General features: G+C 44.9%; 147 protein-coding genes, 1 tRNA gene, 1 other RNA gene and 1 riboswitch. Of the genes, 101 read left to right on the top strand and 48 right to left on the bottom strand.

All coding sequences use genetic code 11. The annotated features are described in order from the left end of the window. Nucleotides 1-381: transposase (locus tag AB6D06_RS09925; protein WP_372110155.1), on the top strand; the 381-nt coding region annotated here is incomplete at its 5' end. A gap of 777 nt (nucleotides 382-1,158) precedes the next feature. Here AB6D06_RS09925 and AB6D06_RS09920 read toward each other — a convergent pair. Continuing rightward, the gene (locus AB6D06_RS09920) at nucleotides 1,159-2,439 is read right to left on the bottom strand and encodes a sodium:proton antiporter (RefSeq protein WP_017061334.1); all 1,281 of its coding nucleotides are present in this window, start codon (nucleotides 2,437-2,439) and stop codon (nucleotides 1,159-1,161) included. A 169-nt stretch (nucleotides 2,440-2,608) separates the two neighbouring features. On the opposite strand from AB6D06_RS09920, the gene metH reads away from it, so the two are divergent. Beyond that, nucleotides 2,609-6,286 (top strand): methionine synthase, encoded by a 3,678-nt coding sequence (metH, locus tag AB6D06_RS09915; RefSeq protein WP_372110154.1) that lies wholly within the window; start codon nucleotides 2,609-2,611, stop codon nucleotides 6,284-6,286. A 106-nt stretch (nucleotides 6,287-6,392) separates the two neighbouring features. Here metH and lysC read toward each other — a convergent pair whose 3' ends face one another. Next, the gene (gene lysC / locus AB6D06_RS09910) at nucleotides 6,393-7,760 is read right to left on the bottom strand and encodes a lysine-sensitive aspartokinase 3 (protein WP_136982198.1); all 1,368 of its coding nucleotides are present in this window, start codon (nucleotides 7,758-7,760) and stop codon (nucleotides 6,393-6,395) included. A gap of 108 nt (nucleotides 7,761-7,868) precedes the next feature. Then, a riboswitch (Lysine riboswitch) is annotated at nucleotides 7,869-8,046 on the bottom strand. A gap of 176 nt (nucleotides 8,047-8,222) precedes the next feature. Between lysC and AB6D06_RS09905 the strand changes: the two genes are divergently transcribed. After that, a complete protein-coding gene (locus AB6D06_RS09905) occupies nucleotides 8,223-9,362 on the top strand; it encodes an alanine--glyoxylate aminotransferase family protein (RefSeq protein ID WP_017061337.1) in 1,140 nt (379 codons plus the stop codon). A 112-nt stretch (nucleotides 9,363-9,474) separates the two neighbouring features. Here AB6D06_RS09905 and AB6D06_RS09900 read toward each other — a convergent pair whose 3' ends face one another. The 4 genes from AB6D06_RS09900 to AB6D06_RS09885 all read right to left on the bottom strand — a co-directional run bounded on the left by AB6D06_RS09900 (nucleotide 9,475) and on the right by AB6D06_RS09885 (nucleotide 15,993). Then, a complete protein-coding gene (locus AB6D06_RS09900; RefSeq protein ID WP_372101017.1) occupies nucleotides 9,475-11,238 on the bottom strand; it encodes a PglL family O-oligosaccharyltransferase in 1,764 nt (587 codons plus the stop codon). 96 nt (nucleotides 11,239-11,334) lie between these two features. Then, on the bottom strand, nucleotides 11,335-14,166 hold the full coding sequence (uvrA, locus tag AB6D06_RS09895; protein WP_017061339.1) for an excinuclease ABC subunit UvrA: 2,832 nt from the start codon (nucleotides 14,164-14,166) through the stop codon (nucleotides 11,335-11,337). 149 nt (nucleotides 14,167-14,315) lie between these two features. After that, nucleotides 14,316-15,188: a UTP--glucose-1-phosphate uridylyltransferase GalU gene (galU, locus tag AB6D06_RS09890; protein ID WP_017061340.1), complete on the bottom strand. Its 873-nt coding sequence runs from the start codon at nucleotides 15,186-15,188 to the stop codon at nucleotides 14,316-14,318. A 157-nt stretch (nucleotides 15,189-15,345) separates the two neighbouring features. Then, complete coding sequence (locus AB6D06_RS09885; protein WP_029235092.1) at nucleotides 15,346-15,993, bottom strand: LuxR C-terminal-related transcriptional regulator; 648 nt, start codon at nucleotides 15,991-15,993, stop codon at nucleotides 15,346-15,348. Nucleotides 15,994-16,271: 278 nt separating this feature from the next. On the opposite strand from AB6D06_RS09885, the gene AB6D06_RS09880 reads away from it, so the two are divergent. From AB6D06_RS09880 to tldD, 26 genes are all read left to right on the top strand, one after another. After that, a complete protein-coding gene (locus AB6D06_RS09880) occupies nucleotides 16,272-16,829 on the top strand; it encodes a single-stranded DNA-binding protein (protein ID WP_017061342.1) in 558 nt (185 codons plus the stop codon). Nucleotides 16,830-16,990: 161 nt separating this feature from the next. Next, a complete protein-coding gene (gene csrD / locus AB6D06_RS09875; protein ID WP_372101021.1) occupies nucleotides 16,991-19,006 on the top strand; it encodes an RNase E specificity factor CsrD in 2,016 nt (671 codons plus the stop codon). 2 nt (nucleotides 19,007-19,008) lie between these two features. Next, nucleotides 19,009-20,451, top strand: coding sequence for an MSHA biogenesis protein MshI (locus AB6D06_RS09870; RefSeq protein ID WP_372110153.1), 1,443 nt, complete (start codon nucleotides 19,009-19,011; stop codon nucleotides 20,449-20,451). After that, nucleotides 20,451-21,098, top strand: coding sequence for a type 4a pilus biogenesis protein PilO (pilO, locus tag AB6D06_RS09865; protein WP_017061345.1), 648 nt, complete (start codon nucleotides 20,451-20,453; stop codon nucleotides 21,096-21,098). The genes AB6D06_RS09870 and pilO overlap by 1 nt, the downstream gene beginning before the upstream one ends. Beyond that, complete coding sequence (locus AB6D06_RS09860) at nucleotides 21,091-21,423, top strand: hypothetical protein (protein WP_017061346.1); 333 nt, start codon at nucleotides 21,091-21,093, stop codon at nucleotides 21,421-21,423. Before pilO ends, AB6D06_RS09860 begins: the two co-directional genes overlap by 8 nt. 15 nt (nucleotides 21,424-21,438) lie before the next feature. After that, complete coding sequence (gene mshL / locus AB6D06_RS09855) at nucleotides 21,439-23,076, top strand: pilus (MSHA type) biogenesis protein MshL (protein WP_017065932.1); 1,638 nt, start codon at nucleotides 21,439-21,441, stop codon at nucleotides 23,074-23,076. A gap of 53 nt (nucleotides 23,077-23,129) precedes the next feature. After that, nucleotides 23,130-23,969: an ExeA family protein gene (locus AB6D06_RS09850; protein WP_017061348.1), complete on the top strand. Its 840-nt coding sequence runs from the start codon at nucleotides 23,130-23,132 to the stop codon at nucleotides 23,967-23,969. 2 nt (nucleotides 23,970-23,971) lie between these two features. Further along, on the top strand, nucleotides 23,972-25,147 hold the full coding sequence (locus AB6D06_RS09845) for a lipopolysaccharide assembly protein LapB (RefSeq protein WP_017071536.1): 1,176 nt from the start codon (nucleotides 23,972-23,974) through the stop codon (nucleotides 25,145-25,147). After that, on the top strand, nucleotides 25,137-26,861 hold the full coding sequence (locus AB6D06_RS09840; protein WP_017061350.1) for a GspE/PulE family protein: 1,725 nt from the start codon (nucleotides 25,137-25,139) through the stop codon (nucleotides 26,859-26,861). The genes AB6D06_RS09845 and AB6D06_RS09840 overlap by 11 nt, the downstream gene beginning before the upstream one ends. Before the next feature lie 12 nt (nucleotides 26,862-26,873). Further along, nucleotides 26,874-28,097, top strand: coding sequence for a type II secretion system F family protein (locus AB6D06_RS09835; RefSeq protein ID WP_372101027.1), 1,224 nt, complete (start codon nucleotides 26,874-26,876; stop codon nucleotides 28,095-28,097). A 3-nt stretch (nucleotides 28,098-28,100) separates the two neighbouring features. Further along, a complete protein-coding gene (locus tag AB6D06_RS09830; RefSeq protein WP_372110152.1) occupies nucleotides 28,101-28,556 on the top strand; it encodes an MSHA biogenesis protein MshF in 456 nt (151 codons plus the stop codon). A gap of 79 nt (nucleotides 28,557-28,635) precedes the next feature. Then, a complete protein-coding gene (locus tag AB6D06_RS09825; RefSeq protein ID WP_372110151.1) occupies nucleotides 28,636-29,211 on the top strand; it encodes a prepilin-type N-terminal cleavage/methylation domain-containing protein in 576 nt (191 codons plus the stop codon). 35 nt (nucleotides 29,212-29,246) lie between these two features. Beyond that, nucleotides 29,247-29,765, top strand: a complete 519-nt coding sequence (locus AB6D06_RS09820; protein WP_017061354.1) for a type II secretion system protein — start codon at nucleotides 29,247-29,249, stop codon at nucleotides 29,763-29,765. A 150-nt stretch (nucleotides 29,766-29,915) separates the two neighbouring features. Then, entirely contained in the window at nucleotides 29,916-30,407 is a 492-nt protein-coding gene (locus tag AB6D06_RS09815) for a prepilin-type N-terminal cleavage/methylation domain-containing protein (protein WP_372101031.1), read from the top strand. After that, the gene (locus AB6D06_RS09810) at nucleotides 30,404-30,973 is read left to right on the top strand and encodes a prepilin-type N-terminal cleavage/methylation domain-containing protein (RefSeq protein WP_372101033.1); all 570 of its coding nucleotides are present in this window, start codon (nucleotides 30,404-30,406) and stop codon (nucleotides 30,971-30,973) included. The genes AB6D06_RS09815 and AB6D06_RS09810 overlap by 4 nt, the downstream gene beginning before the upstream one ends. Continuing rightward, the gene (locus tag AB6D06_RS09805; RefSeq protein ID WP_050645578.1) at nucleotides 30,973-31,719 is read left to right on the top strand and encodes a prepilin-type N-terminal cleavage/methylation domain-containing protein; all 747 of its coding nucleotides are present in this window, start codon (nucleotides 30,973-30,975) and stop codon (nucleotides 31,717-31,719) included. The genes AB6D06_RS09810 and AB6D06_RS09805 overlap by 1 nt, the downstream gene beginning before the upstream one ends. Beyond that, entirely contained in the window at nucleotides 31,709-32,137 is a 429-nt protein-coding gene (locus AB6D06_RS09800) for a hypothetical protein (RefSeq protein ID WP_017080863.1), read from the top strand. The genes AB6D06_RS09805 and AB6D06_RS09800 overlap by 11 nt, the downstream gene beginning before the upstream one ends. Before the next feature lie 3 nt (nucleotides 32,138-32,140). Then, entirely contained in the window at nucleotides 32,141-36,052 is a 3,912-nt protein-coding gene (locus AB6D06_RS09795) for a DUF6701 domain-containing protein (protein WP_372101035.1), read from the top strand. A gap of 150 nt (nucleotides 36,053-36,202) precedes the next feature. Continuing rightward, nucleotides 36,203-37,246, top strand: a complete 1,044-nt coding sequence (locus AB6D06_RS09790) for a rod shape-determining protein (RefSeq protein WP_017068734.1) — start codon at nucleotides 36,203-36,205, stop codon at nucleotides 37,244-37,246. 94 nt (nucleotides 37,247-37,340) lie between these two features. Next, nucleotides 37,341-38,228, top strand: coding sequence for a rod shape-determining protein MreC (gene mreC, locus AB6D06_RS09785; RefSeq protein WP_004735927.1), 888 nt, complete (start codon nucleotides 37,341-37,343; stop codon nucleotides 38,226-38,228). Further along, complete coding sequence (gene mreD, locus AB6D06_RS09780) at nucleotides 38,218-38,706, top strand: rod shape-determining protein MreD (protein ID WP_017061361.1); 489 nt, start codon at nucleotides 38,218-38,220, stop codon at nucleotides 38,704-38,706. The genes mreC and mreD overlap by 11 nt, the downstream gene beginning before the upstream one ends. A gap of 7 nt (nucleotides 38,707-38,713) precedes the next feature. Next, entirely contained in the window at nucleotides 38,714-39,337 is a 624-nt protein-coding gene (locus AB6D06_RS09775; RefSeq protein ID WP_017066953.1) for a nucleoside triphosphate pyrophosphatase, read from the top strand. 20 nt (nucleotides 39,338-39,357) lie between these two features. Beyond that, nucleotides 39,358-40,827: a ribonuclease G gene (gene rng, locus AB6D06_RS09770; RefSeq protein WP_017061363.1), complete on the top strand. Its 1,470-nt coding sequence runs from the start codon at nucleotides 39,358-39,360 to the stop codon at nucleotides 40,825-40,827. A gap of 10 nt (nucleotides 40,828-40,837) precedes the next feature. Further along, nucleotides 40,838-44,713: a YhdP family protein gene (locus AB6D06_RS09765; protein WP_017061364.1), complete on the top strand. Its 3,876-nt coding sequence runs from the start codon at nucleotides 40,838-40,840 to the stop codon at nucleotides 44,711-44,713. 94 nt (nucleotides 44,714-44,807) lie between these two features. Then, entirely contained in the window at nucleotides 44,808-45,620 is an 813-nt protein-coding gene (locus tag AB6D06_RS09760; RefSeq protein WP_017061365.1) for a carbon-nitrogen hydrolase family protein, read from the top strand. A 19-nt stretch (nucleotides 45,621-45,639) separates the two neighbouring features. Then, entirely contained in the window at nucleotides 45,640-47,085 is a 1,446-nt protein-coding gene (tldD, locus tag AB6D06_RS09755) for a metalloprotease TldD (RefSeq protein WP_017061366.1), read from the top strand. Nucleotides 47,086-47,193: 108 nt separating this feature from the next. On the opposite strand, the gene AB6D06_RS09750 is transcribed toward tldD, so the two are convergent. Further along, nucleotides 47,194-48,573 (bottom strand): PhoH family protein, encoded by a 1,380-nt coding sequence (locus tag AB6D06_RS09750; RefSeq protein WP_017062953.1) that lies wholly within the window; start codon nucleotides 48,571-48,573, stop codon nucleotides 47,194-47,196. Between the two features lie 466 nt (nucleotides 48,574-49,039). Between AB6D06_RS09750 and rapA the strand changes: the two genes are divergently transcribed. Beyond that, nucleotides 49,040-51,949, top strand: a complete 2,910-nt coding sequence (gene rapA, locus AB6D06_RS09745) for an RNA polymerase-associated protein RapA (protein WP_372110150.1) — start codon at nucleotides 49,040-49,042, stop codon at nucleotides 51,947-51,949. Nucleotides 51,950-52,041: 92 nt separating this feature from the next. Here rapA and AB6D06_RS09740 read toward each other — a convergent pair whose 3' ends face one another. Next, entirely contained in the window at nucleotides 52,042-53,319 is a 1,278-nt protein-coding gene (locus AB6D06_RS09740) for an NRAMP family divalent metal transporter (RefSeq protein ID WP_372110149.1), read from the bottom strand. Nucleotides 53,320-53,477: 158 nt separating this feature from the next. Between AB6D06_RS09740 and rluA the strand changes: the two genes are divergently transcribed. Together rluA and AB6D06_RS09730 are read left to right on the top strand one after the other, a co-directional pair. Then, nucleotides 53,478-54,212 carry a bifunctional tRNA pseudouridine(32) synthase/23S rRNA pseudouridine(746) synthase RluA gene (rluA, locus tag AB6D06_RS09735; RefSeq protein WP_136973949.1) on the top strand — a complete coding sequence of 245 codons (735 nt, stop codon included), beginning with the start codon at nucleotides 53,478-53,480 and terminating at the stop codon, nucleotides 54,210-54,212. Nucleotides 54,213-54,248: 36 nt separating this feature from the next. Beyond that, nucleotides 54,249-55,211: a D-2-hydroxyacid dehydrogenase gene (locus AB6D06_RS09730; protein ID WP_372110148.1), complete on the top strand. Its 963-nt coding sequence runs from the start codon at nucleotides 54,249-54,251 to the stop codon at nucleotides 55,209-55,211. Between the two features lie 85 nt (nucleotides 55,212-55,296). On the opposite strand, the gene AB6D06_RS09725 is transcribed toward AB6D06_RS09730, so the two are convergent. The 4 genes from AB6D06_RS09725 to argR form a co-directional block, all read right to left on the bottom strand. Continuing rightward, nucleotides 55,297-55,734, bottom strand: coding sequence for a universal stress protein (locus AB6D06_RS09725; protein WP_048609641.1), 438 nt, complete (start codon nucleotides 55,732-55,734; stop codon nucleotides 55,297-55,299). A 104-nt stretch (nucleotides 55,735-55,838) separates the two neighbouring features. Continuing rightward, nucleotides 55,839-58,418, bottom strand: a complete 2,580-nt coding sequence (locus AB6D06_RS09720) for a TRAP transporter permease (RefSeq protein WP_229647482.1) — start codon at nucleotides 58,416-58,418, stop codon at nucleotides 55,839-55,841. 254 nt (nucleotides 58,419-58,672) lie between these two features. Continuing rightward, complete coding sequence (locus AB6D06_RS09715) at nucleotides 58,673-59,641, bottom strand: TAXI family TRAP transporter solute-binding subunit (protein WP_017061374.1); 969 nt, start codon at nucleotides 59,639-59,641, stop codon at nucleotides 58,673-58,675. Nucleotides 59,642-59,983: 342 nt separating this feature from the next. Beyond that, nucleotides 59,984-60,454 carry a transcriptional regulator ArgR gene (gene argR / locus AB6D06_RS09710; protein WP_004740827.1) on the bottom strand — a complete coding sequence of 157 codons (471 nt, stop codon included), beginning with the start codon at nucleotides 60,452-60,454 and terminating at the stop codon, nucleotides 59,984-59,986. Between the two features lie 332 nt (nucleotides 60,455-60,786). Between argR and mdh the strand changes: the two genes are divergently transcribed. Next, nucleotides 60,787-61,722, top strand: a complete 936-nt coding sequence (gene mdh / locus AB6D06_RS09705) for a malate dehydrogenase (protein ID WP_009847834.1) — start codon at nucleotides 60,787-60,789, stop codon at nucleotides 61,720-61,722. A 124-nt stretch (nucleotides 61,723-61,846) separates the two neighbouring features. Beyond that, nucleotides 61,847-62,038 (top strand): hypothetical protein, encoded by a 192-nt coding sequence (locus AB6D06_RS09700; protein ID WP_017061375.1) that lies wholly within the window; start codon nucleotides 61,847-61,849, stop codon nucleotides 62,036-62,038. Nucleotides 62,039-62,141: 103 nt separating this feature from the next. Here the strand turns inward: AB6D06_RS09700 and ispB are convergent, their stop codons facing one another. Beyond that, nucleotides 62,142-63,113 (bottom strand): octaprenyl diphosphate synthase, encoded by a 972-nt coding sequence (ispB, locus tag AB6D06_RS09695; protein ID WP_017061376.1) that lies wholly within the window; start codon nucleotides 63,111-63,113, stop codon nucleotides 62,142-62,144. A 268-nt stretch (nucleotides 63,114-63,381) separates the two neighbouring features. Between ispB and rplU the strand changes: the two genes are divergently transcribed. The 6 genes from rplU (at nucleotide 63,382) to folA (ending at nucleotide 67,387) form a co-directional block, all read left to right on the top strand. Then, nucleotides 63,382-63,693 (top strand): 50S ribosomal protein L21, encoded by a 312-nt coding sequence (gene rplU, locus AB6D06_RS09690; protein ID WP_004740823.1) that lies wholly within the window; start codon nucleotides 63,382-63,384, stop codon nucleotides 63,691-63,693. Nucleotides 63,694-63,712: 19 nt separating this feature from the next. Continuing rightward, complete coding sequence (gene rpmA, locus AB6D06_RS09685; protein WP_004735905.1) at nucleotides 63,713-63,970, top strand: 50S ribosomal protein L27; 258 nt, start codon at nucleotides 63,713-63,715, stop codon at nucleotides 63,968-63,970. A gap of 323 nt (nucleotides 63,971-64,293) precedes the next feature. Beyond that, nucleotides 64,294-65,466 carry an Obg family GTPase CgtA gene (cgtA, locus tag AB6D06_RS09680; RefSeq protein ID WP_017061377.1) on the top strand — a complete coding sequence of 391 codons (1,173 nt, stop codon included), beginning with the start codon at nucleotides 64,294-64,296 and terminating at the stop codon, nucleotides 65,464-65,466. A gap of 164 nt (nucleotides 65,467-65,630) precedes the next feature. Continuing rightward, nucleotides 65,631-66,398 (top strand): threonine/serine exporter ThrE family protein, encoded by a 768-nt coding sequence (locus tag AB6D06_RS09675; protein WP_017061378.1) that lies wholly within the window; start codon nucleotides 65,631-65,633, stop codon nucleotides 66,396-66,398. Continuing rightward, nucleotides 66,398-66,871: a threonine/serine exporter family protein gene (locus AB6D06_RS09670; protein ID WP_017062945.1), complete on the top strand. Its 474-nt coding sequence runs from the start codon at nucleotides 66,398-66,400 to the stop codon at nucleotides 66,869-66,871. Before AB6D06_RS09675 ends, AB6D06_RS09670 begins: the two co-directional genes overlap by 1 nt. A 36-nt stretch (nucleotides 66,872-66,907) precedes the next feature. Beyond that, nucleotides 66,908-67,387: a type 3 dihydrofolate reductase gene (folA, locus tag AB6D06_RS09665; RefSeq protein ID WP_017062944.1), complete on the top strand. Its 480-nt coding sequence runs from the start codon at nucleotides 66,908-66,910 to the stop codon at nucleotides 67,385-67,387. Between the two features lie 74 nt (nucleotides 67,388-67,461). On the opposite strand, the gene AB6D06_RS09660 is transcribed toward folA, so the two are convergent. From AB6D06_RS09660 to lptD, 6 genes are all read right to left on the bottom strand, one after another. Further along, nucleotides 67,462-68,265: a symmetrical bis(5'-nucleosyl)-tetraphosphatase gene (locus tag AB6D06_RS09660; protein WP_371724391.1), complete on the bottom strand. Its 804-nt coding sequence runs from the start codon at nucleotides 68,263-68,265 to the stop codon at nucleotides 67,462-67,464. 29 nt (nucleotides 68,266-68,294) lie between these two features. Then, entirely contained in the window at nucleotides 68,295-68,675 is a 381-nt protein-coding gene (apaG, locus tag AB6D06_RS09655; RefSeq protein ID WP_004735899.1) for a Co2+/Mg2+ efflux protein ApaG, read from the bottom strand. A gap of 88 nt (nucleotides 68,676-68,763) precedes the next feature. Continuing rightward, entirely contained in the window at nucleotides 68,764-69,579 is an 816-nt protein-coding gene (gene rsmA / locus AB6D06_RS09650) for a 16S rRNA (adenine(1518)-N(6)/adenine(1519)-N(6))-dimethyltransferase RsmA (protein ID WP_017062942.1), read from the bottom strand. Then, complete coding sequence (gene pdxA, locus AB6D06_RS09645) at nucleotides 69,576-70,568, bottom strand: 4-hydroxythreonine-4-phosphate dehydrogenase PdxA (protein ID WP_017062941.1); 993 nt, start codon at nucleotides 70,566-70,568, stop codon at nucleotides 69,576-69,578. Before pdxA ends, rsmA begins: the two co-directional genes overlap by 4 nt. Beyond that, a complete protein-coding gene (gene surA / locus AB6D06_RS09640) occupies nucleotides 70,555-71,853 on the bottom strand; it encodes a peptidylprolyl isomerase SurA (RefSeq protein WP_017062940.1) in 1,299 nt (432 codons plus the stop codon). Before surA ends, pdxA begins: the two co-directional genes overlap by 14 nt. A 43-nt stretch (nucleotides 71,854-71,896) precedes the next feature. Beyond that, entirely contained in the window at nucleotides 71,897-74,233 is a 2,337-nt protein-coding gene (gene lptD / locus AB6D06_RS09635; protein WP_372110147.1) for an LPS assembly protein LptD, read from the bottom strand. A 149-nt stretch (nucleotides 74,234-74,382) separates the two neighbouring features. On the opposite strand from lptD, the gene djlA reads away from it, so the two are divergent. Further along, nucleotides 74,383-75,237, top strand: coding sequence for a co-chaperone DjlA (gene djlA, locus AB6D06_RS09630; RefSeq protein WP_017061385.1), 855 nt, complete (start codon nucleotides 74,383-74,385; stop codon nucleotides 75,235-75,237). Nucleotides 75,238-75,294: 57 nt separating this feature from the next. Next, the gene (locus AB6D06_RS09625; RefSeq protein ID WP_017066942.1) at nucleotides 75,295-75,840 is read left to right on the top strand and encodes a DUF924 family protein; all 546 of its coding nucleotides are present in this window, start codon (nucleotides 75,295-75,297) and stop codon (nucleotides 75,838-75,840) included. 95 nt (nucleotides 75,841-75,935) lie between these two features. Here the strand turns inward: AB6D06_RS09625 and AB6D06_RS09620 are convergent, their stop codons facing one another. From AB6D06_RS09620 to leuA, 5 genes are all read right to left on the bottom strand, one after another. Beyond that, nucleotides 75,936-76,718 carry a DUF547 domain-containing protein gene (locus AB6D06_RS09620; protein ID WP_102428411.1) on the bottom strand — a complete coding sequence of 261 codons (783 nt, stop codon included), beginning with the start codon at nucleotides 76,716-76,718 and terminating at the stop codon, nucleotides 75,936-75,938. Between the two features lie 194 nt (nucleotides 76,719-76,912). Further along, a complete protein-coding gene (gene leuD, locus AB6D06_RS09615; protein WP_017062937.1) occupies nucleotides 76,913-77,515 on the bottom strand; it encodes a 3-isopropylmalate dehydratase small subunit in 603 nt (200 codons plus the stop codon). Nucleotides 77,516-77,529: 14 nt separating this feature from the next. Continuing rightward, on the bottom strand, nucleotides 77,530-78,942 hold the full coding sequence (leuC, locus tag AB6D06_RS09610; protein WP_017062936.1) for a 3-isopropylmalate dehydratase large subunit: 1,413 nt from the start codon (nucleotides 78,940-78,942) through the stop codon (nucleotides 77,530-77,532). A 117-nt stretch (nucleotides 78,943-79,059) separates the two neighbouring features. Further along, nucleotides 79,060-80,151 carry a 3-isopropylmalate dehydrogenase gene (gene leuB, locus AB6D06_RS09605; protein ID WP_017098917.1) on the bottom strand — a complete coding sequence of 364 codons (1,092 nt, stop codon included), beginning with the start codon at nucleotides 80,149-80,151 and terminating at the stop codon, nucleotides 79,060-79,062. Nucleotides 80,152-80,249: 98 nt separating this feature from the next. Further along, entirely contained in the window at nucleotides 80,250-81,797 is a 1,548-nt protein-coding gene (gene leuA, locus AB6D06_RS09600) for a 2-isopropylmalate synthase (RefSeq protein ID WP_017066940.1), read from the bottom strand. A gap of 568 nt (nucleotides 81,798-82,365) precedes the next feature. Between leuA and AB6D06_RS09595 the strand changes: the two genes are divergently transcribed. The 10 genes from AB6D06_RS09595 (at nucleotide 82,366) to AB6D06_RS09550 (ending at nucleotide 97,440) form a co-directional block, all read left to right on the top strand. After that, nucleotides 82,366-83,025 carry a TetR/AcrR family transcriptional regulator gene (locus tag AB6D06_RS09595; protein WP_372101346.1) on the top strand — a complete coding sequence of 220 codons (660 nt, stop codon included), beginning with the start codon at nucleotides 82,366-82,368 and terminating at the stop codon, nucleotides 83,023-83,025. Then, entirely contained in the window at nucleotides 83,025-84,362 is a 1,338-nt protein-coding gene (locus AB6D06_RS09590) for an efflux RND transporter periplasmic adaptor subunit (protein WP_050053092.1), read from the top strand. Before AB6D06_RS09595 ends, AB6D06_RS09590 begins: the two co-directional genes overlap by 1 nt. After that, nucleotides 84,359-87,466, top strand: coding sequence for an efflux RND transporter permease subunit (locus AB6D06_RS09585; RefSeq protein ID WP_102428409.1), 3,108 nt, complete (start codon nucleotides 84,359-84,361; stop codon nucleotides 87,464-87,466). The genes AB6D06_RS09590 and AB6D06_RS09585 overlap by 4 nt, the downstream gene beginning before the upstream one ends. Nucleotides 87,467-87,778: 312 nt before the next feature. Then, nucleotides 87,779-88,303 carry a phosphatase PAP2 family protein gene (locus AB6D06_RS09580; protein WP_017062930.1) on the top strand — a complete coding sequence of 175 codons (525 nt, stop codon included), beginning with the start codon at nucleotides 87,779-87,781 and terminating at the stop codon, nucleotides 88,301-88,303. Between the two features lie 54 nt (nucleotides 88,304-88,357). Further along, entirely contained in the window at nucleotides 88,358-89,413 is a 1,056-nt protein-coding gene (locus AB6D06_RS09575; RefSeq protein ID WP_017068817.1) for an MJ1255/VC2487 family glycosyltransferase, read from the top strand. A gap of 346 nt (nucleotides 89,414-89,759) precedes the next feature. Then, nucleotides 89,760-90,719 carry a transcriptional regulator LeuO gene (gene leuO, locus AB6D06_RS09570; RefSeq protein ID WP_102428408.1) on the top strand — a complete coding sequence of 320 codons (960 nt, stop codon included), beginning with the start codon at nucleotides 89,760-89,762 and terminating at the stop codon, nucleotides 90,717-90,719. Nucleotides 90,720-90,920: 201 nt separating this feature from the next. Beyond that, nucleotides 90,921-92,729: a long-chain fatty acid--CoA ligase gene (locus AB6D06_RS09565; protein WP_017066937.1), complete on the top strand. Its 1,809-nt coding sequence runs from the start codon at nucleotides 90,921-90,923 to the stop codon at nucleotides 92,727-92,729. Between the two features lie 460 nt (nucleotides 92,730-93,189). Continuing rightward, nucleotides 93,190-94,947, top strand: a complete 1,758-nt coding sequence (locus tag AB6D06_RS09560; RefSeq protein WP_372110146.1) for an acetolactate synthase 3 large subunit — start codon at nucleotides 93,190-93,192, stop codon at nucleotides 94,945-94,947. 1 nt (nucleotide 94,948) lies between these two features. Then, on the top strand, nucleotides 94,949-95,443 hold the full coding sequence (gene ilvN, locus AB6D06_RS09555; protein WP_008219984.1) for an acetolactate synthase small subunit: 495 nt from the start codon (nucleotides 94,949-94,951) through the stop codon (nucleotides 95,441-95,443). A gap of 113 nt (nucleotides 95,444-95,556) precedes the next feature. Then, a complete protein-coding gene (locus tag AB6D06_RS09550; RefSeq protein ID WP_372110145.1) occupies nucleotides 95,557-97,440 on the top strand; it encodes a diguanylate cyclase in 1,884 nt (627 codons plus the stop codon). A 582-nt stretch (nucleotides 97,441-98,022) separates the two neighbouring features. Here AB6D06_RS09550 and AB6D06_RS09545 read toward each other — a convergent pair. Together AB6D06_RS09545 and pykF are read right to left on the bottom strand one after the other, a co-directional pair. Further along, the gene (locus tag AB6D06_RS09545) at nucleotides 98,023-98,694 is read right to left on the bottom strand and encodes a GntR family transcriptional regulator (RefSeq protein WP_136979312.1); all 672 of its coding nucleotides are present in this window, start codon (nucleotides 98,692-98,694) and stop codon (nucleotides 98,023-98,025) included. A 176-nt stretch (nucleotides 98,695-98,870) separates the two neighbouring features. Continuing rightward, nucleotides 98,871-100,283, bottom strand: coding sequence for a pyruvate kinase PykF (pykF, locus tag AB6D06_RS09540; RefSeq protein WP_017061403.1), 1,413 nt, complete (start codon nucleotides 100,281-100,283; stop codon nucleotides 98,871-98,873). Nucleotides 100,284-100,712: 429 nt separating this feature from the next. Here pykF and AB6D06_RS09535 point away from each other — a divergent pair, with 429 nt between their 5' ends. After that, nucleotides 100,713-101,483: a DeoR/GlpR family DNA-binding transcription regulator gene (locus AB6D06_RS09535; protein ID WP_017061404.1), complete on the top strand. Its 771-nt coding sequence runs from the start codon at nucleotides 100,713-100,715 to the stop codon at nucleotides 101,481-101,483. A 107-nt stretch (nucleotides 101,484-101,590) separates the two neighbouring features. Next, on the top strand, nucleotides 101,591-103,423 hold the full coding sequence (gene glmS, locus AB6D06_RS09530; protein WP_017061405.1) for a glutamine--fructose-6-phosphate transaminase (isomerizing): 1,833 nt from the start codon (nucleotides 101,591-101,593) through the stop codon (nucleotides 103,421-103,423). A 102-nt stretch (nucleotides 103,424-103,525) separates the two neighbouring features. On the opposite strand, the gene AB6D06_RS09525 is transcribed toward glmS, so the two are convergent. The 6 genes from AB6D06_RS09525 to rpsU all read right to left on the bottom strand — a co-directional run bounded on the left by AB6D06_RS09525 (nucleotide 103,526) and on the right by rpsU (nucleotide 109,737). Further along, a complete protein-coding gene (locus tag AB6D06_RS09525) occupies nucleotides 103,526-104,794 on the bottom strand; it encodes an O-acetylhomoserine aminocarboxypropyltransferase/cysteine synthase family protein (protein ID WP_017061406.1) in 1,269 nt (422 codons plus the stop codon). Between the two features lie 204 nt (nucleotides 104,795-104,998). Then, a tRNA-Ile gene (locus AB6D06_RS09520) sits at nucleotides 104,999-105,074 on the bottom strand. Between the two features lie 163 nt (nucleotides 105,075-105,237). Then, nucleotides 105,238-107,082, bottom strand: coding sequence for an RNA polymerase sigma factor RpoD (rpoD, locus tag AB6D06_RS09515; protein ID WP_048614894.1), 1,845 nt, complete (start codon nucleotides 107,080-107,082; stop codon nucleotides 105,238-105,240). A 99-nt stretch (nucleotides 107,083-107,181) separates the two neighbouring features. Further along, the gene (dnaG, locus tag AB6D06_RS09510; RefSeq protein ID WP_017069474.1) at nucleotides 107,182-108,933 is read right to left on the bottom strand and encodes a DNA primase; all 1,752 of its coding nucleotides are present in this window, start codon (nucleotides 108,931-108,933) and stop codon (nucleotides 107,182-107,184) included. Nucleotides 108,934-109,052: 119 nt separating this feature from the next. Continuing rightward, on the bottom strand, nucleotides 109,053-109,496 hold the full coding sequence (locus AB6D06_RS09505; protein WP_372110144.1) for a GatB/YqeY domain-containing protein: 444 nt from the start codon (nucleotides 109,494-109,496) through the stop codon (nucleotides 109,053-109,055). A 25-nt stretch (nucleotides 109,497-109,521) separates the two neighbouring features. Continuing rightward, on the bottom strand, nucleotides 109,522-109,737 hold the full coding sequence (gene rpsU / locus AB6D06_RS09500; protein ID WP_004396009.1) for a 30S ribosomal protein S21: 216 nt from the start codon (nucleotides 109,735-109,737) through the stop codon (nucleotides 109,522-109,524). Nucleotides 109,738-109,995: 258 nt separating this feature from the next. Here rpsU and tsaD point away from each other — a divergent pair, with 258 nt between their 5' ends. Both tsaD and AB6D06_RS09490 read left to right on the top strand, forming a co-directional pair. Continuing rightward, nucleotides 109,996-111,012, top strand: coding sequence for a tRNA (adenosine(37)-N6)-threonylcarbamoyltransferase complex transferase subunit TsaD (tsaD, locus tag AB6D06_RS09495; RefSeq protein WP_017061410.1), 1,017 nt, complete (start codon nucleotides 109,996-109,998; stop codon nucleotides 111,010-111,012). Between the two features lie 106 nt (nucleotides 111,013-111,118). Further along, nucleotides 111,119-111,934, top strand: a complete 816-nt coding sequence (locus AB6D06_RS09490; protein ID WP_017061411.1) for an alpha/beta fold hydrolase — start codon at nucleotides 111,119-111,121, stop codon at nucleotides 111,932-111,934. Nucleotides 111,935-111,977: 43 nt separating this feature from the next. On the opposite strand, the gene plsY is transcribed toward AB6D06_RS09490, so the two are convergent. Next, a complete protein-coding gene (gene plsY, locus AB6D06_RS09485; protein WP_009847793.1) occupies nucleotides 111,978-112,574 on the bottom strand; it encodes a glycerol-3-phosphate 1-O-acyltransferase PlsY in 597 nt (198 codons plus the stop codon). Nucleotides 112,575-112,712: 138 nt separating this feature from the next. Between plsY and folB the strand changes: the two genes are divergently transcribed. The 3 genes from folB to AB6D06_RS09470 are packed head-to-tail and all read left to right on the top strand — an operon-like array spanning nucleotide 112,713 to nucleotide 114,370. Then, nucleotides 112,713-113,072 carry a dihydroneopterin aldolase gene (gene folB, locus AB6D06_RS09480; RefSeq protein WP_017061412.1) on the top strand — a complete coding sequence of 120 codons (360 nt, stop codon included), beginning with the start codon at nucleotides 112,713-112,715 and terminating at the stop codon, nucleotides 113,070-113,072. Then, nucleotides 113,069-113,551, top strand: a complete 483-nt coding sequence (folK, locus tag AB6D06_RS09475) for a 2-amino-4-hydroxy-6-hydroxymethyldihydropteridine diphosphokinase (RefSeq protein WP_017062921.1) — start codon at nucleotides 113,069-113,071, stop codon at nucleotides 113,549-113,551. Before folB ends, folK begins: the two co-directional genes overlap by 4 nt. Before the next feature lie 15 nt (nucleotides 113,552-113,566). Further along, complete coding sequence (locus AB6D06_RS09470; RefSeq protein WP_010434624.1) at nucleotides 113,567-114,370, top strand: undecaprenyl-diphosphate phosphatase; 804 nt, start codon at nucleotides 113,567-113,569, stop codon at nucleotides 114,368-114,370. A gap of 97 nt (nucleotides 114,371-114,467) precedes the next feature. Here AB6D06_RS09470 and AB6D06_RS09465 read toward each other — a convergent pair whose 3' ends face one another. Beyond that, the gene (locus AB6D06_RS09465; protein ID WP_372110143.1) at nucleotides 114,468-115,784 is read right to left on the bottom strand and encodes a multifunctional CCA addition/repair protein; all 1,317 of its coding nucleotides are present in this window, start codon (nucleotides 115,782-115,784) and stop codon (nucleotides 114,468-114,470) included. Between the two features lie 36 nt (nucleotides 115,785-115,820). Here AB6D06_RS09465 and AB6D06_RS09460 point away from each other — a divergent pair, with 36 nt between their 5' ends. After that, complete coding sequence (locus AB6D06_RS09460; protein ID WP_372110142.1) at nucleotides 115,821-117,491, top strand: AAA family ATPase; 1,671 nt, start codon at nucleotides 115,821-115,823, stop codon at nucleotides 117,489-117,491. Then, nucleotides 117,491-118,483: a general secretion pathway protein GspB gene (locus AB6D06_RS09455; protein ID WP_372110141.1), complete on the top strand. Its 993-nt coding sequence runs from the start codon at nucleotides 117,491-117,493 to the stop codon at nucleotides 118,481-118,483. The genes AB6D06_RS09460 and AB6D06_RS09455 overlap by 1 nt, the downstream gene beginning before the upstream one ends. A gap of 105 nt (nucleotides 118,484-118,588) precedes the next feature. On the opposite strand, the gene AB6D06_RS09450 is transcribed toward AB6D06_RS09455, so the two are convergent. The 3 genes from AB6D06_RS09450 to AB6D06_RS09440 all read right to left on the bottom strand — a co-directional run bounded on the left by AB6D06_RS09450 (nucleotide 118,589) and on the right by AB6D06_RS09440 (nucleotide 121,477). Then, complete coding sequence (locus tag AB6D06_RS09450) at nucleotides 118,589-119,200, bottom strand: TIGR04211 family SH3 domain-containing protein (protein WP_017062917.1); 612 nt, start codon at nucleotides 119,198-119,200, stop codon at nucleotides 118,589-118,591. A gap of 205 nt (nucleotides 119,201-119,405) precedes the next feature. Then, entirely contained in the window at nucleotides 119,406-120,668 is a 1,263-nt protein-coding gene (locus AB6D06_RS09445; RefSeq protein ID WP_017062916.1) for an inorganic phosphate transporter, read from the bottom strand. A gap of 128 nt (nucleotides 120,669-120,796) precedes the next feature. After that, nucleotides 120,797-121,477: a TIGR00153 family protein gene (locus tag AB6D06_RS09440; protein ID WP_010434644.1), complete on the bottom strand. Its 681-nt coding sequence runs from the start codon at nucleotides 121,475-121,477 to the stop codon at nucleotides 120,797-120,799. A gap of 207 nt (nucleotides 121,478-121,684) precedes the next feature. On the opposite strand from AB6D06_RS09440, the gene AB6D06_RS09435 reads away from it, so the two are divergent. After that, nucleotides 121,685-123,202 (top strand): CYTH domain-containing protein, encoded by a 1,518-nt coding sequence (locus AB6D06_RS09435; RefSeq protein ID WP_372110140.1) that lies wholly within the window; start codon nucleotides 121,685-121,687, stop codon nucleotides 123,200-123,202. A gap of 51 nt (nucleotides 123,203-123,253) precedes the next feature. On the opposite strand, the gene AB6D06_RS09430 is transcribed toward AB6D06_RS09435, so the two are convergent. Next, entirely contained in the window at nucleotides 123,254-124,003 is a 750-nt protein-coding gene (locus AB6D06_RS09430; RefSeq protein ID WP_102433159.1) for a potassium channel family protein, read from the bottom strand. A gap of 97 nt (nucleotides 124,004-124,100) precedes the next feature. Between AB6D06_RS09430 and AB6D06_RS09425 the strand changes: the two genes are divergently transcribed. The 3 genes from AB6D06_RS09425 to hldE all read left to right on the top strand — a co-directional run bounded on the left by AB6D06_RS09425 (nucleotide 124,101) and on the right by hldE (nucleotide 129,984). Next, nucleotides 124,101-125,357, top strand: a complete 1,257-nt coding sequence (locus AB6D06_RS09425; protein WP_048658011.1) for a methyl-accepting chemotaxis protein — start codon at nucleotides 124,101-124,103, stop codon at nucleotides 125,355-125,357. Between the two features lie 225 nt (nucleotides 125,358-125,582). After that, complete coding sequence (glnE, locus tag AB6D06_RS09420) at nucleotides 125,583-128,432, top strand: bifunctional [glutamate--ammonia ligase]-adenylyl-L-tyrosine phosphorylase/[glutamate--ammonia-ligase] adenylyltransferase (RefSeq protein WP_372100412.1); 2,850 nt, start codon at nucleotides 125,583-125,585, stop codon at nucleotides 128,430-128,432. Between the two features lie 121 nt (nucleotides 128,433-128,553). Continuing rightward, nucleotides 128,554-129,984, top strand: coding sequence for a bifunctional D-glycero-beta-D-manno-heptose-7-phosphate kinase/D-glycero-beta-D-manno-heptose 1-phosphate adenylyltransferase HldE (gene hldE / locus AB6D06_RS09415; protein WP_050649505.1), 1,431 nt, complete (start codon nucleotides 128,554-128,556; stop codon nucleotides 129,982-129,984). Between the two features lie 167 nt (nucleotides 129,985-130,151). On the opposite strand, the gene tolC is transcribed toward hldE, so the two are convergent. Further along, nucleotides 130,152-131,480, bottom strand: coding sequence for an outer membrane channel protein TolC (gene tolC, locus AB6D06_RS09410; RefSeq protein ID WP_372100410.1), 1,329 nt, complete (start codon nucleotides 131,478-131,480; stop codon nucleotides 130,152-130,154). Between the two features lie 227 nt (nucleotides 131,481-131,707). Here tolC and nudF point away from each other — a divergent pair, with 227 nt between their 5' ends. The 6 genes from nudF (at nucleotide 131,708) to parC (ending at nucleotide 138,669) form a co-directional block, all read left to right on the top strand. Next, nucleotides 131,708-132,337, top strand: coding sequence for an ADP-ribose diphosphatase (gene nudF, locus AB6D06_RS09405; RefSeq protein WP_017061425.1), 630 nt, complete (start codon nucleotides 131,708-131,710; stop codon nucleotides 132,335-132,337). Between the two features lie 4 nt (nucleotides 132,338-132,341). Then, nucleotides 132,342-132,782, top strand: coding sequence for a DUF1249 family protein (locus AB6D06_RS09400; RefSeq protein WP_008222561.1), 441 nt, complete (start codon nucleotides 132,342-132,344; stop codon nucleotides 132,780-132,782). A 59-nt stretch (nucleotides 132,783-132,841) separates the two neighbouring features. Continuing rightward, on the top strand, nucleotides 132,842-133,666 hold the full coding sequence (gene cpdA / locus AB6D06_RS09395; RefSeq protein ID WP_372100408.1) for a 3',5'-cyclic-AMP phosphodiesterase: 825 nt from the start codon (nucleotides 132,842-132,844) through the stop codon (nucleotides 133,664-133,666). 15 nt (nucleotides 133,667-133,681) lie between these two features. Further along, nucleotides 133,682-134,287 carry an esterase YqiA gene (gene yqiA, locus AB6D06_RS09390; protein ID WP_017061427.1) on the top strand — a complete coding sequence of 202 codons (606 nt, stop codon included), beginning with the start codon at nucleotides 133,682-133,684 and terminating at the stop codon, nucleotides 134,285-134,287. 239 nt (nucleotides 134,288-134,526) lie between these two features. Then, nucleotides 134,527-136,407: a DNA topoisomerase IV subunit B gene (gene parE, locus AB6D06_RS09385; RefSeq protein WP_017061428.1), complete on the top strand. Its 1,881-nt coding sequence runs from the start codon at nucleotides 134,527-134,529 to the stop codon at nucleotides 136,405-136,407. A gap of 3 nt (nucleotides 136,408-136,410) precedes the next feature. Then, nucleotides 136,411-138,669, top strand: coding sequence for a DNA topoisomerase IV subunit A (parC, locus tag AB6D06_RS09380; RefSeq protein ID WP_017067236.1), 2,259 nt, complete (start codon nucleotides 136,411-136,413; stop codon nucleotides 138,667-138,669). Nucleotides 138,670-138,771: 102 nt separating this feature from the next. On the opposite strand, the gene degS is transcribed toward parC, so the two are convergent. The 3 genes from degS to zapG form a co-directional block, all read right to left on the bottom strand. After that, nucleotides 138,772-139,836: an outer membrane-stress sensor serine endopeptidase DegS gene (gene degS / locus AB6D06_RS09375; RefSeq protein ID WP_017061430.1), complete on the bottom strand. Its 1,065-nt coding sequence runs from the start codon at nucleotides 139,834-139,836 to the stop codon at nucleotides 138,772-138,774. A 158-nt stretch (nucleotides 139,837-139,994) separates the two neighbouring features. Continuing rightward, nucleotides 139,995-141,350, bottom strand: coding sequence for a Do family serine endopeptidase (locus AB6D06_RS09370; protein WP_017061431.1), 1,356 nt, complete (start codon nucleotides 141,348-141,350; stop codon nucleotides 139,995-139,997). 126 nt (nucleotides 141,351-141,476) lie between these two features. Then, nucleotides 141,477-141,932, bottom strand: coding sequence for a Z-ring associated protein ZapG (gene zapG / locus AB6D06_RS09365; RefSeq protein WP_017061432.1), 456 nt, complete (start codon nucleotides 141,930-141,932; stop codon nucleotides 141,477-141,479). A gap of 219 nt (nucleotides 141,933-142,151) precedes the next feature. Between zapG and zapE the strand changes: the two genes are divergently transcribed. The 8 genes from zapE to sspB all read left to right on the top strand — a co-directional run bounded on the left by zapE (nucleotide 142,152) and on the right by sspB (nucleotide 148,491). Then, nucleotides 142,152-143,255, top strand: a complete 1,104-nt coding sequence (zapE, locus tag AB6D06_RS09360; protein ID WP_017061433.1) for a cell division protein ZapE — start codon at nucleotides 142,152-142,154, stop codon at nucleotides 143,253-143,255. A 247-nt stretch (nucleotides 143,256-143,502) separates the two neighbouring features. Continuing rightward, entirely contained in the window at nucleotides 143,503-143,931 is a 429-nt protein-coding gene (gene rplM, locus AB6D06_RS09355) for a 50S ribosomal protein L13 (RefSeq protein ID WP_010434689.1), read from the top strand. Between the two features lie 13 nt (nucleotides 143,932-143,944). Next, complete coding sequence (gene rpsI, locus AB6D06_RS09350) at nucleotides 143,945-144,337, top strand: 30S ribosomal protein S9 (protein WP_004740758.1); 393 nt, start codon at nucleotides 143,945-143,947, stop codon at nucleotides 144,335-144,337. Nucleotides 144,338-144,667: 330 nt separating this feature from the next. Then, entirely contained in the window at nucleotides 144,668-145,258 is a 591-nt protein-coding gene (gene petA, locus AB6D06_RS09345; protein WP_372100406.1) for a ubiquinol-cytochrome c reductase iron-sulfur subunit, read from the top strand. Then, a complete protein-coding gene (locus AB6D06_RS09340) occupies nucleotides 145,258-146,523 on the top strand; it encodes a cytochrome bc complex cytochrome b subunit (protein ID WP_017061435.1) in 1,266 nt (421 codons plus the stop codon). Before petA ends, AB6D06_RS09340 begins: the two co-directional genes overlap by 1 nt. After that, nucleotides 146,520-147,257, top strand: a complete 738-nt coding sequence (locus AB6D06_RS09335; RefSeq protein WP_017061436.1) for a cytochrome c1 — start codon at nucleotides 146,520-146,522, stop codon at nucleotides 147,255-147,257. Before AB6D06_RS09340 ends, AB6D06_RS09335 begins: the two co-directional genes overlap by 4 nt. 97 nt (nucleotides 147,258-147,354) lie before the next feature. After that, a complete protein-coding gene (gene sspA, locus AB6D06_RS09330) occupies nucleotides 147,355-147,990 on the top strand; it encodes a stringent starvation protein SspA (RefSeq protein WP_009848943.1) in 636 nt (211 codons plus the stop codon). A 6-nt stretch (nucleotides 147,991-147,996) separates the two neighbouring features. Further along, a complete protein-coding gene (gene sspB, locus AB6D06_RS09325; protein WP_372100404.1) occupies nucleotides 147,997-148,491 on the top strand; it encodes a ClpXP protease specificity-enhancing factor in 495 nt (164 codons plus the stop codon). Nucleotides 148,492-148,589: 98 nt separating this feature from the next. Here sspB and AB6D06_RS09320 read toward each other — a convergent pair whose 3' ends face one another. The 4 genes from AB6D06_RS09320 to AB6D06_RS09305 are packed head-to-tail and all read right to left on the bottom strand — an operon-like array spanning nucleotide 148,590 to nucleotide 152,007. Next, nucleotides 148,590-149,195, bottom strand: a complete 606-nt coding sequence (locus AB6D06_RS09320) for a BON domain-containing protein (RefSeq protein WP_004729818.1) — start codon at nucleotides 149,193-149,195, stop codon at nucleotides 148,590-148,592. Between the two features lie 16 nt (nucleotides 149,196-149,211). Beyond that, on the bottom strand, nucleotides 149,212-149,802 hold the full coding sequence (locus AB6D06_RS09315; RefSeq protein ID WP_004729817.1) for a phosphoheptose isomerase: 591 nt from the start codon (nucleotides 149,800-149,802) through the stop codon (nucleotides 149,212-149,214). A 2-nt stretch (nucleotides 149,803-149,804) separates the two neighbouring features. Then, the gene (locus tag AB6D06_RS09310; RefSeq protein ID WP_102566693.1) at nucleotides 149,805-150,203 is read right to left on the bottom strand and encodes a YraN family protein; all 399 of its coding nucleotides are present in this window, start codon (nucleotides 150,201-150,203) and stop codon (nucleotides 149,805-149,807) included. Then, a complete protein-coding gene (locus tag AB6D06_RS09305) occupies nucleotides 150,190-152,007 on the bottom strand; it encodes a penicillin-binding protein activator (protein ID WP_017087502.1) in 1,818 nt (605 codons plus the stop codon). The genes AB6D06_RS09310 and AB6D06_RS09305 overlap by 14 nt, the downstream gene beginning before the upstream one ends. A 61-nt stretch (nucleotides 152,008-152,068) precedes the next feature. Here AB6D06_RS09305 and rsmI point away from each other — a divergent pair, with 61 nt between their 5' ends. The 22 genes from rsmI to AB6D06_RS09195 all read left to right on the top strand — a co-directional run bounded on the left by rsmI (nucleotide 152,069) and on the right by AB6D06_RS09195 (nucleotide 181,113). After that, nucleotides 152,069-152,935, top strand: a complete 867-nt coding sequence (gene rsmI, locus AB6D06_RS09300; RefSeq protein WP_086714228.1) for a 16S rRNA (cytidine(1402)-2'-O)-methyltransferase — start codon at nucleotides 152,069-152,071, stop codon at nucleotides 152,933-152,935. A gap of 195 nt (nucleotides 152,936-153,130) precedes the next feature. After that, nucleotides 153,131-153,570: RNase P RNA component class A (gene rnpB, locus AB6D06_RS09295), an RNA gene on the top strand. Nucleotides 153,571-153,798: 228 nt separating this feature from the next. Further along, the gene (rsmH, locus tag AB6D06_RS09290; RefSeq protein WP_372100401.1) at nucleotides 153,799-154,749 is read left to right on the top strand and encodes a 16S rRNA (cytosine(1402)-N(4))-methyltransferase RsmH; all 951 of its coding nucleotides are present in this window, start codon (nucleotides 153,799-153,801) and stop codon (nucleotides 154,747-154,749) included. Between the two features lie 3 nt (nucleotides 154,750-154,752). After that, complete coding sequence (gene ftsL, locus AB6D06_RS09285) at nucleotides 154,753-155,070, top strand: cell division protein FtsL (RefSeq protein WP_019824585.1); 318 nt, start codon at nucleotides 154,753-154,755, stop codon at nucleotides 155,068-155,070. Continuing rightward, complete coding sequence (locus AB6D06_RS09280; protein ID WP_372110139.1) at nucleotides 155,067-156,824, top strand: penicillin-binding transpeptidase domain-containing protein; 1,758 nt, start codon at nucleotides 155,067-155,069, stop codon at nucleotides 156,822-156,824. Before ftsL ends, AB6D06_RS09280 begins: the two co-directional genes overlap by 4 nt. Nucleotides 156,825-156,842: 18 nt before the next feature. After that, the gene (gene murE / locus AB6D06_RS09275) at nucleotides 156,843-158,327 is read left to right on the top strand and encodes a UDP-N-acetylmuramoyl-L-alanyl-D-glutamate--2,6-diaminopimelate ligase (RefSeq protein WP_372100399.1); all 1,485 of its coding nucleotides are present in this window, start codon (nucleotides 156,843-156,845) and stop codon (nucleotides 158,325-158,327) included. After that, nucleotides 158,327-159,700 carry a UDP-N-acetylmuramoyl-tripeptide--D-alanyl-D-alanine ligase gene (gene murF / locus AB6D06_RS09270; protein WP_372100397.1) on the top strand — a complete coding sequence of 458 codons (1,374 nt, stop codon included), beginning with the start codon at nucleotides 158,327-158,329 and terminating at the stop codon, nucleotides 159,698-159,700. Before murE ends, murF begins: the two co-directional genes overlap by 1 nt. Further along, nucleotides 159,697-160,779 carry a phospho-N-acetylmuramoyl-pentapeptide-transferase gene (mraY, locus tag AB6D06_RS09265; protein WP_004735991.1) on the top strand — a complete coding sequence of 361 codons (1,083 nt, stop codon included), beginning with the start codon at nucleotides 159,697-159,699 and terminating at the stop codon, nucleotides 160,777-160,779. Before murF ends, mraY begins: the two co-directional genes overlap by 4 nt. A 57-nt stretch (nucleotides 160,780-160,836) precedes the next feature. Continuing rightward, nucleotides 160,837-162,153, top strand: coding sequence for a UDP-N-acetylmuramoyl-L-alanine--D-glutamate ligase (gene murD / locus AB6D06_RS09260; RefSeq protein ID WP_372100396.1), 1,317 nt, complete (start codon nucleotides 160,837-160,839; stop codon nucleotides 162,151-162,153). Between the two features lie 22 nt (nucleotides 162,154-162,175). Next, nucleotides 162,176-163,372: a cell division protein FtsW gene (gene ftsW / locus AB6D06_RS09255; protein ID WP_065584711.1), complete on the top strand. Its 1,197-nt coding sequence runs from the start codon at nucleotides 162,176-162,178 to the stop codon at nucleotides 163,370-163,372. 12 nt (nucleotides 163,373-163,384) lie between these two features. Further along, on the top strand, nucleotides 163,385-164,446 hold the full coding sequence (gene murG / locus AB6D06_RS09250) for an undecaprenyldiphospho-muramoylpentapeptide beta-N-acetylglucosaminyltransferase (RefSeq protein ID WP_102428619.1): 1,062 nt from the start codon (nucleotides 163,385-163,387) through the stop codon (nucleotides 164,444-164,446). Nucleotides 164,447-164,459: 13 nt separating this feature from the next. Continuing rightward, on the top strand, nucleotides 164,460-165,920 hold the full coding sequence (gene murC, locus AB6D06_RS09245; protein WP_102428620.1) for a UDP-N-acetylmuramate--L-alanine ligase: 1,461 nt from the start codon (nucleotides 164,460-164,462) through the stop codon (nucleotides 165,918-165,920). A 278-nt stretch (nucleotides 165,921-166,198) separates the two neighbouring features. Continuing rightward, on the top strand, nucleotides 166,199-166,891 hold the full coding sequence (locus tag AB6D06_RS09240; RefSeq protein ID WP_372050049.1) for a cell division protein FtsQ/DivIB: 693 nt from the start codon (nucleotides 166,199-166,201) through the stop codon (nucleotides 166,889-166,891). Further along, nucleotides 166,884-168,152 carry a cell division protein FtsA gene (gene ftsA, locus AB6D06_RS09235; protein WP_010434747.1) on the top strand — a complete coding sequence of 423 codons (1,269 nt, stop codon included), beginning with the start codon at nucleotides 166,884-166,886 and terminating at the stop codon, nucleotides 168,150-168,152. The genes AB6D06_RS09240 and ftsA overlap by 8 nt, the downstream gene beginning before the upstream one ends. Nucleotides 168,153-168,183: 31 nt before the next feature. Then, complete coding sequence (gene ftsZ / locus AB6D06_RS09230) at nucleotides 168,184-169,413, top strand: cell division protein FtsZ (RefSeq protein ID WP_017059291.1); 1,230 nt, start codon at nucleotides 168,184-168,186, stop codon at nucleotides 169,411-169,413. A 96-nt stretch (nucleotides 169,414-169,509) separates the two neighbouring features. Continuing rightward, nucleotides 169,510-170,427, top strand: coding sequence for a UDP-3-O-acyl-N-acetylglucosamine deacetylase (lpxC, locus tag AB6D06_RS09225; RefSeq protein ID WP_010434751.1), 918 nt, complete (start codon nucleotides 169,510-169,512; stop codon nucleotides 170,425-170,427). A 390-nt stretch (nucleotides 170,428-170,817) separates the two neighbouring features. Beyond that, complete coding sequence (gene secA, locus AB6D06_RS09220; protein WP_372100394.1) at nucleotides 170,818-173,544, top strand: preprotein translocase subunit SecA; 2,727 nt, start codon at nucleotides 170,818-170,820, stop codon at nucleotides 173,542-173,544. A 348-nt stretch (nucleotides 173,545-173,892) separates the two neighbouring features. Next, the gene (gene mutT, locus AB6D06_RS09215; protein WP_017062897.1) at nucleotides 173,893-174,291 is read left to right on the top strand and encodes an 8-oxo-dGTP diphosphatase MutT; all 399 of its coding nucleotides are present in this window, start codon (nucleotides 173,893-173,895) and stop codon (nucleotides 174,289-174,291) included. 92 nt (nucleotides 174,292-174,383) lie between these two features. Beyond that, complete coding sequence (gene dapB / locus AB6D06_RS09210; protein WP_020628676.1) at nucleotides 174,384-175,208, top strand: 4-hydroxy-tetrahydrodipicolinate reductase; 825 nt, start codon at nucleotides 174,384-174,386, stop codon at nucleotides 175,206-175,208. A gap of 503 nt (nucleotides 175,209-175,711) precedes the next feature. After that, nucleotides 175,712-176,866: a glutamine-hydrolyzing carbamoyl-phosphate synthase small subunit gene (carA, locus tag AB6D06_RS09205; protein WP_010434758.1), complete on the top strand. Its 1,155-nt coding sequence runs from the start codon at nucleotides 175,712-175,714 to the stop codon at nucleotides 176,864-176,866. 16 nt (nucleotides 176,867-176,882) lie between these two features. Continuing rightward, on the top strand, nucleotides 176,883-180,113 hold the full coding sequence (gene carB, locus AB6D06_RS09200) for a carbamoyl-phosphate synthase large subunit (protein WP_372100392.1): 3,231 nt from the start codon (nucleotides 176,883-176,885) through the stop codon (nucleotides 180,111-180,113). A 220-nt stretch (nucleotides 180,114-180,333) separates the two neighbouring features. Then, nucleotides 180,334-181,113, top strand: a complete 780-nt coding sequence (locus AB6D06_RS09195) for a TSUP family transporter (protein ID WP_012603222.1) — start codon at nucleotides 180,334-180,336, stop codon at nucleotides 181,111-181,113. On the opposite strand, the gene AB6D06_RS09190 is transcribed toward AB6D06_RS09195, so the two are convergent. Next, on the bottom strand, nucleotides 181,064-181,909 hold the full coding sequence (locus AB6D06_RS09190) for a LysR family transcriptional regulator (RefSeq protein ID WP_372100390.1): 846 nt from the start codon (nucleotides 181,907-181,909) through the stop codon (nucleotides 181,064-181,066). The genes AB6D06_RS09195 and AB6D06_RS09190 overlap by 50 nt on opposite strands. Nucleotides 181,910-182,041: 132 nt before the next feature. After that, nucleotides 182,042-182,623, bottom strand: coding sequence for a flavodoxin family protein (locus AB6D06_RS09185; protein WP_069597297.1), 582 nt, complete (start codon nucleotides 182,621-182,623; stop codon nucleotides 182,042-182,044). Between the last annotated feature and the right edge of the window lie 530 nt (nucleotides 182,624-183,153).

Genomic DNA, 183,153 nt, shown 5'->3' with positions numbered 1-183,153 from the left:
CCATCGAGAGGGATTGGTGAGGCAATGGTCGTCCCTTGGGTTAACAAAGACATCATGATAAACCATCTAGAGCAGATATCTAAAGTCACAGAAAAAGACCGTCATTCAGTGGTAATAATGGATGGCGCAGGATGGCATACCGATGATATTGCTAACCCATTTGATAATGTCAGTATTATCAAATTGCCGCCATACTCACCAGAGCTTAACCCTATAGAGCAAGTGTGGAGTTGGTTAAGGCAACACTATCTAGCAAACCAAAACTTCATTGATTATAACGATATTGTTTCGAAGGTCTGTAGCGCTTGGAATGGATTTCTTGAGTGCAAAGATCGCGTCACAAAAATGTGTACAAGAGATTGGATTGACCTGATCAGTTAATTTTCCGGATTGGTATAATATACGCCATTAGCAAAGCCGCGGATTCTCCTACTTACCAAAACAGCGCGTGTTGGGAGTCTAAACCTCCAACCTTTCCATATACTAAGCCTCAGCAGAAATACTGGGGCTTTTTTGTATCTGCTGCTTCTACGAAGTAATGTTGGGATAACTAGGCGCTCCTAGCTCACCTGCGTGCTCGAATCTCCGGAGTGCCTACTCATTCCAGCCTTGCCATATTTAAGACTCTAGTCTGCACGTCTCGGCAGAAATGCTAGCGCTTTTTATTCCTGTCATTTTTACAAGTATCACTTGAAGTACCATGTGTTCCTTTAGCTATCTCTATCGAACACTGATTTAGTGCAGCCTTGCGGTATTTAATGACTTAGTTCAAACCGTTCACCACTCATCTAGCTCCACAGTCCTGTTAATAACTAACGCTATTCTAGCGAGACGTTGAGTCCCGTTATTTTTGTTTCCAGGTGAAAGGTGAAGTCTTTCGATTGAAGCTTATATAACTTGAGAGTGGGTTATTGGGTAGACTAGCGAGTGCGCACAAGAACGAGTTCTCTGTATGACTTAACCTACTTAAATAGTTCTGGATACCCACAACAAGGCTTTCGACTACTCAAATACTCGCGGTATCAAATATCGATATAATCTCTATGTTCCACGCATACCTTTCAGCGATAGCTTCAGTATGGGAATTGGTGAGTTTGACTTCCATTGGGTATAAAAAGGCCACCTAAAGTAGTCGGCCTTGGTTGATCTATCTAGGTGTTAATCTAGCTCTTTCTCTGCTTGTTTTGCTTTCTCTATCATAGGAGTGATTGTTGAGCCTTGAACTAGAATAGAGAACACAACAACGGCGTATGTCATGACAAGGATTATCTCTTTTACATCTATTGCTTTGTCTTCAATTACCCAGATACCTGAAGGGATCGAAAGTGCCATGGCTAATGCTAAGCCACCGCGTAAGCCACCCCAAGTTAGAATCTTAATCGACCACGGGTTGTAAGTTCTAAAGCGTTTAAATCCGATGTAAGACAAGAAAACACTCAAGTAACGTGCACTCAATACTAGAGGGACTGCGAACGCCATTAAGATCCAGTCTTCTTGGTGGAATTTGAATAACAGCATCGACATACCAATTAGTAGGAATAATACGCCGTTTAAGAATTCATCTATCAACTCCCAGAAATGATCTAGGTGATCTTCACTCTCTTTCGAGAATCCGATAAAGCGAGTCCAGTTACCAATCATGATACCTGATACCACCATCGCTAATGGGCCTGATACATGTAGAACTTCAGCAAACGCATAACCAGCAGTTGGGATGCCGATGGTTAATAGCAACTCCATCGAGTGGTCATCGGTATTGCTGATTAGGTAGTGGAATACAAGACCTAAAACAAAACCATAGACAATGCCGCCAATCGCCTCTTGAACGAATAGCATGGTCACACTACCGACGGTTGGCGCTTCTGTGCCGAATGCGATAGTAAATAGGGTTACGAAGATAACTAAGCCAAAACCATCGTTGAATAGAGATTCTCCCTCGATTTGAGTAGAGATTCTTCTGGGAGCGTCGAGTTTCTTTACTATTGCTAGCACGGCGATGGGATCGGTTGGAGAGATTAGCGAGCCAAAGAGTAGGCAGTAAATCAGATCAAATTGAATACCGATGAACTGGCAAAACCCGTACAGCACAAAACCGATAAAGAATGTTGAAAACAGCGTAGCACCTAACGCGAGTACTGTTATTTCCCATTTCTGGTCTTTTAGGTTTGGTAATTTGATTCCCAAACCGCCTGCAAATAGTAAGAATCCTAATATCCCTTTTAGAAGGAAATCTTCAAAATTGATACTGGCAACGGTCTCTGAGGCAATGTCTGCCAATTGGAACCAATTATTTTGTCCCGCAATGATAATCAATAGAGATAACATCATTGAGCCAGCTGTGATGGCGATGGTTGTCTGCATTTTACCAATTTTTGTATTCACGAAAGCAATAAGCATGGCTGCAGCGGACAAGAAGCATAAGGTGTAATAGACCGACATTGGGATTCCAACATGTAACAAAGTATGAATATGAATTTTCGTTGTCTCATGCTCAAATAGCAAACATTTTTTTGTCATGACTCAGTAATCAATTTCCTTTTTTAGACGTCTAGACTCCTTTTTAATGTGTGATAGGATGGAGGGATAATTAAAGGAATGAGGTTGTACCGTGGGAAGTAATGTAAGGCAAAAGATTGACGCTCTGTTGAAGCAACGAATTTTACTGATTGATGGTGGCATGGGCACCATGATTCAGGATTATAAATTGGAAGAGCAAGACTATCGTGGTGAACGCTTTGCTGATTGGCACAGTGACTTGAAGGGCAACAATGACCTTTTAGTTCTTACACAGCCTAAGCTTATCAAAGATATCCATATGGAGTATTTGGAAGCTGGGGCTGACATCCTCGAAACCAATACCTTTAACGCTACAACCATCGCTATGGCCGACTATGATATGGAAAGCCTTAGTGAAGAGATTAACTTTGCTGCTGCCAAGCTTGCTCGTGAAGCAGCTGATGAATGGACTGCAAAGACCCCAGATAAACCTCGCTTCGTCGCGGGTGTATTAGGTCCAACCAACCGAACTTGTTCTATCTCGCCTGATGTAAACGATCCAGGTTACCGTAATGTTAGCTTTGACGAACTGGTTGAAGCCTATTCTGAATCGACTCGCGCGCTCATTAAGGGCGGTTCAGATTTAATTCTTATTGAAACTATCTTTGATACGTTAAACGCGAAAGCGTGTGCCTTTGCCGTTGAATCTGTTTTCGAAGAAGTAGGTATCAGTCTGCCAGTGATGATTTCCGGTACCATCACTGACGCATCAGGTCGTACCCTTTCAGGACAGACGACAGAAGCATTCTACAACGCCCTTCGTCATGTAAAACCAATCTCATTTGGATTGAACTGTGCATTGGGCCCTGATGAACTGCGTGAGTATGTCGGTGAGATGTCTCGTATCTCAGAGTGCAATGTTTCTGCTCACCCTAATGCGGGTTTGCCTAATGCATTTGGCGAGTATGACCTTTCTCCTGAGGATATGGCTGAACATGTTAAAGAGTGGGCTGAAAGTGGCTTCTTGAACCTAATTGGTGGGTGTTGTGGTACTACTCCAGAGCATATCCGTCAAATGGCTGAGGCCGTTGAAGGTGTAACGCCGCGTCAATTGCCAGACTTACCAGTTTCTTGTCGTCTTTCGGGACTAGAGCCACTGACGATAGCTAAAGAATCTTTGTTCGTGAATGTAGGTGAGCGGACCAATGTTACCGGCTCTGCACGCTTTAAGCGCCTTATCAAAGAAGAGCTCTACGACGAAGCCTTGAGTGTAGCTCGAGAGCAAGTCGAGAATGGTGCTCAAATTATCGATATCAACATGGATGAAGGGATGCTAGACGCCGAGGCGTGTATGGTTAAATTCCTGAATCTATGTGCTTCAGAACCTGAAATCTCGAAAGTACCTGTTATGGTCGATTCTTCTAAGTGGGAAGTTATCGAAGCTGGCCTAAAGTGTATTCAAGGCAAAGGCATCGTTAACTCAATCTCTCTAAAAGAAGGCAAAGAAAAGTTTGTTGAGCAAGCCAAATTAGTTCGTCGTTATGGTGCTGCTGTCATCGTGATGGCGTTTGATGAAGTCGGGCAGGCTGATACTCGAGAGCGTAAAGTCGAAATCTGTACCAATGCCTACAACATTCTTGTTGATGAAGTCGGTTTCCCACCAGAAGATATTATTTTTGACCCGAATATTTTCGCAGTGGCTACTGGTATCGATGAGCATAATAACTATGCGGTTGATTTCATTGAAGCAGTAGGAGACATCAAACGCGATCTCCCGCATGCGATGATCTCTGGCGGTGTGTCGAATGTTTCATTCTCATTCCGTGGTAATAACTACGTCCGTGAGGCTATTCACGCGGTATTCCTATATCACTGTTTTAAAAACGGTATGGATATGGGCATTGTAAACGCTGGTCAGTTGGAAATTTACGATAATGTTCCAGAAGATCTGCGTGATGCTGTTGAAGATGTCGTACTAAACCGTCGTGATGATTCGACTGAAAGATTGCTGGATATGGCGACCGAATACCTAGAGCGTGCTGTTGGTAAGGTTGAAGATAAATCTGCATTAGAGTGGCGAACTTGGCCTGTAGAGAAGCGTTTGGAGCACTCTTTGGTAAAAGGTATCACCGACTTTATTGTTGAAGATACCGAAGAAGCTCGTGTTAATGCCTCTCGTCCTATTGAAGTGATTGAAGGTCCTCTAATGGACGGAATGAACGTTGTTGGTGACCTGTTTGGTGAAGGTAAGATGTTCTTACCACAGGTTGTAAAGTCTGCGCGTGTGATGAAACAGGCGGTTGCCCATTTAGAACCATTCATTAATGCATCCAAAGAAGTGGGCGCAACTAACGGTAAGATTTTGTTAGCGACCGTTAAAGGTGACGTTCACGATATCGGTAAAAATATCGTTGGTGTGGTTTTACAGTGTAATAACTACGAAATTATCGACTTAGGTGTGATGGTTTCTTGCGAGAAGATTCTCAAGGTAGCGAAAGAAGAGAATGTCGACATTATTGGCCTGTCTGGGCTGATTACACCGTCTCTTGATGAAATGGTACATGTTGCTAAAGAAATGGAGAGACAGGGTTTCAAGCTGCCTCTTCTGATTGGCGGTGCAACCACATCTAAAGCTCACACAGCAGTTAAGATTGAGCAGAATTATTCAGAACCTGTTGTATACGTAAATAATGCCTCGCGTGCAGTGGGTGTTTGTACCTCACTACTTTCTGATGAATTGAAACCCGCTTTCGTTGAGAAGCTGGATATCGATTACGATCGCGTTCGAGATCAGCACAATCGTAAGAAGCCTCGTACCAAGCCTGTCACGCTTGAAAGAGCTCGTGCCAATAAAGTTGCTATCGATTGGGATGCGTATACGCCACCGGCACCCGCTAAGCCGGGAGTTCACATCTTCAATGATTTTGATGTGGCAACTTTGCGTCAGTACATCGATTGGACTCCATTCTTTATGACATGGTCATTGGTTGGTAAATACCCTGCAATCCTTGATCATGAAGAAGTGGGTGAAGAGGCAAAACGTTTATTCAAAGATGCTAATGATTTACTGGATCGCGTAGAGAAAGAGAAGCTGCTTGAAGCGCGTGGTATGTGTGCCATGTTCCCAGCGAACAGTGTTGGTGATGATATTGAGGTGTATACCGATGAATCTCGTACCGAAGTTCTAAAAGTTCTACACAATCTTCGTCAACAAACAGAGAAACCAAAAGGCTTTAACTACTGTTTGTCTGATTACATTGCGCCAAAAGAAAGCGGTAAAGCGGATTGGATTGGTGGCTTTGCGGTTACGGGTGGTATTGGTGAGCGAGAGCTGGCTGATGAATACAAAGCGAAAGGCGATGACTACAACGCGATTATGATTCAGGCGGTTGCTGACCGATTGGCTGAGGCGTTCGCGGAATATCTGCATAAAGAAGTGAGAAAGGATATTTGGGGTTACTCGCCAGATGAGAATTTGTCTAACGACGATTTGATTCGAGAGAAATACCAAGGTATTCGTCCAGCTCCAGGTTACCCTGCTTGCCCAGAGCATACAGAGAAAGGTACGTTGTGGGAGCTGATGGACGTTGAAAAGGCAATCGATATGTCATTAACGACAAGCTACGCGATGTGGCCAGGTGCCTCAGTGTCGGGTATGTACTTCTCTCATCCTGATTCGCGATATTTTGCGATTGCACAGATTCAACAGGATCAAGTAGAAAGCTATGCTGATCGTAAGGGCTGGGATATGTTGGAAGCTGAGAAGTGGTTAGGTCCAAACATTAACTAGTTTGAATCTATGATGAGCTTTGATTCGTAAAGTAAAAAGAGAAAGGGTTGCTAAATAGCAACCCTTTTTGTATTTGTGATTTATCTGTCGATGATAAACGGACTTTCTATTCAAATAATTCTTGGTGCAGTTTTTGAATCGCCAACTTAGAAACAGATTCATTTAGTAAGAAGCACAGGTTGTGTGGGCTTGCACCGTAACAAATCATGCGTAGGTTGAAGTCTTCAAGAGTGCCGAAGACCTGCTTTGCATAGCCTTTGCTTTCACTCATGTTGTTACCAATAAGAGCAACAAGGCATAGGTCGTGTTCAATATCTACAGAACACAGCTCCTCAAGCTCAATGCGAGCGGCTTCAGGTAACTCAGGGGCACCACCAGAGGTATCCGTTTGATCGAGTGTTAGTGAAACACTGATCTCTGAAGTGGTGATAAGATCGACCGAGATCTTATGTTTAGCAAGGATCTCGAATACCTTTGCCAAAAAGCCATAGGCATGGAACATATTAGCGCTACGTAGCGTAACCATGGTTTGGTTGCAGCGTAGGGCAAGCGCTCTAAATAGAGGAGAGCTCTCAACTTCTTGACGAATCCAAGTACCACCTAACTCTGGCGCTTTAGAAGAGCCGACAAATACCGGTATTTGGTGGCGTAGTGCAGGTACTAGAGTCGATGGGTGCAAGATCTTCGCACCAAAGTTTGCCATTTCCGATGCTTCACTAAAGCTGATCTCTGGGATAGGAGAAGCTTTAGGTGCAATACGAGGGTCAGTGGTGTAGATACCCGGAACATCCGTCCAGATTTCTAGACCAATCGCCTGTACAGATTCGGCAATCAGTGCTGCTGAGTAATCACTGCCACCGCGGCCTAAAGTCGTGGTGTTACCTTCGCTATCAGCGCCGATAAAACCTTGGGTAACGACAACTTGTTGTTGGCAAAGTGGAATCAGTTTCTCTTGCGCTAGAGCGGCAATATCTTCTAGTTGAGGTTCGGCTTTACCAAAATCATCATTAGTACGCATCACATCTCTGATATCAAAGCGAACAGCAGGAGTGCCTCGTTCAGAGATGATCTGAGCCAAGATGTGTGTCGACATCAACTCGCCACATGCGACAAGGTGATCCGTCAGTTTAGTACTTGTTTGGAATGATGCGGCCTCTGCAGCGCTCGCAATGTCATCAAGAATGCTGTGGACTTCTTTTTCGATGCTGATTGGATCTGCGAGTTGGTCAAGAATTGCGTTGTGAATGTCCGCTAATTGCGCCATTAGTTCCTGACGACGAGCTTTGTCTTGAACACCATGTGCTAGTTCAACCAGCAAGTTAGTGACACCAGAGCATGCACTACTCACGACCAGTTTCGTGTTTGAGTTGTTTTCAATAATGGCAGCACAACGGCTCATTGCTTCAAAGTTGGCAACACTTGTTCCACCAAACTTAGCGACATTAAAAGAACCAGCTACATTAGATGCACTCACGATATATCTCCCACGACTTCCTAAAATAAAATTACGGTTGGGTAATCCAACGTCCGATGTTTTTCGAAGAGAGTTTTAGAGCAAAAAGAGAGGAATTATTAGAATAGTAACCTCAGAAGCTCTTCACCATATAGAAATGGCGACAGTTGACGGGATTCAGCCCGCTCAACCGATAATAAAGGTCCTGCATCCTTTTATTATCTCGGCACTGCTCCCCATAAATGTTTTGTATTGGAAATGCGGTTCCACAAAACATCTGCCTGGGCAGTGCTCCTCTTCTGCTAGATAGCCGTTTCATTGAACGTTTTTGTGGTAACAATGTCAATCCGTAACTTGAGATAATTGAAAAATAATTTTAACAATTATGTGACAGTGGTTTGACCTCAATACTTATGGCTAATTGCTGAGGTAATCAATTTGCTTTAGGGTGGATTGTTCACAACATTAACGTAAGGGATGTACATGTCTAATTTACCACTCACTACTGCTATCGATAGCTTTTATCCACCACACCGAACGTTAATGGGACCTGGTCCTTCAGATATCTCACCTCAAGTGTTACAGGCTTTGAGCCGTCCAACCATAGGTCACTTAGATCCGCTGTTTATTGCGATGATGGACGAGCTTAAACAGCTTCTTAAATACGCTTTTCAGACTGAAAACGAATTTACGATTGCCGTTTCTGCACCGGGCAGTGCGGGTATGGAGACCTGTTTTGTTAACTTGATTGAGCCTGGTGAAAAGGTGATTGTTTGTCGTAACGGTGTCTTCGGTGAGCGTATGCGAGAAAACGTGGTGCGTTGTGGTGGCGAAGCGATCCTTGTTGATGACGAATGGGGCAAGCCCGTTTCAGTTGAAAAGGTAGAACAAGCATTGGCAGAAAACCCCGATGCCGTTGCTGTTGCATTTGTGCATGCAGAGACATCAACCGGAGCGTTATCTGATGCTCAAGCTATCTCTGCTGTCGCTCGTCAGTTTGATGCGTTAACGATTGTTGATGCAGTGACATCATTAGGTGGTGTGCCATTGCTGGTTGATGAGTGGCAGCTTGATGCGGTTTATTCTGGCAGCCAAAAGTGTCTGTCTTGTGTGCCAGGGCTATCTCCAGTGACTTTCTCTCAGCGTGCGGTTGATAAAATGAAAGCCCGTAAAGCACCAGTGCAAAGCTGGTTTTTGGATCAAAGTTTAGTATTAGGTTACTGGAGTGGAGAAGGTAAGCGTAGCTACCACCATACCGCACCCGTGAACAGCCTTTATGCTCTGCATGAGTCGCTGGTTTTGTTGAAAAATGAAGGCTTAGATAATGCGTGGTCTCGTCATCATGCGATGCACCAAGAGCTTAAAGAAGGCGTAGAAGCTCTAGGGTTAAAGTTTGTGGTTGATGAAGAGAGCCGCCTGCCGCAGCTTAATGCACTTTATTTCCCAGAAGGAATTGATGAGGCTAAGATCAGAACGCAGCTTTTAGAAGAATATAATCTTGAAATCGGTGCTGGGCTTGGCTCTTTGGCTGGTAAGGCATGGCGTATCGGCCTAATGGGTTACGGTGCTCGTAAAGAGAATGTCGCGTTGTGCCTAAAAGCGCTAAAAGATGTTTTGAAGTAGCTGCATGAACTGAAATTAAAAAGAAAAGCGCACGAGAGATCGTGCGCTTTTTTGTATCTACCCCAAGCTCCTACTGCCTACTAAGTGAAGCTTGCGTTGCGAATTCTTAACATTATTCTGCAGACGAAACGTTATCTTCTGCTTGTGACACTTTCTTATACTGAACCTTTGAAAAGTCTCTGTTAGGGAATAAAAAGTTCGCTTCGCTACGAATTTGCTCTGCTTTACTTTCTTCTCCTAGGCCTTGATACGCCAGAATCAGATTGCTGTAGAAAGCCGGTCTTGGTTTGCTCTTAATGACCTCCAGTGACCAATCGATGTAAGGCTGTATAAGGCTCGGGTCGGCTTTGTAGAGGCCGATATTAAGGTAAGTGCTGTATATATCCCAATCGTAGCGATCTTTCCACACCACTGGGTTCGTTACCTGCTTAAGAATGTCCGGATTTTTCGGCTTAGACAGTTCAAACTTAGTCAGTACATAGTTGGTGTGCAGGGCGCTCAACATATAAAAACTGACCAAAATAGGGAGCACTAAGCTCAACACTCTAAATAGGGTCTTGCTGATGATACTGAACGACTGTTGATAATGTCGGGAAGAGCGCTGATCTACCCAGTAAATCAATATAATGAATGTTATCCAGTGAATCGCCGAGTGGTAAAAAGGATACTCAAGTTGAGAGTGCAAAAGGATTGGGATAAATAACGCGAGCAGGGCTAGACGTGTTCCCTTTGCTGAACTTGTTATGCGTGACATCACCAATATTGCAGCAATCAAGATTCCGATGATTGGTACAATCCCCCCTTCAACTCCCCAAAACAGGAACTCATTGTGCGGGTGATCCATTGAAGGAAGACCTGGATGATAGTTCGAGTTGAGTTGATGTTGGCGAGCTGTATATAGCGTGTATTCAGACTCAAATTTCCCGTAACCATAACCTGTAAATGGCTTTTCGATCATCATATCTAAAGCTTGCGGGAACGTATAAGCGCGCGGGCTTTCTAGGTTCGCTTTCTTGCTAGCGAGGCTATCAGTCGCACTTAGGCTGATCACCGAAAAAGCGACGACGACACCGACGAGCACTGATGCGCACCATCCGTAGAAGCGTTTCTTGGTCGAGAACTTGTATAGATAGGGCAGAATGCAGATAAACCCAATGACAGCGGCCAACCATCCGGTACGTGATGCAATGATGATCAGCAAGGGCACGGTTAAGGTTGGAGTTAAATACAGTAGGAATGATTCGCTGATCTTATGGTTATATTTAGCCGGCTGCCTTGCTAAAAGGTAAGCGGACAGCACAAAACCAGTAGCAAGAAAGCTTGCCATTACATTCGGTTGTTGAAATATCCCATATGGTCGGTTTGCAGCAGTGTTGTAGCCAAATAGGTTGCCAGGTTCTAATAAGAAATATTGCACATAGCCAAATAGTGCTTGTATAACAACAGCAAGTACAATGAACCACAACATACGTTGCTTGTGTTTATTGCTGAACTTAAATTGCTGCAGCACCACAAATAAGGCAAAGCCCGCCCACAATCCAAGCAAGCGTCCTGACGCTCCTTGAGGTGCAGCATTGCTGTATAAAATGGGTAGCGTGAGTATGATGCAGCTAATCAACAAGCCAATTGTTAATTTGGAATACTTGAGTACTCGATTGGTCGCGAGTTGGTAAAAGCCAATCGCTAGCGTGAAGCTTAGCGCTAGCCAAGTGGTAGGGTTAAAGGATAGAGCAAGGCCCGAACCACCAGGATTCGGCATAAAAAAATGCATAGCTAACAAGAATACAACAGCTAAAGAAGCCAGAAATGCTTTGTTGAGTGGTAGCTGAGTGACCTGATTTTCTAGCTGAGTACCGCTAGTGTGTATTGTTGCCATAAATCCCTAACCTTATAAAAACAGAGCTTGTTCCTTCTGAAACAAGCTCTGTTACTTTAACATTTTTCTGTCTGCCCGCAGGGCGCTATTTTACACCTACTTCAAATTTAACATAGGCTTAAGGAAGCGAGCAGTGTGTGAACCTTCGACTAACGCCACATCTTCAGGTGTACCCTCTGCAACAATCTCACCACCACCTTGCCCACCTTCTGGGCCAAGATCTAGGATCCAGTCTGCTGTTTTAACGACATCTAGGTTGTGCTCAATCACGACAACTGTATTACCGTGATCACGCAGTCTATGTAATACCGTCAGTAGCTGCTGGATATCGTGGAAATGAAGGCCTGTTGTTGGCTCATCGAGAATGTATAAGGTTTTTCCCGTGTCTCGTTTAGACAGTTCACGCGCTAATTTAACACGCTGAGCTTCACCACCAGATAAGGTTGTAGCTGCTTGCCCTAAGCGAATGTAAGAGAGGCCAACGTCCATTAAAGTTTGCAGTTTACGAGCGATAACAGGTACCGGGTTGAAGTATTCACGAGCATCTTCCACAGTCATCTCTAGAACTTCGTCAATGGTTTTACCTTTGTAGCGGACCTCTAGAGTCTCACGGTTATAGCGCTTACCTTTACACACATCACAAGGCACATACACATCGGGTAAGAAGTGCATCTCTACCTTGATTACGCCGTCTCCCTGACAAGCCTCACAACGACCACCACGAACGTTAAAGCTGAATCGACCTGGCTTGTAACCACGAGAACGTGATTCCTGAGTGCCCGCGAATAGTTCACGAATAGGGGTGAAAATCCCTGTGTAGGTCGCAGGGTTTGATCTTGGTGTACGACCGATAGGGCTTTGATCTATGTCGATTACCTTATCAAAATGTTCTAACCCTTTAATCTTTTTGTGCTTTGCTGGAACTGCAGTCGTGGCACCGTTTAATTGAGTGTGGGCGACTTTAAAGAAGGTATCGTTGATAAGCGTTGATTTACCCGAACCTGATACGCCCGTAATACAACTGAACAAGCCAACAGGAATTGTCGCGGTCACATTCTTTAGGTTGTTCCCCGTTGCGCCAACGATCTCGACGACCTTTTTCTTGTCGATAGGCGTTCTCTTTTCAGGCACTGCAATTTCTTTAGCACCGCTCAGGTATTGGCCTGTCAAAGAGTTCGGGTTTTCGATGATGTCTTGCATGGTACCTTCTGCCACCACGTGACCACCGTGCACCCCTGCTCCTGGACCGATATCGATAACATGGTCAGCACAACGAATTGCATCTTCGTCATGTTCCACAACAAGTACCGTATTACCTAAGTCTCTCAGGTGAATTAAGGTTTGCAATAGACGTTCATTATCGCGCTGGTGGAGACCAATTGATGGCTCATCAAGTACATACATAACGCCAACTAAACCGGCACCGATTTGGCTCGCCAAACGAATACGTTGCGCCTCACCACCAGACAGCGTTTCAGCACTGCGTGATAGGTTAAGGTAGTTCAAACCAACGTTGACTAAGAAATGCAGACGATCATTGATCTCTTTCATCACTTTATCTGCGATCTGCCCACGTTGACCGTCTAGCTTCAATTCTTGGAAAAATTGTAGTGCGTCAGCAATGCTAAGTTCAACGATTTCCGGAAGTGTTGTATCACCAATGAAAACATTACGAGCTTCTAATCTCAGGCGAGTGCCATCACAGCTAGAGCACGATTTGGTTGAGATGTATTTAGCAAGATCTTCACGCACTGCGCTCGATTCAGTATCACGGTAACGGCGCTCCAAGGTATTTAAAATGCCCTCAAATGGATGACGCTTAACCCGAATATCACCTCGGTCATTGATGTACTTGAATTCCACTTCAGTACGACCTGATCCTTTTAGAATGATCTCTTGAGTCTTTTTCGGTAGAGAATTAAATGGCGCATACAGATCAAAACCATAATGTTCTGACAGCGACGTTAGCATTTGGAAATAGTAGTAGTTCTTTTGATCCCAACCTTTTATCGCACCTTCAGCAATGCTTAGGTTCTCATCTAAAATCACTCGGCTTGGATCAAAATACTGTTGAACACCAAGACCATCACACGTACCACATGCTCCTGCCGGGTTATTAAATGAGAACAGGCGAGGCTCAAGCTCTTGCATGCTGTAACCACATTTAGGACAAGCGAAGTTAGCAGAGAATACGATCTCTTCTTGATCCGTTTCGTCCATCCAGCCGACGACAGCGATACCGCCAGAGAGCTCTAATGTGGTCTCGAATGACTCGGCTAAACGCTGTTGAAGATCAGGACGAACCTTGAATCTGTCTACCACAACTTCAATGGTGTGCTTCTTATGAAGTTCAAGTGCTGGTGGATCGGATAGATCACAGGTTTCACCATCAATTCGGGCTCGGATAAAGCCTTGCGCAGCTAAGTTTTCCAGTGTTTTAACATGCTCACCTTTGCGCTCTTTGACAATCGGTGCCATCAACATCATCTTTGAGCCTTCAGGCAGTTCTAAGACCTTATCGACCATTTGACTGATGGTTTGTGCTGCTAGAGGGATGTTGTGGTCTGGACAGCGAGGTTCGCCTACTCGCGCATACAATAATCTGAGGTAATCATAGACTTCGGTAATGGTACCGACGGTTGAGCGAGGGTTATGTGAAGTCGATTTTTGTTCTATTGAGATAGCTGGAGACAGACCTTCAATATGGTCGACATCAGGCTTTTCCATAAGAGATAGAAATTGACGAGCGTAAGCAGACAGAGATTCAACATAACGACGCTGACCTTCTGCGTAGAGTGTGTCAAACGCAAGTGACGACTTTCCTGAACCCGATAATCCGGTGATGACAGTCAGTTTGTCACGTGGAATGGTTAGGTTGACGTCTTTGAGGTTATGCGTACGAGCGCCTCTAATTTCTATTTTATCCATCTCAATAGACCATGTAATTTTAAGTGGCTAAAGTATTACATAGAGTGAGATTTGTGCAAAGTTTTACTGGATAAAAAAACAGTAAACAAAAAGGGCGACTCAAAGAGTCGCCCTTTCTAAAATCAGTAACGTTAGTGATTAACCAGTCGTTATGCTTCTTTCTTGGTCGAGTGTTTACCTAGCTCGATTTGCTGCTGGTCTTTCTTGTATAGGTTTTCGAAGCAGTAGTTTGTTGCTTCGATATAGCCTTCAACACTACCACAGTCAAAACGTTGGCCTTTAAATTTGTAAGCCAATACACAGCCTGCTTTTGCCTGTTTTAGCAATGCATCAGTGATCTGGATTTCGCCGCCTTTACCTGGTTCTGTCTGCTCGATTAATTCAAAGATATCTGGAGTCAGAATATAACGACCAATGATCGCTAGGTTGCTTGGTGCTGTACCTTGCTCTGGCTTCTCTACCATGTCATCAACTCGGAAAAGGTCATCTTTGATCATTTCGCCAGAGATAACACCGTACTTGTGAGTCTCTTCTTCTGGAACTTCTTGTACAGCAACAATAGAACAGCGGAACTGTTTGTATAGCGCAACCATCTGAGCTAGCACGCCTTGTTGCTCGTTCACACAAAGGTCATCAGCAAGTACTACTGCGAACGGTTCATCGCCTACAAGTTCGCGACCCGTTAAAATAGCATGGCCAAGGCCTTTCATCTCACGTTGACGAATGTAGGTGAAGTTTGCCGCTTCAATCGTTTCACGGATATTAACCAATAGGTCTTCTTTATTGGTGCCGCTAATCTGGTGCTCAAGCTCGTAGTTTTTATCAAAGTGATCCATGATCGAGTGCTTACCACGTCCAGTAACGATGCACATTCCATCCATACCAGCTTCGATAGCTTCCTCTACACCGTATTCAATCAGAGGCTTGTTTACTACAGGCATCATTTCTTTAGGCATTGACTTGGTTGCAGGTAAAAAACGTGTACCGTAGCCAGCTGCCGGGAAAAGGCACTTTTTGATCATGATAAGACCCTTTATCTATAATAATTATTGATTCAACCTGAGTGGTTGATATTTCTGAGGGCAACTCTAGCATAAGTTATGTCGAAAATTCAGCAACAATAGCCATGGTTTACTAGAGCTTCCCTCAAAATTATCGTCAGACTAAGAGGTGGGTCGATTATGCAAGCAGGTTCTGGTTTGCCCATGCTATCGCTTGAACTCTATTTTTTACCGCAAGCTTACGGAATATTTGATAGAGGTGAGATTTAACCGTGAACTCACTAATAAACAAGTCATCGGCGATTTGTGTGTTTGAAGACCCGGATTGAAGACAGCGAATCACCTGGATCTCACGAATGGTTAAATCAACATTGGTTGGTGTGGTGTTGGTATTGACCATATTGCGATAATAAAACAACAGTTGATTGGTTACCTTCCTTGGCAGCCAGTTATCGCCATCAATGACTTCTTGAAGACCACGAGCAATCTTGTCCTTTTGTTCAGTGTTGTAAAAGAGTCCTTTTAGTACCCCATAGGTAAGAAGCTCTGAGGTTGGAAGTTGCTGGGGGACATTGAATAAAATGATTTCGTGATTTTTCCACATAACAGTCAGGTTAGGACAAATAATCAGTAGTTGTGGTACCTCTCTGTAATCGACGAGCAAGATCCGGTTACTCCGCTTTCTATCAACTAGCATTAATTCGTCGGGTGTCATTTTGTAGAGAACAATAGATAAATGCTTTTCTATCTCTTTTACATGTAGATAGGTATCGTTTGGGTCGATGCACAGAAAGTGTAAAGTGCGAGCGTATCTTGATTTTCTCATTGAAACGTCCTGTTTGAGTGGGATTAGATTCCACGTTGTCATGCAGGCTTTAGCTTCTCTAGCGCCTTGATAGTGACTTGCGTTGAATATCAATTATCAAAGTAAATGAGTGGTTTGTAAGTGGAGAAAAAAGCAACATCGCTCTGAATATCATGATTTGTTACGTTTTTATTCTTTGTAGTGAGGAGAGAATAGGAATGCGATTTATCACTGTAGAAAAGCATGCTATTCTTGTGCGCTAAAATTTTCTGAGACTATGAATTTAGACGGAGCAAATCATGGCTAGCCGTGGAGTTAACAAAGTTATATTAGTGGGTAACCTAGGTAATGACCCTGAAATTCGTTACATGCCAAATGGCGGCGCAGTAGCGAACATTACCATTGCAACGTCAGAGTCATGGCGTGATAAAGCAACTGGCGAGCAGCGTGAAAAAACAGAATGGCACCGTGTTGCTCTGTTTGGCAAGCTTGCGGAAGTTGCTGGTGAGTACCTACGTAAAGGTTCTCAAGTTTACATTGAAGGTCAACTTCAAACTCGTAAATGGCAAGATCAAAGCGGTCAAGATCGCTACACAACTGAAGTGGTTGTTCAAGGCTTCAATGGTGTAATGCAAATGCTTGGCGGCCGTGCTCAAGGTGGTGCTCCTGCTCAAGGTGGCATGGGTAACAACCAACAGCAAGGTGGTTGGGGTCAGCCACAGCAGCCACAACAACAGCAACAACAATACAGTGCTCCCGCTCAACAGCAGCCAAAAGCACCTCAACAAGCTCCTCAGCAGGCTCAACCTCAATATAATGAGCCGCCAATGGATTTTGATGATGACATCCCATTTTAGTCCCTGTTTTTAATATATTATAAAGACAGTATTAAATTGGAAAAAGCCGCGTTCATCGCGGCTTTTTGTTACCTACAATTCTTAACGCTTTATTTACAACGTCAATTTATAGTATAAGTAGCAATACGGTATAATGTGAGTTGAAAAGGATTTCGTTATTCATGAGATATACCCCGACACTAAAATTGAGCACTCGATTGGTCGCATTTGTCACCGTGATAGTGATCAGCGCGATGTTCATTCTTTTTATTGGTGGCACACTTTCCTTTAAGCGTATTGGACAGGAATATTTAGACCATTATTTGGTTGGCATTGTCGACGTTGTAGATAAAGAGATGGAAGACCCTGACGCCGCGTATTCAATGCAGCGTTGGATGCCTAAGATGTTGCAGGCGAGCAATATTGTTGAGATGAAACTCTCGAACAAGACCGGCATCGTTTATCGTTTCAAAGATACCTCCCCACAAATTGATCCCAATCGTCTTTATGAGAAAAGCTTCATTTTAGAGCGTAATGAAGGCTACCGAATCGAATTTAAAGCACTTCCTCCTTATATTGGCTACAACTACTCAATGGAAGCGATGTGGTCAATTACTTTGGCTGTCGCATTGGTTCTGTTCTGTCTTGCTCGCGGTGTTCGTTGGTTGAAAGAACAACTCATGGGTTCTGAAATCTTGGAAGAGCGAGGAAGAATGATCTTGGCCGGTCAGGTTGAAGCTCATGCAAAGGGAGATGAGCGAGAGTGGCCTTATACCGCAAGCGAAGCCTTAGATGTATTGATTGAAGAGCTACAAGATGCTCGTCAAGAACGAAGTCGCTTTGATACCTTTATTCGTACCCATACTTTCCTAGATAAACTCACGGGAACGGCAAACCGAGTTTTATTCGATAATAAGCTGGAATCGGCACTGCATGAAAGTGGTGCTCGAGGCGGTGTGTTACTGATACGTATCGACGAATGGGAGCAAGTTAGTGATGCTAACGATAAGCAAACCACAGACGGCTTTATTATTGAAGTCGGTGAAGTACTGTCGAATATCGTTCAACGCTATCCCGATGTCATTTTTTCTCGCTATTACGAAGCGGACTTTGCTGTATTTATCCCTCATCAGGGCGCAAAAGATATTGCTACCTTGGCTGCTCAGTGTTTAAGGCAGTTAGATAAGCTAACTCCGCCAGAGCCTTTAGAGTCGGATAACTGGTGTCATATTGGTGTGACCATGTATACCGAAGGTGAGCGTCATAGCCAGATCATGGATGAAACGGAAACGGCACTAAAGAGTGCTCAGTTAGAGCGTATTAATAACTGGAGCCGTTACCCGAAAGAGAATAAGAATGAGCTTGATAGAGGCAGTGTTCGTTGGAGAACATTACTTGATAAAGCGCTGCTTCCTGAAAATTTAGTAATCTTTGCTCAGCGGTGTTATCTTATGCCGGAACCTGGTCAAGTTAATGAATTGCATAGAGAAATATTTACTAGAATTCAGGATCCTGACAAAGGTTTATTGAAATCGTCTCGATTTATGCCTGCGGTAGAGCAAGTGGGTTATCAAGCTCAAATGGACCAATCGGTTCTAAAGGTTGTGTTGAAATCGTTGAAAGAATCAACTCAACCTATCAACTATTCAGTGAATCTGAATGTTACCCCGTTTGCTAATAAACAGCACTTTAAGTGGTTTAGGAGTGAGTTGTTACAGCTCTCTGCTCAACACCGCTCTCAGCTTGCGTTTGAGTTTCCAGAAGGGCACTTGATTGCTCATCTTGATTATATGAGACCGGTGGCAAAGATGTTGCGAGGTTTAGGGTGTAAAGTTGTGGTTGGCCAAGCTGGGCGAACCATTGTTAGCACTCACTATATAAAGGATTTGAAGGTTAATTATATTAAGCTTCATCGAAGCCTAATAAAGAAAATCGATCAAAGGCATGAGAACCAACTGTTTGTTCGAAGCTTAATTGGGGCGTGTGGTGATTCTCCAACTCAAGTTATTGCTGTTGGAGTCGAGACAAAACAAGAAAAGAATACCTTGATAGAGTTAGGCATTAACGGCTATCAAGGGAGATATTTCGACGAAGAACAACAAATTATCCCTTTGCCTAATCAAGCAGAAAAAGCCGCGAAAGCGGAATCTGTTGTCAAAGTTGGACGAAGAAATCGATGGCGTAAGAGTAGTAGTTAAGAATGAATTTTAAAGCGATTTTAGACAAAATAAAGCCAACGAATAATAAAGGTAGCTCGCAAGTTGTCTTGCTGGGCAATGACGCCATTTATATTTCATCGACAGAACAAGATCCTCAAGTAGCCAGCATTCCCGTGGTTAATGGGGACTGGGAGAGTGCGCTAAAAAAATCGCTTAGCAGTGAGGCGTTTACCAGTAATAGCGTCCAACTGATTGTCTGTGCTAACTACTACCAAACCTACCAAATTGATAAACCGGACATTCCAGAGAGTGAATGGTCGGTAGCACTGCCTTTTTTACTCAAAGATCTTGTTTCAGAAAGAGTCACGGAAATTACTGCGAGTGCGGTCGCGTTACCAACGTCGAACAAGCTGCAAGTATATGTCCTGCCTAAAAAGCTGTTGGACAAGCTTTTGAATATCACTAATTCGGCTCAGGTTGAATTAATAGGTGTTGCTCCTGAAGATGAAATCTGGGGTTACAGTGCAGGCGAACTGTCTAATTTCATTCTTTTACAACGTAGCGTCAATTCACACTTTAAATTGGGTGCGTTTGTCGAAAATACCGTTTGTTTTCAAAGAACCATCCGCAGTGTTGTGCCACCTTTAACGGGTGTTGCGTCAAGTGCTCTGCAGTTAGATGGCCTCGCTTTAGAGCTTCAACGCTCGATTGATTACCTTTCTTCTCAAATTAAAGGCACCCAGCTTCACCAGCTTAAAATCTGTTGTGACGAAGAAGATGAAGCAGAGTTACAAAGTGCCTTAAACAGTACATTGAGCTCGACAGTTTCACTGTTGGTTGAAGGTAAGCGTGATAATTCAGAGAGTTTGTTGCTTAAACTTGCAGCTGAAAAAGAGACGTTTAAGGTCAATCTTTACCCTGAACACCTTAAGCCTAAAAAAGAATATTTTACGCTGACCAATGTTGTTGCGAGCTGGGGAGTAGTTTGTGTTTTGATGCTTGGTGGTTACTTCGCAATGCAGTATCAAGTTTCTAATCTAGATAAAGAGCTAACAGCCCTGCAACAAGACTCGAATCAACTTAACAAGCAAGTTAACCAATTGAATAGTAAGTTAACTCAGCATAAACCGTCTCCAGAGAAAGTCGCGGCGGTTGCGCGTCTCAAACGTGAGACTGAGGCTAAAAAAGAGGCTTTGAAGGCTGTTGGACAATACGACGAATCCCAACAAGTCGGGTATTCTGGCGTCATGAATTCCTTAGCTAAATTAGGCCGAAATGACATTTCTCTTTCGCACATCTACATGACCCACGATACTTTAGATCTTAGTGGCTTGGCTCGTAACGCAAATGTCGTTCCGAACTGGATTGGTCAGTTTAAAAGTGAGCTTAATTTAGTCGGACGCACTTTTGAAAAACTAAAAATTGGCCGTAATGATCAGGATGTGGTGACGTTTGAGCTAAGTACTCGTCGGGAGAGTAAATAATGCAGCAGTGGAACCAGCTGAGCGATAAGTTTCTTGCATTAAGTCAAAGAGAAAAATGGCTACTTTTTGTGTGTGGTTTTGTTGGCCTATCGATGTTGTTGTTCACCTTATTGGTTGAGCCTGCGTATCTCGATCTACAAGCTAAAAATGCCAAGGCGAGCAGCCTGACTCAATCGAATCAAAGGCAGCAAGGTGAGTTACTTGTTCTGCAAGCTCAGTTAAACAAAGACCCAGACAAAGAAATTAATCGAGAGTACAAAAAGCTGCTGGTGGAGAGCCAAGATCTCTCTCTTCAGCTTTCTCAGATTGTTGATGGATTAATCACACCTTCTCAAATGTCGCAGTTACTGGAGAGCGTTCTTAACGCCGGTAATGGACTAAAGCTTGAATCGCTAGAGTCATTAAAACCAGAAGCGATTTCGAACAATAAAGAGACCAGCGAATATTCAGGCTACTTTCTTCACCCTGTAAGAATGGAGCTAACCGGCAGTTACTTTGATATCTCAGCTTACCTTCAAGCACTTGAGTCTCTACCTGTGAGTTACTACTGGCGCACATTTGAATACTCAGTAGAAGAATATCCTAAAGCTCGACTGGTGTTCGAGGTTTACACATTAGGTACTAGACAGGAGTTTATCGGTGGTTAGAACTCTTTTGTTGTCCTTGCTATTTAGTAGCTCTTTTGTGTGGGCTGAGCAAGATCCCACGGCGCCATTAGGCTGGCTTTCACCTCAACAGAAAACGGCGCCTGCTAAGAAAGCACCAACTCGTTATCGCTTGCCTTCTTTAGAAAGTATCGTGTGTAAGGGAGATACGCCTTGTTATGCGATTATGAATGGTCAGATTCTCGGACAAGGGGAAACGATCAGAGGGTACCGAGTTAAGAACATAGATCCAGAATACGTCACTCTGCAGAGAAGCTCTAAGCAGTGGAAATTAGAGATGTTCTCTTTAGATGTTAAGAATAATTAAGGTTAGAGTGAAGACATGCGTAAACTTGTAGTAGCAATCCTAGTGTCATCTTTAGTCGGCTGTTCGATGGGGCATAGAGATCCTGTTGAGATTAAAGAGTCTTTAAACGAATCAATTAATGAAGCCAATAGCAGAGCGCTTCATGAGTTGCCTTCGTCGGTTCAAGATGACCTTATGCCTCAGCTTAATTCTGACTCGATGTCTCCGGGGATGGAAACGGTTAAGCGTTTTCGTATTCAGGCAAAAGGCGTTGAAGCGAGAACTTTTTTTGCCAGCTTAGTGAAAGGTACGGAATATAGTGCGGCTATTCACCCAAGTGTGTCTGGAAACCTTACGCTTAATCTAACGGACGTGACGTTAGATGAGGTACTGGCTGTTGCTCAAGATATGTATGGCTACGATATTGAAAAGCGTGGCAAAGTGATTCAAGTTTATCCTGCCGGTCTTCGCACCGTAACGATCCCTGTCGATTACTTACAAGTTAAGCGCTCTGGTCGCTCACTAACGACGATCACCACCGGTACGATCTCTAACTCAGATTCGAATTCATCGAGCTCTTCAAACTCGAACTCAAATTCGTCAAATTCATCTAACTCTTCTAATTCATCAAACTCGACATCGAATGGTGGTACAGAGATTGAAACGACCTCTGAAAGTGATTTTTGGCCACAGCTTGAAGCGGCGGTTGCTCACTTAATTGGCTCGGGCGATGGGCAAAGCGTTGTCGTGACCCCGCAAGCGAGTGTGATTACAGTGCGTGCTTACCCTGACGAAATTCGTGAGGTTCGAGAGTTCTTAGGTATTTCTCAAAAACGCCTGCAGCGTCAAGTTATCCTAGAAGCCAAAATCATGGAAGTAACCTTGAGTGATGGTTACCAACAAGGTATTAGCTGGTCTAATTTATCTAAGTCGATTGGCAGCGGCGGTGTGGTAATTGATCGACCTGGTGGAACTTTGCCTCCATTAGATGCGATCAGCTCTTTGTTAGGCGGGCAAACCAACGTAACGATCTCAGATGGCAGTTTTGAAGCGGTATTGAGCTTTATGGATACTCAAGGTGACCTGAACGTTCTATCAAGCCCACGAGTCACAGCTGCAAACAACCAGAAAGCGGTTATCAAAGTGGGTACTGACGAATACTACGTGACGGATTTATCTAGCGCGGTAGGCAGTGGTGACAACGCGAACGTCGCACCTGAGGTTGAGTTAACTCCGTTCTTTTCGGGTATCTCCTTAGATGTGACCCCTCAGATAGATGATAAAGGTAGCGTATTCTTACATGTTCACCCAGCCGTTATTGAGGTCGAGGAAGAAGTGAAAGAGCTCAACCTTGGTTCTACAACGGGTGTGGTGCAGCTTCCTTTGGCGAAAAGCTCTATTCGTGAGTCTGACTCAGTGATTCGAGCTCGAGATGGCGATGTGGTTGTTATTGGTGGTTTGATGAAATCCAACACCAGTGATGTGACCTCTAAAGTTCCATTCCTCGGTGATATTCCAGCCTTAGGTCATTTGTTCCGTAACACCAATCAGTTAACGCAAAAAACTGAACTCGTGATCTTGCTTAAGCCAACGATCGTGGGTGTGAATACTTGGCAAAATGAGTTGGAGCGTTCACGTGATCTTCTTCAGCAGTGGTTCCCTGATGAAGAGTAATTGCTTACTTTCTCAATATAGAGTGGCAGTGTCTCACTAAGCTAGGTCGTCGTATGTATCAAGCTCACTTTGGTTTTGAACAACTGCCATTTACCTTAACGCCGAATACCGATTTCTTCTATGGTTTAGCGCCTCATTTCGAAGCGATTCAGACGGTAATCTCGGCGTTGGAAATGGGCGAGGGCGTGATTAAGGTGACCGGAGAGGTAGGCACTGGAAAAACCATGGTTTGCCGGATGTTGGTCAATCACCTACATGACTGTACAGCTCTGATCTACTTACCAAACCCTGTGTTATCAGGGGCAGACTTGCGCCAGGCGGTTGCAACAGAGCTTGGTTTAGCTGTCGATAATGAAGCAACCTTGGTTGATAACATTCAGCATAAGCTCATTGAATTGCACAATTCTGGTTTAAGAGTGGTGGCTATTCTTGATGAAGCTCAGGCTCTATCGGATGAAGCGCTCGAAACATTAAGGTTGTTTGGTAACCTTGAAACGGAAGATAAAAAACTGCTGCAGATTGTTCTATTAGGTCAGCCAGAATTGGATGCTCGATTAGAGGCTTATCACCTAAGGCAGTTTCGCCAAAGAATCACATTTAGTTCGACACTGAGACCGCTGAATCTCGATGAAACGGTGGCTTATATTGATAATCGAATCGCTAAATCTGGTGGCAGTCCTGAGTTATTCAGCTTGAATCAAAAAAAGGCGATCTGTCGTTCGTCGTTAGGTATCCCTAGATTGATAAACCAACTTTGCCATAAGGCTCTATTGCTTTCGTTCAGTGAAGATAAGAAAAGTATCGACAACCAACATCTTTTTTCAGCTATGCATGAAACGTACGATGTGTGTAAGCCTAAATTTAAAACGCCAATACTGTGGGGTTGGAATTAATTATGAGCGTCATTAACAACGCCTTGTCTGAATTGGCAAAGAAAAAGTCAGCGACTTCGATTGAAGCGGCAGTCGTACCTAAAGTAAAAACGCGTTCCCCCCTAGTTTGGGTTGTTGCAGGTTTTACTTTGAGCTTAGCGATGGGCGGTTGGGCGATATCGCAAGGCCCTGTGATTGATCAGTCTATTGTTGAGCAGTCAATCTCAACTCGAGATTTACAGGTTCAAGTCTCTGTCGTTGATGATTCAAATGGCATTCAGGAAGTTGCTCAACCTATCTCATCGCCAACTAAGAAATTGGTGACACTAGACTCTGCGATCCTTTCAACAGAAAACACTGCGATGGCAAAAAGCGCTCAATCTAAGCCTAGTGTTTCCGAATCAGTTGTTATGTCTGCCCCAAAAGCGACAAAACAACAAACACCGGCTAAACCTCTAAGCACGCCTAAAACGATTAGGACTGACATCCCCCAACCAGTTTACGTTGCTAGTGTGGCCAAAAAAGATCCTGCGTCTATCTCTAATGAGCCTATAACCTCTGGTGGTTCAGAAAATAGCGGAATGTTGATCGAGCAGGTTGAGTTAACTCCGGAACAGCTATCTGTGAATGCACAAGGTCGAGCTCAGAAAGCGCTTGATGCGAACGATCTTACTGGTGCGTTGAAAGGTTATACCGAGGCGCTGCGTTATACCCCAAGAAATGAAGATGTCCGTCAGAAACTTGCGATTCTCTATTTTGGTAAAGGCGATACTCGCAAAGCCTATGAGCTTTATCAGTCTGGTATCAAGCTCAACATCAACAGTGAAAAACTGCGTTTAGGGTTATCAAAACTGCTGGTAAAAGCGAATCAATCAGAAGCGGCTTTAAGTCCGTTAATACATTTACCACCGAACCCTACCCAAAATTATTTGGCGATGCGTGCGGCCTTGAGTCAAAAGAGTCAGCAAGAAGAAGTGGCATTGGAAAGTTACCAAAAGTTGGTTGAGGTCGATTCAGATAATGCTCGCTGGTGGTTAGGCTTAGCGATTCAGCAAGAACGTCAACTCGATTTCACAGCTGCTAAAGCGTCATACCAAGGTGCGTTAACCAGAGTCGGTATCTCATCTCAATCACAAAGCTTTGTGCGTGACCGGTTAAAAATACTCAATGCTTTAGAGGAGAGCGGCGATGCAAATTAGATTAAGAAAAAGACTTGGTGATTTGCTTGTCGAAGAAGGCATTATCACTGAGGCTCAAGTTGAACAAGCACTGGCCGCTCAGAAAAGTACTGGGCGTAAGCTGGGTGATGCGCTAATTGAGCTTGGCTTCTTGTCAGAACAGCAAATGCTGAGCTTTTTGTCGCAGCAGTTAGCGATTCCTCTTATTGATTTAAGCCGAGCCGTTGTCGATGTTGAAGCAGTACAGCTTTTACCCGAAGTACATGCTCGTCGCCTTCGTGCATTGGTTATTGGACGCCAAGGTGACACTTTGCGTGTTGCAATGAGTGACCCTGCGGATCTGTTTGCCCAAGAGTCTTTGCTTGGTCAGCTCGGCGATTACGCGCTGGAATTCGTTGTTGCTCAAGAAAGGCAATTGGTTGATGGCTTCGATCGCTATTATCGAAGAACCAAAGAGATTGCCTCGTTTGCTGAGCAACTTCACGCTGAACACCAAGTTAATGATGCCTTTGATTTCGATATCGCTGAAGAAGACAGTGATGAAGTTACCGTCGTTAAGCTGATCAACTCGCTATTTGAAGATGCTATTCAGGTTGGCGCTTCGGATATTCATATCGAGCCAGATTCAAACGTATTGCGTCTTCGTCAGCGTATTGATGGTGTGCTGCATGAAACATTGCTGAATGAGGTGAATATTGCTTCGGCACTTGTACTGCGCTTGAAGCTGATGGCAAACCTCGATATCTCAGAGAAACGTCTTCCTCAAGATGGTCGCTTTAATATCCGAGCTAAAGGTCAGTCGGTTGATATTCGTATGTCGACCATGCCAGTACAGCACGGTGAATCAGTGGTTATGCGTCTTCTTAACCAGTCAGCAGGCCTACGTAAACTAGAAGAGTCGGGCATACCGAGTGATCTGTTGGTTCGTCTGCGTCAACAATTGCGCCGTCCACATGGCATGATTTTGGTTACCGGACCAACCGGCTCAGGTAAAACAACAACCTTATACGGCGCGTTAAGTGAATTAAACGAACCGGGTAAAAAGATCATTACTGCGGAAGACCCGGTGGAATACCGCCTACCTCGTGTGAATCAAGTTCAGGTAAACCCTAAGATCAATCTCGATTTCTCTACTATCTTGAGAACCTTTCTACGTCAGGATCCCGATATTATTCTTATCGGTGAGATGCGTGACCACGAAACCGTTGAGATAGGCTTGAGAGCTGCACTGACCGGCCACTTAGTATTAAGTACGTTACATACCAATGATGCGGTAGACAGCGCGTTGCGTATGATGGATATGGGTGCTCCGGGTTACTTGGTCGCGAGCGCTGTTCGAGCAGTAGTCGCACAGCGATTAGTTCGTAAAGTGTGTACAGATTGTAAGGTTGAGGATGAGTTAGATGAACCTCGCAAGCAATGGCTGAGCGTCCGTTTCCCTAACCAAGTAGGTGTGCCGTTTATGAAAGGCCGTGGTTGCCAGAACTGTAACTTAACGGGTTACCGCGGGCGAATTGGTGTATTTGAAATGTTGGAGCTAGAGCAAAACATGATGGATGCACTGAGAGCTAATGATGCGGTAGGTTTTGCTCAAAAGGCGAGACAGTCTGAAAACTATAAACCGTTATTGGCTTCTGCGATGGAATTGGCTCTGCAAGGTGTCGTGAGTCTTGATGAGATAATGCATCTTGGCGAAGGTGATGCGTCCGGTGCCACTGACCCAATTTATCTGTAGGGGTAGAATGATATGCCAACGTATCGTTATGTAGGTCGCAGCTCTGATGGTAGTCAAGTAAGTGGGCAATTAGACGCGAATAACGAAGATCTTGCTGCTGAAAGCTTGATGAGTAAAGGGATCATTCCAACCTCTATCAAACTGAGCAAAAGTGGTGGTTCAGTCTTAGATATGGATGTATCGAGTCTGTTCTTTCCGAGTGTACCGTTAGAGGTGTTGGTTCTGTTTTGTCGACAGTTATACAGCCTAACCAAAGCGGGTGTACCACTATTAAGATCGATGAAAGGCCTCACTCAAAACTGCGAAAATAAGCAGCTGAAAGCCGCCTTGGAAGAGGTGGTTGCTGAGCTAACCAATGGTCGCGGCTTAGCGGCGTCAATGCAGATGCACCCAAAGGTATTCAGTCCGTTGTTTGTCTCGATGATTGGCGTTGGTGAAAACACAGGCCGTCTAGATCAGGCTTTACTGCAATTAGCTGGATATTACGAACAAGAAGTTGAGACTCGCAAACGAATTAAGACTGCGATGCGTTACCCAACATTCGTGATCAGTTTTATCTTGATTGCAATGTTCATTCTTAACATCAAGGTTATTCCACAGTTCTCAAGCATGTTTGCGCGCTTTGGTGTCGACTTGCCGCTGCCTACTCGTATCTTGATTGGTATGTCTGAGTTCTTTGTGAATTACTGGGGCTTAATGCTTGGAGTGATCTTTGGTCTTATCTTCGCTTTTAAAGCTTGGGTGAAGACAGACAAAGGCTTGGAAAAGTGGGATCGATTACGCTTAAAAATACCGGTCATTGGCGGGGTAGTGAATCGAGCACTATTGTCACGCTTCTCGCGTACTTTTGCTTTGATGCTTAAAGCGGGTGTTCCACTGAACCAGTCGCTAGCGCTTTCGGCGGAAGCTTTAGATAACCGTTTTCTAGAGTTGCGAGTTCAAGCGATGAAGTCGGCCATTGAAGCCGGTAGCACGGTTTCATCGACCGCGATTAACAGCGAAATTTTCACACCGCTCGTGATACAAATGATTTCAGTTGGTGAAGAGACGGGCCGTATTGATGAGCTCTTACTTGAAGTAGCTGATTTTTATGACCGCGAAGTCGATTACGATCTGAAAACTTTGACCGCCAGAATTGAACCCATTTTGTTAACCATCGTTGCGGGCATGGTGCTGATTTTGGCGCTAGGTATATTTTTGCCGATGTGGGGAATGTTGGATGCAATCAAAGGCTAGGGAATGCTAAATAACCTACAACGCTCACGTTTTGTTATTTGGACTGTGGTTATTCTTTTTCTTATTGTCGGTGTGCTTTCTGCATTCAAAACGGTAGAAGAGGAAGCGACTAACACGGCATTTATCGTCGCGAGCAAGCGGATTTTAGAGCAAGCCAATTTGTTCAAACAGCAATATTTGTTATCGGGTGCTGGGCAAGAAGAAGGCTCGGAACCCCCCAAAATCTATAGCAGAACTGGATGGGTAATGCCTATCCAAGGTATGGAGCGAGACTGTAACTATTGGCTGGATCAATTATATCCTCAAGGGAGTATTTTAGGGCTAAGCTCTCCAAGTATTGAAGATAAAAGTGATAACATACAGTTTCACTGTAGTTATCATTATACTGATAAATATCAGATAGATATATTGCTCGAAAGAGAAAGGTTTAGTGTGAAAGCCAATATTTTGGCTTTGTGAAAATATTGACAGTTTTTTTATGGTTTTATACGAGCACGAATGTATAATGCGCGTTAATAATTAGATGAGTAGGTAGAAAATGCTTAAGAATCAAAAGGGTTTCTCCCTTGTCGAATTAGTCATAGTGATCGTAGTCGTTGGTTTATTGGCGGTTGCCGCCCTACCTCGCTTCTTAGATGTGACAGATGAAGCCAAGAAATCAAGCATTGAAGGCGTTGCTGGTGGTTTTGCGACAGCAGTACTGTCGGCAAGAGCACAGTGGGAAGCAGAAGCTAGGCCATCAGAGAAGATAGGTGTTGAAACATACAATACTGTAAATTATGATGGTGTTGATTTTTGGTTAACAAGATCAAAGAACAGTAACAACGTCGAGACCGACTTTCGTGATGGCTATCCGTGGACTCTGAACAATAATTCGAGCACTGCTCCACAAGATATTTCAGACCAAACATGTTCTGAGTTGATGGAAAACTTGCTGCAAAATCCACCTAAAGTAGGTGCGGTTTCAGATGTAGCGAACGACTCAAACTACAAGTATTCAGCGCAAGCGAATTCAGCTGATGCAACCTGTACTTACGTTCAATTAGAAGGTAGTACAGAACATGAATTTGTTTACGAAATTAAAACTGGTCGTGTGACCGTAACTTTGCAGTAAGTCTGCGTAAAATTAAACATAGAGAGAGCTTAACTATGAAAAGACAAGGCGGTTTCACCCTAATCGAACTAGTGGTTGTAATTGTTATTCTAGGTATTCTTGCTGTAACTGCGGCACCGCGTTTCCTAAACCTGCAAGATGATGCTCGCACTGCAACATTAGAGGGCTTACGTGGGGCTGTAGCAGGAGCCATGGGGATCTCTTATGGTAAAGCGGCAATCAACGGCATTGAAGCTACAACATATACTGCTTTTACTGATGATGATAATCCAGGTACTGTAGTTGAAGGTATAGCACATAGTTTTGGTTACCCTGTTGCTGTTAACGATGAAACTGCTAACCAAGGCGGTATCATGCAAACCTTAGATGTATCAAATGAGTTCGTGGTTTTAGATAGCTCTGAAGATGATGCAACTGACCCTACAAATACTACTATTGACATTGGTATAGACGGATACACTGTGCAATGTGTTCAGTATACAGCAGCTATTGATGCGAATACGCCTGCGACTGTATTGATTGTTGATGGTGCCGATGGAAACTGTGGCTTATAATCTCCAGTGAATATTATCTAGATTTTAGGCCGGCTTTTGTCGGCCTTTTTCTTCCTATCGCTCATAAATATTAAAACTATTCATATACATAAGATCGTAAACTTCGTTATCTTGTATAATCAGTATTCGCTTGGCAGTTAGAGGCTCATTATGGATAGCAGCCCCATACCCAAAGGCTTTACTCTAGTAGAGCTGATCATCGTTATCATTATCCTCGGTATTGTTTCTACCTTTGCCGCTAGCCGCTTCGTAGGTACCTCTAGCTATTCTACTTTTACTGCGCAAGAGCAAACCATTTCCGTAATTCGCCAAATCCAAGTCAATCGAATGCAATCGAACGTTTCAGCGGCTAATGACAGTTTTCGCCTTGCTATAAATAGTAACTGTCTAGGTTCTGTCACCGCTTGCAGTTTAAATCTATCGAACAGCGCTCAAAAGTCACAAGCCGATGCGCGTAGTGATTATGTACGTATATCAGATATAACGTTTTCTCCAGCGAATACTGTTATCGACTTTGATTTATTGGGGAACCCTTCAGTAAGTGCTGGGGTGAATATTACGATTAACTCAACCACTTCGAGCAATAGCGCCCAAGTCTGTATTAATTCTCAAGGTTATGTGCGTGAGGGAGCATGTCTATGATTCGCTCACGTGGTTTTACTCTGATTGAAAGTATTGTTGTGATTATCGTTTTGGGTATTGCGATGGTCACGATTACCAGTTTTTTGGCACCACAAGTGGCAAGTTCAGCAGACCCACAGTATCAAAACCGTTCCGTGGCCTTAGGTCAGAGTTTGATGAACCAAATGTTGGCACGTGGTTTTGATGAACACAGTGATTTTGATGGTGGTCTGGTGCGTTGTGGGGATGCAGGTGCGACTGCTTGTTCTGCTCCCTATGAACTGGGAGTGGATGGGGCAGAGACTGCGCCCGCTGCTTTTAATGATGTCGATGATTATATTGGATGCTGGTACACCGATACCACTGAATCAGCATGTGTATCACCTATTAAGTACCCACTTGCTAATATCCTAGATGAAAATATCGAAGACAGTTATGCCAATTTTAGAGTTGAGGTCTTGGTGTTTTATGACGAAGACATGGACGGGCTTAACGACAATGTAATTGGCACGATGAAGCGCGTTGAGTTACAGATCTTTGGTGGTAACAACCGCTACAGCGTTATCGCTTACAAGGGGAACTACTGATGAAGCAACGTGGTTTTACCTTAATTGAGATGATTGTAACGATTGTCGTCGTAGGTGTGATTGGTTTAGCGATCGCAGGCTTTGTTGAATACGGCATGAAAGGTTATGTCGACACTATCGATAGACAAAAGGTGCAAGTAAAAGGGCAGTTTGTTGTTGAGAAAATGTCGCGAGAAATCAGTCATGCGGTCCCTAATAGTTTTGATTCGAGTATTACTCCGGCTTCGGTTTTTGCTCAAAAATGTCTTACCTTTTACGCTATTAAGTACTCAGGCTTTTATCACCTTGATGAAGCGACAGATGAACTGAATTTTATTATCGGCCAAGACTCCCCAATACTCGATGCAGATGATTTCCTTATTATTAACCCAACCGCGTACTCGGAGTTGGTGGCTGGTTCAACTAAGCGAATTCCTGTGTCGGGGTTAGTCTCAACGAGCAATGTGTTTACCGCTTCTTCGGTAAGTTTGAGTAGTCAATCTATTGCTAAACGTCATTATATTTACGATGACAGTGATAGTGCTCCGGTGAGTTACTGTTTAGTAAACGATACTATTCAGAATCAAGGTTTAATCCAGCGTAACGGAGTCACTGTGGCGGATAGCATCAATTATGCCGACAGTAATTTTCGTTACGAAGAGCCAAGTTTACAAAGAGGTGGCGTGATTCACATCGATCTTGTACTTGAGCAAAACAACGAAGTAAGTGTTTACCAACAAGATGTGCAGGTACTCAATGCGCCATAGAAAATCATCTCAACAAGGCAGTGTTTTGGTCGTCGCGATATTTGTTATTGTGGTGATGGGCTTCCTTGCGACTTCTTTAGTACAGGTCCAGTGGTCAAATCACGACACATTGACACGTAAGCAGCTTGGAACTCAGGCTTGGCTGCTTGCACACTCCGCGAATGAGTGGGCACTTACTCAAGTTTATCCACTAACGGTTTCGCCTGCGGTTTCAACAAGTGTGAGCACTGTGTGTAGCAACTTAAACTCAAATCAAGTGAGTAGTGGGATGTCGACTATCTGTACCGTCGATGAGTTAACTTGCAGTCAGATCGGAGTGTTAGATGGTGTTGGCTTTTTCAAAATAGAATCAACGGCAATCTGTGGCTCGGGGATTAACCAAGTTCAACGTATTCAAGAAGTTTGGGTGAGGGAATAAACGATGATAAAGCATTTCTCTGTATTATTAGTTGCGCTTTTTTTATCTCCATTAGTTCAAGCTAATGTTAATACCAACCCTCAGTTTGAGTTTGGTACGGTTCCTGCCGATAAATGTGATATATCCGGACCAACAGTAGAGTGTGTCATTGAGTTTGAAAACACCTATGATTCAGCGCCTTTGGTGTTTGTCATGTCAACGGTTAATGCGAGTCGTTCAAACTTTGATAGTAAGACGACAGAATACCCTTCTGATCTCCGAGTTTGGTCTGTTTCATCGAGCCAGGCAACAATAAAGCAACTACTTCCACCCCATGATGCGGCATGTGTTCGCTTGAAACAGAATAACAATGGGCAGTGGCGATGCAGCACCAATACCAACGATCCTTTAGTGGAGTACGTTGATGCTCCGATGGAAAATATCGACTATTTGGTCATTGAGCCAGGCGTTCTGGAGTTTGATAGTGGGGCGAAATTAGTTGCAGGGACCATTGATTATAACCGTACTTATTCAAATGCTGGTGGTGGAGCTAATAATAGTAAATCGGTGCAATTCAGTGATTTTGGCTTGTCATCCAACTTTAGCTCTTCCCCAGGCGTTTTAGTACAGATTCAAAGCTTGAGCAATATGCAAGGTAGCGCTCCTGTTTGGTTAACCCCAATTGCTCTAAACCCGACAACAAGTACATTTAATCTAGTCCTCGATCGCTCAGAAGTTTCATCTAATGCTCAGCTTACTAGTAATGAACAAGTTGCTTTTGTCGCAGGGCTAGGTGAAGGGTTTATAAATGGACAGAAATTTTGGCTTGGTCAAGGATCAACATCAAATACGCTGAATATCGATGATAGGGTTATCAAACCAATCACAGAAGGTTGTCAGCTTGTACAAAATTTTTCAGCTTCTGGTTTTTCGGGTATCCCGACATTGCTCGCGTCAAAGCGTACACGTAATGGTAACAATGGCGGCTGGCTGAGACGTTGTTCAGTATCGACAACGGGTGTTGCTTTAATTAACGAGGAAGACATGGCCCGAGATGATGAACGTGCGCATGTTGTAGAGCCTTATTCGTACTTTCTATTTGATAAGCCACCAACAAGTGAGATTTGTCAGTTATTTCCTTCACCAGTGCAGACGTGGCAGGGTAATTCTAATGCAGAGATAGCTTTTTGGACAAATAACGGTCATAGCTCGATTGAAGGTGCACCTTTATCTGGCGGAAAGAGATATATTGGTTTTGAACAATCAGATATCAATGAGTGGTCAACGGTCGATACGGCTTGTGACAATACAGAATGTTTTGGTGATGCTGGGCTCTTGGTAAATAAACAAGAATTAGAGAGTTTTCAGGCGCCAGATAGCGGTTTAGAAAATATAAGCGTTTGGGATGACGATATTGAATTTTCAAACAATGAGTCAATTGGAAAGCTAACTTTGGGTAATGGGTCTGTCACTTTTTATTCAGGTACATACTGGATTGAAAGTGTAAATGTGAATAATAAGGGAAGAATAATTATACCAGATGGTCAAAAAGTTATCTTACATTTTAAAGCTCTCTCTCTGACCAACTCTGCTTTTTTAGGTGAGGAGGGAAGTGGCCAGTTGATCGCATTGGTTCATGACTTAGAAGGCTCGAACGTAGACTTTAATAGTGATTCAGAGTTCAAAGGGCTAATTTATAGCGAAGTACAAGTCGCTTTAAGTAACCAAGCTACAGTGTATGGTGCTGTAACGGCAAAAAGCATAACTATGAATGGGACCGCCAGAATAATTGCAACAGACAATCATTGTTTTCAACCTTCGGATGATTACGAGATAGAGATATCTCCCGCGACGGACTTAGCTTTGATGTGTGGCGACGATTCCCCTCAATTTACTATTAATACCTCTAACAATGGTGTGGGGGAAAGCCTAGGTGTTACCGTAGGTATTACGCCTGACGCTGATGAATTCGACGTTTCTTTGCTAAAAGGTTCAGGTGCTTACCCGAATTATGTTTCTAATAATGATGGCGAGTTGACAATACAAGTCACAGCCAAAAGTACGAGCAGCATTGATTTTGATACAAGTTATAAGCTAACCGCGATATTAGTCGATGATTCTGACAAAGAGGTAGAAAGCCAGTTCAAGTTCGTACCATTTAAATTTTCTTTAGTGGATGGTGATAGTCCAACAAATCGCCTTGACGTTATTGCGGGGCAAGCTACTCCTACGGTAACTAAAGTTTTAGCCTGTGACCTAGGTGACTCTATTGTAGTTGCCGAAAACTATGTAGGAGAAGCCGAGAAGCAAGTAACCATTACTCATGAGCTGGATAATTCTTGGAATGGCTCTGATGGAACGTTAACTTACTTACCTGAATTCAAAAAAGGCAGCGCTGCAACTGACTTAACTATCTCTGAGTCAGGGCTTTTCAACGTCACTTTAAAAGATAGCAGTTTTGATTGTACTGGTTTCGCTGGTTGTCCTGATGATGGGAGTTACGATTTAGAAGGGAGCTTTTCTATTTATTCTCGCCCGTGGCAATTTGCGATCTGTACGGATAATAACTCTGATGGTAACAGCAGTAGTGGGGCAGCGTTTGTTGCCGCCGGTGAGGCGTTTGATGTGTACGCTCGTCCAATAAAATATACTAACTCATCTTCTGTGTGTAGCGATGATAACTTGTTGACGAACAATTACTTTAAGTCGACAGCAAACGTGGAAGTTACAACGACTTTAGATACACCTCTAATTACGGCTTATCCTGACGCTAATTTAGGTGATTTAACCCCTGAAACTCAGCTAATTAAACAAATTTCATCGAATGATCAGTCTAACAAAGGCTATAAATTTGAAAGTTTAAAATACTCAGAGGTGGGTAGTTTTAACTTTGTTGCAACTGAAACTGGCAGCTTCTACGGGAGTATCCTTGGCGGCTTCTCTGGAAGTAAGCCTATTGGCCGCTTTTACCCTAAATACTTCATACAAGGCTCCCCAGAATGGAATGTCGCTAACCAAAATGATATTGCATACCTAAGTCAACCTTATGATTCTACAGTTCACCAAGTGTATCCAATGGCATCAGGTGAGAGCGATACGGATAATGCGCTCAATAACTACAGGTTCTTCAGCTCAGATCTGCAAGCTAGTTTTGGTATTTTGGATGATGCCAGTGTCGATAATGGCTTTTTATTGGATACTGGAGCAGGCACTTGGTCTGCTGATCGTAAGCATTGGTTGTTGAACGATAGTGCCGCTGTTCTTCAGCGAGTTACGGATTCAGATGACGTTAGCCGCAGAGATGCACCGTTTAATACTTCAGATGCTAACTCCACTATTACCCACTTTGGCTTGACTGTTGCAGGAGTTGATCCTGTTTCATTTACTGACTCTGATATTTTGACTGATTCTGTCGAGTTTCCGGTCCAGCCTCCAGCTCGTTATGGTCGAATGGTGCTAGATGATATTGGTGGCAATTCTGATACTACTCTAACTATTCCATTGCGCGCTGAGTTCTGGGATGGCAGCGAGTTTATTGTTAACGAGGATGATGACCGCAGTACCTTCAATGGGGCTAATACTTGTAAACAAGTTATTTGGCACAGTGAAGGGGCGGCAACCACTTTAGTTTCACTTAACGGTAGTGGAAATGTGGATGATGGAGAAGAAGAGGTCACAGCAAATCAAAATACGCCAGCAGGAACAGACGCGCCACGTGAGCAAGTTCGTCTGTGGTTAAGAATGGATGACTCTGAGCCTGATAGCGATGGCGGAAATAACATCTCATGTAGTGGCAGTGATCAAGATCAACCATGGCTACGTTACAACTGGCGCCAACTGGGTGATGAAGATCCATCCACCGTCGTCACATTTGGTATCTACCGTGGTAACGATCGTGTGATCTACCGAGGTGAAAGTGGCTTAACAGGTCAGTAATAATATAATTTTTGCCCCTTAAGTTAGGAATCTGTAAGAAATTGCGGGTTTCAGTCCATGTTTGTACTTCAATGCCTTGCCGTAACAGCAAGGCATTGGTACATTTAGTGCAATTTTTGTCTTCTAATTCTTGCAGGATGAGCGAAGAATATGTTTAAAAAACTTCGTGGCATGTTTTCAAACGACCTATCGATTGATTTAGGTACAGCCAATACCCTTATTTATGTAAAAGGCCAAGGCATTGTTCTTGATGAGCCTTCAGTTGTAGCTATTCGCCAAGATCGTGCGGGTTCTGCAAAGAGTGTCGCTGCTGTTGGCCACGCTGCTAAGCAAATGCTTGGTCGTACGCCTGGTAACATCTCAGCGATCCGTCCAATGAAAGACGGTGTAATTGCCGACTTTTACGTAACGGAAAAAATGCTTCAGCACTTCATCAAACAAGTGCATGACAACAGTGTGCTTAAACCAAGTCCTCGTGTTTTGGTTTGTGTACCTTGTGGTTCAACACAGGTTGAGCGTCGTGCTATCCGTGAATCAGCGTTAGGTGCTGGTGCTCGTGAGGTTTACCTAATCGATGAGCCTATGGCTGCTGCGATTGGTGCTGGCCTACGTGTCTCTGAGCCAACAGGTTCAATGGTTGTTGATATCGGTGGTGGTACTACTGAAGTTGCGGTTATCTCACTGAACGGTGTGGTTTACTCGTCTTCTGTTCGCATTGGTGGTGACCGTTTTGATGAAGCGATCATCAACTACGTTCGTCGTAACTACGGCAGCTTGATCGGTGAAGCGACAGCAGAGAAGATCAAACACGAAATCGGTTCAGCTTACCCTGGCGATGAAGTCAATGAGATCGAAGTTCGCGGTCGTAACCTTGCTGAAGGTGTGCCTCGTAGCTTTAGCCTAAACTCAAACGAAATCCTTGAAGCACTTCAAGAACCTCTATCTGGCATCGTATCTGCAGTGATGGTTGCACTTGAACAGTGTCCACCAGAGCTGGCTTCTGATATCTCAGAAAACGGTATGGTACTAACAGGTGGTGGTGCACTGCTTAAAGACCTTGATCGCCTGTTAACAGAAGAAACAGGTATCCCTGTTGTTGTTGCAGAAGAGCCATTAACGTGTGTTGCTCTAGGTGGCGGTAAAGCTCTAGAGATGATCGACATGCACGGCGGCGATCTGTTCAGCGAAGAATAATATCTAGTGTTAGGCTCTTTTCTTATCTAGTTTTATGTAAAGAGCCTAGGACCTTGTCTATAGGATCAAATGTAGCTCTAGGACCAAATATAGAATGAAGCCAATTTTTGGTAGAGGTCCCTCTCTACAATTGCGCCTGTTTTTTGCTGTAATTTTATCAGCCAGCCTTATGCTGGCTGATAGTCGTTTAGATGCTTTCTCAAATGTTCGCTATCTATTAAACAGCATGGTTGCGCCTATTCAATATGCAGCCAACTTGCCTCGTACTATGTTCGATGGTGTTTACGACCGTTTTAGCACTCGCAAAGGGTTAATTGAATCCAACCATAATATTAAACGAGAAGTCTTGCGTCTGAAGAGCGAGCTGATTCTGCTTGAGCAATATCAAGAAGAAAACAAGCGCCTTCGTAAGCTGTTAGGCTCGCCGTTTATCCGTGATGAGAAGAAAGTCGTCACAGAAGTTATGGCGGTAGACACTTCACCATATCGCCATCAAGTCGTGATCGACAAAGGTCAGATTGATGGGGTGTATGAAGGTCAGCCGGTGATCAACGAAAAAGGCATTGTCGGCCAAGTCACTTTCGTTGCTGCTCATAATAGTCGTGTATTACTACTCACTGATGCAAACAATGCGATTCCTGTTCAGGTTATTCGTAATGACATCCGTGTGATTGCTTCGGGCAATGGCATGATTGATGAGATCCAGCTAGAGCACATTCCAACCAGTACCGATATACAAGAAGAAGATCTGTTGGTGACATCAGGTCTTGGTGGGGTATATCCAGAAGGTTATCCAGTCGCCTATGTTACGGCCGTTGATTACGACCCGAAACGTGAGTTCGCTGTGATTAAAGCAGAGCCTGTGGTTGAGTTCGATAAGCTCAGATACCTGCTGCTTGTATGGCCTGATGAAAACAAACAGATGCAAGCGGATCAATCGAGCATAGAACAAGCATTGTTAGAGGGCGAAGATGGCCAATAGCGTTTTGAGAAGCAAGGTAGTAATTTTCTGCTCATTTTTAATAGCACTGATTCTGCAGACGATCCCTTGGCCTGGTAGCTTAGATTTATTTAGACCATCTTGGTTACTGCTGGTTACGTGTTACTGGGTTTTGGCTCTACCGCATCGTGTTAACGTGGGTAGTGCTTTGATTTTAGGCTTATTGTGGGACCTTTTGATCGGCTCTACTCTGGGTATTCGAGGCATGATGATGGCAATAGTGATGTACATTATTGCGATGAACTTCCTCGTCATTCGTAACATGGCGTTATGGCAGCAAGCGATGATCATTGCCGCGTTAACGGTCTTGTTTGAGGTGTTGATCTTCTTTGGTGAATATTTGATCCAAGATGTTGTTTTCAATCCGTTATCGTTATGGAGCGCATTGATAAACTGTATACTTTGGCCTTGGATGTTTTTATTAATGAGACGCGTGCGTCGCCATTGGCATGTGAGGTAGCGTGACGATGGAAAAGAAACATTTAGTTTTGGCATCCGGCTCTCCACGCCGCAAAGAATTGCTATCTCAACTCGGTTATGAGTTTTCTGTCCTCGTAACCGATGTTGAAGAGTGTAAACACGCTCAAGAAACCGCCGAAGAATATGTTAAGCGACTATCTTTAGATAAAGCTTTAGCTGCGTTGTCTTTATTGAAAGATAACCCTTCTGAAAGGCAGCATGTCGTTCCTAGTTCTGATACTGTAGATCATGGCTCTGATATAGTCGTTCTTGGTTCTGACACAGTCGTCGTAAGCCAAGGGCAAGTGCTTGAGAAACCCACCGATTTTGCTGACTCTAAGCGCATGCTTACTCAGTTAGCGAATGAACGTCACCAAGTGATGACGGCGGTTTCTGTGGTTTCAGAAGAAAAACAAAGAACAGAAATCATTATTACCGACGTATGGTTTAAACCCCTCAGTGAAAAAGAAATAGAACAATACTGGCAAACAGGGGAGCCATGCGATAAAGCCGGTAGCTATGGGATCCAAGGTTTGGGCGGACGCTTTGTCACCCGAATCGAAGGTAGTTATTACGCCGTTGTCGGCTTACCTTTATTTGAAACGGACCAGCTACTGCAAGAATTCTTATAATTACTAACCTGAGGTGCACCATGAGTGCTGAATTGTTGCTGAACGTGACCCCGAGTGAAACTCGTGTGGCCATGATTGAAGGGGGGGCTCTTCAAGAGATCCATGTCGAACGAGATGCTCGACGCGGTATCGTAGGAAATATCTATAAAGGACGTGTAAGCCGTGTTCTTCCGGGAATGCAGGCGGCTTTTGTGGATATAGGCCTTGAGAAAGCAGCTTTTTTACACGCCTCTGATATTGTCCCACACACTGAATGTGTCGCTGAAAACGAAAAGAAACAATTTCAGGTTCGTGATATTTCAGAGCTTGTCCGTCAAGGGCAAGACATTGTGGTGCAAGTGGTCAAAGACCCTCTTGGTACTAAAGGTGCTCGCTTAACCACTGATATCACTCTACCGTCTCGTTATCTGGTATTTATGCCGGGCGCAAGTCATGTTGGTGTATCTCAACGTATCGACAGCGAGTCTGAACGTAACCGTCTTAAAAAAGTCGTGTCTCGTTACTGTGACGAACACGGTGGCTTCATCATCCGCACAGCAGCAGAAGGTGCAGATTCAAATGAGTTGGCACAAGATGCCGCATTCTTGAAGCGATTATGGCTAAAAGTATTAGAGCGTCGTGGTAAGCACAAGGCGCGTACTCGTTTGTATGGTGAGCTTTGCTTAAGCCAACGTATCTTACGTGACTTCGTCGGTACTGAGCTGAGCAAGATTCAGGTCGATTCTCGTCTAGAATATGAAAACCTAAAAGAGTTTACCTCTGAATACGTGCCTGAGCTGACAGACAAGCTTGAGCTGTATGAAGGTGATAAGCCTATCTTTGATATGTACGATACCGAGAACGAAATTCAGCGTTCATTGGATCGTAAAGTCGAATTAAAGTCTGGTGGATATCTGATTATCGACCAAACTGAAGCGATGACCACGGTTGATATCAACACTGGCGCGTTTGTTGGTCGTCGTAATCTAGAAGAGACGATTTTCAACACCAATGTAGAAGCGACTCAAGCGATTGCTCGTCAGCTGCGTCTACGTAACTTAGGTGGCATCATCATTATCGACTTTATTGATATGTTGTCTGAGGAACATCGTAAGCGAGTACTAACTTCTTTAGAGGCTGCGCTCGACAAAGACCGTGTGAAAACCAATATTAATGGCTTCACGCAGCTTGGTTTGGTTGAGATGACTCGTAAACGTACTCGTGAAAGTATTGAGCATATCCTATGTTCGAGCTGTCCTGCTTGTGAAGGCCGCGGCAGTGTGAAGACAGTTGAAACCGTTTGTTATGAAATTCTTCGAGAGATCACGCGAGTGAATCGTGCGTACGACGCCGATAAATTTGTGGTCTATGCGGCAGCTGCCGTAGCTGAGGCGTTAGAGGGCGATGAATCTCATGCGCTTGCGGAGCTTGAAGTCTTTATTGGTAAGCAAGTTAAAATCCAGGCTGAGCCTCTGTACATACAAGAGCAGTTTGATGTTGTTATGATGTAATGGAAATTTTGTGAGCTCAAGCGTTACTCTGATTCTACGTGCATGTTTATGGTTAGTGGTTACTCTCTTAGTAACGCTAGCCATTGCCGTTACTACACTGCGTGTAGCCTTGCCCAATTTAAACAAGTATCAATCTGAAATTGAGCTTTGGGTAAACCAACACTCCGGTTTTGATTTTTCGATTCAAGACGTGGGCGGTTTTTGGCGTAACACTCACCCCTCTATTGCTCTGCAAGGCGTTAAAGCTAGCCTCCCCAATGCAGAAGATGTGACCTTCTCTGTTGAGCGTGTTGAAGTCGAGTTTGACTTGATTCAATCGCTCGTGCAGATGCGCCCGGTTGTGGCCGATCTAGTCATGAATCAAATGTATCTTGATATCCGCTCAATTGATCTGTTTGCCGGACAAAATGGCAAAGACGAACCTACAGATCCCGAGTCTTCCAAGCGAGTGATACAAGAGCTCGATAATTTACTGCTAAAAACACTCGTCGATGTAACTGCAAAAGATTCTTCTATTCTTTATCACTCTGTTTCGGGTGAAGAACGTCAGCTCGATATAGAAACCTTAAAATGGCAAAATTCAGACAAACATCACCTTGCTGAAGGTGTGGTGAGTATCAAAGATGCCAATCTAAACTCTCTGTCAGTGAGTGCTAACTTTATTGATGGTGGGTCACTGACTGATGTGACTGGTGAGTTTTATGTCAGTGCCGACAGCATTTCTGTTAAGCCATGGCTTACGCATTATATGCAGGCGGAATCCGGCATTGAAACGGGTACTGTGAGCTTGAATAGCTGGCTTACGCTGCGAAATAGCAAGCCAGTGAGCGCTTATGTTGAGGTTTTACCCTCAGAACTGGCGTGGAACGAAGATGGCGAGCATGACCTCATGCTTGAGTCCGGTGTCTTTAAGTTGTCGCCGACTGATGATGGTTGGCAAGTAAATGGTCACTCACTAAACCTTAGAACGGATGACACACCTTGGCCGGAACTCGACGTAGCGTTCAAGTGGAATCAAGGTCCATGGCAACTCAACATTTCTGAGCTGGATATTGCGACTATTACTCCGTTGATTAAGCTGCTGCCTGACTCTGAACAATCAACCAAAATGATTAACGTATTGGCGCCGGGCGGCTCTGTTTCTGATATCCGTGTTTCCATGGGTTCGGGAATTGACAGTTTACGTTATTCAGCCAGTTTTTCTGATCTTGCTATCGAGCAGTGGGAACTAGTCCCAGGCTTTAGCCAAGTGTCTGGTAGTGTGTTTGGTTCGGCCTCGGAAGCGAAAGCTAGCCTGCATGTTATTGACGATGTGTTCCCTTATGGTGACGTATTCCAAGCGCCTTTGAATATCAAACAAGGTCAGGTTGATATTGTTTGGCAGCAAGATGAAAACGGCTGGAAGCTGTGGTCAGACAAAATCACAGCTGCCACCCCCGATTTACAAGTACTAGGCGCATTCCGCTTAGACTTCCCAAAAGATGCGAGCCCGTTTTTATCCTTCTACGGCGAAGCGGACGCTTACAATGTCGGTGAAACATGGCGCTACTTACCTACACTGGCTCTTGGGCAAGATCTAACAGACTACCTTTCAACTGCGATTCAAGCCGGTAAAGCGGATACCGTAAAACTGTTGTGGCATGGTGATTTGTCTCAATACCCATACACTAACCACGATGGTATTTTCCAGGTTTGGGTTGGCTTAGAAGATGCGAAATTCAGCTTTGATACCGCGTGGCCACTGATTACTGATCTTCAGCTTGATCTGTTGTTTGAAAATGATGCGATGCATCTGGATTCTCGCTCAGCTCAACTGATGGATGTGACGGCAGATCGAATCACAGGACGCATTCCTTATTTAGGGGAAGGCGGCCATATTGAAATTGAAGCTAAAGCGACGGCGTCTGGCAACGCAGTACGCGATTACATGACGTCTTCGCCACTGGTGGGCTCGGTAGGCGCAGCCTTAACCGCACTTCAAGTGAGTGGTGATGTCTCTTCTGAGTTCCAGCTGAATATTCCGTTTGATTCTGAAAAAGAAGCAAGAGCATGGGGTTACGCCGACTTAAGTGGCAACCATGTTGAGATTGAAGCGCCGCCAATGGTGCTCGAGAACACCACGGGTCGAATTGAATTTGATAATGACGTAGTGACGGCAAATGGCCTCGCTGCGGATCTGCTTAACCAAGGTATCTCGCTTGATTTTAAGGGCCTTAATGATGGTCCTGGCTATGCAGTTGATATTGATGTGTTAGGTGATTGGGACGTCAAGCCTCTAGAACCTTACATCGGTGAGCAATGGTTAAGCCGCTTATCAGGTCATGCGCAATGGCAAAGCCAGATTGATATCCAGCTGAATGATATCGGCTTTACCTACCAACTAGACTTACAGTCAGACCTAAAATACTTGGCGAGTGATTACCCATATCCATTGGCGAAAAAATCACTAGAAAGTGGCTCTGCAAGGCTACAGGCATCGGGTAACCAAGAGACGATTACCGCGCGCCTGCAATTGCCAAACACCAAGTACCAAGCTGAGATTGATATCACAGGCGACGTGCCTGAGTTAACGGCGACCAACTTAGTGCTTGGTCGCGGTGGCTACAAAATTAGCCCGGTGGTGGGCCATCACGCCCTGATTCGTACAGACAAATTCAATGCCGATGATTGGTTATCGGTTGTAATGGAACCGGTAAAGCCTTCAACGGCTGTACTTAGTCAAATGAACACGCCAACCATACCTGCGCCAAGCCGTATTACCTTTGAGAGTAAAGAGCTGATCTTGGGTGGTATCTCTTGGAATGACGTCGATTTTAGTGCTAGTAAGAACAAACAGGCGTGGCAAATGGAAGTGTCTAGCCAAGAGCTAGAAGGGGATATTAACTACCTGCCTCCTTATGATTTGACAGTTTCACTGGATCGTCTGCATCTGTTTGTTCCTGAGTGGAGTGATAAGAACAACCAAGATCAGCAACTGCTGCAACGTAAAGAACAAGCTGCGCCATTGATATCCAAATTGGATAGAGAGATCCACGATGCGATGCCAAACCTGACCCTGACGCTGAACGACTTTTGGCTGCAAGGCTACAAGGTGGGTAAGGTCGATGTTGAAATGACGAGGAACGAAGATCGTATCGAGTGGAACAAAATCCAGGTGCGAAGCGGCGGTAACAAAGCGGATGTGAGTGGCTGGTGGGAACTGCAAGGTGACAAGAGTCATTCATCGTTAACCGTTGATGTTGAGGGTGAAAACAACAGCGAGCTCATGGAGCGCTTTGGTATTACTTCCGGGATTCAAAAAGCGCCATTCGCGTTGGAAGGTCAACTAAATTGGGATGGTTCGCCTTGGGGAATCAAAATGGATACCCTTGATGGCAACGTTAAAACCAAGTTTGGTAAAGGCATTATCTCGGATGTGAGCGGCGCAGCTCGATTACTTGGCCTGTTTAGCCTAGATTCGATCATCCGTAAGATGCAGCTCGATTTCTCAGATGTGTTTGATAAAGGTATGGCCTTCAACAGCATCACCGGAACGGGCGAGATTCAAAATGGTATCTTCCTGACCAATGATCTGAACATGGATGCGGTCGCAGGTGAGATGAAAATCAAAGGTATCGCTAACCTCAACACGCGTCAGGTTGATGCTGAGGTGAACTTTACCCCAGATATTACCTCGGGTATTCCCGTATTAACGGCCTTTGCGGTAACCCCTCAAACGGCGCTGTACGTATTGGCGGTGACCACGGTTATCTCGCCAGTTGTGGAAGTCTTTACCCAAGTAAATTATTCGGTGAAAGGACCATTGGATTCACCAACGGTGAGCGAACTTTCTCGTAGCTCTGGCGAGTTTCAGCTGCCAGAGAAGCTGAGAAAATTAGCCGAATAGGCCTTAAATTAGCCGAAAAGACCTTATGCCCGAGTCAGCGAATATACGGTGAAATGCTGATTTCTGAATCATAATGAATGGAGGAGCGATACACATGGATTGTGTTGGGTTGATTCAAATGACATCTGGCCCCAGCCCTGAATTGAACTTTGAGTACCTTGCTCAAGAAGTTGCAAAGTGCAAAGAGTTGGGGGCTAAGTGGGTTGTTTGCCCTGAAAACGCGTTAGTTTTTGGCAGTAAAGCCGACTATCACCAGTGTGCTGAGCCTTTTAATGATGGCCCACTGCAAAAGAAAATCTCTGAGCTAGCAAAGCTTCACAGAATTTGGATCGTCATTGGCAGTATGCCGATAAGCACAACTAACGGAGTGACGACCACCACCTTGGTTATTGATGATTTTGGTTGCCTCGTTGCTCATTACGACAAGCTACACATGTTTGATGTGGATGTCGCTGACGCCCATAAGTGCTATCGAGAGTCGGATATTTTCACTCCGGGCAACCAAGTTGTGACAGCGGAAACGCCTTTTGGTCGCTTAGGTTTGAGTATTTGTTATGATGTGCGCTTTCCACACTTGTATTCAGAGTTACGTAAGCAAGGGGCACAAATCATTGTGGTGCCTGCGGCTTTTACAGCGGTAACGGGTCAAGCGCACTGGGAAGTACTATTAAGATGCCGCGCGGTTGAAACACAGTCGTGGATTGTCGCGGTAGGTCAAGGCGGAAAACACCCTTGCCAAAGAGAAACATGGGGACACTCAATGGTGGTTGATCCATGGGGACGAGTGGTCGCACAGTTAGACCAAGATCCTAAAAGTATGGTGGTTGAGATAGACACATCCAGTTGCGAGTCCATTAGGCAAAATATGCCCATCGCGCAACACTCTCGATTTACCAATCAATTTTAATTACAAACAAGAGCCATCTATGAGCATTAATCAAATTGAAGAAGCGCTACTGAACCCGACAGGGCTTACGGAGCAAAATATCGCAGATACATTGGCGAGTATTGCTACCCGCCAAATTGATTATGCTGATATCTACTTTCAGTCAAGCTGGCACGAATCTTTAGTGCTAGAAGACAGCATTATTAAAGACGGCTCTTTCAATATCGATTGCGGTGTTGGCGTTCGTGCAGTATCTGGTGAAAAGACTGGTTTTGCTTACTCTGACCAAATCCAATTGGATGGTCTTAAGCAGAGCGCAATTGCGGCTCGTGGTATTGCTAAACAAGGTCAAAACGGCAAGGTTCAAGCGTTCAAACGCAACTCTAATCAAGCTTACTATGATGCAGTTAACCCGCTTGCGAGTTGGGAAAAACAGCAGAAAACAGAATTACTAAAATCATTAGATGCTTACATTCGCACTAAAGAGCCGATGGTGACTGAAGTATCGGTGAGTTTAAGTGGTGTGCATGAGCAGATGCTGGTTGCTGCGACTGATGGCACTTACGCTGGTGATATTCGTCCGCTGGTTCGCTTGTCTATTAGCGTACTTGCACAGAAGGGTGATCGTCGTGAGCGTGGTAGCGCTGGTGGTGGTGGCCGTTTTGGTTACGACTTCTTCTTAAGTGATGACAAAGGCACTCAAGTTGCTTACCAATTTGCGGATGAAGCGATTCGCCAAGCATTAGTTAACCTTGAAGCGGTTGCAGCGCCTGCTGGTGCCATGCCTGTGGTTCTTGGTTCTGGTTGGCCGGGCGTTCTGCTGCATGAAGCGGTAGGCCACGGTTTAGAAGGCGACTTCAACCGTAAAGAGTCGTCAGTATTCTCCGGCAAAGTTGGTGAGCAAGTAACTTCAAGCCTATGTACGATTGTCGATGACGGTACATTAACGGATCTACGCGGTTCATTGAACGTCGATGATGAAGGTGTTAACGGTCAGTACAATACGTTAATCGAAAACGGCATCCTAAAAGGTTACATGCAAGATAAGCTGAACGCTCGTCTAATGGGTGTAGCACCGACAGGTAATGGTCGTCGTGAGTCATACGCGCATCTTCCAATGCCACGTATGACGAATACATACATGCTACCGGGCGAACACACACCGGAAGAGATCATCGCGACGGTTGAGAAAGGTATCTACGCACCGAACTTCGGTGGCGGTCAGGTCGATATCACATCAGGTAAGTTCGTATTCTCAGCGTCTGAAGCGTACATGATTGAAAACGGTAAGATCACTCACCCAGTGAAAGGCGCGACGCTAATCGGTTCTGGTATCGAAGCGATGCAGCAGGTGTCTATGGTGGGTAACGACCTAAGCATCGACCGTGGTGTGGGTGTGTGTGGTAAGGCTGGTCAAAGTGTGCCAGTGGGTGTTGGTCAACCAACATTGAAACTAGACTCGCTAACCGTTGGTGGTACTGAGTAATTCAGACTAACCTCTGCCGACTTACTTCAAAATATTAAATTGAAAAGCGCCTCCAATGTGAGGCGCTTTTTGTTTTTAGATTACTGATTCAGTGAGCGTATAGAGTCACTACATGTTCTCTTCCGCAAACTCAGCTAGTCGGCTACGCACCACACCATTGAGGTGGATGTTGGCACTGCCTTCGAAGTTTTTAAAACGCTCAACCATGTAGGTTAAGCCTGAAGTCACAGGGGTTAGGTAAGAAGAATCTATCTGCGCTAAGTTACCTGAGCAGACGATCTTAGTACCTTCACCACAACGGGTGATGATGGTTTTTATCTGTGAAGCGGTGAGGTTCTGACACTCATCCAAAAGCACAAAGGCATTTTGAATCGAGCGGCCACGCATGAAGTTGATTGATTTGAACTGGATATTGGCTTTGTCACAGATGTACTTCATCGAGCCTTCTGTGCAGTGGTCGTTCTTGTGCAGCGCTTCCAGTGTATCGGTCACTGCGGCTAACCAAGGCAACATTTTCTCTTCCTCTGTACCCGGAAGGAAACCTATCGATTCACCAATATCAGGGGTGTTGCGGGTTACGATGATCTTATCGAATTGCTTACGTTCAATGGTTTGTTCAAGTGCAGCAGCCATAGCAAGCAGTGTCTTACCACTACCTGCGGCGCCAGTGAGAATCACAAGATCAATATCAGGGTCGAGCAGCGCATCAATCGCCATGCCTTGATAGACGTTCTTTGGTGTGATGTCCCATGCTCTGCGATTCATCAATCTTTCGCGGCTGAGGTCTCTCAGGGTAATGCTTTCCGGCTCAATCTCCTCGACTCGAGCGGCAAAGTCACTTTCTTCGTCAATCACATATTGGTTGAGGAAGGTTGGCTCGAACGGCGCTCTTGCTAAGGTGTGCAGCGTCTTGCCGCCTAAACTTCTGCTCTCGACATTATCGATACCATCCCAAAATGAGCCTTCCAGTTGTTGGAAGCCTTTGGTGAGGTATTGGATATCATCAATCAGTTGGTCAGTTTGATAGTCTTCAACAAAACGTACACCGGCGCCTTTTGCTCGTAAACGCATATTGATGTCTTTGGTGATGAGAACCACTTCGCGTGGTGCGCGTTTATTTTGAAGATAGAGGACAGCGTTGAGGATTCGGTTATCGCCCGCCTTGTCATCGGCAAAGGCTTTGATGCTTTCTTGAAGTTCGTAGTCAGCGAGTATTGAAATACTGCCAGATGCATTTATGTCTTTAGAAAAAGGGATGCCTTCCGATATTTGGTCTGGTGTGGCTTCCCTGAACAGGTCTTCGAGCGTTCGAATCGCAATTCTCGCATCTCGAGCAACGTCTCTTTTACTGTCTTTGATTCTGTCGAGTTCTTCTAGCACTGTCATGGGGATAACGACATCGTGCTCTTGGAAAGAAAATATAGCGAAGGGTTCGTGAAGTAGGATATTGGTGTCTAAAACAAATAGCTTCCGGTTGGTCTCGCCCATAGCATCTCCTTGCCGACGTGCGGCTTGCCTTGCATTCATTGAACGTAGATAAAGCTCATATAAAGATTAGTATCTGATTCTGGTGATAGTCAACTACTCACCTAAACTTCATCTAGAGGAACAGCACCATATCGTTACGAGTGAATATGGTGTATTCGTTTGAGAGCAGCAATCTGCTACCTATAGATTAACCATGAATTTTTGACAGTTTGATTGCACTGGCGAAAACAGAAAAAAAGCATGAAATCATCTCCTTTAGGCGTGACCTAAATCACAGCATCGAGTAAGATTAGCGACCTTTTTCTGCACCATTTTTTCGAGATATTTATTATTGAGAGCGCACTTAAAAAGTGGCTGCAAACTAGACATTTTTGGCTATATTTTTAGTTCAGGAGCGATAATGTTCTTGTTTAAAACTGCAGTTAAGAAGACCAAATTCCAACTATAAGATTGAGGTAGTCGATTCATGACATTTGCTTTGGGGCAACGCTGGATAAGCGATACGGAGAGCGATTTAGGTTTAGGTACCGTTGTAGCAATGGATGCTCGCACAGTGACACTAATGTTTGCAGCGTCAGAAGAAAACCGTGTTTATGCACGTACTGATGCTCCCGTAACCCGAGTAACGTTTAATGTAGGCGATGTCATCGAATGCCAAGAAGGTTGGTCTCTGTCTGTCGAAGAAGTTATCGAAGACAAAGGGCTGCTAACCTACTTAGGTACTCGCGAAGATACCCAAGAAACAGAAGTCACTCTGCGTGAAATCTTCTTAAGCAACCAGATCCGCTTTAACAAGCCACAAGATAAGCTATACGCAGGTCAAATCGACCGTATGGATAACTTTGTGTTGCGTTACCGTGCGCTAAGCAACCAGTACCAACAACACAAGAGCCCGATGCGTGGCTTGTGTGGTATGCGTGCTGGCTTGATCCCTCATCAGCTATACATCGCTCATGAAGTGGGTCGTCGTCACGCTCCGCGCGTTTTACTGGCTGATGAAGTGGGCCTAGGTAAAACCATCGAAGCGGGCATGATCATCCACCAACAGGTGCTGTCTGGCCGTGCTGAACGCATTCTGATTGTGGTTCCTGAAACTCTACAACACCAATGGTTAGTAGAGATGATGCGCCGTTTCAACCTGCATTTTTCTATCTTCGATGAAGAGCGTTGTATTGAAGCGTTTGCTGAATCAGACAACCCGTTTGATACCCAGCAGTACGTTCTGTGTTCTTTGGACTTCCTACGTAAGAGCCGTAAGCGCTACGAGCAAGCACTTGAAGGCGAGTGGGACTTGTTGGTTGTCGATGAAGCGCACCACCTTGAGTGGAGCCAAGACAAACCAAGCCGTGAATACCAAGTGGTTGAAGGCTTAGCGGAAAATACGTCTGGTGTGCTACTACTAACAGCAACGCCTGAACAGCTTGGTCGTGAGAGCCACTTTGCACGTCTGCGTCTGCTTGATCCTGATCGCTTCTACGATTACGAAGCATTCGTTGAAGAAGAAGACCAATACGCACCGGTTGCTGATGCAGTAACGGCTCTGTTCTCTAGAGTGAAGCTTGAAAACAGCGCGAAGAACCAGATTACGGAACTGCTTTCTGAGCAAGATGTTGAGCCTCTGTTCCGTGTGATTGAAGGTGATAGCAGCGAAGAAGAGCAAGCGTTAGCTCGCCAAGAACTGATTGATAACCTTATGGATCGCCATGGTACCGGCCGTGTTCTTTTCAGAAACACACGTGCTGCAATCAAAGGCTTCCCTAAGCGTAATGTAAACCTACTGCCGATGGAGATTCCAACGCAGTACACAACCTCAATGCGTGTATCTGGCATGATCGGAGGCAAAATGGCTCCCGAAGCTCGTGCAATGAAGATGCTGTATCCAGAAGAGATCTTCCAAGAGTTTGAAGGTGAAGATTCAAGCTGGTGGCAGTTCGACTCACGTGTTAACTGGTTGATTGAAAAGATCCAAGACAAGCGCAGCGAGAAAATCCTAGTGATCGCCTCTCGTGCAAGTACGGCTCTTCAATTAGAGCAAGCACTGCGTGAGCGTGAAGGTGTGCGTGCAACCGTATTTCACGAAGGCATGTCGATTCTAGAGCGTGATAAAGCTGCGGCTTACTTTGCTCAAGAAGAGGGCGGCGCTCAGGTTCTTATCTGTAGTGAAATCGGCTCTGAAGGTCGTAACTTCCAGTTCGCTAACCAACTTGTGATGTTCGATCTTCCATTCAACCCAGACTTGCTTGAGCAACGTATTGGCCGTTTGGACCGTATCGGTCAGCTGCGTGATATCGACATTCATGTTCCTTACCTAAAAGGCACATCACAGGCGATCCTTGCGCGTTGGTTCGATGAAGGTCTGAATGCATTTGCGGAAACTTGTCCAACGGGTCGCACGGTTTACGATAAGTACTCAGATGTTCTTATCGAGATGCTGGCTTCTGGTAACACTGAGCAACTTGATGAAGTGATTGAAGAGTCTGCCAAGCTAAATCAAAGCCTGAAATCAGATCTAGAAAAAGGCCGTGATCGCCTATTAGAAATGCACTCAAACGGCGGCGACAAAGCGCATGAAATTGCAGAGAAGATTGCCTCGACTGACGGCGACACTAACCTAGTAACGTTTGCACTAAGCCTGTTCGATACGATTGGCTTGAACCAAGACGACAAGGGTGAGAATGCTCTGGTTGTAACGCCGTCTGAGCACATGATGGTGCCAAGCTACCCAGGCTTACCATACGAAGGCGCAACCATCACGTTTGATCGTGATACTGCGCTTTCTCGTGAAGACATGAACTTCATTAGCTGGGAACACCCAATGATTCAGGGCGGTATCGATCTGCTACTGAGTGAAGGTGTTGGTGCATCAGCGGTATCACTACTGAAAAACAAAGCGCTGCCAGTGGGTACTATCCTGCTTGAGCTGGTTTACCTTGTGGATGCGCAAGCGCCGAAACGCAGCGGTATCAGCCAGTTCTTGCCTAAGACGCCAATTCGTTTGATGATGGATGGCCGTGGTAATGACTTATCAGCTCAGGTTGAGTTCGACAGCTTTAACCGTCAATTAAGCCCTGTAAACCGTCACCTAGCGAGCAAGCTAGTTAACTCGGTACAAGGTGAAATTCACAAGCTAATCGAAGCGGGTGAGACGCACGTACTTCCTAAAGTGGAAGAAGTGCGTGAACAAGCTCAACGAGATATGCAGACTAACCTGAACGGTGAATTAGAGCGTCTACAAGCGCTTAAAGCCGTGAATCCTAATATTCGTGATGAAGAGCTAGAGGTAATCGAAGCTCAAATCAATGAACTGACCGGTTACATCAGCAAAGCTCAGGTTCAGCTAGATTCATTACGCTTGATTGTGGTTTCTCACAACTAGTTTTGAATTAGCGAAATGCTTCAACGAAATAAGGCCTTCATTATGAAGGCTTTATTTGTATCTGTAGCTTAATTAACAATTCAAGTAGCTGGTTACATTAACCACTTCCACCAAACAAATACCGCTAGGAAACCAAATAGGTAAACAAGACCTGCTACAGACAACCATTTTAGTTTGCTGCCAATGGCTAGCGCTTCTGGAAGCTTAGCTTTGTTGACCAAGATGAAATTAAGCAGAGCGAAGAATGGCGTTGTTGCAAACGCGAGTACCATTGCGAAATCGAGCATAGGCATCAGTGCTGCGCTAAAGAACATCACAATCGCGAGTGCCGCGATAGAGACAATGATTATCCAGCCTTGCAGCATTCTTGGGCTTGAATCTTTTTTGAATAATAGACGTTGTGATTCAGCAAGCACGCGTGAGTAGCCATCGATAACGGTAATGGTGCTACCAAAGATACAGAAGAAAGCGATAAGAGCGATTAACGGGCGAGACCATTCACCAATTGTCGAAGCGTAGATGCCGACCAATTGATGAGTAAAGCCAACACCGGAGCGAGACAGTTCAACTCCCGAACCGTGAAGTACTAGCGCGCCTAACGCAACGAATACTAAAGCAAGCAGCGCCGTACCAATGTAGCCAACGTTAAAGTCGAACAGCGCTGATTGTGCGGTCACTTCCTGCTTCTCTTTTTGGCTTTTTAGCCACATAGAGGTGATGCTTGATATTTCGATAGGCGCAGGCATCCAACCCATGGTCACCACGATAAAACCAATAGCAGCCAATGACCAAGGCGACGGTGGAACAAAAGCAGCATCAGGTTCGACTGGAGAGCCGATAGCAATGGCGACTGCAGCTAAGGTTGTGATGGTTAAGACCGCCATGATCGCTTTAGATAGTGTATCTAGAGCACGATAATGGCCAGCAAACAGAATGATCAAACAGGTCGCTAAAACGATCATGCACAAGGTGCTAGTGGCTAAATCGAAAGGAACAAAGTAACTGAGTAGGCTTGCACTGAATAATAGCAGGGCAGCGGTATTCACGACCGCAGATATGGCACTCAAGATCGAAAAGATCACAAGGTATGGGCGGCCTAGGTTAGAGTAACCTTCCACCAAGCTTTGACCCGTTCCTAGCGTGTATTGGATGCCGGCTCTGAAGAATGGATATTTAAATACGTTAACGAGGATAATGAGAGCGGCAAGCTGCCAACCATAAATCGCACCCGCCTTGGTTGAGGCGACTAAGTGAGAACCACCTACAGCCGCTGCGGCCATCATAACGCCTGGGCCAAGAGACTTAATTAAACTTGATAGGGGAGCTGAGGTTGGTGTTTTTGTGTTGGTGGTTTTAACCGTACTGTCCATCGTTTTTCCTTTGATGCTGACTTCTTATTATCCGTTACCCTATCAATACCATGTTTTGTAAAGCCGTCAACTTTTATGTACGAAAATATTGAAAATTGTATTTATTTATAAACGAATCAACCGTGAATTATTTGTTCACTAGCAATTAAGAGGCTTCAATGGCGTTAGAACAGTACACACCACCACGTGAACCGTGGATTGATATTGTTTATCAAGATGACGATATTCTTGTGGTGAACAAGCCTGCAGGCCTGCTTTCTGTTCCGGGTAGGTTACCTGAGCATTACGACAGTATGTGGAGTCGCTTGGTTGTCGAATTTCCAGAGATTCAAGTCGTTCATCGATTGGACATGTCGACCTCAGGCTTGATGCTGCTCGCTAAACACAAACAAGCTGAGCGTCATTTGAAGAAGCAATTTCAATATCGACTGACACACAAACTCTATTACGCCCGAGTATGGGGTTCAGTAGAAGAAGCAGAAGGTTTGATTGACCTCCCTCTTATTTGCGATTGGCCAAACCGGCCGAAGCAAAAAGTGTGTTTCGAGGATGGTAAATCATCACAGACTCGTTATGTGGTAGAACAGCAAGAACTCCAAACGACTTTACTTAAGTTACTGCCAATTACCGGGCGTTCTCACCAATTGAGAGTGCATTGCATGGAAATAGGCGCACCGATTGTGGGCGATGAGTTTTACGCAACATCAGAAGCATTTGAATACAGTGATAGGTTGGCTTTGCATGCGTGTGAGCTGAGCTTTTATCATCCAGCGAATAATCAGTTGTTTAAAGCCTTTGTTCCCTGTGACTTTTATCCTCAAGCATCCCCACAAATCGAACAGCACTTTGAAATTGCGCTTGAGCTTCCAGACTACAGTAAGCTAAAAGCTTAGAATGGACTGATTCATAGATCTAACCAAGGAAGAAGAATGCCAACGCTGAATGTTGTGTTTCTCGATAGAGCGACTATCCCATCTCAAATTCATTTAAAGCCTCTGAGCTTTGAGCATGAATGGGTAGAGTATGATTTCACAGCTCCTGAGCAAGTATCAGAGCGAGTTGAAGAAGCTGATGTGGTGATCACTAACAAGGTAGTGCTCAATGAGTCGAATCTCGCTGGTGCGAAAAAACTCAAGTTGATCGCGGTTTCAGCGACCGGTGTCAATAATGTCGATGTGGAATACTGCAAATCTAAAAACATTGCAGTGACAAACGTGCAAGGCTATGCGATTCAATCGGTTCCTGAACATGTCATCGCAATGCTGTTTGCACTTAAACGAAACCTTGTTGGTTATCATAAAGACATTGAGGCGGGCGAGTGGCAAAAGGACAAGCAGTTCTGTTTTTTTACACATCCGATTCAAGATATTGCAGGCAGCACATTGGGCTTAATCGGTAGTGGCAGCTTAGGCCAAGCGACTGCGATACTGGCTAAAGCGATAGGTATGAAGGTGATTTTTGCTGAGCGAAAAGGAGCGGAGTCTTGTCGAGAGGGGTATCTGCCTTTTGATACGGTATTGAAGCAAGCCGATGCGATCAGCTTGCATTGTCCATTGACTGAAGCGACCCGTAATCTGATTTCACAGCGAGAGCTAGCAATGATGAAACCAAGTGCGGTGTTAATTAATGCTGGCCGTGGTGGGCTTGTCGATGAACAAGCTTTGGTTGAAGCTTTGAAAGGTAATGAGATCGCAGGTGCGGGCATGGACGTGTTTACACAAGAGCCTGCAGACAACTCGAACCCACTCTTAGCTAACAGTCACCTACCTAACTTATTGCTGACACCTCATGTTGCGTGGGGCAGTGACAGTTCAATTCAAAAGCTGTCTGATATCTTAATCGACAATATTGATGGGTTTGTTGCGGGTAATCCGCAGAACTTAGTGAGTTGATTGAAGAATTAAATTGCGTGAACGAAAAACAAAAAAGGTTGGCTTTTAGGCCAACCTTTTTAGATCGTTGTGTCGATTAAGTGATTTAGCCTTGCGGCTTAACTACCAATACATTGATTGGTGAGTTCTGTACCACTTTGCTTGCAACAGAACCAAGCACAACTTTGTCGATTTTCGAACGCTTATGGCTAGGCATCACGATAAGGTCAGCGCCCAGTTTTTCTGCGTAATCTAGAATCGTTGTGTAAGTCTTGCCTTCGGCAACGTGAACTTTATACACCACTTCATCGTCAATGTGCTTGTCAGCAAACTCTTTGAGCTGATTTTTCACATCAAGCTTCATTTGGTTCGCTGCATCTTTCGGGAAGTAAGACGCCACCATCGACATGTGAATGCCTGGTAGGACGTTCAGAATGTGGACTTCAGCATTGCTGTGTTTCGCGTGCCATACCGCTAGCTCGACTGCTTTATCAGAAAAGCCTTTGTCGTTAAGATCAACGGGAACAAGGATTTGTCTATACATGTATTCGTCTCTTTTTAATCAGCGCTAAGCTTCCACTTAGCACTGTAATTATCCTTTCCATGTAATAAAGCCAAATAGCGCTAAGCACTACTCAGCCTTATCCATTACGCGCTAATCTCATCCTTACGAGCACGTCTTCTTTGGTTCATCGCTAAACCAATCAAAATGATCAGAGCTGGTAAGAATACCCACTCTTTCATTGGTCGATCTGCATCTTGGATAACGGATTTGATTTCCCAATCGAAATCAATACCAGCCGCTTCTGCTGGGCTACCGAACTCAACCATATCAACAATCATCTTGCCTTCTGATTCAGTCAGCATTAGACCCATAGAGGCAATACGATCTTCACTTGAGGTCGCAGAATCTTCAAACGGCAGGCGAACTGTCTGTTCAGAATAGTCACCTTCTAAGTTTTCGCCACCCACTCTAAGTTCAAGTGATTGTCCCACATCCAGCTTTTCCGTGATTTGAGCAATCTCAACTCCAGGTGAAAGAACTTTCTCTGGGTAAATCATGTCCCACCAGAAGCCAGGGCGGAAGAAAGTGAAGGTTAATGCAATAAGCAGCACCGTTTCCCACCACTTGTTCTTGGTGAACCACCAACCTTGTGTTGCAGCTGCGAAGATAAGTACCGCAGTCACAGATGAGAAAATCGTTAGTGCTAAGTGCCACCAAGAATCAATGCCCATCAGTAGTAGTTGAGTATTGAAGATGAACATGAAAGGTAGAATTGCGGTACGGATATCATAGGTAAAACCTTGAATACCTGTACGAATTGGGTCGGATTTCGCAATCGCGGCGGCCGCAAAGGCTGCCAGACCTACCGGAGGTGTGTCATCTGCAAGAATACCGAAGTAGAACACGAATAAGTGAACCGCAATCAATGGAATGATCAAGCCGTGCGCAGCGCCTAGGGTCACGATTACCGGAGCCATCAGCGTTGATACAACGATGTAGTTCGCCGTTGTTGGCAAGCCCATACCTAAGATCAAGCTGATTACTGCAGTGAATAGCAACATAAGAATGATGCTACCGCCTGAGATAAACTCAACGAAGTCCGTCATTACTAGACCGATACCCGTTAGAGTCACCACGCCTACAACCGTACCTGCAGCCGCTGTCGCGACACCGATACCAATCATGTTACGTGCGCCTGAAACCAAGCTCTCTGCGAGATCAACGAAGCCAGCTTTAGTTTGCTCTGCAAGATCGTCTGATTTGTTCATCAGAGTCATTAACGGACGCTGAGTGATCAGAATGAAGATCATGAACACGGTCGCCCAGAATGCCGACAGACCTGGAGAGAAACGTTCAACTGTTAAACACCAAACAAGTACTACGATAGGCAGTAGGAAGTGCAAACCAGATTTAATCGTTGGCCCCGGATCCGGAACTTCTTTTAGATCAGCATCGATTTCCATGCCGCCTTCAGCTGCGTATTTTGCAGATACGCGAACCAGAGCAACATAAGCGATCAATAGCGCCACAGTTACGATTGGTGTTGCCGCATCGCCAAATACATCTTTCGTCCAACCCACACCGTAGTAAACCGCGGCGCTGATGACACACAGACCTAAAATGGTACCCGTGAAAGACAGTAAGCTTTGTACGATAGTTGGTGTGTGGCGACGAGGTAGGCCAGTCATACCTGCTTTACATGCTTCTAGATGAACAATGTAAATCAGAGCGATGTAAGAGATCAGAGCGGGCAGTAGCGCGGCTTTGATTACTTCTACATACGAAATGCCCACATACTCAACCATCAAGAAGGCTGCTGCACCCATGATAGGTGGTGTTAATTGACCATTGGTTGAAGCCGCGACTTCTACCGCACCGGCTTTTGTGCCCGGGAAACCAACACGCTTCATTAGCGGGATAGTAAAGGTACCCGTGGTTACCACGTTCGCGATAGATGAACCTGATACCAAACCAGACAGACCTGATGCGACAACGGCTGCTTTCGCTGGGCCGCCTTTCATGTGACCAAGCAGTGAGAATGCAACTTTAATAAAGTAAGCACCGGCGCCAGCACGTTCTAGCATTGCACCAAACAGTACAAACAAGAATACGAATGACGTTGATACGCCAAGTGCCACACCGAATACACCTTCAGTTGTTAGCCACAGATGCGACATTGCCTTGTTCAGGCTCGCACCTTTGTGGGCAATAACGTCCGGCATGTGAGGGCCGCCAAAGGTATAAAGTAGGAATACTGCTGCCACAACCATAAGAGGTGGACCCAAAGCGCGTCGTGTTGCTTCAAGCAGTAAAACCATACCGAATACAGCCGCAACAATATCGAATGTTGTTGGTGCGCCCGATCGCTCAGCGAGTTCAGTATAGAAAATATAGATATAAGAAGCTGAAAAACTACCTACAAGCGCTAATACCCAGTCGACTGCCGGGATATGGTCCCGCGGCGAGTTCTTCATAGCTGGATAAGCGGTAAATGCTAGGAAAATAGCAAAGGTAAGGTGAATTGCTCGAGCTTCGGTATCGTTTAAAATTCCGAAGTTAAAAATGAACGGCAGCGGAGATGCATACCAAAGTTGGAACAGTGACCAACATAGAGGCACAAACCATAAAATACGGCCTTGGATACCGCGAGGGCTACGCGCACCAGTGTCTGATTGTGCCACCATTTCTTGCACATCTGGAGACGGTGATGTTGTCTGCGTCATGTACTTTATCCTTATTATTGATGGTCTGCCTTTCTTACGAACAACGAGACGTTATTTCTTTCCTATCTAGTGTAGTGAATGGATAGGGAAATGCGTTTTTTGCTCGTCTTTGTCTTAGGCTTGATACGAAGGTAAGTCCTCCAAATTGGAGAAACTTAAAGGGCTGTTCTTTTCACTTAAATTATTTTTATAAAACGTGAAAAGCCAATAAGGAGGGCTAGCCTCCTTATTGGTGTAGTAAGCTTAAAGTAGAGTTACTTTAGAAGGCCCACTTCTTTGTAGTATTTTGCTGCGCCTGGGTGAAGAGGGATAGAGATACCCGCTTTAACCATGTCTTCTTTTTTCAGGTTAGCAAATGCTGGGTGTAGGCGTTTGAAAGTGTCAAAGTTTTCAAATACTGCCTTAGCAACGTTGTATGCAACTTCTTCAGAAACGTCTGAAGTTGTTACCATAGTAGCTGCAACACCGAAGCTGTTTACGTCAGCGTCAGTACCACGGTACATACCAGCAGGAACTGTGCTGTAAGCGTAGTATGGGTTTTCAGCTACGATCTTGTCGATCTGTGGACCTGTTGCTGAAACCAGTTTTGCATCACAAGACGTTGTTGCTTCTTTGATTGATCCGTTCGGGTGACCAACCATGTAGATGAATGCATCAATCTTGTTATCACAAAGTGCTTGTGAACGCTCAGAACCTTTAAGTTCAGAAGCAAGCTTGAAGCTGTCGTTAGTCCAGCCCATAGCGTCCATTACAACACCCATCGTTGCACGGTCACCAGAACCTGGGTTACCAATGTTTACACGCTTACCTGCTAGGTCAGACACATTGTTGATGCCAGCATCAGTACGAGCGATGATGTTGAACGGTTCTGTATGTAGAGAGAACATCGCGCGAAGTTTCTTGTATTCGCCCTGATCTTTGAACTTACTTGTACCGTTGTAGCCGTGGTATTGCCAGTCCGATTGAACAACACCGAAATCTAGTTCACCAGCACGGATGGTGTTAACGTTGTAGATTGAACCACCAGTAGACTCTACAGAACAACGAATGTTGTGGTCTTTGCGGCCCTTGTTCACTAGCTTACAAATCGCACCACCAGTTGGGTAGTAAACACCCGTAACTGAACCAGTACCAATCGTGATGAACTCTTGAGCGTTAACAGCGCCAGCGCCCATTACAGCAGCTGCAATAGCACCAACTTTAATAAGTTTGGTAAATGCCATGAATTTCCCTTCCTTTATTCATTATTAACCCTGAAACAAGTGTAGTTGCTTCAGGAGTTTCCTATTTGGAAACGGCACCTTTTTCAATCCATGTGATGAAAAAGTGGCTGAATAATATCAAAAATTGGCAGAAAATTACTCAAATGTTAAAAGATATAGCTAAAAAATCTAACAAATGATGTCTTGATCTCGTGTTTGATTTGCTACTGAGTTTTTTAAAATCAATGGTTTAGTGTGATTTTGGAAGGGAGGTATGGATATTCTAGGATGTGATTTGGATCACGAAGCAAATAGATACTCGTGATCCATTAATAAGGCTGATAGTTATGAAACAGCGATCAATTATCCTGCGTATTCAAACAGTTCACACACTGAATCAAACAGTTGCTTAGTGGTAACCGATAACGTTGGGGTAATGAAGATAGTATCATCACCTGCGACTACGCCCAGTATACCTTCCGACTTACCTAGTGAGTCTAATAAACGAGCAATCAGCTGCGCCGCACCAGGACCTGTGTGTATCACCACCAATGCATTGTTGTGGTCAATATCTAGTACTAATTCTCTTAGAGAGCTAGAAACGGTCGGAACACCTAGCTCAGCAGGAAGACAGTAAACCATCTCCATTTTTGCGTTACGAGTTCGAACGGCACCAAACTTGGTTAACATACGCGAGACTTTAGACTGGTTGATGCTTTCAAAACCTTCGTGTTTTAGAGCATCAACAATTTCGCCTTGTGAGCCAAAACGTTCTTCTTTTAGTAAGGCTTTAAATGCACGAACTAAGTTGTCTTGCTTTTCTGTATTGCGCATATGTCATTCTTATTCATTAACAAAGATGTTTGCATATTCTCGCATACATATTCAATTTTAGCCAAAACATCCCTGTAATTTGTTAGTCATATCACTGTAAATATTTAATAGAATAATGTGTTATTTGCGACGACTTATTTTGTTATTTCAGTCGATTATCGCCATAATGCGAACTTGCTGTGTAGCACGGTTTTATTGACTTGCGCGAAGTCGCAAAGCTAGCGTTAATTGATTGTAATCACTTTGTGATTAATATAGTTTTTTAACTTAGATTTAGCTCAAGAATTACCCTACAAAGAATCTATAAGAGAAAGCTCTCAAGGAGAATAACAATGAAAGTAGCTGTTATTGGTGCCGCTGGTGGCATCGGTCAAGCCCTAGCCCTACTACTTAAGAACCGCCTACCTGCTGGTTCAGATCTTGCACTTTACGACATCGCTCCGGTAACACCGGGTGTTGCTGCCGATCTTAGCCATATCCCAACGCCTGTTTCGATCAAAGGTTACGCGGGTGAAGATCCAACACCAGCACTAGAAGGTGCGGATGTTGTACTTATTTCAGCGGGTGTTGCTCGTAAGCCTGGTATGGATCGTGCGGATCTTTTCAATGTGAACGCTGGCATTGTTAAGTCTCTTGCAGAGAAAATCGCAGTTACTTGTCCGACTGCTTGTGTTGGTATCATTACTAACCCAGTAAACACAACAGTGCCAATCGCGGCTGAAGTACTGAAGAAAGCGGGCGTTTACGACAAGCGTCGTCTATTCGGTATTACGACTCTTGATGTGATTCGTTCTGAAACGTTCGTTGCTGAACTAAAAGACAAAGATCCAGGCGACATCCGTGTTCCTGTTATCGGTGGTCACTCAGGCGTAACGATTCTTCCTCTACTTTCTCAAGTTGAAGGCGTTGAGTTCACTGATGAAGAAATTGCAGCGCTAACGACTCGCATCCAAAATGCAGGTACTGAAGTAGTAGAAGCTAAAGCTGGCGGCGGCAGTGCGACACTGTCTATGGGTCAAGCGGCTTGTCGTTTCGGTCTTGCACTAGTTAAAGCACTTCAAGGTGAAGAAAACGTGATTGAATGTGCATACGTTGAAGGTGAAGGCGAGCACGCTCCATTCTTCGCACAGCCAGTTAAACTAGGTAAAGAGGGCGCTGAAGCGATCCTTAGCTACGGTGAGCTAAGTGACTTCGAACGTAACGCTTTAGATAGCATGCTTGAAACGCTAAATGGTGACATCGAGATTGGTGTTGAATTCGCTAAATAAGCGAAACGCTATTTAACTCAGACTTAAGCTAATTAATAAGGGCCGGTCATTATGATCGGCTTTTTTGATCCTGAAGTTCAAGCTACTCGTATTTAGCTTTACAATTAATGTGAAGGTAAATGTTATGGCTACTGTTCAGAAGGGTATGAATGTCGAATATTTGGGGCACTTAGGAAAAGTATTGGTAATTGATGAGCAAGAGCAGTACGCGCTAGTAGAGACTTACAACGGGCATGAGCAGTACGCGGTGCCAATGGAAGAGCTTGAAGAGATTGAAGCACAACTGCCGTTATCATTAGAAGCCAGTCGATATTGAATTTGGCTCACCTACAAATATTTGTTGAAAACCAAAAAAAAGAGCCCTGAGGCTCTTTTTGTTATTTATATAGAAGCTAGAAGCGAGTTGTCTATTAACCTGCTTACTTACTGCGTTTAACAGCTAAGTGTGCGAGCGTGGTTAGCGCTTGCTTATATTCTGAGTCAGGAAGTACAGAAAGCTCAGCGATGGCTTTATCGGCCTCTTCGTAGGCTTTATTTGTTGTGTACTCTAAAGAGCCTGTCTCTTTCATTACAGCCATAATATCGTCAAGACGTTCCATGCCGTTCGCTTTCTCAATCGCTTCACGAATCATGCTTGCTTGTTCAGGAGAGCCATTATGCATTGCGTAAAGTAGAGGCAGTGTTGGTTTGCCTTCGGCTAGATCGTCACCAACGTTTTTACCCATCTCTTTACCATCTGCAGTGTAATCCATCACATCGTCAATCAGTTGGAAAGCGGTGCCTAGGTATTTACCATAGTTCTGCATTGCTGTTTCGATCTCTGGTGATGACTCAGTAAGAATCGCACCGATTTGGGTCGCAGCTTCGAACAAACGAGCAGTCTTAGAGTAGATCACCTGCATGTAGCTTTCTTCTGTGGTGTCTGGGTTATTGCAGTTCATTAATTGTTGAACTTCACCCTCGGCAATCACGTTTACCGCTTCACTCATTAGCTCGAGGATCTTTAAAGATCCTAGCGTTGTCATCATTTGGAATGAGCGTGTGTAGATAAAGTCACCCACCAAAACGCTAGCGGCATTACCAAAAGCGGCATTGGCCGTCGCTTTACCGCGTCTCATGTCTGATTCATCGACAACATCGTCGTGAAGCAGGGTTGCGGTGTGAATAAACTCGATAAAGGCTGCAGAGGTGATATGAGCTTCACCTTGATAACCAAGTGCGCGAGCAGATAAAAGAGCAAGCAAAGGGCGTAGGCGTTTGCCACCACCGCTAACGATATAAAAACCAAGCTGGTTGATTAAACTTACGTCAGAATTAAGTTGGGCTTGAATTGTTTCATTCACTTTTGCCATATCATTGGCAGTAAGCGTTTGGATAGCTTTAAAATCCATTGTTCATCCGGCTGAAGTTAGACCCTGTAAGGCTTATACGTTGTATTTAATTGTTGAATAATACACTAAAAAACGTTGATTAATACATCGCTAAAGGGCATGATTGCCGCACTTTTCTTTGGCGAACAGGTTTTCGCCAATTTTTTAAAAATATGGCTTGTCATAGCGCCATGATTCCCGTAGAATCTGCGCCCTATTGATTAGTTTAGCGCACACCCGAGTTGTACAATTAACAACCATAGGCTGTGCGGAAAAAGCGGAGTAAAATATGTACGCTGTTTTCCAATCTGGTGGCAAACAACACCGAGTAAGCGAAGGTCAAACACTTCGTTTAGAGAAATTAGACGTTGAAACTGGTGCAACTGTTGAATTTGATAAAGTTCTTCTTGTTGCTAACGGCGAAGAAATCGCTGTTGGTGCACCTCTTGTTGAAGGTGGCAAGGTTACTGCAGAAGTAGTACAACACGGTCGTGGCGATAAAGTAAAAATCGTTAAGTTCCGTCGTCGTAAGCACTCGCGTAAGCAAGCTGGTCACCGTCAGTGGTTCACTGAAGTGAAAATCACTGGCATTAACGCTTAAGTATTAGGAGAGTTTAACAATGGCACATAAAAAAGCTGGCGGTTCTACTAATAACGGCCGCGATTCAGAAAGCAAACGTCTTGGTGTTAAGCGTTTTGGTGGTGAATCTGTTCTTGCAGGTAACATCATCGTTCGTCAACGTGGTACTAAGTTCCACGCTGGCACAAACGTTGGCATCGGTAAAGACCACACTCTTTTCGCTCTTACTGAAGGTAAAGTGAAATTTGCTGTTAAAGGTCCTAAAAACCGTAAGTTTGTAAGCATCGAAGCTGAGTAATTTAATCTTTAACTAGATTATTTTATTAGCTTTCAAGCTGAATTCAAAAGCCCTGCCGATTCGGCAGGGTTTTTTATTTATAGCAAGAATAAAAAAGCAGACGCTCTTGTTTTGGTTTTGAGAAGCCGTTTTATTTTTTGATAAACAGATTAGTTTTTAAGAAGCCGTTTGTTTTTAAGAAATAAGAAGCAAAGAACCTCTCCTTATTTGTTCCTTGGTTGCAGGTCGGCCTAGATCTTAGGTGATCGATCTAAACACGGATCTGCTAGAATTTATATCACTCCTTGATGAGTGGTAACGCAACGTAAGTGCGGAGTTAAAAAATGAAATTCGTTGATGAAGCGGTAGTAAAAATAGAAGCCGGTGATGGCGGTAATGGTACAGTTAGCTTTTGGCGCGAAAAATTCGTCGCTAAAGGTGGTCCTGATGGCGGTGACGGTGGTGACGGCGGTGATGTTTACATCCAAGCGGATGAGAACTTAAACACACTGATCGATTACCGTTTCCAACGTTTTTACAATGCAGAGCGTGGCGAGAATGGTCGCGGCGGTAACTGTACTGGTAAACGTGGTAAAGACATTACGCTGAAAGTACCAGTTGGTACGCGTGCAGTTGATATCCACACCAACGAAATCGTTGCTGAAGTTGCTGAACACGGCAAGAAAGTAATGGTTGGTAAAGGTGGTTGGCACGGTCTTGGTAACACGCGTTTTAAATCGTCTGTTAACCGCGCTCCTCGTCAAAAGACAATGGGTACTAAAGGCGAAGTTCGTGAACTGCGTTTAGAGCTTCTTCTATTAGCTGACGTTGGTATGCTTGGCCTACCAAACGCAGGTAAATCTACTTTTATTCGTTCAGTATCTGCTGCGAAACCAAAAGTGGCTGATTACCCGTTCACTACTTTGATCCCAAGCTTGGGTGTGGTAAGTGTTGTCCCTGAAAAGAGCTTCGTTGTTGCCGATATCCCAGGACTAATCGAAGGCGCAGCTGATGGCGCTGGCCTTGGTATCCGATTCCTTAAGCACCTTGAGCGTTGTCGTGTTCTTCTGCATATGATCGACATTATGCCGATCGATCAATCTGATCCTATTCAGAATGCACTAACGATCATCGATGAGCTTGAGCAATACAGTGAAAAAGTTTCACAAAAACCTCGCTGGTTAGTGTTCAATAAAGTTGACCTAATGCCAGAAGACGAAGCAGACGAAAAGATTCAAGAAATCATCGATGCTTTGGGCTGGGAAGGCGAGTACTTCAAGATCTCTGCTGTGAATAAAATCGGCACCAAAGATCTTTGCTTCAAACTAGGTGAGTTTATGGAAAACCTACCTCGTGAAGTTGTAGAAGTTGAAGAAGAAGAAAAAGTAGACTTTATGTGGGATGACTACCATAAAGATGCGATGAGCGGTAAGAATGTCGTTACTGAAGATGACGACGATTGGGACGATTGGGATGACGAAGAGGATGACGGCCATGTTATCTATGTTCGTGACTAATCCTCTTAGTTTCTCATAACGCATCGGTCGCTTCTTACAAGTACACTGATAGTTTTATTAAACCGCAATGAAAATTGCGGTTTTTTTGTATCTAAATCATGACGTCTTACTGTTTTTTATGCAAAATTTATCTTTAGATAATTAACGCCTATGGGAAGGAAATCATGGCATCAAAGCAAAGAGCGATCTCAAGACTCGTCGCTCAATCAGGACAAATGTTATTGGCGCACGGGGCAGAGAGCACACTGGTCGGCGATATCATGCGTCGCATCGGTATTGCTTGTGGGGTGAATGAGGTTGAAGTCGCACTGTCAGCCAATGCGCTTGTTGTAACTACCGTAATGGATGATCACTGTATTACCACTACTCGAAGTTGTGCTGATCGTGGCATTAACATGCAGGTTATCACCGACATTCAACGCATTTGCATCATGATGGAGAAGGGAATTCTCGATTATGATTTGGCGTATAAAAAGATTCAAAACATCAGCCCCGAGCGCTACAACCGTTGGTTAGTGGTTGTGATGATAGGGTTGTCGTGCGCCTCTTTTAGCCACCTTGCGGGCGGAGACTGGCAAGTCTTCATGATGACTTTTATTGCTTCAGCTTGCGGTATGATCGTCAGGCAAGAGATTGGGCACCGCCATTTCAATCCGCTATTAAACTTTGCTATCACAGCATTCGTTACCACGACCATTTCAGCTCAAGCCGTACTTTACAATATTGGCGGCCAACCCACGATCGTGATGGCTTCATCTGTATTAATGTTAGTACCTGGTTTTCCTCTGATTAACTCCGTCGCTGATATGCTTAAAGGCCATATTAATATGGGGTTAGCGCGCTTTACCATGGCCAGCTTATTAACTCTGGCGACGAGCTTGGGCATTGTCGCGGCGATGAGTCTATCAGATGTTTGGGGGTGGGCAAGCTAATGAGTATTTTCGAACTGTTTTTAGGTCTGCTCAACGATATGTTTTTCGCCGCTATTCCTGCGGTTGGGTTTGCATTGGTGTTTAACGTTCCGCAACGTGCTTTAATTTATTGTGCACTCGGTGGTTCTATCGGTCATGGTAGCCGGTATCTGATGATGCACTTTGGTATTCCAATCGAATGGGCGACGTTCTTCGCCGCAACCGTGGTTGGTATGATAGGGGTTCATTGGTCACATAAACTGTTAGCACATCCGAAGGTGTTTACGGTTGCAGCTCTAATTCCTATGGTGCCAGGTGTGTTCGCCTTCAAGGCGATGATTGCGATGGTGGAGATTAACAGGGCAGGCTACACGCCTGAGTTGTTGGCAATGTTGATGGAGAACTTTTTAAAATCGATGTTCATTATCGCAGGGTTGGCGGTTGGCTTAGCTGTGCCAGGGCTGTTATTCTATCGCCGTAGACCTATCGTTTAGCGTTAATTTTCTTTTTAGGGACAGGACTTTCGATTTATGATCATCAGCATGATAGCGGCAATGGCAAACAACCGTATAATTGGTAAAGACAATCAGATGCCTTGGCATTTACCTGCGGATTTTGCATGGTTTAAACGCTCGACTATGGGTAAACCAGTCGTGATGGGACGTAAGACCTACGATTCTATTGGACGCCCTTTGCCGGGTCGGTTGAATGTCGTAATCAGCCGTGATGAGAGTTTAAAGATTGAAGGTGTAACGACGGTAACTTCTATTGAACAGGCTCTAGAGCTACTCAGTGATGTTGAAGAGGTGATGATCATTGGTGGCGGCTCTATTTATGAGAGCTGCTTACCTAAAGCGGACAAGTTGTATCTGACTTACATCGATTTCGCCGTCGATGGAGATACACAATTTCCTGACTGGGGTGAAGGTTGGAAGCAGAGCTTTAACGAGAGCTATCAAGCTGACGAGAAAAACAAACACAACATGGAGTTTGTGATTCTCGAGCGTTAACTGTGGTTATCAATAGCTAGTCTCTGAAAAATGCTTGCGTTACCCTACCAAGGTAGCGCAAGTTTCTCGTATCTTTATAGCGCTTTCTGAGTGAAAAACTGTTTATCTTCCCAGCGAAGAATTGTCAATTCACCTCCCCAGACGCATCCAGTATCGAGTCCAATTACGTCTTTTCCGTTATAGCCTTCAAGCGCAGCCCAGTGTCCAAAAACAACGGTTTTATCAAGCTTTATGCGTTGAGGAAGGTCAAACCACGGCACTAATGGTTCATCGGTAATTTCATTCGGTGGTAGCTTACATGCCATGTCGAGTCGGCCATCTTCAAAACAGAAGCGCATTCTTGTCAGGCTATTGATCGCATAGCGATAGCGCTCAATATCATGTAAATCTTGATGCCATAAATCAGGCGTGTTGCTGTACATGTTTTCGATTAGCCATTGCCATCTGTCCGACTTCAGCAAGGATACGATCTCTCGATTTTCAATGCGTGCTCTTTCTAGGTTCCACTGCGGCGAGATACCCGCATGGCACATCACGAACTCTGGATGTTCCTGCAGCAAAGGCTGTTGTCTTAACCATTCGAGTAGCAGTTCACGATCTTCAGCATCAAGAATCGCTAGAGTCTTATCTTTTGGTTTCGCTGGAAATAGCCCTAAGGACACCGCCAAAAGATGTAAGTCGTGGTTGCCTAATACAACCTTAGCTGCGTCACCAAGGCTACGAATAAAGCGTAGCGTCTCCAATGATTTAGGGCCTCGAGCAACTAAGTCTCCAGCGACCCATAAAGTATCTTGGTGTTTATCAAAGTTAATTTTTTCAAGCAGTAATTGAAGTTCGTCGAAGCACCCTTGGATGTCTCCGACAATATAATTCGACACAATAATTTCCTATAGATACGGATGTACGGCTAATTAAGAATATTAGGGATTGCGAGTCTGAATGGGTCAACTTCGGTAATAAAATCAATGCCCTTGTTATCGGTCATCACATAGTGACCTTGCATAACGCCAACAGGGGTTTCGATGACCGTACCACTTGTGTAGGTGTACTCGTCGTTGGCTTCAATCACGGGTTGTTGGCCAACTACACCATCACCCTCAATGGTGAGCTGCTTGCCGTTAGAGTCGGTAATTAACCAGCGGCGAGACATAAGTTGCACCGTTGTTTTACTTAGATTTTTGATGGTAATAATGTAGGCGAAGACATAACGATTCTTCGTTGGCTCAGATTGTTCTTCTATGTACTTAGAGTGAACCTGGCATTTGATACAAGGCGTAGATATATCCATATTCGCACCTTTTGTTGTTGATATACTTAATGTAATTAAAGTATTACATAAAAAAGGCTCCTAACCGAAGTGTAGGAGCCTTTTTTATTTATTTGTCAGCGTTATGACTGTCGTACAACCAGTTTGCCATGTCGACAAACTGCTCGAGCGTTAAGTTCTCAGGACGCATGCTTGGGTTGATACCTAGCTCTTCAAGCACTTCCTTATCGATTAAGCTCTTGTAGCAGTTACGAACTGTTTTACGACGTTGGTTAAAGCCTTCACGACAGACGCGATCTAGCCATTTCAGATCTTTTGCCGGATAAGGCAGCACTTCGTATGGCTGTAGGCGCACGACTGCTGAGTCTACTTTCGGTGGCGGAACGAAGGCCGTTGGTGGAACTTCTAACACAGGCGTTACTTTACAGTAGTATTGAGCCATTACAGTAAGACGACCGTAAGCTTTACTGCCAGGGCCAGCAGCTAGACGGTTAACCACTTCTTTTTGAAGCATAAAGTGCATGTCTTGCACGTCTTTATGGAATTCAAAAAGGTGGAACATCAATGGTGTAGAGATGTTATATGGCAAGTTACCAAAGATGCGTAGCTTATTGTTTGGCTTAACCAGTTCTTGGAAATCGAACTTCATCGCATCGCCTTCACGGATCGTTAGCTTGTCCGCAAGATCTGGATGGTTACGAAGACGTTCTGCAAGGTCTCTATCCAATTCGATAACAGTAAATTTATCGACAAGCTTACCCACAGGCTCAGTAATTGCGCCTAGACCAGGACCGATCTCTACCAAGTTTTGACCTGGTAGTGGGTTAATACTCGATACGATGCCATCAATAATGTATGGATCGTTAAGGAAGTTTTGACCAAAACGTTTACGCGCTTTGTGCCCTAAGTGGACATCATTTCTCATTGCTTTTTCTCTACTAATTCAATGGCGTGCGTGAGCGCTGTTCTAAAGCTCCCTGTATCGGCTTGGCCTTTCCCTGCCAAGTCTAAGGCGGTACCGTGGTCGACTGATGTGCGAATAAACGGTAAGCCAAGCGTGATGTTCACTGAGCGACCAAACCCTTTGTATTTCAATACCGGGAGTACTTGGTCGTGATACATACCTAAAACAGCATCTGCATCTTGCAAATATTTTTCATTAAAGATGGTGTCTGCTGGCAATGGGCCAACTAAATTGATGCCATCTTTTTGGCGAATTTTTTCTAGCGTCGGGGTGATAGTTTCAATCTCTTCACGCCCTAAACAACCATCTTCACCAGCATGTGGATTCAAGCCACACACGTAGATAGTTGGTTTCTCAATAGCAAATTTTTCAACCAAGTCTTTATTTAGAATAGCAATAATTTGCTCTAATCTGTCTTCGGTCACAGCTTGAGATACATAAGCTAGTGGGATGTGCGTTGTTACTAGCGCAACACGCAGCCCTTCAGTTGCCAACATCATCACCACCAGTGGTGTATTGGACTTCTCTGCAAAGAACTCGGTATGGCCGCTAAAAGCAACGCCAGCTCGGTTAATTACACCCTTGTGAACGGGGCCGGTGACAATAGCATCAAATTCATCATTCATACAGCCAATTGCTGCGGTTTCTAAAGTATTTAATACGTAATGACCATTAGCCTCATTGAGTTGACCTGCAACTGCCGTTTCAGCAAGTGGAACGTGTTTCACTACCAGTGTGCCAGCGCGTTGCGGTTGCTTAGCTGCATTTGCATCGTAGTCCAGAAGATCGACTTCGATACCAAGAATTTTAGCTCGCTCGGATAGCAGTGTTTTATCAGCACAAACCACGAGTTGATGAGGCCAACTTTCTTGAGATAGAGCCAAAGTTAAATCTGGGCCTATCCCTGCTGGTTCACCTGCGGTTATGACAATACGTTTAGTTGTTGTCATCTTGGTCGTCCTCAACCATCTCAACAAAGGCACTTGCTCTTACTTCTTGTAGCCAAGCACCAGCTTCTTCGTTGAATTTACGGTTAAATAGAATTTGGTAAGCTTTGTTTTTCAAAGCTGAATCGGTACGGTCGACTTCGCGACGGTCTAGTACTTCAACAATGTGCCAACCGTGTACGGTTTTGAATGGCGCACTGATTTTGCCTTCTGGTAGCGTTTCTACTTGGTGTTTGAATTCTGGTACATACAAATCTGGTGTTTGGTAGCCTAGCTCACCATCTTGTACTGCAGAACCTGGATCTTGGCTGTATTGCTGTGCAAGGTCGCCAAAGCTCGCTTCACCTGTGTTTACGCGGCGCGTGATCTCTTCAAGTTGTTCTTTCGCACCATCGTCACTCAAGATTACGGTTGGCTTAATCAAGATATGACGAGCATTCACTTCCGTTACTGCTACGGTTTCTAAGCCTTTCACATCTTCAATTTTTAGAATGTGGAAACCTACACCGCTACGGAAAGGACCGATGATGCTGCCTTTATTTTGCATTTTGATCTGGTCAGCAAAAATGGTTGGCATCTCTTCTTTACGCATCCAACCCCAATCACCACCTTGCAGCGCTTTAGGACCCTTAGAGTAAGTATATGCCATGGTGCTGAAATCTTTGCCTGAGTTCAGTTCTTCGACAAGTTCTTTAGCTTGGGCTTCTAGCTCTTCTTTGGTTTGGTCATCATTGAAGCGAAGTTGAATGTGTCCAATCTTGTATTGAACGGTTGCGTTAGTCTCTTGCGCTAAGATATCCGCTAGGTTATCGACCTCTGCAGGAAGGATGTTAATACGACGGCGAACTAGAGCATTGCGAGCCTCACTTGCCGCAATTTCTTTTCTTACTTGCTCTCGAAATGCATTGTAGCTAAGGCCTTCTTCAGCAACCGATGCGGTAAGTTGTTCTACCGTTTGGTTGTTGTCTTTAGCGATACCTTCAATTGCTTGATCAAGTCGAGCATCATCAATACGAACACCGATACGTTCTGCTTCTTGAGTTTGAATAGTATCGATGATCAGTTTTTCTAGTACTTGCTCATTGAGCACATCTTGCGATGGCAATGTTTGCCCGCTTTTTTTTGCGTTGGCACGCAGTGTCTTCATCGAAGCATCGATGTCGCTTTGTAAGATAACGCCTTCGTTAACGATAACTTTTACGCTGTCTAGCTCAACCGGTGCTGCAAAGCTTGTTGATAAAGTACAAGTCGCTGCAATAGCAATTAATGTGCGTTTCCACAATGTCATGTGTAATCCTTTAAATTTACTGATTTCTTATCAGTAAAGAAAATTAGTTGTTTAAGAAGAATGGGCGACCGTAGCTCAATGAGTTATCAGAACTGCTATCCCCAACAGCGCCTGAATCAGAGCCTAAGTTAGTACCAAAGCCGATAATACCGAAATTCACACCAAAGTTATTTTCATATTCAGGCGTGACATTTGGATCACTAATGTTATTTGTCAGCTGGTTACTATACGTAAATCCGATATACCAACAATCCGATTTATAGTTCAAGCGAGCCAACCATTCTAGATTTTCTTGTGTGGTTAAATCATAGAAATATTGAGCACTGGCATTCCACTTCCGCGAAATCTGGTAAGCACCAAGTAAGCCTGCTTGTGAGATACCATCTCTAGTTATTCCTGATACGTCAAAATCAACAGTTTCATTTATGTACTCTTCTGTTACATAGCGATAGTTGGTCTGTATGTAACCGCCTGCGAAGCGATATTCTAATGTGCTGTTGGCAAGTTGCATCGCAGTGGTATCGATGTCGTATTGCACGCCACCATGGTAGAACAGGTAGTCATCATAGTTGAAGTCCATTTCTATAGCCCAAGACGAATAATTAGTTTTGTTATCAGAGTCGTCGTTGTCTAAAGTCTGTTTTGTATCTTTATCGATATAAAAAATCTGACCAAAAGAAATATTCAAACGCTCTTTATACTCATCATCGAAGAAACGAGATGATGCACCATAACTAATTTGATTCGCAGATGCGATACGATCAACACCGCTATATTTACGGCTTCTAAATAGACCATAGTAATCGGTCTGCAGTAGTGTCGTATCGTAAAGACCAATGTCACTTTGATCTTCTTCTGGTACGTAAAGATACTGAACTTGAGGTTCGAGTGTTTGAGTGTAATTGCCCACAATTTTTGTATCACGTTCAAGAACGATACCTGCGTGGCTTCTAAACTCTGGAATAACTCGACTTACTGATTCTTCCAAGCCTTCATAATCAGAGCCTGCGCCGGTATCAACGCCATCAAGGTCTTGTTGATAGTAAGTACCAAGTAGTCGAGCTTCTGTTGTCCAAGTGCCCCAAGTGTTACCTACTGGGATTGTAATACCAGGTTCAACGTGAACACGAGTGGCTGATGGTTTGCCTGATGCGTCGGTATCGAACATTGATATATGACTGATTAAGTCAAAATCTAGGTAATCCATTACCTCTGGAGCATAGTAGTTATACTCGAGTTGTGGCATTAGACGGTAAGGTAGGTTGTCCTCTTCAGTTAGAACTTGGAAGTCTCGGACTAGTACTGAGGCATCCCAGTTTTGGGAACGATAGGTTGCTTTACCCTCTTGAAGTAACTGACCATCTTCACGGTTACCGATATCACTTGAACTCACCTCAGTGAAGTACTTTGTGTCACTCACTTTTGAGTAATCAACCTCAAACAACCATGAGTCTTGGAAAATGCCTGAGTGCTCTAATTGTGCGCCCCAGCGAGCACCTTTCTCTGGGTGTTTTTTATCGTCTGGTAAATACTCTGATTTAATGCTGCCTTTACCAAAATCGCTTAAGTAACGGAATTTACTATTAAGTTGAGTGCCACGCTCTTGCATGTACTTGAAGGTAGTTTCCAAATCGTAGTCTGGTGCTAAGTTCCAATAAACAGGAATTTCAGCTTCAAAACCATCGCTTGAACCATACGAAACTGTTGGGTACAAGAAACCGGTTTTACGTGTATCACCCACCGGTACTGTTAAGTAAGGTAAGTAAAAGACGGGAACACTTTGGATTTCAAAACGTGGATTATAAAAGGTGGCTTGTTCTTCGTCTTGGTCGACACTGATGCTCGATGCTCTTAGACGCCAAGCATTATCGCCGATAGGGCAAGAGGTAATGGAGCCATCTTCAATCTCATAAACCGCTTTACCTGTTTTTGCTATATAAACAGCATCTCCGCGACCGGGCTCGCAAAGGAATTCGTAATCGGTGTTCTCAAGCGTCATTTCATCTGTAGTCAGATTATTGGTCGCTCTGTCTGAGATAGATTTGATTTGACCATCACTAAAGTTTACGTTGCCTTCAGCTACAACGATATTTTCTTGTTGGTGCAGGGTTACGTTATCTGCAAGGATGGTCTTGTTCCCTTGCGTAACGACTACGTCACCTGAGTATATTGCCTTGTCACCATTGATAGCTTCTAAGCGATCTGACTCAACATGAGCGGGTAGCTGTGTCTCGTTTTCTGCAGCGGGCTCGATCAAGCATTGATCTATAGAGGGCATTTCCTGCAGACTACTATCGGTGATTGTTTCAGCTTGAGTTGTCGACACGTATAACGCCGTACTTATAGACGCGGCTAACAAGGTGCGGGAAAAAGATTGCATGAAGTTGAACTATCCTGTGTCACTAGATGAAGGGTTGATCTAGTATCAATCCAATTAATAAAGCATTTTCCTTATGATAAAGGAAATAATAGCATTCAGCATCATCAGACAGCATTACTCAGATAAAATTCATAGATAGAGAACACATAATGCAAATATTTGGCAAAATTTTGGGCGCGTTTTTTGGCTTTTTATTTGGAGGGCCACTCGGTTTAGTTTTTGGTCTGTTTTTAGGACACCAATTCGATAAAGCTCGCGGATTGAACCAATCAGGCTTCAATAGCTCTGGTTTTGGTCGAGGTCCAAGCCAAGCAGAAAGACAGAACGAGTTTTTTAAATCCGCTTTTGCGGTTATGGGGCACGTTGCTAAGGCGAAAGGGCAGGTAACGCCAGAAGAGATTCAACTCGCTTCTACCATGATGGAGCGTATGAACCTGCATGGCGAACAGCGTAAAGCAGCGCAAGATGCATTCCGTGACGGCAAAGAGAGCGACTTCCCTCTGAACGACGTACTTGAGCGAGTTAAAATCTCATCGGGTGGTCGTTTTGATCTTCTGCAGTTCTTTCTAGAGCTTCAGGTATCTGCCGCATTTGCGGATGGAAGTTTGCACCCGAGTGAACGTCAAGTTCTGCATAAAATAGCGCAAGGGCTTGGGTTTTCGGCAGCACAACTAGAACGCCGTTTGCAGATGCAAGAAGCTGCGTTCCGTTTCCAACAGCAAGGTGGAAGCTTTGGTGGCCATCAGGGGCATGGGCAATCATCAGGTTGGCAACAGGCTTCGCAACAGAACCAACTTGGCGACGCATATAAGGTTCTTGGTGTGAGTGAAAGTGCTGACGGTAAAGAGGTGAAGAAAGCCTACCGCAAGCTGATGAATGAACATCACCCAGATAAACTGATGGCGAAGGGCTTACCGCCTGAGATGATGAATGTTGCGAAAGAGAAATCGCAAGAAATTCAGAATGCTTATGACCTGATAAAGAAAGTAAAAGGTTTTAAGTAATTGAACACTAAACTGAGTAATAACAAAGTTACTCGGTTTTTTATTAAAGGGAATTATATGACGGTAACGTATCAGGATGTTCTAGAGTTTTGGTTCGATGAGTTGACGCCTAAAGATTGGTTTACTGGCGGCGCCGAGATTGACACTTTGATAGAGTCTCGATTTTCTGAATTGCATAAAGCAGCCATTCAAGGCGAGCTATTTGAGTGGCGCCAAACTGCGCAAGGACGATTGGCTGAGATTATCGTACTTGATCAGTTTTCTCGAAATATTGGTAGAAAAAGTCCGACAGCATTTTCTGCTGATCCGATGGCGTTGGCTCTAGCCCAAGAGGCGGTAGCGGGTGGTTTTGATCACCAGCTTAACGAGCAACAGAAAAGCTTCCTGTATATGCCTTATATGCACAGTGAATCTTTGTTAGTCCATGAACAAGCCGTGGAACTCTTTTCTCAAACGGGATTAGAGCATAATCTGGACTTTGAGTTTAAGCACAAGGTTATCATTGAGCGATTTGGTCGCTATCCGCACCGTAATGAGGTGTTAGGGCGAGCTTCGACTCCCGAAGAGATTGAGTTCTTGCAGCAACCGAGCTCAAGCTTTTAATTGTAGAAATACGGTCAAAGAATTGAGAAGAGGCTAGAGGTTAATAAAAACCTCTCGCCTCTTTTTTACTTTAGTGATCAACTTTAGCCTTAGAGCTAGTTTGCTTGGTTGAGCGACCAATCGTATTCATAACTGATGTTTTGAGTATTGGTTACTGCTTCAATTCGATATTGTTCTAAGTGCTGAATAAGCTGTTTCTTCGTACCAAAATCCACAGCAAACCATTCGTAAATCGATGATAGTTGAAGCTTATTGTTTGTAACCATCACGCCTTTGTCACTGCTTACAAACTCAGTTGCAGCTTGCTCTAGCAAGGCTTCAGTATTTTTAGAGGTAAAAGCGTCAGGTTGTAAGTTAGGGCAACCTAGGCTGGCACAGTTCACTGCATAATGCGTGCGAGGATCTTGCCAAATTGGTCTTAGGATTCGGTGTTCAATGTCATTGAGTGTCAGTGATTTCCCATTAACGACTACCACATCATCTCCCCACGGACCGAAACTAAATAGTCCGCCAAGTTTAGTTATGGATTTGATCGGGTAGGCATCAAGAATCAAATCGACAGTCACGGCGTTATATAGATTAACCCAGTAGGCATATTGTTCCGCTTTTGAGTAGTCGAGTGGATTCAACTGCTCTAGCCTCTTGATGTATTGCTTGAGCTTTGTCTTATCTGCAGTGCTCACAGCTTGATAGCGAACTAGGGTGTTTTGCCCTTGTTTAACTAAGTAGTTATCGATAAATTGCTGCCAGTCTTGATGAGATACCTGTTCTTGGTTGGTTTCATTGCTTTGGTTCCAGTATGGCCAAAGATCAGATTTAGGCGCAGACCAAGCTAAGGTTGAGAAAAGTAGGCTGACAATAAAAAGTAGTTGTTTCATGGCATTCTCCTGATGACTGACTATTAAGACCTTATGCTTTACGATTTTCTTTCATAGCTCTTCAGTTAAATAGCGGAACTGATCAAAATAAAGGGATGAGCCTAATAAGCACATTAAGTTAAGCTAAAAGCTCAGCCAAATAAAAAAGGTTGGCACTAGGCCAACCTTTTATATGTACACAAAACTGTGTGATGCTATTTCAGAAAGCTAGGAATCTTAGCTTCAAACTCTGAAATCTTATCTGCGTGTTGAAGCGTTAGGCCGATGTTATCTAGACCATTCAGCAAACAGTGACGACGGAACTCATCAATTTCAAACGAGTACTCTTTGCCGTTCGCGCTGACTTTCATTGCTTCTAGATCAACCGTAATTTCTGCACCTTCATTCGCTTCAACGAATTGGAATAGCTCATCCACTTCTTGCTCAGTCAATCGAACTGGCACCATTTGGTTGTTGATCGAGTTACCGTAGAAAATGTCGGCAAAGCTTGGTGCGATCATTACTTGGATACCGTAATCGGCAAGCGCCCACGGTGCGTGTTCACGAGATGAACCACAACCGAAGTTTTCACGAGCTAAAAGAATTGAAGCGCCTTGGTAGCGAGCTTCGTTCATTACAAAATCAGGGTTTGGCTGTTGGCCTGCATCGTCTAGGAAGCGCCAATCGTGGAACAAGTGCTTACCAAAACCGATGCGGTTTACTTTCTGTAGAAACTGCTTTGGAATAATCGCATCAGTATCGATGTTGGCCGTATCTAGAGGAACGACTAATCCGGTGTGTTGTTGAAAACCTGACATGTTAAATCCTCTAATTAAAGTTCACGAATATCGACAAAGTGACCAGCGATAGCCGCTGCGGCTGCCATTGCTGGGCTAACTAGGTGCGTACGACCATCACGGCCTTGGCGACCTTCAAAGTTACGGTTTGATGTAGAAGCACAGCGCTCTTGTGGACCTAGACGGTCGTTGTTCATCGCAAGACACATAGAGCAACCCGGTAAACGCCATTCAAAGCCTGCTTCGATGAAGATCTTATCTAGGCCTTCAGCCTCAGCTTGTGCTTTAACTTGCTCTGAACCCGGAACGATAAGCGCTTGAACATGTTTCGCTACTTGACGGCCTTTCGCTACCGCTGCTGCTGCACGCATGTCTTCGATACGAGAGTTAGTACAAGAACCCACGAACACTTTATCTACGTTGTAATCAGATAGAGATTTACCGGCTTCAAGACCCATGTAAGCCAGCGCTTTTTCAGCTGATGCTTTTTCTACAGGGTCTGCGAAGCTTTCTGGTGCAGGGATTGGTGTGTCTACTGAGATAACCTGACCTGGGTTGGTACCCCAAGTGACTTGTGGTTTGATGTCTGCCGCTTCTAATGTAACAACTGCATCGAATTCTGCATCAGCATCGGTTTTTAACGTATCCCAGTATTCGATTGCTGCTTCTAGGTCTTCGCCTTCTGGAGAGAACTTGCGACCTTTGATGTACTCGTATGTCGTTGCATCTGGAGCGATTAAGCCTGCTTTAGCGCCAAGCTCGATTGCCATGTTACATACTGTCATACGACCTTCCATCGTAAGGTCGGTAATTGCCTCACCACAGAATTCAACTACGTAGCCAGTACCGCCAGCAGCCGTTGTTTTACCGATGATCGCTAGCACGATGTCTTTTGCAGTGATGCCAGGAGTAACCTTGCCTTTTACTTCGATCTTCATGGTTTTAGCGCGAGCTTGTTTTAGCGTTTGCGTAGCTAGAACGTGTTCCACTTCTGAAGTACCGATACCAAATGCTAGTGAGCCAAATGCACCGTGTGTAGCCGTGTGCGAGTCACCACATACGATGGTCATGCCCGGTAGCGTAATACCTAGCTCAGGACCCATTACGTGCACAATACCTTGGTATTTGTGGTTTAGATCGTAAAGCGTGACACCAAACTCTTCACAGTTCTTCGATAGCGTTTCCATTTGGATACGAGCCATCTCACCAGAAGCGTTGATGTCTTTAGTTTGTGTCGATACGTTGTGATCCATGGTCGCGAAAGTCTTGCCAACTTGGCGAACTTTGCGGCCTTTCTCACGCAAGCCATCAAATGCTTGAGGTGACGTTACTTCGTGAACTAAGTGACGATCGATATAAAGAATTGGTGTTTCGCCCTTCGCTGCAACCGCAACGTGAGCGTCATAAACTTTTTCGTATAAGGTTTTTGCGTGCTGGTTTGTCGACATAGCTTTTCTTCCTTGGGAGCATCAGTCCCAGTGTTTGTTTCGAGCCAAGTCATGCGGTTTACGCTGACTTGGCTTGATATTATTCTTATGTACTTGCTTCTAATCGGAGCCTTTAGCTTATGAAGCTAAGATGTACTCAGCGATCTTGTCACCCATTTCAGAGGTAGTCAGCGCTTGGTTTTTGCCAGCAAGGTCTGCCGTTAGCTCGCCTGCAGAAAGTGCTTTAGAAACCGCTGTTTCAATATCTTGTGCTGCCGCTTCTTCGCCTAGGCTGTAACGAAGCATTAGGGCTGCAGAAAGGATTTGCGCGACTGGGTTTGCGATGTTCTTACCTGCGATATCTGGTGCGCTGCCACCTGCTGGTTCGTATAGGCCGAAGTTGCTTTCATTTAAACTTGCAGAAGGAAGCATACCCATAGAGCCTGTGATCATTGCACACTCATCAGAGATGATGTCGCCGAAGATGTTTGAACATAGCATTACGTCAAACTGAGACGGGTCTTTGATTAACTGCATGGTCGCGTTGTCGATGTACATGTGGTTTAGCGTGACATCTGGGTAATCTTTTGCGATCTCTTCAACGACTTCACGCCATAGGATAGAGCTCTGTAGAACGTTCGCTTTATCGATTGAGTAAACATTTTTGTTACGTAGGCGTGCCGATTCAAACGCAATCTTTGCAATACGTTCGATTTCGTAGCGGTGGTAAACCTCTGTATCAAAAGCTTTTTCAGTTGCGCCTTCGCCTTCACGGCCTTTAGGTTGGCCGAAGTAGATACCGCCTGTTAGCTCACGGACTACCACGATGTCGAAACCGTTACCTGAGATGTCAGCACGTAAAGGAGAGAAAGACTCTAGACCTTTATGGATTTGAGCTGGACGTAGGTTACAGAACAGTTGGAAGTGTTTACGTAGAGGAAGTAGGGCACCACGCTCTGGTTGGTCGTTCGGTGGAAGGTGTTCCCATTTAGGACCGCCAACAGAACCAAAAAGTACTGCGTCAGATTCTTCACAGCCAGTGACTGTTGCTTCTGGAAGTGGACAGCCGTGGTTATCAATTGCAATACCACCAACATCATACTCTTCGCGAGAAAAGCTAATCGCGTGCTTCTTTTCGATCGCGTCTAGCACTTTATGCGCTTGTTGCATTACTTCTGGGCCAATGCCATCACCAGGTAGTACGGCAATTTTGTATGATTTATCAGTCATGTTAATCCTTTAATTCTTTGTTACTGAGCTATTTAGCTCGTTTTAAATTTTGTCCCTAAAGCCAATAACATCGGCTCTAGGGCTCTGTTATTGGGTGTTTAAACTGTTGCGATTCTTTGCTGTTTCATTTCAGCAATGGTGTCTGCGCGTTGAATGCTATTAATAACGTGCAGTAGCGCCTGACCAGAGGCCTCAACGATATCCGTTGAAACGCCTGTACCGTGGTACTTGCGGCCTTTGTAGTTCGCAATAATATCAGCTTGGCCTAAGCCATCTTCGCCTTCACCTTTCGCGGTAAGGTCGAATTTATCCAATGCAATTTCGTAACCCGTTAAGCGGTAGATACATTGGTATAAAGCATCAACCGGGCCGTTACCGACAGCCGCTTCGCATTTCTCTTCATCACCACATTGCAGCTTGATGCTGGTGGTAGACATAACACTACCAGATTGTACGCTTAGGTAGTTAAGTTTATAGAAGTCATCTTCGTCACGTAGATTTGCGAAGTGCATTAGTGCTTCTAGGTCGTAATCGAATACTTGGCCTTTACGGTCAGCCAGTTTCAAAAAGTCTTCGTACAATGAATCTAGGTTGTACTCATTGTCTTTGTAGCCCATTGCGTCCATGTGGCTCTTAACGGCTGCACGACCACTGCGGCTGGTTAGGTTCAATGCTTTGTTTTTCAAGCCAATAGACTCAGGAGTCATGATCTCGTAAGTGTTCTTGTTCTTAAGCATGCCGTCTTGGTGGATACCTGAAGAGTGGCTGAATGCGTTAGCACCGACGATTGCTTTGTTGTCTTGAATTGGCATGTGGCAAAGCTGGCTAACCAACTTACTGGTACGGTGAATCTCTTGATGATCCAAACCAGTATGAACACCTAGTAACTCTTGGCGAGTTTTGATGATCATTGCGATTTCTTCTAAAGAACAGTTGCCCGCACGCTCACCGATACCGTTAATAGTACCTTCAACTTGACGAGCACCGGCTTGTACCGCAGCAATTGAGTTAGCAACCGACATACCCAAGTCATCGTGACAGTGAACAGAGATGATTGCTTGGTCGATGTTTGGAACGCGATCAAATAGCGTTTTGATAATGCCACCAAACTCGTTAGGTACTGTGTAGCCCACTGTGTCTGGAATGTTGATGGTTTTCGCGCCCGCGTTGATTGCCGCTTCAACCATACGACATAGGTTATCGATAGGCGTACGACCTGCATCTTCACAAGAGAACTCAACATCGTCTGTGTAGTTGCGCGCATGCTTTACCGCTTTTACTGCCATATCGACAACATCGTCGTAGCTACGGCGTAATTTATCTTGCACGTGAACCGTTGATGTAGAAATGAAGGTGTGAATACGGAACTGCTCAGCGACTTTTAACGCTTCTGCAGCGGCATCGATATCCTTCGCTACAGCACGAGAAAGTGCACAGATTCGGCTGTCTTTAATATTTTTTGCGATGGTTTGTACTGACTCAAAGTCGCCTGGTGATGACACCGGAAAGCCCGCTTCAATAACATCTACACCCAGTCGTTCAAGTGCATAAGCGATCTGTAATTTCTCTTTTACCGTTAAGCTTGCAGCCAACGCTTGCTCGCCATCACGTAAGGTCGTGTCAAAAATTATCACTTGATCGTTCATGGGTGCTTCCTTATATCGATAATGAATCGATTGCTATCCAAATTATTATTAAGAATGATGTTCTTTTAAAAGTGCCAGTTACAAAAAAACCCGCTCAGCGCGGGTTTTAATATTTGTGTAGTTCTTGACCCACAACTTACCCGCGCGATTGGTTCACGATAAGGAGAAGTTTCAGCAGTCGAGAAGAAGAAAAAATCATTACACAAATATCCGTAAATAAACTGTTAACACCATATTTACCGCAATTTATTCTGAGCGTCAAACAAGAAAATCCAATATCAGCGTGCATTGGCGACGTTTTGGTTTGGTTTGTGCTGTTTTGTGTTGCGTTATTGGCTAAATCATCTGATTGGTGGTTTTGTATTGGGGGGTTAGTTTATCGTTTGGCTTATGTGTAGGTTAAAACTTTGTAGTAAATCTTTTTGATGGAACGATTCACCAAAAAAATCACAAGCGTGACCAAATTAATTAATCACTTGATTAAATAGTGAGTAATTAATCTTCTACTGTTACACCTGTTTATCTCTATAATTAATCAGATGATTAATTATAGAGATGGATTTTTGCCATGACGGCACGAAAAGCGGGGCGACCTCAAAAAAACTTAGATGTTCGACAGTTATTGATTGAGCATGCTCGTGATCTGTTTGTCGTTCAAGCATACGACAAGGTCTCGACGCGCCTGATTGCTGAGCGTGCGGGTGTGAATATAGCGATGATCCGCTATTACTTTGGTAGTAAGGCCGGGCTGTTTGAAGCGATGCTGCGTGAAACGCTACGACCGATGCAATTGCAGATGCAGAGGTTGGTTGAAGAAAGCAGTCATGAGAACTTTCTTGATTTAATGAGGACTTACTACAAAGAGATGGTCAAAGTGCCGAAGTTTCCTCGCTTGATAGCCCAAGTGATGAATATGCCTCCCTCTGAAGTGCAAAGAGAGTTGCTCGAAAAGGTTTTCCTCGATGTTGCAAAGCCAGCCCAAGATGTCATTTTTGAAAAGTTGGTTGAACAAGGCATCTTAAAACAGAACATGGATCCAAAATTGTGCCGTATTTCGTATGTAAGCTTGATGGTGTTTCCTTTCATCGCTCCGCCGCCTTTATTGGCAATTCATGGGATTGAGATTAATGAAGAATTTCTTAATCGTTTAATCGAACACAACATTCAATTGATGACTGAAGGCTTTATTAACGCACCGAGCCCTTCTTCCGTGCAGGACCAAAGATAATGAAAATAAATAAAAAACTACTCTTCTTTCCAGCACTTGCGGTTGGTGTGATTGGCCTTGTCGCCGCGATTAACTTGAAGCCGGATCTTCCAACCAAACCTGCGGGTGATAGGGCTCGCTTAGTTGATACTGTGAGCCTAGAACAACAACTGATAGCGCCGTTAGCGGTCGGCTTTGGCAAAGTGGTGCCTAAAGTTGAATGGAAAGCGATCGCTGAGGTGACAGGACAGATCGTGTATCGACATCCAGATCTTGAAAAAGGCCAGGTGATCCCTGCAGGAACGGTCGTGCTCAAGGTTGATCCATTGGATTACGAATTGAAACTGATACAAGCAGAGGCGGATCTAAAATCAAGCCAAACCTCATTAGCGAAATTGAATCAAGAAGAAGACAACCTTAATCAGACTCTTAAGATCGAAAAGAATCGTTTGGTGATCAGCAATAAAGAGCTACAACGTAAACAGGATCTGCGTAAGAAAGGGCTCACCTCTCAATCGGATGTCGACCTGCAACAACAAAGCGCATTGTCTCAGCAGAAGTTGGTATTAGATATCGCGAACCAAATCGCGTTGATGCCAGATGAAAAGCGTGTTGCGGAAGCGGTGATTAAGGTCAACGTGTCTAAGGTAAAAGAGGCGCAGCGCTCTCTCGATAAGACCACGATCACTTTGCCAAGAGCGATGCGAATTGCTCAGGTTGATATCGAACAAAATCAAGTAGTAAACCTTCAGCAGGAGATGTTTATTGCTCACGGGATTAATGTCATGGAAGTAGAGGCGCAACTTTCTATTCACGATATGCAAACTTTAGCCTCCAGCTTTAACCAATTTCCTCGCGATGCTGCAGGAATCCCTAATCCTTATGAAGCGCCAATCAAAGCAAGCATTCAACTTAACAGCGGCAACCTGAACCTCAGTTGGCCAGCGAAGGTGGCAAGAATCAGCGAAACAGTTGATGAAAACCAAGCGACGGCGGGGATTATTCTCGAGATCGCTCAAGATTACTCACAATTGCAACCAGACAGCGCGACGCCTTTGGTTAACGGTATGTTTGTCAAAGCTGAGATTGAGGGTGTCGCCAATCTAAGTTGGGTGGTTCCAGAGCGAGCACTGCATGGTGATAAGGTTTACCTGATGGATGACAACCAGCGTTTGCAAGTGGTCAATGTTGAAGTGCTTTATCGCAGAGACAATCAAGTGGTTGTGAGTGGAGAGCTACAAACTGGAGATAAACTGGTTCTCAATGATGTCCTGCCAGCAATAGAAGGCATGTTACTGAGAGAGTCCAACTCTGAAGAGGCTGAGCTTGAATCAGATACTCAGGAGAGTGCGTCATGATCAAGTTTTTCTCTCGGCACCCAACAGCAGCAAACTTGTTGATGCTTGGGTTGTTGATCTTGGGTATAAGCTCACTATCAACCATCAAACGTGAAACCTTCCCCGCTTACGATCCGCCTTACATTATGGCTGCGATTGTTTATCCCGGCGCCTCTCCACAAGAAGTGGAAGAGAGCTTGTGTGTGCGAATGGAAGATGCAGTAGACGGCTTAGCCAACATTGAAGAAACTCAGTGTGAAGCGATCGAAGGCAGCGCTCGTTTAATTCTAAAGTTAAATGAAAAAGCGGACATCGGCCGAATGCTGGTGGATGTGCAAACCCAGATCAACTCGATCAATGATTTCCCGACTGAGATTGAATCGCCTGTTGTTCAAGAGCTGGATTGGAATGAACCGGTTGTCGATATCGCTATAACAGCCGAAACGTCGTGGCCTGAACTCAAAGCTTACGCCGAAGACCTCAAACGTACCATGAAGCTTGATTACGATGTCTCTTTGGTCGAGGTCAGCGGCTTCTCTGATCATCAATATCGAGTGGAACTGGATACGCAAGCCATTCGTCAGCTGGGGTTGAGCGTCGGTGATATTGCGGATCAGATTGGCCGTCAAAATGTAAAACTGCCGAGTGGTAACGTTGAAACACCAGACAAAAACTTTCTGATTCGTTTCGACGAGAGACGAATTACGCCTGTTGAACTGGAAAGCATCGTGGTTGGATCTGCGCCTAATGGTTCGGTGATTCGCTTAAGGGACATAGCCAAAATAACCGACCGCTTTGAGCTTGATGAACAGAAGGTACTGTTTGATGGTAAGCCTTCTGCGCTATTGAAGATCAGCAAAAACAAAGAAGATGATGCGCTGCGAATCAAAGAGAACGTGACCCGATTCGTTGAAGATCAAAGCGCGATTGCCCCTGATGGTGTGACATTGCAAATGACCAATGATCTCTCGTCTGTGCTTTGGGATCGTTTAACCATGATGGTACGCAACGGCTGGCAAGGTATTGTGCTGGTGTTCGCAACTATGTGGCTGTTCTTCAGCTTACGTTATTCATTTTGGGTGGCGGCAGGGTTGCCAGTTGCCTTCCTTGGTGGCTTGTTCTTAATGGCCAACCTTGGTTTGTCGATTAACATTATGTCGCTGGTCGGGTTGTTGATGGCAATCGGTATTATGATGGATGACGCCATCGTGATCGCCGAATCGATAGCCTCCCATTTAGATCGGGGGCAAAACGTTGACGATGCGGTGTACAACGGCGTTAAGAAAGTGCTTCCTGGAGTACTGTCTTCTTTCTTAACCACGGTGTGTATTTTCGGTAGCTTACTGTTTCTTGATGGCGAGATGGGTGCGGTGCTTAAGGCCGTTCCTCAAGTATTGATTTTGGTGCTGTCGTTGAGCTTGATTGAAGCCTTCCTGATTCTACCTAATCACTTATCTCATTCATTACATAAAGAAAAAAATGATAAGCCAGCGCTGCGCTTTAAAGTGGTGTTGCTTGAGAAGTTTGAGAACTTCCGTAATACCACTTTGATGAACATGGTTGAGAAAGTCGTGACCTTCCGTTATGCCTTTATGGGCGGAGTGATTACGTTGTTGTTACTTTCAGTCGCCTTGATTGCTGGTGGTGTTGTTAAGTTTCAACCTTTCCCAGAGCTGGATGGTGATATTGCCGAGGCGCGTATCATTCTTCCGCCGGGCGCATCACTGTCTCAAACCGAGAAAGTGGTCGACAAAATTGTCGCGTCTGCTGAGCGTTTGAACAAGCAATGGAGCGAAGAGGTTGAAGAAGGCAATACACTGGTCGAGCACATAACTAGCCAATTCAATGCTAACGCCGATGCCAATGAATCCGGCCCGCACTTAGCCACAGTGCGCTTAGATTTACGCGGAGCAGAGAGTCGTAATACGGTTATCGATGATTTCATTGATGCGTGGCGAGAGGATATTGGCGATTTAGCGGATCCTATTTCATTGGTGTTCAAGCAACCGACTATGGGGCCGGGCGGTCGTGCTATTGAAATCCGCGCCAAACACGATGACCTGAGCGCATTGAAATCCGCTTCTTTGGATATTCAGGAGTACCTTAATCAGTTCGATGGGGTGCACGGCGTGCTTGATGATATGCGCATGGGTAAAGAAGAGATTTTGGTTAAGCTGCGCCCTGGAGCCGAAACCTACAATGTGAATGGGCAGATGATTGCGTCTCAGTTACGAGCGGCTTTCTTTGGGCAAACGGCGGATGAGATTCAAATCGGCGTTGAAAATATCTCGATTGAAGTGCGTCTTGATAAGGAGCAAGCGGGCGACATACAGCAGCTAGCTAACTTCCCAATCATTACCGCAGATGGCAGTCAGATCCCGCTAGCAACGTTGGCGACATTAGATTTCCAGCGTAACTACGTGCGAATTCAGCGTATTGATGGGCTGAGAACCATCAGTATTTTTGGTGATATTGATAATAAGAAAGCGAGTTCATCCGCGATTTTGGCTCAGTTCCAAAAAGATGAAGCCGCCAAACTTATTCAGAAGTACCCGGGTTTACGCTTTGATTTCGAAGGGGAGGCCAAGGATGCAGCCAAGACTGGCGCTTCGATGGGCAAAGGATTCTTGCTCGGCTTATTCGGCGTGTTTGCGATTCTTAGCTATCAGTTCAGAAGCTATTTAGAGCCTGTGGTCGTGATGTTAGCGATTCCACTCGCTTTTATTGGGGTGGTCGTTGGTCACTGGATACTTGGCCATTCTTTGAGTATGCCAAGCATGATGGGCTTTGTGTCGCTTGCCGGAATTGTGGTTAATGATTCCATCTTGTTGGTGCAGTACATTCGTCACCATGTCGATGAGGGAGATAGCGTGCATGACTCGGTGGTGAAAGCCAGTCGCGAGCGTTTCCGAGCGGTATTCTTGACCTCAATGACGACTGCGGCAGGTTTGCTACCGCTGTTGACGGAAACCAGCTTACAGGCTCAGGTTATCCAGCCACTGGTTATTTCGATCGTATTCGGCATATTTGCCTCGACCTTATTAGTATTGTTTATGATCCCAGCGGCCTACGCGATATTGGCGGATTTCGGTTTGGTGAAAAAGCACGAGCCATTAGCCCTATAGCCTTTAGCGCTTAATTATTTGCGAGCTCTACTATTATTAGCGAGCTCTAGTATCATTAGCGAACGCTATAACCATTAACACGATAGAAGTAGCGTTTGCTTACTTATACTAAGAAGTAAAAACATAGAAGAATAAAGCGGCCTTGGGTCGCTTTATTTTTATCGGTTGCATCTATCGCCATCCTGACTTGATCCATTGACCTGTCTATCAAGCATGGGAAATTTCATTTTAGTTCATTCAAAACGTCACTTAACTGTCATTTGTTGGGCATAACTTGAGCCTTAACTGAATAAGGATTGTTAAGGAGATCGTATGCGTACTATCGAACCTATTGTCCGCTGGGATGTGGCATTTTCTGTTTTCTGTTTAAACAACCGCTATGGCGGGCAACATGCAACGCTCAGTAAAGCGGTGTCTCATACTGGAGATGGACACCTTTATGTTTTGATTGCCTTGATTGCACTGCTGGTCGATAGCAACACCGGTCGAGACTTTCTTTTGGTGGGCTTAACCGCCTTCGCAATCGAACTGCCTATTTACTGGTTTGCTAAAAATACCCTCAAGCGCCGTCGACCAGCTGAATTCTCTTCACTACTTCACTCTCATATTGTGCCATCCGATAAATACAGTCTGCCTTCAGGGCATTCCGCTGCTGCTTTTGTTATGGCGACCTTAATTGGACATTTCTATCCGAGCTTGTACCTCTTTAGCTTGGTGTGGGCAACTGCGATTGCAGGCTCTCGAATCCTGCTCGGTGTGCACTTTTTAACGGACGTACTGATTGGCGCAGCCTTGGGCATCGCTTGTACCAGCCTAGCTATCAGCTTCATCCTGTAATTATTTTGTTGGCAACCACTGCCGAGCTTAAGTGGTAAATTTAAAGGAACATGCATGAAAATTTTATATGGCGTACAAGGCACAGGAAATGGGCACATCGCTCGAGCGAGAGCAATGGCCGTCGCTTTTCGTCAGCAAAATATTGATGTCGATTTTCTGTTCTCTGGGCGAGATGAGAGCAAATACTTTTCGATGGAAGCGTTTGGCAACTATCAGACCCGCAGCGGCTTAACTTTTTACAGCGAGCAGGGGCAGGTTAAATACGGCAAAACATTCATGAAGAACAACATCTGGCGATTTCTCCGTGAGATTAACCAGATCGATCTTACGCCTTATGACTTAGTGATTAATGATTTTGAGCCTGTCACTGCATGGGCGGCTAAGAGACAAGGTGTGCCATGCATTGGGATAAGCCACCAGAATGCGTTTCGTTATGATGTACCCAAAGAAGGGGGCAACTGGATTGAACATTCAGTGATTCAACATTTCGCCCCAACCGAGCACTCTATTGGCTTGCACTGGTATCACTTTGAACAGCCGATTTTGCCGCCTATCGTTCACACGCTGGTTGGTGAGCAACAAACCAAAACAGCACAAGACTTTACGTTGGTCTATTTGCCATTTGAGGATCTTGAGTCGATCTCAGAGCTGCTGATGAAGTTCATTTCGCAAAACTTTGTCTGTTACCACCCGGATGTGATTGAGCATAGCCGAGTTGAAAATATTGAGTTCAAACCACTGAGTCATGCGGGCTTTCAATTCGACCTCAATCAGTGCTCTGGTGTGGTCGCAAATGGCGGCTTTGAATTGCCATCTGAAGCCCTAACTTTGGGGAAGAAATTGCTTCTCAAACCACTCGAAGGACAGTTCGAACAACAGAGCAATGTGGCGACGCTAGAGGCCCTTGGGTTAGCTCAAACCATGACGTTTTTAGATGCGGCTATCTTGCGCGCTTGGCTCAGTGAAAAACAGGCCGAAGTGGTCACCTATCCAGACGTGGCAAGTGCACTCGTTGAGTGGGTATTAGCAGGGAATTGGTCTAATCAAGATGATTTAAGAAAGCAACTTTGGGACAAGGTCGACTTTCCAAGTTATGCATCGCTCACCTAACTCATAAGTGCTATTTCTGAATTGACCGGTTGAACAATTCACGAGTTCAATAAATTGTAACAAATGTAACCAAACGATAGAACAGCTAAATAAGTCGAAATTAAACTCATAAGTGACGCATTTTATGTTTTTTTATAACTCTATAAATAATTGATTTTTAGATGTTATTTAATAATTAAGGTAAAATAAAATTATTCTTTATCAATCTTGTTGGTAGCTCGAGATGCATTGGTTAATAGTAATGTCAATCCGAAAAACATCGGTCTGATAAATATAAGAATTAGTGGTTATCTATTCTCATACCATTACCAATTTAACGCTGTCGAACCGACAAGAGGCAACTTGAATGTTAGATAAGAAAGACGCAATGAGTGCTATTGCAAGCTACAGAATGGAAAGCACACTTCGTGGAGTCGACTTAAATCTTTTGACTGTATTTGATGCAGTTATGCAAGAGCAAAACATTACACGTGCAGCTCACAATCTGGGTATGTCTCAGCCTGCTGTAAGTAACGCTGTTGCTCGTCTAAAAGTGATGTTTAACGACGAACTATTCATGCGTCAAGGTCGTGGTATTCAACCGACTCAACGTGCTCGTCAGTTGTTTGGTCCTATCCGCCAAGCGCTACAGTTAGTACGCAACGAACTACCAAGTTCTGTGTTCTCTCCAGAGTCGTCTTCTCGCCTGTTCAAACTTGCGATTTGCAGCCCTTGTGACATGCGTTTTGCACCTAAGATTATGTCGACAATTAACGAGCAAGCACCAAGCGTTAAACTGCACATGGACGCTGAGTTCGATCGTCAGCTTTCTGAGCGTATGCGCTACCAAGAAATCGACTTCGTGATCGATTACGCTCGCTTTGATGAGCAAGGTTTCTCAAGCACTGAAATCTTCCAAGATGAGTTGGTTGTTGTCGCTTCTGCTTCTCACCCACGCATTAACGGTGAAGTAACAGCGGCAGAGCTGCTTAACGAAAAGCACGCGAAATTGTCTCGCATTCACGGTCAACGTAGCTTCTCTGAGCAAGCTTACCGTGACCTAGACTGCATGCCTTTCTACGAAGGTACGAGCTTGAGCAACGTTCTTTACGTTGTAGGCCAGTCTGAACTAGTAACAATTGCTCCTCGTTGGATGGTAGAACATGCAGCAAACAAAGAGCAGCTTCAGATTCTAGATTTCCCATTCGATAATTCGGCGATTTCTGGCTTCCTAAGCTGGCACGAATCAAGTGAAAAGGATAAAGGACACATTTGGTTACGAGATCAGTTAATGATGATCTGTGGCGAAGTAGTGGCGCTTAACTAAGCACTAAACTCTATGATTTATAAGCCCTAAGCTGGGAGTCTGGCTTGGGGCTTTTTTGTACCTGCTATTTTTGTTGATAGAAAACTTAGCGTGATACGTACTATTACTTATAACTTTGAGCTTCATCAGTTGCCTTTTCCATGATCAGAGGTACACTTGTGCGCTCAAAAAAGCTTACAGGTGTAAGCCAAAGGTAAAGAGATGGCCAATTTAGATTTTCATATCGTAAAAAGACTTCGTGACCAAATTGCCCAAGGCGGCAACCGTACAGCTTTGAAGCACAAAGTAGATAATGTATGGCAAGGTATTAGCTGGCAGCAGTTTGGACAACAAATCGATACGCTTTCATTAGCACTGTTGGCTCAAGGACTGAGAGTTCAGGATAAGATCGGTATCTATTCGAACAATATGCCTCAATGGACCGTGGCAGATTTTGCATCGTTACAAGCACGCCTTGTGACTGTGCCGATTTATCCAACGAATACAGCAGCACAGTCTTCTTACATCATCCAAAATGCAGATGTGAAGATCTTATTCGTTGGTGAGCAAGTTCAATTCGATGCGGCGGTTAGCCTGTTTGAAGAGTGCGAGCAGCTAGAAGTTGTTGTGGCTATGTCTGATGACATCGACCTGCAAGGACACAGCTTTGCCGTATCTTGGAATGACTTCATGGCGCGTGGCGTTGAAGCACAACAAGCTGAACTTGACGTGCGTCTTGCTGATGCAAGCATGGACGACCTGCTGACTCTTATCTATACCTCTGGTACCACAGGTCAGCCAAAAGGCGTAATGCTTGATTACACCAACATTGGCTACCAGTTAGAAGGCCACGATGAGCGCCTTAGCCTGAGCAAAGACGATGTCTCATTGTGTTTCCTACCGTTATCACACGTATTTGAGCGTGCTTGGACGTTCTACGTTCTTTATAAAGGCGCAACCAACTGCTACCTGCAAGATACGATGCAAGTGCGTGATGCGCTAAGTGATGTGAAACCTACTGTAATGTGTGCGGTTCCACGCTTCTACGAGAAGATCTTCTCTGCGATTCACGAGAAGGTATCTAAAGCACCATTTATTCGTAAAGTGCTATTTACTTGGGCGGTGAACATGGGAGCAAAGCTTTCAGTTTGTCACCAAGAAGGTCGTACTCCATCGTTGATGCTGAAGAAGAGCCATGCGCTAGCTGATAAGCTTGTGCTATCTAAACTGCGCGCTCTACTCGGCGGTAACATCAACTTCATGCCTTGTGGTGGAGCTAAGTTAGATGAAACCATCGGTCGCTTCTTCCATGCTATCGGTATCAACGTAAAACTTGGCTACGGCATGACAGAAACCACAGCAACGGTGTCTTGCTGGGATGACCGCTGCTTTAACCCTGATTCTATCGGTATGTCGATGCCGGGCGCAGAAGTTAAGATTGGTGCTAAGGACGAGATTCTTGTTCGCGGTCCAATGGTGATGCGTGGCTACTACAAGATGCCAGAAGAGACAGCTAAGACATTCGATGAGCACGGTTTCTTGAAAACCGGTGATGCGGGTCATTTTGATGAAAATGGTAACCTGTTCATTACTGATCGTATCAAAGAGCTGATGAAAACTTCTGGTGGTAAGTATATTGCCCCGCAAGTGGTTGAAGGTGCGATTGGTAAAGATCACTTTATCGAACAGATTGCTGTTATCGCTGATACACGCAAATTCGTTTCTGCGCTGATTGTTCCTTGTTATGACTCGCTAGAAGAGTACGCCAAAGAGCTTAATATCAAGTATCACGATCGCGTTGAACTTGTTAAGCACCACCAAATCGTCGAGATGCTAGAAAAGCGTGTGAATGACCTACAGCAAGAACTGGCTAAGTTTGAGCAAGTGAAGAAATTCAAACTGCTACCAAAAGCATTTTCTATGGATGATGGTGAACTGACACCAACTCAAAAATTGCGTCGTAAAGTTATCAACGATAAGTATCAAGACGAAATCGAAGAAATGTACAACGAAAAGCCTAAAGATAAGTAGTTTTCTGCTTAGATAAATTTTCAGTTGTTTAAAAATCCCCCTACGAATGTGATTGTATTTTTAGGGGGATTTTTTGTATCTAATGACACAGCACAATGTGCGAAAGCGCACACCAGCAAGCTCGCGGTTTATCGATAAATAGCGATCTATTAAAATATTAAGTGCTTTTTTTCGTTCTCTTTTTAGTTTTAATATCTAGTTATTAATCTTGGTTTGGGTTTTATTTGATGCTTTAAGCTAATAGTTGGTTTTTTGGCACAGTTGCCGAATAACAGGTGTTAGACCAGATGATAATAAAGCGTTAAAGTTGTTTCGTATTACTGTTTGTTGTTATCACGACAGACAGCCATAGCCGAAAAAGTGGAAGTATTTCGAATTAGGCTACGAATAAGCCCTAGACTATGAAAAACCAGCCCAACATGTTCACCAAATATGATTGGAAACTGGTGAGGAGAGCAATATGACAACAAAACCTGAAACAGCCATGTCATCCGGCGCTGAAATGTTATCCGGCGCTGAGATGGTGGTGCAGTCTCTAATTGAAGAGGGTGTAGAACAAATCTTTGGTTACCCAGGTGGTTCTGTACTTGATATCTACGATGCGCTGCATGCTAAAACTGCTGAAATTAAACACGTATTAGTACGACATGAACAAGCCGCTACCCACATGGCTGATGGCTATACTCGTTCTACCGGCAAACCGGGCGTAGTACTTGTGTGTTCTGGTCCAGGTGCGACCAATACCGTTACTGGCATTGCAACAGCCTACATGGACTCAATCCCAATGATTGTTATTTCTGGTAACGTACCAAATAACCTCATTGGTAATGACGCCTTCCAAGAGTGTGACATCGTGGGTGTATCACGCCCGATCGTTAAACACAGCTTCTTAGTTAAGAAAGCGGAAGATATCCCTGAAGTCGTTAAAAAAGCATTCTATATTTCAACGACAGGGCGTCCCGGTCCTGTGGTTATTGATCTGCCGAAAGACATCTTAAACCCACAAATCAAGCTCCCTTATGAATACCCAGAAACGCTCAAAATGCGTTCGTATAACCCAACGGTTACGGGTCATAAAGGTCAGATCAAAAAGGCGCTAAAAGCCCTTCTTGAAGCGAAGAAGCCGGTACTTTATGTCGGTGGTGGTGCGGTTATTTCTGAGGCAGATAAGCCGCTGTTAAAATTAGCAGAGGCACTGAATTTACCTGTGGTAAGCACCCTAATGGGGCTTGGCGCTTTCCCTGGCACCCATAAGAACTCTTTGGGTATGTTAGGCATGCATGGTTTATATGAAGCCAATATGGCGATGCACAATGCGGATTTGATCTTTGGTATTGGCGTACGTTTCGATGATCGAACGACTAATAACCTAGATAAGTACTGCCCTGATGCGAAGATCATGCACATTGATATCGACCCATCTTCGATCTCTAAGAACGTAAAAGTGGATCTACCGATTGTAGGTTCTGCTGAAAAGGTTCTAGAGAGCATGGTGAACTTGCTCGTTGAGCAAGGCGGCATTAACGATGCAGAAGCGATTGAAAGCTGGTGGAGTGAAATTAAGCAGTGGCAAGAGCGTGACTGCCTAGCTTACGAGAAATCGTCTGAGCGCATTAAACCTCAACAAGTTATTGAAACATTGCATAAAGTAACCAATGGCGATGCTTATGTTGCTTCTGATGTAGGTCAACACCAAATGTTTGCTGCTTTGTACTACCCGTTTAACAAGCCACGTCGTTGGATTAACTCTGGTGGTCTAGGCACTATGGGCTTTGGCCTGCCTGCTGGTATGGGCGTTAAGTTTGCTAAACCAGATGAAGAAGTGGTTGTGGTAACCGGTGACGGCAGCATTCAAATGAATATCCAAGAGCTGTCGACTGCGCTGCAATACAATATTCCCGTTAAGATTATTAACCTTAACAACCGTTTCCTAGGCATGGTAAAACAGTGGCAAGACATTGTTTATCAAGGCCGTTACTCTAACTCATATATGGACTCTGTTCCTGATTTTGCTGCTATCGCTGAGGCTTATGGCCACGTTGGTATGCGCATTTCATCTCCGGATGAATTGGAATCAGGTTTGGAAAAAGCACTGGCGATGAAAGACCGTTTGGTATTTGTCGATATTAGTGTGGATGACACCGAGCACGTATACCCAATGCAGATCAAAGGCGAGGGTATGGATAACATGTGGCTAAGCAAAACGGAGAGAACATAATATGAGACACATTATTTCACTACTAATGGAAAACCAACCTGGTGCGCTTTCTCGTGTGGTTGGCTTGTTTTCTCAGCGTGGCTACAACATCGAGTCTTTGAACGTATCTCCAACCGATGATCCGACGCTGTCTCGTTTGAACGTCACTACTAACTCGAGCGAAATGCAGCTTGAGCAGATTCAGAAACAACTGCATAAGCTAATCGACGTACTTAAAGTACAAGAAGTGTCTGAACTTGAACACATTGAACGTGAGCTGTTGATGGTAAAAGTACGTGCGAGCGGCTTTGCTCGTGCGGAAGTGAAGCGCACAGCGGATATCTTCCGTGGTCAGATCGTTGATGTTACGGCTTCTCAATATACGGTTCAAATGGCGGGTACTAGCGAGAAACTGGATGCCTTCATTCAGGCGCTGTCTGAAGTGACGGAAGTGCTTGAAGTAGCTCGAAGTGGTGTTGTTGGCATCGCACGAGGCGAACGTGCGTTGAAAGCCTAGACGATAAGTCTTTAAAAAATAAATTTAAAGCCGCTTTTTTAAGCGGCTTTTATTTTGTTAATTTTTTAGAGTGCTATAATCCCGCGCTGCACTTCCATTCATCTGAGTTAGCAATGCGAAATAAAAAATCAATAATTACATTGCTGATTATCTCTATCATATTGTCTTCTGCAGTATGTCTGTGTTATTTGCAGCGCTACAAAGAAGTAAAACAGCAGAGCTTTGACTACTCAGCTAAGCAAGCCGTTCATCAGTTAGTGTATGCCAAGCGAGATTATGATCTTCTCAAGACTCAGTTAGTCTCGGTCATGGAGCTACTCAGTCATAGCCAGAGCTTGGTTAACTTTGCTTCCTCTCCCTCAGACCAAACCAAACATCTACTTGAAGAGGTCTGGCAATCTGTTCTCGTGAACCAGAAGTGGTATACACAAATCCATCTGTTAGATGTCACTGGCAAAGAATTGGTGCGTGTTAACTATTCCTCTGATACCGGTAGAGTGACGTTTCCTCAACAGCTGCAAGATAGGTCGGATTCTAACTACTTCCAAGACGCTCAAAAACTAGAAGCCGAACAGATTGGCGGTTGGGGTATTGAGCTTGAAACTGAGCATGGTGAAGTCACCTTCCCTTATTCGCCGGTAATCCGTGTCTTTACCCCAGTAGAAACCCCTGACGAAAGAGTAGGCTACCTCGTCATCAATCTTGATGTATGGGGCTTATCGTCGCGTCTGAGCTTTTCACCAGATAACGATCTTAGAGCAGAAGTTCTCAATGACGCGGGTTACTTCATCGCGAGTAACAACAGCGGTAAGTTGTTCGGAGACTCTATTCCTGAAAGAAAAGGCTATAACCTGAAAAATATCGCGCCGAAGACGTGGGATGCGATCTCCAATGATCAGGTGGGATACGTTTTTGAAGATGGTAATTTGTTTGCCTTTAACACGGTTATGCTCGCGAACAGTCAAAAGGTCCATTTACTGATTCAACTTAATCAAAAGCAACTGATGGATCGGGCTGAGCGTGATCTAGATGATTTGGCCCATGAAGAGATCATTGTTCTGATTACGGTGCTGATATTCGCTTTCCCGTTTGCTTACCTGGTGACGCACTGCCGACGCCGAAGCCTAGAGAGTAAATTGGCACGAGCCGCATTGAATGGTATGTCGGCAGTGATGATCTCTGACAAGCAGCACCGCACAATGATGATCAATAACGAATTTGAGAACATGACTGGGTACTGCAAAAAACAAGTTATCGGTCAGAATGCCCTGCAGTTGTTGCTTGAGAATACCGACCAAGTGCTCTCAAGCTCGGCTATTTGGAGTCATTTAGAGCAAGAAGAAGTATGGGAAGGGGAGGTTCAGTGTAAGAACAAGCTGCGTATTCCTTTTACTGCGATCATGCGAGTGCATGCGGTCAAAAACAATTCAGGCAAAGTCAGTTACTACATCACCTCGTTGGTTGATATTTCCGTAAGGAAGGAGCTTGAGGTACGTTTGAGGATTTTAAGTGAACGTGACTCTTTGAGTAATCTCTGGAACCGACGAAAATTCGAAGAGCAGCTGGCCTACTATTCTCGCTTAGTTGAGCGTTACCCGATCGAAGCGACCACCTGCTTAGCCTTGGTGGACATCGATAACTTCAAGCGAATCAATGATGAGCTTGGCCACGACGAAGGTGACCGTGTGATCGCTGGTGTTGCTAAACTTCTGCAAGATAGCCTTCGTGGGACGGACTTTGTTGCACGTGTTGGAGGAGAAGAGTTTGCACTCTTGATGCCACACACCTCACTGCCAGAAGCAAAGCGCGTATTGGATCGCTTGCGAATTGAGATTGAACTGGCAGCCGGAACTAAGGTAACGGTGAGTGTTGGCTTTACTGATTTAACAAGTAACAGTACTCGCTCATACAAGTGTGCCGATGTTGCGCTTTACGAATCTAAATCGTCTGGTCGTAATACGGTCTCTATGTGTCCTAGCTACGATGATGTCGCTTAGGTTCGCTTCTATCTAGTCCTGTCTTCTATTTGCTTCACCTCTTCAAGTCGCGCCCCGACTCCTTTTTCCTTTCCCTCTTTTTATTAGGAATCTCACTTTTGAGTGACCTGTGTCACAAAATCTATACAGTTAGACTAAAGTCTAATTTTGGTGGAAATTTGAGCTAAAATTAACAGTAAGTAAACTACTTTGCTTCAGATTACATCGTGTTAAACGATGTAATAAATAGAGTGTTTACCAGATGTAAAAGGATGACACCGTTAACTTAATTCAGCTGGTTAGCTAGCCTTATCAATAACTTGAAAGGCAGCAGTAGAATTAGGTTAGCTGGAGCAATAGTTTGGGGATCATACAGTCTGGTTAAAAGAGGCGTGGTATGTTTGTCGATTTTTTAGTGAGGTTAACCATAGGCACATTAGCCATTCTTGGCTTTCAATTGAGTGCTTTGTATTTTTTACCTATGGTTGTGCTACTCAATACTCATCACAAAGAGTTTTTTGGGTGGTAGTTCAGTCGTAATACTGGAAACAAAAAACGGAGCCATTGGGCTCCGTTTTTATTTGGTTAGAATCTATCTTGGCATCATGCCGCTTCGATAACTTCTTCAATTCGTTTCATTGAACCTAGCAGGTGTTGATCAAGCAGTTCAGTCGCTTGTTCTACATTCTTAGAGAGTACTAGTTTCATGATCATTTCGTGTTCATCAATATTGAACAGATCATCTGATGCGCTTTCTGCAGACATAGCGAGGAAGCGGTAACGTTTCACTTGGTTAATTAGGTCATCAAAGAACTTAAACATGTTCTCTGAATCTGCACCTTCAAGCAGTGCGACATGGAATTGCTGGTGGCGCTCTTCCCATTCTACACAGTCAAACTCTTCAGATACGTACTGTACTCGCGATAGTTTATGGTAAGACGTTAGTACATCCAGTTCCCAGCTCTCATCACCTGCTGCAATCGCTTTTTTAAGCAGAACCGATGATACAACACGAAGGCTTTCGTATAGGTCATTCAGTTCTTTCTTTGATACAGGAGATACCCAGCAGCCTTTTTGTGGCTCTAGCTTTACGTATTTGCTCCAAGATAACTGTACCAAGGCTTCGCGAATAGGGGATGCGCCAACGTTGTAGCGTGCTTTTAGATCAGCAACAACAAGCTTTTGGCCTGGGGTTAACTCACCATTAAGAATATCTTGGCGAATCATCTTTGATACTTTTTCAGTGAGCGTAGGACTAGACATTACAAACCTCATCTATATATGATTTCTAGTCTGCTAATCCGTCTCTTAGAAAGAGTCAATTGGAGGTTAACAGTACGTAGTTCTATTGTGATTGATAATACAGCGTACTGAAAAGTTAGGCAAGATTTTGTTTCATAAAAAAAGAGGGCCGAAGCCCTCTTTTATATTTTATGCGAATCGGTTCATTCTTATAGAACGTGAACAGATGCCGTGTTTGTAGTACCAGAAGCTACTAGAGCACCAGAAACCATAACTACGATGTCGCCTTTGTTACCTAGGCCAGATTGTAGAGCGATTTCTTTACCGTTGATGTAGAACGCGTCTGTGTTCTCGATAGAGTCAACAAGAACTGGCTTAACACCTTTAGTAAGAACTAGCTGTGCAGCTGTCTTTTCGTTAGTTGTTAGAGCTAGGATGTTTGCAGTTGGGAAGTACTTACGTACTGAACGTGCAGATTTACCGCCTTCAGTTGCAACAACGATTAGAGGAGCAGCTAGCTTCTCTGCTGTGTCTACAGCGCCTTTACATACTGCTTCAGTGATGCGTAGACGTGGGCTGTCTAGACGAGAACCTAGCTCAGCTTTAAGAGCTGAATCAGTACGGTTCGCGATTTGAGCCATGATAGTAACAGCTTCAACTGGGTACTTACCTTTAGCAGTTTCACCAGAAAGCATTACTGCATCAGTACCATCCATGATTGCGTTCGCAACGTCACCCGCTTCAGCACGAGTTGGACGTGGGTTGCTGATCATAGAGTCAAGCATTTGAGTTGCAGTGATAACCATCTTACGTGCACGGTTACACTTCTCGATCATCATCTTCTGAGCGAAGATTACTTCTTCAGCTGGGATTTCAACACCTAGGTCACCACGAGCAACCATGATGCCGTCAGAAGCTTCAAGGATTGAATCGAAGTTATCTACACCTTCTTGGTTTTCAATCTTAGAAATGATGTGGATGTTCTCGCCGCCGTTAGCGTTTAGAAGCTCACGGATTTCTTTAACGTCTTCTTCTTTACGGATGAAAGAAGCAGCAACGAAATCTACGCCTTGCTCACAACCAAACTTAAGGTCAGCTTTGTCTTTCTCAGAAAGAGCAGGAAGTTGAACAGAAACGCCAGGAAGGTTAACACCTTTGTTTTCGCCTAGAGCACCGTTGTTAAGAACTTTACACTTAACTTCAGTTTCTGTTGTTGCGATAACTTCCATTTCGATTAGGCCGTCATCAACAAGGATAGTGTTACCTGCTGTTAGGTCTTTAGCGAAACCTAGGTAAGTTACTGCTACTACGTCTTTGTTACCAACAACTGTTGCGTCAGTTGTGAAAGTGAACTCTTGACCAGCTACTAGATCTACGTCGTTACCATCTTCAAGTTTGATAGTACGGATTTCTGGACCTTTAGTATCTAGAAGGATAGCAAGTTGCTCACCTTTGTTTTCCATTACTTTACGGAAGTTCGCGATACGAGTGCCGTGCTCTGCGAAATCACCGTGAGAGAAGTTAAGACGCATAACGTTCATGCCAGCATCTACTAGTTCAGTTAGCTTCTCTACAGATTCAGTTTTAGGGCCAATCGTACATACGATTTTGGTCTTTTTCATGGAAGGTACTCTCCGGTAAGTATTGTTACAATTTGAAATTTATTTAAGTTCTGAAGATTGGTCCGCTACATCAACATTTTGTGCCTGTTGTGTAAAAGCGCGGGACTTCCAATATGTCCTTCAGAGTTGTAAGTCTTTCATCAATTTTAGTCATTTTATGACTAAAAGATTTTGATTCAATATCGGTTTTCTGTGACTTACCCCACTATATAGGGGGTAAGTTGCAAAAAAATAACAGTCAGTTTTGTAATTTTTTTTCTTTTCGGGTGCGGATTCTACCACCTAATGAGTTCAATATCACTGCTTAACAATTGTCTTAGGACAAGGTTTTATCGCTATTTATTAATTTTTTGGATCAAAATAAATGGACTAAATAGTTTCGTTGTAACTATAATATGTTTCATATCGAAACTTAATGGCCTTTTTTAAATGTCGAAACGAAACACCCAGCTCAGAAGACATGCAATTTCTAACCTAGTGAATGAAAAAGGGGAGGTTAGTGTTGATGAATTATCCGCTAAGTTCGAAACCTCAGAAGTCACTATTAGAAAGGACTTGGCGTCTTTAGAGAAAAACGGTCAGCTTTTACGCCGTTATGGTGGTGCGATTTCGTTACCGAAAGAGGTTGTCAACGAAGAGCTGGGTCAACAAGTTTCGACTCGAAAGATTTCATTGGCAAAAGCCGCTGCAGATTTAATTCGCGACCATAACCGCATCGTGATCGATAGTGGCAGTACGACCGGTGCTCTAATTCAGCAGCTTAATGCTAAGCGTGGCTTGGTTGTTATGACCAACTCATTGCACGTTGCTAATGCGCTTAATGAGCTTGAAAGCGAGCCGACGTTATTAATGACTGGCGGCACTTGGGATACCCATTCGGACTCTTTCCAAGGCAAAGTTGCAGAGTCGGTACTTCGTGCTTACGATTTTGACCAACTATTTATTGGGGCTGATGGTATCGACCTCGATAGAGGCACAACCACGTTTAACGAACTGGTTGGCCTGAGCAAAGTAATGGCTGAAGTGTCACGAGAAGTGATCGTGATGGTTGAGTCGGAAAAGGTGGGACGAAAGATCCCGAACTTAGAGCTGGCATGGGAACACATTGACATCTTAATTACCGATACAGACTTAGGCGAAGAATCCAAAGCAAGTATCGAATCACATGATGTTCGAGTGATCCTGACCGATCCAGCGTAAAAACAAATTTAAGTATTATGCATTTACCTTCCTATAATTGATCTTAATGAAGATTTGGCCTTTGCTTGCTGCCAATAGGAATAAAACAAAATTGATGGAGTGAAACTATGTGTGGAATTGTTGGTGCAGTAGCACAGCGTGATGTAGCTGAAATTTTAGTAGAAGGCCTTCGTCGTCTAGAATACCGTGGCTACGATTCAGCTGGTGTCGCTGTAGTCGATACTGAATCTAACCTAACTCGTGTACGCCGCCTAGGTAAAGTACAAGAGCTAGCTGACGCAGTAGAAGAGCAACAAGTGATTGGTGGTACAGGTATCGCTCATACACGTTGGGCGACACACGGTGAGCCGTCTGAAGCGAACGCACACCCACACATGTCTGGTGATATTGCCGTTGTACACAATGGCATTATCGAAAACCACGAAGCACTGCGCGCTATGCTGCAAGAGCGTGGTTACGTATTTACTTCACAAACGGATACAGAAGTTATTGCTCACTTAGTTGAGTGGGAACTTCGCACTTCAGCTTCTTTGGTTGAAGCGCTACAGAAAACAGCAAAACAATTAGACGGTGCGTACGGCACGGTTGCGGTTGATCGTAAAGATCCTAGCCGTATCGTTGTAGCTCGTTCTGGTAGCCCGATCGTTATCGGTTTTGGTGTCGGCGAGAACTTCCTTGCTTCTGATCAACTGGCGCTGCTGAGCGTAACTCGTCGCTTCATGTACCTAGAAGAAGGTGATGTTGCTGAGGTAACTCGTCGTGATGTTACGGTATTTGATGTAGCGGGTGAGCGTGTTGAGCGTGAAATCGTTGAGTCAAACGCTGAACACGACGCAGGTGACAAAGGTCAATACCGCCACTTCATGCAGAAAGAGATCTTCGAGCAGCCAACAGCGCTGATCAATACAATGGAAGGCCGTATCTCTGACACTTCGGTTATCACTAACGCGATCGGCGTTAAAGCTGAAGAGATCCTAAGCAAGGTTGAACACGTGCAGATCATCGCATGTGGTACGTCTTACAACTCAGGCATGGCAGCGCGTTACTGGTTTGAATCTCTAGCTGGCGTAAGCTGTGACGTAGAGATTGCTTCTGAATTCCGTTACCGTGATTTCGTTGTTCGTCCGAACAGCCTATTGGTGACTCTGTCTCAATCTGGTGAAACGGCGGATACGCTTGCTGCACTTCGTCTTGCAAAAGAGAAGGGTTATATGTCTGCAATGACTATCTGTAACGTTGCGGGTTCTTCACTGGTTCGTGAATCTGATTTTGCCTTCATGACTCGCGCAGGAACAGAGATCGGTGTTGCTTCTACTAAAGCTTTCACAACTCAACTAGCAGCGATGCTGATGATGGTAACGTCAATTGGTCGTCTACAAGGTCGTATCAATGAAGAAAAAGAAGCGGAAATCGTTCAAGCACTTCACCAACTGCCTGCTGATATCGAGAAAGCATTAGCGTTCGATAAAGAAATTGAAGCACTGGCACCTGATTTTGCTGATAAGCATCACACACTGTTCTTGGGTCGTGGTGAGTTCTACCCAATCGCGATGGAAGCGTCTCTTAAACTGAAAGAGATCTCTTACATCCACGCAGAAGCATACGCAGCTGGTGAGCTTAAGCACGGTCCTTTGGCTCTTATCGATGCAGATATGCCTGTAGTCGTTATTGCACCAAGCAACGACTTGCTAGAGAAGCTGAAATCGAACGTTGAAGAAGTGCGTGCTCGTGGCGGTCTACTTTACGTATTCGCTGATGAAGATGCGGGCTTTGAAAGCGATGAGAACATGAAGATCATCAAGATGCCTCACGTAAGTGAAGTAACAGCGCCTATCTACTACACAGTACCGATGCAGCTGCTGTCTTACCATGTCGCACTAATAAAAGGTACCGACGTTGACCAACCTCGTAACCTAGCGAAAGCGGTAACAGTTGAGTAATCGACAGCTTACCTAAGATATAGATAATAAGAAGCCCATCCTGTGATGGGCTTTTTTATGTCTGTTAGTTAACGATCAGTGTTAGAGCTAGCTGTAGCGTCATTAAGCGCTCAGTGCTTGCTCTAGGTCAGCCAAGATATCGTCAATGTGCTCGATACCTACTGATAGGCGAATCATCTCCGGTGATACACCGGCTTGTTTCTGTTCAGCTTCGCTTAGTTGACGGTGTGTCGTCGAAGCTGGGTGACAAGCGAGAGATTTCGCATCGCCAATGTTAACTAAGCGCTTGAAGATTTGCAGTGCATCATAGAAGCGAACACCGGCTTCATAACCGTCTTTTAAACCAAAAGATAGAATGGCCGATGGCTTACCTTGCATGTACTTTTCAGCGAGTGGATAGAATTCTGAATCAGGCAGGCCAGCGTAACTTACCCAACTGACTTTCTCGTGTTGCTTGAGGTATTCCGCTACTTTCAAGGCATTCTCTGTGTGTCGCTCCATGCGTAGCGACAACGTCTCCAAACCTTGCATCAACATGAAAGCATTCATTGGTGACAGTGCTGCACCTGTATTACGTAGGGGAACCGTTCTAGCACGACCAATAAACGCAGCCTCACCAAAGGCCTCGGTATAAACCACGCCATGATAAGAAGGCTCTGGCTGATTAAACACAGGGAAGCGGTCCTTGTGCTGTGCCCATGGGAATTTACCTGAGTCGACAATCACGCCACCTAACGTTGTACCGTGACCACCCACGTATTTAGTTAGTGAGTGCACCACGATGTCAGCACCAAAATCGATAGGTTTACACAGTACAGGCGTCGCCACCGTGTTATCAACAATCACAGGTACACCTTGTGCGTGAGCAAGTTCAGCAACACGCTCTAAGTCGATAATATTACCTGCTGGGTTACCGATACTTTCGCAGTAAACCGCCTTGGTTTTTTCGTCAATCAGTGCCGCTAAGCTTTCTGGTTTATCGTCTTTAGCAAAACGAACTTCGATCCCTTGGTTTGGCAGCATATGAGCAAATAGGGTGTAAGTACCACCGTAAAGCTGAGGTGTTGAAACAATGTTGTCACCGATTTGCGCCAACGTCTGAATCGCATAGTTGATCGCAGCACTGCCCGCACTTACCACTAAGCCTGCGATACCTCCTTCTAAGGCGGCCATGCGTTTTTCTAACACATCATTGGTTGGGTTCATTATGCGAGTGTAGATATTGCCTGGCACCGCAAGGTTGAAGAGGTCGGCGCCGTGTTGTGCGTCATCGAATTCGTACGCGACGGTTTGGTAGATTGGAGTGGCAACCGATTTGGTTGTTGGATCAGTGTCGTAACCGAAGTGAATCGAGAGTGTTTCGTCTTTCATGAGTCTTCCCTGAACTATTGAGCGATTTATGTACTCTCATATTGCCGATTTTTTTATAAAAGAAAAGTATGTTTAGTCACAGAGAGGCAATTGGAATTGTGTGCGGGACGATTCGTTTTTGGTTCGGAAGTGCAGGGGGTGATTGGTACTGAATCAGAAAAGCAAAAAGCCAGAGCAGCGTGAACTGTTCTGGCTTTTCTAATTTGGTGGCCCCTCCCAGATTTGAACTGGGGACCGAACGATTATGAGTCGTGCGCTCTAACCACTGAGCTAAGGGGCCGTAGGGCATAGATTATAGGGGAAGCGTTCAATGGTGTCTAGACACTATAAGGGGCAATTCCGCTTACATCTTAGCCACTTAAATCACACAGATAAAAAAAAGGTGAGCCAACGCTCACCTTTTCTTATTTATGCTTAAAAGCTAACCACACTTGAGTGTGCGATTACTCGTCTAGGAAGCTACGCAGAGTTTCTGAGCGGCTTGGGTGACGAAGTTTACGCAGTGCTTTTGCTTCGATCTGACGGATACGTTCACGAGTTACGTCGAACTGTTTACCAACCTCTTCAAGAGTGTGGTCAGTGTTCATGTCGATACCGAAACGCATACGCAGTACTTTAGCTTCACGAGGTGTTAGGCCTGCAAGAACGTCTTTAGTTGCACCGCGTAGGCTGGTTGCCGTTGCAGAGTCTAGAGGTAGTTCTAGCGTTGTATCTTCGATGAAATCACCTAGGTGCGAATCTTCGTCGTCACCGATTGGTGTCTCCATTGAGATTGGCTCTTTAGCGATTTTCAGTACTTTACGGATCTTGTCTTCAGGCATTTGCATGCGTTCAGCTAGCTCTTCCGGAAGTGGTTCACGACCCATCTCTTGTAGCATTTGACGAGAGATACGGTTTAGTTTGTTGATCGTTTCGATCATGTGAACCGGAATACGGATAGTACGAGCTTGGTCGGCAATCGAACGAGTGATTGCTTGACGGATCCACCAAGTAGCGTAAGTAGAGAACTTGTAACCACGACGGTATTCAAACTTATCTACGGCTTTCATCAGACCGATGTTACCTTCTTGGATTAGATCCAGGAATTGTAGACCACGGTTTGTGTACTTCTTAGCAATCGAGATTACTAGACGTAAGTTCGCTTCAACCATCTCTTTCTTCGCACGACGAGCTTTCGCTTCACCGATGGACATACGACGGCTGATATCTTTGATGCTTTGAACAGTAAGAGACGTTTCACGTTCGATCATATCCAGTTTTTGGATAGAGCGACGGATGTCGTGCTCGTTACGTTTGATCTTTTCTGCGTATGGCTTGTCTGAAGCAAGAACTTCATCCAACCATGCTTCGCTAGATTCGTTGCCAGTAAATAGAGCAATGAAAGATTTCTTCGGCATTTTGCCGTACTCAACCGTTTGACGCATGATTAGGCGTTCTTGAGTACGTACGCGATCCATAGAGTTACGCAGTTCGTTTACTAGGTAATCAAACTGTTTTGGTGTTAGACGGAACTCTTTGAATACGTCTTGCATCATTGTTGTTGCAAGCATTGCTTTCGGGCTTTCATGGCCGTACTCGTTGATCGCTAGCTGACGGTTCTGGTAGCTAGTACGAAGCGCTGTGAACTTCTCAAGAGCAAGCTCAGGATCGATACCTGTATCTTCTTCTTCCTCTTCCTCGTCGTCTTCAGCGTCTTCTTTGTCTTCGTCTTCCAGATCAGTTTCAGCAAGTTCTGAACCGATGTGAGTCGCCGTTGGCGCAGCTGTGCCATCGTCGTCAGGGTCAACAAAGCCATTGATTAGGTCTGTTAAGCGAATCTCTTCTGCTTGTACGCGGTCAAACTGTTCCAAGATGTATGGAATAGTGCCTGGGTACTCAGCAACCGATAGTTGAACTGTATTGATACCATCTTCAATACGTTTCGCAATGTCGATTTCGCCTTCACGAGTCAGTAGTTCAACCGTACCCATTTCACGCATGTACATACGAACTGGGTCAGTAGTACGGCCAATCTCGCTTTCTACGCTTGAAAGCGCAGCAGCTGCAGCTTCGGCTGCATCTTCATCTATATTGGCATCGTCATCATTAAGTGCTAGATCATCAGCATCAGGTGCAGTTTCAACTACCTTGATACCCATGTCGTTGATCATTTGAATGATGTCTTCTACCTGTTCAGAATCCACGATTTCTGCAGGTAGGTGGTCGTTTACTTCGGCGTAGGTCAGATAGCCTTGTTCCTTGCCTTTAATAACAAGTAATTTAAGCTGTGACTGCGGATTTTGATCCATAGATGATATCCAACTTCAGGTCTGGTGAAGGACGTTGCATTCTCAAATGCAAACCAATTATGTTAACAAATTTATTAAATGCTGACTAATCAAACAGGGTTACGCTTTTAGATCTAGCATTAAAGCTAGTAGCTCCCTTTTTTCTTCGGCTGATAAACCGACGCTTCTTGCTTTGGCCTGCAGGTTTTCAATTTGTTTTTCAACGCACTGGGCAAGTATGTTGTCCAATGAGTCTAAAAATATGTCTTCTTGATTGTCTTCGTCGAGGGGGATTTCCCAGCTCGCGAGACGAGACAGAAGAGCCTCATGTTTATTGTGTCGCCAATGCTCTAATAATTGGCCTGTGTTGATATGGGGATGCGCGTGGCATTTATCAAGTACTTCGACGAATAAACTTAGCCCAGGCAACTGTAAGCCTTTGACACTTGATAAATCCGGTACCATATCAGCATAGCTCGGATTTTGGATAAGCAAAGCGATAACTTCACGCATTGGAGTGCGCTTCAGCTCTTTATGCGGTTGAGGTGTCGGGTTCTGTGTATGAACACGCGCACGTCGCAATTGGTTATCAAATCCAGTTCGCTCATCGAGCAGTTTTTCGAGCAATTCTTGGAAGTAACTGTCAGGAATTTTGTTAATCAAGGCGCTGGCGTGTGCACGCAGTGCTGATTTCCCTTCGGTTGTTCCCAAGTTCAACTTGTGTATTTCAATTAGGTTATCGAACAAATAGGTCGAAAGCGGCGTCGCATTGTGGACCAGTTGTTCGAAAGCGGCTTTGCCGTGCTCTCGAATATAGCTGTCTGGGTCTTCACCGTCGGGCAAGAATAGAAACTTGAGTGTGTTACCGGTTTTCAGGTACTCAAGGGCATTTTCTAGTGCGCGCCACGCGGCTTCTTTACCTGCTCGGTCACCATCGTAACAACAAACCACTGTGCTGGTTTGGCGGAACAGCATTTGAACGTGGTCACCGGTTGTCGATGTGCCCAGTGATGCTACTGAGTAATCAACACCATATTGCGCTAATGCCACGACATCCATGTAACCTTCAACCACAAGTATTTGCGGCGGTTCACGGTAGGCTTGCAGCACTTCATAAAGGCCGTAAAGCTCTTTACCTTTATGGAAGATAGGCGTTTCTGGTGAGTTGAGATATTTTGGAGTACCGTCTTCTAATACACGACCACCAAAACCAATCACACGGCCACGACGATCGCGAATCGGGAACATTACGCGTCCACGGAATCGGTCGTATCGGTTACCTTTATCGTTCTCAATTAACATGCCGCCAGTTACGAGCATGTCTTGGGCTTCTTTCTGTTGGCCAAAGTTCTTACGAACTAAGTCCCACTCATCGGCCACATACCCAATGCCAAACTTCTGGACGATCTCGCCCGAAAGGCCACGATTCTTTAGGTAATCAATCGCAGGTTTGTTGGCTGATATTTTCAGTTGAGAGCGGTAAAAATTACTGATGCCGCCCATCAAATCGTAGAGGTTACGTTTTTGTTCGCTGTTGGCTCTTGGTGCTGTTGATATCTCGCCGCTACGTTGCTCTCTAGGAACATCGAGGCCTAAGAAAGAGGCAAGCTCTTCAATCGCTTCAACAAAATCGAGACGTTCGAACTCCATAATGAAGTCGATAGCATTACCGTGTACGCCACAACCAAAGCAGTGATAAAACTGTTTTTCTTGGCTTACGCTAAAAGAAGGGGTCTTTTCGTTGTGGAATGGGCAACAAGCACCATAGTTTTTGCCTTTTTTCTTAAGTTTCACGCGTGCGTCCACAATGTCGACAATGTCGAGACGCGCTAGGAGATCATCGATGAAACTACGCGGGATGTGTCCTGCCATAAAACCTTAGAAAAATGCACTAACTGAGAGTGTGGATAATAATAGTTTGAATAGGTTACAGATACAAACAAGCCGTGCGTTCCGAAGGATTGCACGGCTTGTTGCAATTTGATTTGGGATTAAGCGAGTTTAGAACGAACTAAACCACTAACTTTACCCATATCTGCACGCCCTTGAATTTGTGGTTTCAAGATAGCCATTACTTTACCCATGTCTTGCATGCCCTCTGGTTGAGCTTCAGCGATTGCGCTATCAAGTAGTGCAATAACTTCTTCATCAGTTAGCGGTTGAGGCATAAAGCCTTCAAGTACCGTAATTTCTGCTTTTTCCACGTCAGCAAGATCTTGACGATTTGCTGATTCATATTGAGCAACAGAATCGCGACGTTGCTTAACCATTTTAACTAATACAGCAAGAATGTCGTCGTCGTTCAGAGTGATCCGTTCGTCAACTTCACGTTGCTTAATTGCTGAAAGAGCTAAGCGGATAGTGCCAAGGCGCGGTTTGTCCTTGGCTTTCATCGCTAATTTTTGCTCTTCTTTGAGTTGTTCAATAAGAGCCATAACTCAGTCCTTATGGATTAAGTTATTAGTACAGGCGAACGCGACGTGCGTTTTCGCGAGCTAGCTTCTTAGCGTGACGCTTTTGAGCTGCTGCTTTAGCGCGTTTGCGAACTGTAGTTGGCTTTTCGTAGTGCTCGCGACGGCGAACTTCAGAAAGGATACCTGCTTTTTCACAAGAGCGCTTGAAACGACGTAGTGCAACGTCGAACGGTTCGTTTTCACGTACTTTAACTATTGGCATATGCCTTTCACCTCAGGGGTTATTCATTATCGCTGGCTACTCAGTACCAAATCAGAGAAGTTACCCATCGAGCTAACTCTCTATTCGCGTTTGGCCATTAACCAGCTTGATCAAAAATGGTGCGGAATTTTAATCCGATCACAGTGGCTTTGTAAAGCACTTTGTCGATTATAGTCTGTACAATATTTGTTTGAAGAGCTTAGGCAGGGTAATATTGCGCTAATTTCCCATTTTAGACGAAAGCGTGCCGAGAAAATTATGCGCATTATTGGTATTGAAACCTCTTGTGATGAAACAGGAATCGCGATTTATGATGATGAGCAAGGGCTGCTTTCTCATCAATTATATAGCCAAGTAAAGCTGCACGCCGATTACGGTGGTGTGGTACCTGAGCTAGCTTCACGTGACCACGTGAAAAAAACAATTCCTCTTATTAAAGCGGCATTAGCTGAAGCGAACCTAACGTCGAAAGACATTGATGGTGTGGCTTACACGGCTGGCCCTGGTTTAGTGGGTGCACTGCTGGTTGGTGCAACGATTGGTCGCAGTATTGCTTATGCGTGGGGAGTGCCTGCAGTGCCTGTTCACCATATGGAAGGTCACCTTCTTGCGCCAATGCTAGAAGATAACCCACCACCATTCCCATTTGTGGCTCTGCTGGTTTCTGGCGGCCATACCATGATGGTAGAAGTGAAAGGTATTGGTGAATACCGAATCCTTGGTGAATCGATTGATGATGCAGCGGGTGAAGCGTTTGATAAAACCGCGAAACTGATGGGCTTAGATTACCCTGGTGGTCCACTGTTATCTCGTTTGGCGGAAAAAGGCACTCCGGGTCGTTTTAAGTTCCCGCGTCCAATGACCGATCGTCCGGGTTTAGATATGAGCTTTTCTGGTCTGAAGACGTTCGCAGCGAATACCATTCGTGATAACGATAATGATGACCAAACTCGTGCTGATATTGCTTACGCGTTTCAAGAAGCCGTTTGTGCAACCTTAGTAATCAAGTGCAAGCGTGCCTTGGTTGAAACGGGCATGAAACGTATAGTGATTGCTGGCGGTGTAAGTGCCAACAAACAACTGCGCGTTGAGCTTGAGGCGCTTGCTAAGAAAGTCGGTGGTGAGGTGTACTACCCACGCACTGAGTTCTGTACAGATAACGGTGCGATGATCGCTTATGCGGGCATGCAGCGCCTAAAGAATGGCGAAACGGCTGATTTGTCTGTTCATGCCACACCGCGTTGGCCTATTGACCAGCTAGAGCCAATTGCGTAATTGACTATAGTGTTTCGATAAACGGTCGCCTTGTGCGGCCGTTTTTATATCCTAGCTTACCGACTGTATGTCGATAAATAATTGCTGATAGAGATTAGGGAAGAAAATGAACAAGTTCACAGTAGACAATCAATCGATGGCGTACCTAGATGAAGGTCAAGGCCCTGTTGTTGTACTCGGCCACAGCTACCTTTGGGATAGTGCAATGTGGAAGCCGCAGATCGAAGCGTTAAAAACTCAGTATCGCTGTATTGTTCCAGAGCTTTGGTCTCATGGTGAATCTCAAGCAGCACCCACTTCGATGCGTAACTTGAAAGATTACGCTCAGCACGTTTTGGCTCTGCTTGATCATTTAGAGATCGAAGAATTCTCAGTGGTTGGCTTATCGGTTGGCGGTATGTGGGGGACTGAGTTAGCGGAACTTGCACCTGCACGTATTAAGTCTTTGGTTCTAATGGATACTTTTGTGGGTTTAGAACCAGAAGTTGCTCACGCAAAGTACTTCAGCATGTTAGATACCATCACTCAAACCAAGACGGTTCCTCAGCCAATTGTTGAAGCGGTTGTTCCACTGTTCTTCGCTAATGATACGCAAACCAACACGCCAGCTTTAGTTGAAGGTTTTACTCAGCAGTTATCAGCTCTTGAGGGCGACAACGCTGAAGAAGTGGCACGAATTGGTCGAATGGTGTTTGGACGTCGCGATATGATTGAATCGGTAGAGAACTTTGCTCTGCCTGTTTTGATTGCTGTAGGACAAGAAGATAAACCACGTCCGGTACTTGAGTCATACCTAATGCACGATTGCATTACGGGCAGTGAATTAGTGGTGATTCCTGGCGCAGGTCATATTAGCTCGTTAGAGCAACCAGAGTTTGTGAACACAATGCTGAAGACGTTTTTAGATAAACATCTGCTATAAGCTTTAAATACTGAATATTATGGTTCGGCTTAGACGTGACAGTTTAAGCCGATTTTTTTTGTCCGAGTTTTGGTTCGCTGCCATCGAGTAGGCGGCGGATATTCTGGTGGTGACGCAACACGATCAAACAGCACAGCATGGCTACTGGCAATGTGTATTGAGGTTTGACTAACCAAGCGTAGAAAGGGGCAAGTAGCACAGTAACCAGTGCCGCTAAAGAAGAGTAACGAAACAAAAACGCGACCACTAACCAAGTCGCCATGATCATTCCGGTTAGATCGAATCCTATTGGGGCGATAGCGCCAAGTGCGGTTGCCACGCCTTTACCACCTTTGAAGTGGAAGAAGATCGGATACATATGGCCAAGACACGCCGCAATTGCCACAACCCCAAGAATGATTGGGTCGATCTTGAGGTAGTAGCCAAGCCAGACAGGGATAGTGCCTTTCAGCATGTCACACAAAAGGACGGCAGCTGCTGCGCCTTTACCGCCAACACGCAGGACATTGGTTGCTCCTGGGTTGTTAGAACCTACTGTTCGAGGATCTGGGAGCCTCAAAACTCGGCATATCAAGACCGCACTAGAGATTGAACCTAGTAAGTAGGCAGCAATGATCATGATAAGTGCCAATGGGGTCATGTCTGTCCTTTAACGGTTATACGCCTAACGATGGGAAAATAATGCTCAATCCAAGAGTAATTGATATCATATCTCGAATTACGCAAATAATACGTTTTTTTCCCCAATTTGGGTATCCGACCTCTAAAAGGACAAGTCATGGCACTGGATAAAGTTTTCATTGAGCAGCTAGAAGTAATTACAACGATCGGTGTTTACGATTGGGAGCAAGAGATCAAACAGAAACTGGTGCTTGATATTGAAATGGCTCATGACAACCGCCCAGCAGGCAAGAGTGATGATGTGGTTGATGCTTTGGATTATTCGAAAGTGAGCACTGCAGTACTTGAGCACATTGCAAATGGCCGTTTTCTACTCGTAGAACGTGTTGCTGAAGAAGTCGCAGAGCTTATTATGACTCAGTTCTCTGTGCCGTGGATTAAAATCCGATTGGCTAAACCTGGCGCAGTGCCACAAGCAAAAGCCGTTGGTGTGATCATCGAACGAGGTCAAGCATGACAGTAGCCTATGTTGGTGTTGGCACGAACATAGACCGCGACAAGCATGCAAGGGTGGCATGGACAGAGCTTCAATCGTTAGGGACTAACCTTAAATGCTCTAAAATCTATCACTGTGAGCCCGTCGGTTTTAATAGCCATCCGTTTTATAACTTTGTGATAGAGCTCGACACGTCACTCTCATTGACTGAATTTTCACAGCAGCTGCGTAAAATTGAGTTTAAATGGGGTCGCTCTCAAGATGCGCACAAACTACAAGATCGAAAACTCGATCTTGATATTGTGCTGTTTGGAGAGGAGGTTTCTGAGTGTGAACCAGAATTACCACGCAGTGATATCTACAAATATCCTTTTGTAACACAGCCGCTTTATGATCTTTGTCCTGCGCGAGTGATCCCGCAAGACGGAAGAACCGTCAGTGAAATATGGCAGAAGATGCAGCAATTAGACTCGCTCTCTGTCGTAGATATAAAACTATAATTTTTAAGGTAAGTAATGAGTTATTTTGAAGCGTTTATATTGGCGTTGGTGCAAGGCTTTACAGAGTTTTTACCTATTTCCAGTTCTGCACACCTAATCCTTCCTTCAGCTGTTTTAGGCTGGGAAGATCAAGGTTTGGCTTTTGATGTCGCTGTCCACGTTGGTACTTTGGCAGCTGTTGTTATCTATTTCCGTAAAGAAGTGGTCTCTCTGTTGAGCGCATTCTTTGGTTCAGTGTTTAAAGGCGATCGTAGTAAAGAAGCGAAGTTAGCGTGGATGATCATTCTCGCGACGATTCCTGCGTGTATCTTTGGCTTGTTGATGAAAGATATTGTTGAGCTTTACTTACGCAGTGCGTGGGTGATCGCGACGACAACGATTATCTTTGGTCTATTGTTATGGTGGGTGGACAAGAACTCAAGCCTGCGCGATGACGAATACCAAGCGGGTTGGAAAAAGGCGCTGTTTATTGGTCTTGCTCAAGCAATGGCGATCATTCCGGGCACGTCTCGTTCTGGCGCAACCATTACCGCGGCGCTTTACCTTGGTTTCACACGTGAAGCGGCGGCTCGATTCTCTTTCTTGATGTCTATCCCAATCATCACTCTGGCTGGTGGTTATTTAGGTCTTAAGTTGGTGACAAGCGGTGATCCAATCCATGTTGGCACTTTGCTAACGGGCGTTGCGGTGTCTTTCATCAGTGCTTACATCTGTATCCACTTCTTCTTGAAGCTTATCTCTCGTATGGGCATGACACCGTTCGTTATCTACCGCCTGATTCTAGGTTGTGGTCTGTTTGCTTTCTTAATGATGCAGTAACAGACACAGACACAGGCAACGGTCTCGCTGTAAGAATTGAAACAAAAGGCCCGCTTAACTGCGGGCTTTTTATACGTTTTAGGTAGAGCGGCGACGATTAACTGCTAGCGAGTTCTGATAGGGCGTTTTCAATTGCGATGGCTCTGCGTTTCTCTTGTTCTTCTCGAATATCTTTGCCTTTAAAACCATCGGTAATGATCGCTTTTACTTCGACTTGAAGCGCCGCTTGGTAGGCGACTTCAAAGCGCGCTTTTTGAGGATAAGGCTGATCTTCTAATCCTTTTCGGCCTGCGTGGTCGGCCTGGCAGCAAAGTAGTATATCGTCGAGCCTATCTGGCTTACGCCAAACATCGAACTTGTTGAGAACCTTGAGAAAGGTGGTTGGTTTGAGCTCGCCTGCGCGGTGGATATTAGAATGTTGCTCGCACACTAACAACGCAAGGTCTCTGAACTCATTGGGCACTCTCACTCGCTCACACAGTTTCTTGATTATCTTAACACCTGTGTGGCAGTGCATTTTATGGCTTGGCCATTCAGCTTGTGGTGTGACGCCTTTACCTAAGTCATGCACTTGAGCTGCAAAGCGTACCGGTAGCGATGGGCTTAATAGTGCGGCTTGCTGAGCAACCATCAGAGTGTGAATACCCGTGTCGATTTCAGGGTGCCATTTTTCAGGTTGAGGGACGCCAAATAGAGCGTCAATCTCAGGTAATACGACTGCCAATGCACCACACTCTTTCAATACAGAGAGGAACACTTCAGGGTGCGGTGTACTAAGAGACTTATGCCACTCTTGCCAAACTCGCTCTGCAGTAAGGTGTGCAAGCTCACCAGATTGGACGATCTCACTCATAATATCCATGGTTTCAGGTGCAACCGTGAAGTTAAGATGGTGAAGCTTGGCGGCGAAGCGAGCCACACGCAGTACACGAAGAGGGTCTTCAACAAAAGCGTCTGAAACGTGTCTTAAGATACGATCCGAGAGATCTTTCTGGCCATGATAAGGATCGTGAAGTTGGCCTTTATCATCTTGAGCTATAGCGTTGATGGTCAGATCTCGACGCATCAGGTCTTCTTCCAAACTCACGTCTGGCGCGAAGTAACATTCGAAGCCTGTGTAACCAGAGCCTGATTTTCTCTCAGTGCGAGCCAGTGCGTGCTCTTCTTTGGTTTTTGGGTGCAAGAATACCGGGAAATCTTTTCCCACAGCAGTAAAGCCAAGGTTTTCCATCTCTTGAGGGGTACTCCCTACCACGACCCAATCTCTATCATAACTATCAATATTGAGCAGCTTATCGCGCACTGCTCCACCGACTAGATAGCGTTGTAGCCCGTTGTCTTTTGGTAGGCTATCGTAAATTTGCAACTTATCACCTCGAAATGTTTTATCACTGCTGGACTTTACTGCAAGCAATGGTACTTTCCATTAATCGTAATTATAGGGCAGCACATGTATAAGGAATATTTTGGCTTCGTTGAGATGCCATTTTCGATTGTACCAAATTCTCGCTACTTGTTTTTGAGTCAGCGCCATCAAGAAGCGATGCAGAACCTACAAGCCGGTTTAGGCGAGGGTGGGGGCTTTGCGATGCTTACTGGTGAGGTTGGTACAGGGAAAACAACGGTCGCTAAGGCGATGTTGTCTTCATTGGATAGTCATACTCAGGCTGGCCTTATACTTAACCCTACGTTTTCAAATACGGATTTACTAGAAGCTATCTGCGATGAGTTTGAGGTCGAGTACCCAGAACAAGCATCGTTGAAACAGCTCAGTCAGGCTATTCATTATTTTCTACTTGATAGCCATGCCGAAGGCATTCAAACCCTATTGGTGATCGATGAAGCCCAACACCTCGCTGCCGATGTGTTGGAGCAGTTACGCCTTCTAACAAACTTGGAAACCGACAATCGTAAGCTGTTAAAAGTACTGTTGGTCGGCCAGCCGGAATTACAACAGCACTTACAAACCACGCAGCTACGTCAGCTAGCACAGCGCATTACTGGTCGTTATCACTTACTGCCTCTTAATACCGAAGAAACGGGCAAGTACATCGCGTTTCGTTTGGAGACGGCGGGTGGCGAGCAGATGTTGTTTTCGAACCGTTCTATCAAGCTGATTGCTCAATATACGCATGGTATTCCAAGGCTCATTAACTTGGTGTGTGATAAAGCACTGCAGTTGGCTTTTCATGACGGTGAGCAGCTACCGAGCAATGAAACGGTTAACCGAGCGTGTCAGCAGGTTATGTCCTTTCAGGCCGATGTGTATCACGTCGAGAAAGCTCTAACTTCTCGTGTCGCGCCTAAGTTATTCCAATACGCAGGGATTGCGACGTTAAGCGTTGGTCTTGCAATAGCGACCTTTAACTTCGCTCCAAGCTATATCAATGCTTGGTTGCCTACGGATGCATCAAATGAAGCAAAGACGGAAGTGTTAGCACGTACTCAGCGTTCTTTGGTATCAGATGTTCCTAAGTTGGTTGCTGAGCCAAAACCTGCCAAGTTTGAATTGCCACAACACATTCAACAATATTTGATGCAGGGGACCAATCGTTCTCTCGCTATCAAAGACTTGTATACGCTGTGGGGATATCAATCTTCACTGCGTGATGGATTGTGCTTAAGTGAGCCACAAAGTGTTTTTGTGTGTGAGCAGCAGCAGGCCAGTTTGGATACCTTGTTAGAACTTGGTGTTCCTGTGGTACTTAATCTCGACATAGACCAAAAACCAGTGTTTGCTGTGCTGTATGGCGTGTCTAAGGATTCTGTCGAGTTGCTGGTTAATGAAAAGCTGTTGGTGATGCCGAAGCAATCCTTAGAGCAAATCTGGCAAGGCGATTACGTCGCTATTTGGAAGCAGCCGCTGCGAGAGACCCTTAAAGAGGGCTATCAAGGTGAAGCGGTTGCTTTGCTTGATCTACTGCTTTCTGAAGTATTAGGAGAGGTTGTTTCCGGTAGTGATGTATTTGATTATGAGTTAAAAATGAAAATCGAAGCATTTCAAACGTGGCAAGGTATGTCTGTTGATGGCATTGCAGGTAAGCGCACCTTAGCAAGATTGCAGAGATTAGCTCAACTCGATTCGCCTAAGCTGATGTCACTAGAAGGGGGCGAAAGCTAATGTCACGTATTATGCACGAACTTAAACAGCCGACTCACAAGCCATCTTCTATTAATCAGCACTCTCTTAGCAAACCAAGCTTCAAAGGCTACCAGAATCATCATGTTCCTAATTCTGCAAAAGGGATGAGCAACAAGCGAGGTTCATCGTTAGCGATGGGGCTACTCTTAATCTTGGTTCCTTCTTTGTTGGTGGGTGGCGTCTTGGCTTATCAATCGTATATCCAACAACAAGAAGCCGTGAACCAAGCTGCCAATGTCGCTCTGCCAGAATTTAAAACTGAATCAGACATTGAGCCTGAAATTGCGGATGCTGATATAGCAAGCATGGATGCCGTGTCTGAGGAAGAAGATGCCTTGTTCACCGTTCGCCCTGCACCGGCGAGCCAACCGTTGAAAGCATTGCCACGCCAAGAGATGTATGCACAGATTGATTCTGGCGCTAATCGTGCAAACACCGCTGGTGGCTCAGCAGTGATCTTCGCTAATGCTGATAACAACACTCAAATGACAGCCAGTTCTGAATCGTCATCCGTTCAGCCAGGCGCGAGTGATGAAACGACTGCTCTGCAATCAAGCACTGATCAGCAATCAAATAGTGACTTACAATCGGACAGTGATCTGCTGCAAGGGCTAGACCTCAGTGAGTTGCCACCTGATTTGGCATTGAAGCTTGAATCCATTATGGGGGAGCAACAAAGCGCTCCTGAGCCGATGGATTCTAGACCCTCAGGGCAAAGGGGTTCTCAGGTCATTGAGCTGGAAACGCACATCAATAGCTTATCAGGCGTCCTTCCTAAGTTAGACCTACAAACCCATATGTACTCGAGCAGCGAAACCAAGCGTTGGGTAAAAGTGAACGGTCAAGAAGTGGCGCAAGGAGATTGGATTGGACAAGACATTCAATTGCTGGAGATTAAGCCACAATCAGTGATCATAGAGTTCAATCAACAGAAGATAGAAATCCCGGCTCTGTACGAGTGGAAAGGTTAGCGATTTCTATACGTATTTAGATAACAGACAAATAAAAAGGAGCACCTCGGTGCTCCTTTTTGATATTCGATACTGAATTTACTGTACCTGATACAAGCGTTAAGTCTACGCCCAACCGTTTGGTGATTTTCTGCGACGAGGCATGATGTGTGGCAGAACAAGGCCTAGAAGTAGACCAATACCCGCAACACCACCACCGTACATGAAGTACTTCAATAGTAGGTCGTCTTTTTGAGTGTCTAGCTTAGCGCGCAGTTCACGGTTCTCTGTTTGAGAACTCGTTAGCTGTTGGCTAATTTCACTGTAGTTCTGTTCTAGTTCAGCAATCTGCTTGTTACGAGAATCTAGAGAGCTTGCTAGGCCAGCTTTTTCGCTGTCAGCACTCTGACGAGCATTCGCTAGCTTGCCTTTAACTTCCGTCAGCTCTTTCTCTAGCTTAGGCATACGCAGTGCCATGCTTTCTTGAGTGCTTACAAACTTGCTTTCAACCCAACCTTTACGGCCACGGTTGTCTTGAATTTGGGTGTAACCCGTACTCTTGTTAGTTTGTAGGAATGTAATCTTTTCACCAGCATCAACACTACCGATGATACGGAATGTGTTGTTTGGGCCAGAATGCATATAAGTAAATAGTTTGTCAGCAATATAACGGTCTTGTGCAAAGGCAGCTGGAGCCGCAAGCATTGCGAACAAAACTAAGCTAATCAGTTTTTTCACAGTAAATCCCTTAACGATTCAAATTGGGTAGGCGTATGAGTCAGCCTCAATCAGCAAATAATATTTAGTTTCTTTATGCGGTGCAACAAAGAAGGGAGGCAAAGCCTCCCTTTCTGTGCGTTTGAGTCAATAATGACATGGCATTTACATATCGTTACTGAAGCTCACACTGTTCTGACGCTAGTATTCACTAACGCAGTCGCGATTACATAGTAAACGCAGCTTGAATTCCGTAGAAGAACACAACAGCAAGTAGAGCACCTGCAGGTAGTGTCACAATCCAAGAAGCCACGATATTACGTACAACGCCTAAGTTTAGTGCTGCGATACCACGAGCAAAACCAACACCTAAAACAGCACCAACGAGTGTTTGTGTAGTAGAGATTGGAAGGCCAGTACCTGAAGCTAGTACAACCGTACATGCAGTTGCAAGTTGTGCAGCAAAGCCACGGCTTGGTGTTAGTTCTGTAATACCAGTACCAACGGTTGCCATTACTTTATGACCCATTGTTGCAAGACCAACAACGATACCGAATCCACCTAGAGGAAGAATCCACCATGCGATAGTACTCTTACCTGTGATTTCACCCATGTGCTCAACGGTTGATACAACAGCAGACAGTGGACCAATCGCGTTCGCAACGTCGTTTGAACCGTGTGCAAATGCCATCGCACAAGCTGTGATAACCATGAGTACAGAGAAGATGCCTTCAACACCTGCAAAGCCGTGGTCTTCTTCGCGGTTAGCGAATTTCTTCTGGATGTATAGGTAACCGCCGATCATTACAAGCGCAGAAACGCCAGCAGCCCAAACCCATGCTTCAGTGTTGCTTAGGTGAAGACCAACGTGCTTAAGGCCTTTTTTGATGGTTACAAGTGCAATTACCATTGTTGTAATGAACATGTATACCGGTACAAAGCGTTTCGCGTTAAATAGCGGGTTCTCTGTATCAAAAATCAGTCGTTGAGCACTTACAAATATGACGTAAGCGAAGAAACCGGAAATAACCGGTGTGATAATCCAACTGCCCACAATGCCTTGAACGCTGTTCCAGTCTACCGCTTCAGTACCTACAGACACACAAGCGAAGCCGATGATTGCACCGATGATTGAGTGAGTCGTAGAAACCGGCCAGCCCATGTAAGAAGCGAGAAGTAGCCATGTACCCGCAGCAAGAAGTGCTGACATCATGCCGTACACAAGTACATCTGGTTGATGAGCGAATAGAGACGTTTCGATAACACCTTTACGGATCGTGTCTGTTACTTCGCCGCCCGCAAGGTAAGCACCTGCGAATTCAAAGATCATTGCGATAATGATCGCTTGTTTAACGGTTAAAGCTTTAGAGCCTACTGAGGTGCCCATTGCGTTCGCAACGTCATTTGCACCAATACCAATAGCCATCAAGAAACCGAAAGCTGCTGCAACAATAATCAGGACAGTGCCGTAGTTAGCAAGGATATCCATCGTAATACCTAGTTGTTTGATAACAAGCGGAACAAATTTAGACGCAAAAAACCGCTCAGCGAGAGGAATACTCAGCGCATAAGTGGTTTGTTCAAAAAATGCTCTTCGTTATATGGTTAACGTATGATTTAAGATCGAGAAAGCATTACTTCAAGACGAGCGCCTACACGCTGTGCTTGATCTGCAATACCACCAACCCATTCAAGAATTTTGTATAAGAACATGATATCAACTGGATTCAGATCGCCTTCAATTGCCATTAGTTGTTGGCGTAGTTCGATCTGCATCGCATCCGTGTCATCTTCAATTACATCTAATTGATGAATCATTTCGGCAACGAGTGTTACTTCACGGCCTTTAAAGCCAGTCTCAAGTAATTCGTCTAATTCATTGATTACGTTTTGTGCTTGGTTCGCTGCATCTAGACAACGTTTAACGTAAGCGATGAAGTTTTCTTGCATAGGAGCAGGAATGACAAGTTGACGACCATATACACGGCCAGCAATGTCTTTCGCTAGGTTTGCGAGTTTGTCTTGTTGAGTTAATAGCTCCAACATATCGGTGCGATCAACTGGCATAAACAAACCACGAGGAAGTTTAAGGCGAATTTCACGTTTTAGTACGTCAGCTTCTTTCTCAAGGTGAGAAATTTGAGCTCGAATTTCTGATGCTTTTTCCCAGTCACCTTTTGAAGAAACTTCAAAGAAATTAACTAGGTGAGAACAACATTCGTTCACGCATACTACGTGACGCTGCAAAGGTTTAATTGGGGACTTTGCAAATAACCCCATAATTGTATTTACTGGCATGGTCATCCAACCTAATAAATAATAACCTTAAAACAACATACACCATATTCATGGTGAAATGTTAAGCGATGGCTACAAAGTCGCGCATGTTAACCTAATCAATCTCTCATTAAAACTGTTTTAGATCATCATAAGGGCGATATTTCTGACTTGCCGACTTTTCAAATTGGCAATATCCTGTCCCTATCTTCACAGAAAGGTATAACTATGGAAACCGAGATAGAACTGAAGTTTTTTGTTTCTCCTGAATTTTCAGAGACTTTACGCAATAAAATTGCTGAAACTAAAGTACTTCAGCACAGTTGTCGTGAGCTAGGTAACATCTACTTTGACACCGCTGACAACTGGCTACGTAAGCACGATACAGGCTTACGCATTCGACGCTTTGATGACGTATTTGTACAAACCGTAAAGACTGCTGGTCGTGTGGTTGCTGGCCTGCATCAAAGGCCTGAATACAATGCAGAACACGACAGCAACGAACCTAAGCTAGCCCTGCACCCAGAGGATATCTGGCCAACAGGTAAAGACATCGAAACGTTGCAAGCTGAGCTGACTCCTCTGTTCTCTACCAACTTCACGCGTGAGCAGTGGTTGATTGGTATGCCTGATGGTAGCCAAGTCGAGGTCGCATTCGATCAAGGCTTTGTTGAATCAGGCGACCTGCAAGAACCGATTTGCGAAGTCGAATTGGAACTTAAATCCGGTCAAACGGATGCGCTATTTACATTGTCTCGCCAATTCTGCGAACAAGGTGGCATGCGTTTGGGTAACCTAAGTAAAGCAGCTAAGGGTTACCGTCTTGCTCAAGGTTATCAAGGAGATGAAGTTACTCCTTTGACCTTAGTTGATACTGACAAAAGTGATACCGTTGAATCGTGTTTTATTCAATCTTTAGAGCATGCTCTCGCTCATTGGCATTATCACGAGCAGATTTTCACAGAGCGTCAATCGATTGAAGCTTTGCATGAGATCAGTCACTCGCTGAGTTTTATTCGCCAAACTTTCACTATCTATGGCGGCATTGTCCCTAGACGAGCAAGTGCGATTTTACGTCAAGAGTTGAAGTGGCTTGAGCAAGAGCTCGACTGGCTCAAAAGCTATGATCACTTCGAAAACTTGCTCGAAGATAAAGGCCATGTACTACGTAAACTCGATGCGCGTAAGTTCTTAGTCGCTGAGCTTAAAGAGATGCAAGAGCAACTGCCAGATCGTGAAGATCTGCTTACCTTGCTGAGTTCTGCTCGATACACTGGGTTATTATTAGATCTGAGCCGTTGGATCTTGTCTCGTGGCTGGCAACCTTTCTTAGATGAAAAAGCACGTGAGCAAATGGCTCGTGGTATCGAATGGTTTTCCGTGCAGCAACTCGATCGCACATGGGCCGATTTGATGGAAGCTTTCCCGCCAGAGCGAGTGATGACTAGCCAAGCGTATATTGATCAGCAATACCGTTTGATGCGTAATCTGTATTCTGGCGTTGGTTTCGCGAGTTTGTATGATGACGATGAACGAAACAGCTTCCGCTTGCCATGGGCCGATATGGTGCAAGGCATTGATGACTTGCTGGCACTTAAAACGTTAGAGCCTTTGACTGAGAAATTGGAAGGCGATGAGAAGCTTCAGCTAGAGCGTTGGTTGGCTCGCCAAGAAGTGTCTATTCTGCATGCGATGGAACAGACACGCCAAATCAGTGTTGAGGTTGAGCCATACTGGCAAGACTAAACTCGATACCTGTATCAATAGAAGTATGAATTTGAAAATAGGGCTCCGGCCCTATTTTTTTGTTTGTTGCTCGAGCTTTTCTAGTCGTTCGAGGATTTTCTGTTGTTGCTCAATGATCTTCTCAAGGTGCTTCTCTTTGTTTTCCGCGCGTTGATTCTCATGATGAGTTGGAGAGGTGATCAAAGAAGTAATCAAGCCTGAAATCATACCAAACACACCCACACCGCAAATGATCACCAGAGAGGCAACTAATTTTCCTGAGCTCGTGACGGGATAATGATCGCCATATCCCACGGTACTGATGGTCACGAAAGCCCACCATAACGCATCTTGTCCAGTGGTGATGTTGGCGTTGGGATCTTTGTGCTCTAACAGCAGTATTGTCCCAGCTCCTATGGTCAGGAGAATGATCAGCAGCAATATAATCGAGGCGAGGGTGGTCTCTTTACGATTGCGAAATAGCTCTCTTAACACTCGTTTACCCGAACGAAGAACAAGAATTACACGTAAGATCTGAAAAATGCGAGCGAAACGAAGTGGTTCGATCATTGGGATGCTTGCTAAGAAATCGATCCAGTGTACTTTTAGATATTCTTTTTTGTTTTGTGATCTGAATAGATCAATTGTGAGCTGAAAAAGAAAAACACTACAGATTATAAAATCGAGGCCGATAAGGACTTGTTTCGATTCTTTGTCGATCGGTACGAACAATAAGCCTGAGATCACAAATAACGCTAAGAAAGAGAGAATCAGTGACAATAAGCTCATCGGCTTGGTGGCGTCTTTGGTATTATTCAACATTCATACGAGGCTCAAAATAAATCGCGAACTTTGACTGACATAGCCACCTCGCGGATATAGAAGCCATCAATATATAAGAATTAATGGAGAACTGACAATGACTAAACTGTCATTCAAGCCGTGGGAAAGGATAATCTCTGACGTTCGTCTCGTTCCAAAAATGGTCATGCTGATGATATTCAGTACGATCTTGATCATTTCAAAGCAGCTTTGGGACGCAAGTACGTTTTACGATTCACTGCTTGCTGTAACCAATAACGCGCAAGTCGCACAACAGCATTACGAGACTTACCTAGTTCAAGTGGCTTGGCAAACAGCCTTAATGATCATTGTGTTTGTGGTTCTTCTATTAGCAGCGGCGCGCGTTATGCTGCGTCAGACTCAATACCTTAATGACGCCATTAAAACCATGGCCGACAAGAACTTATCAGTGCCGATTCAAATGGACTGTAAAGATGAATACGGCGATGTGGCACGTGAACTCGAAAAAACTCGCGTTCAACTGAACGACATGATCAAAACTCAGGTGGCCTCTTCTGATGAACTGTTTGCTCTGACGGAAGTGATGACCATCAGCATGTCTGAAACCAAAGAATCAGCTCAAGAAGAGTTCAATGAGATCGATCAGCTGGCAACAGCAATGAGTGAGATGACCTCTACAGTGCAAACTGTAGCCGAACATGCGCAAAGCGCTTCTTCATTGACGGAACAGGCATCTGGCCAAGCATTGACGGGACAGAAGTTCGTTCAAGGGTCTGTTTCTAAGATGAGTGAGCTATCTTCAGATATCGCAGCATCTGCAGCAGCGGTAAACCAAGTAGAAGAGCGCGTTGACTCAATTGGCAGTGTGGTTGGTACTATCCAAGGCATTTCAGAACAAACAAACCTATTAGCATTGAACGCTGCGATTGAAGCGGCGCGTGCAGGTGAAGCAGGTCGTGGTTTTGCGGTTGTTGCTGATGAGGTTCGTAACCTTGCACAGCGCACTCAGCAAGCGACGGTAGAGATTCAAGACATGATCAGTCATCTACAAAGCAGCGCTAACTCTGCGGTAGAACTGATGGAGAAGAGTGTTGTTGAAGCGGCTGAAGGTGTTGATCTGGTGACTAACGCGGGAAGTGAGCTTGACGGCATTGTAAGCCAAGTCAATCAAATCAATGATATGAACTTCCAGATCGCGACCGCTGCAGGCCAACAGAGCAGTGTTGCTGAAGAGATGAGCGTCAACCTGACCAATGTACGCGAGCTTGTTGAAGCTTCAGTTGTGGTGGTTGGTGAACTGCTCGAGACCTCTCAGCTTATGGAAAGTAACGCGCAAGAACTCGACGGTAAGATTAAGCAATTTAAGGTTTAGTCCTCAGCACCCAATCTTCATCCGTCAAAGGCTAATTCCCAGAGACTGTTTCTCGGTTGTAAGCTCAACCAGATAAGTTAATCGATAAAACGCCCACATTGCTAATGTGGGCGTTTTTTATTGGCGTAACTTTGGTATAACTTATCTTTAGTTATGAAAACTCGTTATTGAAGAACTGAATCGATAAACCGATTGTTCGGCGCGCAGCTTATACAAGGAAGAAACATGCCATTGCCTTCTCAACTCATCACTCACTCCCAGTCTGCTTTTGAGCAATTATTAGAGCATCAAAGTGAAGCCATCAATACTTGGTCTGAGCCACTGACTGAAGATCTTAAACGTGTACTCGGTTTAAGCTGTTTTATTGGTGATTGCCTGCAGCGTGATACGGTTTTATGTGGTGACTTACCTAATATGTTGGCATGCGAAGAACGCGCTGAAGGATACCGAGAACGCTTGGCTGAATTACTTTCTAGTTGCACCGATGAAATGAGCGGTCAGCGCGTGCTGCGTCAATTCCGAAATCGAGAAATGACCTACATTGCTTGGCGTGATTTTATGGGTTCGTGGGAGCTAGAGCAGAGCCTAAATCATCTATCGATGTTGGCTGAGGCGATGATCTTCGAAACCTACCAATGGCAGTACGATATTTGTTGTAAAGAGTGGGGCACACCTTGTAATGAACAAGGCGAAGCACAGCCGATGTTGATCATTGGTATGGGCAAGCTAGGGGGCGGTGAGCTTAACTTCTCTTCCGATATCGATCTGATCTTCACCTACCCAGAGAATGGTGAAACCCAAGGTGCAAGACGCAGCATTGCCAATGCGCAGTTCTTTACACGTCTCGGGCAACGTATTATTAAGGCGCTTGATCAGCAAACCTTCGATGGATTCTGTTATCGAGTAGACATGCGCCTGCGTCCATTCGGTGAGAGTGGTCCACTGGTCATGAGTTACGCTGCGCTAGAAGATTACTATCAAGAACAAGGTCGCGATTGGGAACGCTACGCTATGGTCAAAGCGCGTGTGATGGGCAGTGAGATGTACCCTGAGTATCAAGAGCTTCGCCAAATGCTACGCCCGTTTGTGTTCCGCCGTTATATTGATTTTAGTGCGATTCAATCTCTGCGCCGAATGAAGTCTATGATCAGCAGCGAAGTGCGTCGTCGTGGTCTCTCGAACAACATCAAGCTTGGCTCTGGTGGTATTCGTGAAGTTGAGTTTATCGCACAAGTCTTCCAATTGATTCGTGGTGGACGCGAGCCTAGCTTACGCGGTCGAGGGTTACTCGAAACCTTAAGTGCGATTGAATCCCTTCATCTGCTAGAGTCTGAAGAGGTGGGGCACCTACGTGAAGCTTATCTGTTTTTGCGTCGCCTTGAGAACCTGTTACAAGCCATGGCTGATAAGCAAACTCAAACCTTACCTGACTGTGAATTTGAACAACTGCAGCTTGCGGTTGCCATGCAATTTTCCGATTGGGATAGCTTGATTGTGGCAACTCGCGCCCATATGGCGAATGTACATACCGTGTTCGAAGACCTAATTGGCGTTGATGAAGATGACGCTAATCCGATCGCGAGCCACTTTAGCGAGTTGTGGGATATGGCCCATAAACCCGATGTAATTGAGCACGTGTTGGAACACGACATTGCGGTCGCGAGCCCGCCTGATGCGGCGAAAACGATCATTCAGTTTAAAGCCGATTTGGCTAAAAAGACTCTTGGCCCTCGTGGGCGGGAAGTCCTCAATCGACTGATGCCGAAAGTGTTTCAAGCGCTGTACACCGCTAAGGATGCCGAGTTTGGTTTGTCGCGAGTACTGCATCTGCTGCATAAAATCGTTACGCGTACCACTTACCTTGAACTACTAGATGAACACCCTGCCGCGTTGACTCAGCTAGTTCGCCTGTGTACGGCAAGCCCGATGATTTCGGAGCAGTTGGGTCGTTATCCAATTCTGTTAGATGAACTTATCGACCCTCAGCAACTCTACAATCCCGTGCCTTTAGAGTCTTACAAGACCGAGTTGCGTGATTATCTAGCCCGTATCCCTGAAGATGATATGGAGCAACAGATGGAAGGTCTGCGTCAGTTTAAGCAGACCTGTATATTGAGAATTGCAGCCGCGGATATTGCGGGTGCTCTACCTGTCATGAAGGTCAGTGATCACCTGACCTACTTAGCAGAAGCCATTGTGGAGGCGGGGGTCAATCAAGCTTGGTTACAAGTATCCGCCAAGTTTGGTGAACCTACCCATGTCAAAGATCGCGAAGGTCGCGGTTTTGCTGTCGTTGGTTATGGCAAAGTCGGCGGTTGGGAACTTGGTTATAACTCCGATCTCGATATTGTGTTCATGCACGACTGCCCGGTACACATCTATACTGATGGTAAGAAAGAGATCGATGGACGCCAATTCTACTTAAGACTGGCGCAGCGTATTATCCATATTTTCTCGACCAGAACCGCTTCTGGCATTTTGTACGAAGTCGACACTCGCCTACGCCCTTCTGGTGCATCTGGCCTGTTAGTGAGTCCAACCGATGCCTTTGACGAGTATCAGCACAATGACGCGTGGACATGGGAGCACCAAGCCTTGACTCGCGCTCGTATGATTTATGGCGATGAGTTATTGGCTTCGGCATTTAACAAAACGCGTCATGAGGTTTTGTGCTTGGCGCGTGATGAGGCAACACTCAAAAAGTCCGTTGTGGATATGCGTGAAAAAATGCGCGGCCATTTAGGCGGTAAAAAAGTCGATAGATTCATGCTTAAACAAGATGCGGGTGGTATTACCGATATTGAATTCTTAGCGCAATATTTAGTGCTTAGATACAGCAATGAGAAGCCAAAGCTTACTCGTTGGTGTGACAATGTACGAATCTTCGAAAGCTTGTTGTCACAAGGGATTATGGACGAGCAGCAAGGCATGGCATTAACCCATGCTTATACAACATTAAGAGATGAAATCCACCACCGTAATCTACTTAATCTTGATGCGGATGTGGCGATTGAAAAGTTTGAAATGGAAAGAGAACATGTTGTTCAAGCATGGAAGCAGTGGATGGAAGCATAACCCAGTCATACAGTAATGACGGATGTACCTATCTTGATAGGCTTTTACTCATTTATCTATAGTTTAGCCTCTGTAATCAGTGTGCTAGACTCTAGCCAGATTCGATTTTTGGAGATCCATAATGAAACCAATTCTACCTGACTACAGCCAATCAGGCGTTCTTGTTGTCGGTGACGTAATGCTTGACCGTTACTGGTATGGCCCAACTGGCCGTATTTCACCAGAAGCGCCAGTCCCCGTTGTAAAAGTAGAAAATAACGAAGAGCGTCCTGGTGGTGCAGCCAACGTAGCAATGAATATTGCTTCTCTTGGTGGCCATGCTCATATCGTTGGTTTGACCGGTAAAGATGAGCCTGCTGAGGTGTTAAAAAATACCTTAGGCGCACTAAAGGTTAAATGTGATTTCGTTGAGTTAGAAGATTACCCAACCATTACTAAACTGCGAGTGATGAGCCGTGGTCAGCAGCTAATTCGCCTTGATTTTGAAGATAAATTTGAGAATACGGATCCTGAGCTGGTTTTATCTCGTATGGAGCAAGCGCTTCCAAATGTGCGCTCGGTAATTCTATCTGATTACGCAAAAGGTGCGTTGGAGCACGTGCAGAGCTTTATCCAAAAAGCGCGCGCAGCAAAAGTTCCTGTGTTTATCGACCCGAAAGGCGCAGACTTTGAACGCTACCGTGGAGCAACGTTGCTTACACCAAACATGGCTGAGTTCGAGTTGGTGGCTGGCAAAGTAAAATCTGAAGAAGAAATGATCGAAAAAGGACTCGCACTGATCGAAGAGTTTGATTTTGAAGCATTGCTAGTGACTCGTAGTGAACATGGTATGACACTACTTCGTAAAGGTTTAGAACCATTCCATTTGCCAACCCAAGCGAAAGAAGTGTACGACGTAACTGGTGCTGGTGATACGGTTATCTCAGTACTGGCTGCGTCTGTTGCAGCTGGTAAGCCATTGGATGAGGCGTGTGCATTAGCGAACGCTGCAGCTGGTGTCGTTGTTGGTAAGCTAGGTACGTCAACGTTATCCACGATAGAGCTAGCTGAAGCGATTCACGGCAGTCAAGACACAGACTACGGTGTGATCTCAGAAGCGGCACTGGTTGAAGCGGTGAAGCGTGCTCGTGCGAAAGGCGAGAAGGTAGTTATGACCAATGGCTGCTTTGATATTCTACATGCTGGTCATGTTTCTTACATGAATCACGCGGCTGAGCTGGGCGATCGTTTGATCGTTGCGGTAAATACCGATGAATCAGTGAAACGCTTGAAAGGCCCTGGTCGCCCTGTGAACCCAACTGATCGTCGTATGGCGGTATTGGCTGGCTTAGGTGCAGTTGATTGGGTTGTGCCATTCTCTGAAGATACACCTCAACGTTTAATCTCTGAGGTATTGCCAAGTATTCTTGTGAAAGGTGGTGATTACAAACCTGAAGATATCGCTGGTGGTGCGGAAGTGATTGCTGCTGGTGGTGAAGTTAAAGTACTTAACTTTGAAGATGGTTGCTCTACAACTGAAATTATCAAAGCGATTAAAGGTGGTCGAGGTTAACCCTTCGCCTTCGAGTATAAAACCTTTAGCCTCAAGCTCATAGTCAGATTGTAAATCTAACTTTTGATAGATAATAAAAATGCCGCTCAATGAGCGGCATTTTTGTAACGGTAATCTAGTCGCTTTATTAAAGACTTTGATTAGAGTCTTTAACTAGGATTTAAGAATTACTTGCTTGCTACTTTTAGACCTGCGTTTACATCAACGATGTCTTGTTCGCTTAGTGTACCAACCGCTTGACGAAGCTGAAGAACACTTAGGATGTAGTTGTAACGAGCATCTGAAAGGTTTTTGTTCGCATCATATAGACGACGAGTCGAATCTAGTACGTCAACGATAGTACGAGTACCTACATCAAAACCAGCTTCTGTTGCTTCTAGAGCTGACTGAGCTGAAACTACAGACTGTTCGTAAGCGCGTAGAGCACCGATCGAAGCGCTGATGTTGTTGTTGAATGCACGTACGTCTTTTACAACGCTACGGTAAGTTGCTTCTAGATCTTCACTTGCTGCAACGTAGTTGTATTCAGCCTGTTTAGTCAATGAAGTTGTGTTACCACCCGTGTATAGAGGTACATTTAAGTTAACGCCAACATTGAAGTTGTTTGTGGTACCGTCAGAAGTAGCACTTGAACCAATATCAGTATAGTCGTATCCACCATCAAGAGTTAGAGATGGTAGATGACCTGAGCTCTGTAGTGAAATGTTGTCTTTAGCTATGTCTTGCGAGATTCGCGCAGCAAGTAGACTAAGGTTTTTTTGCTCAGCTTGTTCAACCAGTGCAATCGCAGACTCAGAAGATTTGCTTGCTGAGAAACGGTCAGTGTCTAGGATGCTTAGGTTAGAGTGTTCTTGACCTGTAATCTCACGTAGACCTTCGTAGTTATTAATCAGAGTGTTCTCTGCTAAAACTTCATCAGCTAAAACGGCATCGTATTGAGCTTGCGCATCATGTACATCGGTGATTGCTGAAAGACCTACTTCAAAGCGCTGTTTTGTTTGTTCTAGTTGGCGCGCAACCGCTGCTTTTTCTGCACGAACGAACTCTAGGTTATCTTGAGCACGCAGTACTTCGAAGTATGCTGTTGCTACACGCAGGATCAAAGCTTGTTGCTCTGCTGCATACGCTGAATCAGATTGACGAGCTGTTTTTTCTGCTGTATCTAGCGTGATCCAAGAAGAACGTTGGTATAGTTCTTGAGAAAAGCTAATACCAGCTGTTAGAGCATTCTGGTCATTATCGCGAGTCGATGCTGAATCGAAATCTGTATCACCACGAGTAAGGTTGTACCCAGCTGTCAAATTGATTTGCGGTAATAAAGAGCTACGGCTTGACGTTACTGCTTCAAAAGCGGCATCGCGCTGCGCTGCTGAACGAAGAAGTTGTGGATCGTTCTGTTTTGCTTGGTCGTAAACTTCAGCTAGCGTATCAGCGAAAGCTGACGAACTCAGGCTGCCAATTGCTGCACTGATAAATAGTGGAAGCAGTTTTTTCATTTTCCTATTCCTGCCTTTAATAGAATTTTCTCTGAAAGAGTTTAACCCAGTTTGATGGTAATTTACTCGAAACTTTGCACTTTTTTACATTTAACTGTCCACTTGTGCAATATTTATTTTTTAAAACTTAACTTTAATTATAAAATTTATACAAAAAGTTGAACCTTATCCTTGGTAGTTAACTCGGACAATGAGTAAACTATAAAGATCACTTAGTGAGGTACCAAATGCAACAGTATGATAATCAACGACACGAGTTTACTCCTCAAGATGTGGAAATAGTCTCAAAAGAGACGCTGTTTCGTGGTTTTTTCAAAATGGTCAAGTACACATTTAAACATAGACTATTTGAGGGAGGCTGGAGCCAACCAATAGAGCGTGAGATGTTTGAGCGTGGACATGCTGCCGCTTTGCTACCTTATGATCCTGTGCGTGATGAAGTGGTGATCGTCGAACAGATCCGTGTCGGAGCCCTAGAGCATGAGAACCCATGGCAATACGAAATTGTTGCTGGGATCATTGATACGGACGAATCGCCACAAGACGTCGCTCGTCGTGAAGCAATGGAAGAAGCCGGAGTCGAAGTCGGATCTGTATTGCCTATTACTTCGTATTATCCTTCATCTGGTGGTTGCTCTGAAAAGCTCGACGTCTTTGTTGGCTGTGTTGATGCAACGACAGCCAAAGGGGTACACGGATTGGACTACGAAGGTGAAGACATTCGTGTACAAGTGATGAGTCGCGAAGCTGCTTATCAGTTGGTAAAAGATGGTGTATTTGAAAATGGAGCCACGATCATTGCGCTACAGTGGCTACAATTGAACTACCAAGAATTACAGTCAGAGTGGATAGATTAACGTCATGCCAAATATCGCGGTCAAAAAACCGTATCATGTTGATCTTGCTGAATTGATGCGAGTTTACGAGACTAACTATGCCAAACTGAACGCTTTGTTACCGGTTGGGCATGAGGTTGGTGACGTTCGCTGTTACCAAGCCGTTAATATGGTGTATCAATTGACAGTGAATGAGGTCACAAAATACACCACATTAATAGATATATGTCAGAGTGATGCGATGCCAGTGTTTCCTTTGCCAAAAATGTCTGTCAGGCTATATCACGACGCTCGAGTTGCAGAAGTGTGCGCTAGCGGGGATTTTTCGCGAGTCAAAGCGAAATATGACTACCCCAACACTAAGCTTCTGCAAAAGGACGAGAAATTTCAATTGAATAAATTTCTTGGGGAATGGTTAACGTTTTGTTTAAAAACGGGTATCAGCCGAACCCCAATTGCCTTTTAATTGAGCCTATTTATCAACACTTTTAAAGTCTAAACAGTAACGTATCTGGATTTGTTATTTTGGAATTATCACACACTTCAAAATTTGATGAGAGCACTATTAAGCTTGTGCAGCTAACGGACACGCATTTATTTGCGCCGAGCAATGGCAGCTTATTAAGCATCAACACTCAAGATAGCTTTCGTGCTGTAGTCGATGGCATTGTTAGTCAGGGCTTTGACTATCAAGCGATTTTAGCAACCGGTGATATATCTCAAGATCACAGTGCTGAGTCGTACCAGAAATTTGAGTCAGGGATTCAGCCTTTGGAAAAGCCATGCTATTGGCTGCCAGGGAACCATGACTTTAAGCCTAATATGGGCAGTGTTTTACCATCACCACAAATACAGTGTGTTGAGCATGTCTTGCTAGGCGATAACTGGCAGATGGTGATGCTAGACTCGCAGGTGGTTGGTGTGCCTCATGGTCGCCTCAGCGATCAACAACTTGATCTGTTAGAACAAAAATTGATCGAATTCCCTGAGCGTAATACCTTGGTTTTACTGCACCACCACCCGTTATTAGTGGGCAGCGCATGGCTGGATCAACATAACCTAAAAGACGCCGATCAATTTTGGGATGTGGTTCAACAGCACACCAATGTTAAAGCCGTACTGTGTGGTCACGTTCATCAAGACATGAACCGAGATCATCATGGTGTACAAGTCATGGCAACACCGTCGACTTGTGTGCAATTCAAACCTAACTCAGATGACTTCGCGGTTGATACTTTGTCTCCGGGCTGGAGAGAGATTGAATTACATCAAGACGGTACCGTTAGCACGCAAGTTCGTCGTCTGCCTCATGGGCAGTTCTTGCCTGATTTTAAGGCTGCTGGTTACTAATGAAGGCGGTTATTGATGCCAGGCTCTAATCAACAAGCTAATAAGCCATCGCTGCTTCTCTATATTCACGGATTTAACAGCTCATCACGTTCTCATAAAGCGAATGTGATGGCAGATTACTGTGCGGAGCATCGCGCTGATATTAAAGTCGTAACCCCTCAACTGCCGAGTTTCCCTCAACAAGCGGCACTTCATTTACAGCAGCTGGTGGAGCAATACAAAGAGCAATATCAAATAGCGTTGGTCGGTAGCTCGCTGGGTGGCTATCTTTCAACATGGCTGAATAGCCACTATGGTTTTAAAGCGGTGGTTGTAAACCCAGCAGTGAAGCCGTATGAGCTTCTTGCTGACTATTTAGGTGAACAAGTAAACCCATACACAGATGAACGATATGTACTGGAAACAAAACATATTGATGAACTGAAGGCGTTAGAGGTTTCGGCTATCGCTAAGCCGAGCGACTTCTGGTTACTTCAGCAAACGGAAGACGAAGTTCTGGATTACCGACAAGCGGTAGAGAAGTACCAAGGTGCAACACAGACAGTAGAAGAGGGCGGGGATCATAGCTTTGTTGATTTTGAACGCTACCCACAACAAATCATCACCTTTCTAAATCTTTAATCTGTTCCACCAACCAAGTGATTTTCTCTTGTTTGCCTGTTATTTCATCTATCAATGGTGAAATATCATAGTTTGATGTCTTAGTTTTTGAACTAGCTTGACATCATTACTCAGCTTCCAGACTATATTCCCCAATACTTCGCTCGTTCGCTCTACTATGACGGTTCATAGTAATGATTCTGCTTTAGTGAAACTGGAGCCAGCGAACTGACGCAAACTTTTTGAGTAAACTCCGTATTATGACTGAACAATATAATGCAAAAGACCTCGAGGTACTTGAAGGTCTCGACCCTGTGCGACACCGCCCGGGAATGTATACCGAGACAGAAAGACCTAACCACCTTGCCCAAGAAGTCATTGATAACTCGGTCGATGAAGCACTAGCGGGACACGCTAAGAAGATCAAAGTGGTACTTCATGCAGACCAATCGTTAGAAGTTACCGATGACGGCCGTGGTATGCCTGTCGATATCCACCCTGAAAAAGGGATCTCAGGTGTTGAGCTGATTTTAACTAAGCTCCACTCTGGCGGTAAATTCTCGAATAACAACTATAAGTTCTCTGGTGGTCTGCACGGTGTAGGTATCTCGGTTGTAAACGCGCTGTCAAAACGTGTTGAAGTGACCGTACGCCGAGAAGGTCAGGTTCACGAGATCGCACTTGAAGGCGGTCATGCAGTAACAGAGCTTACTGTGACGGGCACTTGTGGTCATCGTAACAGTGGTACATCAGTACATTTCTGGCCTGATCCTAAGTACTTCGATAGCCCTAAATTCTCGACACTTCGTCTGATTAACAACCTACGTGCAAAAGCAGTGCTTTGCCCAGGTTTAGAAATTACCTTTATCGACAAAGTCGGTGGTGAAGAGCATAAATGGTTCTATGAAGATGGTCTAAAAGACTACCTTGCCGAAGGCGTGAAAGGTTACACCTTGCTGCCTGAAGAACCGTATGTTGGCGAATTCGTTGCTGAAACAGAAATGGCAAACTGGGCGATCATCTGGCAGCCAGAAGGCGGCGACATGATCACCGAAAGTTACGTGAACTTAGTACCGACTAAACAAGGTGGTACACACGTAAACGGTCTTCGCCAAGGTCTTCTTGATGCAATGCGTGAGTTCTGTGAATTCCGTAATTTGCTGCCGCGTGGCGTTAAGCTAACGGGCGACGATATCTTCGATCGCTGTTCGTACGTACTGTCGGTGAAGATGCAAGATCCGCAGTTTGCTGGTCAAACAAAAGAGCGCTTGTCTTCACGTCAAACTGCTGCGTTTGTGTCTGGTGTGGTAAAAGATGCGTTTAGCCTGTGGTTGAACGAAAAGCCACAACTGGCAGAACAGCTAGCAGAAGCTTGTATTGCGAATGCCCACCGCCGTATGCGCGCAAGCAAAAAGGTTGTGCGTAAGAAAATCGCTTCAGGCCCAGCACTGCCGGGTAAGCTAACTGACTGTTCAGTTCAAGACTTAAGCCGTACCGAAATCTTCTTCGTGGAAGGGGACTCGGCGGGTGGTTCTGCTAAACAAGCACGTGATCGTGAGTTCCAAGCAGTTATGCCACTTCGCGGTAAGATCCTAAATACATGGGAAGTGTCAGCAGACCAAGTATTGGCTTCGCAAGAAGTGCACGACATCTCGGTGGCTCTAGGCATCGACCCGGACAACGATGATTTATCCGGCCTGCGTTACGGTAAGATCTGTATCCTTGCCGATGCGGACTCGGATGGTCTTCATATCGCGACACTGCTGTGTGCTTTGTTTACTCGCCATTTCCATGCATTAGTTGAAGCGGGTCATATCTATGTGGCAATGCCTCCTCTGTATCGTATCGATTGCGGTAAAGAAGTGTTCTACGCACTCGATGACGCAGAGAAAGACGGTGTGCTTGAGCGACTATCGCAGAAGAAAGCCAAGATCAACGTGCAACGATTCAAAGGTCTGGGTGAAATGAACCCACTTCAGTTGCGTGAAACCACCATGGATCCAAACACTCGTCGCCTTGTGCAGTTAACGATTGATGACAGCGAAGCAACCAACGAGATGATGGACATGCTGCTTGGTAAGAAACGTGCAGATGATCGCCGTACATGGCTACAGACTAACGGTGATATGGCCGAGGTATAATGGATGTCTAACGAAATTACATATGATGGCGTTGAACAGCTGCCAATGCGCAAGTTCACCGAAGATGCCTACTTAAATTACTCAATGTACGTGATCATGGATCGTGCATTGCCGTATATCGGTGATGGCTTGAAGCCAGTACAGCGTCGTATTATCTACGCGATGTCTGAGCTAGGCTTATCGGCTGCATCGAAATACAAAAAATCAGCACGTACCGTTGGTGACGTATTAGGTAAGTATCACCCACATGGTGACTCTGCTTGTTACGAAGCGATGGTATTGATGGCGCAGCCTTTCTCTTACCGCTACCCATTGGTAGATGGTCAAGGTAACTGGGGTGCTCCTGATGATCCGAAATCGTTCGCTGCGATGCGTTATACCGAAGCCAAATTATCTAAGTTTGCTGAGGTTCTTCTAGGTGAACTAGGTCAAGGCACTGTTGACTGGCAACCAAACTTTGATGGCACGATGAAAGAGCCTCAAATGTTGCCTGCTCGCCTACCTCACATCCTACTTAACGGTATTACAGGTATCGCGGTAGGTATGGCGACCGATATTCCACCACACAACGTGCGTGAAGTCGCGAATGCAGCCATTCACCTAATTGATACGCCTAAGTCTGAGCTTTCAGACGTGATGGGTTTCATTCAAGGTCCAGATTACCCGACTGAAGCTGAGATTATCTCCCCGAAATCGGACATCGAAAAGATCTACCGTACTGGACGTGGCAGCATCAAGATGCGCGCGGTTTGGCACAAGGAAGGCTCTGATATTGTTATCACGGCTTTACCTCATCAAGTGTCAGGTGCGAAGTTACTTGAGCAAATCGCTAACCAGATGCGCGCTAAGAAGCTGCCAATGGTTGACGACTTGCGAGATGAATCGGATCACGAGAACCCAACGCGTATCGTTGTCGTTCCTCGTTCGAATCGTATCGACTGTGACCAATTGATGAGTCACCTGTTCGCGTCGACGGATCTAGAGAAAAACTTCCGCGTTAACTTGAACATGATTGGTTTAGATAATCGTCCTCAAGTTAAAGGCTTAGTTCAAATCCTGAAAGAGTGGATCGAGTTCCGTCGCACAACGGTTCGCCGTCGTTTGCAGTACCGTTTAGATAAAGTACTGGCACGCTTGCACATCTTAGAAGGTTTGCTTGCTGCTTATCTTAATATCGATGAAGTGATTGAGATCATTCGTACAGAAGACGAACCATGTCCTGTCCTAATGAGCCGTTTCAACATTTCTGAAATTCAAGCCAATGCGATTCTTGATATTAAACTTCGTAACTTAGCTAAGTTAGAAGAGTTTAAAATCCGAGCGGAACAAGAAGAGCTTGAAGCTGAACGTGAGAAGCTTGAAAAGCTACTCGGTTCAGAGCGTCGCTTGAATACGCTGATCAAGAAAGAAATCCAAGCAGATGCGGATAAATACGGCGATGATCGTCGTTCACCTCTGATTGAGCGCGCTGAAGCGAAAGCGCTAACAGAGCGCGACTTAGTACCAAGCGAACCAATCACGGTTGTGTTGTCTGAGAAAGGTTGGATTCGTCATGCCAAGGGGCATGAAGTTGACGCTGAAGGTTTGAACTACAAATCGGGTGATAAATTCTTAGCGAGTGCTAAGGGTAAGAGTAACCAACAAGCGGTGTTCCTCGGCAGTGATGGTCGAAGCTACTCCCTTGAGTCACATTCATTACCGTCGGCGCGAAGCCAAGGTGAGCCAATTACAGGCCGCTTGAACGTCAGCCCAGGTACTTCTATTCGCCAAGTGGTGATGGGAGAGAATGAACAATTATGGTTAGTCGGTTCTGATGCAGGTTATGGTTTTGTTTGTAAGGGTAGCGATCTTCTGTCCAAGAACAAGAGCGGTAAAGCCTTGGTTAACTTGCCACAAGCTTCTGAAGTGATGATGCCAAGCCCTATTGCTGACTTGGACAGTAATCAGATTCTGGCGATTACTAACCAAGGTCGTATGTTGTTGTTCCCGATTAAAGATCTCCCTCAGCTGAGCAAAGGTAAAGGCAACAAGATCATCAACATCCCTTCTGCGAAAGCAAAAGAGCGTGAAGAGTTTGTCTCACATCTTATGGCTATCCCAGAGAATGCGACGCTGACTATCTACGCCGGTAAACGTAAGCTTGGTTTGAAACCTGCGGATCTTGAAAACTTCCGTGGTGAACGTGGTCGTCGTGGTGGTCTACTGCCTAGAGGACTACAGCGAGTGACTCGCATCGATATCGAAGAGCAAAGTGAATCGTAGAGATACTTGAAACAATCTTTAGATAAAAGAAAACCCAGCCTATGAGCTGGGTTTTTTGTACTTGTGTATTAGCAGCTTGAATCATTGCTTACAGAGTTTGCTCTACAGGCGAGTATCTTCGGCGATGGTCACCTTTAAGGTTTTGCTTTCACCTTGGCGCAATATACCCACATCGATAACTGTACCAGGTCGCAGGTCGGTAACGATGTCCATTACACTCTGGCGACCATTTACTTGGTTATCGTTGATACTGACAATAATGTCTTGAGCTTCAAAACCCGCATCGGCAGCCGGACCATTAGGGTCTATCCCCAACACAACGATCCCGCCGATATTCTTAGTACCCAACATGCGTGAGGTGACTGAGTTGATGTCTTGTCCATCGATACCAATATAGCCACGAATCACACGACCATCGGCGATGATCTTTTCCATGATTTTATTAGCAAGCGGATAGGGGATAGCGAATGAGATCCCATAGGTTTCCATGTCGGTAGCTTGCTGGAAAGAGGCGGTATTGATACCGACTAGCTCACCTTGTGAGTTCACCAGTGCGCCACCTGAGTTACCTTCATTGATTGCCGCATCGGTCTGGATAAAGGCTTGATGGCCATCGGCACTGATCGAAGAACGGCCGGTTGCAGAGATGATACCAAAGGTTGTTGTTTGACCTAGGTTGTATGGGTTACCGATAGCTAGTACAACATCACCGACATTGGCTTTGTAATTAGGATTGAGTGGGATCACCGGTAGATTATCACCGCTGACTCTAAGTATCGCGATATCGGTGCGTTTGTCTGAACCGACAAGTTGCGCAGCTGCTACTCGGCCATCTTGAAGTGCCACAACTATTTGGTCTGCTTGAGCCACCACATGGAAGTTGGTAATGATGTAGCCTTTCTCGCTAACAATCACCCCAGAGCCCAAACCTTGTGTGAGCAGTTTGTTTCGATCGCTTTCAGCGTATTTACGGCTATAAATGTTAACCACTGCAGGCGCCGCGCGGCGAACTGCTTGGTTAAATGAAATCTGAAGAGAGCCAATATTATCGACTTTAGGGCTAGTGACGTCAGCGACAATCGCTGGTCTTAAGCTCGGGAAGGCGAGAAGAATAAGCGCCGCTGAAACGAGTCCAAGGGAAATAGAACGAAATAGAAAGGACAGCATGTTTCCCTCTTCAACAAGTAAGGTGTGAAGCCTCCATCAATGGATGACTGATTTGATTACAAGTGAAGCATAGCATTTTGATTGATCTAAAGAAAAGGGAGACTGAGTAAGTTTAAAGCAAACTTACTGAGCCTCCCTGTAATTGCGCTGACGTAAGACTATCGAATCACAAGATAGATAGTTCGGTCGCCTCGCTGGATATTAAGCGCCAGTACACCAGGTTGTTTTTCAAGAATCTCTCTAAACTCAGCAAGGTTCTTAACGGGCTGGCGGTTTACTCCGATGATGATGTCATCTTTCAGGAGTTGATAGGCTTCGGCTGGTGAACCTTGAGCAACATTCGATACCTTGACGCCCGTTGCAGAGTCACTCTCTGTTGTGTTGGTTAACTCAGCACCAGCTAGTCCTTCATGGAGCTTCTCAGCTTGTGTTTTATTATTGGTGGATTCACCAAGCGTCACATCAAAGGTTTTGCTCTTACCGTCACGAACCACACCCAGTTCAATCTGCTTACCAGCGCCGAGTGTTGCGACCTTAGCTCTTAACTCGCTGAAGGTATCAATGCGTTTGCCATTAATAGAGACAATAATATCACCCGCTTTCAGTCCTGCTTTATCGGCTGCGCTGTCAGGGACGATTTGGCTAACAAAGGCGCCCTTGCTTGATTCATAACCGAGTGCTTCTGCCAATTCAGAGGTCACTTCTCCGCCTTGAACGCCAAGCATGCCGCGTTTTACTTCACCGAAGTCGAGAATTTGTTCTGTCAGGTTTGTCATCATATTAGAAGGGATTGCAAAGCCGATACCGACATTACCTCCGTTAGGGCCAAGAATGGCGGTGTTGATACCAATTAGCTCACCGTTAAGGTTCACTAGCGCACCACCAGAGTTGCCGCTGTTGATTGCTGCATCGGTTTGAATGAAGTTTTCAAAGTTTTCTAGATTCAGGCCGCTACGGCCGAGTGCAGAAACAATACCGGATGTCACGGTTTGCCCAAGTCCGAATGGGTTACCGATCGCGACACTAAAATCACCAACTCTTAGTTTGTCTGAGTCTGCGACTTTTATCTGGGTCAGGTTTTTGGCTTCTTCTAATTTTAGCAGTGCGATATCAGACATCTGGTCGCCGCCGATTAGCTCAGCATCGTACTCTCGACCATCATGCAGTTTTACTTTGATATCGTCCGCACCATTAATGACATGGTAATTGGTCACGATATGACCTTTCTCGGCGTCAATGATGACACCAGAGCCTAATCCGCGGAAGGGACGCTCTCGTGTTTGTTCTGGACCAAAAAAGAATTGAAATTGTTCAGGGATTTGCTGACGTTGTACCTGTTTGCCTTCTACGGCAATACTAACCACAGCGGGGGTCACTTGTTCAAGCATAGGAGCAAGGCTCGGTAATTGTTCATTACCCACACTTAATGGCAGTGCGGCTGTTGCTTTAATGGGGGTGATGATTGAACTTAAGCTTAAAGTTAGCACTGATAAAGCAAGCAAAGGTTTTTTCATCATAAACTCCTCTCTAGTTAAGGTCTTAACCCTCTTATACGTTTAATAAGTATGATAAGTTTCAAATGACCTGAGTGAAAGTTATGACTCAAAAACCTTTGTAAAGTTCACAGAAGTGTTAAATGTTTACGATGCTTTTGCTGTAACAACATCGGGAGCATTCATGATTTCTTTCTTCTGCTCTGTAAATAAACCGGTTGCGCCATTAGCGTAATCTTTCGGTTGTTCCTCAAGTGTCGCCTCTTTTACTGAAGGCTTCTCTTGTGGCTTGTCCGAATGGGCAGCGGCTGTTTTCACAAACGGGTTATCTTGCTCTGGCAGGTTAGGAATCAGCTCTGAGCTTGTTTTTTCCATGTGTTGGTACAGTTTTGTGTAGTCTTTACCTAATGTGTCCAACATTTCTGCTGATTTCGCAAAGTGATCAGCCAGCTCTTGTCGCTGCTGCTCAAGGGCAAACTTTGCGCTATCCAATTCTTTCTGTACGTTCTTTTGTTTTTTGTATTCAGGTGTCATGAGACGAGAAATAGCGACCCCTAAAATAACTCCGACTAGTAAACCGGCAACGGCATACATCCAAGGCATAACAGCTCCTTATTATTGTTTTTTAACATGTTTGTTACTGCTTAGTTACACGTGATACGGCTCCATGGTACTATGAGAAAGCCGCAGTATAAAGAGAAATGCGTGTGCGCTAGTTAGCAGTTTGATGCTGCATTATTCACCACATCACGTTATTCCTCGTACTGTTTGGGCTCATTTTTAGTTGTTGTCTGATATTGCTTTCATTGTGGAAATGTCGTCATGAATCCCATTAAAAAATACGAACAAGATATAAAAGAACATGGATTTCAAAGAGATCCAGCACAAGAGCAAGCCGTAAAATCTTTAGATGAACTCTTTCATCAATTTCAAGATTACATGAATACGCCCATTCCTCAACTGACTCGCTTCCAGAAATTACTAGGCAAAAAGCCAGAACTGCCACAACCACCGAAAGGTCTCTATTTTTGGGGTGGCGTAGGGCGAGGAAAAACGTACCTAATGGATACGTTCTATGATGCCTTACCGACCACTAAAAAAATGCGTGTTCACTTTCACCGCTTTATGTATCGAGTTCATGATGAGCTAAAGGCGCTAGGTAATGTGAGTGATCCATTGCCTTTAGTCGCAGACAAGTTGAAGGAAGAAGCGGACATTATCTGTTTCGACGAATTCTTTGTTTCAGACATCACCGATGCGATGATCCTAGGAACCTTGTTCCAAGAGTTATTCGCTCGAAACGCTATCTTGGTTGCGACCTCTAATATTCCACCTGCGGATCTGTATCGCAACGGGTTACAGCGAGCGCGTTTCTTACCTGCCATCAAGCTCATTCAAGACAACTGTCATATCCTTAATGTCGATAGTGGTATTGACTATCGTCTACGTACCTTAGAACAGGCTGAGATTTACCATTACCCGCTAGATAGCCAAGCGAATATTAATCTCGAAAAGTATTACGCTCAGCTCGTTGGTGAAGATAAAGAGAAGCTTAAGCAGATAGAGGTTAACCACCGTCAATTAGATGTAGTCGAAGCGAGTGATGGCGTACTGCATGGTACCTTTGCTCAGCTTTGTCAGTCGGCTCGTAGCCAGAACGACTATATTGAGTTGTCTCGGGTTTATCACACAGTTCTATTGGCGGATGTATTGCAAATGGGCGCGACTTCAGATGACGCTGCGAGGCGCTTCATTGCATTAGTTGATGAGTTCTACGAGCGCAATGTGAAGCTGATTATTTCAGCGGAAGTGGAGCTAGAAAAGCTATACACCCATGGTCAGCTAGAGTTTGAATTTAAACGTTGTCAGTCGCGTTTAATTGAAATGCAGAGCCATGAATATTTGGCAAAAGAACACTTAAGTTAGCTTTGATTATCTCGAATAAGAAATAGAATTAAAAAAATCGTGATTTTGTTCAAAAAGAGGTGATTTTTTCTTCGCTCTTCTCTATAATCCTGCGACCTACCGTTACTGCGGGCCTCTAGCGATGAGTAAAATCACGTTATGCCAAGAGTTTTCCAACACTCGAAGGGGTGATGAATGGTAACTCTTAGACAGTGGGAATACGCGAGTATTCCTTAAGTGTAAATTTTTTAAATAGGTAATTATTAGCATGAAAACTTTCGTTGCTAAACCAGAAACTGTAAAACGCGACTGGTATGTTGTAGACGCTGAAGGCAAAACTCTTGGCCGTCTAGCAAGTGAAATCGCTTCTCGCCTACGCGGCAAGCACAAAGCAGAATACACTCCTCACGTAGACACTGGTGATTACATCATCGTTGTTAACGCTGAGAAAGTTGCTGTAACTGGTAACAAAGCTAAGGGTAAGGTTTACTACCGTCACTCAGAGTTCCCAGGTGGTCTTAAAACTATCACTTTTGAAAAGCTAATTGCTAAGAAACCAGAAATGGTTCTAGAACTAGCAGTTAAAGGTATGCTTCCACGTGGTCCTCTAGGCCGCGCGATGTACCGTAAGCTTAAAGTGTACGCTGGTACTGAGCACAACCATGTTGCTCAACAGCCACAAGTACTAGACATCTAAGGGGATTATGAAAATGGCAGAGAATCAATACTACGGCACTGGTCGTCGCAAAAGCTCAGCAGCTCGTGTTTTCATCAAACCAGGCTCTGGTGAGATCGTAATCAACAAGCGTAGCCTTGATGTTTACTTCGGTCGTCCAACTTCTCGTATGGTTGTTAAGCAACCTCTTGAGCTAGTTGAACTAACTGAGAAACTTGACCTTTACATCACTGTTTCTGGTGGTGGTATTTCTGGTCAAGCTGGCGCAATCCGCCACGGTATCACTCGCGCTCTTATGGAGTACGATGAAACTCTACGTCCTGCTCTACGTGCAGCTGGCTACGTTACTCGTGACGCTCGTTGCGTTGAACGTAAGAAAGTTGGTCTACGTAAAGCACGTCGTAAACCTCAATTCTCTAAGCGTTAATTTTTCTTTACGAAAAAGTACACGCCCCCAGTTTTACGACTGGAATTGTGGTTCAAAGCTCGGCTATATGCCGGGCTTTTTGTTTTTATACCCCCTCTAAACGCTTTCCCTTCCTCGTTTTATTTCCAAATTCTTATATTTTGAAAGCTTTTGTAACCCAATGTGCGCTTTGCCTCATGATTGTTACAAAAAGGTAGCTTTATCTTGTCAAAAAGTAGGGTTTTATTTATCATTTGCCGTCAATAAATAGAACTAAATACATATTTTGTTAGCCATGCTCTTTAATCGGAATTATTTCAATCCACAAGGAGCAAATGGGAGAATGTTTGGATGAGCAACGCGCCTTTAAATAACGGTCGCAGGCGTTTCTTAACCGCAACAACAGCCGTTGTTGGTGGTTTAGGAGCAGCTGCTGTAGCCGTGCCTTTTATTAAATCATGGAATCCGAGTGCCAAGGCGAAAGCTGCGGGCGCGCCGGTGGAAGTGGAAGTTAGTAAGTTAGAACCGGGACAAATGGTTCGTGTCGAGTGGCAAGGTAAACCTGTATGGGTTGTACGCCGTGCTGAGTCGGTACTAGAAAACCTAAAATCGATCGGTGGTCAACTTCGTGACCCTCAATCTGAAGCTGAACAACAACCAGAATACGCACAGAACGAGTTCCGTTCAATTAAGCCGGAATTCTTCGTTGCTGTTGGTTTCTGTACGCACTTAGGTTGTTCTCCAACTTACCTGCCGGATTCTTTTGCAGAACAAGTTCAGGGTGTTAAGTCTGGTTTCTTCTGTCCTTGTCATGGTTCAAAGTTTGATATGGCAGGTCGAGTATTCCAAGGCGTACCAGCTCCATTGAATCTTGTTGTACCAAAGCATATGTATTTGAGTGACACTAAGATCATGATCGGTGTGGACGAGGGAGACGTGTAATGCAAGGATTGCTTGATTGGGTAGAGAAACGTCTACCCGCGATGAATGCGTATAAAAAGCATTTATCTGAATACCCAATGCCTAAGAACTTTAACTTTTGGTACCTTTTCGGTTCTTTGGCAATGTTGGTATTGGTTAACCAAATCCTTACGGGTATTTGGCTAACAATGAACTACGTACCGTCAGGTGAGGGTGCATTTGCTTCTGTTGAATACATCATGCGTGATGTGGAATACGGTTGGCTACTACGTTACATGCACTCAACAGGTGCTTCGGCATTCTTCGTTGTTATCTACCTGCACATGTTCCGTGGCCTAATCTATGGTTCTTACCAAAAGCCTCGTGAGCTACTTTGGATCTTCGGTATGTTGATCTTCTTAGTGCTTATGGCTGAGGCTTTCATGGGTTACCTACTACCATGGGGTCAAATGTCTTACTGGGGTGCTCAGGTAATCATTTCTCTGTTTGGTGCGATCCCTGTTATCGGTGATGACCTAACGCTTTGGATCCGTGGTGACTACATCATCTCTGGTGCAACGCTGAACCGTTTCTTCGCACTGCACGTTATCGCTCTACCAATTGTACTTCTGCTGCTTATCGTACTTCACGTACTAGCACTGCACGAAGTGGGTTCGAACAACCCAGACGGTATTGAGACGAAACTTCCTAAAGGCACAATGGGCGACGACTACAAAACGCAGTTCCCATTCCACAAGGATTACACTAAGAAATACGACATCATTGACTCTATTCCTTTCCACCCATACGGGACCGTGAAAGATATGGTTGGTGTGGCCGGTTTCCTATTCTTCTTCTGTTATGTGCTGTTCTTTAACCCAGAGATGGGTGGATTCTTCCTTGAGCCGCCAAACTTTGAAGCTGCTAACCCACTGAAAACACCAGAGCACATCGCTCCGGTATGGTACTTCACGCCGTTTTACGCAATTCTGCGTGCTGTTCCTGATAAGTTGCTAGGTGTTGTAGCAATGGGCGCATCTATTGTTGTGCTATTCCTACTACCATGGTTCGACCGTTGTAAAGTGCGTTCTTACCGTTACCGTAGCAAACTGCATTTGATTAACATCATCCAATTCACAATAAGCTTTATTGCGCTTGGTGTACTTGGTGCGCTTCCAGCAACGCCAACATACACGCTACTGGCTCAAATCTTTAGCTTAGGTTACTTCATGTTCTTCGTTCTACTGTGGTTCTACAGTAAAAATGAAGCGACGAAACCATTACCAGAAAGGGTGACATTCAAATGAAAAAGTGGATTGTAATTTTATTTGCTATGTTGCCGTCACTGGTGATGGCAGCGGGTGCAAACGTACCATTAGACAAAGCGAACAATGATTTAACAGACAAAGCTTCATTGCAAAATGGCGCTAAGATGTTCATGAACTACTGTTTCGCTTGTCACTCAACGCAGTACCAGCGCTATGAACGTGTTGCGAATGATTTAGAGATCCCCGTTGATCTTATGAAGGAAAATCTGATTTTCGACCCTGAAGCGAAAATCGGTGACTTGATGGTTAATGCTATGCCTTCTGATCAAGCGGCAAGTTGGTTTGGTGCTCCGCCACCAGACCTAACATTGGTTGCTCGTGTTCGTGGCGCAGACTGGCTGTACACTTACCTTCGTACTTTCTATGAAGATCCGTCTCGTCCATTTGGCGTGAACAACATTGTTTTCCCAAGCGTTGGTATGCCGCACGTTCTTGAAGAACTGCAAGGTATCCCAACACCAATCTACGATACTCATATGGTAGATGGCGAGGAAGTGACGGTTGTTGTTGGCACTGAGACTGACGGCTCTGGCGAATTAAGTGCTGGTGAATACGACGAAGCAGTTCGTGACCTTGTTAACTTTTTGGTTTACTCGGGCGACCCAGTTCAACTTGAGCGTCACGCTATGGGTTGGTGGGTAATGGCCTTCTTAGTAATCTTCACTATCATCGTGATTTTGCTGAAGAAAGAGTATTGGCGTGATGTGCACTAATTGTGCTATAATACCGTGCTAATTCCCAAATTATGTTAATGTTCAATGGAGGCTTTAGGCCTCCATTGTTTTTATTTAAAGTGTACTGGAGGGCTCCATGGCTGTAGCTGCCAATAAACGTTCTGTAATGACTCTTTTCTCAAGTGCTTCTGATATGTATAGCCATCAGGTGCGCATCGTTCTTGCTGAAAAAGGCGTAAGTGTTGAAGTTGAGTTGGTTGATGAAAAAAATCTACCAGCAGAGCTTGTTGAACTGAACCCGTACAAATCAGTACCTACTCTTGTTGATCGTGAGCTTGCTCTATATGACTCGAAGATCATCATGGAATACCTAGATGAGCGTTTCCCTCATCCACCGTTGATGCCTGTATACCCGGTTGCTCGTGGTAACAGCCGTCTAATGATGTACCGCATTGAGCGTAACTGGTATTCAGTTGCAGAGAAGATCGTTAAAGGCAACGCTGAAGAATCTGAAGCAGCTCGCGTTAAACTGCGCAACGACCTACTGACTCTTGCTCCTATCTTCGCTGAGTATGAATACTTCATGAGCGAAGAGTTTAGCCTAATTGATTGTTACCTAGCTCCGCTATTATGGCGTTTACCTGAGCTTGGTATCGAACTAATTGGTCCTGGTTCTAAAGAGCTTAAGATTTACATGAACCGCGTATTCGAACGTGATTCATTCCTAGCTTCTCTAACTGAAGCTGAGCGTGAGATGCGACTCGTTCGCTAAGCGTTTATGGATATTTCTAATATGACTCCACGCCGACCATACATGCTTCGTGCATTTTATGAATGGCTGGTTGATAACGAACTAACTCCACACCTTGTTGTTGAAGCAACATTACCGGGTGTGCGAGTTCCAGAAGAGTTTGTTCAAGATGGTCAGATCATTCTGAACATCGCGCCTCGTGCGGTTGGACAACTTGAACTGGGTAACGAAGCTGTGACGTTTAGTGCTCGCTTTAGTGGTCGTCCACACTCTGTGATCGTTCCGCTTTACGCAGTTCAAGCGGTTTATGCTCGTGAGAATGGTGCTGGTACCATGTTTGAACCTGAAGAGGCTTACATGGAATCTTTTGAAGAAGGGATTGAAGAAAGTCCTTTTGAAGAACAAGAGAAAGGCCCATCTTTGAGCGTAGCAACGGCAGACTTAGATGCTGAAGAGCCTGACTCAGATCCTGAGCCTCCTCGTCCAGCAAAAGGTCGCCCAAGCCTTCGTGTTATCAAATAACGTTTAACGTTAGCTAAATAACGACTCAAATAAAAAAGCAGCGACTCGTCGCTGCTTTTTCTTTTCTGCTAAATAGCATTTAATTGGCTTGCTTAAGGCTAGTTAACGGCCGTCTCTTCTTCGCCATATTCAAACGCTCGAATCACCTGCTTTACGCCTGAAACATTACGCGCAACTTCTGTCGCGATATCAGCATGCTCTCTAGATACTAACCCAAGTAAAAACACCTCTGAATCTTCAGTGATGACTTTAACCTTGATGCCGTTGAGATCAGCGTTTGCTAAAAGAGCTGATTTCACCTTGGTAGTAATCCAGCTATCGTTACTAATAGCACTGATGGTCAATGGCTCTTTTACTCGCACCTGATTATGGATGCTTTCTACGCCTGCCACTTCTTTGGCTTGGTTTTCAAACGCGCGACGCTCTGAGTCAGTGGTCGCTTGCCCCATCAATACAACCGAACCTCGGTAAGAGCTCGCTGTGATACGAACGTTGCCACGATATGGCTGCTTGTTGGTGATGGCTGCGACTTCAAATTCGATATTGTTATCGTTCCAGATTTGTTTGGTGGTTCGTGTGTCAGTGACTAAGTTCGCTGTGGTTGCAGCACCAGCAATGAAAATGCCAGCACAACCAGACAGGGACAGTGTAAGTAGCGAAACACTAATCAGCTTAAACAGCCTCATAGAGGTTAATGATTTCATTGTGATGCTCCGTATATCACTCTTCGTGAGCAGGGAAGAGTACTTGATCGATTAGGTCACATAGGCAATGCAGTGTCACCATGTGTACTTCATGAATGCGTGCTGTACGGTGTGAAGGGATACGAATTTCTACATCGTGTTCGCCCAATAAGCCTGCCATTTCACCACCATCTTTACCCGTAAAGGCGATGATCGTCATGTCACGTGTTACCGCTGCTTCCATCGCTTTAATGATGTTTTTGCTGTTACCGCTAGTAGAGATAGCCAGTAAAATATCGCCAGTTTGACCAAACGCACGTACCTGCTTAGAGAAGATCTCTTCGTAGTGATAGTCGTTGGCTACTGCCGTTAGCGTGGTGTTGTCTGCTGTGAGAGCCATTGCTGGGAGGCTAGGGCGCTCGGTTTCAAAGCGATTAAGTAGGCACGATACAAATTGCTGAGCATTCGACGCCGAACCACCATTACCACAACAAAGAATTTTGTTTCCGTTAAGCAAGGTCGCAACCATTGCTTGAGCGGCATGCGTAATTGCGTCTGGCAGTGCTTCTGCAGCCGCAATTTGGATCTGAATACTTTCTGTAAAACTTTCTTTAATGCTGTCTAGCATGTTTATCCTTGGGTAATCGCGTTTTGAATCCAGTCGATATTGTCATTCGGCCCTTCTATGGCAACGATATCAAACCTGAAATCTGTAGAGTGTACCGACAAGCCTTGCTGCATAAGCCAAACATTGGCTGTTTTGAGCAGCTTCTGTGACTTCTTTGCTGTCACCATTTCGACGGCATGTCCGTAGCGGGTTTGCTTGCGGTATTTTACCTCAGCAAACACAACCGTATTGTTATGGCGCATTATAAGATCAATCTCGCCACATTTAGCTATGAAGTTTTCTTGAATTAACGATAATCCGTGGCTAACTAAATAATTTTTAGCCACGGCCTCGTATTTATCACCCACTTGTTTGTGGGTGATTGTTGGTTTGGACAGGTACTTTCGGCTAAAAAGCCCCATGCTCTGCCCAGCTGATTTCACGTTGAACAACACAGTTGTTGTCGATGGTTAACACGCCGGTTTCACCTGGAATGCTGTAACCCTGTACGGCTTTCATCTGTGGCAATGCATCCATTAGGTAGTAGGCATCCATCCCCAGTGCTTGCAGACGTTTTTGGCCGTTTGAATGTGCAGGCCATAGGTCGTTTAGCTCTTTGTTAAGCTCGTTCTTGCTCTCAACCAATAGTGGGATGTCACTGTAGAACACACCCGTTAGATCTTCGTACTGCTTGTCACCGCTGTTGCTGCGTGAGTTTGAGAACAAGGCTGGTTGGTCAGCATCTGGGTTAATCGCGACTTCAATGAAAGGCTTAATCAACGTAAGCTCTGAGTTCTTCGCCACAATGTAAACAGAGTCGATATCACGACGGCTGCGCGGTTCAGTTTCTAGATCTAGGTTAAGTAGCCCGTCCATTTGAGCGATACGTTGTTGGCTCTCTTGTAAGCCGAATACCTGATTCACATTGCGCTGAAGTTGGCGCTTGTCAGAGAATAAGGTAATCGCGACTTCGTTGTTGCTGTATTTTTTCCACTCTTTCTCAAACGCTTGCTTAACGCGGTCACCTAAACGCCCTTTTGGCGCAAGAATAAGCGGGTACTTGTAGCCTTGAGCAAAAAGGTGTTTCGCTGCCTGAGCGACTTCTTGCTCTGGCGATAGAGCGAGATAGCAAATGTTGGTATCAGGTTCTAGCTGCGTCGGAATATTTAGAGCTAAAGCTGGAATCGAATTTTCGTGGTTTTTCTGCGCTTGCTGAAGCTTGGTAATATTGCTCTTAATCAGCGGGCCAACGATGAAATCTACCTTGTTCTCTTCCAGTGTCGCTTTAATTTCAGCAGCACTTTGTACGTTGGTGTCCATAACCGTTAGCGTTGCGTTTTCTTCGCGCTCTTTGTCATTCATCATCGCAAAGATGAAACCATCACGCACAAGCTGTGCTTGCTTGCCGTACTTACCCGTGAGCGGCAGTAATAGCGCAGTGCTGGTTGGTTTGCTGATCTCTAGCGCCAATATGTCAGTGATCGCCTGAGGTGTGTAGGTTGCTGCAGGATGACGAGGATTCTCAGCCAGCCAATCAGACAGAGTTTTCTGTAGGTCTGGAAGGTTAGAGTTCAGCGTCTTCATATAAATAGCCAGCTGTAACCAACCTGCTAGAACGTCTTCTGTCGGAGAAGTCTTAAGTTCTAGAATCTCATATTGAGAGTAGCTATTCAGGTTCTGCCAAATACGGTCGGCAGTTATCTGTTGGCTTTCGTCATCAGCGTCTACGTATTCTGAATAAAGGACTAACTCACGGCTTGCTTCGAAATACTCGCTTTGCATTTCAGAAATGTTAGCGCGTAGCTCGTGATAATCTTTCCACTGCTCGTTCGGAAGCTTCCACCAAGGCTGAAAGTTCAGCTGGCTGTACGCTTGCTGTGGTTGCGAGTTATTCACCAGCAGTTGAGCGCGAGCTAATTGCCATTCTGCTTGTTGAACTTCACTCAGCTCTTGTTTGGCTAAGCGCTTGATAAGCAGAGTCGCTTGATCGGTTTTTCCAGCTTGCACAGAAGCCTTAAGTGCCATGATTAACCAGTCGTTTTGTAGACTTCCTTTGCTACTATCCGCCTGCATCATGTAACTTTCAGTTGATTGCGCTGGATCTAGTGTAATATCAACACGCGTTGGTGCTTGAGGACCTGAAGAACAAGCCGCCAATGTAATTGCTAATGCAATTGGAGTTAGTAAGCGTGGTACACTGAGTCTCTTATGGTTCATCGTTGCCATGAGTTCTTTAAATTCCGTATAAATTTGTATCTATATTAATCGTTGAAGTGATGGTAAACAAATGACAGATAACAAAACCTTGCTCACAGAGAGCCCAACTCTCTACATTGTGCCAACCCCAATCGGAAATTTGGGAGATATCACTCAAAGAGCAATTGAAATTTTATCAAGTGTCGATGTTATTGCAGCCGAAGACACACGCCACACGGGTAAGCTGCTTGCTCACTTCAATATATCAACCAGAACGTTCGCTTTACATGATCATAATGAACAAACTAAAGCGCAAGTTCTAGTCGAAAGGTTATTAGAAGGTCAGTCTATCGCATTAGTCTCTGATGCGGGTACTCCTTTAATTAGTGACCCAGGTTACCATCTTGTCTCACAATGTCGTCAAGCGGGTGTGAGAGTTGTGCCACTTCCTGGTGCTTGTGCTGTGATTACCGCGTTAAGTGCTTCTGGTTTACCGTCAGATCGTTTCAGCTTTGAGGGCTTCTTACCGCCAAAGAGCAAGGGTCGCAAAGACAAGTTCTTAGAGATCGCAAAGGCAGAGCGCACGTGCATCTTCTATGAATCACCACACCGTATTTCAGATTCTCTACAAGACATGCTTGAGATTCTTGGCCCTGACCGTGAGGTTGTATTGGCGCGTGAGCTAACCAAAACCTTCGAAACCATCCAAGGGCTGCCACTTGGTGAACTTATTGAGTGGATTGAAGAAGACGCGAACCGTAAACGCGGTGAGATGGTGTTACTGATTCACGGCCACCGTGAAGAAGCGAGCACAGAACTGCCAGACGAAGCGACTCGCACACTAGGCATTCTAACCAAAGAGCTGCCTCTTAAAAAAGCGGCGGCGATGACGGCAGAAATCTACAACCTGAAAAAGAACGCGCTGTACAAGTGGGGCCTTGAGCACCTAGATGGTTAACGCTGAATAGATAAATAGCTGCTCAGTGTATAAGTCGCTAGAGTGCTATTTTAAAGCTTGTGAGGAATGAAGGTCGTCCCTTCATTCCTCTTTTTTTGTCTGGATTGTGTGAAATTCATGCGTTTACTTAGCGGTTTGCAGCATATTTGTGATCTCGCTAGACACTGCACTCTAATCTCTATACAATCCGCCCTCGGAGTTGAACGGGTAATCGCTGCTTTGCTGATGTCCTTCGGGAGACTGACGTTGAGGTCCTTCGGGAAACTGACGTTGAAGTCCTTCGGGAGACTGGCAGAGGGGAGGAACGTCCGGGCTCCATAGAGCAGGGTGCCAGATAACGTCTGGGGGGCGCGAGCCCACGACAAGTGCAGCAGAGAGAAGACCGCCGATGGCCTCATTTCTTCGGAAGAGGCACAGGTAAGGCTGAAAGGGTGCGGTAAGAGCGCACCGTGCGACTGGCAACAGTTCGTAGCAAGGTAAACTCCACCCGGAGCAAGATCAAATAGGCCCTCGCATTGCGCTGCTCGCGTATGGGGGCGGGTAGATTGCTTGAGCCTGTGAGCGATTGCAGGCCTAGACGAATGGTTACCACCGCGCAAGCGGAACAGAACCCGGCGTATGTGTCAACTCCACCTATATAAAGAACCCATCATTACTTAACCGTAGTGATGGGTTTTTTGCTTTATATTGACGTAAATTATTTAGATTTCCTTAAAATCTTTCACCCTGATATAAGCTTGGGTCAAAAATTCCAAATGCCTATACACAATATGGTGGAGATACAGCGTGAAATCAGTACACTAAAACGTTAATAGAACAAATTATTGCCGAACTAATGGCTCAATCCACTCACTGAGAAGACTATGACAGAAGCATTCAAACATATTTCAGTATTGCTTAACGAATCTATTGACGGACTTGCGATCAAACCTGACGGTACCTACATCGATGGTACTTTTGGCCGTGGTGGGCACAGCCGTACAATCCTGTCTAAACTGGGCGAGAATGGAAGACTCTTTAGTATCGACCGCGATCCACAAGCAATTGCTGAAGCTCAGAAGATTGATGACCCCCGTTTTACGATTATTCACGGCCCATTCTCAGGTATGGCTGAATATGCAGAGCGTTATGACTTAGTGGGTAAAGTGGATGGTGTTTTACTGGATTTAGGTGTGTCTTCACCACAGCTAGATGATGCTGAACGTGGCTTTAGCTTCATGAAAGACGGCCCGCTAGACATGCGTATGGATCCAACGACGGGTATTCCGGTTTCTCAGTGGCTAGTTGATGCGGATCTTGATGACATCACATGGGTTATCCGTGAGTTCGGTGAAGATAAACACGCTCGTCGTATCGCGAAGGGCATCATTGCTTATCAAGAGAACGAAGAGAACGAACCGTTAACACGTACTGGCCAATTGGCTAAGCTTATCTCTGATGTCGCTCCAAAGAACTTTAAAGAGAAAAAGCACCCAGCGACACGTGCTTTCCAAGCATTTCGTATCTACATTAATAGTGAACTTGAAGAGATCGATACCGCACTGAAAGGCGCTGCAAGTATTCTTGCTCCCCAAGGTCGTATCTCTGTTATCAGTTTTCACTCTCTTGAAGACCGTATGGTGAAGCGCTTCATCCGTAAAGAGAGTCAAGGGCCACAGGTTCCTCATGGTTTACCGCTAACCGAAGATCAAATTAAAGCTTTAGGTAGTGCCGATCTAAAACCAATTGGTAAAGCGATCAAGCCTTCTAAAGATGAAGTGGATGAGAATACTCGTTCGCGTAGCTCAGTATTACGAATCGCAGAAAAGCTATAGTCAATGAAGACCTCCAAACCAAACTTAGCCAAGATAATATTTTTTGATTTGATCTCCGTGGGCAAGGTCCCATTGATGCTTCTTATCTGTATCTTCGCGAGTGCGATGGGGGTCGTTCTTACGACACATATGTCACGTCAGGCGATCACGCAAAAAGACACGGCGTTGGTGGAGCGAGAACAGCTTGATGATGAGTGGCGAAATTTAATGCTTGAAGAGACGGCTCTGGCTGAACATAGTCGCGTTCAAGCATCGGCAAAAAGAGAGCTAGACATGAAACGTCCAGACTCTGAAAAAGAAGTTGTGATCACACTGAAATGACCGGTAAAAAGGAAAAAGCACCCGCAAAAACCGTTAAGAAATCAACGAAAGAGCGTGTGACGAGCGAAAAGGATTCGGATCCAATTCTTATTAAATGGCGTTTCAACGTCGTTATTGCTTTCGTGTTTCTTGCCTTTGCTGCGCTGGTTGGTCGTGTGGCTTACATCCAAATTATTGAACCAGATAACTTAATTCGTCAGGGCGACCTTCGCTCGGTACGTGTTAAGGCAATTCCTTCTGCTCGCGGTATTATCTCAGACCGTAATGGCGAGCCGCTTGCTGTGAGTGTTCCAGTTGAAGCGGTATGGGCCGATCCTAAAACGATTTTCGATAAAAACGGCATGGCCCAAATTGATCGTTGGTACGCGTTAGCCGATGTACTTGGCTTAGAGCGACAATCGATGATCGACAAGATCTCTAGCAACAAATCCCGTCGTTTTATTTACCTGCAAAGACAAGTTAGCCCTGCAATGGCTAAGTATATCCGTGAGCTTAAGCTGGTGGGTGTTGGCCTGAAAGCTGAATCTCGACGTTACTATCCTGCAGGCGAAGTCAGTGCGCACCTTATCGGTGTTACCGGCATTGATGGACACGGCCTAGAAGGCGTTGAGCGCAGCTATGACAAGTGGCTCACAGGCGAGGCGGGTAAGCGAACGATTCGTAAAGACCGCTACGGACGTGTTGTTGAAAACATTGCTTTAGAAGAGCGTGAAGAAGGCAAACCACTCGAGCTAACGATCGATCAACGATTACAAGCGATCGCCTACCGAGCGATTAAACAGGCGGTGGCCGATCATAAGGCGACTTCTGGCTCTGCTATTTTGTTGGATGTAAAAACCGGCGCTGTGTTGGCGATGGTCAATGCCCCTTCTTATAACCCGAACAATCGTGCTGACTTACAAAGTTTTAAGATGCGTAACCGCGTACTTACTGATGCGATGGAGCCCGGCTCTACCGTGAAACCTTTTGTGGTTTTGGCAGCGCTAGAGAACGGTACTGCTGATCCAGATATCGTTCTTGATACTGGCAACGGCATCATGCAGATCGGTGGCAGTCGTGTGCGAGACTCGTCTAAAGTCGGTAAGGCTGATTTAGCACTGATCCTCAAGAAGTCGAGTAACATCGGTGTGGCGAAGTTGGCACTTAACATGCCTTTAGAAGCCCTGCTTGGGATGTACAGTTCTGTTGGTCTAGGCGAAATGTCTGGGCTGAACTTAATCGGTGAAACGAGCGGTATTTTCCCGAATCGTCGTCGCTGGTCTAAGTTTGAAATTGCAACACTATCATTCGGTTACGGTTTGTCTGTTACACCGATGCAGTTGGCACATGCGTATGCGACGCTAGCCAACAAAGGCATGTATGAACCGATTCATATTATTAAGAGTAACGACCAAGACTTTTCTAAGCAGATCATCAAGCGCGAGAACGCTGAACTGGTTTTGAATATGCTCGAAGGGGTGACTCAAAAAGGCGGCACAGCAACAAGAGCGGCGGTTCCTGGTTACCGAGTTGCAGCAAAAACGGGTACGTCTCGTAAGGCTGAAGCTGGCGGATACAGCGACGAATACATTGCGATTACCGCAGGTTTTGCCCCTGTTAGTGACCCAAGAGTCGCGTTGGTTGTTGTGGTCAATGAGCCTCAAGGTGACCTTTACTATGGCGGTTCAGTTGCTGCCCCCGTTTTTTCTGAAATCATGAAGGGTGCACTGCAAATACTGAATGTCCCTGCTGATGAAAACAAGTTTCAAGAATAGAGCCAATCAGGATTCAATATGAGTAATAGCCTCACGCTGTCATCTTTACTTTCTCCTTGGGGTGACTTTAGTTCACCTGAGCTGGATGCGATTGCCGTTGAACAGTTGGAGTTGGATAGTCGTGCCATCAAAGACGGCGATATTTTTGTTGCTGTAGTTGGGCATGCTGTTGATGGCCGTCGTTTCATCGACAAAGCGGTCGCACAGGGAACCAATGCCGTTATCGCACAAGCTGATGCTGAAAAGGCCCACGGTCTGATTGAGTGGTTGGATACTGTTCCAGTAATTTACATTAAAGACCTTAACTTGGTGTTATCTGAGTTGGCCGGTCGTGTTTACTCGTCTCAAGCGACTAAGTTGATTGGTGTTACCGGCACCAATGGCAAAACCACTATCACCCAATTGATTGTTCAATGGCTTGATCTTGTTGGTCAACGTTCTGCGGTAATGGGCACCACGGGTAATGGTTTTTTAGATAATCTAAAAACCGCGGCGAATACCACAGGCAGTGCGATTGAAATACAACGCACACTGAGTGAGTTAACGAAAGAAAACGCGGCTTACACAGCTATGGAAATATCTTCTCATGGTTTGGTGCAAGGTCGCGTTAAAGCCTTGGACTTCGAAGTCGGTGTATTCACTAATTTGAGCCGTGATCATCTTGATTACCATGGCACGATGGAAGAGTACGCTTTGGCTAAGAAGAGTCTGTTTACCGAACATAAATGCAAGCACGCTGTCATAAACGTTGATGACGAAGTAGGCAAAGCTTGGATGACAGATTTATCGAATGCGATTGCTGTTTCATTACTTCCATTAACGGACTACCAACAGTCGGTATGGGCATCTGATGTTGCTTATGCAGAAACTGGGATTAAGCTCTCTTTCGATGGTAGTTGGGGACAAGGCGATCTTTCTGTTCCATTAATTGGTCAGTTTAACGCATCAAATGTACTGGTTGCCTTTGCGACCTTGCTGTCATTAGGTATCGATAAGCAAATCTTGGTCGACACTGCGCCTCAGCTGCAACCTGTGATTGGCCGAATGGAGCTATTCCAAGTGCCGAACAAAGCAAAAGTGGTTGTCGATTACGCGCATACGCCAGACGCTTTAGAAAAAGCATTAGCAGCATTGCGAGTTCACTGTTCTGGAAAGTTGTGGGCTATCTTTGGCTGCGGCGGTGACCGTGACACTGGTAAGCGTCCTATGATGGCAGCGACCGCAGAGCAGTTCGCCGATAAAATCATTATTTCAGATGACAATCCTCGTAGCGAAGATCCTGCCTTGATTGTCAAAGACATGCTGGCAGGCTTAAACAAACCTGAATCTGCATTTGTGGAACACGATCGCTACCAAGCGGTTAAGTTCGCGCTTGAGCAGGCAGGCAGCAATGACATTATTCTTTTGGCTGGTAAAGGCCATGAGGATTACCAAGTATTAAAAGACGAAACGATCCATTACTCAGATCGAGAATCTGCGCTTCAACTTTTAGGTATTTCATAATGATTGATGTATCACTCGAACAGATTTGTTCAGCGGTCAGCGGTGAGTTGATTGAGGCTGGTAACTCAAACAATGCCGTAATTAATGCCGTTTCTACCGACACTCGCACCGTTGAAGAAGGTGCATTGTTTGTTGCTATCGTCGGAGAACGTTTCGATGCGCATGACTTTTGTCATCAAGCGGTTGAGGCAAATGCGAGTGCGTTGTTAGTCGAACGAAAACTTGACCTAAATATTACTCAAGTTGTTGTTGAAGACACTAAACTTGCTTTAGGTCAGCTAAGTGCTTGGATCCACAAACAATGTGATGTGCCAACCATGGCGATAACAGGAAGCTGTGGCAAAACAACCGTCAAAGAGATGGTGGCGAGCATTCTGCAACAACGTGGCAAGGTGTTGTTTACTGCGGGTAACTTCAATAATGATATTGGTGTACCACTAACCTTACTGCGCAGTGAGCCCAATGACGACTATGCCGTGATAGAACTGGGCGCGAACCATATTGGTGAAATCGCCTATACCACGCAACTTGTGAAACCGCAGGTGGCGTTGGTGAATAACGTAGCTGCCGCGCATCTAGAAGGCTTTGGCTCAATTGATGGTGTTAAACAAGCGAAAGGCGAAATTTTTCAGGGGCTTGCTGCTGGTGATACTGCTATTGTTAACCTAGAGAGCAATGGTGGTGACTTCTGGAAAGATGTGCTTGCAGACAAAAACGTACTGACATTTTCAGAAAGCGACAGTACGGCAGATTACTTTGCTAAGAATATTCGCATTAATGAGCAGGGCGAAGCTTGCTTTGAGATGCAAACGCCGCAAGGCGCTATACCGGTTGAGCTTGGCATTATTGGTCAGCATAACGTAGCGAATGCGTTGGCTGCAGCAGCGTTGAGTATCCAGTTTGGTGCCACGCTTGAAGAAGTAAAAAATGGTTTAGCGAATCTTATCTCTGTCAAAGGACGAGTTGAGGTTCAACAATTAAGTCAGAATATCAAGCTGATAGATGACAGTTATAACGCTAGCGTACCTGCGATGAAGGCGGCAGCCAAACTGCTGTCGAGCTTCAAAGGTCAGCGTTGGTTGATTTTAGGCAATATGGCTGAATTAGGCGACGAAAGCCTTGCACTTCACCGTCAAGTCGGTGAATATGCTGCCCCATTCGCTTTTGAGCATGTACTCACTTACGGTGATGATACCAAGGTGATTAGTGAGGTCTGTAATGGTACCCACTTTGCAACGCATCAAGCGATGATCGCGCACATAGAGCAGCACTTATGCTTGCCAGAAAACGCGTCACATACCTTGTTGGTAAAAGGCGCCAATAGTGCAGGAATGAGTAAAATAGCCGCTGCTTTAAAGGAGAACTTTTCATGATAATTTGGCTTGCAGAGCTACTACAGCCACACCTTTCTTTTTTCCGTTTGTTCGAATACCTATCGTTTCGTGCAATCGCGAGTATTTTGACGGCTTTATGTCTGTCGCTGTGGATGGGACCTCGTTTAATTGAGCGTCTGCAAATGCTACAAATTGGCCAAGTTGTTCGTAATGACGGCCCTGAATCTCACTTTAGCAAACGTGGTACACCAACCATGGGCGGCGTGATGATCCTAGCTGCCATTATTATTACAGTATTAATGTGGGCTGATCTTTCTAACCCTTACGTTTGGGCGGTATTAGTTGTACTTGCTGGTTATGGCGCGGTTGGTTTTGTTGATGACTACCGTAAAGTGGTTCGTAAGAACACCGATGGCTTGATTGCTCGCTGGAAGTACTTCTGGCAATCGGCTATTGCATTGGTTGTGGCATTTGCTCTGTATGCTCACGGGCACGATACTGCGGCAACTCAACTGGTGGTTCCTTTCTTTAAAGATGTGATGCCACAATTAGGTTTATTGTACATCGTACTGACTTATTTTGTTATTGTGGGTACCAGTAACGCGGTGAACCTAACAGACGGCCTAGATGGTTTGGCGATCATGCCAACGGTGATGGTTGCTGCTGGTTTTGCTGTGATTGCTTGGGCGACAGGTAACGTTAACTTCGCAGCATATCTACACATTCCATACATCCCATACACTTCTGAGCTTGTGGTTGTATGTACTGCTATCGTCGGTGCAGGCCTAGGTTTCCTATGGTTCAACACCTACCCAGCTCAAGTATTCATGGGCGATGTTGGTTCGCTAGCACTGGGCGGTGCATTGGGTGTGATTGCTGTGTTAGTTCGCCAAGAATTGGTACTGGTTATCATGGGCGGTGTATTTGTAATGGAGACTCTGTCAGTGATTCTGCAGGTGGGCTCTTACAAATTGCGTGGTCAGCGTATTTTCCGCATGGCACCGATTCACCACCACTATGAACTGAAAGGTTGGCCAGAGCCGCGTGTTATCGTGCGTTTTTGGATCATCTCAATGGTATTAGTACTGGTTGGCCTAGCGACACTGAAAGTTCGTTAATCCTGTGTGAGCCTCTGAGTAGGGGCTCTTTAAAACTATTAAGAGCATCTTGTTTAAATGGAACGTTGGCAAAATATTCAAAATGTAGTGGTTGTGGGGCTCGGTATTACCGGGCTCTCTGTCGTTAAACATCTCGTAAAATATCAACCTCATACGCATGTGAAGGTCATTGATACGCGAGAGCTACCACCAGGAAAAGAATCTTTACCTGAGTCGGTAGAGCTGCATTCTGGAAGCTGGAATAGCCAATGGCTAGCTGAGGCTGATCTGGTGGTTGCTAACCCAGGCATTGCTTTAGCGACACCTGAAATTCAAGATGTGCTTCAAGCGGGTACGCCTGTCGTTGGCGACATCGAGCTGTTTGGTTGGGCTGTAGATAAGCCTGTTGTGGCGATTACTGGTTCAAACGGTAAGAGTACCGTGACTGATCTGACTGGTGTGCTTGCTAAGGCTGCTGGGCTTAATGTTGGCGTTGGCGGCAATATTGGCATTCCTGCCCTAGACCTTCTAGAACTTGATGCGGATTTATATGTCCTTGAACTTTCAAGTTTTCAGTTAGAAACTACATCGAATTTAAAACTTGCCGCTGCGGCATTCTTAAATCTGTCTGAAGATCATATGGATCGCTATCAAGGCATGGCTGATTACCGTGAGGCCAAGTTAAGAATCTTTAATAACGCGCAGTGTGCGACTGTTAATCGTGAAGACAAAGAGACTTACCCTGACCAGACAATGCCATTGTTGACTTTTGGCCTAGATAACCAAGAGTTTGGTGTATCAACGATTGATAGTACTGAGTGGTTGGTCGATCACGGTAAACCTGTCCTTGCTACCCAAGATTTAACATTGGTTGGACGTCACAATGTGGCGAATGCGTTAGTCTCACTTGCACTATTGAAGCAAGTTGGTATCGACTACAGCAAAAGTCTTGATGCTTTGAAGGCCTATAACGGTTTGACGCATCGTTGCCAAGTCGTGGCTGACAAGCGCGAAATCAAATGGGTTAATGACTCCAAAGCAACGAATGTAGCCAGCACATTGGCAGCCCTGTCTGGGTTGGAGTATCAAGGTACGTTATATCTTTTGGTTGGCGGCGTTGGTAAAGGTGCTGACTTTAGTGAGCTTGAACCAGTATTGGCGCAACTTGAGCGTGTTCAGCTGTGTTGTTTCGGTGAAGATGCAGATCAATTCATGCCTCTGCACCTATCGGCACAAAAGTTCGATACCATGCAGCAGATAATCGAATCTATCTCGCCACAGCTGGTGGCTGGAGATATGGTGATGCTGTCTCCGGCGTGCGCAAGCTTCGATCAATTTAATAATTTCATGGCAAGAGGTGATGCGTTCACTGAGCTTGCTCATGAGTATGCTTAACGTGTTGAAGGACTAACATTCAGTGCAAAGAGTCAAAGAGATTAATCAATCCATCTGGCAGTGGCTAAACCGTGCTACTCCCGAGGCGCTTTACGATCGTCAATTGGTGTGGATTGCTCTTGGGCTAATGCTGACAGGTTTGGTGATGGTGACGTCTGCTTCGTTCCCCATCAGTGCTCGTTTAACCGATCAGCCGTTTCACTTTATGTTCCGTCATGCCATCTTCCTTGTATTGGCGTTAGGTGTCTCTAGCGTCATATTGCAAATCCCGATGCAACGCTGGTTTCAATACAGTATGTATCTACTGGGCTTGTCCTTCTTCTTGCTGATTGTGGTATTAGCCGTCGGTAAGTCGGTTAACGGAGCATCGCGTTGGATCCCATTAGGGCTATTTAACTTACAACCCGCTGAAGTCGCCAAGTTATCGCTGTTTATCTTTATGGCGGGCTACTTGGTTCGGAAGCAAGATGAAGTGAGAAAAACCTTCTTCGGTGGTTTTGGTAAACCGATCATGGTATTCGGCGCTTTTGCCGTGCTGCTGCTAGGCCAGCCCGATTTAGGTACTGTGGTCGTAATGCTAGTGACCCTGTTCGGCATGCTATTCATTGCTGGTGCCAAGCTTTCACAGTTTATCGCCTTGATGGTGGCAGGTATTGCCGCGGTCGTCGGTTTGATTGTTATAGAACCTTATCGTGTTCGACGTGTTACCTCATTCTGGGAACCTTGGAACGACCCGTTCGGCAGTGGTTACCAGTTAACTCAGTCATTGATGGCGTTTGGCCGTGGTGATTGGATGGGGCAAGGGCTTGGTAACTCGATTCAAAAACTCGAATACTTACCAGAAGCGCATACCGATTTTGTATTTGCTGTGTTGGCTGAAGAGCTTGGCTTTGTCGGTGTTACCTTAGTATTAATGTTGATCTTCAGCTTGGTGTTAAAAGCCATTCTGATAGGTAAAAAAGCCTTTGAACACGATCAAGTGTTCAGCGGCTATCTGGCTTTTGGTATTGGTATTTGGTTTGCGTTTCAGACGCTTGTTAACGTAGGTGCTGCATCTGGCATCGTTCCGACCAAAGGTCTAACCCTACCGCTAATCAGTTATGGTGGTTCGAGTTTAATTGTTATGTCTGTGGCGGTATCAATGCTGCTGCGCATTGACCACGAATGCCGAATGCAACAAAAAGAACAAGCTGATAGTCAAAACGAATTAGTAGAATAAGAATCTAACGTGATGAAACAAAACAAAAAACTTATAGTGATGGCTGGTGGTACTGGCGGTCACGTTTTCCCAGGGTTAGCAGTAGCGAAAAAGCTTCAGCAACAAGGTTGGGAAATTCGCTGGTTAGGCACAGCAGACAGAATGGAAGCGGATTTAGTGCCAAAGCATGGCATTGAAATCGACTTCATCAAAGTGAAAGGCCTGCGTGGTCAAGGCATTAGCAAGTTAATTAAAGCGCCGTTCCAGATTATTAATGCCATACTTCAAGCAAGGCAACACATCAAAGCATGGCAGCCTGATGTGGTACTTGGTATGGGTGGCTACGTGAGTGGCCCGGGTGGTATCGCGGCATGGTTGTCTGGCATTCCAGTGGTTCTCCATGAACAAAATGCAGTGGCAGGTTTAACCAACCAATGGCTGTCTAAGATTGCTAAAAAGGTTTTCCAAGCTTTCCCTGGTGCGTTTCCTACTGCAGAAGTGGTGGGTAACCCAGTACGCGAAGATGTGGTTGCCTTAGCTGAACCCGAGCAACGCATGGCTGAGCGTGATGGTGACATCCGCATCTTGGTTATGGGCGGCAGTCAGGGCGCAAAAATCCTAAACGATACCTTGCCAGTAACGATGGCGCAGCTTGGTGAAGGCTTCACTGTGATGCACCAAGCGGGTAAGAACAATCAACAACAAGTTATTGAGCAATACAAATCACATTCTGTTGGTAATGTTCAAGTGACTGAATTTATTGATGATGTGGCGCAAGCTTATGAGTGGGCAGATCTATTAGTGTGTCGCTCAGGTGCATTAACCGTATCAGAAGTGTCTGCGGCAGGTGTCGGTTCTATCTTCGTTCCGTTTATGCACAAAGACAGACAACAAGCGTTGAATGCCGACCATTTAGTTGAATGTGGCGCAGCGTTAATGATTGAACAGCCTCAACTAACGGCTGATAAGCTAGCGAACACTATCGCGCAGCTTGATAGAAATGAATTAAAAATGATGGCAACAAAAGCTCGTCAAGCCGCCAAGCTTGATGCTGATGTGACCGTCGCTGAAGCGATTAAAGCTTTAGCAAAATAATGAGATTGAATTGATGACGATTGAACATACCCAAGACTTAGCGCAAATCCGTGCAATGGTGCCAGAGATGCGCCGTGTTAAATCTATCCACTTCATTGGTATTGGTGGTGCCGGAATGAGCGGGATTGCTGAAGTCTTGCTAAATGAAGGCTACCAGATCACGGGTTCTGATATTGCTCAAAACCCAGTGACTGATCGTTTAGTTAGCAAGGGTGCGACCGTTTATATCGGTCACCAAGCGAGTAACGTTGCCGACGCAAGTGTGGTGGTTGTTTCAACCGCTATCAACGAAGAAAACCCAGAAATTATTGCAGCTCGTGAAGCGCGCACACCGATCGTTCGTCGTGCAGAAATGCTGGCTGAGCTGATGCGTTTTCGTCACGGTATTGCTGTGGCAGGTACGCACGGTAAAACAACCACGACTGCGCTAGTGACACAGATTTACTCGGAAGCCGGCCTAGATCCAACCTTCGTAAACGGTGGTTTGGTTAAAAGTGCTGGCACTAACGCACGTTTAGGTTCAAGCCGTATTCTTATCGCTGAAGCCGATGAGAGTGATGCTTCATTTTTACATCTGCAACCTATGGTTAGTATCGTAACTAACATTGAAGCGGATCATATGGATACCTACGGCGGCGATTTCGAAACGCTAAAGCAGACATTTATCGATTTCCTACACAACCTGCCGTTCTACGGCCAGGCTGTGATGTGTGTAGATGATCCTGTTGTACGTGAACTTATCCCTCAGGTGAGCCGCCAAGTGATTACTTACGGCTTCTCTGAAGACGCTGATATCCGCATTGAAAACTATGTACAACAAGGTCAGCAAGGCAAGTTTACGGTTGTTCGTAAAGGTAAAGCCAATCTCGATATTACGTTGAATATTCCCGGTCGCCATAACGCACTGAACGCATCAGCGGCGATTGCGGTTGCGACGGAAGATGACATCAGCGATGAAGCGATTCTAAAAGCGATGGCTGGAACGGAAGGCACTGGCCGTCGTTTCGATCACCTTGGTGAATATGAAACGGGTAAGGGTGTTGCAATGCTGGTCGATGATTACGGCCATCACCCAACCGAAGTTGATGTCACCATTCAAGCTGCACGAAGTGGTTGGACTGATAAACGTCTTGTGATGATCTTCCAACCGCACCGTTATAGCCGCACTCGCGATCTGTATGATGACTTCGCGAACGTTCTTGAGCAGGTTGATGTGCTTATTCTGTTAGATGTTTATTCTGCAGGTGAGAAACCTATTGCAGGGGCTGACGGACGCTCGTTAAGTCGAACTATTCGTGGGCGTGGTAAGATTGATCCCATCTTTGTTGCTGATATCAACACGCTGCCGTCGGTTTTAGCCAACGTTATTCAAGGCGGAGACCTTGTTTTAACACAGGGTGCTGGTGATGTTGGTCGTGTAGCGAAGCAACTTGAATCGCTACAATTAGACATTAATAAGATGCAAAACGCGTAGCAGAATACTGTATACAGACTGTGGTTGATCGCTCACTTCTTGCGATTGACCTAAAATTGACCAAAAATCTTATTATCAACGTTTGATAGTTTGATTTTGCTCAGTATAATTCATAGGTTAAAGTAAGTGCTTTTACCTCTATTACGAAGATAGGGAATAGAATTGCGAACCAACGACAGGGAATGCGGGCTTTGGTAGAAAGTACTTTTAGCGAAAACCGCCACCTATTCAGTTTACCATCGCTAAAGAAACACGCTGTAGGCGGGTCTTTTTTTGTCATGGTACTGCTATTCATTGGATTTCTTTTCTATACCACACTGACTTGGATGTGGGACGATCAGCGATTGCCTCTCTCCAAAATAGTACTTCAAGGCGACTTAACTTACGTAACTGCTGGTGATGTTCAACATGCCTTTGGCGAGCTAGAGCATATTGGAACGTTCATGTCGCAAGACATCGGTGTGTTGCAAGACAGTTTAGAAGCGTTACCTTGGGTTTCAGTGGTGTCCATTCGTAAGCAGTGGCCAGACACAATAAAAGTATTTTTGACTGAGTACCATGCGGCAGCAATCTGGAACGGTAACATGCTGCTGAATGACGATGGTCAGGTGTTTAATGGTGATATCGGTCTTTTGAAGGGCGATAGAGTCAAGCTTTACGGCCCAGACGGCACCAGCCAAAAAGTGATAGAAAAGTGGCGACAGATAACCCCTTTGATTAACAATCTAGGGTTAACCGTTACCTCGCTCGTTCTCAATGAGCGTCGCGCTTGGCAAATAATCCTAGATAACGGTATCCGTTTAGAACTAGGTAAAGATTCTTTAGATGAGCGTGTTGAACGCTTCATTTCGCTTTACAACGAACTTGGTAGTAAAGCGAATCAAGTGAGCTACATCGACCTCAGGTATGATACGGGAGCCGCTGTAGGTTGGTTTCCAGAGCAAGAGTTAGAAGAGAGCACAGATGACTAAGACCGCAGATGACAACATAATCGTTGGTCTTGATATAGGCACTGCGACCATATCAGCTCTAGTTGGTGAAATATTGCCTGATGGTCAAATCAATATCATTGGTTCAGGGCAAAGCCCATCCAGAGGTATGGATAAAGGTGGTGTAAACGACCTAGAGTCGGTAGTGAAGTCAGTTCAGCGAGCCATTGATCAAGCAGAGTTGATGGCGGAATGCCAAATCAGCAATGTGTTTATCTCGCTATCGGGCAAACATATCGCGAGCCGAATTGAAAAAGGCATGGGCACTATTTCTGATGAAGAGGTGTCTCAAGACGATATGGATCGAGCGATCCATACCGCGAAATCAATTAAAATAGGTGATGAGCAGAGAATTCTGCACGTGATTCCACAAGAATTTACCATCGATTATCAAGAGGGGATCAAGAATCCACTTGGTTTATCTGGTGTTCGAATGGAAGTCAGTGTTCATCTAATTTCTTGCCACAGCGACATGGCGAGAAACATTATTAAAGCTGTTGAACGATGTGGTCTCACAGTAGAACAAATCGTGTTTTCAGGACTTGCCTCAAGCAATGCGGTAATTACTGAAGACGAGAGAGAGCTTGGAGTATGTGTTGTCGATATCGGTGCGGGTACAATGGATATTTCCATTTGGACTGGCGGCGCACTTCGACACACAGAAGTCTTTTCCTACGCAGGAAATGCAGTAACCAGTGATATTGCCTTCGCTTTCGGCACGCCAGTGAGCGATGCTGAAGAGATAAAAGTAAACCATGGTTGCGCTCTGAGTGAACTCGTAAGCAAGGATGATTCTGTTAACGTCCCAAGTGTTGGTGGTCGCCCATCGAGAAGTTTGCAACGACAAACTTTGTCGGAAGTGATTGAACCACGTTACACTGAACTTATGGGTCTCGTTAACCAAACTATTGATACGGTTCAATTACAGCTACGAGATGAAGGTATTAAACACCACCTTGCAGCTGGCGTCGTTCTCACTGGTGGAGCGGCACAAATTGACGGATTGGTAGAGTGTGCGGAACGTGTTTTCCGCAATCAAGTTCGAGTTGGTAAGCCGTTAGAAGTTAGTGGCTTAACTGACTATGTTAAAGAGCCGTATCATTCTACGGCGGTTGGTTTACTTCATTACGCAAGAGATTGTCAGATCAGTGATGAAGGTGATTACAGCGAACCTAAGCGTTCAGCACCTTCTATGTCTGGTTTATTTGGCAAATTGCGTAATTGGATACAAAAAGAGTTTTAACCTGAGTTGCAGGAAAAAACGGAGATAACACATGTTTGAACCGATGATGGAAATGTCTGACGATGCAGTAATTAAAGTCGTTGGAGTTGGTGGCGGTGGCGGTAACGCTGTTGAGCACATGGTACGTGAATCAATCGAAGGCGTAGAATTCATCAGTGTTAACACTGATGCACAAGCACTTCGTAAAACAAGCGTGAGCAGCGTGATCCAAATTGGTGGTGATATCACTAAAGGTTTGGGCGCTGGTGCAAACCCACAAGTAGGCCGTGATGCAGCTCTCGAAGATCGAGAAAGAATTAAAGAAGTTCTAACTGGCGCCGATATGGTATTTATCGCAGCTGGTATGGGCGGTGGTACTGGTACAGGTGCTGCTCCAGTTATTGCTGAAGTTGCGAAAGAGTTGGGTGTGCTAACGGTTGCTGTTGTAACTAAGCCATTTAGCTTTGAAGGCAAAAAACGTTTAGCGTTTGCTGAGCAAGGTATTGAAGAGCTTTCTAAACATGTGGATTCTTTAATTACGATTCCAAATGAGAAGCTACTTAAAGTACTTGGCCGCGGCGTAACTCTGCTAGAAGCTTTCGCAAGTGCTAATGATGTACTTAAAAACGCTGTACAAGGTATCGCTGAGCTAATTACTCGCCCTGGTATGATTAACGTCGATTTCGCGGATGTTCGCACCGTAATGTCTGAGATGGGTCATGCAATGATGGGTAGCGGTATCGCAAAAGGTGAAGACCGTGCTGAAGAAGCTGCTGAAACGGCAATTTCTAGCCCACTACTAGAAGACATCGACCTAGCTGGCGCACGTGGCGTTCTTGTGAACATCACAGCAGGCCTAGATATGCGTCTAGATGAATTCGAAACAGTAGGTAATACAGTTAAGGCATTCGCATCTGATAACGCAACAGTTGTGATTGGTACTTCTCTAGACCCTGATATGACGGATGAAATCCGTGTAACTGTTGTAGCAACAGGTATCGGCACAGAGAAAAAACCAGACATTACATTAGTTGCTGGTGGTAAAGCTAAGGTTGCACCAACTCCTCAACCACAGGTAGCGGCTCAAACTGCACCAAAAGTGGAAGAGAAAGTGGCACAACCATTGCAAGAAAAAACTGAGGTTAAACCTCAAGTTAAGCCGCAGCCAACAACGTCACCTGTTTCTTCAGGTACAGGCGCTAGCCAAAGTGCAGCACCTAAGGCTGAGAAAGAGAGTGGATACTTAGATATTCCAGCATTCTTACGACGTCAGGCTGATTAACAAATACCCAAAATTTGACTATCGTCGAATTAATGGTAAAATTCGCGGTCGGTAAATACTGACCGTGATTTGTAGCACTGATAACGAGGCAAGCAGATGATCAGACAACGTACTCTGAAAGAAATTGTGAAAACAACTGGTGTGGGTCTCCACTCTGGTCGTAAAGTCACACTTACTCTTCGCCCGGCAGCTGCAAATACAGGTATTGTTTATCGTCGTACAGATGTAAATCCACCTGTAGATTTCCCAGCTGATCCAGCGTCAGTTCGTGACACTATGCTATGTACAGCTCTTGTTAATGACGAAGGCGTACGTATCTCTACAGTGGAACACCTTAACGCAGCTTTAGCGGGTATGGGCATCGACAACATTATTGTTGAAGTAGATGCACCTGAGATCCCAATTATGGATGGTAGCGCAAGCCCATTCGTATACTTGCTACAGCAAGCGGGTGTAGAAACACTGAATGCAGCGAAGCGTTTTATTCGTATCAAAAAGCCTATCCGTTTTGAAGATGGCGATAAGTGGGCAGAATTTGTTCCATTTAACGGCTTCCGTATGGACTTTGAGATCGACTTTAACCACCCAGCTATTGAATCTGATGAGCAACGTTTGTTGTTTGATTTCTCTTCACAAGGTTTTGTGAAAGAAATTTCTCGCGCTCGTACTTTCGGCTTCATGCGCGACATTGAGTATCTACAATCTCAAAACCTAGTACTTGGTGGTAGCTTTGATAATGCTATCGTACTTGACGAATACCGAATTCTTAATGAAGAGGGTCTACGTTTTGACAATGAGTTCGTAACTCATAAAGTACTAGATGCGATTGGTGACTTGTACATGTGTGGACACGCTATTATTGGTGAGTTTCGTGCATACAAATCAGGTCACGGCCTAAACAACCAACTACTACGTGCAGTACTTGCTGACGCAGAAGCTTGGGAATGGGCAACATTCGAAGAAGAAGTAGGCTCTCCTGTTGCATTTGCTGAACCAGGAATGGTTCTAGCGTAATTGTTGTTTACAGCAATATAAGATTTCGAAAACCAGGTCATTGACCTGGTTTTTTTGTATCTATTTTCCAGATACAGTGTCGTCAACATCCGAAAGTTGTCTCCCAATGAGCTGCAGTCTGGCTAATCCATCAGCAATTAGAAAGAAAAGTTCCAAGCACATCAAACAAATGGGGTTATAAATGGTTGTTGGTGTGAAAATTACTTACACTAAAGGGCATTAATTTTAACTCAAGCCTTGAAAACTCTACTCTCAAGTACAATATCAAAGATACTAGATTTATCTCAGTATCCTTGGTTAGTAACTGAAGACTAGTTCATAGCTAGTAGAGACACTGACGGCATTTAAAATAGATCGCGGACGATCTGAGAACGAAGAGATTCCAAGCACATGATTACTAAGCTGCTGACAAAGGTAATTGGCAGTCGCAATGACAGAACACTGCGCCGCCTTAGAAAAATTGTAAAAGAAATTAATAACTTCGAACCAACGTTTGAAGCACTTTCAGACGAAGAACTAAAAGCAAAAACGGTTGAATTTCGTGAGCGCTTAGATAAAGGTGAATCGCTAGACCAACTTCTACCTGAAGCATTTGCTACGGTACGTGAAGCGTCTAAGCGTGTTTACGGCATGCGTCACTTTGACGTGCAAATGATTGGTGGCATGGTTCTAAATGCTGGCCAAATTGCAGAAATGCGTACTGGTGAAGGTAAGACTCTTACAGCAACCCTACCAGCTTATCTTAACGCCCTACCTAGCAAAGGTGTTCACGTAGTAACGGTGAACGACTACCTAGCGAAGCGTGATGCGGAAACAAACCGCCCATTATTTGAATTCCTTGGTATGACTGTTGGCGTAAACGTGCCAAACATGGCTCCACCAGAGAAGAAAGAAGCGTACCAAGCGGATATCCTATACGGAACAAACAACGAGTTTGGCTTCGATTACCTACGTGACAACATGGCTTTCCGTACTGAAGATCGTGTTCAACGTGAGCGCTTCTTTGCTGTTGTCGATGAGGTTGACTCAATCTTAATCGATGAAGCTCGTACTCCACTTATTATCTCTGGCCCAGCTGAAGATAGTTCAGATCTTTACACGCGTATTAACACGTTGATCCCTAACCTTGAGCGCCAAGATAAAGAAGATTCTGAAGAGTACCGTGGTGAAGGTCACTACACCATGGACGAGAAATCGAAACAGGTTCACCTGACTGAAAACGGTCAAGAATTTGTAGAAGAGCTAATGGTCAAAAACGGCCTGATGGAAGAGGGTGACACGCTTTACTCTCCAACTAATATCAGCCTATTGCACCATGTTAATGCAGCGCTGCGTGCACACGTACTGTTTGAGAAAGACGTCGACTACATCGTTACTGAAGAAGGCGAAGTGGTTATCGTTGATGAACATACTGGTCGTACTATGCCAGGTCGTCGTTGGTCTGAAGGTTTACACCAAGCTGTTGAAGCTAAAGAAGGTGTGAAGATTCAGAATGAAAACCAGACGCTAGCATCGATTACATTCCAGAACTTCTTCCGTCTATACGAAAAACTGTCAGGTATGACAGGTACAGCCGATACAGAAGCTTTCGAATTTCAGTCTATCTACGGCCTAGAAACAGTGGTTATCCCAACCAACAAGCCTATGGTTCGTAACGATATGCCAGATGTGGTTTATCGTACCGAAGAAGACAAGTTCAATGCGATCATTGAAGACATCAAAGACCGTGTAGCTGCTGGTCAGCCATCATTGGTTGGTACGGTTTCTATCGAGAAGTCTGAACTACTGTCTAACGCACTGAAAAAAGCAAAAATTAAGCACAGCGTTCTAAATGCTAAATTCCACGAAATGGAAGCAGAGATCGTTGCACAAGCTGGTATGCCGAGTGCGGTAACTATCGCAACTAACATGGCTGGTCGTGGTACCGATATCGTATTAGGTGGTAGCTGGCAGGCACAAGTTGAGAAGCTAGAGAATCCAACCAAAGAGCAGATCGAGAAGATCAAAGCTGACTGGAGAGTAATCCACGATAAAGTGCTTGAGTCAGGTGGTCTGCACATCATTGGTACTGAGCGTCATGAATCTCGCCGTATCGACAACCAGCTACGTGGTCGTTCTGGTCGTCAAGGTGATGCGGGTTCTTCTCGTTTCTACCTATCAATGGAAGATTCTCTGCTACGTATCTTCACATCGGATCGTATGGCTGGTCTTATCCAAAGTGGTATGGACGAAGGCGAAGCGATCGAATCTAAGATGCTTTCTCGCTCAATTGAAAAAGCACAACGTAAAGTTGAAGGTCGTAACTTCGATATTCGTAAGCAGCTTCTTGAGTACGATGATGTAGCCAATGACCAACGTAAAGTGGTTTATGAGCTTCGTGATGAACTGATGAGCTCTGACGATATCAGCGAGATGATCGAACACAACCGTGAAGATGTATTGGCATCAGTGATTGATGAATACATCGCACCTCAGTCTCTTGAAGATATGTGGGATATCGCGGGTCTGCAAGATCGTCTGAAGAATGACTTCGATCTAGACTTTGATATTCAAGGTTGGTTAGACGAAGACGACAAGCTTTATGAAGAAGCATTGCGTGAGCGTATTCTTGCTATGGCGGTTGATTCGTACAAACAGAAAGAAGAAGTGGTTGGTGCTCAAGTACTGCGTAACTTCGAGAAATCTGTGATGCTACAAACGCTAGACGGCCTTTGGAAAGAGCACTTGGCTGCGATGGATCACCTTCGTCAAGGTATCCACTTACGTGGTTATGCTCAGAAGAACCCGAAACAAGAGTACAAGCGCGAGTCGTTTGAACTGTTTGAAGGCCTACTAGATGTACTGAAAACAGACGTTGTTACCATCCTTTCTAAAGTGCGCGTTCAGCAACAAGAAGAAGTTGAAAAGATGGAAGCTCAACGTCAAGCTCAAGCTGAAGAAGCGGCGCGTCGTGCACAAGCGCAACATGCAACAGCTGAAAACCAGCTAGCTGACGATGAAGCTGAAGCGGCATCTCCACAAACGGTAGTGCGTGACGAGCGTAAAGTTGGCCGTAACGAGCCATGCCCATGTGGTAGCGGTAAGAAGTACAAGCAGTGTCACGGTAAAATCGCGTAAGTTTAATGAATCGTTGCTGTAGCGCATGATAGCTGCGTTGGTGGTACTCACTTACAGTCGTAAGCTCCGTGCCACCGCCTTGCTCTCATACACTACAACTTAGCTTCATAAAACTGACAAATAGAATATAAAGAGTCGCTTAGGCGGCTCTTTTTGTATGTAAATTTCATGGCTTACTTTGTTACGCAAGGAAGTTGTCATTCCCTATAGCGAGGAGTGAGCGTAGTAGGGAATCTTGTTTAGTTAGGCTCGCGTAGTTTTAGATCCCCAACTCAGTCGTTCCTCTTTCTTGAGGATGACGTATTTAGGGACTATGTGAGTTCAGCGTTTTATTAAGGAACACCATCAATGAAAAGAATCCATATCGTAGCGGGTATTATCTTCAATCAAGATAAGTCACAGGTCTTTATCACTAAGCGTCCAGATGACAAGCACAAAGGTGGCTTCTGGGAATTTCCAGGTGGCAAGGTTGAAGAGGGCGAAACTATTGAGCAAGCGATGACTCGCGAGCTTGATGAAGAGGTCGGTATCAAGGTGACCGAGCAGTCTCTGTTTGAGCATCTTGAATTTGATTACACGGATAAGTCACTTAAGTTCGATTTCATTCTCGTGACTGATTTTGAAGAGCAGCCTTATGGTAAAGAAGGTCAGCAAGGTGAATGGGTAAGCCTAGAATCATTGAATCAATACGCCTTCCCAGAGGCAAATGTGCCAATTTTAGAGCGAGTAATAAAAGAGTTTTCGTAATTGCTAGCCTGAGTTTGAGATTGTTGTTAGTTTAAAGAGATTAATCGATTGAACGTTGCTGCAAGAGATAAGTGGCAACGGTAACCAAAACAATGGAGATATTCGCAGTGGTAAGAATTGCAATTGCAGGAGCAGCGGGCCGCATGGGCCGCAACTTGGTGAAAGCCGCTCATCATAATTCAGAAGCAAGTGTTGGAGCTGGTTCAGAGCGTCCAGAGTCATCTTTGGTCGGCGTAGATGTCGGCGAGTTATGCGGTGAAGGTCGTTTTGATGTTGCTTTAGTCGATGATTTGTCTAAAGCCATCGAAGAGTTTGATGTGATTGTCGATTTTACTGCCCCTGTTAGCACATTAGCGAATATTGAACTTTGTAAACGTCACGGTAAAAAACTGATCATCGGTACAACGGGCTTCTCTGAAGAAGAGAAGCAGGTGATTGATGCTGCTTCAAAAGAGATGGCTATCGTAATGGCACCTAACTACAGCGTTGGTGTGAACCTGGTCTTTAAGCTGCTAGAGAAGGCCGCTAAAGTGATGGGCGATTACTGTGATGTCGAGATCGTTGAGGCTCATCACCGTCATAAAGTCGATGCACCGTCAGGTACTGCGATTGGTATGGGCGAAGCTATTGCGGGTGCTATGGGCAACGAGCTGAACGATGTAGCTGTATGGTCACGCGAGGGTATTACTGGCGAGCGCACTAAAGATGAGATTGGTTTCGCGACGATTCGTGCCGGTGACATTATTGGTGAACACACCGCTATGTTTGCTGATATCGGTGAACGAGTGGAAATTACCCATAAAGCCACTGATCGAATGACCTTTGCTAATGGCGCAATCAAGGCCGCGGTTTGGTTAAATGATAAACCAGCAGGCTTTTATACCATGACGGATGTGCTTGGTTTGAATGACCTATAAATAGATATTTATGCGCTGGCAATTGCCGGCGCTTTCTTTATTTGGTGCCTTTTCCTTAGTAATCTCACTTCTCCGATCTTCCTTCTACTTTCTTCTTATCGCCTTTTTGACTCCATTTCTATGCTGTTTATGTGGTCTTTAGTATGTTTTTTGTTTTAGATCTTTAAATTGTCATGTTTTCTCTTGGTATTTATCGATTGCGTTTTGTTGCTGATATTTTTATCACTCTATGGTTGGCTAAAATGAGGGGTGAAAATTAGAAAATCGTAATATTCGAGCTAAATGCGTATGAAAGTTGAACTTTTGGAGCTTTGAGGGGGTAAATTGAATTAGTCCTTACAAATGTTTAATTTCTTTTGAGTTAAATGTTGACACGTATCACGCAGATCACTAAAATACCGCCAATTTGTCTAATTTCCATAAACACGCAGTTTTTGGTGTTGCAGGAAGGTAGATTTGCAAATTAAATCAATTTTAATGCATTTTTATTTCTGGAGGTTGTCTTGAAGAAGTCAGCACTACTCGTCCTAGAAGATGGGACAGTATTTCACGGTGAAGCCATTGGCGCTGTAGGTTCTGCAGTTGGTGAAGTCGTTTTTAATACCTCGATGACGGGGTACCAAGAAATCCTCACTGATCCTTCCTATTCTCAACAAATCGTTACCCTTACTTACCCTCACATTGGCAATACCGGAACCAATTCCGAAGACGAAGAATCTTCTTCAATCCACGCTCAAGGCCTTGTGATTCGCGATCTCCCTCTAATCGCTTCTAACTTCCGTAATGAACAATCCCTTTCTGATTACCTTAAGTCGCAAAACGTTGTTGGTATCGCTGATATTGATACTCGTAAGTTGACGCGTATTCTTCGTGAAAAAGGCGCACAGAACGGTTGTATTGTAGCTGGCTCTTCAGTAAACGACGGAAACCTAGACGAAGCTTTGGCTCTAGCTAAAGCAAAAGAATTCCCTGGCCTGAAAGGTATGGACCTTGCGAAAGAAGTTACAACAAAAGAAGCGTATCAATGGAAACAAGGTTCGTGGACGCTTACGGGTGGACTTCCTGAAGCGAAAGCAGACTCAGAATTGCCATACCACGTTGTTGCTTATGACTTCGGTGCAAAACGAAACATCCTACGAATGCTTGTTGACCGCGGCTGCCGCCTAACGGTTGTTCCTGCTGAGACTTCAGCTGAAGAAGTACTTGCTCTGAACCCAGACGGTGTTTTCCTTTCAAACGGCCCTGGTGACCCAGAACCATGTACTTACGCAATTGAAGCGACAAAAGTGTTCCTAGAAAAAGGCTTACCAATCTTCGGTATCTGTCTAGGTCACCAGATTCTTGCTCTTGCGTCAGGCGCTAAGACAGTGAAGATGAAGTTTGGTCACCACGGTGCAAACCACCCGGTTAAAGATTTAGATCGTGATGTTGTGATGATTACTTCGCAAAACCACGGCTTTGCTGCTGACGAAGAAACCCTTCCAGAGACACTACGTGCAACGCACAAATCACTATTTGATGGTTCTCTACAAGGTATTCACCGTACAGACAAACCAGCATTCAGCTTCCAAGGTCACCCTGAAGCAAGCCCAGGTCCAGAAGACGCAGCGCCGTTATTCGACCACTTTATTGAACTAATCAAACAGCACACAGCGTAATTCGGAGTAGTAGACAATGCCAAAACGTACTGACATTAAAAGTATTCTTATTCTAGGTGCTGGCCCGATCGTTATCGGCCAAGCATGTGAGTTCGATTACTCTGGTGCTCAAGCTTGTAAAGCGCTTCGCGAAGAAGGTTACCGAGTTATTCTTGTAAACTCGAACCCAGCGACAATCATGACTGACCCAGATATGGCAGATGCAACTTACATCGAGCCTATCCAATGGGAAGTTGTGCGTAACATCATCGCTAAAGAGAAGCCTGATGCAGTTCTACCTACTATGGGTGGCCAAACTGCATTGAACTGTGCTCTAGACCTAGAAAAGCACGGCGTTCTTGAAGAGTTCGGTGTTGAAATGATTGGTGCAACGGCTGACGCTATCGATAAAGCAGAAGACCGTTCACGCTTCGATAAAGCAATGAAAGCAATTGGCCTTGAGTGTCCAACTGCTGATACAGCGAAAACGATGGAAGAAGCTTACAAAGTTTTAGACATGGTTGGCTTCCCTTGTATCATTCGTCCATCGTTCACGATGGGTGGTACTGGTGGCGGTATCGCTTACAACAAAGAAGAATTTGAAGAAATCTGTCGTCGTGGTTTGGATCTATCTCCAACTAATGAACTTCTTATCGATGAATCACTTATCGGTTGGAAAGAGTACGAGATGGAAGTGGTTCGTGACAAAAACGACAACTGCATCATCGTATGTGCGATTGAAAACTTCGACCCAATGGGTATTCACACAGGTGACTCAATCACTGTGGCTCCAGCTCAAACGCTGACAGATAAAGAATACCAACTAATGCGTAACGCATCTCTAGCAGTACTGCGTGAGATTGGTGTTGAAACAGGTGGTTCAAACGTACAGTTTGGTATCAACCCGAAAGATGGCCGTATGGTTATCATCGAAATGAACCCACGTGTATCTCGCTCTTCTGCACTAGCATCTAAAGCAACAGGTTTCCCAATCGCTAAGATTGCAGCGAAACTGGCTGTTGGTTTCACGCTAGACGAGCTAATGAATGACATCACTGGCGGCGCAACTCCAGCATCATTCGAACCAACAATCGACTACGTAGTAACTAAGATTCCTCGTTTTAACTTCGAGAAGTTTGCAGGTGCTAACGACCGCCTAACGACGCAAATGAAGTCGGTTGGTGAAGTTATGGCTATCGGCCGTAACCAACAAGAATCTCTACAAAAAGCACTTCGCGGCCTAGAAGTTGGCGCGACTGGTTTTGACGAAATGGTGGACCTAGACGCACCAGATGCTCTAACGACTATCCGTCACGAACTTAAAGAAGCTGGCGCAGAGCGTATTTGGTACATCGCTGACGCATTCCGTGCTGGTATGTCGGTAGATGGTGTATTCAACCTAACGCAAATCGACCGTTGGTTCCTAGTTCAAATCGAAGACATCGTTAAGCTAGAGCAAGAACTTAAAGCGAAAGGCTTTGCTGGTCTAAATAAAGACGAGCTAAACAAGCTTAAGCGTAAAGGTTTTGCTGATGCGCGCCTATCTAAGATTCTAGGTGTAGCGGAAAGCGAAATCCGTCGTCTACGTGACCAATACGATATCCACCCGGTATACAAGCGTGTAGATACGTGTGCAGCTGAGTTCTCTTCAGATACGGCTTACATGTACTCATCTTACGATGACGAGTGTGAAGCAAACCCAACAGACAAAGAAAAAATCATGATTCTAGGCGGCGGTCCAAACCGTATCGGCCAAGGCATTGAATTTGACTACTGTTGTGTACACGCATCACTAGCGCTACGTGAAGATGGCTACGAAACTATCATGGTTAACTGTAACCCTGAGACAGTTTCTACAGACTACGATACGTCTGACCGTCTGTACTTCGAACCAGTAACTCTGGAAGACGTACTAGCAATCGCTCGTGTTGAGAAGCCAAAAGGCGTTATCGTTCAGTACGGTGGTCAAACGCCACTTAAACTGGCACGTGCTCTTGAAGCTGCTGGCGTACCAATCATCGGTACTAGCCCAGACGCAATCGACCGTGCAGAAGACCGTGAGCGTTTCCAAGTTGCTGTAGACCGTCTAGGCCTACTTCAACCAGAAAACGCGACAGTAACAACAATGGAGCAAGCGGTAGAGAAATCTCGTGAAATCGGCTTCCCACTTGTTGTACGTCCTTCTTACGTACTTGGTGGTCGTGCGATGGAAATCGTATACGACGAGCAAGACCTACGTCGCTACTTCAACGAAGCAGTTAGCGTATCAAACGAATCTCCAGTACTACTTGATAGCTTCCTAGATGACGCTGTTGAAGTAGACGTAGATGCGATTTGTGACGGTGAGCGCGTTGTAATCGGCGGTATTATGGAGCACATCGAGCAAGCGGGTGTTCACTCTGGTGACTCAGCATGTTCTCTTCCTGCATACACGCTAAGCCAAGAAATCCAAGACGTAATGCGCGAGCAAGTTGAAAAGCTAGCGTTCGAGTTGGGTGTTCGTGGTCTGATGAACACGCAGTTTGCTGTTAAGAACAATGAAGTGTACCTAATCGAGGTTAACCCTCGTGCAGCACGTACGGTTCCATTCGTATCTAAAGCAACTGGTGCGCCAATCGCTAAGATTGCCGCTCGTGTAATGGCGGGTCAATCTCTAGAGTCTCAAGGCTTTACGAAAGAAATCATCCCACCTTACTACTCAGTGAAAGAAGTTGTACTTCCATTCAACAAGTTCCCTGGTGTTGACCCACTGTTAGGCCCAGAAATGCGCTCTACTGGTGAAGTTATGGGTGTTGGTGCGACGTTCGCAGAAGCATACTCTAAAGCTGAATTGGGTTGTGGTAACATCTACCCAGAAGGCGGTCGTGCACTTCTTTCTGTTCGCGAAGGCGACAAAGAGCGTGTTGTTGACCTAGCATCTAAACTATCTAAGCTTGGTTACCAGCTAGACGCAACTCACGGTACTGCGGTTATCCTTGGCGAAGCGGGCATCAACCCACGTCTAGTAAACAAGGTACACGAAGGTCGTCCTCACATTCTTGACCGTATCAAGAACAACGAGTATACGTACATCGTGAACACTGCAGCTGGCCGTCAAGCGATTGAAGATTCTAAAGTTCTTCGTCGTGGCGCGTTGGCTGAGAAAGTTAACTACACGACGACGCTAAATGCTGCATTTGCGACTTGTATGGCGCACACTGCAGACGCGAAAACGTCAGTAACTTCAGTTCAAGAACTGCACGCACAGGTTAAAGCTTCTCTAGCTTAATTGACTAACGTGTATCGCTGCTAAGCGGATATAAATGCTCAAAGCCCACTCTTCGGAGTGGGCTTTTTTATGTCTGTCATCTGGTGTCGGTTAAATAGTGAAAATCTGGTGATGGCTAAATGATGAAAATTTGGAATAGGTTACAATCTTGTGTTTCGTTGTTGATTGTTTGCTCACGGTGGTAAGTTGTCGCTTCACGAGAATTTAAGGCGTTGGGTATATGGAAATCACTCTAGAAATATTGGCTATCTTGTTTGTTGTTGCAACGGCAGCAGGCTTTATTGATGCAATGGCTGGCGGCGGTGGACTATTGACTCTACCAGCATTGCTAGCGGCTGGAGTACCACCAACGCAGGCATTGGCAACCAACAAACTTCAAAGTTCTTTTGGCAGCTTCTCCGCCAGTTGGTATTTCGTGCGCAACGGTATCGTCAGCATCAAAGAGATGCGCCTTGCTATCTTTTGTACCTTTATTGGCTCTGCAATTGGCGCTGAGTTAGTCCAGCACATTGATGCGAGCCTACTGACCAGTGTTATCCCACTGCTGCTTATCGCTATCTCTCTCTATTTCCTGTTGGCACCCCAAACTAGAGCGTCTGAAGGAAAACAGAAGATCTCTGAGGCGATGTTTGCTCTGTGTATTGGTGGCGGCGTGGGTTTCTATGATGGCTTTTTTGGCCCAGGAACAGGTTCTATCTTCACCGTCTGCTTTGTTGCTATTGGTCACTTCTCGTTAGTCGATGCTACGGCGCGTACTAAAGTACTTAACTTTACCTCGAATATCGCTGCCTTAATTTTCTTTATTTTGGCTGGTTTGCCTATTTGGGAGTTGGGATTAGTGATGGCGGTCGGTGGATTTATGGGCGCTCAGCTTGGCGCTAAAGTGGTGGTGACAAAAGGGCAGAAATGGATTCGCCCCCTTGTGATCGTGATGTCGATGCTAATGGCGTCTAAACTGCTTTGGGAACAGCATCAACAATGGATTCTATCAGTGTTTTAACTCGTGGAGACTGGTAACTATTTGGTCTGACACAGATATGAATCGGCCGAATCAAGCCTGCTAATTCGGTGAAGCTATACAGATATTGAGGCTCAATATTGAGTGTTTTTACGATAGAGAGCGGGATCAACGCTGGCCCAGTCCCGCCCAATGCAAGTTGCGCCGCTGCGGTGTAGGCATCCATCTCCATCAAGGGTTTGATACCAAATTTTTCTAATACAGAAAGTTGATAAGAATTGGCTGGATTGGTCATGTCGTTAGTGATGACCATTGGAGGGAGATCCGTTAGCGGCGACTTACTCACTATGTAAAACGGTTCATCAAAAAGATGGAAGGTCATCAACCCATGATGTGGTGGCAGTAAGCCAGCACACAACCCCAAGGTCGCCTTGCCGGACTGCACCCGTTCGATAATTCTCGGCGTGTGGTTGGTGGTAATGGTGATGTACTTATCTTGCTGGATAAATTGGCCCATCATCTCACCTAAATAACCGGCTATCAGAGACTTATTGCTGTCTAGGGTGATGAGAGTGGTATCTTCCAACTCTTGCTGTTCATAAATAAGCCCACGAAGTTCATTGAATGTCGGGCCAATACTCTCGATTAATGCTATCGCATCTGGCGTGAGTTTTATCTGTCGGCCACTCGGTTCAATGAGCTTTTTACCTAGCTTCTTTTCTAAATTCGCAATCCGTTTGCTGACCGCTGATTGGCTGATATAAAGCAAACTGCCTGTGCGGCTCATGGTCTTTGCTTTACTCAATATCAGTAGAGTTTCGATTCCTTCGAGTAGCATTGGGTTATATTCATGAAAGTTGGGAATGATTGTTTCAACTTACCTCAAACAACATTCATTCTCTAGTCTTGAGATCATAGATATCAATCAAGCTAGGAGTTTTGAAGCTAGCCCGTCAGCTAACTAGTTAGTTTAGGTTCTCTTAACTAGACTCGCGATGCGCTGACCAAAATAGAAAGCAGTCTGAAGATCGTTACTGTTGATGTGACTATTGGTGCTATCTGCCGTCTCATCTTCACTGGCGACCAAACCAATGCTTGACCCTGTGCGATTCAAACCTAAGTCATCAATGTGCTTTGAGATATCAAGCCCAGCCCAAATCATGCCATGCTGACAGGCCAGAGTGAAAAAGCTCAACAAGGTTTGTTGCTGCTCACCGTTAAGGCTGCCGCCAGTGGTAAAGCCTGCTGCGAGTTTATTTCGCCATGCTTTCTTACAATAGCTATCACTACTTGCATCCATAAAGCTCTTAAACTGCGCGGCTGGTGAACCCATATAAGTCGGGGAGCCAAAGATAATGGCGTCACAGCTGTCTAATGACTTGAGCTTATCATCATTGTCATACCTTCCTTCGACCACTTCAGAAGATAGCACTTCGACAAGGAGTACTGAGTTAGGTTGTTGAGTGTTAATGCCTTCAGCGATTGTCTCAGCAACTTGCTTAGTTGTTCCATTCTTAGAGAAGAAAACAATGCCCACTTTACCAATACTCATCTTGAACTCCCTTTTGCCAATGTTAGTAAATACATTTATTTATAAAGCTATTTGTTTATTAATATAGCCTGCGAATTAGATAAGTAAACAAAAAACATTACTAACATCTTGGCTAATGGACTAACCAAATTGAGTGTTAGGAAAAGAAGGGATCTTTGAAGAGTGGAAATCGAGGGTATCAGTGATTTGAAACCGGATTAAAAAAGGCCCCTTTGCGGAGCCTTTCTCTTTGTAACGATAGCTTATTTGATGGCGAAGGTCGGCAATGATAACTTCCAGATATATCGTAGAGCGATGGCACTGAGTTGTTTTAGCTATTTCAGGAATTGCTGATAATTCATGCTACAACTGCTTGTTTCTTTGGTGAGAAGAGCGCACTACTTTCAGCAGTTGTCGTCTTCTATACCTTTCCATGAATGTTGCACTTATGATCTGAAATCAGGCCTAGTTACTTATCTGTTTTGTTGTCTTCAGTGGCGTTGTTGCCTAAATTAGTTGAACCTTTTCCAAGTCCTGTGATCTGATCATTT

The sequence above is a fragment of the Vibrio sp. 10N.239.311.G01 genome, from assembly GCF_041465805.1.
Lineage (GTDB): Bacteria > Pseudomonadota > Gammaproteobacteria > Enterobacterales > Vibrionaceae > Vibrio > Vibrio crassostreae_C.
The sequence above is the reverse complement of the archived record's forward strand: the minus strand, read 5'-3'. Positions and strand labels throughout refer to the sequence as shown.

Coding starts and splice junctions, on each gene's coding strand:
- AB6D06_RS09920 (WP_017061334.1), bottom strand. CDS start 2,439: ATGTCGGTCTATTACACCTTATGCTTCTTGTCCGCTGCAGCCATGCTT.
- argR (WP_004740827.1), bottom strand. CDS start 60,454: ATGCGCAATACAGAAAAGCAAGACAACTTAGTTCGTGCATTTAAAGCC.
- rplM (WP_010434689.1), top strand. CDS start 143,503: ATGAAAACTTTCGTTGCTAAACCAGAAACTGTAAAACGCGACTGGTAT.
- degS (WP_017061430.1), bottom strand. CDS start 139,836: ATGCTGTCCTTTCTATTTCGTTCTATTTCCCTTGGACTCGTTTCAGCG.
- tolC (WP_372100410.1), bottom strand. CDS start 131,480: ATGAAAAAACTGCTTCCACTATTTATCAGTGCAGCAATTGGCAGCCTG.
- AB6D06_RS09815 (WP_372101031.1), top strand. CDS start 29,916: ATGGATAGCAGCCCCATACCCAAAGGCTTTACTCTAGTAGAGCTGATC.
- galU (WP_017061340.1), bottom strand. CDS start 15,188: ATGATCAAAAAGTGCCTTTTCCCGGCAGCTGGCTACGGTACACGTTTT.
- rsmH (WP_372100401.1), top strand. CDS start 153,799: ATGACAGAAGCATTCAAACATATTTCAGTATTGCTTAACGAATCTATT.
- plsY (WP_009847793.1), bottom strand. CDS start 112,574: ATGACCCCATTGGCACTTATCATGATCATTGCTGCCTACTTACTAGGT.
- sspB (WP_372100404.1), top strand. CDS start 147,997: ATGGATATTTCTAATATGACTCCACGCCGACCATACATGCTTCGTGCA.
- AB6D06_RS09775 (WP_017066953.1), top strand. CDS start 38,714: ATGGAAAAGAAACATTTAGTTTTGGCATCCGGCTCTCCACGCCGCAAA.
- AB6D06_RS09340 (WP_017061435.1), top strand. CDS start 145,258: ATGCAAGGATTGCTTGATTGGGTAGAGAAACGTCTACCCGCGATGAAT.
- AB6D06_RS09335 (WP_017061436.1), top strand. CDS start 146,520: ATGAAAAAGTGGATTGTAATTTTATTTGCTATGTTGCCGTCACTGGTG.
- pilO (WP_017061345.1), top strand. CDS start 20,451: ATGCAGCAGTGGAACCAGCTGAGCGATAAGTTTCTTGCATTAAGTCAA.
- AB6D06_RS09505 (WP_372110144.1), bottom strand. CDS start 109,496: ATGGCTCTTATTGAACAACTCAAAGAAGAGCAAAAATTAGCGATGAAA.
- apaG (WP_004735899.1), bottom strand. CDS start 68,675: ATGGATATATCTACGCCTTGTATCAAATGCCAGGTTCACTCTAAGTAC.
- rpmA (WP_004735905.1), top strand. CDS start 63,713: ATGGCACATAAAAAAGCTGGCGGTTCTACTAATAACGGCCGCGATTCA.
- murG (WP_102428619.1), top strand. CDS start 163,385: ATGAAACAAAACAAAAAACTTATAGTGATGGCTGGTGGTACTGGCGGT.
- folB (WP_017061412.1), top strand. CDS start 112,713: ATGGCACTGGATAAAGTTTTCATTGAGCAGCTAGAAGTAATTACAACG.
- AB6D06_RS09470 (WP_010434624.1), top strand. CDS start 113,567: ATGAGTTATTTTGAAGCGTTTATATTGGCGTTGGTGCAAGGCTTTACA.
- rpsU (WP_004396009.1), bottom strand. CDS start 109,737: ATGCCAATAGTTAAAGTACGTGAAAACGAACCGTTCGACGTTGCACTA.
- AB6D06_RS09700 (WP_017061375.1), top strand. CDS start 61,847: ATGGCTACTGTTCAGAAGGGTATGAATGTCGAATATTTGGGGCACTTA.
- AB6D06_RS09445 (WP_017062916.1), bottom strand. CDS start 120,668: ATGGATATCCTTGCTAACTACGGCACTGTCCTGATTATTGTTGCAGCA.
- leuO (WP_102428408.1), top strand. CDS start 89,760: ATGTTAGATAAGAAAGACGCAATGAGTGCTATTGCAAGCTACAGAATG.
- dnaG (WP_017069474.1), bottom strand. CDS start 108,933: ATGGCAGGACACATCCCGCGTAGTTTCATCGATGATCTCCTAGCGCGT.
- hldE (WP_050649505.1), top strand. CDS start 128,554: ATGAAACCAATTCTACCTGACTACAGCCAATCAGGCGTTCTTGTTGTC.
- AB6D06_RS09400 (WP_008222561.1), top strand. CDS start 132,342: ATGCCAAATATCGCGGTCAAAAAACCGTATCATGTTGATCTTGCTGAA.
- surA (WP_017062940.1), bottom strand. CDS start 71,853: ATGACATTGTGGAAACGCACATTAATTGCTATTGCAGCGACTTGTACT.
- djlA (WP_017061385.1), top strand. CDS start 74,383: ATGCAAATATTTGGCAAAATTTTGGGCGCGTTTTTTGGCTTTTTATTT.
- zapG (WP_017061432.1), bottom strand. CDS start 141,932: ATGCCTTGGATGTATGCCGTTGCCGGTTTACTAGTCGGAGTTATTTTA.
- AB6D06_RS09675 (WP_017061378.1), top strand. CDS start 65,631: ATGGCATCAAAGCAAAGAGCGATCTCAAGACTCGTCGCTCAATCAGGA.
- AB6D06_RS09845 (WP_017071536.1), top strand. CDS start 23,972: ATGAGCGTCATTAACAACGCCTTGTCTGAATTGGCAAAGAAAAAGTCA.
- AB6D06_RS09795 (WP_372101035.1), top strand. CDS start 32,141: ATGATAAAGCATTTCTCTGTATTATTAGTTGCGCTTTTTTTATCTCCA.
- mdh (WP_009847834.1), top strand. CDS start 60,787: ATGAAAGTAGCTGTTATTGGTGCCGCTGGTGGCATCGGTCAAGCCCTA.
- rsmI (WP_086714228.1), top strand. CDS start 152,069: ATGACAGATAACAAAACCTTGCTCACAGAGAGCCCAACTCTCTACATT.
- AB6D06_RS09730 (WP_372110148.1), top strand. CDS start 54,249: ATGCCAACGCTGAATGTTGTGTTTCTCGATAGAGCGACTATCCCATCT.
- uvrA (WP_017061339.1), bottom strand. CDS start 14,166: ATGGATAAAATAGAAATTAGAGGCGCTCGTACGCATAACCTCAAAGAC.
- dapB (WP_020628676.1), top strand. CDS start 174,384: ATGGAGATATTCGCAGTGGTAAGAATTGCAATTGCAGGAGCAGCGGGC.
- lpxC (WP_010434751.1), top strand. CDS start 169,510: ATGATCAGACAACGTACTCTGAAAGAAATTGTGAAAACAACTGGTGTG.
- mraY (WP_004735991.1), top strand. CDS start 159,697: ATGATAATTTGGCTTGCAGAGCTACTACAGCCACACCTTTCTTTTTTC.
- tldD (WP_017061366.1), top strand. CDS start 45,640: ATGAGCATTAATCAAATTGAAGAAGCGCTACTGAACCCGACAGGGCTT.
- AB6D06_RS09545 (WP_136979312.1), bottom strand. CDS start 98,694: ATGAGGTTTGTAATGTCTAGTCCTACGCTCACTGAAAAAGTATCAAAG.
- mreC (WP_004735927.1), top strand. CDS start 37,341: ATGAAGCCAATTTTTGGTAGAGGTCCCTCTCTACAATTGCGCCTGTTT.
- AB6D06_RS09550 (WP_372110145.1), top strand. CDS start 95,557: ATGCGAAATAAAAAATCAATAATTACATTGCTGATTATCTCTATCATA.
- AB6D06_RS09620 (WP_102428411.1), bottom strand. CDS start 76,718: ATGAAACAACTACTTTTTATTGTCAGCCTACTTTTCTCAACCTTAGCT.
- AB6D06_RS09595 (WP_372101346.1), top strand. CDS start 82,366: ATGACGGCACGAAAAGCGGGGCGACCTCAAAAAAACTTAGATGTTCGA.
- ispB (WP_017061376.1), bottom strand. CDS start 63,113: ATGGATTTTAAAGCTATCCAAACGCTTACTGCCAATGATATGGCAAAA.
- leuA (WP_017066940.1), bottom strand. CDS start 81,797: ATGAACGATCAAGTGATAATTTTTGACACGACCTTACGTGATGGCGAG.
- AB6D06_RS09315 (WP_004729817.1), bottom strand. CDS start 149,802: ATGCTAGACAGCATTAAAGAAAGTTTTACAGAAAGTATTCAGATCCAA.
- pdxA (WP_017062941.1), bottom strand. CDS start 70,568: ATGACAACAACTAAACGTATTGTCATAACCGCAGGTGAACCAGCAGGG.
- AB6D06_RS09900 (WP_372101017.1), bottom strand. CDS start 11,238: ATGGCAACAATACACACTAGCGGTACTCAGCTAGAAAATCAGGTCACT.
- petA (WP_372100406.1), top strand. CDS start 144,668: ATGAGCAACGCGCCTTTAAATAACGGTCGCAGGCGTTTCTTAACCGCA.
- pykF (WP_017061403.1), bottom strand. CDS start 100,283: ATGAAAAAGACCAAAATCGTATGTACGATTGGCCCTAAAACTGAATCT.
- AB6D06_RS09670 (WP_017062945.1), top strand. CDS start 66,398: ATGAGTATTTTCGAACTGTTTTTAGGTCTGCTCAACGATATGTTTTTC.
- cgtA (WP_017061377.1), top strand. CDS start 64,294: ATGAAATTCGTTGATGAAGCGGTAGTAAAAATAGAAGCCGGTGATGGC.
- AB6D06_RS09625 (WP_017066942.1), top strand. CDS start 75,295: ATGACGGTAACGTATCAGGATGTTCTAGAGTTTTGGTTCGATGAGTTG.
- murF (WP_372100397.1), top strand. CDS start 158,327: ATGATTGATGTATCACTCGAACAGATTTGTTCAGCGGTCAGCGGTGAG.
- AB6D06_RS09580 (WP_017062930.1), top strand. CDS start 87,779: ATGCGTACTATCGAACCTATTGTCCGCTGGGATGTGGCATTTTCTGTT.
- AB6D06_RS09825 (WP_372110151.1), top strand. CDS start 28,636: ATGCTTAAGAATCAAAAGGGTTTCTCCCTTGTCGAATTAGTCATAGTG.
- murD (WP_372100396.1), top strand. CDS start 160,837: ATGGAACGTTGGCAAAATATTCAAAATGTAGTGGTTGTGGGGCTCGGT.
- sspA (WP_009848943.1), top strand. CDS start 147,355: ATGGCTGTAGCTGCCAATAAACGTTCTGTAATGACTCTTTTCTCAAGT.
- AB6D06_RS09835 (WP_372101027.1), top strand. CDS start 26,874: ATGCCAACGTATCGTTATGTAGGTCGCAGCTCTGATGGTAGTCAAGTA.
- rpoD (WP_048614894.1), bottom strand. CDS start 107,082: ATGGATCAAAATCCGCAGTCACAGCTTAAATTACTTGTTATTAAAGGC.
- AB6D06_RS09185 (WP_069597297.1), bottom strand. CDS start 182,623: ATGAGTATTGGTAAAGTGGGCATTGTTTTCTTCTCTAAGAATGGAACA.
- rluA (WP_136973949.1), top strand. CDS start 53,478: ATGGCGTTAGAACAGTACACACCACCACGTGAACCGTGGATTGATATT.
- AB6D06_RS09840 (WP_017061350.1), top strand. CDS start 25,137: ATGCAAATTAGATTAAGAAAAAGACTTGGTGATTTGCTTGTCGAAGAA.
- AB6D06_RS09740 (WP_372110149.1), bottom strand. CDS start 53,319: ATGGACAGTACGGTTAAAACCACCAACACAAAAACACCAACCTCAGCT.
- AB6D06_RS09440 (WP_010434644.1), bottom strand. CDS start 121,477: ATGCCAGTAAATACAATTATGGGGTTATTTGCAAAGTCCCCAATTAAA.
- AB6D06_RS09280 (WP_372110139.1), top strand. CDS start 155,067: ATGACCGGTAAAAAGGAAAAAGCACCCGCAAAAACCGTTAAGAAATCA.
- AB6D06_RS09830 (WP_372110152.1), top strand. CDS start 28,101: ATGCTAAATAACCTACAACGCTCACGTTTTGTTATTTGGACTGTGGTT.
- AB6D06_RS09560 (WP_372110146.1), top strand. CDS start 93,190: ATGACAACAAAACCTGAAACAGCCATGTCATCCGGCGCTGAAATGTTA.
- folK (WP_017062921.1), top strand. CDS start 113,069: ATGACAGTAGCCTATGTTGGTGTTGGCACGAACATAGACCGCGACAAG.
- rplU (WP_004740823.1), top strand. CDS start 63,382: ATGTACGCTGTTTTCCAATCTGGTGGCAAACAACACCGAGTAAGCGAA.
- mutT (WP_017062897.1), top strand. CDS start 173,893: ATGAAAAGAATCCATATCGTAGCGGGTATTATCTTCAATCAAGATAAG.
- nudF (WP_017061425.1), top strand. CDS start 131,708: ATGCAACAGTATGATAATCAACGACACGAGTTTACTCCTCAAGATGTG.
- AB6D06_RS09850 (WP_017061348.1), top strand. CDS start 23,130: ATGTATCAAGCTCACTTTGGTTTTGAACAACTGCCATTTACCTTAACG.
- murC (WP_102428620.1), top strand. CDS start 164,460: ATGACGATTGAACATACCCAAGACTTAGCGCAAATCCGTGCAATGGTG.
- AB6D06_RS09715 (WP_017061374.1), bottom strand. CDS start 59,641: ATGGCATTTACCAAACTTATTAAAGTTGGTGCTATTGCAGCTGCTGTA.
- AB6D06_RS09790 (WP_017068734.1), top strand. CDS start 36,203: ATGTTTAAAAAACTTCGTGGCATGTTTTCAAACGACCTATCGATTGAT.
- AB6D06_RS09195 (WP_012603222.1), top strand. CDS start 180,334: ATGGAAATCACTCTAGAAATATTGGCTATCTTGTTTGTTGTTGCAACG.
- mshL (WP_017065932.1), top strand. CDS start 21,439: ATGCGTAAACTTGTAGTAGCAATCCTAGTGTCATCTTTAGTCGGCTGT.
- folA (WP_017062944.1), top strand. CDS start 66,908: ATGATCATCAGCATGATAGCGGCAATGGCAAACAACCGTATAATTGGT.
- AB6D06_RS09320 (WP_004729818.1), bottom strand. CDS start 149,195: ATGAAATCATTAACCTCTATGAGGCTGTTTAAGCTGATTAGTGTTTCG.
- AB6D06_RS09460 (WP_372110142.1), top strand. CDS start 115,821: ATGTATAAGGAATATTTTGGCTTCGTTGAGATGCCATTTTCGATTGTA.
- rng (WP_017061363.1), top strand. CDS start 39,358: ATGAGTGCTGAATTGTTGCTGAACGTGACCCCGAGTGAAACTCGTGTG.
- rsmA (WP_017062942.1), bottom strand. CDS start 69,579: ATGAGAAATGATGTCCACTTAGGGCACAAAGCGCGTAAACGTTTTGGT.
- parC (WP_017067236.1), top strand. CDS start 136,411: ATGTCTAACGAAATTACATATGATGGCGTTGAACAGCTGCCAATGCGC.
- AB6D06_RS09590 (WP_050053092.1), top strand. CDS start 83,025: ATGAAAATAAATAAAAAACTACTCTTCTTTCCAGCACTTGCGGTTGGT.
- AB6D06_RS09525 (WP_017061406.1), bottom strand. CDS start 104,794: ATGAAAGACGAAACACTCTCGATTCACTTCGGTTACGACACTGATCCA.
- AB6D06_RS09725 (WP_048609641.1), bottom strand. CDS start 55,734: ATGTATAGACAAATCCTTGTTCCCGTTGATCTTAACGACAAAGGCTTT.
- ftsA (WP_010434747.1), top strand. CDS start 166,884: ATGACTAAGACCGCAGATGACAACATAATCGTTGGTCTTGATATAGGC.
- AB6D06_RS09425 (WP_048658011.1), top strand. CDS start 124,101: ATGACTAAACTGTCATTCAAGCCGTGGGAAAGGATAATCTCTGACGTT.
- AB6D06_RS09455 (WP_372110141.1), top strand. CDS start 117,491: ATGTCACGTATTATGCACGAACTTAAACAGCCGACTCACAAGCCATCT.
- AB6D06_RS09885 (WP_029235092.1), bottom strand. CDS start 15,993: ATGAGAAAATCAAGATACGCTCGCACTTTACACTTTCTGTGCATCGAC.
- yqiA (WP_017061427.1), top strand. CDS start 133,682: ATGCCAGGCTCTAATCAACAAGCTAATAAGCCATCGCTGCTTCTCTAT.
- carB (WP_372100392.1), top strand. CDS start 176,883: ATGCCAAAACGTACTGACATTAAAAGTATTCTTATTCTAGGTGCTGGC.
- AB6D06_RS09870 (WP_372110153.1), top strand. CDS start 19,009: ATGAATTTTAAAGCGATTTTAGACAAAATAAAGCCAACGAATAATAAA.
- rpsI (WP_004740758.1), top strand. CDS start 143,945: ATGGCAGAGAATCAATACTACGGCACTGGTCGTCGCAAAAGCTCAGCA.
- AB6D06_RS09565 (WP_017066937.1), top strand. CDS start 90,921: ATGGCCAATTTAGATTTTCATATCGTAAAAAGACTTCGTGACCAAATT.
- AB6D06_RS09810 (WP_372101033.1), top strand. CDS start 30,404: ATGATTCGCTCACGTGGTTTTACTCTGATTGAAAGTATTGTTGTGATT.
- AB6D06_RS09880 (WP_017061342.1), top strand. CDS start 16,272: ATGGCTAGCCGTGGAGTTAACAAAGTTATATTAGTGGGTAACCTAGGT.
- AB6D06_RS09800 (WP_017080863.1), top strand. CDS start 31,709: ATGCGCCATAGAAAATCATCTCAACAAGGCAGTGTTTTGGTCGTCGCG.
- AB6D06_RS09190 (WP_372100390.1), bottom strand. CDS start 181,909: ATGCTACTCGAAGGAATCGAAACTCTACTGATATTGAGTAAAGCAAAG.
- ilvN (WP_008219984.1), top strand. CDS start 94,949: ATGAGACACATTATTTCACTACTAATGGAAAACCAACCTGGTGCGCTT.
- secA (WP_372100394.1), top strand. CDS start 170,818: ATGATTACTAAGCTGCTGACAAAGGTAATTGGCAGTCGCAATGACAGA.
- leuB (WP_017098917.1), bottom strand. CDS start 80,151: ATGACTGATAAATCATACAAAATTGCCGTACTACCTGGTGATGGCATT.
- AB6D06_RS09905 (WP_017061337.1), top strand. CDS start 8,223: ATGTCTAATTTACCACTCACTACTGCTATCGATAGCTTTTATCCACCA.
- lptD (WP_372110147.1), bottom strand. CDS start 74,233: ATGCAATCTTTTTCCCGCACCTTGTTAGCCGCGTCTATAAGTACGGCG.
- AB6D06_RS09805 (WP_050645578.1), top strand. CDS start 30,973: ATGAAGCAACGTGGTTTTACCTTAATTGAGATGATTGTAACGATTGTC.
- AB6D06_RS09585 (WP_102428409.1), top strand. CDS start 84,359: ATGATCAAGTTTTTCTCTCGGCACCCAACAGCAGCAAACTTGTTGATG.
- tsaD (WP_017061410.1), top strand. CDS start 109,996: ATGCGCATTATTGGTATTGAAACCTCTTGTGATGAAACAGGAATCGCG.
- AB6D06_RS09575 (WP_017068817.1), top strand. CDS start 88,358: ATGAAAATTTTATATGGCGTACAAGGCACAGGAAATGGGCACATCGCT.
- AB6D06_RS09240 (WP_372050049.1), top strand. CDS start 166,199: ATGGTACTGCTATTCATTGGATTTCTTTTCTATACCACACTGACTTGG.
- glnE (WP_372100412.1), top strand. CDS start 125,583: ATGCCATTGCCTTCTCAACTCATCACTCACTCCCAGTCTGCTTTTGAG.
- AB6D06_RS09750 (WP_017062953.1), bottom strand. CDS start 48,573: ATGGGCGAGACCAACCGGAAGCTATTTGTTTTAGACACCAATATCCTA.
- leuC (WP_017062936.1), bottom strand. CDS start 78,942: ATGTCGACAAACCAGCACGCAAAAACCTTATACGAAAAAGTTTATGAC.
- ftsZ (WP_017059291.1), top strand. CDS start 168,184: ATGTTTGAACCGATGATGGAAATGTCTGACGATGCAGTAATTAAAGTC.
- zapE (WP_017061433.1), top strand. CDS start 142,152: ATGAATCCCATTAAAAAATACGAACAAGATATAAAAGAACATGGATTT.
- AB6D06_RS09490 (WP_017061411.1), top strand. CDS start 111,119: ATGAACAAGTTCACAGTAGACAATCAATCGATGGCGTACCTAGATGAA.
- AB6D06_RS09370 (WP_017061431.1), bottom strand. CDS start 141,350: ATGAAAAAACCTTTGCTTGCTTTATCAGTGCTAACTTTAAGCTTAAGT.
- ftsL (WP_019824585.1), top strand. CDS start 154,753: ATGAAGACCTCCAAACCAAACTTAGCCAAGATAATATTTTTTGATTTG.
- AB6D06_RS09535 (WP_017061404.1), top strand. CDS start 100,713: ATGTCGAAACGAAACACCCAGCTCAGAAGACATGCAATTTCTAACCTA.
- AB6D06_RS09435 (WP_372110140.1), top strand. CDS start 121,685: ATGGAAACCGAGATAGAACTGAAGTTTTTTGTTTCTCCTGAATTTTCA.
- AB6D06_RS09310 (WP_102566693.1), bottom strand. CDS start 150,203: ATGGGGCTTTTTAGCCGAAAGTACCTGTCCAAACCAACAATCACCCAC.
- AB6D06_RS09720 (WP_229647482.1), bottom strand. CDS start 58,418: ATGACGCAGACAACATCACCGTCTCCAGATGTGCAAGAAATGGTGGCA.
- glmS (WP_017061405.1), top strand. CDS start 101,591: ATGTGTGGAATTGTTGGTGCAGTAGCACAGCGTGATGTAGCTGAAATT.
- AB6D06_RS09820 (WP_017061354.1), top strand. CDS start 29,247: ATGAAAAGACAAGGCGGTTTCACCCTAATCGAACTAGTGGTTGTAATT.
- murE (WP_372100399.1), top strand. CDS start 156,843: ATGAGTAATAGCCTCACGCTGTCATCTTTACTTTCTCCTTGGGGTGAC.
- mreD (WP_017061361.1), top strand. CDS start 38,218: ATGGCCAATAGCGTTTTGAGAAGCAAGGTAGTAATTTTCTGCTCATTT.
- rapA (WP_372110150.1), top strand. CDS start 49,040: ATGACATTTGCTTTGGGGCAACGCTGGATAAGCGATACGGAGAGCGAT.
- csrD (WP_372101021.1), top strand. CDS start 16,991: ATGAGATATACCCCGACACTAAAATTGAGCACTCGATTGGTCGCATTT.
- AB6D06_RS09305 (WP_017087502.1), bottom strand. CDS start 152,007: ATGGCAACGATGAACCATAAGAGACTCAGTGTACCACGCTTACTAACT.
- leuD (WP_017062937.1), bottom strand. CDS start 77,515: ATGTCAGGTTTTCAACAACACACCGGATTAGTCGTTCCTCTAGATACG.
- AB6D06_RS09760 (WP_017061365.1), top strand. CDS start 44,808: ATGGATTGTGTTGGGTTGATTCAAATGACATCTGGCCCCAGCCCTGAA.
- AB6D06_RS09430 (WP_102433159.1), bottom strand. CDS start 124,003: ATGTTGAATAATACCAAAGACGCCACCAAGCCGATGAGCTTATTGTCA.
- parE (WP_017061428.1), top strand. CDS start 134,527: ATGACTGAACAATATAATGCAAAAGACCTCGAGGTACTTGAAGGTCTC.